This is a genomic window from Cyclobacterium roseum (assembly GCF_010119225.1).
GTDB lineage: Bacteria > Bacteroidota > Bacteroidia > Cytophagales > Cyclobacteriaceae > Cyclobacterium > Cyclobacterium roseum.
Genome location: NZ_WNKF01000001.1, coordinates 288,357 through 519,042, shown reverse-complemented (window position 1 = coordinate 519,042; position 230,686 = coordinate 288,357). Strand labels below are relative to the sequence as shown.

195 protein-coding genes and 1 tRNA gene are annotated in these 230,686 nt (G+C 44.2%); 98 read left to right on the top strand and 98 right to left on the bottom strand.

Annotation, left to right across the window (positions count from 1 at the left end):
• The first annotated feature begins 853 nt into the window (after positions 1-853).
• The 3 genes from GJQ68_RS02075 (at position 854) to GJQ68_RS02065 (ending at position 4,159) form a co-directional block, all read left to right on the top strand.
• On the top strand, positions 854-1,222 hold the full coding sequence (locus GJQ68_RS02075; RefSeq protein WP_162415627.1) for a DUF4260 domain-containing protein: 369 nt from the start codon (positions 854-856) through the stop codon (positions 1,220-1,222).
• A 311-nt stretch (positions 1,223-1,533) separates the two neighbouring features.
• Complete coding sequence (locus GJQ68_RS02070; protein ID WP_235941005.1) at positions 1,534-2,898, top strand: hypothetical protein; 1,365 nt, start codon at positions 1,534-1,536, stop codon at positions 2,896-2,898.
• A gap of 19 nt (positions 2,899-2,917) precedes the next feature.
• The gene (locus GJQ68_RS02065; protein ID WP_162415626.1) at positions 2,918-4,159 is read left to right on the top strand and encodes a dipeptidase; all 1,242 of its coding nucleotides are present in this window, start codon (positions 2,918-2,920) and stop codon (positions 4,157-4,159) included.
• 102 nt (positions 4,160-4,261) lie between these two features.
• Here GJQ68_RS02065 and GJQ68_RS02060 read toward each other — a convergent pair whose 3' ends face one another.
• Positions 4,262-4,942 carry an aspartate/glutamate racemase family protein gene (locus GJQ68_RS02060; RefSeq protein ID WP_162415625.1) on the bottom strand — a complete coding sequence of 227 codons (681 nt, stop codon included), beginning with the start codon at positions 4,940-4,942 and terminating at the stop codon, positions 4,262-4,264.
• Positions 4,943-5,674: 732 nt separating this feature from the next.
• Here GJQ68_RS02060 and GJQ68_RS02055 point away from each other — a divergent pair.
• Both GJQ68_RS02055 and GJQ68_RS02050 read left to right on the top strand, forming a co-directional pair.
• Complete coding sequence (locus GJQ68_RS02055) at positions 5,675-6,805, top strand: TlpA disulfide reductase family protein (protein ID WP_235941004.1); 1,131 nt, start codon at positions 5,675-5,677, stop codon at positions 6,803-6,805.
• Positions 6,806-7,269: 464 nt separating this feature from the next.
• On the top strand, positions 7,270-8,178 hold the full coding sequence (locus GJQ68_RS02050; protein ID WP_162415624.1) for an SAM-dependent methyltransferase: 909 nt from the start codon (positions 7,270-7,272) through the stop codon (positions 8,176-8,178).
• 42 nt (positions 8,179-8,220) lie between these two features.
• Here the strand turns inward: GJQ68_RS02050 and GJQ68_RS02045 are convergent, their stop codons facing one another.
• Positions 8,221-8,493: a type II toxin-antitoxin system RelE/ParE family toxin gene (locus GJQ68_RS02045; protein ID WP_162415623.1), complete on the bottom strand. Its 273-nt coding sequence runs from the start codon at positions 8,491-8,493 to the stop codon at positions 8,221-8,223.
• Positions 8,493-8,735 carry a ribbon-helix-helix domain-containing protein gene (locus tag GJQ68_RS02040; RefSeq protein ID WP_162415622.1) on the bottom strand — a complete coding sequence of 81 codons (243 nt, stop codon included), beginning with the start codon at positions 8,733-8,735 and terminating at the stop codon, positions 8,493-8,495. Before GJQ68_RS02040 ends, GJQ68_RS02045 begins: the two co-directional genes overlap by 1 nt.
• A gap of 280 nt (positions 8,736-9,015) precedes the next feature.
• Between GJQ68_RS02040 and GJQ68_RS02035 the strand changes: the two genes are divergently transcribed.
• Both GJQ68_RS02035 and GJQ68_RS02030 read left to right on the top strand, forming a co-directional pair.
• Positions 9,016-9,249, top strand: a complete 234-nt coding sequence (locus tag GJQ68_RS02035) for a hypothetical protein (RefSeq protein ID WP_162415621.1) — start codon at positions 9,016-9,018, stop codon at positions 9,247-9,249.
• The gene (locus tag GJQ68_RS02030) at positions 9,246-9,551 is read left to right on the top strand and encodes a type II toxin-antitoxin system RelE/ParE family toxin (RefSeq protein ID WP_162415620.1); all 306 of its coding nucleotides are present in this window, start codon (positions 9,246-9,248) and stop codon (positions 9,549-9,551) included. The genes GJQ68_RS02035 and GJQ68_RS02030 overlap by 4 nt, the downstream gene beginning before the upstream one ends.
• Before the next feature lie 293 nt (positions 9,552-9,844).
• Here the strand turns inward: GJQ68_RS02030 and GJQ68_RS02025 are convergent, their stop codons facing one another.
• The 9 genes from GJQ68_RS02025 to GJQ68_RS01985 form a co-directional block, all read right to left on the bottom strand.
• A complete protein-coding gene (locus tag GJQ68_RS02025) occupies positions 9,845-10,312 on the bottom strand; it encodes a hypothetical protein (protein ID WP_162415619.1) in 468 nt (155 codons plus the stop codon).
• A gap of 138 nt (positions 10,313-10,450) precedes the next feature.
• Positions 10,451-10,810, bottom strand: a complete 360-nt coding sequence (locus GJQ68_RS02020) for a helix-turn-helix domain-containing protein (protein ID WP_162415618.1) — start codon at positions 10,808-10,810, stop codon at positions 10,451-10,453.
• 3 nt (positions 10,811-10,813) lie between these two features.
• Positions 10,814-11,152 carry a type II toxin-antitoxin system HigB family toxin gene (locus GJQ68_RS02015; protein ID WP_235941003.1) on the bottom strand — a complete coding sequence of 113 codons (339 nt, stop codon included), beginning with the start codon at positions 11,150-11,152 and terminating at the stop codon, positions 10,814-10,816.
• 254 nt (positions 11,153-11,406) lie between these two features.
• Positions 11,407-11,883, bottom strand: a complete 477-nt coding sequence (locus GJQ68_RS02010) for a hypothetical protein (RefSeq protein WP_162415617.1) — start codon at positions 11,881-11,883, stop codon at positions 11,407-11,409.
• 132 nt (positions 11,884-12,015) lie between these two features.
• The gene (locus GJQ68_RS02005; protein WP_162415616.1) at positions 12,016-12,720 is read right to left on the bottom strand and encodes a carbon-nitrogen hydrolase family protein; all 705 of its coding nucleotides are present in this window, start codon (positions 12,718-12,720) and stop codon (positions 12,016-12,018) included.
• A gap of 246 nt (positions 12,721-12,966) precedes the next feature.
• Positions 12,967-13,548: a DUF1572 family protein gene (locus GJQ68_RS02000; RefSeq protein WP_235941002.1), complete on the bottom strand. Its 582-nt coding sequence runs from the start codon at positions 13,546-13,548 to the stop codon at positions 12,967-12,969.
• A gap of 251 nt (positions 13,549-13,799) precedes the next feature.
• Entirely contained in the window at positions 13,800-14,654 is an 855-nt protein-coding gene (locus GJQ68_RS01995; protein WP_162415615.1) for a helix-turn-helix domain-containing protein, read from the bottom strand.
• 111 nt (positions 14,655-14,765) lie between these two features.
• Positions 14,766-15,419 carry a hexitol phosphatase HxpB gene (hxpB, locus tag GJQ68_RS01990; protein ID WP_162415614.1) on the bottom strand — a complete coding sequence of 218 codons (654 nt, stop codon included), beginning with the start codon at positions 15,417-15,419 and terminating at the stop codon, positions 14,766-14,768.
• A gap of 127 nt (positions 15,420-15,546) precedes the next feature.
• The gene (locus tag GJQ68_RS01985; RefSeq protein ID WP_162415613.1) at positions 15,547-16,314 is read right to left on the bottom strand and encodes an MBL fold metallo-hydrolase; all 768 of its coding nucleotides are present in this window, start codon (positions 16,312-16,314) and stop codon (positions 15,547-15,549) included.
• A gap of 95 nt (positions 16,315-16,409) precedes the next feature.
• On the opposite strand from GJQ68_RS01985, the gene GJQ68_RS01980 reads away from it, so the two are divergent.
• From GJQ68_RS01980 to GJQ68_RS01955, 6 genes are all read left to right on the top strand, one after another.
• Entirely contained in the window at positions 16,410-16,718 is a 309-nt protein-coding gene (locus tag GJQ68_RS01980) for a winged helix-turn-helix transcriptional regulator (RefSeq protein ID WP_162415612.1), read from the top strand.
• A gap of 161 nt (positions 16,719-16,879) precedes the next feature.
• A complete protein-coding gene (locus GJQ68_RS01975) occupies positions 16,880-17,440 on the top strand; it encodes a GNAT family N-acetyltransferase (RefSeq protein WP_162415611.1) in 561 nt (186 codons plus the stop codon).
• Between the two features lie 697 nt (positions 17,441-18,137).
• Positions 18,138-18,347, top strand: a complete 210-nt coding sequence (locus tag GJQ68_RS01970; RefSeq protein WP_162415610.1) for a helix-turn-helix transcriptional regulator — start codon at positions 18,138-18,140, stop codon at positions 18,345-18,347.
• Positions 18,340-18,672 (top strand): HipA N-terminal domain-containing protein, encoded by a 333-nt coding sequence (locus GJQ68_RS01965; protein WP_162415609.1) that lies wholly within the window; start codon positions 18,340-18,342, stop codon positions 18,670-18,672. Before GJQ68_RS01970 ends, GJQ68_RS01965 begins: the two co-directional genes overlap by 8 nt.
• Positions 18,672-19,610: a HipA domain-containing protein gene (locus tag GJQ68_RS01960; RefSeq protein WP_162415608.1), complete on the top strand. Its 939-nt coding sequence runs from the start codon at positions 18,672-18,674 to the stop codon at positions 19,608-19,610. Before GJQ68_RS01965 ends, GJQ68_RS01960 begins: the two co-directional genes overlap by 1 nt.
• Before the next feature lie 476 nt (positions 19,611-20,086).
• Positions 20,087-20,686 (top strand): hypothetical protein, encoded by a 600-nt coding sequence (locus tag GJQ68_RS01955; RefSeq protein WP_162415607.1) that lies wholly within the window; start codon positions 20,087-20,089, stop codon positions 20,684-20,686.
• 644 nt (positions 20,687-21,330) lie between these two features.
• On the opposite strand, the gene GJQ68_RS01950 is transcribed toward GJQ68_RS01955, so the two are convergent.
• The 11 genes from GJQ68_RS01950 to GJQ68_RS01900 all read right to left on the bottom strand — a co-directional run bounded on the left by GJQ68_RS01950 (position 21,331) and on the right by GJQ68_RS01900 (position 31,808).
• Positions 21,331-22,737 (bottom strand): DUF6965 family protein, encoded by a 1,407-nt coding sequence (locus GJQ68_RS01950; protein ID WP_202927857.1) that lies wholly within the window; start codon positions 22,735-22,737, stop codon positions 21,331-21,333.
• Positions 22,738-22,847: 110 nt separating this feature from the next.
• Positions 22,848-24,260, bottom strand: a complete 1,413-nt coding sequence (locus GJQ68_RS01945; RefSeq protein ID WP_162415606.1) for a YfjI family protein — start codon at positions 24,258-24,260, stop codon at positions 22,848-22,850.
• 2 nt (positions 24,261-24,262) lie between these two features.
• Positions 24,263-24,568, bottom strand: coding sequence for a hypothetical protein (locus tag GJQ68_RS01940; protein ID WP_162415605.1), 306 nt, complete (start codon positions 24,566-24,568; stop codon positions 24,263-24,265).
• The gene (locus GJQ68_RS01935) at positions 24,561-24,896 is read right to left on the bottom strand and encodes a helix-turn-helix domain-containing protein (RefSeq protein WP_162415604.1); all 336 of its coding nucleotides are present in this window, start codon (positions 24,894-24,896) and stop codon (positions 24,561-24,563) included. Before GJQ68_RS01935 ends, GJQ68_RS01940 begins: the two co-directional genes overlap by 8 nt.
• Before the next feature lie 102 nt (positions 24,897-24,998).
• The gene (locus tag GJQ68_RS01930; protein ID WP_162415603.1) at positions 24,999-26,102 is read right to left on the bottom strand and encodes a hypothetical protein; all 1,104 of its coding nucleotides are present in this window, start codon (positions 26,100-26,102) and stop codon (positions 24,999-25,001) included.
• A gap of 22 nt (positions 26,103-26,124) precedes the next feature.
• Positions 26,125-27,267, bottom strand: coding sequence for a tyrosine-type recombinase/integrase (locus tag GJQ68_RS01925; RefSeq protein WP_162415602.1), 1,143 nt, complete (start codon positions 27,265-27,267; stop codon positions 26,125-26,127).
• A 38-nt stretch (positions 27,268-27,305) separates the two neighbouring features.
• Entirely contained in the window at positions 27,306-27,668 is a 363-nt protein-coding gene (locus tag GJQ68_RS01920; protein WP_162415601.1) for a helix-turn-helix transcriptional regulator, read from the bottom strand.
• A gap of 244 nt (positions 27,669-27,912) precedes the next feature.
• A complete protein-coding gene (mnmE, locus tag GJQ68_RS01915; RefSeq protein ID WP_162415600.1) occupies positions 27,913-29,295 on the bottom strand; it encodes a tRNA uridine-5-carboxymethylaminomethyl(34) synthesis GTPase MnmE in 1,383 nt (460 codons plus the stop codon).
• Entirely contained in the window at positions 29,296-29,748 is a 453-nt protein-coding gene (locus GJQ68_RS01910; protein WP_162415599.1) for a thioredoxin family protein, read from the bottom strand. It lies immediately after the preceding gene.
• Positions 29,749-29,855: 107 nt separating this feature from the next.
• Complete coding sequence (locus GJQ68_RS01905; RefSeq protein WP_162415598.1) at positions 29,856-30,527, bottom strand: metal-dependent transcriptional regulator; 672 nt, start codon at positions 30,525-30,527, stop codon at positions 29,856-29,858.
• Between the two features lie 249 nt (positions 30,528-30,776).
• A complete protein-coding gene (locus GJQ68_RS01900; RefSeq protein WP_162415597.1) occupies positions 30,777-31,808 on the bottom strand; it encodes a glycosyltransferase family protein in 1,032 nt (343 codons plus the stop codon).
• A gap of 125 nt (positions 31,809-31,933) precedes the next feature.
• Between GJQ68_RS01900 and GJQ68_RS01895 the strand changes: the two genes are divergently transcribed.
• Both GJQ68_RS01895 and GJQ68_RS01890 read left to right on the top strand, forming a co-directional pair.
• Positions 31,934-32,752 (top strand): 2,3,4,5-tetrahydropyridine-2,6-dicarboxylate N-succinyltransferase, encoded by an 819-nt coding sequence (locus GJQ68_RS01895; protein ID WP_162415596.1) that lies wholly within the window; start codon positions 31,934-31,936, stop codon positions 32,750-32,752.
• A 17-nt stretch (positions 32,753-32,769) separates the two neighbouring features.
• The gene (locus tag GJQ68_RS01890; protein WP_162415595.1) at positions 32,770-33,372 is read left to right on the top strand and encodes a tetratricopeptide repeat protein; all 603 of its coding nucleotides are present in this window, start codon (positions 32,770-32,772) and stop codon (positions 33,370-33,372) included.
• 56 nt (positions 33,373-33,428) lie between these two features.
• Here GJQ68_RS01890 and GJQ68_RS01885 read toward each other — a convergent pair whose 3' ends face one another.
• Together GJQ68_RS01885 and GJQ68_RS01880 are read right to left on the bottom strand one after the other, a co-directional pair.
• Positions 33,429-34,127, bottom strand: a complete 699-nt coding sequence (locus tag GJQ68_RS01885; RefSeq protein ID WP_235941001.1) for an outer membrane protein assembly factor BamD — start codon at positions 34,125-34,127, stop codon at positions 33,429-33,431.
• Positions 34,108-35,070 carry a DNA/RNA non-specific endonuclease gene (locus GJQ68_RS01880; RefSeq protein WP_162415594.1) on the bottom strand — a complete coding sequence of 321 codons (963 nt, stop codon included), beginning with the start codon at positions 35,068-35,070 and terminating at the stop codon, positions 34,108-34,110. Before GJQ68_RS01880 ends, GJQ68_RS01885 begins: the two co-directional genes overlap by 20 nt.
• A gap of 67 nt (positions 35,071-35,137) precedes the next feature.
• Between GJQ68_RS01880 and GJQ68_RS01875 the strand changes: the two genes are divergently transcribed.
• The 3 genes from GJQ68_RS01875 (at position 35,138) to GJQ68_RS01865 (ending at position 37,334) form a co-directional block, all read left to right on the top strand.
• Complete coding sequence (locus GJQ68_RS01875; protein ID WP_162415593.1) at positions 35,138-36,346, top strand: BaiN/RdsA family NAD(P)/FAD-dependent oxidoreductase; 1,209 nt, start codon at positions 35,138-35,140, stop codon at positions 36,344-36,346.
• Positions 36,347-36,349: 3 nt separating this feature from the next.
• The gene (locus GJQ68_RS01870; protein WP_162415592.1) at positions 36,350-36,697 is read left to right on the top strand and encodes a hypothetical protein; all 348 of its coding nucleotides are present in this window, start codon (positions 36,350-36,352) and stop codon (positions 36,695-36,697) included.
• A 235-nt stretch (positions 36,698-36,932) separates the two neighbouring features.
• Positions 36,933-37,334, top strand: coding sequence for a response regulator (locus tag GJQ68_RS01865; protein ID WP_162415591.1), 402 nt, complete (start codon positions 36,933-36,935; stop codon positions 37,332-37,334).
• 12 nt (positions 37,335-37,346) lie between these two features.
• Here the strand turns inward: GJQ68_RS01865 and lhgO are convergent, their stop codons facing one another.
• Entirely contained in the window at positions 37,347-38,549 is a 1,203-nt protein-coding gene (lhgO, locus tag GJQ68_RS01860; RefSeq protein WP_162415590.1) for an L-2-hydroxyglutarate oxidase, read from the bottom strand.
• A 96-nt stretch (positions 38,550-38,645) separates the two neighbouring features.
• Positions 38,646-39,344, bottom strand: a complete 699-nt coding sequence (locus GJQ68_RS01855; protein WP_162415589.1) for a hypothetical protein — start codon at positions 39,342-39,344, stop codon at positions 38,646-38,648.
• A 141-nt stretch (positions 39,345-39,485) separates the two neighbouring features.
• Between GJQ68_RS01855 and GJQ68_RS01850 the strand changes: the two genes are divergently transcribed.
• Both GJQ68_RS01850 and GJQ68_RS01845 read left to right on the top strand, forming a co-directional pair.
• Positions 39,486-40,679 (top strand): Gfo/Idh/MocA family protein, encoded by a 1,194-nt coding sequence (locus tag GJQ68_RS01850; RefSeq protein ID WP_162415588.1) that lies wholly within the window; start codon positions 39,486-39,488, stop codon positions 40,677-40,679.
• Positions 40,680-40,844: 165 nt separating this feature from the next.
• Entirely contained in the window at positions 40,845-43,034 is a 2,190-nt protein-coding gene (locus tag GJQ68_RS01845; RefSeq protein WP_162415780.1) for a DUF5916 domain-containing protein, read from the top strand.
• Between the two features lie 2 nt (positions 43,035-43,036).
• Here GJQ68_RS01845 and GJQ68_RS01840 read toward each other — a convergent pair whose 3' ends face one another.
• The gene (locus GJQ68_RS01840; RefSeq protein ID WP_162415587.1) at positions 43,037-43,981 is read right to left on the bottom strand and encodes a phytanoyl-CoA dioxygenase family protein; all 945 of its coding nucleotides are present in this window, start codon (positions 43,979-43,981) and stop codon (positions 43,037-43,039) included.
• Positions 43,982-44,274: 293 nt separating this feature from the next.
• Here GJQ68_RS01840 and GJQ68_RS01835 point away from each other — a divergent pair, with 293 nt between their 5' ends.
• Together GJQ68_RS01835 and GJQ68_RS01830 are read left to right on the top strand one after the other, a co-directional pair.
• Positions 44,275-46,758: a PIG-L family deacetylase gene (locus tag GJQ68_RS01835; protein ID WP_162415586.1), complete on the top strand. Its 2,484-nt coding sequence runs from the start codon at positions 44,275-44,277 to the stop codon at positions 46,756-46,758.
• A 99-nt stretch (positions 46,759-46,857) separates the two neighbouring features.
• Positions 46,858-48,591, top strand: coding sequence for a sodium:solute symporter (locus tag GJQ68_RS01830; protein WP_162415585.1), 1,734 nt, complete (start codon positions 46,858-46,860; stop codon positions 48,589-48,591).
• Positions 48,592-48,634: 43 nt separating this feature from the next.
• Here GJQ68_RS01830 and GJQ68_RS01825 read toward each other — a convergent pair whose 3' ends face one another.
• Entirely contained in the window at positions 48,635-49,483 is an 849-nt protein-coding gene (locus tag GJQ68_RS01825; RefSeq protein WP_162415584.1) for a DUF2911 domain-containing protein, read from the bottom strand.
• Between the two features lie 239 nt (positions 49,484-49,722).
• Between GJQ68_RS01825 and GJQ68_RS01820 the strand changes: the two genes are divergently transcribed.
• Entirely contained in the window at positions 49,723-50,649 is a 927-nt protein-coding gene (locus GJQ68_RS01820; RefSeq protein WP_162415583.1) for a 2-hydroxyacid dehydrogenase, read from the top strand.
• Between the two features lie 15 nt (positions 50,650-50,664).
• Positions 50,665-51,501: a universal stress protein gene (locus GJQ68_RS01815; protein ID WP_162415582.1), complete on the top strand. Its 837-nt coding sequence runs from the start codon at positions 50,665-50,667 to the stop codon at positions 51,499-51,501.
• Here GJQ68_RS01815 and GJQ68_RS01810 read toward each other — a convergent pair.
• The gene (locus tag GJQ68_RS01810) at positions 51,488-52,192 is read right to left on the bottom strand and encodes a tetratricopeptide repeat protein (RefSeq protein WP_202927856.1); all 705 of its coding nucleotides are present in this window, start codon (positions 52,190-52,192) and stop codon (positions 51,488-51,490) included. The two genes, GJQ68_RS01815 and GJQ68_RS01810, sit on opposite strands and share 14 nt — an antisense overlap.
• A gap of 117 nt (positions 52,193-52,309) precedes the next feature.
• On the opposite strand from GJQ68_RS01810, the gene holA reads away from it, so the two are divergent.
• The 9 genes from holA to trmB all read left to right on the top strand — a co-directional run bounded on the left by holA (position 52,310) and on the right by trmB (position 62,857).
• Positions 52,310-53,332: a DNA polymerase III subunit delta gene (gene holA, locus GJQ68_RS01805; protein ID WP_162415581.1), complete on the top strand. Its 1,023-nt coding sequence runs from the start codon at positions 52,310-52,312 to the stop codon at positions 53,330-53,332.
• An 8-nt stretch (positions 53,333-53,340) separates the two neighbouring features.
• On the top strand, positions 53,341-56,349 hold the full coding sequence (locus tag GJQ68_RS01800; protein WP_162415580.1) for a tetratricopeptide repeat protein: 3,009 nt from the start codon (positions 53,341-53,343) through the stop codon (positions 56,347-56,349).
• Positions 56,346-58,025, top strand: coding sequence for a porin family protein (locus tag GJQ68_RS01795; RefSeq protein ID WP_162415579.1), 1,680 nt, complete (start codon positions 56,346-56,348; stop codon positions 58,023-58,025). The genes GJQ68_RS01800 and GJQ68_RS01795 overlap by 4 nt, the downstream gene beginning before the upstream one ends.
• Before the next feature lie 109 nt (positions 58,026-58,134).
• The gene (locus GJQ68_RS01790) at positions 58,135-58,809 is read left to right on the top strand and encodes an SPOR domain-containing protein (protein WP_162415578.1); all 675 of its coding nucleotides are present in this window, start codon (positions 58,135-58,137) and stop codon (positions 58,807-58,809) included.
• A gap of 1 nt (position 58,810) precedes the next feature.
• Positions 58,811-59,512 (top strand): MotA/TolQ/ExbB proton channel family protein, encoded by a 702-nt coding sequence (locus GJQ68_RS01785; protein WP_162415577.1) that lies wholly within the window; start codon positions 58,811-58,813, stop codon positions 59,510-59,512.
• 1 nt (position 59,513) lies between these two features.
• Positions 59,514-59,906, top strand: a complete 393-nt coding sequence (locus GJQ68_RS01780; RefSeq protein ID WP_162415576.1) for an ExbD/TolR family protein — start codon at positions 59,514-59,516, stop codon at positions 59,904-59,906.
• Positions 59,907-59,915: 9 nt separating this feature from the next.
• Positions 59,916-60,872 (top strand): energy transducer TonB, encoded by a 957-nt coding sequence (locus GJQ68_RS01775; protein ID WP_162415575.1) that lies wholly within the window; start codon positions 59,916-59,918, stop codon positions 60,870-60,872.
• Positions 60,873-60,881: 9 nt separating this feature from the next.
• On the top strand, positions 60,882-62,186 hold the full coding sequence (locus GJQ68_RS01770) for a bifunctional folylpolyglutamate synthase/dihydrofolate synthase (protein WP_162415574.1): 1,305 nt from the start codon (positions 60,882-60,884) through the stop codon (positions 62,184-62,186).
• Positions 62,187-62,191: 5 nt separating this feature from the next.
• The gene (gene trmB / locus GJQ68_RS01765) at positions 62,192-62,857 is read left to right on the top strand and encodes a tRNA (guanosine(46)-N7)-methyltransferase TrmB (RefSeq protein ID WP_162415573.1); all 666 of its coding nucleotides are present in this window, start codon (positions 62,192-62,194) and stop codon (positions 62,855-62,857) included.
• Here the strand turns inward: trmB and GJQ68_RS01760 are convergent.
• Positions 62,854-63,486 carry a beta/alpha barrel domain-containing protein gene (locus GJQ68_RS01760; protein ID WP_162415572.1) on the bottom strand — a complete coding sequence of 211 codons (633 nt, stop codon included), beginning with the start codon at positions 63,484-63,486 and terminating at the stop codon, positions 62,854-62,856. The genes trmB and GJQ68_RS01760 overlap by 4 nt on opposite strands.
• Positions 63,487-63,537: 51 nt before the next feature.
• Between GJQ68_RS01760 and GJQ68_RS01755 the strand changes: the two genes are divergently transcribed.
• The 7 genes from GJQ68_RS01755 to GJQ68_RS01725 all read left to right on the top strand — a co-directional run bounded on the left by GJQ68_RS01755 (position 63,538) and on the right by GJQ68_RS01725 (position 72,226).
• Positions 63,538-64,227, top strand: coding sequence for a hypothetical protein (locus tag GJQ68_RS01755; protein ID WP_162415571.1), 690 nt, complete (start codon positions 63,538-63,540; stop codon positions 64,225-64,227).
• Complete coding sequence (locus tag GJQ68_RS01750; protein ID WP_162415570.1) at positions 64,214-65,845, top strand: S8 family serine peptidase; 1,632 nt, start codon at positions 64,214-64,216, stop codon at positions 65,843-65,845. Before GJQ68_RS01755 ends, GJQ68_RS01750 begins: the two co-directional genes overlap by 14 nt.
• Positions 65,846-65,925: 80 nt before the next feature.
• Entirely contained in the window at positions 65,926-66,579 is a 654-nt protein-coding gene (gene rpe, locus GJQ68_RS01745; RefSeq protein ID WP_162415569.1) for a ribulose-phosphate 3-epimerase, read from the top strand.
• A 120-nt stretch (positions 66,580-66,699) separates the two neighbouring features.
• Positions 66,700-67,215: a hypothetical protein gene (locus GJQ68_RS01740; RefSeq protein WP_162415568.1), complete on the top strand. Its 516-nt coding sequence runs from the start codon at positions 66,700-66,702 to the stop codon at positions 67,213-67,215.
• 82 nt (positions 67,216-67,297) lie between these two features.
• Positions 67,298-68,287 carry a hypothetical protein gene (locus tag GJQ68_RS01735; RefSeq protein WP_235940999.1) on the top strand — a complete coding sequence of 330 codons (990 nt, stop codon included), beginning with the start codon at positions 67,298-67,300 and terminating at the stop codon, positions 68,285-68,287.
• Positions 68,288-68,464: 177 nt separating this feature from the next.
• The gene (gene gyrA / locus GJQ68_RS01730) at positions 68,465-70,981 is read left to right on the top strand and encodes a DNA gyrase subunit A (RefSeq protein ID WP_162415567.1); all 2,517 of its coding nucleotides are present in this window, start codon (positions 68,465-68,467) and stop codon (positions 70,979-70,981) included.
• A gap of 33 nt (positions 70,982-71,014) precedes the next feature.
• Positions 71,015-72,226 (top strand): tetratricopeptide repeat protein, encoded by a 1,212-nt coding sequence (locus GJQ68_RS01725; protein WP_162415566.1) that lies wholly within the window; start codon positions 71,015-71,017, stop codon positions 72,224-72,226.
• Positions 72,227-72,515: 289 nt separating this feature from the next.
• Here the strand turns inward: GJQ68_RS01725 and GJQ68_RS01720 are convergent, their stop codons facing one another.
• Complete coding sequence (locus GJQ68_RS01720) at positions 72,516-73,976, bottom strand: SLC13 family permease (protein WP_162415565.1); 1,461 nt, start codon at positions 73,974-73,976, stop codon at positions 72,516-72,518.
• A 227-nt stretch (positions 73,977-74,203) separates the two neighbouring features.
• Between GJQ68_RS01720 and GJQ68_RS01715 the strand changes: the two genes are divergently transcribed.
• On the top strand, positions 74,204-77,425 hold the full coding sequence (locus GJQ68_RS01715) for a PVC-type heme-binding CxxCH protein (protein WP_162415564.1): 3,222 nt from the start codon (positions 74,204-74,206) through the stop codon (positions 77,423-77,425).
• 174 nt (positions 77,426-77,599) lie between these two features.
• On the opposite strand, the gene GJQ68_RS01710 is transcribed toward GJQ68_RS01715, so the two are convergent.
• The 5 genes from GJQ68_RS01710 to GJQ68_RS01690 form a co-directional block, all read right to left on the bottom strand.
• Entirely contained in the window at positions 77,600-78,259 is a 660-nt protein-coding gene (locus GJQ68_RS01710) for a LytR/AlgR family response regulator transcription factor (RefSeq protein ID WP_162415563.1), read from the bottom strand.
• Position 78,260: 1 nt separating this feature from the next.
• Complete coding sequence (locus GJQ68_RS01705; RefSeq protein WP_162415562.1) at positions 78,261-79,403, bottom strand: 6-bladed beta-propeller; 1,143 nt, start codon at positions 79,401-79,403, stop codon at positions 78,261-78,263.
• A gap of 97 nt (positions 79,404-79,500) precedes the next feature.
• Complete coding sequence (locus tag GJQ68_RS01700) at positions 79,501-80,916, bottom strand: sensor histidine kinase (protein WP_162415561.1); 1,416 nt, start codon at positions 80,914-80,916, stop codon at positions 79,501-79,503.
• A gap of 495 nt (positions 80,917-81,411) precedes the next feature.
• On the bottom strand, positions 81,412-82,737 hold the full coding sequence (locus GJQ68_RS01695) for a purple acid phosphatase family protein (protein WP_162415560.1): 1,326 nt from the start codon (positions 82,735-82,737) through the stop codon (positions 81,412-81,414).
• 312 nt (positions 82,738-83,049) lie between these two features.
• On the bottom strand, positions 83,050-83,322 hold the full coding sequence (locus tag GJQ68_RS01690) for a hypothetical protein (protein WP_162415559.1): 273 nt from the start codon (positions 83,320-83,322) through the stop codon (positions 83,050-83,052).
• A gap of 120 nt (positions 83,323-83,442) precedes the next feature.
• Here GJQ68_RS01690 and GJQ68_RS23630 point away from each other — a divergent pair, with 120 nt between their 5' ends.
• Genes GJQ68_RS23630 through GJQ68_RS01670 form a run of 4 tightly spaced genes read left to right on the top strand, consistent with a single transcriptional unit; the run spans position 83,443 to position 84,512 of the window.
• Entirely contained in the window at positions 83,443-83,727 is a 285-nt protein-coding gene (locus tag GJQ68_RS23630) for a type II toxin-antitoxin system RelE/ParE family toxin (protein ID WP_162415558.1), read from the top strand.
• A 17-nt stretch (positions 83,728-83,744) separates the two neighbouring features.
• Positions 83,745-84,053 (top strand): HigA family addiction module antitoxin, encoded by a 309-nt coding sequence (locus GJQ68_RS01680; protein WP_162415557.1) that lies wholly within the window; start codon positions 83,745-83,747, stop codon positions 84,051-84,053.
• 28 nt (positions 84,054-84,081) lie between these two features.
• Positions 84,082-84,330 (top strand): type II toxin-antitoxin system Phd/YefM family antitoxin, encoded by a 249-nt coding sequence (locus GJQ68_RS01675; protein ID WP_162415556.1) that lies wholly within the window; start codon positions 84,082-84,084, stop codon positions 84,328-84,330.
• Positions 84,330-84,512: a Txe/YoeB family addiction module toxin gene (locus GJQ68_RS01670; RefSeq protein ID WP_162415777.1), complete on the top strand. Its 183-nt coding sequence runs from the start codon at positions 84,330-84,332 to the stop codon at positions 84,510-84,512. The genes GJQ68_RS01675 and GJQ68_RS01670 overlap by 1 nt, the downstream gene beginning before the upstream one ends.
• Positions 84,513-84,758: 246 nt before the next feature.
• Here the strand turns inward: GJQ68_RS01670 and GJQ68_RS01665 are convergent, their stop codons facing one another.
• The 3 genes from GJQ68_RS01665 to GJQ68_RS01655 form a co-directional block, all read right to left on the bottom strand.
• Positions 84,759-85,226 (bottom strand): RES family NAD+ phosphorylase, encoded by a 468-nt coding sequence (locus GJQ68_RS01665; RefSeq protein ID WP_162415555.1) that lies wholly within the window; start codon positions 85,224-85,226, stop codon positions 84,759-84,761.
• Positions 85,227-85,228: 2 nt separating this feature from the next.
• On the bottom strand, positions 85,229-85,774 hold the full coding sequence (locus tag GJQ68_RS01660) for an antitoxin Xre/MbcA/ParS toxin-binding domain-containing protein (RefSeq protein ID WP_162415554.1): 546 nt from the start codon (positions 85,772-85,774) through the stop codon (positions 85,229-85,231).
• A 73-nt stretch (positions 85,775-85,847) separates the two neighbouring features.
• Entirely contained in the window at positions 85,848-87,083 is a 1,236-nt protein-coding gene (locus GJQ68_RS01655) for an alpha/beta hydrolase family protein (protein ID WP_162415553.1), read from the bottom strand.
• A gap of 281 nt (positions 87,084-87,364) precedes the next feature.
• Here GJQ68_RS01655 and GJQ68_RS01650 point away from each other — a divergent pair, with 281 nt between their 5' ends.
• Entirely contained in the window at positions 87,365-88,201 is an 837-nt protein-coding gene (locus GJQ68_RS01650; RefSeq protein WP_202927855.1) for a hypothetical protein, read from the top strand.
• 581 nt (positions 88,202-88,782) lie between these two features.
• On the opposite strand, the gene GJQ68_RS01645 is transcribed toward GJQ68_RS01650, so the two are convergent.
• Together GJQ68_RS01645 and GJQ68_RS01640 are read right to left on the bottom strand one after the other, a co-directional pair.
• Positions 88,783-89,655 (bottom strand): 3'(2'),5'-bisphosphate nucleotidase CysQ family protein, encoded by an 873-nt coding sequence (locus tag GJQ68_RS01645; RefSeq protein WP_162415552.1) that lies wholly within the window; start codon positions 89,653-89,655, stop codon positions 88,783-88,785.
• A complete protein-coding gene (locus GJQ68_RS01640; RefSeq protein WP_162415551.1) occupies positions 89,656-90,627 on the bottom strand; it encodes a phosphotransferase in 972 nt (323 codons plus the stop codon).
• 238 nt (positions 90,628-90,865) lie between these two features.
• Here GJQ68_RS01640 and ppsA point away from each other — a divergent pair, with 238 nt between their 5' ends.
• Together ppsA and GJQ68_RS01630 are read left to right on the top strand one after the other, a co-directional pair.
• Positions 90,866-93,247 (top strand): phosphoenolpyruvate synthase, encoded by a 2,382-nt coding sequence (gene ppsA / locus GJQ68_RS01635; RefSeq protein ID WP_162415550.1) that lies wholly within the window; start codon positions 90,866-90,868, stop codon positions 93,245-93,247.
• A 267-nt stretch (positions 93,248-93,514) separates the two neighbouring features.
• The gene (locus GJQ68_RS01630) at positions 93,515-94,066 is read left to right on the top strand and encodes a DUF2911 domain-containing protein (RefSeq protein WP_162415549.1); all 552 of its coding nucleotides are present in this window, start codon (positions 93,515-93,517) and stop codon (positions 94,064-94,066) included.
• Between the two features lie 359 nt (positions 94,067-94,425).
• Here GJQ68_RS01630 and GJQ68_RS01625 read toward each other — a convergent pair whose 3' ends face one another.
• The 13 genes from GJQ68_RS01625 to GJQ68_RS01565 form a co-directional block, all read right to left on the bottom strand.
• On the bottom strand, positions 94,426-94,806 hold the full coding sequence (locus GJQ68_RS01625; protein WP_235940997.1) for an endonuclease domain-containing protein: 381 nt from the start codon (positions 94,804-94,806) through the stop codon (positions 94,426-94,428).
• Between the two features lie 198 nt (positions 94,807-95,004).
• Entirely contained in the window at positions 95,005-96,483 is a 1,479-nt protein-coding gene (locus tag GJQ68_RS01620) for a SusD/RagB family nutrient-binding outer membrane lipoprotein (protein WP_162415548.1), read from the bottom strand.
• A gap of 38 nt (positions 96,484-96,521) precedes the next feature.
• Positions 96,522-99,878, bottom strand: coding sequence for a SusC/RagA family TonB-linked outer membrane protein (locus GJQ68_RS01615; protein WP_235940996.1), 3,357 nt, complete (start codon positions 99,876-99,878; stop codon positions 96,522-96,524).
• A 416-nt stretch (positions 99,879-100,294) separates the two neighbouring features.
• Positions 100,295-102,001: a glycoside hydrolase family 43 protein gene (locus GJQ68_RS01610; RefSeq protein ID WP_162415547.1), complete on the bottom strand. Its 1,707-nt coding sequence runs from the start codon at positions 101,999-102,001 to the stop codon at positions 100,295-100,297.
• 4 nt (positions 102,002-102,005) lie between these two features.
• Entirely contained in the window at positions 102,006-103,142 is a 1,137-nt protein-coding gene (locus GJQ68_RS01605) for an endo-1,4-beta-xylanase (protein ID WP_202927854.1), read from the bottom strand.
• 7 nt (positions 103,143-103,149) lie between these two features.
• Positions 103,150-104,343 (bottom strand): alpha/beta fold hydrolase, encoded by a 1,194-nt coding sequence (locus GJQ68_RS01600; protein WP_162415545.1) that lies wholly within the window; start codon positions 104,341-104,343, stop codon positions 103,150-103,152.
• 239 nt (positions 104,344-104,582) lie between these two features.
• Positions 104,583-105,011: a DsrE family protein gene (locus GJQ68_RS01595; protein ID WP_162415544.1), complete on the bottom strand. Its 429-nt coding sequence runs from the start codon at positions 105,009-105,011 to the stop codon at positions 104,583-104,585.
• 41 nt (positions 105,012-105,052) lie between these two features.
• Positions 105,053-108,175, bottom strand: a complete 3,123-nt coding sequence (locus tag GJQ68_RS01590) for an efflux RND transporter permease subunit (RefSeq protein ID WP_162415543.1) — start codon at positions 108,173-108,175, stop codon at positions 105,053-105,055.
• Between the two features lie 12 nt (positions 108,176-108,187).
• Entirely contained in the window at positions 108,188-109,351 is a 1,164-nt protein-coding gene (locus GJQ68_RS01585) for an efflux RND transporter periplasmic adaptor subunit (RefSeq protein WP_162415542.1), read from the bottom strand.
• The gene (locus tag GJQ68_RS01580; protein ID WP_162415541.1) at positions 109,348-110,790 is read right to left on the bottom strand and encodes a TolC family protein; all 1,443 of its coding nucleotides are present in this window, start codon (positions 110,788-110,790) and stop codon (positions 109,348-109,350) included. The genes GJQ68_RS01585 and GJQ68_RS01580 overlap by 4 nt, the downstream gene beginning before the upstream one ends.
• A 161-nt stretch (positions 110,791-110,951) precedes the next feature.
• Complete coding sequence (locus GJQ68_RS01575; protein WP_162415540.1) at positions 110,952-111,446, bottom strand: hypothetical protein; 495 nt, start codon at positions 111,444-111,446, stop codon at positions 110,952-110,954.
• Positions 111,447-111,811: 365 nt separating this feature from the next.
• Complete coding sequence (locus tag GJQ68_RS01570; RefSeq protein ID WP_162415539.1) at positions 111,812-113,671, bottom strand: hypothetical protein; 1,860 nt, start codon at positions 113,669-113,671, stop codon at positions 111,812-111,814.
• A 122-nt stretch (positions 113,672-113,793) separates the two neighbouring features.
• Positions 113,794-114,474 (bottom strand): LuxR C-terminal-related transcriptional regulator, encoded by a 681-nt coding sequence (locus tag GJQ68_RS01565; RefSeq protein ID WP_162415538.1) that lies wholly within the window; start codon positions 114,472-114,474, stop codon positions 113,794-113,796.
• 230 nt (positions 114,475-114,704) lie between these two features.
• Between GJQ68_RS01565 and GJQ68_RS01560 the strand changes: the two genes are divergently transcribed.
• From GJQ68_RS01560 to GJQ68_RS01540, 5 genes are all read left to right on the top strand, one after another.
• Positions 114,705-114,932 (top strand): MbtH family protein, encoded by a 228-nt coding sequence (locus GJQ68_RS01560; RefSeq protein WP_162415537.1) that lies wholly within the window; start codon positions 114,705-114,707, stop codon positions 114,930-114,932.
• A gap of 57 nt (positions 114,933-114,989) precedes the next feature.
• Positions 114,990-117,164 carry a polysaccharide lyase family 8 super-sandwich domain-containing protein gene (locus tag GJQ68_RS01555; RefSeq protein ID WP_162415536.1) on the top strand — a complete coding sequence of 725 codons (2,175 nt, stop codon included), beginning with the start codon at positions 114,990-114,992 and terminating at the stop codon, positions 117,162-117,164.
• A 160-nt stretch (positions 117,165-117,324) separates the two neighbouring features.
• The gene (locus GJQ68_RS01550) at positions 117,325-118,638 is read left to right on the top strand and encodes a sulfatase-like hydrolase/transferase (protein ID WP_235940995.1); all 1,314 of its coding nucleotides are present in this window, start codon (positions 117,325-117,327) and stop codon (positions 118,636-118,638) included.
• Positions 118,639-119,300: 662 nt separating this feature from the next.
• The gene (locus GJQ68_RS01545) at positions 119,301-120,239 is read left to right on the top strand and encodes a poly(ethylene terephthalate) hydrolase family protein (protein WP_202927853.1); all 939 of its coding nucleotides are present in this window, start codon (positions 119,301-119,303) and stop codon (positions 120,237-120,239) included.
• A gap of 175 nt (positions 120,240-120,414) precedes the next feature.
• Positions 120,415-121,137, top strand: coding sequence for a glycosyl hydrolase 53 family protein (locus GJQ68_RS01540; RefSeq protein ID WP_162415535.1), 723 nt, complete (start codon positions 120,415-120,417; stop codon positions 121,135-121,137).
• A gap of 693 nt (positions 121,138-121,830) precedes the next feature.
• Here the strand turns inward: GJQ68_RS01540 and GJQ68_RS01535 are convergent.
• Positions 121,831-123,357 carry an FG-GAP repeat domain-containing protein gene (locus GJQ68_RS01535; protein ID WP_162415534.1) on the bottom strand — a complete coding sequence of 509 codons (1,527 nt, stop codon included), beginning with the start codon at positions 123,355-123,357 and terminating at the stop codon, positions 121,831-121,833.
• A gap of 150 nt (positions 123,358-123,507) precedes the next feature.
• Between GJQ68_RS01535 and GJQ68_RS01530 the strand changes: the two genes are divergently transcribed.
• Together GJQ68_RS01530 and GJQ68_RS01525 are read left to right on the top strand one after the other, a co-directional pair.
• Positions 123,508-123,783, top strand: a complete 276-nt coding sequence (locus GJQ68_RS01530; RefSeq protein ID WP_162415533.1) for a hypothetical protein — start codon at positions 123,508-123,510, stop codon at positions 123,781-123,783.
• Positions 123,784-123,918: 135 nt separating this feature from the next.
• Positions 123,919-124,548, top strand: coding sequence for a YceI family protein (locus GJQ68_RS01525; protein WP_162415532.1), 630 nt, complete (start codon positions 123,919-123,921; stop codon positions 124,546-124,548).
• Between the two features lie 284 nt (positions 124,549-124,832).
• On the opposite strand, the gene GJQ68_RS01520 is transcribed toward GJQ68_RS01525, so the two are convergent.
• The gene (locus tag GJQ68_RS01520; RefSeq protein WP_162415531.1) at positions 124,833-126,173 is read right to left on the bottom strand and encodes an aldehyde dehydrogenase family protein; all 1,341 of its coding nucleotides are present in this window, start codon (positions 126,171-126,173) and stop codon (positions 124,833-124,835) included.
• A 240-nt stretch (positions 126,174-126,413) separates the two neighbouring features.
• Between GJQ68_RS01520 and GJQ68_RS01515 the strand changes: the two genes are divergently transcribed.
• Entirely contained in the window at positions 126,414-126,752 is a 339-nt protein-coding gene (locus GJQ68_RS01515; protein ID WP_235940994.1) for a LamG domain-containing protein, read from the top strand.
• A gap of 88 nt (positions 126,753-126,840) precedes the next feature.
• On the opposite strand, the gene GJQ68_RS01510 is transcribed toward GJQ68_RS01515, so the two are convergent.
• From GJQ68_RS01510 to GJQ68_RS01490, 5 genes are all read right to left on the bottom strand, one after another.
• Positions 126,841-127,272 (bottom strand): nuclear transport factor 2 family protein, encoded by a 432-nt coding sequence (locus GJQ68_RS01510; protein WP_162415530.1) that lies wholly within the window; start codon positions 127,270-127,272, stop codon positions 126,841-126,843.
• 142 nt (positions 127,273-127,414) lie between these two features.
• Entirely contained in the window at positions 127,415-127,627 is a 213-nt protein-coding gene (locus GJQ68_RS01505) for an SHOCT domain-containing protein (protein ID WP_162415529.1), read from the bottom strand.
• Positions 127,628-127,716: 89 nt separating this feature from the next.
• Positions 127,717-128,148 (bottom strand): hypothetical protein, encoded by a 432-nt coding sequence (locus GJQ68_RS01500; protein WP_162415528.1) that lies wholly within the window; start codon positions 128,146-128,148, stop codon positions 127,717-127,719.
• A gap of 277 nt (positions 128,149-128,425) precedes the next feature.
• Positions 128,426-130,648, bottom strand: a complete 2,223-nt coding sequence (locus GJQ68_RS01495) for a multicopper oxidase domain-containing protein (protein WP_162415771.1) — start codon at positions 130,646-130,648, stop codon at positions 128,426-128,428.
• A 51-nt stretch (positions 130,649-130,699) separates the two neighbouring features.
• Positions 130,700-132,421 (bottom strand): multicopper oxidase family protein, encoded by a 1,722-nt coding sequence (locus GJQ68_RS01490; protein WP_235940993.1) that lies wholly within the window; start codon positions 132,419-132,421, stop codon positions 130,700-130,702.
• A gap of 621 nt (positions 132,422-133,042) precedes the next feature.
• Between GJQ68_RS01490 and GJQ68_RS01485 the strand changes: the two genes are divergently transcribed.
• The 9 genes from GJQ68_RS01485 to GJQ68_RS01445 all read left to right on the top strand — a co-directional run bounded on the left by GJQ68_RS01485 (position 133,043) and on the right by GJQ68_RS01445 (position 144,952).
• Positions 133,043-137,155 carry a hybrid sensor histidine kinase/response regulator transcription factor gene (locus GJQ68_RS01485; protein WP_162415527.1) on the top strand — a complete coding sequence of 1,371 codons (4,113 nt, stop codon included), beginning with the start codon at positions 133,043-133,045 and terminating at the stop codon, positions 137,153-137,155.
• A gap of 272 nt (positions 137,156-137,427) precedes the next feature.
• Positions 137,428-138,102 (top strand): Tat (twin-arginine translocation) pathway signal sequence containing protein, encoded by a 675-nt coding sequence (locus GJQ68_RS01480; RefSeq protein ID WP_162415526.1) that lies wholly within the window; start codon positions 137,428-137,430, stop codon positions 138,100-138,102.
• A 35-nt stretch (positions 138,103-138,137) separates the two neighbouring features.
• Positions 138,138-138,554 carry a DsrE family protein gene (locus GJQ68_RS01475; protein WP_162415525.1) on the top strand — a complete coding sequence of 139 codons (417 nt, stop codon included), beginning with the start codon at positions 138,138-138,140 and terminating at the stop codon, positions 138,552-138,554.
• 23 nt (positions 138,555-138,577) lie between these two features.
• Positions 138,578-139,609, top strand: a complete 1,032-nt coding sequence (locus tag GJQ68_RS01470; protein ID WP_162415524.1) for a c-type cytochrome — start codon at positions 138,578-138,580, stop codon at positions 139,607-139,609.
• Between the two features lie 42 nt (positions 139,610-139,651).
• Entirely contained in the window at positions 139,652-140,443 is a 792-nt protein-coding gene (locus GJQ68_RS01465; RefSeq protein WP_162415523.1) for a sulfite exporter TauE/SafE family protein, read from the top strand.
• Between the two features lie 173 nt (positions 140,444-140,616).
• A complete protein-coding gene (locus tag GJQ68_RS01460) occupies positions 140,617-141,030 on the top strand; it encodes a helix-turn-helix domain-containing protein (protein WP_162415522.1) in 414 nt (137 codons plus the stop codon).
• 576 nt (positions 141,031-141,606) lie between these two features.
• Positions 141,607-142,053: a YybH family protein gene (locus GJQ68_RS01455; RefSeq protein WP_162415521.1), complete on the top strand. Its 447-nt coding sequence runs from the start codon at positions 141,607-141,609 to the stop codon at positions 142,051-142,053.
• Between the two features lie 803 nt (positions 142,054-142,856).
• Positions 142,857-144,161: an NCS2 family permease gene (locus GJQ68_RS01450; protein ID WP_162415520.1), complete on the top strand. Its 1,305-nt coding sequence runs from the start codon at positions 142,857-142,859 to the stop codon at positions 144,159-144,161.
• Positions 144,152-144,952, top strand: coding sequence for a 5'-methylthioadenosine/adenosylhomocysteine nucleosidase (locus GJQ68_RS01445; RefSeq protein ID WP_162415519.1), 801 nt, complete (start codon positions 144,152-144,154; stop codon positions 144,950-144,952). The genes GJQ68_RS01450 and GJQ68_RS01445 overlap by 10 nt, the downstream gene beginning before the upstream one ends.
• A gap of 227 nt (positions 144,953-145,179) precedes the next feature.
• Here GJQ68_RS01445 and GJQ68_RS01440 read toward each other — a convergent pair whose 3' ends face one another.
• The 3 genes from GJQ68_RS01440 to GJQ68_RS01430 are packed head-to-tail and all read right to left on the bottom strand — an operon-like array spanning position 145,180 to position 148,005.
• Positions 145,180-146,091 (bottom strand): pirin family protein, encoded by a 912-nt coding sequence (locus GJQ68_RS01440; RefSeq protein WP_162415518.1) that lies wholly within the window; start codon positions 146,089-146,091, stop codon positions 145,180-145,182.
• A gap of 33 nt (positions 146,092-146,124) precedes the next feature.
• A complete protein-coding gene (locus tag GJQ68_RS01435; RefSeq protein ID WP_162415517.1) occupies positions 146,125-146,823 on the bottom strand; it encodes a hypothetical protein in 699 nt (232 codons plus the stop codon).
• Between the two features lie 24 nt (positions 146,824-146,847).
• Positions 146,848-148,005: an amidohydrolase family protein gene (locus GJQ68_RS01430; RefSeq protein ID WP_235940992.1), complete on the bottom strand. Its 1,158-nt coding sequence runs from the start codon at positions 148,003-148,005 to the stop codon at positions 146,848-146,850.
• A 190-nt stretch (positions 148,006-148,195) separates the two neighbouring features.
• Here GJQ68_RS01430 and GJQ68_RS01425 point away from each other — a divergent pair, with 190 nt between their 5' ends.
• The 3 genes from GJQ68_RS01425 to GJQ68_RS01410 all read left to right on the top strand — a co-directional run bounded on the left by GJQ68_RS01425 (position 148,196) and on the right by GJQ68_RS01410 (position 152,566).
• Complete coding sequence (locus GJQ68_RS01425) at positions 148,196-150,895, top strand: DUF7133 domain-containing protein (RefSeq protein ID WP_162415515.1); 2,700 nt, start codon at positions 148,196-148,198, stop codon at positions 150,893-150,895.
• A complete protein-coding gene (locus GJQ68_RS01420) occupies positions 150,885-151,757 on the top strand; it encodes a polysaccharide deacetylase family protein (protein WP_162415514.1) in 873 nt (290 codons plus the stop codon). The genes GJQ68_RS01425 and GJQ68_RS01420 overlap by 11 nt, the downstream gene beginning before the upstream one ends.
• 410 nt (positions 151,758-152,167) lie before the next feature.
• On the top strand, positions 152,168-152,566 hold the full coding sequence (locus GJQ68_RS01410) for a hypothetical protein (RefSeq protein ID WP_235940991.1): 399 nt from the start codon (positions 152,168-152,170) through the stop codon (positions 152,564-152,566).
• Positions 152,567-152,606: 40 nt separating this feature from the next.
• On the opposite strand, the gene GJQ68_RS01405 is transcribed toward GJQ68_RS01410, so the two are convergent.
• Positions 152,607-153,149, bottom strand: a complete 543-nt coding sequence (locus GJQ68_RS01405; RefSeq protein ID WP_162415512.1) for a protein N-terminal glutamine amidohydrolase — start codon at positions 153,147-153,149, stop codon at positions 152,607-152,609.
• A gap of 161 nt (positions 153,150-153,310) precedes the next feature.
• Here GJQ68_RS01405 and GJQ68_RS01400 point away from each other — a divergent pair, with 161 nt between their 5' ends.
• Entirely contained in the window at positions 153,311-154,171 is an 861-nt protein-coding gene (locus GJQ68_RS01400) for an SDR family NAD(P)-dependent oxidoreductase (protein WP_235940990.1), read from the top strand.
• A 2-nt stretch (positions 154,172-154,173) separates the two neighbouring features.
• Here GJQ68_RS01400 and GJQ68_RS01395 read toward each other — a convergent pair whose 3' ends face one another.
• The gene (locus GJQ68_RS01395) at positions 154,174-154,968 is read right to left on the bottom strand and encodes an SDR family NAD(P)-dependent oxidoreductase (protein WP_162415511.1); all 795 of its coding nucleotides are present in this window, start codon (positions 154,966-154,968) and stop codon (positions 154,174-154,176) included.
• Between the two features lie 149 nt (positions 154,969-155,117).
• Here GJQ68_RS01395 and GJQ68_RS01390 point away from each other — a divergent pair, with 149 nt between their 5' ends.
• The 4 genes from GJQ68_RS01390 (at position 155,118) to GJQ68_RS01375 (ending at position 158,183) form a co-directional block, all read left to right on the top strand.
• On the top strand, positions 155,118-155,594 hold the full coding sequence (locus GJQ68_RS01390; RefSeq protein ID WP_162415510.1) for a YehS family protein: 477 nt from the start codon (positions 155,118-155,120) through the stop codon (positions 155,592-155,594).
• A 372-nt stretch (positions 155,595-155,966) separates the two neighbouring features.
• Positions 155,967-156,992, top strand: coding sequence for a sugar kinase (locus GJQ68_RS01385; protein ID WP_162415509.1), 1,026 nt, complete (start codon positions 155,967-155,969; stop codon positions 156,990-156,992).
• Positions 156,993-157,006: 14 nt separating this feature from the next.
• Positions 157,007-157,459, top strand: coding sequence for a YhcH/YjgK/YiaL family protein (locus GJQ68_RS01380; RefSeq protein WP_162415508.1), 453 nt, complete (start codon positions 157,007-157,009; stop codon positions 157,457-157,459).
• A 61-nt stretch (positions 157,460-157,520) separates the two neighbouring features.
• Positions 157,521-158,183, top strand: coding sequence for a bifunctional 4-hydroxy-2-oxoglutarate aldolase/2-dehydro-3-deoxy-phosphogluconate aldolase (locus GJQ68_RS01375; protein ID WP_162415507.1), 663 nt, complete (start codon positions 157,521-157,523; stop codon positions 158,181-158,183).
• A gap of 63 nt (positions 158,184-158,246) precedes the next feature.
• Here GJQ68_RS01375 and GJQ68_RS01370 read toward each other — a convergent pair whose 3' ends face one another.
• The gene (locus tag GJQ68_RS01370) at positions 158,247-158,693 is read right to left on the bottom strand and encodes a DUF4440 domain-containing protein (RefSeq protein ID WP_162415506.1); all 447 of its coding nucleotides are present in this window, start codon (positions 158,691-158,693) and stop codon (positions 158,247-158,249) included.
• Positions 158,694-158,889: 196 nt separating this feature from the next.
• Here GJQ68_RS01370 and GJQ68_RS01365 point away from each other — a divergent pair, with 196 nt between their 5' ends.
• Positions 158,890-159,606, top strand: a complete 717-nt coding sequence (locus GJQ68_RS01365; RefSeq protein ID WP_162415505.1) for a class I SAM-dependent methyltransferase — start codon at positions 158,890-158,892, stop codon at positions 159,604-159,606.
• Position 159,607: 1 nt separating this feature from the next.
• Here the strand turns inward: GJQ68_RS01365 and GJQ68_RS01360 are convergent, their stop codons facing one another.
• Complete coding sequence (locus GJQ68_RS01360; protein WP_235940989.1) at positions 159,608-160,177, bottom strand: acyl-CoA thioesterase; 570 nt, start codon at positions 160,175-160,177, stop codon at positions 159,608-159,610.
• Between the two features lie 333 nt (positions 160,178-160,510).
• Between GJQ68_RS01360 and GJQ68_RS01355 the strand changes: the two genes are divergently transcribed.
• Positions 160,511-162,055 (top strand): SulP family inorganic anion transporter, encoded by a 1,545-nt coding sequence (locus GJQ68_RS01355; RefSeq protein ID WP_162415504.1) that lies wholly within the window; start codon positions 160,511-160,513, stop codon positions 162,053-162,055.
• Between the two features lie 98 nt (positions 162,056-162,153).
• A complete protein-coding gene (locus tag GJQ68_RS01350) occupies positions 162,154-162,762 on the top strand; it encodes a Uma2 family endonuclease (protein ID WP_162415767.1) in 609 nt (202 codons plus the stop codon).
• Positions 162,763-162,811: 49 nt separating this feature from the next.
• Here the strand turns inward: GJQ68_RS01350 and GJQ68_RS01345 are convergent, their stop codons facing one another.
• Entirely contained in the window at positions 162,812-162,985 is a 174-nt protein-coding gene (locus GJQ68_RS01345) for a hypothetical protein (RefSeq protein ID WP_162415503.1), read from the bottom strand.
• A gap of 315 nt (positions 162,986-163,300) precedes the next feature.
• On the opposite strand from GJQ68_RS01345, the gene GJQ68_RS01340 reads away from it, so the two are divergent.
• Positions 163,301-164,482: a GDSL-type esterase/lipase family protein gene (locus GJQ68_RS01340; RefSeq protein WP_162415502.1), complete on the top strand. Its 1,182-nt coding sequence runs from the start codon at positions 163,301-163,303 to the stop codon at positions 164,480-164,482.
• Between the two features lie 39 nt (positions 164,483-164,521).
• Positions 164,522-168,052 (top strand): PVC-type heme-binding CxxCH protein, encoded by a 3,531-nt coding sequence (locus GJQ68_RS01335; protein ID WP_235940988.1) that lies wholly within the window; start codon positions 164,522-164,524, stop codon positions 168,050-168,052.
• Positions 168,053-168,083: 31 nt separating this feature from the next.
• On the opposite strand, the gene GJQ68_RS01330 is transcribed toward GJQ68_RS01335, so the two are convergent.
• A complete protein-coding gene (locus GJQ68_RS01330) occupies positions 168,084-169,367 on the bottom strand; it encodes an alpha/beta hydrolase family protein (protein WP_162415501.1) in 1,284 nt (427 codons plus the stop codon).
• 212 nt (positions 169,368-169,579) lie between these two features.
• Between GJQ68_RS01330 and GJQ68_RS01325 the strand changes: the two genes are divergently transcribed.
• The 3 genes from GJQ68_RS01325 (at position 169,580) to GJQ68_RS01315 (ending at position 173,862) form a co-directional block, all read left to right on the top strand.
• The gene (locus GJQ68_RS01325) at positions 169,580-171,826 is read left to right on the top strand and encodes a bifunctional SulP family inorganic anion transporter/carbonic anhydrase (protein WP_235940987.1); all 2,247 of its coding nucleotides are present in this window, start codon (positions 169,580-169,582) and stop codon (positions 171,824-171,826) included.
• 50 nt (positions 171,827-171,876) lie between these two features.
• Positions 171,877-172,707 (top strand): 3-keto-disaccharide hydrolase, encoded by an 831-nt coding sequence (locus GJQ68_RS01320; protein ID WP_162415500.1) that lies wholly within the window; start codon positions 171,877-171,879, stop codon positions 172,705-172,707.
• A 90-nt stretch (positions 172,708-172,797) separates the two neighbouring features.
• On the top strand, positions 172,798-173,862 hold the full coding sequence (locus tag GJQ68_RS01315) for an endonuclease/exonuclease/phosphatase family protein (RefSeq protein ID WP_162415499.1): 1,065 nt from the start codon (positions 172,798-172,800) through the stop codon (positions 173,860-173,862).
• Positions 173,863-173,906: 44 nt separating this feature from the next.
• Here GJQ68_RS01315 and GJQ68_RS01310 read toward each other — a convergent pair whose 3' ends face one another.
• Both GJQ68_RS01310 and GJQ68_RS01305 read right to left on the bottom strand, forming a co-directional pair.
• Positions 173,907-174,596, bottom strand: a complete 690-nt coding sequence (locus tag GJQ68_RS01310) for a LytR/AlgR family response regulator transcription factor (protein WP_162415498.1) — start codon at positions 174,594-174,596, stop codon at positions 173,907-173,909.
• A complete protein-coding gene (locus tag GJQ68_RS01305) occupies positions 174,593-175,627 on the bottom strand; it encodes a sensor histidine kinase (RefSeq protein ID WP_162415497.1) in 1,035 nt (344 codons plus the stop codon). Before GJQ68_RS01305 ends, GJQ68_RS01310 begins: the two co-directional genes overlap by 4 nt.
• Positions 175,628-175,813: 186 nt before the next feature.
• Here GJQ68_RS01305 and GJQ68_RS01300 point away from each other — a divergent pair, with 186 nt between their 5' ends.
• A complete protein-coding gene (locus tag GJQ68_RS01300; RefSeq protein WP_162415496.1) occupies positions 175,814-178,183 on the top strand; it encodes an outer membrane beta-barrel family protein in 2,370 nt (789 codons plus the stop codon).
• 475 nt (positions 178,184-178,658) lie between these two features.
• On the opposite strand, the gene GJQ68_RS01295 is transcribed toward GJQ68_RS01300, so the two are convergent.
• A complete protein-coding gene (locus tag GJQ68_RS01295) occupies positions 178,659-179,279 on the bottom strand; it encodes an ATP-binding protein (RefSeq protein WP_162415495.1) in 621 nt (206 codons plus the stop codon).
• A 596-nt stretch (positions 179,280-179,875) separates the two neighbouring features.
• On the opposite strand from GJQ68_RS01295, the gene GJQ68_RS01290 reads away from it, so the two are divergent.
• The 4 genes from GJQ68_RS01290 to GJQ68_RS01275 all read left to right on the top strand — a co-directional run bounded on the left by GJQ68_RS01290 (position 179,876) and on the right by GJQ68_RS01275 (position 184,424).
• Positions 179,876-180,448, top strand: a complete 573-nt coding sequence (locus tag GJQ68_RS01290) for a helix-turn-helix domain-containing protein (RefSeq protein ID WP_317174408.1) — start codon at positions 179,876-179,878, stop codon at positions 180,446-180,448.
• A gap of 75 nt (positions 180,449-180,523) precedes the next feature.
• Entirely contained in the window at positions 180,524-180,895 is a 372-nt protein-coding gene (locus GJQ68_RS01285; protein WP_162415494.1) for a cupin domain-containing protein, read from the top strand.
• A 172-nt stretch (positions 180,896-181,067) separates the two neighbouring features.
• On the top strand, positions 181,068-181,883 hold the full coding sequence (locus tag GJQ68_RS01280; protein WP_162415493.1) for a helix-turn-helix domain-containing protein: 816 nt from the start codon (positions 181,068-181,070) through the stop codon (positions 181,881-181,883).
• A gap of 12 nt (positions 181,884-181,895) precedes the next feature.
• Positions 181,896-184,424, top strand: coding sequence for an outer membrane beta-barrel family protein (locus tag GJQ68_RS01275; RefSeq protein WP_235940986.1), 2,529 nt, complete (start codon positions 181,896-181,898; stop codon positions 184,422-184,424).
• On the opposite strand, the gene GJQ68_RS01270 is transcribed toward GJQ68_RS01275, so the two are convergent.
• Positions 184,425-185,834: an aminotransferase-like domain-containing protein gene (locus tag GJQ68_RS01270; protein ID WP_162415492.1), complete on the bottom strand. Its 1,410-nt coding sequence runs from the start codon at positions 185,832-185,834 to the stop codon at positions 184,425-184,427. It abuts the gene before it with no gap.
• 134 nt (positions 185,835-185,968) lie between these two features.
• On the opposite strand from GJQ68_RS01270, the gene GJQ68_RS01265 reads away from it, so the two are divergent.
• Both GJQ68_RS01265 and GJQ68_RS01260 read left to right on the top strand, forming a co-directional pair.
• A complete protein-coding gene (locus tag GJQ68_RS01265) occupies positions 185,969-186,496 on the top strand; it encodes a YfiT family bacillithiol transferase (RefSeq protein ID WP_162415491.1) in 528 nt (175 codons plus the stop codon).
• A gap of 15 nt (positions 186,497-186,511) precedes the next feature.
• On the top strand, positions 186,512-187,555 hold the full coding sequence (locus GJQ68_RS01260; RefSeq protein WP_235940985.1) for a branched-chain amino acid aminotransferase: 1,044 nt from the start codon (positions 186,512-186,514) through the stop codon (positions 187,553-187,555).
• 85 nt (positions 187,556-187,640) lie between these two features.
• On the opposite strand, the gene arfB is transcribed toward GJQ68_RS01260, so the two are convergent.
• Together arfB and gndA are read right to left on the bottom strand one after the other, a co-directional pair.
• Positions 187,641-188,057, bottom strand: coding sequence for an alternative ribosome rescue aminoacyl-tRNA hydrolase ArfB (arfB, locus tag GJQ68_RS01255; protein ID WP_162415490.1), 417 nt, complete (start codon positions 188,055-188,057; stop codon positions 187,641-187,643).
• A 27-nt stretch (positions 188,058-188,084) separates the two neighbouring features.
• Positions 188,085-189,986: an NADP-dependent phosphogluconate dehydrogenase gene (gene gndA / locus GJQ68_RS01250; protein WP_162415489.1), complete on the bottom strand. Its 1,902-nt coding sequence runs from the start codon at positions 189,984-189,986 to the stop codon at positions 188,085-188,087.
• A 119-nt stretch (positions 189,987-190,105) separates the two neighbouring features.
• Between gndA and mnmA the strand changes: the two genes are divergently transcribed.
• The 4 genes from mnmA (at position 190,106) to GJQ68_RS01230 (ending at position 196,253) form a co-directional block, all read left to right on the top strand.
• Positions 190,106-191,320, top strand: coding sequence for a tRNA 2-thiouridine(34) synthase MnmA (gene mnmA / locus GJQ68_RS01245; RefSeq protein ID WP_162415488.1), 1,215 nt, complete (start codon positions 190,106-190,108; stop codon positions 191,318-191,320).
• A gap of 1 nt (position 191,321) precedes the next feature.
• The gene (locus GJQ68_RS01240) at positions 191,322-192,038 is read left to right on the top strand and encodes a pseudouridine synthase (RefSeq protein WP_162415487.1); all 717 of its coding nucleotides are present in this window, start codon (positions 191,322-191,324) and stop codon (positions 192,036-192,038) included.
• A 43-nt stretch (positions 192,039-192,081) separates the two neighbouring features.
• A complete protein-coding gene (locus GJQ68_RS01235; RefSeq protein ID WP_162415486.1) occupies positions 192,082-193,566 on the top strand; it encodes a M28 family peptidase in 1,485 nt (494 codons plus the stop codon).
• A gap of 575 nt (positions 193,567-194,141) precedes the next feature.
• Entirely contained in the window at positions 194,142-196,253 is a 2,112-nt protein-coding gene (locus GJQ68_RS01230; RefSeq protein WP_162415485.1) for an outer membrane protein assembly factor BamB family protein, read from the top strand.
• 227 nt (positions 196,254-196,480) lie between these two features.
• Here the strand turns inward: GJQ68_RS01230 and GJQ68_RS01225 are convergent, their stop codons facing one another.
• The 8 genes from GJQ68_RS01225 to GJQ68_RS01185 form a co-directional block, all read right to left on the bottom strand.
• Positions 196,481-198,268 carry a GmrSD restriction endonuclease domain-containing protein gene (locus GJQ68_RS01225; protein WP_162415484.1) on the bottom strand — a complete coding sequence of 596 codons (1,788 nt, stop codon included), beginning with the start codon at positions 198,266-198,268 and terminating at the stop codon, positions 196,481-196,483.
• A 238-nt stretch (positions 198,269-198,506) separates the two neighbouring features.
• On the bottom strand, positions 198,507-199,589 hold the full coding sequence (locus GJQ68_RS01220) for a reverse transcriptase family protein (protein WP_162415483.1): 1,083 nt from the start codon (positions 199,587-199,589) through the stop codon (positions 198,507-198,509).
• A 162-nt stretch (positions 199,590-199,751) separates the two neighbouring features.
• A complete protein-coding gene (locus GJQ68_RS01215) occupies positions 199,752-201,002 on the bottom strand; it encodes a phosphoribosyltransferase-like protein (protein WP_162415482.1) in 1,251 nt (416 codons plus the stop codon).
• A 986-nt stretch (positions 201,003-201,988) separates the two neighbouring features.
• Positions 201,989-202,168 carry a hypothetical protein gene (locus tag GJQ68_RS01205; protein ID WP_162415481.1) on the bottom strand — a complete coding sequence of 60 codons (180 nt, stop codon included), beginning with the start codon at positions 202,166-202,168 and terminating at the stop codon, positions 201,989-201,991.
• Between the two features lie 21 nt (positions 202,169-202,189).
• Positions 202,190-202,783, bottom strand: a complete 594-nt coding sequence (locus tag GJQ68_RS01200) for a hypothetical protein (RefSeq protein ID WP_202927852.1) — start codon at positions 202,781-202,783, stop codon at positions 202,190-202,192.
• A gap of 221 nt (positions 202,784-203,004) precedes the next feature.
• Positions 203,005-204,900 (bottom strand): exo-alpha-sialidase, encoded by a 1,896-nt coding sequence (locus GJQ68_RS01195; protein ID WP_162415480.1) that lies wholly within the window; start codon positions 204,898-204,900, stop codon positions 203,005-203,007.
• A gap of 746 nt (positions 204,901-205,646) precedes the next feature.
• On the bottom strand, positions 205,647-208,649 hold the full coding sequence (locus GJQ68_RS01190) for a PVC-type heme-binding CxxCH protein (RefSeq protein WP_162415479.1): 3,003 nt from the start codon (positions 208,647-208,649) through the stop codon (positions 205,647-205,649).
• A gap of 22 nt (positions 208,650-208,671) precedes the next feature.
• Complete coding sequence (locus tag GJQ68_RS01185) at positions 208,672-209,991, bottom strand: neutral/alkaline non-lysosomal ceramidase N-terminal domain-containing protein (protein ID WP_162415478.1); 1,320 nt, start codon at positions 209,989-209,991, stop codon at positions 208,672-208,674.
• Positions 209,992-210,078: 87 nt separating this feature from the next.
• Here GJQ68_RS01185 and GJQ68_RS01180 point away from each other — a divergent pair.
• A tRNA-Val gene (locus GJQ68_RS01180) sits at positions 210,079-210,153 on the top strand.
• On the opposite strand, the gene GJQ68_RS01175 is transcribed toward GJQ68_RS01180, so the two are convergent.
• From GJQ68_RS01175 to GJQ68_RS01160, 4 genes are read right to left on the bottom strand one after another with little or no spacing between them, the layout of a single operon-like run.
• The gene (locus GJQ68_RS01175) at positions 210,151-210,462 is read right to left on the bottom strand and encodes a chaperone modulator CbpM (protein WP_162415477.1); all 312 of its coding nucleotides are present in this window, start codon (positions 210,460-210,462) and stop codon (positions 210,151-210,153) included. The two genes, GJQ68_RS01180 and GJQ68_RS01175, sit on opposite strands and share 3 nt — an antisense overlap.
• Positions 210,459-211,361 (bottom strand): DnaJ C-terminal domain-containing protein, encoded by a 903-nt coding sequence (locus GJQ68_RS01170; RefSeq protein WP_162415476.1) that lies wholly within the window; start codon positions 211,359-211,361, stop codon positions 210,459-210,461. Before GJQ68_RS01170 ends, GJQ68_RS01175 begins: the two co-directional genes overlap by 4 nt.
• A gap of 56 nt (positions 211,362-211,417) precedes the next feature.
• On the bottom strand, positions 211,418-212,353 hold the full coding sequence (locus GJQ68_RS01165) for a M48 family metallopeptidase (RefSeq protein ID WP_162415475.1): 936 nt from the start codon (positions 212,351-212,353) through the stop codon (positions 211,418-211,420).
• 7 nt (positions 212,354-212,360) lie between these two features.
• Positions 212,361-212,924 carry a LemA family protein gene (locus GJQ68_RS01160; RefSeq protein WP_162415474.1) on the bottom strand — a complete coding sequence of 188 codons (564 nt, stop codon included), beginning with the start codon at positions 212,922-212,924 and terminating at the stop codon, positions 212,361-212,363.
• An 89-nt stretch (positions 212,925-213,013) separates the two neighbouring features.
• Between GJQ68_RS01160 and GJQ68_RS01155 the strand changes: the two genes are divergently transcribed.
• The gene (locus GJQ68_RS01155) at positions 213,014-213,409 is read left to right on the top strand and encodes a hypothetical protein (RefSeq protein ID WP_162415473.1); all 396 of its coding nucleotides are present in this window, start codon (positions 213,014-213,016) and stop codon (positions 213,407-213,409) included.
• A gap of 73 nt (positions 213,410-213,482) precedes the next feature.
• Here GJQ68_RS01155 and GJQ68_RS01150 read toward each other — a convergent pair whose 3' ends face one another.
• Positions 213,483-215,639 carry a xanthine dehydrogenase family protein molybdopterin-binding subunit gene (locus GJQ68_RS01150; RefSeq protein ID WP_162415472.1) on the bottom strand — a complete coding sequence of 719 codons (2,157 nt, stop codon included), beginning with the start codon at positions 215,637-215,639 and terminating at the stop codon, positions 213,483-213,485.
• 2 nt (positions 215,640-215,641) lie between these two features.
• Positions 215,642-216,103 (bottom strand): (2Fe-2S)-binding protein, encoded by a 462-nt coding sequence (locus tag GJQ68_RS01145; RefSeq protein WP_162415471.1) that lies wholly within the window; start codon positions 216,101-216,103, stop codon positions 215,642-215,644.
• A gap of 416 nt (positions 216,104-216,519) precedes the next feature.
• Here GJQ68_RS01145 and GJQ68_RS01140 point away from each other — a divergent pair, with 416 nt between their 5' ends.
• From GJQ68_RS01140 to GJQ68_RS01125, 4 genes are read left to right on the top strand one after another with little or no spacing between them, the layout of a single operon-like run.
• The gene (locus GJQ68_RS01140) at positions 216,520-217,323 is read left to right on the top strand and encodes a DUF5675 family protein (protein WP_162415470.1); all 804 of its coding nucleotides are present in this window, start codon (positions 216,520-216,522) and stop codon (positions 217,321-217,323) included.
• A gap of 29 nt (positions 217,324-217,352) precedes the next feature.
• Positions 217,353-219,083 carry an N-acetylmuramidase domain-containing protein gene (locus GJQ68_RS01135; protein WP_162415469.1) on the top strand — a complete coding sequence of 577 codons (1,731 nt, stop codon included), beginning with the start codon at positions 217,353-217,355 and terminating at the stop codon, positions 219,081-219,083.
• Complete coding sequence (locus GJQ68_RS01130; protein ID WP_162415468.1) at positions 219,071-219,694, top strand: DUF4230 domain-containing protein; 624 nt, start codon at positions 219,071-219,073, stop codon at positions 219,692-219,694. Before GJQ68_RS01135 ends, GJQ68_RS01130 begins: the two co-directional genes overlap by 13 nt.
• Complete coding sequence (locus GJQ68_RS01125; protein ID WP_162415467.1) at positions 219,691-221,805, top strand: DUF4230 domain-containing protein; 2,115 nt, start codon at positions 219,691-219,693, stop codon at positions 221,803-221,805. Before GJQ68_RS01130 ends, GJQ68_RS01125 begins: the two co-directional genes overlap by 4 nt.
• A 429-nt stretch (positions 221,806-222,234) precedes the next feature.
• On the opposite strand, the gene GJQ68_RS01120 is transcribed toward GJQ68_RS01125, so the two are convergent.
• The 7 genes from GJQ68_RS01120 to GJQ68_RS01090 are packed head-to-tail and all read right to left on the bottom strand — an operon-like array spanning position 222,235 to position 230,627.
• Positions 222,235-224,580, bottom strand: coding sequence for a GMC family oxidoreductase N-terminal domain-containing protein (locus tag GJQ68_RS01120; RefSeq protein WP_162415466.1), 2,346 nt, complete (start codon positions 224,578-224,580; stop codon positions 222,235-222,237).
• Complete coding sequence (locus GJQ68_RS01115; RefSeq protein WP_162415465.1) at positions 224,564-226,300, bottom strand: metallophosphoesterase; 1,737 nt, start codon at positions 226,298-226,300, stop codon at positions 224,564-224,566. The genes GJQ68_RS01120 and GJQ68_RS01115 overlap by 17 nt, the downstream gene beginning before the upstream one ends.
• Positions 226,290-227,735 (bottom strand): patatin-like phospholipase family protein, encoded by a 1,446-nt coding sequence (locus GJQ68_RS01110; RefSeq protein WP_162415464.1) that lies wholly within the window; start codon positions 227,733-227,735, stop codon positions 226,290-226,292. The genes GJQ68_RS01115 and GJQ68_RS01110 overlap by 11 nt, the downstream gene beginning before the upstream one ends.
• A gap of 47 nt (positions 227,736-227,782) precedes the next feature.
• Positions 227,783-228,202, bottom strand: coding sequence for a patatin (locus GJQ68_RS01105; protein ID WP_162415463.1), 420 nt, complete (start codon positions 228,200-228,202; stop codon positions 227,783-227,785).
• On the bottom strand, positions 228,195-228,698 hold the full coding sequence (locus GJQ68_RS01100) for a hypothetical protein (RefSeq protein WP_162415462.1): 504 nt from the start codon (positions 228,696-228,698) through the stop codon (positions 228,195-228,197). The genes GJQ68_RS01105 and GJQ68_RS01100 overlap by 8 nt, the downstream gene beginning before the upstream one ends.
• 12 nt (positions 228,699-228,710) lie before the next feature.
• Positions 228,711-229,604, bottom strand: a complete 894-nt coding sequence (locus GJQ68_RS01095) for an acetoacetate decarboxylase family protein (RefSeq protein WP_162415461.1) — start codon at positions 229,602-229,604, stop codon at positions 228,711-228,713.
• Between the two features lie 9 nt (positions 229,605-229,613).
• Complete coding sequence (locus GJQ68_RS01090) at positions 229,614-230,627, bottom strand: lipase family protein (RefSeq protein ID WP_162415460.1); 1,014 nt, start codon at positions 230,625-230,627, stop codon at positions 229,614-229,616.
• Positions 230,628-230,686: the final 59 nt, after the last annotated feature.

Below are 230,686 nucleotides of genomic sequence, written 5' to 3'. Positions count from 1 at the left end.
CATTCGGTTTCCGAAAAATCAGATCGTGTATACAGTGGTTTTAATTTCAAAATATGTAAGAGATGTACCTTATTTTGAAATTTGTGTAACGTCAAACGCTGCAATCTTACGTACCTGTCAGCATTGATAAAATGCTAGTTAAAATTGAAACCCTGCTAAAATAGATAGAATGAAATTAATATTAATGTGACCGGTTCCGAAACCCCAAAGGGTATTCCAGCCTGGGTTTGGGCTTTGATAGTGGCATTTATTGGCTTTGCACTTTTCTATTTTATCATGTATTCCACTCCTGAATTTTACACTTCTTTTTTCTGACGGAGATAGAAATTTTTATATCCTGGAAAAATAGACTAACGATTGGGCGATCTGAGAGCGTGGCAAGAAAAAGCATTGTTGGTTGAAGCGGCGATCGATATCAGACAGGATCCAGCTAGCAAAATGGGTTGGATCTGATTAATTGATTTGAAACCGGGGATCGTTGACTATTTCTATATCAGAAATTGGACCGCTCACAATGAGGCGCCGGAAAAACCGAATTTATGCTTGCAAGTGAAAGAAGACACCCGAGCCCGAATTCAACACTACTAGCCAGTCGTTTCAAATGCCCAAAACAAACTTTTTTGCTTTTTCGCTAATATCTGGTTTTTTTGCATCGTTTATTATTCCCTTATCCTGCGGGAAAGCTGGATCGCAGGTATGCCGATCCGGAGATAATGAACTGATTGCAAGCTCATTCAGCTTGGTATATGGAGTTAGTAATAATGCTTTTTCGATCCTTTTTGGAAGGAGAAGCGTTCAGCTTGGAATGGTATTATTTTAGCCGTTAGGTAGTTAAAAACCAAATTTTGATGTCATGACTAAAAGCATTGAAAATCTTCTGAAACTGGAAGAATTGGGCCAGTTTTTACTTTCAATCATCTTATTTAAGCATTTAGGCTATTCTTGGTGGGTTTATCCTGCCTTGTTACTGTTACCAGACCTATCAATGGTAGGTTATTTGGTCAACACCAGAACAGGTGCCTGGCTCTATAATTTATTTCACCATAAATTGGTTGCCATTCTCATTTTGGTTTTGGGATATTGGTTCACTATTTCAGGGCTAACCTTGGCAGGTGTCATTTTGTTTGGCCATTCTGCGATGGATAGAATTTTTGGGTACGGGCTGAAATTACCTGATAATTTTAAACACACCCATCTAGGTTGGATAGGAACCAAAGGTTGACTTACCCAAAAGGAAGTAGGATATAAACAAGGGTCTTCATCTTAATGCTCCAGATGCGCTGTATGTGTACCGATAATGCGTTTCAAAAAATTGGTTTATCGGTCCTACCTACCAGGCATCAAATCCTTTGCGGTCCAGCCTATGTTGGAATCCGTCAGGTGATCTCCTAAACAAACAATTTTTTCCCTAATCTCGAACCAATAATCCGTAAAAAGACCCATGCCTAGGAATCGATTGCTAAATATTTGTATAGTTTTGTATTAAGCGAAAGGATTACCCACTAATTTCTTACCAGTAATACATCAAACAATATGGCTAAAAAACCTACGAAAGATAAAGCCACGGACCACGGTTTCAATACAGTTGCCGAAAAGAAAGCGAGCAACACGTTCTTAACTCGACGTGAAATGCTTGGGATAAGCAGTTTAGCCGGTTTGGCCACTTTTACTGGAATCGGGTTTAATGCTGCTGCCCAGTCTCCACAACGACGGCCCCGCATCGCCGTTTTGGCCAGCTATTGGGGTGCTACCAGATCCCATGCAGACTGGATCGTAACCAAGTTGATTGACGGATATTGGTGGCAGGGTGCCCATACACCATCACGAGTTGAGGTAGCTTCTATCTTTCTGCATCAACATGACCAAAGCGAACTGGGCCAGAAGGTAGCAAAGGCCAAAGGCATTCCGCTCTTTCGTACCGTAGGGGATGCTGTCATGTTGGGAGGGAAGGAACTAGCTGTGGATGGTGTGGTCATTGTGGGAGAACATGGAGATTATCCAAAGGACCTGAAAGGACATTGGCTTTTGCCTCGTTGGCTGATCTATAGCCAGGTGATGCAGGTTTTCGAGCAGAGTAAGCGGTCCGTTCCGGTCTTTAATGACAAGCACCTCTCTTACAATTGGGATGAGGCCAAGTGGATGTTTGACAAATCCCGAGCGCTCGATTTCCCCTTAACCGGCGGGTCCTCCATACCCGTCTACTACCGTAAGCCTGAGATAGAACTCGATATCGATACACCCATAAAACATTCGATCGTTCTTGGTGGAGCAGCAGACGAAGGCGGTATTTTCCATTGTATTGACGTACTTCAAGCCTTTGTAGAACGCAGGAAGGGAGGAGAGACAGGCGTCAAGTCAGTACAGTCCATCAGAGGGCCTGAAACCTGGAAATGGGTGGAACGGAATTCCTGGGCACTCAATTTGCTTGATTCGGTGGAGAAAAAATTCGAACTAGCGCCTGGACATTTTCAGCAGAACGCCCAGGACTTGTGTTTGGTGGAGTATAATGATGGAACGAAAGCGGCTGTACTCTCTGGCCGGGGTGTTGGCTGGACCTACGCCGGCGAAATCGAAGGGCAAAAAGATCCGGCGATCATCTCTATGCTGGGTTGGGCAGGCCCTTTCGATCAATACCATGCCTCAAACGCCCAACCGCACTGGATCACCGAGATGATGGTTACCAAAAAGGAACCATTCCCTGCTGAGCGACTGCTGCTTTCAACCGGAATTGTAAACCATTACATGGAATCTAACTGGGAAAATGGTCGGTTCACGGCCATTGGACGTACCATCGAGACGCCTTACATGGACATGACCTACCAATCCACCCGGGGTCCACAATTTAATAAAGGTGAGCGGCCCCCCAGCCGGCCCTATATTAGGGGGTTTGACTCATAATTGATAATTTGATAATCTCATGAAACGCCGAGACCTGATAAAAAACTTAACACTTCTTCCGATTGCAGGAAGCATGTTTCCAATAGAAACCTTAAACGCTGCTTCTGCCACCGGAATGAGTCTTCCTGCAGATCCCCCCACCAAGCCAATAAATGATTTACATCACCAGGCCTTGGTGATGGACGGGCATACGCACGTCATGACCCGCGAGCTGCTGTTCGGTACCGATATTGGACAGCGCTATACCGATGGGACCGTCGATTTGCCAAGGGCTATAGAAGGTGGTGTAGACGCCATGTTTTTTTCTGTCTATACCCCAGAACACTATTATCCCGGAAGGTTCGAGACAAAAAACACCTTTCGCGTGGTGAACCTGGCGCTGGACCAAATCGAAAAGAACCATGCGGTGATCGAACTTGCTCTTACCGCTTCGGATATCGAACGCATCACCAAAAAAGGAAAGATTGCGGCATTTCTGGATTTAGAAGGTCCGTTTGACCTGGACGGAGATATCAACCTTCTACGTGCACTTTACCGATTAGGTCTTAGGTCCATGCAGCTAACCGCCCACAATACCACCAATGCGTTTATAGATACCTGTAATGATGTCAGACGATGGGGTGGTATTAATGAGCTCGGGGAAAACATCATCGCCGAAATGAATCGACTTGGAATGGTCATCAATATTGCGCATGCATCCAATGAGGCGATCCTGCAAACGGCCGAGGCGAGTAAGCATCCTATTATTTATAGTCATGGAGGTTTCTACAGCATCGTGCCTCATCCGCGCTGTATTACCGACGAAGCAGCGAAAGCGGTGGCATCAAAAGGGGGCGTAATAGGGATTCACTTTGGCAGCCTGTTTAACAACCCAAAATACTGGGAATGGCAGACAGATACAAAGGAAACGACGCCCGCTTCCGTTCAAGGTGCTGAATTGAAGACCATTGAAGAAGTGGATCAGGAACTGATGAAAGAGGTCCCACTGAATTTCACGGGAACGATTCCCGACCCCTATTGGATGCATGTAGATCAGTTGGCGAAGGTGATTGACTATGGGGTGAATTTGGTGGGAGAAGACCACGTTGCCATCGGTTCCGATTTAGACGGCGGTCCTGAGTTGCCTCGGGAAATTCAGGATATCAGCGATTTTCCCCAGATAACCATGGCCATGCAGCGGCTCGGTTATAGCGATAAGCGAATCAAAAAAATCCTTGGCTTAAACTGGCTTCGCGTGATCCGGGAGGTAACAGGGGGATGATACACTAGACTTTTCTTTGGCCTTCAATTTAAACTGTCAAGTTAACAGCGTACCCATCCTTTTCGTATTTCCCGATAAAGGTTACCAACCGTTTTACTGAAATCATTCCAAAATGAAATCGGCAGCCATCCTTGCATGAAGCGTTGTGGTAGCAAGCATTGGCAGATCAAAATCCGTTTCATTCATAAGAATTGGGAGCTCTGTGCATCCCAGAATAATACCCTCCGCTCCATTTTGCCGTAACAACTCCATTTGTTCCATAAAAAACGTTTTTGCCCCGTCGCTGAAAATACCCTGCGTCAATTCATTGGAGACATACCAATGATTTTGCGCGATGTAGCGTTCGTCAGGGATGACTGTCTGTATGCTAAATTTCGTTGCTAAACGAGAAGGAATGAAATCACCGGTCATGGTGGGCCTGTTACCCAGGAGGCCCAGGGTCTGTAGCCTTTTTTCCTGTGCCTCTTTCCCCACGGCATCTGCGATGTGCAATATTGGAATGCCTACTTGCGGTTGCACGAAATCGTACACCATATGCGGCGTATTGGCACAGATGACCAGGGCTTTTGCACCTGCCGCTTCCAGGGTTTGGGCAATTTCCAGGTATTTGGCATTGATTTTTTCTTTATCCTGGGCCCGCATCAGTTCTATATTCAAGCTGTAGATAAGCAACTCGGGATTTCCCTGCGTACCGATCCTTTCTCCCACCATCTCATTTATAAGGCGATAGTAAACAATGGTAGCATGCCATGAAGTGCCACCGATTAAACCTATTTTTTTCATTTGTAACCTGATCTGATTCCATCACAAAGTAAGAAAAAGACTTTCCTTTTCCTTCCATTTGAAATATTTCATCGATCAGCGACCCATGGGAGGGAGTGCGACAGGAACGCGCACTTCGTTTTTATAAAGAGAAATAGGCACAATTACCGTTTGTTGGTTTCCCCATTTTGAAGCCCACTTTCAAAAAATCCCGTTTCATTTCTACTTTTGATTGCTCAAAAATTCATCATAAAGACTTTTTGATTTTAAGCAGATATATAATCAGCTGTCCTTTAAGGATATTGACTATTAGGAATATAAAAGCGGGTAAATCCTGTCCCTGTTCTTTTAATCTTTCTCGTCATGACAAAATTATTCGAAAAATTTCTTCGGGGAAAACGGAATCAAATTCTATTTTCAACAGTTGAAGCATGAAAAGCTACAATCAATTTTTATTACTACCGACCTACTTCAAAGGGTCTTCTTCCTCAGCATGGGGCAAGCATTGAAAATCCAGAAACCCTTTCCGACGGTAATTTGGAGAATGACCAGGCAATAGAAAGATTTAACAAAACAGCCGAAAAATCAAAAATATGATTACCGAAGAAGTATGGTTGTAATTGAATAATAGGAGCAAAGTGTAGGTACCATTGAAAGCATTTGATTTGGATATTAAACCATGTTCCTTTCTAAGTTGTGGCGTAGAGACGATGAATATAAAAGATTAATCAGCGACCAATAACTATTAATACAATGAAATCAGAAATAATTTTAATAAAAGCTTTTATCCTGATCTTACTCATGTCATGCAATGCCGCAGAAAAGGAAAGCGCTAAGGCTGTAGCTCAAGATAAATTTATTTTGACCGGACGCATAGAAAATGCAGGAGAACTTGAAAGCGTACGGCTGCTAGAAGGAGAAACGGCTACCCACGCTATCGAATTAGAAAGTAATGGGGGGTTTAATTTCGAAGGAAGTACGCCTGATGAGGCTTTATATACCTTATTGGTGGGAGAGCGATCATTTATGCTGGTACTAAAAAATGGAGAAAAAGTCGAATTCAACGCTGACCTGTCCAACCCTGACCATTACACGGTAAAGGGTTCGGAAACATCGGCTAAACTACAAAAGCTCGATGCGATTCGTCAAAAATTTGATAAAGAACAGGTTAAATTACATGCTGATTTTGAAAAGCGAATAGATAGCGGCGAAACGATGCTATCGATACAGAATGATTTGATGGCCAAGAATGAAAGGTATGTCAGCGAGTTATCAGAGAAGGTGTTGCAGTTTTTTTTGGAGAACAAAGATAATCTGGCCGGTTTTTATGGAATGATGACTTTGTACTCCGTTGACCCGACAGCACATGAGGAAGCAATCATTGAACACATGGAAGAATTCCGGGAAAAGTTTCCAAACAATCAAGATGTGCAATCCTTCGCCTCACATATTGAAGAGATAAAACCATTAAGTATCGGACAGCAAGCGCCGGACTTTAGCTCCTTGACACCGGAAGGCAAAGAAGTCAAGCTTTCCGACTTCAGGGGCCAGTACGTTCTTTTGGATTTTTGGGCGGCCTGGTGTGCGCCATGCCGGGAAGAGAACCCTAATATCGTTTCCCAGTATCATAAATTTAAAGATAAAGGGTTTACCGTTGTAGGACTATCCCTGGATAGCGATCGGGATGCCTGGCTTAAGGCCATTAACGACGACAAACTGGTATGGACGCAGCTATCAGACCTCAAAATGTGGGATAGTGAAGCAGGCAGATTGTATAACATTACGGCTATTCCAGCATCCTTTATGATTGACCCGGAAGGAAAAATAATTGGAAAAAACCTGCGCGGACCAGCACTGCAACGGTTTTTAGAGCGCAATTTATAATATGGGTAAGCCTTTACAGAGGGTATAAGGCTATCCTAATAGCCAATTTAAATTATTAATTTATCAGGTTAACTATTTGTCGTACAAATGCACTTCAGAATTAAACAGTAATTTTTAAGGAAAAAATAGGTGGCTGGAAATATTCTATTTATAATTAATCGTTATCTTTATGTAAATGTGATAGGAACGGACTTAGCAGTAAAAAAGAACCTGTCCATTGAAAACCTTTCCAGCATCCGGATCTCCTCAATTGACCGATAAAATGGTCAGCCGTTCATACCACTACTTGGTTGAAGAAGATTATAGGACCATAAATAGTGTAGCGAGAAAAACCTTGTTGATTGACGTTGTTCCCCAGTGATAATTTTACCGTTTGGTTCAACAATAGACTCCAAATATGAATTATCAAATTAAACATCAATGGCTTAGATAAAAAATATTTACCCACCAAAACATCATTTAATATGGCCAGCAAGCAGGATATCGATTATACCTATTCCAAAATGGACAAAATATGGAGGTGGAGCGTGGGGGAAACGGCTGATTTTACCGGGGCCAAGTATGATGGTGATTTTTCACTTTCACTGGAAGCGGCCCAGCGAAATAAGCATACGTTTATTGCTGAATACCTGGAAATAAAAGCGGGTGATCGGGTACTGGATATCGGTTCGGGCTGGGGGCCGTTTTTAACCTATATCAAAGAATTGGGTGCAATAGGAACTGGCATTACACTTTCGGAAGGGCAATACAATGCTTGTAAGCGCAATGGCCTTGATGTACATATTTGTAATTACCGCGACCTAAGCCCGGCTACCTTTGGAAAGTTTGATGCCATTGCCTCGGTTGGGGCATTCGAACATTTTTGTTCAGTGGATGAGTATAGGGCGGGTAAACAGGATGAGGTTTATCAACACTTTTTTAAAATTGTCAGCAGTCTACTACCGGTGGGCAAGCGGTGTTTTATCCAAACAATGGTATTTGATAAAGGCATGATCGACATTGACAGTGCCGATATACACGCACCTAAGGATTCTAATGAATATTTGTTAGCGCTGATTATGAATGAATTCCCCGGTTCCTGGATCCCATATGGAAAAGAGCAAATCATAAAAAATGCAGCTCCGTATTTTAAGCTCGTTACGGAACATAGTGGGAGGCTGGACTACATTGAAACCATCAAAGTTTGGCGGCAAAAACTGAAATCTTTTGGATGGAAAAAGTACTGGGCCTACCTTCAACTTGTGCCTCAACTGTTCACTGACCCGTCGATGCGTAAACGCCTGAGCAACTTGAAAGTAGCCCCTATCAAAGTTGCTTTCGAACGAGAAATTTGGGACCATCACCGCCTGGTGTTTGAAAAAGTAAGTGATTAATTTGCCCCAATTCTAAAATGGGTGCTGAGGATTGATCATGGTTTAAGGAAATTTTTGTCTTCCTATGATTCTGACTATCCTGACCTGATCGTCTACTGTGAAAAATATCGTATGCGAGATGTGGACACAATAGCTATATCCTTCCCGAATATGGGAAGCCAAAGGAAACATCTTGGGGTTTTCAGCTATCCTCTCAAATGCTTTTTCAACTGAGCGGTGATACTTTTCTGCCTGTGTAGGTCCAAAAACTTCCAGACCATACAAGTAAATTGCGATAAGGTCTTCCTCAGCTTGGTGCGTAAGTACGTACTTCATTATCCTTTTTTAGCCCGCTTTTTGGCCTCTTCCAATATTTCGGCCATAGATTTACGGGATAGACCGCTTTCCTCACCTTTGATTAGCTCATTCCGTAGCCAAATTCGTTCTTCTTCTTGTTCTCTTTGCCTACGGATCAAGTCATTGATCAACTCACTCTTACTTGCATATTCGTTACCCTGGATCTTTTCCTTCATCCATCGGTCGTTCGGCTCGTTTACTGTTATTGTTTGTCTGGCCATACTTGTGTAGTTATGGTGTAATAATACACCGGAAAAACCATAAAAGCAAGGTTAATAGTTCCTGTTTTTAGTGACCAACTCAGATACAATTTTTTTTTTAAATTGCAATTTACAAAGCCTTTGTTTTTGACAATCAGGTTGAGAATAGGTTAACCTAGTGGCGGTACAATTCCGGTACAGAATTAAACAGTGGTTTTTTAAGGAATAAACAGTGGCTGGGATTATTCACATAATCATTTTTTATAATTTATCGTTATCTTTAAATGTAATTATGATAGAAATGAACTTAGCTGTTAAAAAAATAGAACTGATCAATTGGTTAACCAGGCAAGATGAAGCCATGGTCGAAAAAATTGATGACTTACGTAAATCTTCCATGGAATCGGCATATCATTCGAGAATGGGAGAAAAACTGGAATCCAAATTAAAACGCTCAGAGGCTGACATAGAAAGCGGGAGGACCCATAGCCAGGAAGATATGGAGACTTATTTCGAAAGCAAGTTTAATCAGTGAAGAAAGCACAAGTAATCTGGACCGATGAATCTTTAGGCGATTTAGAAGCCATCTATGATTTTCTTCTTGACAAATCTCCCCAAGCGGCGAAGAAGGTGGCCAGGTCTATTTTGGCAAGAACCCGTCAATTGGAAGCTTTTCCAGAATCTGGATCACCTCAAGATACAGATAAAACTGTAAGCCGTTCATTCCGCTACTTGGTTGAAGGTAATTATAAGATCATATATAGTGTAGAAGGAAAGGCCTTGTATGTCGAAGCGGTGGTAGATACCAGAAAGGATCCAGCCAGTACAAGGATTTAAGACATTCGCTAATTCTGGAACTACTTGCCCAAATACTGAGAAAGTGCTTTTTTTATTTTTTCATGCATTCGAAGTTTTATGGCTTCGGGAAGGGTAGGAGGCTGGATAGGGTGATGATGAACTGAGATCCTGTAGGAAAAAAATAATGCTTATTTTACTGTTTACCTGATTCTTGCCTACCGTCCATTTTATAAGCTTGAAAAAGCAACTACATCAAGTAAACGCATCCTTTCTGATCTTACCGATGTAAGCACCCTTTTTGGGTTTAAGCATCAGGCTGAGGGTAATTTTCCCTAAAATTGATACCGATTTGCCATAGCAGTAGCAATCTTGGATTTATTTTTGGAAAAATAAGAAATAAAATCTTCCGGTAGTGTCAGGTGTTCATACACTTCATCATAGAAATGTAGGGAGGCAGCGAATACCAGGGTTTTCATTTTGTGCAATCGAAAACATAGCGGGCCCTCTTCGAATTCCATCTGGCAAACCTCCATATCGGCTTCCCGGTTGAGGTATCGGATCCAACTATTGTTGTAACCCAATGCTTCAAAATCTTTGATGCGCTGGATCCTAAACCCCTCCATAAACTCGCCAAGACTTTCTTCTTCGGAAAATAAACTAAAGGAAAATTCCAGTTCTTCCATTTCAAAATCATAATTGGAAGAAATTGCCCCGTCAATCAAATAAATGGACAGGCCATTTTGGGTTTGGAATCCGGGTTTTTTGGAGGAAAGGTACTGGGCTAATTCTTCGACTGGCATTTTAGGTATTGTTAAAATCGAGGGTCAATCACTAATTTTCACGGTGAAAGGTTACTTTCCGATACGGAAAGAATAATTACTTATTTTACCCATTTTCATTATAATATTATCAAGCAACCCAAAACCAAGCGTGTAGATTTAAACCCCTAAAACAATGGATGCTTCAATATCCAATTTTCGGCTTATTTCACGGGCAACTTTAAGGGTAGGTTCACTTTTCCCATTGAGGTATTCGCTGATTCTGGAACTACTTACACCCAAATATTGAGAAAGCGCTCGTTGATTTAAACCTCGCTCATGCATTCGCAGTTTTATGGCCTCCGAAAGGGTAGGAGGCTGGATAGGGTGATGCAATTCCTCGTAATCCGCCACCAAATCGGAAAGCAAATTGAGCTCCACGTAGCCCTTAGCTTCTGTATTTTCTATGTTTTCAGCAACAGAAAGTAATTCCTCAATTCTGTTTTTTATGGCAGTATATTCTTTTTCTGACTTAATCATGGCTCAGGTATTTTGAATGTCCTTTATTTTGTCATATTCCGCATGGGTGCCAATAAATCGTATATATACTTTCTTAGCATTAAATGAAATAATAGCAATCAGACGATAGTCGTTCCCTTTAATGTTGAAAACAAAACGGTGATTACCAACATAATCGACCGAATTAAAATCTTTCTTGATATCGTTTATTGATCCCCAATCTTTCTTACTTGTCACCGAATACCAAAATCGCAACGGAATTTCAGCATCTGCATGTTTTTCTGAAAATTCTTTGATTCGCTTAAACGTAACGATTCGCATTTCGACGGAATAGCTGTACAGAAGTTTTGATATTTGTAACAAAGTTACAAAATATAAAATTTATCTTCAATGGAATCTTGAAAGTTTTAGATCTATTTAATCAGGTAAAGAAGGGTGACCGCTTTTTCTTCCAGGGTAGGGTAGAAGCCCTCTACACATGCCGATCTGTGAAATAGTACTTTCAAAGCTTCTGTCCATTTCATAAGCTTGAATAAGCAATTCAACTGGTAAACGCATCCTTTCTGATCCTTCCTAAGTTAATTGGGTTTAAGCATCAGGCTGCGGGTAATTTTTTCCTAAAATTGATACCGATTTGCCATAGCAGTAGCAATCTTGGATTTATTTTTGGAAAAATAAGAAACAAAATCTTCCGGTAAGGTCAGGAGTTCATACACTTCATCATAGAAATGTAAGGAGGCAGCGAATACCAGGGTTTTCATTTTGTGTAATCGAAAACATAGCGGGCCCTCGTAGAATTCCATCTGGCAAACCTCCATATCTGCTTCCCGGTTGAGGTATCGGATCCAACTATTATTGTAACCCAATGCTTCAAAATCATTTATATTTTTGACCCTAAACCCCTCCATAAAGTCATGCAGACTTTCCGCTTCGGAAAATAAACTAAAGGAAAATTCCAGTTCTTCCATTTCAAAATCATAATTGGAAGAAATTGCCCCGTCAATCAAATAAATGGACAGGCCATTTTGGGTTTGGAATCCGGGTTTTTTGGAGGAAAGGTACTGGGCTAACTCTTCAACGGAAATGTTTGACATGCTCAAAAATGGGAAAAATTAATTGTATTTCATTAATTTATTAAAGTAAGATCCTTCAGATGTCTGGATCTTTGCTCAGAAGCTTTGGTGTTTTTTCCATAGCTATTCAAAAAACCATACTTACTTTCCATATCAAGACATGTAATCATAGAGTAGGAAACCTTCTTTATCTGTACTCAGATTTTCAACCAAATTCCCTTTTGAATCCCAAACTGCGGATTGACCTGCACTCATGAAATTGTCACAATATCCAACGCTATTTACAACAAGAACTGGCATTGAGTTAAGAGAGGCTATTTTGCTATAGTATTTATATGCTTCGGATATTCCTTTATCATGTTTAGAAACACTAGCGAGATAAATAGCTGTTCCGAGCGTTAGGCAATTTGTTAAATGGCTTGGATTCAGAGATTCGTAGCAAATTGCAGGTGCAATACAAGTATCATTAACTGACAAGATGGTTTGGCTAGTTCCTGGAGTAAAATATTGAATTTCATCTTCATGAAGCCACTGCTTTGAATAGAATGTTCTAGGAATTTTCGGTTGAAATATAAGCATGGCAATTTGAATACCTTGAGTTTTTTTTAGGGGTAATCCAAAAGAAATTGAGCAATTCATTTTGTCACTATACTTCTGGAAAACATCAAATCTCTTGTCCGACTCTTGGAAGGCCAATTCCTTAGCAAGTGTTGGTTCAAAACCGGTAATTGAAAGTTCGGGGAAGATAATTAAATCGGGATTGTGCATAACAACTCTTTCTATCCAACTGATGTGGTTGGCGATGTTGTGAGATACGTTTCCTTTCTCCGCTTTGAGTTGGATAAGAGCTATTTTCATCTTGCAATTTTAGAACGAAGTAAACATCAATTAATTTGATTGATTACCTAAATCAAGGCTTATCTTTTTTTGCTATGACATTTTTAGATTCAATTATAAAACTATCATGAGATGGAATCGGATCGGTACTAGCTGGGTTGTTGCCGCAGCTACTGAAAAGTTTTATTACTAATAGTGTGAAAATTGATTTTAACATTGGTGCCTGTTTTAGTCTTTATTAAATATAGAATACAAGAAGTTGAAGTGTCATTTTTTGACATCATCATTGTCTGTGAAGTGCTTTCTTGACTTCTCTTGTGCAAACTTGTTTTTATTAAAGTCCTTGGATTTTCCTTTTGGAATGGAAGGGCTCACCCAATTAGAACCTGTTACTATTTTACCGAGAAATACAATTTGGCCAACGTGATAGATGTAATGACAGAGCTGTCTGTTGATTGCTTCCATGACTGTATGACCTTCATTTCTGATGTAAATGATCTGGTCTAGTTGATCAGCTTTAAGCGGTTCTATGGCTTTAAAAAGACAATCCCAACCTTCATTCCAAAGTTTATACACCTCTTTTCGATTGGTCAATGTTCCTTCAAACTCTTCGTCTCTTTTACGCCATTCTTTCTCTCCATCAGCGTTTAGAAAATCTGTCCATCTGGAAAGCATATTACCGTGAAGGTGCTTTACGATTATGGCAATTGAGTTGGTATCGTCTGCCGGTTCGTAGAATAGCGACTTTTCATCAATCTGGTTCATAGTGTACCAGCCAAGCCCTTGGTAATACTTGAATTGCTTGATGACACTTTCTAAATAATTTTCCATAAGTCTATCGTTGGGCATAACATACGGTGGGTGATTTCTCTATGACATTGGCGTTCAAATAAAAACCAACAACAGCTTGGCCTGTGAGTGATGCATTGCTCAATCTGAATGTTTGCGCTATTCCTGAAAAGGACAGGACTGTTAGTGAAATGAATAGAATTATCGTTTTGTTTCTCATATCGTTTGTTGCTTTAATGGTTTCCCACAATATTAGGTTGAGATAACCGAATCATGTTAGTGCCTAAGTTTCAAAAAGTGTAGCTAAATGATCAACTATTTTGATACTTTTTTGGCGTTGCTCCATACGCTTTTTTAAAGGCATGAATAAAACTGGATAAGGACTCAAAACCTACTTTCAAATAAATTTCAGATGCGTTAGCGTCTGAACTCTTGAGTAATTGCGCTGCCTTTTCTAATCTCTTTTTTGTAAACCATTTGCCTGGTGTTTCACCGTAAAACTGAATGAACTTACGTCTGAATGTGGAAGGACTCATGTTGCATAAAAAGGCCAATTGCGATGAGTTTAGGTTGTTGGTGATATTGCTCTCTACGACCTTTTTAAACGCTATATCACGATAGGCTTGGAGATGATCAAGGAGAAAGGAAACCGATTCCGTGCCGTACAAATCGACAATCTGCAGTAGCAGTTCTTCAGCCTTCAATTCACTTATGCTTTCAGGTAGATCCTTTTTACTGTCGAAGTAAGGTAGCAACGAGTAGGCAATTGAATTGAGCAAATCATCTTTCTGCAATACTGAAAAGCCGCGATCTGTGCTTGCTGATGATAAGGCAAGGTTATATTTCTTGAAGAATCGGAGCAGGTAGTCGTTGTCAAAGAATATCAACAGACTTTTGAAACCACCTTCGCCTGATAGCTTTTCGGTCATTAGGCAATTGCCTTTTTTGAGCAGGATAAAGCTGTCGTTTTGGAAGGTTACTTTTGAATCAGGTAGTATAACGCTTTTTTCCCCTTCAAGTAAGAAACTCAAAACGTGGGTTTCCATCAGTATCTGTGCCTTGTCCACTTTTTGGGCATTGGTATATGGCTTAATGAAACAAGAAACCGAATTCTTTACTGATTCGAAAAATATAGATGGTATACTGTACACTTGATCAGTTTTCATTACTTGTCTCATTTAATGCTATGCTCCTTGATATCTTTTCTGATATGCGATAAAAGCAATAGTATTCCGATTGGTTAGAACTTCACTATTATCTGCGATCCCTTAATATGTTTAAACCCTAAGAAGTTCTAAAATTTCGTGGAAGTCGTTACAGGTGAAATCTGCCCATTTGCTTGTATATCCATTTTTGCTAAATTCAGAAGAAAGAAAAATTGTAGCCATACCTGCTTTTTTAGCGGCTTTTAAACCTGTCACTGAATCTTCTATTGCAACGCACGTATTGGGAGGTGATTTTAGTGCTGTTGCAGCACTCAAATAAACAGCGGGATTTGGCTTACCTTCAATTTCATGTTCTGCTGAAATAATAGTACTGAAGAAGTTGGCCAAATTCAGTTTATTCAATACGGTTGGAATTAGCCTGTAAGGGGAGTTTGTGGCAAGTCCGAGTTTATAGCCTTTGACATGAAGTTTTTCGATCAATATTTTTACACCTCCAAATGGTTCACCATCCATATTAATAAAATCACCGACCCGATCAATCACTTGGCATTCTACCTTTTTAAGTGACACTCCGTCCCAGGGTTGTTGTTCAAACCAAAACCTGGTTACAGCGTCAGTAGTCATATTTCGGGTTTTCTCACAATCCTTATCATTCAACTTCACACCAATGGATGAGAACACTTCCTTTTCAGCCTTTGTCCAAAATGGCTCGGAATTGATTAAAACTCCGTCCATATCAAAAATGATGGTATCAATATCTTTCATCTATCGGTCTCTGTAACAAACTAGCAATGAAGTAGCAATACGTTTCAGCTTATGTTATTATTTGTTGATATAAGGATACACTATGATTTTCACATTTTTTATGGGTACAAATATCCTTAATGCTTTTTTAAAATAAAAGTTCAGCTTCTTCACCATCTTTTAGGATTTTACACTGATTCTCCAAGTTGTGTGATTGTAGAAAACTACTCAGAAATGCTCGATTTTCTGTACATGGACTAATGGCTTCCAAATGCGTGACCCATATCTTAGTACCAGGCGCAGACCTTGCAATCTGCTGAATATGTTCAGCGGTCATTGTAACCGGTTCACCAATAGCGAAAGTAGCTGCACCGCCTGCCACAATAATGTGTTGAGGTTGATGCTTGTCAATGGCTTCTTTTACATCATCGCACCAAACCGTGTCACCAGCAAAATATACTTTCTGGTTGTTATGGTTCAGGATCAAGCCATTCACTAAACCCATTTTTTGACCAATTTCACCGGTACCATGCTTTCCGGTCGTTAAATGTAGGTTAATATCATTAAAACTCTTTTCGGTTTGAAAAGGCTGAACGTCATTAAAACCGTAAGAGGCTATCGCTTGCGCAATAGGTTCAGGGCAAATAATTGGAGTTGACTTGGAAAGGAGATTTACTGCTGCTTCATCCCAATGATCTGGGTGAAGATGTGAAACGAAAACCGCATCTATGTTCTTGAGTTTTAAAGCTAATTCGGAATTGGAAAAGGGTAAATCTACTAAGGGATTTTCTCTGTTATCGTTAGTCCAAGGAAACTCGCCGAATGAACCTTTATTTCCAAGCATAGGGTCAATTAGAAGCTGGCTGCTATTTAGTTTAAGTTGTAAAGTGGCATTGCGCCAAAGTTGTAGTTTCATATCAAAATTCTTTTATTCGGGTAAACGTAATGGTGCTTTACTGGCTTAGCAAGAAGGTTACTTTTAGGTAACTTTGTTTTTCTCCAAAAAAGGACATGGACTATAAGGATTTTGAAAATTGCGGACTAAAAAAAGCGTTGAATATGGTTTCTGGAAAATGGAAACCAATGATTCTGCATTTCCTTTTTCATTATGGAGAATACAGGTTCAATGACCTGTGGCGATCTATGCCCAAAGTGTCAAAAAAAGTGCTTACCGAACACTTGAGACAGATGGAAGAGCAAGGTTTAATCAAGAGACGAGAGGTCAATGGATTTCCTTTGGAGGTTTACTATCACCTTTCAGAAAAAGGTCGGGAGTTAGGGCCAATACTTGCCGCTTTGGATGAGTTTGGTAATTCTTGACTTTTCGCTAGTAAAGCAAGTTCGATTTGGGAGCGAGGATTTCTCTTTATTTACTTTTTGCCTGGCTTAAAAGTTTGACCATTGGGAGGTATAAATTGGTCAAAATGGACAATAGCACCTGGTTAATATTGTGGACTAATGTTAGAATAGTTTGGTGAATCATGCTGAAAATACTTTCCTTTACTAGGATGGACAAAGCGGTGGCAAGGCCAATACAATTAAGACTGGTAACAGAGCAGGATGCTCCGTTACTCTATGATTTAATGACAGGTGCGAATTGGCTCTCTCACATTGGCGATAGGGGTATTAAAACAGTTACTGATGCTAAACAATACATCTTGGATAAAATGCATCCTGAATTGAGCGTAAAGGGATTTGTCAATCATGTAATTATCGATGCTGAAACCAAGGAAGAAGTCGGCACTTGCAGCCTTCACAACCGAGAAGGTGTGGAAGGTTTGGATGTTGGCTATGCAATTTTAGAATCGTTTGAAGGAAATGGCTACGCAACAGCATCCGCTCCAAAAGTGGTTGAATTAGCAATTCATACTCATGGTGCGGAAATAGTCCGTGCCATCACTACGGATTCAAACACAGGCTCGTGCAGGGTATTGGAAAAAATAGGATTTCAGCATGATGGCTATGTTCAGCTACAAAAGGGTAACGAGCAATTCAAATTGTATGTTTTAGCTAAGAAAGAGTGGAAGCAGAATAATTCTTGATTTTTGGAAAAATAAGAAATAAAATCTTCCGGTAATGTCAGTTGTTCATACACTTCATCATAGAAATGCAAGGAGGCAGCGAATACCAGGGTTTTCATTTTGTGTAATTGAAAACATAGCGGGCCCTCTTCCGATTCCATCTGGGTAACCTCCCTATCTGCTTCCCGGTTGAGGTACCGGATCCAGCTATTTTTGTAGCCCAATGCTTCAAAATCTTTGATACGTTGGACCCTAAACCCCTCAATAAACTCGCCAAGCCTTTCCTCTTCAGAAAATAAACTAAAGGAAAATTCCAGTTCTTCGATTTCAAAATCATAATTGGAAGAAATCGATCCGTCATTCAAATAAATGGACAGGCCATTTTGGGTTTAGAATCCGGGCTTTTTGGAGGAAAGGTAGTGGGCTAATTCTTCGACGGAAATGTATGGTATGGTCAAAAATGGCGAATTTAAATCGTATTTCATTACTTTATAAAAGTAAGACGCTTCGCATTATAAAGTATAAAATACTATTTATCAATAGGTTAAACTATTGACGGTACAAATACAGAACAAGTATTTGCGGTAATTTTTGAATACATTTGAATACAATTATACCTTTTCAGGTATAATTTCAGTTAATATAAGTTTTTTATACCCTAAAAGGTATAAATTAAAAATTATTGCTAAATTTGTACCCAATCAGGTATAAAAAACAGATGGATCTATCCGAGTTCGTGAAAAATAAAAGAAAAGCGGTTGCTTTGACGCAACCTGAATTGGCCAGTAAAGCCGGGGTGGGGTTGAGGTTTGTACGTGACCTTGAGCAGGGCAAGCCTACCTTAAGAATGGACAAGGTTAACCAGGTGTTGCGCTTGTTTGGCTATGAATTAGGTGCCGTTGAGATTAAACAGGATCACCATGTCTAAAAGGATTGCGCAGGTATTTATTCATGACCGTTTTGCCGGACTGCTTATTCAGGATGAAGATGGCTATCATTTCAGTTATGATGGTGATTATCTAGCTTCAGAAAACCCAGAGCCTGTAAGTTTGACTTTGTCCTTGTCTGGAAAGTATTTTCATTCCCTAACGATGTTTCCTTTTTTTGATGGCCTGATACCGGAAGGCTGGTTACTGGATATTGCGGAGAAAAGTTGGAAACTCGACTCACGGGACAGGATGGGGCTTTTGTTGGTTTGCTGTAAGGATACGATTGGAGCGGTCAGTATTGTGCCACAAATAGAAGAATTGTGATGGAGAAATGTTTGTACTGTTATAAGCCCCTGCAGGATGGCGAAACCGATTTTCATTCCTCCTGTAGTAGGAAGATATTTGGCTCTCCCGTTCCGCCGGAATTGCCCTATGCTGAAAATGAGATGGAAGAGCTTGCCAAAAACATCATCAAAAGCCAAGTCACATTGACTGGGGTTCAAGCGAAATTGTCCTTACATATTTCGAAAGGTGATTCGGATACGAAACGTTTTACCATTGTTGGTTTATGGGGTGGATATATTTTAAAACCCGCCTCATCCAATTATCCGCAACTTCCTGAAGTGGAAGATCTGACCATGCACCTGGCGGAGATCGCCAAGATTCCCACGGTGCCCCATTCCCTGATCCGGATGAAATCAGGGAATCTTGCCTATATCACCAAAAGGATCGACAGGATTAAGAAAAGTAAACTTCACATGGAAGACATGTGCCAGTTGACGGAGAGGTTGACAGAGGACAAGTACAGAGGATCCTATGAACAGGTAGCTAAAACGATTTTAAAATACTCCAAGTTGCCCGGCTTGGATCTTGTCAATTTTTATGAACAGGTGGTTTTCAGTTTTCTGACCGGGAACGCCGATATGCACCTTAAAAATTTTTCTTTAATCACAAGGCCCGGTTTTGGGCCGGTACTGAGTCCGGCATATGATATGCTCTGTACAGGCATCGTCAATCCAGCGGATGATGAAGAGCTTGCCCTTACCTTAAACGGCAAAAAGAAAAAAATTAGAAAGGGGGATTTCACACAAGCATTTAATGTTGCCGGTTTAGACAAAAGGCAGCAGGAAAACATCATCTCCAAAATGATGGCATGTAAAGAAGATTGGATGACCATGATTCAAAAGAGTTTTCTCAGTGATGAATTTAAAGAGAAATATGCTGAATTACTGGTGGATAGGATAAGCGTATTCGAAGGGTGAGGGCAATTTATGGATACGCTTTATTTTTGAATCCATAGATGAGTTGACAATGGCGTTTGCTTCTTGGTAGGTAAAGAGCTCGTTGGGGCCGATAATGTCGTAAACATCGGATAGGGAATGTAATTCTCTTGTTTTTTCTCCCTCACCCTCGATCCCTCTTCCAGCGGAGAGGGAGGAAGATGCATTTTTTTTACCTAAAAAAACAATTGATTTAGACGAATTTTAAAAAACAAAATAGAAGAACTTGTAAAAATGTGCGCTTACTTCCCGATACAAAAAGTAATTAACATTGATATTCAATTACTTATAATTTAGGGGTACAAATAGGGTACAATATTGCCTGAAAACCCTATAAAAACGCTAAAATTCTGAATCACCATTGCATGAAATTTAATATTTAGATTGCTTCTTTGATTCCTTTTCATTGGAAATGGATCAGTAATTTTTAACTTTATTCAAATTAAATATTAAAAGAGATGTTCGAAAAAATTGCTTTAGTAATTGTTTTTTGTTTTTTACTTATCCTACCGTCTTTCTCTCAAGTTGAAGAAATTGGAAATTTTAGGTTTGACAAAGCAGAAAGAACCGTTTCCTGGGTTAAGGTTTTTGAACCTGGGCAGGATATTGATTTCAATTCGTTGAAGACCTACTTTTCAGAAAATGGAATAATTAATATTATTTCAGAGGATTCCAATTCATTCAAAGGAGAATTTGAAAAAAGGCCAATTGATAATCAGAAATATGGGTATTCAAGAGGCAGAACTCCAATGGTTTTAATAGATGTGGAGCAAATTTTCAACGTATCCATTGAATTTAAAGAAGGTAGGTATAGGGCTATTTTGACTAATTTGGGTTATATCGATGATGGGGTAATGAGTGATTTAATCAACAGATCATTGGTCGGTCAAACCTCAACAACTTCAAAGGGAAATGTTGAATCTTATAATGGAGATTTTAGTTTTAAGGGAAATAATAAGGTAAGAAAAAACATAACTTCTATTTTAGAACTTTTAGACAAATTTTATCTTGATATGCTCACTTTTAAAACCGTAGAAAATCTAGACGAAGATTGGTAAAAAAGTATTTTACCAATTCAAGAAGGGTAAATTAAATTTTCAATTTTTCTATGGTCAATTTGTTCGCTATTGGTTATTTGCTCCATTATTCGCAAATACTTTTTGGTTGGTCTCCCGGCATACGTTTTTTTAAAATGCTTTTTGTACAGTTCGCTGTATAGGTTATCACTTTTGAAGTACGCCCCGTATGTTTTTTCCAGTTGCCTGTACTTTTTACTGTGGGTTTGGGATTCGTACATACAACCGTTGAACGCTTCACGGTGCAAAAAGTACCCGCCTATGGAATACAGTTTCCGGCAACGCTTGTTTGTCCAAGGGCAAAGGAAATACCATATTTCGCCCTTGTTTAGATTTGAAGGGGTTGAGATTAAATATATTTTGTATTTCCGGGGTTCGTCCTTGTACTTGTAATTCAGTTCAATATAGGGCCTACTGTCAAGGGTGTAAACCTTAATTGAAATACTACCTGTGGGGTTGCCGTTATTGCTCCAATTAAGCACTCCGTTAATTACTTGTCCCGGGGTAAGATAGCCCCAACTTTTTAGCTTTGAAATATTAATTTGCAAGGCTTCATTATAAAGTGTTGGGAATGTATAGAGTTTTGGCATTTTATCGGACGTTTGAAACCTAAATTATTAACGAATTTAGTGTTTTTTAAGCTGTTTTAATTTCTTTAATCGGTTCAAGTAGGGTAAAAAGGTTCGTTTGCTGTTGTTCGCTTTCACGGTGGCAAAGTGGCATTTAATGAATTTGGAACAATCTGTTATTGTACTGAATCGATTCAGTTTTACAGGTTTGGCAGGTATTTCAATGTTTGCAAAGTAGGTTTCAAGTTCTGAAATACTATTGTTCCAGGATTCGGACTGCTCTTTTATAGGTGGTTCGATTTGGCTGGATTTTACTATTTCAGAATCTGGTATTGGCGGAGATTGATCTAATATTTTCAACTTTGGGCCTATACTTATTCCATGTTCAGGCTTTGGTGACGGCTGTTCCTTGGTATTCCATTTTCTGTACGTCCGCCAATCCTGTTTTATTAAATAATCTGCCAGGTCGTTGCCCTCCTTTTTGTCTTTTTCAGGTGCCAGCTGTTCCAATAGTTCCGAAAAAATAAAACGTGTTCCCGGTAAACACCTTTCGTATTGTTTGGCTTTTGTTTCCCATTCATTGAAGGTATTACCATTTTCTGATAAGTCCGGGAATACGTACACAAAACGCCCTTTCAATACGGTCAGCTTGTCAAATGAAAAGCTGCTTTTGTTGTACACTGCCAACCAAACAAGGCTTTCAGGTGTTTGAGGTAAGCCAAAATACAAGGTGCCGTAAACGGCTGTTTTTGGTGCTTCTACCAGGGCAACCGGGTTGCTGTGGTATTTGCTTAAAAGGTGTTCGCCAAACAAACAGGAAACCCGTTTATCCTGCTTTTTGTAGGCTTCCAACCATTCAGGCAAAGGCTTATTATTCCGGGTGCGGTGCTTTTCAATGATTGAATGTAAAAAGTCCGTGCCTGTGGTGTGGTTCTGTTCGTCAAATTGTTTAACCTGCACGGATCTTACATTGCCCTTTATATCAATAAAAGGAAAAGTAGTTGCCCCGGCTCTGTAACCATTTGAAACCGTCCCCAATCGGTATAATTCAATTACCCTTGTGACTGCCTGGGTGTCAAAAGGGTAGGGGACGGATAAAAGTAAGTTCTGAATAAAAGTGTTTTGCTCATAGCGATTTGCCTTTAATGTTTGCCTGAATGTATCAAAGTCAAAAAATACGGATTCAGGTGAAGGCTGTGGTTTTCCCTTTTTTCGCTGTGGTTTCCGGTTGTTCGGCAAATTTGAACGTTTGCCCTGTTCCTGTACCCAAATTGCTTTTGCGTACCCGTCTAAATAGGGGTTGAGGTGGTACAAACACTTGCTTTCACGGTCGCAACGTCCGTACTGTTTGGGTAAATAGTCGCCTGTTTCTGTATCAATGTACAGTACAAACGTCTTTTTATTACAGTCGGGGCAATAGTGCTTTTTACTGCCTTTTTCTAAACTGTATCGGTGCTTATCCATTTTTTGAAATGATTGTTTGGCACGTGGCACAAGTGGCATTTATGGCATAAGTGGCATTTAATTTTGCGCCGTTCGTGCCATTTGTGTCAATTGTGCCAAATGCCATTTGATTAATACCGCTTTTCATATTCGCCCCTTGTATGGTTGTTAAACAATTCCCTGTTTGACAGAAACCGCTTAAAAGTCCGTTCAGCCACGTCAAACCTTCCAGCAACCTGTAAGCCTTCACTTGTTGTAAAGGTGTCGGGCAACGCTATGTAAAGGTTTTGTTTGTCGGTGGGTAACTTATCTAATGGACTTGCATTTGATACAATAGAATGTACCTTAATCGCTGTTTTTTTGAAGTACTCAACCAACTTTAAAGCCCCTTGTACCGCTTCTATTCCAACTGCTTGTTTATTGCCTTCATTACTGGCATACCGTACCATTTGAAGTATTAATGCCAATCGAACAGCATACATTTCTATTTTGGCATTTATTCCGGTTATGGCTTCGTTTTCGGGCCTATTACTTTGGTCTGTTAATTCCCTTTGCCATTCAAATAAAAGTTGCTTTGCTTCGGGTTTAAACCTCAATATTTCAGGCTGTGGGTTGTTGGTTTCGTCTTGAATTATTGAAAGGTCCAAAAGATTTGAAATAATGGCTTGCCAATTCTCAACTATTGACGGGCTTAATTCCGTTTCGCTCCAGTATTCTTTTTTCAGGTTATCGGGCACAACAAACAGCAACCTATCTAAAAACCCGTTTTCGGTTCTATTGTCTGCCAATTCATTAAGTACGCCCGGTTGTATTGTTCCTGCAACCGAAATAAAGGGCAACGGTATGTAAGTCGGTTCGCTTGTTTTTCGGTTTATCCTTATCGGTTTACCGCTCCATACACTTAACCAAAATTGTTCTTCACTTCCTTTGTTGTATCGGTTGAAATTCTTAAACCAACTTGCCAACTCATCTGCATAAACGCCAATACCTCTTTTATTGAATTTATGCACCTCTGTAAGTGCTTCGGGTGTAAAGTCGGTAACTAAATGCTGTTCCCAAATTGGCTTTAAAGGTTCGTTATATCCTTGCTGTTCCCTTTCTTTTTTGGTAAGGGCTGAAATAGTATCGTATTCCAGTTTTTCGGTTTGGTATTTCTGAAACTTTAAATTGTCCCGTTGCTCAATCGGTTTCAATGCAAAACTAATTGGGTGACTTTTATTCGTTCCAGGTCGCCCTACAATCGCAAGGTATAAAACAGCGTTCTGTTCGTAACCACTCATTATTTCAACTCTACGGGTGTTGCTTATCGAAACAGAAACAGCGTACAATATTGAAGCCCCTATAAAGTCAATAGGGAAATTCAGGCTTTCATTTGTGGCTGTAATTATTTCCTGTATCGGTTCGGGGAATACCTCAACCGGGAAAGGGTTTTGTTTCGCTTTCTGTTCAGCTTCGACGGTCTTTTGCAGCCCCTCAACGTGGTTCACCATGGTAGCCGGGTTGTTGAGGTCGTCAAATACGGGGTTCAGTTTCTTCGGATCCATATTTAGAAAAGGTTTAACTGGTTGTTATGTGGAGCGTTTTGAGGGTTAGTGCTTAAATACCAAGCTTTAAAGCCTGTTTGCTTGCACTTCTTTTTAGTAATTTCCCAAAGTCGCCCCGCTTTTTCTAAATCACGTTTGTACCGGCAAATATTCTTTTGAGGTATTCCCGTTGCATCCGAAACCATTGAAGCTGTGGCAATATGTTCCTGTAAATACTGAAATATGGTTTTTAGTTGGTTTTTAAAATACTTACTTTTACTTCGTCTTTTATGCAAATAATTCAAGGGGGTATTCAATGGCTTATTCATTTTTACCCCCTTTCTTTTTTAGGAAACTTTCTGCTTCCTGCTCAATTTCAGCGTTTGATTTTTTACGCCCCTCTTTAAGGTATCCCAATAATTCAGCACGGGAAAAGTACAGTCGTTTGCTTCTCTTCATTACGGGCAATTCGCCTTTACTTACCTTGCTGTAAATGGTAGGTACTTTAAGGTTTAGAAATTGTGAAGCTTCCTGAATGGATAAAAGCTGTTCGGGTTGATCGGCGGGGGCAACCGGTTGGGATTTGTGTTTAATGTCAAGTATTAAGTTTTCAATACTGCTTAACCTTGCTTCAATTTCTTCAAATGGATTATTCATTTTACTACATTTTTAGATTATTAATGCAGCAAATGAACAGAGCAAAAAATACCCCTATCAATACCCAAATAGGTTTAGGGGGTAATTAGTGGTATTGAATTTTTAGTTTTGTTTGTTTTTTAGTTCGCTACTCCAATAATGTGGTAGCCAATTGGGTGTGCAAATCCTTTCTTTGGGTGTTGGTTCAGCTTCTCTTTCCTTAGCTGAATTGGTTAAATGGGTTTTAATGGTGCTTTCATTAAAGTTTTTTACCTCCTTTTTGTCGCCCAATTTCCTAACGTAAGCAAAATTTGAACATATCCAAGTGTTAATTTCTTTTGGGGTACTTATTAAAAATCCGTTATACTTCAACCTTTTAAAGACCTCAACAAACTTGTTTTGGTTATGAGGAAATAAAAGTATTTCGCTTAACTGTTCGCCTTGTAAGGCTTTCAATAATTCGGCTTCTTTATTCGGGAAATACCCTTTTAGTTCAGTATGTATTTTGTCAATTGTGTCGCTGTTTTTGAATGTAATTAGTTTTCCATTCAGTTCAGGTTTTTGCTTAACAATCGGTTGAGGTGACAACGATTCAATATTGGGGTGTTGCTGAATTGTGGAGGGGTTCAAAAAACTGATTGGTAATGTAAATTTTTTGAGTCCTGACTGAAACAATTTAACCGCTTCGCTAATATCACTTACCTGTATAGTTTTTGTCTCAAAAGGTTCAAATTCATTATGTTCTGTTTCTTTAAAAAAATCGAATAAACTCTTTAATAATTCGTCCAAATCGTCAAAGAAAAAACCTAACCCAAAAAATGCTTCGCCTTTAGTCTTTTTCCTGTATTCCAAATATCTGTTTTTGTGGATTAAAATTTCTGGTAAATCGTCTTTGCTAAAATTCTTTTTAAGTTTGTTTATTTCGGTACTGTTCCAATTCCAAAGGGTTTCAGTTTTATTCGGGTCGCAAATATTTAATTCAATAGCTTTGGATAGTATGGGTTGCAAAATGTTATCCTTAATTACTTTGAATTTGCCTTTAATTTGTTCCTGTAACTCGTCATATTTTAATTTGTCTTTAAAATTCTTTTGAGGGCTTACCAGTTTTCTTTCGTAACCAAGTAAATATAGTTCGTCTAAGACCCTATCATACTTTCTAAAATTTTCAATATTAGCATGTAAGTAATCAATAAATTGAAACAGGGCTATTATTTTCGGTGTTATCATTTGTCTTTTATGCTTTTAGTAGTTAAAAATCCAATTTAATTTTATCCGCTGCTTTGCGTTTGGTATCGTCTACAATCTTAGCGTATATCTGGGTTGTTTTCAGGTCTTTATGTCCTAACATTTTGGAAATGGTGTAAATATCTGTACCATTGAACAGTTGAAGGGTGGCGAAGGTATGCCGGAAACAATGAAAGGTTATATCCTTTGAAATTCCAGCTGCTCCAATCCATTGAAACAGGTGTTTGTTATGGTAGGCCGAATACTTCAATCCTTCAAATACTTTGGCTCCGGATTCGCCCCGGGTACCGCAAAAACTGAAAGCCTGGTCGGAAATAGGGTAATACTCAATACCACTGGTTTTCTTTTGGCTGAAATTCAGAAAATACCCTTGGCCCTCAATGTATTCCAGTTCCCCCCAAACCATTTTTTGAATATCTGAAAAACGCAATCCGGTTAGGGCTGAAAAAAGGGCCGCACGTTTCAATAAATTATTGCTGCACGGTGTTTTTACCAATGTGTTTAGTTCCTCAATGGTCAGGTATTCCCGTCTGGTTTCCGCTGCTTTAATGGGCTGTATTTTGGCGTTGAGGTCTGTTTGTAGTATGTCGTCTTTAAAGGCTTGCTTTAAGGCTGCTTTTACCTTATTGAAGTAGGAAACCGCTGAATTTCTGGAAAGGGTTACTTTGTCGCTTCTATTGCTTTTGGTGGTCAGTAGGTATTCTTTAAAGTCTTCCAGGAATTTTTCGTTAAGGTCGGCAAACCTCCACTTTCCACCGGTGAATTTTTCCAGGTAATTCAGGGCTGAAATCCAATTGTCATGGTTGGAAGCTTTTCGCTTGTTCGCTAATTTCCGGAAATAGGCAACAAAGCATTGTTCGCCCAATTCTTTTACCCGTAGTTGCTCTTTTTCGTATTGGCTGTATATTTCGGGCTTATTCAAAAAGTTTTCCCGTTTTTGCCGTATGCTTTCAGCTATTTTCAGATTTTCTGTATTGTGCTGTTTGTCAATTGGCGTTTTGGCTTTTTCAAATAGGTACATACCTAAAAATTCCCTGCGGGTTGGTTGTCCGGTGTCGGGGTGGGGTATGGGTGGATAAAAGTCCAAATACAGACTTTGCCGTCCCTTGCTTATTTTCTTTTTGCGTAATGTTACTTTAGTTGCCATTGTCTTTTATGCTTGGGGTATTGAAAGGAAGGGATAAATTAATTTTGTTGATCCATTACTTTATTTAACTCTGATCGGTTTACCCTTGTCAGCCTTTCAGATAAATTCACGCTTTTTAGCTTTCCGGTATCTATAAGCCGGTAGGTTGTACGGATTGAGCAACCTAGTAATTTTGAAACCTCCTTAACGGTCAAAAATTCTTTTGCTTTCAAATCCTGTATTGGTTGGCTTATAATCCGTTCTGTTTCAGTATTGGATTTTTGTACCTTTTCAGCCCTTTTGCGGGCCTTATAGGCGCGTTTCGCACAATCATTGGAACAATACTTTGTAACTGTGGTACGGGCTGTAAACTCCCTGTTACAATGCTCACAAATCCGTTGAATGTAAATTTTTGAACTCATTTAAGTGTCATTAAATGTATTTAGATGTCTTTAAGACTAAATAGGTGTAATTAAGTGCCATCATTTCGCCAAAAAAGGGTTGAGATTTGTACCTCAACCTTTCAGGTACAATAAAGGTACAAATTTGTACCTAATAACGCAAAATAAGACAAATAAAACAGTTAGGTAAAAACATAAAAAAAGCCCTTAAAAAGGGCTAATTCAATGGTTTATGCTAGTTTCTATTTTGTTTTGTTTGTGGTGGTTACTTTCCGATACAAAACTTACTAAAAATATTCGCCAACAAATCATCCGTGGTAATCTCTCCCGTGATCTCACCCAGGTAGTGCAGGGAGCGGCGGATATCCATGGCCAGAAAGTCGTTGGTCACTTCCTGATCCAATCCACCCAACACATCCAACAGTGATTCCCGGGTCCGGGTCAGGGAATCGAAGTGCCGGATATTGGTGACTACCGTGTTGCCAGTTCGGAATTTATCCAGATTAACCAGTTCCAGGACTTTAACCTTTAGCTCGTCGAGGTTTTCTTTTTTGCCGGCGGCGATAAAAACAGTATCCGGGTGTTTTTCTTTTAATGCACTTATAAATTGACTATTAGCCTTATCCAGTTTATTAGCTACTTTAATAAAGGGCACGCCTATATTTTCCAGTTGGTTTACGTCCCGGTTGATTTCCACCATATTGGTATCCCCTAAATCAAATAAGTAGAGAATCAGGGAGGCGGATTTCATTTTTTCCCGCGTGCGGTTTACGCCCATCGCTTCGATGGTATCGGTGGTCTCGCGAAGTCCGGCGGTATCAATAAATCGAAACATCACCCCGCCAATATTGATTTCGTCCTCGATCAAATCCCGGGTGGTGCCGGCAATATCGGAGACAATGGCTCTTTCTTCATTCAGCAGGGCATTGAGTAGGGTGGACTTGCCTGCATTGGGTTTGCCGGCAATAACCGTGGGCACCCCGTTTTTAATCACATTGCCCAAGTCAAAGCTGCTGATTAGGTTTTCCACGACCCGCAACAGCTTTTCAACCAATACCCGCAAATCATCCCTGCTGGCAAATTCCACGTCTTCTTCCGTAAAATCTAACTCCAGTTCGATCATGGAGGCAAAATGAATTAACTTTTCACGCAATTCGCGAATTTCCTGGCTAAAACCTCCCCGCATTTGATGCAGGGCGGCTTGATGAGAAGCCTCCGAATCGGAATGGATCAGATCGGCGACGGCCTCCGCCTGGGCCAGATCGAACTGCCCGTTTAAAAAGGCCCGTTGGGTAAACTCTCCTGGTTCTGCCGGCCGGGCACCCTGACGGATCAGTAGGCGAAGGACCTGGTTGATAATGTAAGAGGAGCCATGGGTGGAAATTTCCACGACATTTTCTTTGGTAAAGGAGCGGGGCGAAATGAATACGGATACCAGTACTTCATCGATCACTTTATCCCCATCGCGAAGGGTACCGAAGTGGATGGTATGGCTGGCTTGTTCTTCCAGGTTTTTTCCAAAAAATACCCGGTTGCATATCTGTATGGCTTCGGTACCGGAGAGGCGGATGACGGCGATGGCACCTACGCCCTGGGGTGTCGCCAGTGCCACGATGGTATCATCGATTCGGCTGATTGGAGCGGCCATTTAATGCTTGAAGTTTTCCAATAGTGCCACCAGTGAATTGACAAAAGGCTTGGCTTCCCGGTACCCTGGCAATTGGGTAATGTTTTCCATGGCAGCATCCATAATGACGAAATTAGGATAGGACTGCACCCGCATGGCACGGGCCATTCCTTGTTCCGAGTATTCCTTGCCCCGAAAGTCAAATTTTTTCTTGCTGTCCTCGGCATTGAGTTTTACCGCATAAAAATTCTCATTTACGTAAGCGATCACGTCTTTATCTGTAAAGGTGTCTTTGTCCATTTTCTTGCACCAGCCGCACCAGTCGGTATACACGTCTATCAGGATCATTTTGGGATCTGCTTCTACCTTATCGATGACCTCCTCAAAACTATACCAGGTAATTTCCTTCTCCTGGGCTTGCAATTGACTGCTGATCAAAAGCCCCATTACCAGCATTCCCAAAACTTTTTTCATTGCTGTTTATTATTTTTCTAACTATTTTAAAATTTCTACTTCTAATATGAGACAAGAAGTGAATCTTTCGGGTAAACGATAAAACGATTCTTCAGGTTCCGTGGCTTTTAAGATGGGTGCAGGATTACCTGTAGGTTGGCCGCTACCTCCCGGGATAAGAAGCTCGTTTTATCCCCGTCTACCCGTAATTCCAGGGAGCCGTCAAATTCCACTTTATCCAGCACCTCAATCCTGGCTCCTATATAGATCCCTACCTTATCCAGGTATTTCAAAAAAGCCGCCGAACTATTGGTGACGGCCACCACTTTTCCAGCACTACCCGGCGGCACTTCCTGAAGGATCATTCTGGGAGTATGCGACCATTCTCCAAATTCATCCGGAATGGGATCCCCATGCGGGTCAAACTTCGGAAAGCCCAGGTATTCATCCAGGCGCCTGACGAGTGGGGGCGCTTTTACGTGTTCCAGTTCTTCGGCTATGGCCGCTACTTCATCCCAGTTAAACTTTAGCTTCTCCACCAGAAACACCTCCCAAAGCCGGTACCGACGCAAGATGAGCAAGGCTGTTTTGGCACCTTCTTCCGTGAGGCTGACACCATGGTATTTTTGATAGGAGAGGAGTCGTTTCTCTGCCAGCTTTTTTAACATGTCACTAACGGAGGCGGCTTTGGTTCCGGTCAATGCTGCGATTTCATTGGTACCCACTTTCTCGCCCCCATCCTTCAATAGCTGGTAAATGGATTTCAGGTAATTCTCTTCCGTGGTGCTGAGGACTTGCATAGGGTGAATTTTTGACAAATATAAGATTTCGATTGGTCTAAAAAAAAGTTTAATTTGAATCTAAATTGATTGTGGACAACTACCGATTCGGTGTTTTGTAATTTTTAGATCAGTCTAAAAAATATTTTAAGACGATCATAATAAGTTGTAAAAACCTGTAAATCAGTGATATAATGTAATAGGTACCGCGAGTATAACCCAAGAATAGGGGTATTATGGGATCTTGAAAAAGTACAATTCGGGTTTTTTTTACAGTTTTTCCAAAAGTGTTAACAGGCGGTTTTTTTCTACCTGCCAGTCGATTTCTTCACCGGGGGCTTGCTGGTAAAACGTCAGGGAAGTAAACCGTTGCCAGGTAGCGGGAAGGTCCTGCAGCTCGGTAAAGTTGATCTCCATACCCGCCGGATACCTGTTTAAGATGGAGCCCCACAGGGGATTTTTGCTTATCAGAATGGGCTTCTGCAAGGCAATCCCTTCATACAATTTGGTGGGGATTTTGTCCACAATACTGGGCAGCAGGCGATAGGGTAATAGCAAAACGTCCGCGGCACGGAGTGATTCTTCTATCTGGATTTTTGGTAGGGGCTGCGGCGAAATTTCCAAGTGGATATGGGGATCAGCTGCCGCCTTTTTTTGAAGGGATTTTGCAAGGCTTTTCATTGGGCAATGTCCCAGTATGTGCAGCTGCGCAAGAGGAACGGTTCTGCGCAGCTTGCGAAACCAGGCGATGGCTTCCCATACGCCATAAACTTCCGTAATGGTGCCGGTAAGTAAAAGCTGAGGTCCATGGGGATTTGACAATCGAAAGGCAGGTAGGAGCTTCTTAGGAAGTAGTGCTTTGTTTTCGAGAATATGGGCGTTTCGAAGCCCCGGCATTTCCTTTTGGTAGCACTGTTCGGCCAATAAATGGGCATCTATAAACGGCCTCGCCAAGGCCTCTATTAGCCGGACCAGGTAGGAGGCAGGGAAGCTGATCAATGGGGGCAGCGTGTTATTATGGCGAATATTTTTGCTATGGTTTTCCTGTACATCATAAATGAGTTTGTAACCCAAAAACCATTTGCCCAGCACCGCCGCCGGTAGCAGTTCGAACGTAGTAATCATTACCAGGCCGGGTCGGATGTTGAAAAGGTGAAAAAGAAAGGAAAAGGGTACCCGCAACCGACCCGGGTGGGTTCTGGATTTCGAAAAAATTTCAATAAATCGGATATTTTTAATCTTTGGCGTTTTTTTTGAAGAAAAACCTATGATGTTTAGGTCGTATTTATTTGTTTCACGCATTGAAAATCCCAGCTTATACAACATTCTGGAATCATCTACAGGTTTAAGGACGGCGGCTAAGATTACAGGGATTTTTTTGCTCATAGTATTAGAACCATTCAAACAAAGCTAATAGATTATAACTTATGGAAGAATTACAGCACATTATAGAAAAAGCCTGGGAAAACCGGGATTTATTAAACGAAAAAGATGTTCAAATCGCTATTAAGACGGTTATCGCAGATTTGGACAACGGTTCGTTGCGCGTAGCTGTTCCTGCAGCCGATGGATCCTGGACGGTAAACGACTGGGTAAAGAAAGCTGTAATTCTTTATTTTCCCATTCAGAAAATGCGTACCATCGAAGTGGGACCCTTTGAGTTTCACGATAAAATGGCTCTGAAGACCAATTATGCCAAGCAAGGCGTTCGGGTGGTGCCCCATGCAGTAGCCAGATATGGCGCGTTTCTTGCTAAAGGAGTGGTAATGATGCCTTCTTATGTGAATATTGGAGCATACGTTGACAGTGGCTCCATGGTGGATACCTGGGCTACGGTTGGGTCTTGCGCTCAAATTGGGAAAAATGTACACCTGAGCGGAGGAGTAGGAATAGGAGGGGTATTGGAACCCATTCAGGCCGCCCCGGTTATTATTGAAGACGGAGCTTTTATCGGATCCAGGGCCATCATCGTAGAAGGGGTACGCATTGGTCGTGAAGCGGTAGTTGGGGCAGGTGTGACCCTTACTGCCAGTTCTAAAATCATCGACGTGACCGGAGACGAGCCCAAAGAGTACAAAGGATATGTGCCTGACAGATCGGTGGTTATACCCGGTTCTATAAATAAAAAGTTTAAGGCAGGGGATTTTCAGGTGCCTTGCGCCTTGATCATAGGAAAGCGTAAAGCATCCACGGACCTGAAAACGTCTCTTAACGATGCCTTAAGGGAAAACAGTGTAGCTGTATAATGAATTTAACCTAATTTATGATTTCTATTAACAACCTATTAACTACCGTTGGTGTCGCCCTGGTATTGATTTCCTGTGGTGACAGTGCCTCTTTGGAAGGGGATAAGTACTACAGTGAAGGACAATACGAGGAAGCGATTATGGCATATGCCAATTACCTGGAAAAAAGGCCGGATAATGTAAAAGCCCTGTATAATAAAGGGCGTGCGCATGAGGAGTTGGACGATTTTAAAGCGGCAGAAAATAGCTTTAAACAGGCCCTTTCTCAGGAGCCTAAGAACATCCAGGTATTGCTGAGTTTATCTAATTTGTACCACAAAAATGACAATCCGGAACTGGCCCTGATGTATGCTGACAATGCAGTGGAAATTTCCGGGGCTCCCTCAACGGCTTACTTTCTGAAAGCCAGATCTATGCATCGCATAGGAAACGTGAAGGAGGCACTTCGGGAATACAATGCTGCGATTAAAATGAGTCCTAAAAATGGACAGTATTATTATTATCGGGGCATGTTGTATGTTGCCACAGAGGAAGTCGCTAAGGCTTGTGAGGATTTTAGGACTGCTTTAGATAATGGTTACGATGCAGCCGTTGAAGGCTTGAGTAACTATTGTCAGTAATTCCGTTTGGATTTTCCATAAAACAGCCGACATGTGGTGATGCATGCCGGCTGTTTTTATTGTTCCTGCTGGTGATTACAAATTGTCTCTGATTCCAGCTTCCCACTCCCCCCGCAGGTGCGGCATTCGCCTTGCTCTACCAGGCTGCCGTCACATTTCGTACAAGTAAGCCTGCCTTCCCCGGAGCAGCGTTCGCATTCGAAATATTCCACGATATTGAATACATTTTTTTTGGTGACCAGGCCGTCTCCTGCACAGCGGCTGCAGCCGATTACCCCATGCCCTCTACAAAGCGAACAAGCTTGCTCGGTATGGCCTTCGCCGTGGCAGGTGGGACACGTTTGGTACCGGTATCCTTTGGAATCACAGAATTCACAGGAGCGAATGGCTGCCATGGGAGCTGCTAATTTCTCCAGCAGGGCCCTGGCTTCCGCATAGTGCTCGCCTTCAAAACCATTCAGATCCAGGTATTTGCGGACAAAATTATCGCTATTATGATATTGGCCCAATTGATAGAGGGTTTCTGCAAAATAATAGGGCATTTCCGGGGGGATCGGTAGGTTACTGGCGATTATCTCCCGAAAATGGGCATTGGCATCCTGGTATTTTTCATTGGCCATGGAAGCAATGGCCCGGTCCATCAATCGGGCAGTGGAACCCAGGCTGGGCCGATGCTGAGCCTGTGCCGCGAAAACATTGAGGCTGAGAAAAAGCAATACCAAAAAGCCTTTACCATTATTCCAACCAATCTTCATAGGATACCTTTTTTTCTAATTCATTTTCAATACTATCCGGAAGGTGAAAAAAGAAATCAATCCCGGAAAATTGTTCTAAGCTATCTACAGAAATAGCATAATCCAATAAAGGTCGGGTTGATTTTTGATTTTTTAACAAAAAAGCAATCATTTTATACGAGGGGGGATGAATTTCAAATAGTACTTTAAAGAAATAATCGGGCACCAGGACTTCATTTTCGCCAATACGTTTTGGTGTCGCCGTCGTGAATAGGGGACCGGTAATCACCAGCACCTGTTCGTATTCCCTGGCCCAGGCGCGCACCTGATGTTCCAATTTTCTCCAGATACCTCTGTTAAACCCGGGTACCTGGGGGGAAATATTACTCATGAAAAAGCTTTTCTCCATGGCCTGTTCGGAGAAACTGAAATCGGCTGCCGGTGCCAGATGCCCCCTGTCGAAACCGGATAAGCGGTAATCATCCGGATGAGCAGAACCGGTAGTCACGAGCTCGTCCTCCCGAAACACATCTTTTCGGCGGTGAGGACCGGATAGCTCATCCCGGCTTAGCTGATAGGCTACCCAGGCGGCCTGTTCATAGGACTCCAGATAGCCAAGCAAATAAAATTCGTGATCCACGATCTGAACGGAAACCCCGTCCGGCATATTGGCTAATAGCAGTAAGGAAATTAGTTCCGGATCAAATCCCTCATTTTCCGCTAATTCTTCCGGTGGTTTTTTCGAACTATTTTTCTCCTGATCCGGATGAGAAGTTTCTTCATTTGTATTTTCTTTCGGAGCATCTTTTTTCCCGGAATAGAATTGGTCTTTATTTTGTTGCCATTCCTCAACGCTCAGTAGCGCCAGGAAAAAGAATATCAAGGGGATAATCAGAAGCAGCCAAACCGAATTTTTCCGTCTTGTTTTATGCCTTCTTTTTAATTTTTTTCGCTGTTTTGACATGGAATTCCTTAAAAATAGATAATTTTGTGGTTAATACGCTACATTCACTTTCTAATAGCCCTTACATATGACAATTGGTGTGGTCGGTGGTGGCGCTGCAGGTTTTTTTGCCGCCATACATGCCGCCTGTTCCGGACATAAAGTTATACTCTTTGAGAAAAACCGGAAAGTTCTTTCGAAAGTATTGGTATCGGGCGGGGGTAGGTGTAATGTAACTCAAGGTACTTTTAAAAACAATGAGCTACTTAAAGGGTATCCCAGAGGAAGCCGGTTTTTAAAAAAAGTTTTCGAGCATTTTACCGTGAAAGATACGTTTTCCTGGTTTGAGAGCCGGGGAGTGCCCCTGAAAACCGAATCCGATGGAAGGGTGTTTCCTCAAAGCGATGACTCCCGGTCTGTCGTTTCGGTATTGGTTAATGAGGCCACTCGACTGGGGGTGCGCATCGAATTAAACAAGGCAATCGTGAATATTGAAGTCCTCAGGGAGGGTTTTAAGGTGGAAGGAAAAGCCTTTTCCGAGAAGGTGGATCGCCTGATTATTTGTTCGGGAGGGTCGGCCAAGCGAGAGGGATATGCATTATTGGAGCGCTTGGGGCATTCGTTAGTGCCTCCGGTTCCTTCCTTATTTACCTTTAATGCTCCGGAAACCGGGTTGATTAAACTCAAAGGCATAAGCATGCCCAATGGACTCATTCGTTTTGAAGGAAGTAAACTGAGTTATTCCGGCCCCATTCTTATTACCCATTGGGGAATTAGTGGCCCGGCTGTATTGAAGTTGTCCGCTTTCGGTGCCAATTGGTTGCATGATAAGCACTACCAGGCAGTAGCCCTGATTCGATGGGATGAAGGTTTTACCCCAGAAGGATTGGCCACACAACTGGCAGCGTTTAAAAGGGAACATGCCCGAAAGGCGATTCGGAAAAACCCGTTATTTGGAGTCCCCACCAGACTTTGGGATTTCCTGGCGGCTTCGGCTAGCATCGAAGAAGAACTGAAATGGGAAGACATAAGTAAAAAAAAGATAAATAAATTGATAGAAAATCTATTCAAATTTCCATTAATAATCTCAGGAAAAACTACCTTTAAGGAAGAATTTGTTACGGCAGGAGGGATTTCCTTAGACGAAGTAGATCCCAATTCGCTTGAAAGCAAAAAGATACCGGGCCTTTACTTTGCGGGAGAAGTCATGAATGTGGATGGGATTACTGGAGGGTATAATTTTCAGGCGGCCTGGAGTACCGGATTTTTGGCAGGTAAATCTTCAACGCAAGCATAACGTATGAATAAACAGTATAAGAACATCGATTTCCAGAAAATTGATAATATGGTGGAAGGCGATATCGACTTTAGAAAACAGCTTTTGGAAGCTATTGAAGTAGCACTTATCGAATTAGAGAATAGTTATCTGATCGGTATTAAAGAAAAAAGCCTGCCGGTCATCAAGCAGGCCAGGCACAAGATTAAACCAACACTGGGATTGTTTGATTTGGAACGACTAGCGGTGGTCTTGGGTAATGGGAAACGATTTATGCAGGATCATGGCTTTGGAGACGGGATTGAAGGACATAAGAAAGAATTCCAGGAGGCTGTTCACGCAGTATTGGAAGAAGTAAAACGGTACCGGTAAGCGCAGGCTTTCTGTTGCAGATTTTTCTGAATCTATTTCGCTTTTAAAGCCATTGATAACTGATTTTTACCCCTTTATTTTTTATTGGATTTACGCAAATCAATTGTCTCCGGGAAAGTAGCTGAATTGATTTCCGTGAATTACCTTTGTTTTTAAAATGGCGAGTCAAATGGGGTTTCAGCCTTGAAATGGGTACATCTCAATCACCGAAAATATACATAGAGATACTTTAAGTATGAACATTAATTTATTGATGGTAGACGATAGTGAAGTCGATGCCCTCCTGGTGGAAAATGCCCTGTCAGATGAATTAGAGTGCCCGAATTTTAGTAACTATACCGATCCGGAAGCATTTTTGTCCTTTATGGAATCCCACCATGGTATCGAAAAATCCCTGGTCTTATTGGATATTAACATGCCCAAAATCAATGGATTTGAGGTGCTGGAAAAACTTCGATCCACCTCCGGCTGGGAGTTGGTGCCGGTGATTGTGTTTTCCACCAGTTCCAATGAAAGGGATGTGAAAAAAGCCATTCGGCTGGGAGCAAATGCTTACCTGATCAAACCGCTAACCATTGACGAATACCAGGATTTAATCCGTGCCACGATTCACTTTTGGAAATGGCATCATCAATAAAAATATCCCGAATTATTCGATTTTTGAAAGTGCCAGGGAACAAACCTTGTCACCGATTGACAGCGCACTGGTGGCGGCAGGCGAAGGCGCATTGATGACGTGGACCGCATTAGCCGTTTCCCGAATAGCAAAATCATCCAACAAGCCACCGTCCCGGTCACATGCCTGAGCCCGTACACCTGCGCCCCCGGCTACCAGGTCACTTTCCTGAATATCCGGAAGCAGGGCTTGTAAGGCTTTAGTAAAAGCCTTTTTAGAGAAAGACCGCTGGTATTCGCCCAGTCCCGTTTTCCAATATTTAGCGGCTACCTTTTGCAGGCCTGGCCAGGTCACTGCCTCATAAAACTCTTTTAAGTTAAAATCTGATTTTTTGTATCCTTCCTTTTTAAAGGCCATTACGGCATTGGGACCGGCTTCCACGCCACCTTTCATCATGCGTGTAAAATGGACCCCCAGAAAGGGAAAATTGGGGTCAGGAACAGGATAAATCAGGTTTTTTACCAGGTATTCCCGTTCCTTTTTGATCTTATAATATTCTCCTCGAAAAGGTATAATCCGGATGTCCGGAGATTGGCCCTCATGTAGTTCAGCAATTTTATCGGCATACAATCCCGCACAATTAACGAGCAACCCGGAGCGGATTTCTTCTTGTGAAGTAGTGATCAAGATAGAATCATTTAGTGTGTTAATATTCAATACTTTATGAGAAGTTAGAATCTCTCCTCCCTGATCTTGAAATGCCTTGGCATAGGCAAGGGCAACCGCGGTATAATCTACAATTCCCGTTTGGGGAACGTGCAGGGCTCCCAGCCCCCGACAATAGGGCTCATAGGCTTTCAACTCCTCGGGGCGGATGGACCTGATGCCGGAAAGCCCGTTTGCCAATCCTCTATCCATCAACATCTTCAACTGGGGCAACTGGCTCTTTTCCGTCGCCACGACTACCTTGCCGGTTATTTCATAGGGGACCGAATGCGTTTCGCAAAATTCCAGGAGCTGCCGGTATCCGTCGATGCAATTCCTGGCTTTCAAACTTCCAGGCTTGTAGTAAAGCCCGGAGTGAATTACCCCGCTATTATTTCCGGTTTGGTGCCGGGCAAGGGAATTTTCTTTTTCCAATATCACCACAGACAAATCCGGTCGCTGGGTTTTTATTTTTAATCCCGTGGCCAATCCCACAATTCCTCCGCCAATAATGGTTATATCGTATCGCATAGTTGTTGATTACTTCGAAAACAAAGATAATGGGAGCAAGGCAATTTTTCTCAAAGGCCTGCGGAAGTTCTCCAAATTCCAGCAGGGGAACGGTGCTTACCACTGGTCATCCTCCTTATCCCGGTCGGGTGGCTCATCGGGTCCTTTCAAATCCCTAAACCAATCTGATAGCTCCTCTCCAAATTCCAGTGTTGCCGCTTGTAAGGTTTCGTTGACCTGAAGAAGGGTTTGGTAAGTGGGATGCTGCACATGTACCGGGATCTTGTAAAGCCTGGGATCTTCTTTTTCAAAACCGGTACCGGCATTGAAAATATACGGCCACAAGGTTTTGGAACAGGAATACCCGATCACATCCACCGGATGATGGCGTAGGTAAGCGGTGATTTTATCATGAATCTCCTGGAAAAAAACCTCCGATTCTCCCAGACGAACCCTTGAACCGGCCCTGGATTTCCCTTTGGTTTTCAGGTATTTGATTTGGCTTTTTCCTTGCTTTTTTCGGACCATATAGGCCCGAAAAACCCGATGCGAGAGGTTGTTGCCATTTTCAAAATATCCCACGGCGGCGATTCCGGCGCGAACCATAAACAGCACCCAGTTCCTTTGCTTTGGTCGGATTTTTCCGGTTTCCTCCTCCCATTGATAATTTAGAGGAAGCCGCAACGCACCCACACGTGTTCCTGATTCATAAATCGTCATTTTATGCTGTACAGGTAGGTACTCCCATTCCATCGCCTTATCTGCGACCCATTCCAAAAATGCTGGGAGGGTATCGGCTTTGATCAGTCTGTGCATGTTGGAGTTGGAAAATTCATAGTTGGTTAAATGGATGTTTTAGTATCAATCGATGGAGAAAACAGGTAGATTCGTGGCACATCCATTTTCATTACCCGTCAATTTTACTACATTTATTTTCAAACCCAAAAAAATAGATCCATGAATATCGCCATGCTCGGTTCGGGCTTTATTGCCCGCTTTTATGCCAACACCCTTCACGCCCAACGACGAAAGGACCGAATCCTCTCCGTCTATTCCCGAAACATCGTTAACGCCAAAAAGTTTGCGGCTGATTTTGGACTGAGCAGTTACGGAAGTGAAATGGAAAAAATCATCCAGGATCCAGCAGTAGAGGCTGTGATTGTGGCGTTACCCAATCATTTACACGAAGAAGCCGTCCTGGCCTGTGCAGCCGCTAAAAAAGCGGTTTTGTGTACCAAGCCCCTGGGTCGCAATGCCCGCGAAGCCAAACGCATGTTGGAGGCGGTGGAAAAAGCAGGTGTATTTGCCGGCTACCTGGAGGACCTGTGTTATACCTCCAAGTTTTTGAAATCCCTGGCCAGCATAAAAGCGGGAAGTCTGGGCAAAATCCTTTGGACCAAATCCAGGGAAGCGCACCCGGGGCCGCACAGCGATTGGTTCTGGGATAAGGAAAAATCCGGTGGGGGAGCTATTATTGATTTGGGCTGCCATTGTGTAGAAATAAGCCGGAATTTTATAGGTAAAGGGGTTCGTCCTATGGAAGTGATGTGCTGGGCAGACACCCAGGTGCACCCCATTGATGCGGAGGACCACGCCATTGGTTTGGTGAAGTATGAAAACGGGGCCATTGGGCAATTTGAAGTTAGCTGGACCTTTCGTGGCGGAATGGATTTACGGGACGAGGTGATGGGCACAGAGGGCACGGTTTGGTTAAATGGCTTTTTACGCACCGGATTTGAGATGTTCACGACAGGAAAAGGAGCAAACTACATTGCCGAAAAGGCCGAATCCGATTCCGGATGGTTGTTTCCGGTTGGTGACGAGGCGCATGAACTTGGGTACCCGCAAATGTTTAGCGATATGTTCGATGCCATGGAGCAGGGAAGGGAACCGCTGGAAACCTTTTACGATGGGTATGTGGTGAATGCCATTCTGGATGCCGCCTTTCTCTCTGCCAAAAGCAAAAAATGGGAAACGGTGATGCTGGACGATTGGAGAGGAGAAGGCAGTGGATCTGAAGAAAAAAGTCGGGTTTCTTACGATGAAAAGTACTATCTGATCAAAAAAGAACTACTACCTAATGGCGAAGCGAAAGTAATCCTGAAAGACAAGGTAAGCGGCGAAATCAAACAAGCCACCGTAAAAAACTGACCACTTATACCTTCCATGGGCTATCAACGTAAAATTCGGTGTAATTTCAGAATTCAGCCCCAAAAAAGGCCTGTAATTATATTATTTAGGCTATAATTGCGCTTCAAAAAAAATATTAATCTAAGCATGGGTACGGTTCGTCTGCCGGATGGGCTGTTGAATAATATGGGAAAAGCGTTACGAATTGGTTGGTTGATTTTAGTGGGAGTATTGTTATGCCTTCCGGCATTGGCTCAAAAGATCAATGACGATTACAAGTTGCATATCAAGCGTGCCAGTTCGTCCATTTCGATCGACGGAATTGTGGACGAACAAGCCTGGGAGGATGCAGAGGTGGCCAAGGATTTCTATATGATTCTTCCCATGGATACCAGTTACTCTCAGGTAGAAACCGAAGTGATGATGACCTACGATTCGGAGCACCTGTACTTGCTGGTAATCAACCACCATGCCGTGCCGGGCCCTTACTATGTAGAATCCTTGCGACGGGATTTTTCTTTTGGAAAAAATGACAATTTCCTGTTGTTTATGGACACCTTTGATGATCAGACCAATGGCTTTTCATTCGGTGCCAATGCGGCCGGTGCCCAGTGGGATGGCATCATGTATGAAGGGGGAAAGGTAGATTTAAGCTGGGACAATAAGTGGATTTCCAAGGTTCAGAATTATGAGGACAAATGGGTCTTTGAAGCGGCTATTCCCTTTAAATCCATTCGATATAAAAAAGGGATCAAGGAATGGGGTATTAATTTCAGCCGGCTGGACCTGAAGACCACCGAAAAATCGGCCTGGGCACCGGTTCCCCGACAATTTCCCTCTGCATCATTGGCTTATACCGGAATTTTGGTTTGGGACGAGGCGCCCCCGGAAGCGGGCATGAACGTGTCCATCATTCCCTACGCTATGGGAGGCAGGGTGAAAGACCGCGAAGGCGGGTTGCCTACCGATTACCAAAACAGGGTAGGAGCAGACGCAAAAATCGCCATCAGTTCTTCCTTAAACCTGGACCTTACCGTAAATCCTGATTTCTCTCAGGTGGAAGTGGACCGACAAATTACCAATCTGGACAGATTTGAATTGTTTTTTCCGGAAAGAAGGCAATTCTTCCTTGAAAACGGGGATTTGTTTGCCAATTTTGGTTACGAAACCATACGTCCCTTCTTTTCCAGACGGATTGGACTGAATGCACCCATACAGTTTGGGGCCCGATTGAGTGGTAAAATCAACCGGGATTGGCGAATTGGTGCCATGAACATGCAAACGGGACAGGTGGAAGAAACACAGACCCCCTCTCAAAACTTTACCGTGATGGCAGCCCAGCGGCGCGTGGGGCAACGGTCTAATATCGGAGCGATTTTTGTCAATAGGGCTTCTATTGGAGAGATGCCCGGGATCAATGGGACCGATGCCGCAGGAACCACTTCGTATAATCGAAACCTGGGGCTGGAATACAACCTGGCTTCTTCCAATAACTTATGGACTGGAAAGGCCTTTTTCTTAAAATCATTCAGTCCCAATCAAACCGGAGAAAGCCTGGTGCATGCCGCCAACCTGAAATATTCCAGCGGAAACCTCAGCTGGGAATGGAAACACGAGTATGTTTCGCCCCGATACACCGCCGAAGTGGGGTATGTTCCCAGAAATGGTTATTACCGGATCAATCCGAATTCAGCCTATTTGTTTTTCCCCAAAAGCAAAAAAATCCTGCGCCACGGTCCCACGGTCAATTCATCATTATTTTACAATATGAATTGGGAACAGACCGACAACATTACCGAACTGGGCTATACGGTCCGGTTTAGAAGTCAGAGTAATTTGACGGCGAGGTATGCCTATAACCGGATTTGGTTGCAACAACCCTTTGACCCAACCAATTTTAGTGGAGATACCCTGGCGGCCTTTACCAATCATACCTGGAGTTCCGTAGGCATGGAATACGTTTCCAAACCTCAAAGTCTCTTTACGTATTCGCTATCCTCCCAATACGGGGGCTATTTTGCAGAGGGGGAGCGATTTAACTTTTCCGGGGAATTGGGATACCGCTTTCAGCCCTATGTAGGCCTGACCTTAACCGGAAACTATAACCAGTTGGATTTGCCGGAACCCTGGGGGGATACCCGATTTTGGCTGGTGGGGCCCCGAGTGGATGTAACCTTTACCAATACCTTGTTTTTTACGGCTTTTGCCCAGTACAACGAACAAATTGACAATATCAACCTAAATACCCGGTTTCAATGGCGGTTTAAGCCAGCTTCCGATTTGTACCTGGTGTTTACGGATAACTATTTACCAGCGCCGTTTTATGTTAAAAACAGAACGTTAGCCTTAAAATTCACCTATTGGTGGACCTGGTAGGCTTACCACAGGTCCAGACCCAATAGTTTTCTACCCAGCGGGCTGAGTTTGGCCTGCGGATACTTGGTTTGTTCCCAATTTCGGGGATCACCGGGAAACGCAAAACCATCCGGAGCAATGCGGTCCCGCCAGGAACTGATCCGCCAGTTTCTTAGTTCCTCATTTTCATTTTCCGCTGGCATCATGGAGATGTACTGAGCCATTCGAACGCTGTCTCTACTGCGATTAGGTCGAATACCATGGGGCAACTTGCTATTAAAAATCAGCAAATCTCCTTCTTCCAGTTTTACTTTCGTCAGGTGATAGCCGCTGACATCGGGTTTAAAAATGTCCCGATCTTTCGGTTGGTCTTTTTTCCAGGAATCGTAATTGCGGTACAGTTCCGGCACGCATTGAAAGCCACCTACATTGGGATCGGACTGATCATTCAGCGCTACCAAACCCTGTACATTGTCCTCGTCTGATTCCGGATCGTAATCCCAATGGATAAACCCCTTGAATTCAAAGTCTGGTCGGGCAGGAATATTGAGGTTGGCCCGGTCTATGGTTACCCACAATTCGTCTATTCCCCATATATCGGAGAAGGTTTCGTATACTTTGGGATATTGACGGATGTCCCAAAGGTACTGGTGATTATATATTTCCACCATGCCGCTATTGGTGAGCTCTTTCATTTTCATTTCCCCCTTGTTCGCAGCATACCAGGTTTTAGGATCCTCAGGGTTCATCTCCTCAAATTCCCACAAGAGCCCTTGCAAACGCCGGGTGTAGTCCCGTGGAACCGCCTTTTTGACAATCACATACCCATTTTCCTTCCAGAAATTCCAATCAACCTCCGTTAGTACCTTCAAGGGTTTGCCTTGGGATCGATTATTCAATTTCACCTTCCCGCTAGCTGTTGCAGAAGGATTTCCCGGAATATCTTTGTGTTTTTTCGTTATGGCCATGGTAAAATTTACTTATCTTACAGCCAGAATATACTAGTAAAAATTAACTTTACCAAGCGGTACTTCCGTCCGAATAAATTTCCTAATATTAGCAAACCTGTCAGGTTTTTGCTGATATTCAGCCAACAACAAAGGTTGAGTAGATGAAACCTGACAGGTTTTATCCTGTTTTTATCAGTTGAATATAGGATAATGTTGCGGTTTTAAGGAATTTCTTCAGGTTTTTAAACTGCTTATATCTCCACTAATGTAAATTAGTTTTAGGATCGCTTACACTATGCTTAGCTTGAAATATGAAACCTTCACCAACTCGCCTTTTATCTTTCGTATTCTTATTCTTCCTGGGCTTTTTTCCGGGATTTTGTTCGATCACAAACGCCCAGAGCAGTTCCGAAATTTACCATGAATTACTGAAACTTCGTGAAACCAAGCGGGTCTTGTACCTGGCTGCGCATCCGGATGATGAAAACACAAGGCTAATTGCCTATTTGGCTAATTCCGTTCACGCAGAAGTAGGATACCTGTCCCTGACCCGGGGAGATGGTGGTCAAAACCTGATCGGAAAAGAATTGGGTATTGAATTGGGAATGATCCGCACGCAGGAATTACTTAAAGCAAGGGAAACCGATGGGGGCTGGCAGTTTTTTTCCCGGGCCATTGATTTTGGATACAGTCGTAATCCCGATGAAACCTTGAGTAATTGGGATCGAAATAAGTTACTATCCGACCTGGTATGGGTTATTCGTAATTTTCAACCGGACTTGCTCATCACCCGTTTTAATACCAGTCCGGGAACTACCCACGGCCACCATACCACCTCAGCCATTCTTGCCGGAGAGGCTTTTGAACTCGCGGGAAATCCCGATGCGTTTCCCGGGCAGTTGAAATGGGTGAAACCCTGGTCTCCGAAACGGATATTCTGGAATGCTTACAATTGGGGAGGGCAATACGAACCTAAACCCGATATTCCCTACCACACCTTTCCAGTCGGTGAATTCAATTTCCTTTTGGGTACCAGTTATTCGCAGATTGCTGCTGATAGCCGTACCATGCATAAATCTCAAGGCTTCGGCTCCACGGCCAGCATAGGAGAAAGTAGCGATTTTCTCGAATTTGTAGCCGGTGCTCCGTTTGAGAACGACCCCTTTGAGGGGATTCCGGACCGTTGGCTAGGCCTGGAGGGAGGTACCGCATTCGTCAATAAAGTGGAAGCCCTCCTGGATGCGTTTGATTTTGCAAATCCAATAAACAACCTGCCTCATTTGCTGGAAATTAGGGCCCAGTTAAATCAAGTTCAGGAACGTTTACCCTGGGTCAAGGAAAAGCAAGATCAGGTCGATCGGATTATTCTGGATGTGCTGGGTTGGAAAGCGTTGTTTCTGGCAAACAAGGAGTTATCGTTTCCATCAGATCAGATTCAGGGGAAACTAATTGTCAATTTACCGGGGGATCGGGGAGTCCGGTTGGAAAAATTTGAGGTACTGGATACCGCCTATGAGTTAGCGGGCAGGGTAGCGGATAATCAGCCCTTTGAATGGGAGCAGGAACTCCAGATACCAGCAAGCCATCCTGTATCGCAGCCTTACTGGCTGAAAAGCCCTCCCAGGGAAAGCCTATATGTTGTTGAATCTCAGGAAATGATCGGAAAACCCTTTAATGATCCTGCCGTTTCGGGAAAGCTGCATTTTAGGATTGAAAATCAACGTTTCGAAGTAAACATCCCGCTACAATACCGGTACAACGATCAGGTAAACGGAGAGATCATTCAGCCCTTTACCGTAGTGCCAAAAATTTCCCTTTCCATTGACCAGGAAAACGTTTTTTTATTGGGAGAGCAGGAAGCGCAGCTAGGGGTTACCCTATCATTCGAGGGGGATTTGGAGGAAGGAACGCTAGGCATCAGCGGATTGGGTAGCGAGGATTATGTTGTGGAAGAGCGTTTGGAGGATGCAGCCAATAACAGATTATACTTTAGCCTGAGGTTGACCAATCCCAACGGGGAAGCGCGATCTTCCCATACGGTATTTTATAAGACGGGCGATGGAACGGTTTACCAACAGGGTAAAAAGCGAATTGTGCATCCCCATATTCCCAACCTGACCTATTTTCCCGAGGCTTCTTTTAACCTCATCAGGCTAAATATGGACATGCGAAACCAAACCATCGGCTACATACCGGGTGCCGGAGATGATATTCCGGAAGTGTTGAGAAACCTGGGCTATACCGTGGAAATTTTGGAAGATAGCAATATGGGGCCGGGTACTTTTAGGAACTATTCCACGTTGATTGTGGGAATTAGGGCCTTTAATGTAAACCAAAACCTGGCCAATCAGACGGCGGCATTGATGGACTATGTCAAGAATGGGGGCAATTTGATCGTTCAGTACAATACCAGCTCCCCTTTGCTGTCCAGAGATTTTGGACCCTATCCCCTGGAATTATCCAGAGACCGAATTACCGTAGAGGAATCACCGGTAAAAATACTGTTGGAGGAGCATCCGGTATTGAATTTTCCAAATGAGATCAGCGAAAGCGATTTTGAGGGATGGGTACAGGAGAGGGGCTTGTATTTTCCCGGGAATTGGGATGATCGCTACCAAACGCCCCTTGAAATGCAGGATCCGAACGAACCACCAACGAGGGGATCCCTTTTAGTGACCCGCTATGGATCCGGACATTACAGTTATTCGGGCATTTCCTGGTTTCGATTATTGCCGGCAGGGGTGCCGGGCGCCATTAAATTATTTGTAAATTTAATCGAACAAGGGAATGAGTAAGGAAAAGGACTTTCGGCACTGGACCGGTTTGTATTGGATGCAGGTGGTGGTACTTGCCATACTGATCGGGTTGTTTTATTGGTTAACCCTGGCTTTTTCATGAGTTACCTCGACTGGGCCATCATGTTTGGCACCTTGCTGGCCATTGCTTCCTATGGCATTTACAAAACCTACGGCCCAAAAGACATGGACAAGTACCTCCGGGGAGGGAATGATCTTAGCTGGTGGACCATTGGGCTTTCCATTATGGCTACCCAGGCTTCGGCGATTACATTTTTAAGTACCCCGGGACAGGCCTATGCAGATGGTATGCGGTTTATCCAATTTTATTTTGGATTGCCAGTGGCGATGATCATCATTTCAGTCGTTTTTTTACCCATTTATTACCGGCTAAAGGTATACACGGCTTATGAATTTCTGGAATCTCGTTTTGATCTTAAAACCCGAACCCTTACCGCCGGACTGTTCTTGATTCAACGTGGCCTGGCGGCGGGAATCACCATTTACGCTCCTTCCATTATCTTATCCACTCTTTTGGGATGGAATTTGACGATTACCAATATATTTATCGGCTTGATGGTGATCATTTATACCGTATCCGGGGGGACAAAAGCCGTATCCATTACCCAAAAGCAACAAATGACGGTCATGATGGGAGGGATGATTCTAGCAGGAATCATCGTAATCCAAATGATTCCCGTGAAATTTACCGAGGCCTTGCATTTGGCAGGAAAGATGGAAAAATTAAACATTGTCAATTTTGACTTTGACCTGTCGGATCGCTATAATTTTTGGTCAGGAGTGACCGGGGCGTTGTTTTTATTCCTTTCTTACTTCGGAACCGACCAATCTCAGGTCCAACGGTACCTGACGGGACGATCGCTGACACAGAGTAGGATGGGATTGATGATGAACGGATTTTTGAAAGTTCCCATGCAGTTCGTGATCCTGTTTATCGGGGTGATGGTTTTTGTATTTTACCAGTTTTTTCAGCCTCCCGTTATCTTTAATACCATTCAGTTGGATAAACTCAAGCAGAGCGAATACCTGGAGGAATTTGATGCCTTGGAAAAGGAATATACGGAGGTATTTGAAAGCAAGAGCGAACGCATTCAGGAAATGTTACAAGCCATTGAATCCGATAATGCAATCGAAACGGAGCAGTATCAATCAGAGATTTTTGAACATTCTCAACAGCAGGAGCAGGTACGGGAGCAAGTCAAAGCGTTAATTGTCAAACACGATCCACTGGCAGAGACAAACGATACCGACTATGTATTTATGCGATTTGTAATGGATTACCTGCCAAATGGGATTGTGGGACTGCTGTTCGCTGTGATTTTCAGTGCAGCCATGTCTTCTACCGCATCCGAGCTAAACGCCCTGTCGTCTACCACCACCATCGATATTTACAAGCGTTCCCTGCACACCTCCGGGAGCTCCCGGCATTACATGCTTTCCTCGAAATGGTTTACGGCACTTTGGGGCTTGTTTGCCGTGCTTTTCGCCACTTATGCCACCTTATTTGAAAACCTGATACAAGCGGTTAATTTGCTCGGATCCCTGTTTTATGGCACCATTCTGGGTATTTTTCTGGTGGGATTTTTTCTGAAATGGGTAGGGGGTAAGGCGGTGTTTACCGCAGCCATTATTGCAGAATTGATGATTTTAACCCTGCACTATTTCAACGGAACCAGCGTGTATGGTTTTTTAGTAGATGTGGGTTACCTATGGTACAACGCCATTGGCTGCTTATTGGTAATGCTGATGGCCATGCTGATTCAGGGATGGCGTGGACCGGAACCGAAATCGGCCAGCGAATCAACTGAATAGAAAACATTGGAGCTGCTTTTTTCGCAGCTCCAATGTGTCATTATTATTTAAGTGATTCAATCAATCGATCGTTTAATCCTACGTAATCCGGATTTTTGGCTTCTTCGGCCATGGCTTTTGATCTTTCTGCCGTGGCGATGGCTTCGTCATCCATACCTAATTTTGCCTGAATTTTCGCCTTTAGGTGCACCGTATAGTACTTGGCGTCCTGGTCCACGGATTTGGTGATCCATTCAAGTGCGGTATTCAGGTCCTTGTCATTGGTGAAGTAATAATTAGCTGCTTGAAAATAAAGGCCCGGGTTATCCGGTTGCTGGTCGATTAGCAATTCCCTGATTTGTTTCATGACAATCGGATCTACTTCAGATTCGATCCGGAATTCAATTTGGGTTTTATCCCATGACAGGTTAACGGTAGCACCGGTATCCGAAAGGTCCATAAACTGAATGGTCATGGTTTCCACTACTGGTTTTTGCTTCTTTGCCGGTACCTGTATACGCAGGGCATCGTCTTCTGCACTGTACCCCATTGCTCCCCATAATTCGGTCTTTTTGGAAAAGATGACGGTCCATTGCTTTTTACCTGGAATGGTATACAAAGCGTATTTTCCAGCGGGTAGCGCCTGCCCGTTTACACGAATATCCGTATCAAATTCAAGTGTGCTGGGATTATTGGCACCGGTTCGCCACACTTGACCAAAAGGCACCAGTTCTCCAAAAATTTTCCGTCCCTTTTTTCCCGGTCTGGAATAATCCAGGTGCAGCACGGTCAATCCCATTTGTTGAGCTACCTTGCTATTGGGACTTGCCGGCGGCATGTTGATCTGAGCAAAAGCTACTAGTTGAACCAATGACAAAATAGTTGCTAGAAAAAGCATTTTTTTTGTTTTCATAGATATTTATAATTAATTTGAAGATGTAATTATGACAAAACATAACCGGTTTATACGACTGGTTTTTTCTTTATAGCAGTGGTATCAGGTATGTGGGCAAAGATAGTTAAATTACCATCAATATTTGTGTGGATTTTCGTAGTTCTTACGGGGAGTCGGTCCGACCGGAGTCCATGGCTATTACGAATATCCGAAAATTATTTTAACTGGTTTTTAATATAAACGACAACATTCTTTCAATGGGACTAGCAATTATTGCACCAACTAAATCAAAGCAAGAAATCGCTGATTGGATTGCGGTTTTCAAAGAAATTGATCCTCATATTGAACTTCAGGTTTATCCGGATGTCAATCAGAAAGAATCCGTAGAAGTAGTGGTTCTCTGGCAGCATCCCAAGGGAATTTTAAAAGAATTTCCAAATTTAAAACTAATCTGCTCCATGGGTTCCGGCGTGGATCATATCATGACGGATTACGTTCCTGACAATGTTCCCATTACCCGGATAGTGGATCCCCGGTTGACCTTTTCCATGACCAATTATGTGGTGATGGGGATCTTAAATTACCATCGGCAGTTTCTTCGCTATGTTCGGGATAAGCAGTCAAAAACCTGGGATATGAGCAATCCCGAAATCCCCATTACCGTGGGGGTGATGGGAGTCGGCGAACTGGGAGGTGACGTTCTCGACAAAGTGGCCGGTTTAGGTATTCCGGTCATCGGCTATGGTAACCGCCCGAAATCCGGTTTCAGGCATCCCTATTTTCATGGAGGAAAACTCCAGGAATTTTTAGATGCAGTGAATGTGGTCGTTTGCCTGTTACCTTTAACTCCCAAAACCGAGGGATTTCTGAACAAGGACTTGTTCCGGAAATTTAAAAAAGGCACCTATCTGATTAATGTGGCCAGAGGAAAGCACCTAATAGAAGCAGATTTAATTCCGGCCATCGAATCCGGCCACCTTTCAGGAGCCTTATTGGATGTATTTCAAAAAGAGCCATTACCTGCTAATCACCCCTTCTGGGAGCAGGAGCAGGTGACCATTACCCCTCATATAGCCAGTATCACCAACCACAAAGCTGCAGCACCGCAGATTATGGAAAATTACCGGAACCTGCAGCAAAACCTCCCCCTGAATAATCAAATTAACCAAGAACAGGGCTATTAAACCTATTATTTCTTTATGAAAACCTATACCATTCTTTGCCCCACCGACTTTTCGGAATGTTCGTTAAATGCCATCGAATATGCTGCCAAACTGGGCGAAAAATTGCAAGCAAAGCTGATTCTGTTCCATGTGCCGGATAGAGAAGATTACGAAAACCTTTTTCCCGGAAATATTTTGGACGAAAGCCTGCATACCGCAAAGAAAAAATTGCAATCATTAAAAGCTACCGTGGAAGAAGAAAGCCTTGCGAAGGGGCTTTCCTCCTGTGAGGGTGTCATACAGGAAGGAAAAACAGTAGCCACCATATTGGAATTTTCTGAAAGTGAAGGGGCAGACCTGGTCATCATGGGTACTGAAGGAATTAATGAATTCAAGGAAAATTACATTGGCACTAAATCCAGCCAAGTGGTGCTGAAGGCAGCCTGCGATGTCTTCATCATCCCGCGAAAGGTCTTTTTCAAGGTGCCAAGAAAGTTGGTTTACGCAACTAATTACCTGGAAGAGGATAAGCTGGCCATTCAGCGGGTGGTGGAAATCGCAAGGATGTATGATGCGGAATTGGACGTGGTTCACGTCAGTACCAAAATAAGATCCATAGATAAAGCCTTGCATATTAGCATGGTAGAGGAGCTTCAGCCTTTTATCCACTATGAAAAAGTGAATTTTGTGTTGAAGTCCTATCGAGATGAGCCAGGACTTGGCCTCGAGAATTACCTGATCACGGCCAAAGGAAACATCCTTTTTACCCTGAGTAAAAAGAAAACCTGGTTCGAACAATTATTTACAAGTAATCTTTCCAAAAAAATGTCATACTTTATCAACAAGCCGCTATTTGTGATCAAGAACCTTTAATCTTTGTCAGAATAAAGGTTTTGAACTCGTTTCGGGTCTCTTTATTCGTAAATAGTTGTTTAAGGGTAGTGAAAAAGTGACTCAAACTACTGTACCTTTCCTCTTGCTCCAACTGGAAAGGCACATTTGCTGCTCTAGGTCCATCTACGGTTTCCGGTTTCGGTTCAGGAGATTTGGAAGGTGAATGACCGGTAAGTTCGTCGGCGACGGAAAAACTCTTCCGGGAAGCGCCCAAATGCCCTAATTTTTCCTCAATTATTCCTTTGTTGTTTTGAGCAACCGCATCTTCCGGATCCAGCGCAATGGCACGCTCGTAATCATCAATAGCCCCTTGAAAATCACCAATACGATCTTTAAAGTAGGCCCTGCTAGAATACCGATAAGGGTTTTGGGGATCCAGGTTTAAGGCCTGATCGAATGCCCGCATGGCTTCGTCGTTTCGTTTCAGAAGGTGAAGGACCACTGCCCGGTCACTGATAAAGGTTGTATTATATGGTTCCAATTCCATCAAGGCATCAAAATCGCTGATGGCTTGTTCCAAGGCTCCGAGTCGGGATTGTACCCTTGCCCGGTAGTGCAGGTATTCGGCCTTAGGCCCCTCCAAACTTACCAGCCGATCAAAAACCTGCAATGCCTCCTCAAATTTGCCTTCTTTATAATAAGTAATTCCAATTTCCAACGTTTCCACCATGCTTTTCTTTGATACACTATATATACAAAAGTAAGCAAGGTAATGTTTCCTTTCATCCTTGTTAATCCTATATTCTTTTTATATTTGATCTCTTATCGAGCCATTTTTAAATCAGGTATGCCCAGTAAGCCGGAAAGTATTCTCAAAGATCTGAAAGCAAATAAGTTTGCCCCCGTCTATTTTCTTCAGGGAGAAGAACCCTATTTTATAGATAAAATCACCGGGTTCATTGAAAAACATGCCCTGGCACCACAGGACCGCGGCTTTAATCAAACGATCCTATATGGAAAGGATACGACCATAGGTGAGATTCTTACCAATGCCAAGCGATTTCCCATGATGTCTGACCGGCAGGTGGTCATTGTAAAAGAAGCCCAAAATATTCAGGAGCTGGGCAGGGAGCAGGGAGATCAATTGCTGATCAACTACATTAATAATCCACTGCCCAGTACCATTCTCGTTTTTGCGTATAAATACAAGGTATTGGATGGCCGGAAAGCTTTGGCTAAAGAATTGGACAAAAAAGCGGTGTTGGTCAAATCGGATAAGATCCAGGAATACAAACTGGCACCCTACATTGATCAATATGTGAAGGAAAAGGGATTTACGATTGAAACCAAGGCCTGCCAGGTCCTGGCGGAATCCATTGGTAATAATATGGAAGTGCTGACCAATGAAATTGATAAGATGCTTATCAATTTTGATGAACCGGTAACCGTTAGCACCGCCCATATCCAGCAATACGTTGGGATCAGTAAGGACTTTAATAACTTTGAGCTCACCAAATCGCTTAGCTACAAAGACGTGAATAAAGCTAATACCATTATTTGGTATTTCGCACAGAATGCCAAATCCCATCCACTGATTCCACTGTTATCCCTGCTTTACATGCATTTTAGCCGCTTGCTCCAGGTAAAAGCCAACAAGGGAATGGGAGATAAAGATTTGGCCGGCGTACTGAAAGTAAATCCCTACTTCATAAAAGAATACACCGTTGCCGCAAAAAATTATCCTTTAGGCAAGATTATTGATATCATCGGATACCTGAGAGAAGCAGATTTACGTTCAAAGGGCATAGCGGCCAACAATATGGAAGAGTCAAAAATTCTGAAAGAACTCATTTTTAAAATTCTTCATTAATCCGGATAATGAATAGAATACGGTTAGTAATATTCGCAGTTTATTTAGTTGCAGGGGCACAAATGCAGGCATGGGCGCAGGCCAGCCTTAGTCAGATGCATCCCGAGTTGGAATACCAGGCGGCCCTGGATTTATTTCAGAACGATCAATTTGCTGCGTCCCGAGAAGCATTTGAACGAATGGAACTTCATAATCAACAGGGGGATCGAACCATGGAGATTTCCTATTACCTCGCTCTTTCCTCTTTGAAGGGCGATTTTCCGGAAGGTTCATCGGCTTTGGAAGGCTTTTTGCTGGATTATCCGGGAGAAATCCTGGCACATGAAGCGGCCTGGATTCTGGGCAATCATTATTTTACCGCCCGAAACTACCGAAAAGCCATTGAGAAGTTTGGTTTGTTGAGCAACGTCGCCCTCAGCGAAGAGCGCCATCCGGAGCTTTTTTTTAAAACAGGCTATGCTTTTTTTCAATTAAAAAATTACCAACAAGCCCAGCGGTATTTTGAGCGGGCCAAACGATACCGAAGCCCTTTCCTGGCATCTTCGTATTATTATGCAGGCTTCAGCGCGTTTCAGCAAGATGATTTTGAAACGGCAGTCAGCAATTTTAAAGAGGCCGAAAAATCCAGGGAATACAGCCTGAAGGTTCCCTACATGTTGTCGGCTATTTATTATCGGCAGGGGGAGTTGCAACGCCTAATTGATTATGCTTCCCCCTTGATCGGTAAGGCAGGCCTGGAAAACCGGGAGCAAATTCATTTACTTCTCGCCGAGGCCTATTACGACAACAAGGCCTATCCGGAGGCAGCGGGACACTATCAATCCTTCGTTACTGCGAATAGGGGAACGTTATCCAGAGACCAGCAATACAAAGCCGGTGTGGCCCATTACGAAAGCAATCAATATGAGAGGGCCAGTACTTTTTTTAAGCAAGTGGCCCTGAAAAAAGATGCCTTGGGGCAGATTTCCAGCTATTTTCTGGGGCATTCCTACATTCAGCAGGAGAATTTACCCTTCGCAGCCAACAGTTTCAGTGCCGCTTTTACGATGGAATTTAATCCGGAACTAAAAGAAGAAGCCTTATTTAACTATGCCAAAGTGAATCTTGAGATGGGTAAATTTCAAGAGGCCATCACCGCATTGGACCAGTATCTGGATGAGTACCCCAGCGGGACCCAAGCCGCGGCAGCAGAGAATTTACTCAGCGATGCGCTTATCAACACGAACAATTACCTCAGAGCTATTCGGCATATTGAAAGCATGCAGCAGAAATCGCCCCGGATAAGGGAAGCCTACCAGAAAGTAAGCTTTTTTCAGGCGATGGTGTATTATCGGGACAATAACCACCCTGAGGCCATCCAGATGCTGAACAAATCCCTTGCTTTTCCGGAGGATAAGTCCCTGCAAACAATGGCTCAATACTGGAAAGGAGAGGCTTACGCCGCCAACAACCAAGCAGATGCCGCCATTCAGGCCTACGAACGGGTTTTGGCCATGAATCCTCCGGCATCTGATCCAGCGGTAATCAAGACCCATTATGGCTTGGGATATGCGTATTTCAATCAGTCAAACTACCAAAAGGCCGAAAATCAGTTTAAAGCCTATACCGACAAGCTACGCAGCAGCAAGGAGAAGCAACAGTATCACGATGCCCTGATTAGGTTAGGAGATGCCTATTACGTGCAGAAAAAATTTGAAGAGGCGGCAGCCACTTTCCGCAGAGCCATTCAGGAAGACAGCCCTTACAGTGATTATGCGTATTTCAGAGGGGGAGTGGTGGCTAACTTTCAAAACCGAAACCTGGAAGCCGTCCGGCAACTGGACCAGGTGATAAACAAGTATCCAACTAGTCTTTATCTGGAGGATGCCTTGTTTCAAAAAGCTCAAATCCATATGGAAGATTTGAATTACCGGCTAGGCAGGGACGTTTTTTCCAAACTTATTTCATTAAAACCCAACAGTCCCTTTATACCTTATGCCTTGGAAGGAAGGGCGGTGGCCAATTATTCGCTTAAAGATTACGATCAGGCCATTGCCGATTACAAGACGATATTGAACCGTTTTCCCAACGCATCCAACGGCGAAACGGCGCTGGTAGGCTTGCAGGAGAGTCTTTCCCTTCAGGGAAGGTCTGAGGAGTTTTCTACGTACCTATCAGAATACCGGAAATCCAATCCCGCCAGCAGTAATTTACAGAACGTAGAGTTTGAGGCTGCCAAAAGCTTGTTATTTAACCAATCCTACCAGCAGGCAGTCCGGGCATTAGAGGATTTCCTTCGAAACTATCCCAATTCTACTCAGGTACCCGAAGCCAGGTATTACCTGGCCGATGCCCATTTCCGGATGGAAAATACCGACAAAGCCCTGGAATTGTACTACGAATTGGAAAACACCGGGGATACGCAATTGAAAATCAGGGTATATCAAAAGATTGCGGTCATAGAATTTGAACGGGAAAATTTTTCCAAATCCATCCCTTATTTCCAGTTTACCGCCGAAAATGCGAGAAGCACGGCAGAAGAATACGAGGCGTACTATGGATTGATGGTAGCCCATTTTGAGACCAATGACTTTCAGGAAGCGGTTAGCCATGCCGATAAAATTCTGGACTTGGGCAATATTACCGTGGATGCGGCTCCCAGTGCTTTGTTGGTCAAGGCAAAGGCACTGGAAAACAGTAATCAACCGGCCCAGGCAGAGCCGGTCTATCGGGAATTGATTGAAAATTATAAATCGGAGCAAGGTGCTGAAGCTCTTTTCCGGCTTGCTTCGCTCAGCCACGAAGCAGGTGCCTATGAGGCATCCAATGAGTTGATTTTCGAGTACTCCCAGCCTTTTGGCTCGTATGAGTTGTGGTACGGCAGGCAATTTATACTGCTGGCAAAAAATTACATCGCACTGGATGAAACGTTCCAGGCCAAAGCCACTCTGGAGTCAGTGATTGAAAATTCGGGCATGGAATCAGTCAGAACAGAAGCTGAAGAATTATTGGAAACCATCAACACGACCGCAGAATGAAGCAGTTCATACAGTTAATAGTCTCAGGAGTTGTATTGGCAGTTGTAGTGGTGGTGCCGGTTCAGAGTCAGGATATGGAGGAACCGGAACGCGGAGAAATCCGGGATACGGAGTTTATCATCCGGAAAGACAGGGTGTTAAGCCTTCCCAAACAGTCCCGGGTTTTTGAAAAAAGTCCCGCTTTACCGCCGGTAAGCACCTCTACCGATTATACCTACCAGGTAAACGATTATTTTTTTCCATTGGCTCCGGTAGCACTGGAAACACAGCCCTATCAAAAACCTTTCCCAAAGCCTGAAACGGACCAAACCATGGGGATGGCCCAATTGGGTTTCGGAAATTACTCCGCTCCATTATTCCAGTTGGATCTGTTTCCTCAACCCTATGAAGAAGCTGGTTATGGTTTGCACCTAAAGCATGAGGGATTTTACACCGGGCCGGTGGATGGACAGAATTCAGCAGAGGATCATACGGATGTCTTTTTAAATGGTAGTTTGTATAAAGATATCGTCGAAATTTTTGGTAAGCTGGGATACCAAAGAGATATGTACCATTTTTATGGCTACACTCCTCAACCTGAAAATATGGTGCTTGCCGATACCATACAGCAGGTTTTTAATACCATTCACACGCAGATAGGTCTGAGAAGAATTGAAAAGGCAGAACCATTCAATTACTCGGCGAGCCTTTCCCTGAGGCTTTTTAATGACCGATACGAGGCCCAGGAAAGTGAGGCCCTGGTAAAGGCCGCTGCGGGGTTTCGCGCTAATGACAACCTAAATGGGGGAATAGAAACCGAATTGGCATTTACTTCTCCCAGTGATGTGAATTACGAATCCATCAATAGAAATTATTTTAAGCTGCACCCTTATGTTCAGTACCGGCAGGAAGGATTGGACATTAAAATAGGGGCAAATGTGATTCATGAAAACGACATCGTTCCCAATAAATTAAAGGAGTTTTATGTATTGCCTGTAGCATCCGTTTCGTATCAATTGATGCCTGAATTTGGCATTTATGGAACTTACGAGGGAGATGTAAAGCGAAATACCTATTATAGCTTTATTCGGGAAAACCCTTTTTTAGGGCCATCTGAGCAGCTTAGGAATACCATCCAAAATTTTCAGGTGGATGCCGGTATTTCCGGTAATGCCAATGACCTTTTCAATTACCGACTAGGATTGAAATACGGAGATTTTACCAATATGCATTTCTATGGAAACAATGCGATGGATAGTACCCGGTTTCAGCTCATTTATGATAACAACACCAAAGTACTGGAATACCATGGAAATCTGAATTATAGTTTTGATGAAATCTACCAGATGGATGCTTCCTTGCATTTTTACCAATACACTCTGGATGAGATCGGGATCGCCTGGCACCGGCCAGAGTGGGAGGTACGTATAAATAATTCCTTTACTCCCAATGAACGATGGACCCTTTATGCCAACTTGCATGCACTGGGAGGAATCAATGCCATCAATCTAGCCTCCGATACCGAACGAGATCTGGATCCCTTGCTGGATTTGCATTTACACGCGAATTATGCCTTTTCCAGCCGGTTTTCGGCTTTTCTTAAGGGGAATAATTTATTAAACCAGCCCTACGAACGCTTTAACTATTATCCCGTGCGTACCATTCAGGTGATTGGAGGCGTAGGGTTTAAATTTTAGTCCGCATTGTCGTTCGGTACGGGTAGGTGAAATCCGGGAAATGTGGTGCCAATATTGTCGAATTGATGGTTTTACTTTAGCTTAGCAGATTGAAACAATCTTTTTTGATATGTCTGAAAATAAATCCAAGGATCAAAACAGCCAACCAAATAACGATGAGGACTTTGGACTGCCACCTGTTTCCGTCAGGCCACTGGAAAGTCCCATTGCCAAAACGGCTGCATCTCCGGTACCGGTGCCGGTAGGAAAGGGTAAAACGGAGACGGGAAGATCAAAAAGTGGTGAAAAAGAGAAAAAAGAACGGCGTTCCAACTGGGCGTTGTGGCTTATCCTTCTTTTGATTTTGCTAATTGGATTTGGGGCTTATTATTGGGGTAATCTCGGCTATTTTAACCCAAATCCGGAAGAAAGTGATGCGCCGGTTGCCCAATCAGAAGAACCGGCAGAGGCAACACCCGAACCTGCGCCTGTTCCTGACCCGGTAACCGAAGTTCCCGCCCCAGCAGTAGAAGCGGTTACGCCGGTACTGACAGAAATTGCCGAAAGAGCCGATTCTCCAAGGTATTTTTTGGTAGTTGGCAGTTTTATAGATGATGATCTTGCCAGAGATTATTCAGAACGACTCAATAAAGCCGGACTGGAAACGTTTTTAGTGCATCCCTATGGAAGCATCCATTTCTACCGTCTGGCAGTGGGACAGTATGAAAACCTTGATTTGGCACTGGAGGCCATGGATACCTCCCAAACGGAATACGAAGAAAACTTATGGGTACTGAAATATTAATATGATCCTTTTACAAACGTTGTCAACCTCAGACGGCCAGCAGGCCGTCGATTCACTTGCTCTCATGGAGGGGGCCGGGTCATCCGATATTGGCCTATTGGAGTTATTGATCAAAGGGGGGTACATGATGATCCCGCTTTACTTGCTCTTTATTTTAGCCATTTTTATTTTTATCGAGCGCGTCATCACCTTAAAAAAAGCCTCCAAAACGCCCAAGGGCATGATCGATCAGGTCAAGATGATGGTTCAGAGTGGAAATATTGAGCAGGCAAAGATGATTTGCCAGGGAGAGGAAACCCCGGTGGCAAACATGATCAGCAAAGGGCTGGAACGCATTGGTAGCCCTTTGAAAAACATTGAGGTGGCCATCGAAAACGTTGGCAAAATTGAGATTTATAAGTTGGAAAAAAACCTGGGGTTGTTGGCAACCGTTTCGGGTGCTGCGCCCATGATCGGGTTTTTGGGTACCGTTGCCGGAATGATCCGGGCATTTATTGGTGTGGCGCAGGAAGAAGGAATGGTTTCGCCCAAACTGCTTTCTACCGGAATCTATGAGGCCATGATTACCACCGCTACGGGTTTGGTGGTCGGGATCATCGCTTATCTGGGTTACAACTACCTGGTTACACAAGTCTCCAAACTGATCCATAATATGGAATATACCACGATCGAATTTATAGATTTACTTCAGGACAAGAAATAACATGGCCCTACAGTCAAAGAATAAAATCGAAGCCGCCTTTAGCATGTCATCGATGACCGACATCATTTTTCTGCTGTTGATCTTTTTCATGCTTACTTCTTCCTTCATTACCCCCTCGGGCTTACCCGTAAACCTTCCGAGCAGTGAGGCCTCCGACATCGTGATGCAGGAGGTGACCGTAAGTATCACCAAAGACCTTAAATATGCCGTGAATGACCGGCAGGTCAGCCGAAATGAAATTAAAGAAGCGTTAACAACGTTATTGAAAGAGAAGAAAGGGTACGTTGTCTTGCACATCGATCAGGAAGTACCGGTGGAGCATCTGGTAGAGGTAGGGGGGATCGCCGCCGCACTCGAAGCCAACGTCACCATCGCAACAAAACCATACAAGTAAGAATTCGAAATGGAAGTTTGGGAAGACCGGAAAGAAACCCTGGAGAATAAGAAGAAAGCCATCCTCATCACGTTTTTAGTAAACGTATTGGTTTTGGTAGGCTTTTATTTTATTGTGGTTTGGAAACAACCGGTTCCTCCTATGTCTCAATTTGGACTGGAATTGAACCTGGGTTTTTCGGATGCCGGAATGGATAGCGAGCAGGCAACCACGGAATCTACTTCCAATACGGAGGCGATCGAAGAAGCAGCAGCCCCGGGTGATCCAGCTTCCCAACCGACTGAAAATGTGGTACCGGTTAGCCCTCCCGAACCGCAACCCACACCTGCCCAGCCCAGCCAAAGTCAACCCAGACAGCAGCCGCAGTCACAGGTTCCCAGTCCCGTTCAGACCAACGAAGAACCGGAACCGACTCCGGATACGCCTACCGAAACAAACGAAAACCCTACCGAAGACCGGGTAGAGAATCAACCCGCCGAAAAAACGGCTCCGGAAAAAGTGGAAGAGAAAAAGCCTACCGTGGATCCGCGTGCTATCTTTGGTGGGGGAGGTAAAACAGGAACCTCCAACCAACCCGCTGCAGGAAACAATGAAGGAACCTCCAACCAGCAGGGCAATGAAGGCAACCCTCAAGGTACCGTAGATGGAAGGTCCATCTTGCAATCCGGCCGCGGGAACACAGGCGATGGCTCTGGCTACAACCTGGATTTGGCGGGTTGGGACTTTGCCTCCAGGCCAACCATTGAAGATAATTTATCCAACCGGAACGGTCGCATTGTATTCCGGATTACCGTCAACGACGACGGCCGGATCGTTCAGGCCATTCCTCTGGAATACAACGTTAGCAATGAGGTATTGAATTACTATCGAACCGTGGTCAATGGCCTTTCTTTTAAAAGACAAAGTGGAAACCCCACTGCCGAATATTCCACCGGGAGAATTACCTTTGTTATCCGCGTAGATTAATCCTTTTTCATGAGCTATCAGGAATCCCTTGACTTTTTATACCAGGCTTTACCCATGTTTCAGCGGGTCGGTGCCCCGGCGTTTAAGAAGGACCTAACAAACACCCTCCAACTTTGTGAACGCCTGGGGAATCCGCATCAGGCATTCAAAAGCATCCATATTGCCGGTACCAATGGAAAAGGCAGTTCGGCCCATGCCCTTGCCTCGGTGCTTCAGGAAGCTGGGTACAAAACGGGGTTGTACACCTCTCCCCATTTAAAGTCCTTTCGGGAGCGAATCAAAATCAATGGCCAGGAAATCCCGGAAACAGAAGTTTGTACCTTTGTGGACGAGCAACGAGAATTTTTGTTAACCCTAAAACCCAGTTTTTTTGAAATGACGGTGGCGATGGCCTTTTCCTACTTTGCCCGGGAAAAAGTCGATATTGCGGTCATCGAAACGGGAATGGGCGGCAAGTTTGACAGCACCAATGTGCTGCTGCCCGTGCTTTGTCTGATTACGAATATTGGCCTGGATCATGTTCAGTTCTTGGGGGATACGCTTGAGAAAATTGCGGGCGAAAAAGCGGGTATCATCAAGGAAAAGGTACCGGTAATCATCGGGCAGACCCAGGAGGAGACCACTGCTGTTTTTCAGCAGGCCGCCCGGGAAAAAAATGCTCCGTTAATTTTTGCTGAACAATACGTTGAAGTCCTGCCCAAAGGATGGAAGCAAGCGGCTGACATGGAAACCCTGGCGCGCTATGAAATCCGGGAAGCCGATGGTAGCACCTGGGAAGTCTCGATGGATTTATTGGGAGATTACCAGGCCAAAAACCTGCCAGGAATCTTGCTGGCCAGCACCAGGCTCAATGAAATGGGATATACCATTTCTTCCGGGCAACTTCTGCAAGGATTGGCAAAAATAAGGGAAAATACCGGATTGAAAGGGCGCTGGCATATACTTGAAAAAAAACCCTTAGTAGTCTGTGATACAGCTCATAATGCTGATGGATTTAAACTAATTATAGAGCAACTTCACCGCCTTCCACATCGCAACCTGTACCTGATCCTGGGAATGGTTCAGGATAAGGACCAGGGGCAGGTGTTGGCACTTTTGCCCAAAGAGGCGCGGTACATTTTCTGTCAGGCAGATCAGCCCCGGTCCCTTCCTGCCGAAGCGTTAAAAGAAAAGGCAGCCTTGTATGGCCTACAGGGAACCTGCATTGCCGACGTCAATACAGCCATCGCCTATGCCAAAAAAAATGCCGGGACCGATGACCTGATTTTCGTTGGAGGCAGTACATTTGTCGTGGCAGAAATAAAGGAACTTTAATCGGTATGGGTAGAAATAAACTGGAACGCTTTAGGCAAAATGAAGCCAATCCCAATGTGGTACAACCCGGGAAACAGCGTTTTGAGGAAATAAAGGGAAAATGGAAGGAACTGCAGTTTCAAAATGACCATCCATTGGTAGTAGAGCTTGCCTGTGGCAGAGGGGAATTTACCGTGGGCCTGGCCAGGCACTATCCGGAGAAAAACTTTGTAGGAGTAGATATCAAGGGTTCCCGGATATGGAAAGGAAGTTGTCAGGCTTCCGAAGAGGGCCTGGAAAACGTGGCTTTTCTGCGGACACAGATTGAAAACCTGGAAGCGTCTTTTGCTCCCGGCGAGATCGATGAATTATGGATTACTTTTCCTGACCCCCGACCTAAAGACAGGGATGAGAAAAAAAGGCTCACTTCCCCCCGGTTTCTTCACATATACCGGCAAATCATGGATCGCGCCGGTACGATCCATTTTAAAACCGATAACACCGGCCTCTATACCTACACGGAAGACCTTCTTTCCAGCAGGCAGGATATAAGCGTAGAACGAAAAACCAGGGATTTTTACCAATCCGAATGGAGAGACGAACATCACGGAATTCGGACGCGCTACGAGAAAATGTTTATGGAAAAAGGAGAAACCATCAAATACATCGAATTTTCCTTGATTCCTCTTTAATCTTCAACTTCCAGGGCCTCAAGAATATCGGCCAATTCATCAAAATCCTTAATTCCAGGTCGGATTTCATGACCTCCTTTCATGCTAATACCTTTTATACCAGTCGATTCAAGAAGGCGGTCAATATTCGCAGCATCAAATCCAAATCCCAGCAATACCTCACAGTTTGTTGCCAGTTGCGCAATCATTTTCACTTCCTTTTCTCCGATCGAATCTGCTCCGGTGTCCGCTTCCAGATTAAGAATAATCTCGTGTTCTCCCAGGCTTTTCGAAAATGTCAGAATTTCTTCCCAATCGGCTGCCTTTTTGATAGTGTAGGAATAAATCAATCCGTAACCACTGTTTTCCAGCATTTGCAGGTGGTGTTTTTCGCGTACCTGAATCCATTTGAAGCCCTCGTATTCCCGAAGTGTTTCAAGAAGTTGGTCCGGATGGGATAGGTTAAATTCAGCTACGTATTGCAGGCCCGAAAGCCAACCGGTGATTTCTTTGAATTCGATGGGGGAGACAAAGTATTCTGAGTTTTCCTCCAGGCAAAACCCCATTAGATTTACATACATTCCCGCACAATACCTCGCATCACTTAAATTGTTTACATTGCTTATCTTTACAAAAGTTTTTAGAGCCATTTCGATTTGGAGTATTATTTATGTAATTTTCAAAGATTTCAAAGATAGAGAATGAAAGTTTTGGAAAAAAGCAGTTGGATGCTGCTGTTAGGGATTTTTGCGGTGGGCTGTGAGGTGTTGCGGGAAGAACCTCCCATCATTACTTCCACTTATTATCCCTTGGCAACGGGAAATTTTTGGGAATACCAGGTGGACAATACCCGGTATTTTGGTGAAGAGGATTTCGAAACTACCGAATTTTTTTACCGGGATGAAATAGTGGACCAATACCTGAATGCCGATAATGACCTGGTATACCGGGTAAGGAGGCAGTACTCGGAAGACCGGAATCGTTGGGACGATGAAAAAAGCTATACGCTGACGTTTTCCAATAGCCGGATCATCCGTCATGATAATAACCTACAGGAAATTGTGCTAAGCTACCCGGTAGCAGCGGATACTGAATGGAATGGCAATGCCTATAATTCGCGTCCTAGCACTTATTTTTTTATCGAAAGAATGGGGGATTACCTGGTAGAAAACAACTATTTTCCTGAAACCGTCACCGTAAGGCAAAGCGAAGAGGATGACCAGATAACGCTGCGAGATATCCGCTACGAGGTATATGGTAAAGAGGTAGGGTTGATAGAAAGCTATTATGAGGTATTCAAGTACTGTTCCCGAAATGAATGCCTGGGAGAACAAATTATTCAGGAAGGACGTTTTACTCATTTAAAATTGATTTCTTATGGGAAAGACTAGGTCTGTTATTTTTATTTTTTTCCTGTTTAGCAGCTGGACTTCCCTGCTGGGACAAGACCGGTATGCGGTGCATTACCGCTTTAAGCCAACGACTACCTATAGTTTGGATCGTCCGGAAGAATTGCTGGGCGAGAAGGCCCTTTTGCGGAGGGAAAGGGAACACATCGCGTTGGATAGTACTGATTTACCGGTTTCCAGTCAGTATGCCTCCTTGATAGCCAATGAAGTCGAGGAAATATTCTACCATTCAAAATGGCTCAATGCATCCGTGGTTTTGGCGGACCCGGCGGCGATTGAAAAAATCAGGTCTTTTCCTTTCGTTGAGGAAGTGCTGTATGTGGGAAGGGGAGGCCAGCAGGTAAATGGCAACGAAGGAACAAAGAATTACCTGGATCCAAAACAAGCCCGAGGCAATAAAGCAACAGCGAGCTATACCTTTGACTTTCAAAATCACATTCTTGGAATTCCGGAAATGCATGAAGATGGCTACAAGGGGGAGGGGGTCACGATTGCTGTCTTTGATGCGGGGTTTTTAAATACCGATGAAATTATTGGATTGCAGCATCTTTTTAACGAAAACCGGATTTTGGCTACCCGGGACTTCGTACGGAATGGAGCATCCTCGGTCTATCGTACCGATACGCATGGCACAGGTGCCTTGTCCCTGCTGGCCTCCTACGACCCCAGCCAATTGGTAGGAGGAGCCTATGCGGCGAATTATATTTTATGCATTACAGAAGACGTGGATTCTGAGTTTCGTATAGAAGAATACAATTGGGTTCGGGCCGCGGAATTTGCCGATAGCCTGGGCGTACAAATTATCAATAGCTCGCTGGGCTACAATACTTTCGATGATCCGGAAATGAATTACGGCAAGGAAGACTTAGACGGCAACACGGCGGTCATTTCCAGGGGAGCAGGCATGGCTGCTGAGAAGGGCATTCTGGTGGTCAGCAGCTCCGGAAATGAAGGTAATATCCGGTGGCAGACCATCACCGTCCCCGCAGATGCCAAAGGAATTTTAGCGGTTGGCGCAATCAATAATCAGTTTACCAAGGCCGGATTCAGTTCCATCGGTCCCAGCAGTGATGGGCGTATCAAGCCAGAATTGGTGGCGTATGGTTCCGGGGTGACCCTCTGGCGCCAGGTTGAAGGAACCAGTCTTTCCAGTGGCACCTCCTTTTCAGCGCCACAGGTAGCGGCTTTGGCAGCAGGATTATGGCAGGCCAATCCTGGTTTTACACGATCCGAACTAATGGAAAAGCTCTTGCAAAGTGGTTCCCAGGCAGCACAACCGGATATGGAATTGGGATATGGTGTTCCAAACTATTTTAGAGCGATGTATAGCAGGGAAGAAGGGACCCTGGTGGATTTACCGTCCAGAATTTACCCAAATCCGCTGGATGATAAAGAATTGTTTGTTGAATTCGGCCAGGAAAATTCCTGTCAGCTCACGCTGTATGATTTGCAGGGAAAGCTGATCAGTTCGCTTCAGTTAGACCGGTACGTTATGCGCGATCCTTATCGGGTAGATATGGGTACCCTCGTCCCGGGTATGTATTGGCTTGAGTTAGAGGATGATTCTTCTGCAACCCGTATGAAGTTGTGGAAGAAATAAGGAAATGAGAATAATTTTTCCTTTTTTTGTATTGTATCAGATAACTATAATCTGATTTCCTTCAAATCAACCCCCATTTTATGAACCCATTGATTGCCCCGTCCGTTCTTGCTGCTGACTTTGCCAACCTTCAGAAGGAAGTGGAAATGATTAACGGCTCCGCTGCCGATTACATTCATGTAGATATCATGGACGGTGTTTTCGTGCCTAACATATCCATGGGTTTACCAGTGGTAGAAGCCATTAAGCGCTATGCGACCAAGCCCTTAGACGTGCATTTGATGATTGTAAATCCGGACCATTACCTGGCTGCTTTTCAAAGAGCCGGTGCCGCACAGATTACGGTGCATAGTGAAGCTTGTCCGCATCTCCACCGAACCATCCAATCCATCAAAGAACTGGGCTGTAAAGCAGGCGTGGCGGTGAACCCCCATACGCCCGTATCACTATTGGAAGATATTATTCGGGAGGTGGACCTTGTCATCCTTATGTCTGTAAATCCGGGCTTTGGCGGACAGAAATTTATTGATAATACCTACAAAAAAGTCCACCGGCTTACCAAATTAATCGTGGAAACCGGTTCTCATGCGAAGATCGAGATCGATGGGGGAGTCAGCATGGAAAATGCAAAAAAATTATTTGACGCCGGTGCCAATATCCTGGTGGCTGGAAATTTTGTCTTTTCCTCAAAAAATCCACAAGAAACCATTAAAAAGCTAAAAAATATCGTTTAAATTCAAATTATAGGGGGTTCCTATAAATTATGGCGCATTTTTTGCCTTATTATTTGCGAAATAAATGGATTCTAACTTAATTCGTGAGTATATAGCGTTTAATAAACTGAAATGGAAATTATGAAAAAATTATTTGTATTGGCTTTCTTGTTAGTTGGTGTAATCGGATTTACGGCTCATGCGCAGGATGAAGCTGTTGAAGAGATCACCGATGAGGAATTGGCAAAATTTGCTGCCATGGAAGATTCTGTAATGGCTTTTTATGATCAAAAAAATGAAGAGCTTGTTTCGATGATTAAAGACAACGAGGTGATAGATGGGGCCGCCCGATACAATGAAATCAAGGATGCTTGGGAAGACGAGGAAAAAATGGCTGAAATCGAGGTGACTGACGAAGAAAAAACAGCTTACGAGGCAATCCTCGAATTTATGAGTTCGCTCGGAAATGAGGTAAGGGATCTTAAAATCGGTTTGATCAAAAACGATGAGATTCTGGGAGTTGCTACCTATAATAAAGTAAATAAAGCCATCAAGGAAAATCCGGAAATCAAAGAAAAGGTAGACATGATGATGGCCGAATTGAAAGAAAAGCGAAGTGAAGACTCTGAAGAAGCGGAGCCGGACGCAGGAGAATAAGATCACTTCAAAATAAAATTAAAAAAAACCCTCCCGTTTGTGAGGGTTTTTTTGTTTTTTACGTTAGTTAGTAAAAACCGGTATGAGATCTCTCTGGAAAAATACCCTGCTTTTTGTGTGGCTGCTTATGATGGGCAGCAGCCTGTTTATTAGTCCTCTTGTTGCTCAGGAAGATATTTTTGGCATAGAACGAAAAATCAACGGTCGGAAAAGCAATAACGAACTAGGGAATGTTTTCAGAAACATGGTCAGTAACTTTTCCTTTGAATTGTCTACCGGAGCAGGATATCAGCAGCACGAATTTGATTTTTCAAGTGAAATGCCCGGTTCTTATCCGATCAGTAGTGGTATGGAGCAGACCATGGATTTGGCAGCAGGAGATACCCTGTCCTTAAGTACCGGAAATTTTGCGTATCCACTTAATATCGGGATGCGCATCAATGTATTTGACTTTATTAGTCTGGGAGTCGGCTATGGCAGAGAATGGGGGCGGATTTCGCCGTTGGAGGCGCAGGGATATTCCTTTGATTTCCAAGAGCAAGCCTATACCTACGACAAGCTGTATGGTACCCTGGGACTAATACTCTGGGACGCTGGCAAGCGTCGCTCCGTTCTCCGCTGGCAATATCGAAATTACTCGGAGAATAACATTTACATGCAGTCGGAACTAAAGCAGCGGGCAAGACAGATTTATCCCTGGCGATTTTTGGTGGAAGGGGAATTTGGTTCCATGATGCTTCGAAAATCCGTGGATCCAAACCTGAGTGCTCCGGATCCATATTATGGCCTGGGACTGCGGTTGGAATATGATTTTTCAGAATATACCCGGGCATTCATAAAACCGGCAGTGGAATTCCGCTCCTTTGCTTACACCAATCCGGAGATTCCGGAAACCCAATCCCTACTCCAACGCGTCTACAACCTTCAGGTAGGCGTGTCCATTAGCTTGCCAGGTACTAAAAGGTGCAAAGTGGGCGGCTGCCGGGTAGTCATGAAACATTTGCACAATGGGGTCGAATACCGGGGCAGTTCCATTTGGAACAGACAAAACCGAAAAGTCGGGCAATGGTAATTTAAGGGTGGAAAAAAAGCTTTTCTTAACCCAAACCCCAAACTTTTTGACTAAAATTGGGATATTAACTCCATGAAAATAAACTGGATACCCGTTTGGAGCTATATTAGAAAAATTATATTTTTCTAAACCTGTTCTTTTTGCTATCTTGCAGGTTATTAGCGAGGAAATTTAATTATGGCTCAAGGAGAGAACGAGAACATCATCCCGATCAATATTGAGGAAGAAATGCGTGGTGCCTACATCGATTATTCGATGTCGGTAATTGTTTCCAGGGCTTTACCGGATGTAAGGGACGGTTTAAAGCCAGTACACCGCCGAATTCTGTATGGGATGCAGGAATTAGGGGTAACCCACAACAAACCTTATAAAAAATCTGCCAGAATAGTGGGGGAAGTACTCGGTAAATACCACCCCCACGGTGATTCAGCCGTGTACGAAACACTGGTTCGAATGGCGCAGCATTGGTCGCTGCGCTACCCGTTGGTTGACCCGCAGGGAAACTTTGGCTCGGTAGATGGGGACAACCCCGCTGCCATGAGGTATACCGAAGCCAGGCTTCGGAGAATTGCGGAGGAATTACTAATCGATATAAATAAAGAAACGGTTGATTTTCAGCTGAACTTCGACGACACTCTGAAGGAGCCGGTCGTGTTGCCGGCTAAAATTCCTGCCCTTTTACTAAACGGAGCGTCCGGAATTGCCGTCGGCATGGCCACCAACATGGCTCCTCATAATCTAGGTGAAGTCATCGGTGGAATTACTGCTTATATTGATAATAATGACATTACCATTCCGGAATTGATGGAACACATCATAGCTCCTGATTTTCCTACCGGAGGGATCATTTATGGATATAACGGAGTGAAGGCGGCATTTGAAACCGGCAGGGGAAGGATCATCATGAGGGGAAAGGCCACCGTTGAGACCAAATCCAACGGCCGGGAAATGATCATCATCAATGAGATTCCCTACCAGGTAAATAAGGCCTCCATGGTCGAAAAAACCGCCCAGTTGATCAATGAAAAAAAGCTGGACGGCATTTCCGCTATCCGCGATGAGTCGGATCGGCAAGGCATGCGTATTGTCTACGAATTGAAGAAAGATGCCGTTCCGAATGTTATTCTAAACAATCTTTACAAACATACCCCGCTACAGACTTCCTTTAGCGTGAATAACGTGGCACTGGTAAAGGGTCGCCCTTACACCTTGAATCTGAAGGAGTTGATTGTTCATTATGTCAATCACCGTCATGAGGTCGTCATCAGAAGAACGGAATACGAACTAAAAGAGGCGGAAAAGCGGGCCCATATCCTGGAAGGATATCTGGTGGCATTGGATAATCTGGACGAAGTGATTAAGTTGATCCGGGATTCCAGGGATCCGGAAACGGCCCGAAATGGATTGATGGAGCGGTTTGAGCTTTCGGAAATTCAGGCGAGAGCCATTCTGGACATGCGTCTGCAGCGTTTGACCGGCATGGAGCGGGAAAAGATCCAGCAGGAGTACGATGAACTGATGAAATTGATCGAGGAATTGAAGGAGATTCTGGCCAACGAGGATCGACGGATGCAAATCATTAAGGATGAACTGCTGGAAATGAAAACCCGTTACTCGGACGAGCGCAGGACGACCATCGAGCACAATGCCGAAGACTTCAACTATGAAGACATGATCCCCAATGAGGAGGTGGTCATCACCGTCTCGCATCAGGGATATATCAAGCGAACCGTTCTCACCGAATACAAGTCCCAGAGCAGGGGAGGTGTTGGTTCCCGCGGTGTCAGTACGAAAGAAGACGACTATACCGAATATTTGTTTACAGCACTGACGCACAATTATTTATTGATTTTTACCGATCAGGGCAAGCTTTTCTGGTTAAAAACGTATGCCATTCCGGAGGGAAGTAAAACCTCCAAGGGAAGGCCGATACAAAACCTGATTAACATTCAAAGCGGAGACAAAATTCGGTCTATCATTCAGGTGACGGATTTGAATGATGCGGATTACATCAATAACAATAATATTGTGATGGTAACCCGCAAAGGGATCATCAAAAAGACCACCTTGGAACAGTATTCCAGACCCCGGACCAATGGAATCATAGCGCTCAATATCCGGGAGGATGACCAATTGCTAAACGTGGAATTAACCAATGGGGACGCGCACATTGTCATTGCATCCAGTTCGGGAAGAGCGGTTCATTTCCATGAATCCAATGTTCGACCCATGGGGCGGACGGCTACGGGCGTTAAAGCAATAAATTTGGGATCGGATGACAATCTGGTAATTGGCATGGTTTGTGTTCAGAGAGAAGAAGCCACGCTTTTGGTGGTCACCGAAAAAGGATTTGGAAAACGGTCTTTTCTCTCGGAATACCGCATCACCAAACGGGGTGGCAAAGGCGTTAAAGCCATGAATATCACCGAGAAGACTGGCGGACTGGTTGCCATAAAAGAAGTGGTCACTACCGATGATTTAATGATTATCACCCGATCAGGTATCACCATTCGAACACCCGCTACCGGAGTTCGTGTGATGGGTAGAGCGACACAGGGCGTAAGGCTAATTCGATTAAACGAGAATGATGAAATTTCCTCGGTCGAAAAAATTGAGAATATTCTGGTAGAGGAAGAATCCGATACGGGAGAAAATCCTTCTACTGACAATGAAGTAAATCCCAATAAAGAATAAAAGTTGAAACCAATAAAGAATAACATTCCTAACATGAAAAAGTTAATTTTATCATTGGCTTTGGTGGGCATCGCTGCTACAGTTGCCTTTGGCCAGAAAAAGGTGGTACGATCTGCCGAAAGAAACCTAAGAAGAGGCAATATTGAAGAAGCCTATTCAGACATTAAGAATGCTGTAAAGGATGAAGAAACCGGAAACGAATCGGAGACCTATTTCATCAAAGGCAAGATAGAAACACAGCTGTTCGAAGCAGACTCTTCCAACACCGAAGAAACAGTGAGTTTGGGAAGAGAAGCAGAGTCCAGTTTTATGACCACCTTCGAAATGGAGGATATGGATTCCACCAGTAAGGTGAGCAAAGACCTGTTTAAAGAGGTCGTTCCAGAGCTTCCTGCAAACTTACAGGGAGAGGGCGTGTACCGATTGAAAAATGCTTCATTAAACAAAGGAAGTGAAAGGTATGAAGCAGAGGACATGGATCAGGCATTTGAATTCTTTTCTTTGGCTGCTGACCTGGATCCCAAGGACACCACAACGGTTTTTAATGCGGGATATACCGCTAATATGATTGGCAATACCGAGGCGGCGAAAAAGTATTTTACGCACTTGTTGGACATCGATGAATACAATAAACTCAACGCTTATTATTTCCTGATCCAAATCGCCAGTGCGGAGGAAAAGGATCCGGAAGAAGCGTATAGATTGGCTACCGAAGCCCGGGAACTTTATCCGGAAGACAAAGGACTGGCAGAATTTGAGATTCAGTTGTTGTTGCAATTGGATAAAATGGATGAAGCCATGGTTTCCATAGAAAAAGCATTGGAAAACGATCCGGACAACCCTGCCATACGCTTAAGATACGGGTATTTGAAAGAAAGTTCCGGAGATATGGAAGGAGCATTGGAGGAGTATAAAAGAACGGTAGAAGCTGATCCTGATTTCTTTGAAGGAAACTATTACGCCGGAGCCATTTACCTGGACAAAGCAAGAAATATCATCACGGAGGTAAACAACTTTTCTGATGAAGAGTGGGAGGAAAAATCAGATACCATGTTGGCAGAAGCTGATGGTTTGTATGAAGAAGCGTTACCTTACTTTACCAAGGCGTTAGAATTGAAGCCCGATAACACGGAAATAATGCAGATTTTGTTTCAGATCCATACGCGTCTGCAAAATGAAGCAAAAGCAGAAGAATACGATCAGAAGCTCTCCGATATACTTGGAGACGATTGGATTTCGCAATAATGAAGTAAATACGATTGAAAAAGGGGGATTGCCGACAAACGTTCAGCAATCCCCTTTTTTGTTTCAAAAAATCTGTGTTCCCTTTTTAATTTGTAAAGTCACGCCATCTGAGAGCCCCTGATGTCTCCTAGTTACTATGCCCCTAAGTCTCTCGGTCCCTTAGTCTCCAAGTCCCTTAGTCTCTAAATCCCTAAGTCTCTCCGTCTCCAAGTCACAATGTCCTTAAGTCACCAAGTCTCTAAGTCCCTCAGTCACTTAGTCCCCAAGTCTCCGAACCGCTCTCCAAATCCTACTTCCATGCCTCTGGAAAAGCTAGCATGGAAAAGTCCCAAATCCAGGGAACGTAAAAAAGCGTAAGAAACAGAATGAATACAATGGAAAGCAAATTGAGAAAAAACCCAGTTTTCATCATGACCGGAATGGTCAGGTAGCCAGAGCCAAAAACCACCGCGTTGGGAGGGGTTGCCACCGGTAACATAAAGGCACAGGAAGCAGCCATGGTAGCTCCAACCATCAATCCAAAGGGATGTACCCCCATGGCCAAGGCTACGGCTGAAAGTATGGGGAGCAGCATGGAAGCAGTAGCCACATTCGAGGTGATTTCGGTTAAGAAATTAACAGCAGCGATGATCAGCAATAAAAACAGCCAAAAAGGCACGTTTTGAAGTAAAATAAATTGCTCCCCGATCCAGTTTGCCAGGCCCGTTTCCTGAAAGCCCTCGGCCAGGGCCAGACCACCTCCGAAGAGGATCAGAATGCCCCAGGGGATTTTTTCGGCTACCTTCCAATCCAGAAGGCGTTCCTTTTTTTCATTTCCCGCCGGTATCACGAACAAAAGCAAAACGCCTGTTAGCGCGATGATCGTGTCGTTTAGCACCGGTATGTATTTTTGTAGGAGAAAACTTCTGGTAATCCAGGAAAGGCTGACGCCCATAAAAATCCATAGAACCCGTTTTTCCTGTATGCTGATAGCCCCTAATTGGGCCAGTTGCCTTTTGATTTCTTCTTTTCCTCCAGCTATTTGGAGGGATTTAGGAAATTGAAAAGCCCAGTTTACCAGGTAATACCAGCAAATAAAAAGCAAGCCCACAGAAATGGGAAAACCGATCAGCATCCACTCACCAAAACTGATTTCAATACCGTAGGTATTTTTGACCACGCCCGTCAAAATGATATTGGTTGGTGTGCCGATAATGGTGGCCAGACCACCAATGGATGCACTGTAGGCAATTCCCAACATCAGTGACTGTCCAAGGGATTTTTTTATGGTGTCATTGCCATGACTGATCTGTACCACTACTGCCACGGCGATGGGCAGCATCATCAGGGAGGTGGCGGTATTGGAAATCCACATGGATAGAAAGGCCGTGGCCACCATAAATCCTAAAATGATTTTTTTTAAGTCTGTACCTAAGTACGAAATGATTCGAAGCGCTATCCGCTTATGCAGGTTCCACTTTTCGATGCTTACCGCAATCATAAACCCTCCCATGTAGAGCAATACCATGGGGTCCGAGTAAGGAATAGAGGTCGCTTTGATCCCCAATACGCCCGTTAGCGGAAAGACGACTAAAGGAAGCAGGGCAGTAGCGGCGATGGGAATGGCTTCGGTTATCCACCAAATGGCGATCCAAAAAGTAATGGCCAACAAGGCAACACCGGAATCCGATAATCCTTCGGGAGTGGCAAAGAAATAGATCCCTAAAAAGGCCAATGGCCCCAGGATTAAGCCAATTTTTTGAGTTTGCATAGTTTGGAATAAGTCCTAAGAATAACTATAAAACGGCAAAATCAAAAATATTCCTAACACAATTCTAATAAGAGGCTTGGTTTTCGGCGATTTACCTTTCCCATCCATGGACCATACAGGACAGTGCAGGATAGAATTTCCCAATTCATGTACTTTATTTAAGAATAATTGGGAAATAATGTTAATATTGAATTAACCTAAACCTGAATCAAATTAAACAAATACAAATGATCCAACAGCATTTAGATCGAATTAACCGCGTGAAGGCCTTGTTCTGGGTAGTGGTGGTCTCCTTTTTTGCTTTTCAGTGCGGTCCGGAGGGGCCAAAATTAGCATTAAATAAAGGAAATCATATCGTACTTGTAGGGAATAATCTGGCCTCTAGAATGATGAATTTTGGTCACTTTGAAACCGAAATGCACGTTCGTTATCCCGATTCCTTACTCTACATCCGAAACATGGCAGATGCGGGAGATACACCCGGATTCCGGCCACATGCTGGCAGGGTTTCTCCCTGGGCTTTTCCTGGAGCGGAGGAATTTCAGGATGAACTGGCTACCAATTCGGGCAGTGAAGGGCATTTCGAATCACCGGATGAGTGGATCAAACGGCACGAAGCAGATATCATTGTCGGGTTTTTTGGATACAACGAGTCCTTTGAAGGGCAAGAGGGCTTGGAAGATTACAAAAATGAGCTTGAGGCATTTATCAATCATACGAAAAACACACTCTATAATGGCGAGGCAGCACCGCAGCTTGCACTGGTTTCTCCAATAGCCTTTGAAAACCTGAGTGGAGATTTTGACTTGCCCAACGGAGAAAAGGAAAACGATCACCTGAAACTGTATACTCAGGCCATGCAGGAAATAGCTGCTGCCAATGAGGTATTGTTTGTGGATGCGTTTGAGCCTTCGCAATCCTGGTATGCCAATTCAGAGGAATACCTTACCATCGATGGCTTTCAGCTTACCGAGGAAGGATACAAGCAGTTTTCTCATTTTCTGACCGATGCCCTCTTTGGATCTGACGATGCCGTGGCAGAAGACCGGAGAGAAGCCATTCATGCCGCAGTCCTCGAAAAGAACTGGATGTGGCACAACGATTATAAAATTCCCAACGGCGTTCACGTATTTGGTAGAAGGTACAATCCATTCGGGCCGGATAATTATCCCTACGAATTGCAAAAGATCCGTCAGATGACCGCCAATAGGGATCAAGCCATCTGGAATGCCAGCCAGGGCGAAGCTTTTGACCTGGCGGCGGCGGATGAAAATACGATTGAGTTGCCTCCCGTAGAGACCAATTATAACCCGGAAAAAAACGGCGACCTTGACTATCTTTATGGCGAGGATGCCCTGGAGAAGTTTGAGGTTGCAGAGGGCTATAAAGTGGAATTGTTTGCCTCAGAATCCGAATTTCCCGACCTGGCAAACCCGGTTCAAATGACCTTTGATACCAAGGGAAGGCTTTGGGTAGCCGTAATGCCCAGCTACCCGCACTACAAACCGGGAGATCCCAAACCCAATGATAAAATACTCATCCTGGAAGATACCGATAATGACGGGAAAGCTGACAAGCAAACCGTATTTGCAGACAGCCTGCACCTGCCCATCGGTATGGAAATTGCGCCTGAAGGCGTGTATTTATCCCAGGGCACCAATTTTATCATACTCAAGGACAACGATGGGGACGATTATGCTGAAGAGCGCCAAATTCTGTTAAGTGGCTTTGACGACCACGATACCCACCATAATATTTCTGCTTTTGTGGCGGATCCGTCAGGAGCCATCTACATGGGAGAAGGCGTGTTTTTGCATACCAATGTGGAAACTCCCTATGGTCCGGTTCGGGCGACAAATGGTGGGTTTTACCGGTACAATCCCGCTCGAAAGCGCCTGGAAAGAACCGCACAGCTCCCCATTCCCAACCCCTGGGGAATTGCCTTTGACGATTGGGGGCAAAACTTCTTTGCAGAGACTTCAGGACCGGATGTACGCTGGATGATGCCCGGCTCTGTTAAGCCTCGATATGGTGAGGGCACGCATAAAGGCCCCAACCTGATTGAAGATGCCCACCGGGTGCGCCCGACTTCAGGGCTGGAATTTGTATCCAGCAGGCATTTTCCGGAAGAAGTACAGGGTGACCTGCTCATCAACAACACCATCGGCTTTCTGGGCATGAAAATGCACAAGATGATGGAAGATGGCACCGGGTATGATAGTGAGCACCGGGTAGACCTGATCCGTAGCGATGACCGGAATTTCCGGCCGGTAGACATGGAATTTGCCCCGGATGGCTCCTTGTATTTCGTGGACTGGCATAATATCCTGGTAGGCCACATGCAGCACAATGCCCGTGATCCGTTGAGAGACCATGTGCATGGCAGGATTTACCGAATTACCTATCCTTCCCGACCGTTGGTAAGCCCTCCGGAAATTGCCGGCGAAAGTATAGAAACCTTGTTGGACAACCTTACCTTGCCGGAATTCAGGGCCCGCTACCGCACCCGCGCGGAATTACGTGGCAGGGATGAAGCAGAAGTTTTGGTGAAAATGAAGGACTGGATGGCCAATTTGGATGCCAATGACTCCCGCTATGAACACCATTTGCTGGAAGCCCTTTGGGTAAGCTGGGGATTGAACCAGGTGGATCAGGATTTGATGAAAACACTGTTTGCTTCCGACGATCACCGGGTGCGCGCCGCCGTGGCCCGGATATTACGGTATACCGGTCATCAGGTGCCCGACCAGGTAGAGATGCTGAAAAAAGCGGCCGCCGATCCGCACGGAAGGGTTCGATTGGAAGCCATCGTGGCCGCCTCCTGGCTGGACAAAGAGGATGGGCTGGCCATTTTGGAGGTAGCAAACGAGCATCCCAAAGATGATTGGATGCAAAAACCCTTTGAGACTTCTTTAGCTCACCTGAACGACATGTCCGTAAGCAACATGGTGGTGAATCCGGATGGTAGCATCGTCTTTCAGGAAGCGGCTCAGGAAGAAAAACCATCCAATAGCCGTCTAAAAGGAGAAGACCTGACCCTTTTTCAAATGGGTAAAGCCATTTACAGCAGGGAAGGCTTTTGTATCACCTGCCATCAGCCCGACGGAAACGGCCTAAGTGCTTCCGGATTTCCACCGCTAGCGGGTACTCAGTGGGTAAATGGAAGCGAAGAGCGGCTGGTGAAGATTATTCTCAATGGCCTAATGGGCCCCATTGAGGTGCTGGATAAGGAATATCCGGGACAGGTGCCCATGACCCCATACGCCGGTATGCTCAATGATAAGGAAGTAGCTGCCGTGGCTACCTATGTACGGAATAGTTTTGGAAATGAATCTTCCCCCATCAAACCCGAAAAAGTGGCCGCAGTGCGGGAAGCTACCAAAGGCAAACAAGGATTTTATTCACCGGCGGAATTGCTGCAGGAGCATCCCATGGAAGCGGGAGAATAGTAACAGAAATAGTAAAAAAGCAGGCAGCTCCGGAATTGGAGCTACCTGTTTTTTCTATCCGTTTTATTTGAACTGCTCGAAAAAATCCCCCTTTCCCCCTTAAAAAGGGGGAATTAGTTACGTTTGGCTTTCAAACCAATTTTTGCCAGTGCGAACTAGTTGAACAAAAAAACACTACAAAAGTCCGCCGTAGGAAAGGCTGACGGGCACGGTATATTCACCGAGCTGCACCTGGTGCTTTCCGATTTTGTCCATGCGGTGTTTATTGGCAATAAAGGAGCGATGGGTGCGGACAAAATAGGAGGGTAGTAACTTTTCCAGCTCCTTGAAGGTCATGCGGCTAATGACCTTTTCCCCCTCCAGGTAGAAGGTCACGTAGTTACCGGTGGCTTCACAAAACAGCAGGTCTGCAAAGTGGACCTTGATTTGGCCCTCGGAGGTTTTAATGAACACATGTCCATTTGTTTCAGAAGGCTGCAGCTCTTTCCAGTCCCGTGCTTTTTGACAAGCCTGCAGGAAACGGCTCAGCGAAAAAGGCTTGAGCAGGTAGTCCAGGGCATTGAGCTCGAAGCCCTTGACAGCATACTCCGAATAGGCCGTGGTAAATACCACCATGGTTTCAGCTTGCAACATGCCCGCCAGGTCGATTCCGGAAATATCCGGCATGTTGATGTCCAAAAAAATCAGGTCAACGGGCTGGGTTTTGTGGTAGTCAAAGCCCGTGATGGCATCCGAGAAAACCGCCTCTAACTCCAGAAAGGGCACCTTAGCCGCATGGGATTTAATGACTTCCAATGCCATGTTTTCGTCGTCTATTGCTATAGCTTTTAGCATATCAGTTGGATTTCAATTTGTGCAGTAACAACACGGAACCTTCATTTTCAAAATGTTTGATTACTTCTTCCGGATAGTTTTCTGGCTGAGTATCTGACACAAATGAAATGGGTTCGATCAATGTGACCACTTCCCCGGTGGGAGTAATCGCTGTGGGAAGGATCAAAGAAGGAAAATGAACGTCAGAAAAGTCAATTTTATCAACATGTAATTTATCGGTCTTTAAATTAATAGCAAATGTCCAGAAATCATTTTTCGTACTAACAATCACGCCCAAAATCAAATTATTGGTTATCTTAACAGGTAATTGAAGGTAATGGTGATTTAGCCCTTTTGCTTTCAATTCATCAGCAAGTGTAATATCATTGACAACATGCTCAGGCAATTTACTGTCTCCAAAGTCTATTAAAATTTGATGTTCTAGTTTTCCTGCACTGGAAAAAAGGCGCACGGTATCATCAGGAGGCCGATTATAAACAATGCCAGAAGCTTGAGACAACAAACCTGCATGGTAATATACATTGGTATTCCCTCCGATAGCTGTATAGCCGAAATACAAACTGTCTAACTTAAAAGAAGTATCAAAACTCCCAACTTTGGGATAATTCGCAATGGCATCGTTTTGATTGTCATTGTTAATGGCGAATAGCCAGCCGGTCTCTGTTTCTATAAAACCTCCTGCATTTACAGGAATGGAAATATTTTCGACCCAGTTTCCTTCAGGAGAATAGACAATAATTTTGTTATCAAGCGCATCTAAAACCAATATTTCTCCGTTTTTCCTTACCTGGAAATCTTCAATGCCATTTAGTTGATACGGCCCCTCGCCAAAATCACCAATCTTACGGATAAAGGTTCCTTGCGCATCAAAGACCAATACTCCGGAGTTATTGATATGATCAAAAAGGTAAAACTGATCATTGATCGCTAATAACTTATCCACTCGTTTAAACAAAGCCTCTTCTTCTATGCTCAAAAGAACGTAACGTTGATTCTCAACGAATTCTTTGGCATCCAATGGTGCCGCTTCATCAAATGAATAAATCGTTATATGGGATAAGTCGGATTGATCTTTCGGTCCCTGACAAGAGATTCCCCCTATCAATAGGCAGATCAGGTAGCGTAATTGGCGTTGATGTATCATTTCATGTGTTTATAATGGTCTTTAAGTTGCCACATGGAATCTCGCATGCTTTATAATCATCCCTCCGTGGGTCGCTTGCGTCATGCTCGATTTTAGGTTAGTCTATTTGGACCGAAAAATGAACAAAATGCTCCGTATCGTTTGAAACAATCGTTAAGTCATGCCTGTCGGGATACAGTACCTGCAATCGCTTGCGCACATTGTCCAAACCGATACCGGATTCATCGGTAGGGTCTTTCAGGGCCTTGGGCGGATGAAGGGAATTGACCACGTCCAGGTGCACCGATCCGGCCAGGCAACGCAGGTTAATCCGGATCCAGGATTTATTTTTAGTGCTGATGCCGTGTTTGAAGGCGTTTTCTACGAAAGGGATTAGCAGCATGGGGGCGATGGTTCCTTCACAGTGTTCTTCATTCAATTTAATGCTAATTTCCAAATTATCCTCCTTTTTAAAGCGCAGCATTTGAAGGTCCAGGTAGTTGCGCAGGTACTCGATTTCCCGTCGTAGGGGGATTTTATCCAGTTGGTTTTCATGTAGCATAAAGCGCATCATGTCGCCCAGTTTTTGGATGCCATCCGAGGTCTTTTCGGCATTTTCCATCAAAGCCGCCCCATATAGGGTATTCAAGGCATTGAACAGAAAATGAGGATTGATCTGGGACTTGAGAAAACGGAGGTCGGCCGATCCGCGGTCTACCTGATGGCTGAGGGTTTCTATTTTGCCTTTCATGCCAAAGTACTTTTCGAAGGCCAGATCGGAAAGGGGCAGCACGACCAACTGGATGACCAATCCGGTGCCTAAGCCCAAAAGCACCGTGCCTGGATCCTGTTGCATAAGCCCTACAAACAATAAAAAACCGGGAAAACCCACGATCAGTAATATGTTAAACCAAAGGGCGGCGCGTTGCTTTCCATGTAAGCGCATTCTGTAGATCAAAAAGAAATTGTACAACACTACCAGAATGGAGGCTGGAAGAAAAAGTGCCAGGATCACAGAGATGTTCCGTGAAACCAGAAAGTCGAATTTAAATAGAAAAAGAACCACAAAGAAGAAAATACTGCTCAACCTTAGCAGGTTATACGTCAGAAAGTCATCCATCTTAGGGGGTAAAAAAACCTCCTTTAGCAGGAGTACCCAAACCAGGTAGCCACCATACAAGGCCATAGCCGTAAAATAAAATGGGGTAAAGGGAGAATTGGTAATTTCGGAGCCCACTGAGAATAAGGAAACAAGGATATAGGACAAGGTGAAAATCAGTAAGCCGTAGCCAATTAAAGGTCCTTTTCGGTTTGTTTCTCGATATCGGGGGATCAGCACCCGATGCATCAGGTAAAAGACCAAAAAGAGGATTAACGGAATAAAAACCCTGGCAAAATAACCAGTGGGATTGCCTGGGAAATAGTGAAAACTACTGCTTCCAGCACTTAGAATATTTACGAGCACAAGAATCAAAAAAACAAAGGTGACAATCCACCATTCGATTTCCTGAAATGCTAAGGGTTTGTTTTTCATATTGTATTCCATTTAAAAATGTAAATTTAACCCGAATACGCTGTACCTGGTTTGCGTTGGGATGATTTGTTTGGCCTCTGCACATGCGCTACAGGTCAAATAGATATTGTATAACAAACCGGCGAGAATCAGCGCAATATAGGTTCTTTTAGTAGCTTTGGTCATGGTGTTTGTCAAGGTAAAATGGTTCCGGATTTTGTCATTCCTTTCTGATCGGAATCCGGAAGCATTAATCATGACACAAGAATAAACCAAGTAAAAATTTCAATCAAATTTATGTGATGAAATGGGGGAAAGTAGGGATGGAATTTAAGGGGTTAACTATTTATGGTAGGTAATCGATCTAACTCCTGTAAAATTTGCTGATTTTCTTTAGTTTTTTTAAGCGTTAACTATGATTTTTTCAAGTTTAAACGTAGCTTAATTTTACAAAAATAGAGGGCCTGAAAAATAATAACTCCGGGTATTTAGATCTAATGCAGGCTATAAATTGATTTAGGGAATTATTTTTATGGTCTCGGGGTATTCGTCGATGATTTTTCCATTTTCATTGATCATCAAAAAATACTGTTGAGGCCCCTGAAGGGTAATAATTATGGCCGAGTTTTCCTCGGCAGATTTCCGTAGGTACCAGACTTCTTCCGGGGTTTTGGGCTTCTTTTTCGCTACTCCCCAGGAGCCATCACCCAGGTACACGATCCCATTGGGGTGGATGGCATTGTTTTTTACCGGGTAGCTTCGCTTATAGGTATGGTCGTCATTTTCCAGGGCCACCCGAACCCCGTATTCCTCAAACAGCGGAACCCAGTTATCGAGTACTTCTTCAGACCAGAATTGGATGCGTTTTCCTCCAGGTTCCACCCGGCCGGATGGATACGCCGGCTTGTGGTAAACGGGAAGTAGGTGGGGCCTATCCTGCCGCTCCTCCAACGTGCTTTTCAGCCATTCGGTTTGGCTGCCACTGATCAGGTTGCTGTGCGAACTGTCCAGGATGATCAGGCTCAGGTAGTCGCCGATATCCAGTACGCCGTAGCCGGGTTGGCCGGGGAAAGCGAATAGGGGATAGAAAAAGGGTCCTTTTGCCAGGCGTATGGCATCAGTGGGTTCCTCCATTTCGCCCGCTTTCACTTTTGCGATAAAGGCCGGCATGCCCATGTCCGCATCGATCACACTTTCCGATGCCGGGTAATGGTGGTTGATGACATCGTGGTTACCCAGGCCTACAATGATCGGAACGACACGCCCTTCTTCGGAGATAAGCGTTTCCCGGATTCCATCAAACCATTGGTACCAGAGGTCCACGTTCTCCTTGTCTCCATTGGCATAAGCCAGATCTCCGCCCCAGACGATAAAGTCCGGATCATACCGCATCACGGCACGGTTCATTTGGCGGAACAGCTCCCCATGCGAGGTATCCCCACCGGCAGCAAATCGGAGGGGGCGGTTGTTTTTGGCCGGCAGGGTGCGAAAGGAATAGATCCGCTGGAATTCCCCTACACGAAATTCATAGTTGGAATCGGGTTTCAGGTTGCTCAGTTCGATGCGGTGAATGCGACGATCCGAATGGGGGAAGGGAAAGGATTGGGACGGAGCGGCCAGCCATTCGGATGTACCTTCGGAGCGATAAGAAAGCGTTTCCAAGGCATTATCCTCCGGAAGCGTATGCCAGTCGATGCTAATGGTCGTAGTAGGGTCATGCTTCCAGGTAAGCAGGATGGCAGCAGGTTCGGTTTGGGCCAGGGCAGCTGAACACAGGCAAAGGATCAGCAGTTGACCGGTAAAAAAGCGTAACCAAAGGCTGAGGGTAAAGCGGGATGGCATGGATTTGTTGTTTTTGGTAAATATACCGGAAACGAGAAAAAGTGCCTATTCCCAATGAGTTAAATTGGCCTACCCCTGCTATTTTCGGATTTCTAGTGTATTCATCTCTTTGTTGTTATACATTTAGTACGGTAATCCATTTCGTGATTGCTTAATCAATGTACTTGTTAGTTAAAAAATACAGCAGGATAGGGGAGCTGGTGCTGCTGGTGGAGACTTTGGCAGAGCTGTTCGTTTACCGGTAAGCAGATAAGCGGTACAGGAGGAAAAGACGCTAGACGGATTTCCACCAACAGAGGAGGTGCTAGGGGCTTATACGCCAAACATCAGCTTGCTATACCATTTGAACCGGTAGAAGCCAGCCCATTTCCACATTTTCGGAAAGTCTTTTTTCTCAATGGCCTCCAGGGCAAGGAGTCTGTAATAATCCACCACAGGTCGGTATAAGAAGGGATAGATGAGCGCAAATAGTACAAAAGAAATCGATCCCGGTGTACCGGCTTCTACCCAAAACCAGATATAAATCAACGCAGGTCCGTCTGCAATCAGGTGATACGTCCAGACATTCTTACCGTACTTTTTCATTTTCTTTGATTGTTTCGTTGATTTAAACAACCCGGTACAGTCAGACAAGCGATAAAGGAATTTTAGTGTAAAAAGACTTTATTCAAATTGTAAAGTGTATATTTACACTATTCAAAATAAATGATCAAGACATTTAAACATAGGGGTTTAAAGCTGTTTTGGGAAACTGGCAATAGTAAGTATTTGCCTGTCGTTCAGCTTAATAAGATCCGTAGGGTACTGGATATTATAGATAATTTAAGTGATGTACCGCAGGACCTGTCGCCATTCAGAGGATTGAGACCGCACCCGTTAAAAGGAGATCTCCAAGGATATTGGAGTATGGATATCACCGGAAACTATCGGATACTGTTCAGATTTGAGGATGGTAAGGCTTATGATCTAACCTATGTTGATACACACTAAATTAAATTAAATGGCTTATGAAACGTGGAATAGAACACAATACACACCCTGGGGAGGTGTTAAAGGAAGAAGTAATTCGTGCTAATCGATTGACGATTGGCAAGGCGGCTGAGCTGCTTGGGGTTACGCGACCTACGTTATCAAACATTCTAAATGAAAAGGGATCTATCACACCAAATATGTCGCTTAGGCTTGCCAAAGTCTTTGGAGGAAACGCAGACTTTTGGTTAAGGATGCAGCTTTCACATGATCTGAGGAAAGCTGAAAAACAGTTTAATGAGAATCCCCCGAAAATAAAGCCATTCGAACTTCAATCGACTCATTGATTAAATTCCATCAATAAAATTTTGTCTGATGAAAACCATAACAATGACCGAATTTCGTAAGTCCATGAATAGGCATCTTGACTACGTATCCAAGGATTTAGGAACGATTATCGTTCCCAGAAAAAGTGGTCAGCATGCAGTGGTAATGATATCAGAGGAGGAGTACAACTCGATTAACGAAACCCTTCACCTGATGTCAACCAAGGCGAATAGGGAGCGTCTGGATGAATCAATCCAACAAAGAGAAGAAGGGGCAACAGTTCCTTTTAAGCCTTGATGAACACTGAGTTTACGTTCATCAGTTTTGAGGGGGAACGCAAACCCGAACCACTTAAAGGGAATTATAGAGGATATTGGTCCAGGCGTATCAATAAAGAACCCCGATTGGTTTATGCTGTATCCGGAACAAAAGGGAGGGACCAGAAATGTACGATTATTCAGTGCAGGTTTCATTATTAATTGATGGGGTGGAATTGTCAGTATTTAACATAATATAAATTATATAACAATTGGAGAGATTTGCGTTCAGACGCGATAGCGGATGATTAACATAAGATTAGTTATAATAAACCTATTGAATCATTATTGGTTTGACCTCGGACCCGGTAACGAATGATTTTCTTAAGATCAGTTCTTACGCTAAAGCAAATCACAAAGTATCATTTAGATAGTCCACCATTAGAAGTTGAATCCAAATTCCACCCGTTAGTTACCAAGTTTATAATCAAACTTTCTAAAATCCACCACCTTGAGCAAATACTGGATACCCGGGAACCTGGGATTAACCAATAGATTGTGTTCTTCCGGATAAAAAGATAAGTGCAACCGGGCGGATGGAACCCTTAAAAATGGAAAACTATTTTCTACCAGCCACAGTTTGCCAAAATCTTGTGTTGCTTTGTTATGTGGCAGCATGTCCCAGTTCTGTGGCAGACTTTGTTTATCAAGGGTACCAATCAGTTCACTGTCAAGGATTTCATAAATAACCACATACCAGGTTTCAAGAGCAGTAGAAGTACCTTTGATAGACAGGTATTCCAAAGCCGCCAGAGCTGCCGAACTACTGGCATAAATCATAGGATAAGCTTTGGGATTCCACCTTCCCCCTGACAAAGAACTACTAAAAGGTTCCCGGTGGTATTTTTCCGACATCATACGGTAATAGGTCAACATGCCTACATGACATTTCCGAAGTGAAGGGCATCTATGGCTTCATGCGCCAGGTCTATCCCCGTCATGGATACCAATAGGTCCCTGGGTTTGACTTGACCCAAAGCCATATTTGGTGTATTCAGCCAGGATTTTAAGCTGGATTCCCGACCAAAAATCTCCATCCCTTTTTTGATCACTTCGTCCATTTTAAAAAACTGGTAAGAACCAGGTATGCCGATTTTACTGTCAGCAGACCACCTGGAAACAGTGCTTTGGGAAACTGCGGCCGCCTTGGCCAAATCAACCATTTTAAGATCCAAAAAATCAATTATCGGGGAAATCTCAGCATAGGTCAATTTATCCTCAAGCTTTCTAGCCACCTCTGCCAAACTCCTGGCACCTTTAAAATCCTTTAGGAAATAACCATATCCGTTCTTGACCACATAACTGACTTGCTGGTCTCCCTTATTGACCACAAAAGTTTCAGAAATGTCATATGGCTTTTCATAATCACTAATATAGGATAGGTCTTCCGACTTAAAGGCTTTGTATTTCTTACTTTTTTTCATTTGACATACCAATATATATCATTTGAAGGATTAATACAAACTTTATACTATCTTTTACTTTGTGTATTGATTTTCAATTACTTAACACCTTCCCACTCCTTCTATTCTCCGACTCATCCACCCAGTAGATGTACCAAAGCCTGGCATCTGAAGGAATAGTGACTTTACCTTTGGCTTTATCCAGCGGTATCCGTTGCCAGTCCCTTTCCGGACTCCGTTTGTCACCTGCGGTGAATGCCAGGTAAACTTCTTTCGGCGCAGGAGCAATCGAATACCCGACCTCACTCCCCTTTTGTTTCAATTTAATTGAACTATTGAAATCGTTTTTATCTTCTAGTATGGTACTGATAAAGTTGTAAATTTCCCCGGGTTCTGCTCCGTGCAAATGGCTGTGTTTCAGTTCGGGTATCATGGCATACTGCGCATTATGGGCCAGGTTCGCTGTTTTTTGCCAGTTTTCAACGAAATAGGCAAAATCATTGGTGCCGTTGATAAACAGCATTGGTACCCTTGCATGGGCCACATAGCTGGAAGGATCCCAAAGTTCCACCCAGCGCTGGGTGGCATCTGCTCCCAAGGAATCAAACTGATTGTCCCAGGCACTACCCTGATGGAGAAATCCCGCTCCATACACAGGTACGGCCGCATTGAACCGGTGGTCTACTCCTGCTACCAGATTGGTAAGGTAACCGCCCCAGCTGATACCTGTTATCGCTGTCTTATCCGGGTTTATCTCCGGAAAGGACCGAATCAGGGAGTGCGCACGGATAATATTTGATACCGAATGGAATTGCCATTGGACGGTAAAGTTTTCGTCTAACCGGAAAAACTTGTGCTCGTCGTCCTGCTTTGGCCCTCCAGCGGCCAGCCGGGTGCTTTTTGAACCCCAGGGGTTGTCCTGCTGCTCCGTGGGTAATGGCTGATTACCACTCAGGTCCATGGCAATGGCGGCGTATCCTCTTTCGGCCCATTCCTCTGCCCAGATTCGAAAGGCCGTCCCTCCCCCACCGTGAACCAGCACGATTCCGGGAAACTCTCCGGTTTCCGGATTCTTTTCTCCCAAGGTTGCCGGGCTGGCGTAGTAGGCAAAAATTTCCGTCACCTTCCCTTCATAGACTTCACCGGTATAGATCAGCGATCGGACCGGATCGCTCTGATTGACCCACCGGAAGTCAGGAGCTGCGGATAAGACCGGTAAATCCCAGGGAATTCGCCCCTGCAGGTCGGGCGGTAGAGAAATACCGGTCTGGGCAATAACCATACCCTGCAAAAAAATCAGCGTTAGGCCAATTAAAATAGTTTTTTTCATATTGCTGCTGTTTTTGGGTAGACAATTGCTCCTGTTTGGCATTCCGGCTTTGTTTAATGTCAGCCTGGGATAATTTACAGATACGTTACAAGTACTCATAAAAGTAGTAGGTTTTTTGGGCTATTTTTCCAAATTCGACCAAAATTCCCTCGGACACCAAACAAAACTGGATATATTTATTCCGACAAATTATGTAGTATAGCGTTGGTTTTGGGGATAATAATGCTTTAAAATAAGATTACATGGCGATTTTTAGACAATTTACTGCAAACAGTATTTCAATGAAGCCCTACCCTTTCTGGAAGGAATTGGCAATGGAAGCCTATTTATTGGAAAACGAGGATATATTAAAGTTAGACGAGCAGAATTTTTCTGAGGTAGAAGTTCTTGATGCTGAAATCGCCTTAAAAAGTGGAAGAAAATCTGGAGATGGCCGAATAGATATTTTGGCTAAATACGGTGGAGAGTATTTGGGAATTGTGGAAATCAAACTGAATGAAATCAATGAGTTTAGTCTAATCCAGCTTGAAGATTACCTTACCGTTCGTTCTCAGATACTTTCTTTGGGAGAATATTGGCAGGAAGGTGCCGAACCAAAATGGGTTGGCCTACTTGTAGGTTCATCGATCAGCGCCGCCCTTCAAGACCGTTTATCACAAGGGTATCAATTCAATGGAATTCCAATTGCAGGAATGACGATCAAACGATTTCGCAGTGAGAAAAATGAAGTGTTTGTAATCTCTGACACGTATTTCAATTTTTCCTATTCTACCAAAGATTATTCAAAATTCATTTTCAAAGGAAAAGAATACAATAAGGGAAGGTTGGTTAATGAGGTAGTCCGCGCCCATGTAGAAAGAAATCCTGATATAACCTATTCCGAGTTGAAGCGAGACTTCCCGGATCATCTACAAGGAAGTTTTGGTGTAATTGACTTGACAAGCAATGCTGAAGATATATTTCAGCGATGGGGTCATAAAAGACACTACATTAAGGAAGAAGAAGTGATCCAACTTCAGGATCAAACCATTTCAACCTGCAACCAATGGAATCCGGAAAACATCAAATCCTTTATCCAACAAGCAGAAAAGTTGGGATGGCGGATAGAGTTGAAATAGGGGGATATTGGTAGTAAAGTTCAATTTGCCGGTAAGTTGCTGGACCTTTTTGCTGGTATTTCGGTTGATAAAATTCAATTAATAGTATTAGTTGAGGCAATGGCGTTTAAGAACTAAATTTGCTGGGCTTTTAATCCATTGGTTATTATTTCCATTCCTCCTAGAAGTAGTGTGTTGATAGCATTTGGTATTAGTCTTTAATTGGCCTTCAAATGATGGTAGCGGAAAAGAACTTTATTCTTGAATCCTAATCCATCAAAGGCAGGTCGCCGCCTCGTTCTCTGGCATTCCCCCGCGCTTCATGCGATAGTGATGCTGTTATTGGAAAGTTCTAAAACTTTTAACCCTGTTTCAAAGACTATGATGAAAATTTACGTTAAGTAACTTACTCCGGTGTAAAGTGCATTATTTCAAGAGCTTAAGATTAACGAAACTATTATTTATAAAAGAGTTAGACGGAATAAAGTAGGGTCTCCTGGCTCGATGATGCCTTAAATGCCAGAAAATCAGGTTGGTTATAGATTTTAGCTTTGCTCCACTAACTTATTTGACATTGCATAAACCTACCAACCCTTAAATGTCTATAACTTCAACTCCATAACCATCTCCGCAATAACTTCACTTGTCGCATACACCACCCCTTGCCGATTCATAAAGGTGGTTTCCGGCGTATTGAGGTGTAGTTTTTCACCCCTCATATTGGAAACTGGTAAGCCCAATTCTTCAAAAATCAGCCGGGTGGCGGCAAAATCCCAGATGCTGCCGCCTCCCGTTTGCGGTCGGGGGAATTTTACGTAGCAGGCATTTGCGTGGGACAAGACAGAGAGCGCATTCCGGACCGCGCCAAAACCAATAAGGTACACCACCTCCCGGTAATTTTCGGCTTTTGCCCATTGCTTCATCTGTTCGGTAAAGGCATTGAAATAGTCGGCCGACTGCATGCTGCTGTCCATATAGATATGGAAGACCTTATCATCGCTTGAATTTCCTAATTTAAATGGTTGTCCATTCAGGACCACCCCTTCTCCCTTTATAGCGCTGTAACATTCATCCTCATCCGGTATATAGACTACGCCGATCAGCGGATCTCCGGATTGGGAAATCAGGGCAATGGAAACGGCATATCCCGGCCGCTGCTCTGTAAAGGGCAGGGTACCATCCAGGGGGTCAATGCACCAGAAATAATCCTTGTGTAATCGGGTTTGATCGTCGGCTGCTTCTTCCGTCAGTAAGCCCAGATCGTATTGGGCAATACCGGGCCGTAAATGTTTTAGAATGAGTTCCTGTGCCTTAAAATCCACCTCGGTCACTACCTGGTAAGCCCTGGAATATCCCCCCTGCTTGTCCTGTAGGTCATGGGGTTGATCAACTTGCGATTGAATCAGATGCCCTGCTTCAATACTTGCGTTGATGGCGTTTTGGCAAAGTGTGGAAAGGGTACTTTTATTCAGCATTTAAACGTAATTTAATTCTTCCAATACGGACCGTGTCAGTCGTTCGCTATAGCCATGCATCTTCCAGTGACCGGCACTCCAGCCATCCAGAAAGCGGTAAATATCGGCCCAGGCGAAAGCGTATAGCTCCATCCATTCATTTTTAACCAATTGAAAATCATTATACTTATCAAGTGCCATTTCAAGTGAATTAAAATAGTGGTTCAGCAATTCATCCTCATGTATTTCGCAGTCTTCTTCGGAAAAACAACTGCTGATAAAATAGGCAACATCTTTTATACCACAGCCTTTTCCAACGTATTGAAAATCCACCGCTGCCACCTGGTCTTCCGGGCCGAAACAGAAATTGGCCAACTTGGCATCGCCATGTACAAGGGTTTGATAGGTAGCTTCATTGAGCCGTTGATCAATCGCCGAAGCGGCCTGCTGCAGGGGAATATGCTTCATTTTTGCCCACTCATCGGGGCGGGTTTCCAGGTGCCAATAGGTACCCATTTCCCAGAGGCCAATGGGCGGTACCTGCATAAATTTGGCATGAAAACGGGCCAGCCAGGTCAGGCAGTTTTTGGCAGCTGACAAGGAAACCGTATCGGGCGTCAAACGTCTGGGAAAACCCAAGGCATTCAGGTCTTCCATAATCAAGAGTCGCATGCTTCCTTTTGCTTCGGTATGTAATAATTGAGGCACTTTACACGCTGCTCCCGTTAGCCGGGCATAATGCTCGTACCAGTAGCTTTCCACGGCATAGGATTTGATTTTACGTTGATGGGACAAATCGGTATTCCAACCCCGGGGGTGTTTACCGGACTCAGGTAATTGTATGTGCTTGACGATAACCGACGGATACTTCCCTCCTTCTAATTTATAGCGTTTAATGGAGCCGTAACCACTCCATAAAGTCTGAACATGAGCGATCTCCCGGATGGTGGTGGCACCGGTACATTCAAGAATTTGGGAGGCTATGGGAGGCATGGTTTTTTTGGAATTGTATGGTTATTGAGATGGGGTTGGCCCAGGTAGAATCCTGCGCCCTTTATATGAGAGGCTATACAGGCTGCGGTCCCAAATTAATATTAATTTTTCAATTTCTCTTACATTTTTCCTATTGAGGCAGCTGCCAAACTAATATCATCAGTTTCAATGACTTTTATCATTAATAATTTGTATTTTACCCTTTAACTTACCTTTTCATTTACATTCAGCTCCTACTATGCCAATAAATTGTATTCCCTTTTCAGCCATCAAAAATAAAGACCTCCCCCTGGTAGGGGGAAAAAATGCTTCTCTCGGTGAAATGCTGGCCACTCTTGCTCCCCTGGGTATTAAAATTCCGGACGGATTTGCAGTTACAGCTGCAGCATTCCGAACCTTTATCAAAGAAAATCAACTTAAGGAAAAGTTGGAAGCCGAATTGTCAACATTGGATAATGAAACGCTGGACAACCTGTCAACCATTGGTGCCAATTGCCGCGAGATCCTGTCCTCAGGGAAAATACCAAAAGAAATAGAAAAGGATATCGCCGCTTCTTTTGAGACCCTTCGGTCTGGCAATGAAATTTCAGTAGCCGTAAGGAGCAGCGCCACTGCCGAAGATTTGCCTACGGCAAGTTTTGCCGGACAGCATGATAGTTTTCTGAATATTGCAGGTCTGGACAACCTACTGAAAGCCGTTCACCGCTGTTACATTTCGCTTTTCAATGACCGGGCAATCAAATACAGGATAGACAATGGTTTTGACCATATGGACGTGGCCCTATCTGTGGGGGTTCAGCACATGGTTCGCTCAGATAAAGGCAGTGCGGGAGTAATTTTTACCATTGACCCGGAGACGGGATTTCAAAACGTAATTTACATCACTGCTGCCTGGGGATTGGGAGAAAACGTGGTGCAGGGAGCCGTAAATCCGGATGAATTTTTTGTTTTTAAACCATCCCTGGACAGCCAGAAAAAAAGCATCATCTACCGGAAGTTGGGAGAAAAGGAGAACAAGATGGTATATGCGGTAGGATCCGAAAAACCCATCAGGAATGTAACCACCAGCCCCACAGAAAGATCCGTTTTTTGCCTTTCAGACCAGGACGTACAGACACTGGCGGAATGGTCCTTTAGTATAGAAAAACATTATCAAATGGCCATGGATATTGAATGGGCCAAAGATGGACTGAGCGGAGAACTATTTATCGTTCAGGCACGTCCGGAGACGGTGCATGGGAAGCGGGATGCCATTTCCATTAAAGAATATACCTTAAAAACGAAAGCAACACCCATCTGCAAGGGAAAAGCAGTAGGGAGATCCATCGCCAGTGGCAGGGCCTGTATCGTCCAATCTCTGGCTGATGCTGGGAAAGTGCAAAAAGGAGATATCATTGTCGCAGACATCACCAATCCGGATTGGAATGCCATGCTGCGTAAGGCGGTATGTATCATTACCAATAAAGGAGGAAGGACCAGCCATGCATCCATTGTAGCCAGGGAATTGGGTATCCATGCCGTGGTGGGAACTTCTGATGCCACTGAAAAACTACATGATGGTCAGGTCATCACGGCTTCCTGTATTGAAGGGGATGAAGGCATGGTTTATGAGGGAAAGCTGGAATGGGAAGAAAAGGAAATCAACATCAGTGAAGTGCCGGAAACCCGTACCAGGCCCATGTTCATACTGGCTGACCCCCAGAAAGCGTTTGAGTTGTCTTTTTATCCCAATCAGGGCGTTGGCCTGCTTCGCATGGAATTCATCATCACCAATTCCATAAGGATCCATCCCATGGCTTTGGTCAAATACCATGAACTCAGTGATAGCAATGACAAAAAAGCCATTGAAGCCATTACCCACCACTATGCCAACAAGAAAACTTATTTTGTGGAAAAGCTTTCAGAATCACTGGCGACGGTCGGGGCAGCTTTTTATCCCAAGGAAGTGATTGTAAGGATGAGTGACTTTAAAAGCAATGAATACGCCCAACTGATCGGTGGTAAGATTTTTGAACCAAAGGAAGAAAATCCAATGCTGGGATTCCGGGGTGCTTCACGCTATTATAATGAGCGGTACCGGGAAGGATTTGGCTTGGAGTGTGAAGCGATACGGCTGGTCCGGGACGAAATGGGACTGACCAATATCAAGATCATGATACCTTTTTGCCGGACTGTGGAAGAAGGCCGATTGGTTTTGGAAACCATGAAGGATTTTGGCCTGGAAAGGGGAAAAAATGGGCTGGAAGTTTATGTTATGGCCGAAATTCCCAGTAATGTGATTTTGGCCAAAGAATTTGCAGAAATATTTGATGGCTTTTCCATAGGTTCCAATGACCTGACACAACTTGTTCTTGGGATTGACAGGGACTCTGCCATCATCAGCGACCTGTTTGATGAAAATAACCAGGCGGTAAAACAAATGTTGTCCGATGTGATTCAGACCGCCAAAAAATCCGGAGTAAAAATTGGCCTCTGCGGTCAGGCCCCAAGTGACTATCCCGAATTCGCAGGATTTCTTGTGGCCCAGGGCATAGACAGTGTTTCTTTTACTCCCGATGCTTTACTCAAGGGGATAGAAAATATCAGTATTGCCGAGCAAAAAGAATCTATCAAAAAATAGTTTAATCATAACATTACCCTGAAGAAAAGGATAACCCGAGGAATTAACCGAATCTCTTCCACTACTCTGGTCAAATGCTTTCTCCCTGAGGAGAAGGCCGGTACCCGGTGGGATGGGTAAGCCCATCAGTTGAATTAGTCAGTCCCCAATTTTATGCCTGCACAAAAAACCAAAGACCACGATAAGACCAAATATGCATGATCATGCTGATCTTAGCCTGAATTTTCGATTATTTTTGTACCTTGAAAAGGTATTAATTGCAAAACCATGAAAAAGAATATCCTTATTGGCACCGGTGTCATCTTGCTGATTTTTATTATCTGGGTGGTCTATGGATTATTTATCGCCACGCCGGTAAGTCCTCCGGCCACCGCTTCCTATAGCGATGGCGGTCTGGAAATCAGCATCGATTACAGCCAGCCATCCAAGAAAGACCGGCTCATCTTTGGTGAAGAAAGTGCCGGTGCCCTGCAGCCCTATGGACAATATTGGCGGCTGGGAGCCAATGCCCCCACAGAAATTACTTTCAACCAGGATGTTACCTTTGGCGGCCAACCGGTAGAAGCGGGAACCTACCGCATGTATGCCCTGCCCGGAGCAGATGCCTTTGAAGTGATTCTAAACAGTGAAACCGGGGTGTTCTTTGGTGCAGCGGAACCGGATTACGAACGGGATGTAGTGAAAGTCCAGGCCCCTGTACAAAAAATCGATTCCGTCGTGGAGACCTTTACCATAGATATCCGCTCCTCCGATAATGGTGCCACCATAGCCTTTAGCTGGGATGATATTTTGTTTACCGTGCCGGTAGCCGGGCAATAATGAATTTTCACAATATCCTTTCTCCCCCTTCTGTTTTAGGAGTGGGGCAGGGGGGTGGTTGAAATCGTGACCGCTTTTAAAAAAAGATTTCAAATTAATGTTTAAATACTGGTATAAGTTTACAGTATTATAATCCTGCAAAGAGTTTAGAAGTATATCCCCCTCCCGAAAACAGGCGGTTGGGGACTGACTCGTCCTGAAATTGTTTTACAGCATTAATTTTTTCATCTTTTAAAATCCAATGCCTGTTGGCCGATTTTGCTTGAAAATAAGCGTAAGGTATACTGATCTGCGTTTTTACCACCCCCTGTCTCCCCCTCCTGGAAACAGGAGGGGGTTGGGTCAGAATCAGCTTGAAGTTAATTTTCCAAGTATGATTCAATTACCTTTAAAACGCTCATAAGTTCTTCCTCCAGCTTACTATTCGAAAAGCGCAGCACTTTGATTCCATACGATTCCAGAATGGCATCCCTTTCCCTATCAGACAACCGCCCTTCCTCGGTGTAATGAGGCGCACCGTCCAGCTCGATCGCCAGTCTCGCTTCCGGACAATAAAAGTCCAAGATAAAATCTCCGAAACTGTGCTGCCGCCTAAATTTTTTACCTTTCAGTTGCCGGCCTTTTAGCTGTTGCCAAAGGTCAGATTCGGCTGGAGTAGGACTGTTGCGCAAGGTTTTCCGGATTTCTTTAAGCGTTTTTTTATTGTTTAGCTGTCCCATTACTGTCGTAATTGTTTCCATATTATGGTATTGCGGATTTATTGCTCAACAACTTCAAGTTACTAAATAATAGCCTGTTATATCAAATTATATCTCAGGACGAGTTACTATTCTCCCCCTCCTGTTTTAGGAGGGGGGCCGGGGGGTGGTCATACCACTATTAAAATCAAAAAAGGGAAACCAATAATTGATTTCCCTTTTTTAATCTTTCAAACCCGACTATTCTACTAGCCAAATACGGGCATTAAAGTTATTACCACCATCTAACCGCTCAATTGCCGTTTGATACGCCGCTTCATTCAAGCTTTGTTCCTCGCCCGGATACAAAAACCTAAGCGGCAGCTCGTTATTATTATTATTTTCACAGGCAGCATTCATAAACGGAATACCATCAAAGCTCATTTCGGATTCAAAATACCACCTTCTAAGCTCGAAATAAGGCTCTAATCCATTAAAGTAAAGTGCCTGCCATTTTTGCTCCCAGATATCTTGCCTGTTTGTGTAAGCTAAAGAGGCTTGATTGTAGAAATCATCAAAATCCGCCCAACCGAATGCTTGGTAGTTAACCTGGTAATAGTCCATAGAAGCCTTGATACCATTCTGGTAATGAGGCTCTACTGCATCGTCTATCCAGCCCTTGTCCGCTGCTTCTGCCAATAGAAACGCTACTTCAGCATAGGTTATAATCATGCCATTAGGATCTTCTAACCCCAATTCAGTAGCTGAGGTTTGGTTGGGATCGTCAAAAAACTGCGCTCCTAACCGAGACCCCGAGGTAGCACAGGATTCCCCTACTCCGTTGTCAGCACCCGTAAAGGTAGGATTGCTGTAGTCGTCGTTATCAGGTCGCGCATAGCGGCTTAGTCGGGGGTCCTTATTCTCATCCATGACCCCGAGCAAGGTACTACTCAACGCCACGGCATCAAAATCACCCGTTTTCAGGGGAAGCGTCGGAAATTGGTTTGGAAAACCAGTTAAATAATCCAAAATGACATTTTCATTGTTTGAAGTAATTATATCCTCCTCAGCTACAATCTGTGCAAACTGAGTTCCTGCGTCCTGAATCTGATTATTGGCAGTCATGAGGAGTCGGAGACGTAGGGAATTGCAAAATCGTATCCAGTGATTGGCATCTCCCCCAAGCAAGATATCGCCTGAACCAATCATCCCGTTTCCGGAAGCTAAAAGCGTATTGGCCCTTGAAAGCTCATCAAGCAGGTCGGCATAAATATCCTCTTGCAGATCGTATTCCGGAGTAAATTCAGAATCAAAACCATTGATGGCACTGGTATAGGGTATATCACCATAAGAATTTGTTAGGTTTGAAAATATCCAGGACTTTAACACAATTATCGCTCCTTCCAACACCTCGTTCCCATCTTCGACGGCTTTTCGTTCGATCACCACGATATCCGTAAGGCTTTTGTAAAAACCTTCCCAAACGGTTGGGAACGCATTCCATCGATAATCATCAACTTCCGTACGAAGCGTCTTCGCGGTCAGCTGTGCGATGTTGTTCCCTAATAGAAAGGATTCGGTTACATGCGTATTCACGCTCTGCCGGATGGCTGATGGCAACAGTACGTTTGTTGACACCTCTGCAGGTTCGTTGGGATTTTCGTTCATTTCTTCAAACTTCTCACAGGAAACAGACAGTGTCAGTAGTGAGAAGGCAAGGATTATATATTTCAATTTCATGCTTTTTTCTTTTTATGTTCTAATTGCTGGCCAGCTTTTTAAAAGTCGAGATTTATGCTAAAACCATAGCTTCTGGTGGATGGCAGCTGCGTGCTCTCAAACCCATTCACGAACATTCCATTTCGAATGGAGAACGTTTCCGGATCAATGCTTGGAACATCGGTAAATAACAAGAGATTTCTGCCTATAAAGGAGACACTCGCTCTGGGAATTCCTATTTGATTTGTTAGTGATGTTGGAATTGCATAACTGATACTCAGTTCCCTCAATTTCACATAGGTGGCATCATAGGTGGCCGCTTCGATATTATCTCTGTTAAAACCATTACCATAGTATTGGTAGAAATAACCTGTGTACTGCGCTCCTCCCGAAGGTACAACCACATCATTTTCAGCGAGTTCTTCTGTTTGAAAGGACCCATCTTCATTGACGAAAGCTCCGTCTCCGTTACCGTCTGTCCAGTTCCAACCTGGCCCCACAACACCGCCAGCATTTTCCAGCGTGTAGACCGGATTGCCATCACTGTCGTAAGCTACTGAATGGACTCTTCGTCCTTCCATTGTGGACAGCGGCAGGTTAGGATCGTCATTATTGGTAATGGCCCCACTGGTACCATATAGTGCATGGGAGCGGGAGTATATTTTACCCCCTATTTGTCCATCGAAAAGAACGTTCAACGTAAGGTTTCTGTACGTAAAACTATTGTTAATACCAATTCTCCAATCGGGCTGGAAGGAGCCTGCAGATACTTTTTCATCAGTCATCATAGGAATACCATCCTGATGGATGATACGGCCATCGGGCCCCCGTTCAAAGCCAAGTCCGTATAGCTGCCCCAGCAATTTGCCTTCTTCGGCTACAAACTCAAGGTCAGAACCCCCTTCGTCGCCTGGGAATAGGTCGGCTATAATAGAGTACCGTCCACTATTTATGATATCGGGTAGCGATTCAATGACGGATCTATTTCTTCCGGCATTCAACATCACATCCCATTTAAGATCCTCATTATCAATCACTCTACCCGCCACAGTTAACTCTAATCCTCTATTGCTGATTTCTCCTCCATTGGTCCTATAAAATTCAAAACCACTGGTCTTGGCAACTGGCAAATCTATAATCTGATCAAAGCTTAACATTTCGTAATAGGTCAGGTCTACTCTAAGTCTACCTTCAAAGAATCGTGCATCTATCCCGGTTTCCCATGCCTGTGTGCGCTCTGGCTTAAGATCCGGATCAAAGAAAATAGAATTGGTTGTGTACGCCGTTTGTGAACCAAAAGCCGGTTGGGGAGCAAAGGTATTTCCAAAAGAGTAAGGAGGCGCACCATTCCCGACCTCAGCAAAAGATCCTTTTAACTGCAAAAATGCAAATTGCCGGGAGATGTCGAGTAAATCGGAAAGGACGGCACTTACAGCTACAGATGGATATCCAAAGCTGAAATTAGAGCCCTCAAGACCTTCCATCGGATTTACCAGCGTGCTATTCCAATCGTTACGGAAAGAGGCTTCTAGAAACAGGCTGTTTAAATAGGACAAGGTTGTTGTTCCAAACAAACTATTAATACCAGTTTCAGTCTTCTGAGATTCTACTAAAACACCTGATCGAGCATTTGCTAAGGTGTAAATGCTCTCCGTGTCACCAAATTCGGCTAGTTCAGGATTGTTGGCTACCAGAAAATTTGCATTTTGTTTCATAATATTGCCCCCAACACTTACATCCAGGTCAAAATTTGATAAATTGTCGCGATCCGTGTTGTAGGTGAATAATAACTCAGCGTTGGTCTCGCTAAAAGAAACTTCATCTTCCCGGTAACTTCCTCTTAAAACACCTTTAGTTGACGGTGCCCTACGATATTGTCTTTCTTCATCCAATACATCCGCTCCATATCGGAACCGTGCTGAAAAGTTTTTTGAAAAATCGTACTCTGCTCTCAGGTTGGTGATGAAGCGATTGCTTTTAAATGAATTGGTATTTTCCTTCGCAACTAACCAAGGGTTATTTACCCAAAGATCCTCCACATAGCGCTGTTGTACGCCTGGAACTTCCCAGTAATTTTTCAGATCATTGATCTCCACCTGCCGCGGATACCATAACCAACCGTACATGATGGAAGATGATTCATCATAGCCAGCATTGGGCACATTATCAGAATTTGATGCTACATACATGGAATTCACCCTTATTTTTAAGCGATCGTCCAGTAATCTCCTGCCAATGCTCGCTTGAAGTGTATTTCTATTCAAGTTGGTATTGGGCGCAATGCCTTTGTTTCCCAGGTTGGTATATGAAAACCGTGAATCGCCGTTTTCATCTGAGTTATTTAGCGCAATATTATTAATGGAGGTGATTCCTGTTCTAAAAAAGTTGCGAATATTATCGGGTGCCGGTGTAAAGGGAACGGGTTCACCATTTGAATTAAACTGCTTAATAAGCTGTCCGTTCATTCTTGGGCCCCAATTTTCACCGTATGCTTCATACGATTCATTGGGACCAATGTAGTTCGAACCATCGACGTAGCTATATTTACCGTCCGCACCAAACCCATATTCATTTTGAAAATCAGGTAATCTTAGGATGTTTTCAAACGTAGTGCTTGAGTTAATTTCAACACCCATTGGCGTATCGGACCCCTGCCCGGTTTTGGTCTCAATAAGAATTACTCCATTTGCTGCCCTACTTCCATAGAGCGCGGAAGCGGCAGGGCCCTTCAGAACATTAATGGAAGCGATGTCGTCGGAATTTACTATTTGTGACGCATTCCCAAAATCAATGGTTGTGGAGCCATTTAACCCATCGTCAAAGCTGTAAAGATCGTTTGTGATCGGCATCCCATTCACAACAAACAATGGCTGGTTATTTCCCAATAAAGAAGCTGCTCCCCGTATAGTAATGTTCGCAGAAGCAGTAGGACCGTTTCCGCTTCCCGTTATGTATACGCCAGATAGCTTACCGGAAAGTCCATTTATTGGATTGATCGCTTTTACAGTGGCTAAATCCTCACCATCTAATCGTTGAACGGAATATCCAAGTGCTTTTTCCTCTCTTTCTACTCCCAAAGCCGTTACCACAATTTCGGTTAGCCCGGTAACATCCTCCTTTAATACTACGTCAATTTGATCTTTGGTCCCTACATCTATTTCCTGCGAATCAAATCCAATTGAACTAAAAACAAGAACGGCATCAGATTCGTCTATCTCAATTTTATACTTTCCATCAAAATCTGTAACGGTCCCTTCTGATGTCCCTTTTAATAGTACCGTCACTCCTGGTATTCCAAACCCTGTTTTGTCAGTAACTACCCCTGAAACCGTTGTCTGGGCATGGGCAAAAAAAGGCAGTGAAAAAAGGACCATCGTACAAAAGACCTTCGTCAATTTGTTTAGGTTTTTACTCATAAAATTAGTAGTTGTTTTTTATAATTAATAGATTTTTTGATTGAGGGGGACAAAGGTAACATTTTAATCCAGGTGCCCTCAAGGTGGAAAACTTACCCACCTAAACTAATTAATTAGATAAATAGAGAGGAGAAATATTGATCAGGTTTCAGAGTGTATTCTAAAAGAAGTATTTCGAAATTTGAGGAAATTTTAATGAAAAAATGGTTGGAAGAACGATGAAAGATTTTTACTATTGCCACCTATACAAAATAACTGATATTTTATTATTTAACATGCTTTCCTTGCTATTTCACCCTCATTTCTCTCATTTTTTGTTTAGTTTACTTAATTCGATTTAAATTGTTTACATGAATAACCAATTTTGTGTGTCTTGTTTACAAATAGAAGCATTTTAAGACTTAAATTCCATTTGCCTAATCTTCTCCCGTATAGGTAAAATTGTAAAACGAAGCGGTATTGGAGGACGGACTGCCCGAGGAACTGGCATAAGGTCCCATGGTCACTCCGACGAAGCCACCGGCTACACGGGTACTGAGGTATTCTCCTTCTTTGAAATCATACAAGGGCAGCCAATCTCCGTTCTGCTTGATAGCAAACCGGTACGCTGGCATGTCAAAATCTACTTTCATGGTTACCTTATCCTGCGCCCCATCCAATTCCTGCGTTGCCAGGACCTCGTATTCCTTCGCTTCGTTGGCTTTCAGTACTTGCACCATTGGCTTGCCGGCTGTATTTTGGCTCATGCAGAGCAACAGGTGATGGGTCTCGTTTTGGAAAAGTAACAAGCCGGCTTTTTCGTTTGGATTCCGGGCATTAAAGGACATTTCCAGTGTGGCCTGCCCTTTATTATGTTGCTGCCTTCTGCCGATAAAACTGGGATTGGAGGTTCCAAACACCGTTTCCGGCCTTACTTGAAAGGTGAGCTTTTTGTCCTCGATCCCGTGCCATTTGCTCGTTGGCACACGGATGAAAAACCAGTAATCCGCCAGTTTTTCCTTATCAAAATCATCGGAAATGGTAAAATTTCCGGAGAGCGGAAAATGGTCTTCAAAGGTATGTTCCGGCAAATCCGGCCTGGGGTATTGGTATTGCACTTCTTCGTAATCAGGATTAATGATGGGCCAGTCGTCGTCGGTCCATTTCACCGGAGCTAAAAAAGTTTCCCTTCCAATGTTATAATGATCCTCGGTGTCATAAGGTCTGGTGGCGAGAAATACCGCCCACCAGTCGCCATTTTTAGTTTCTATCAGGTTAGCATGCCCGGTTGCCGAAATGGGATTCGGCCGGTTCGGGTCCAAATGCCGCTGGGTCAAAATGGGATTGTCCTCGTATGGAATAAAGGCTTCATTGAGGTCTCGGGTTCTGAAAATTACTTGGGAGTGGTTGACGCTGGTCCCTCCTTCTGCTGCGCAAAGGTAATAGTAGCCCCTGGTCTTAAAAATATGGGGACCTTCTATCCATACGGGTTTTTCATCTATGTTCACACCGCCGTTCACGAGTACCCGGTCTTCCCCCACTGTTTTCAGGGTTCCAAGGTCAAACCCGATGATCCGGATGGTTCGATGCCCACTGTAAAGCGGGCGGTTATTCGGGGCGTCACCATTGTATATAATATAGGAATTGCCGTCATCGTCAAAGAACAAAGAAGGATCTATGCCCCGAACAGCAGGCAACCAGATGGGCTTGCTCCAGGGGCCCTCAGGGTCGGTGGCTGTTACCACAAAATTACCCCCTTTGCCTACCAGGGTGGTCAGCATGTAAAACACCCCATCATGGTATTGGATGGTGGGGGCAAATATTCCCTCGGAAATACCCAAACCTTCTACATCCATCTGCTCGGGTCGGTCCAGGATATGTCCTAGCTGTCTCCAATGCACAAAATCTTTACTGTGGAATAAAGGTACTCCGGGGAAAAAGGAAAAAGTGGAATTGACCAAATAAAAATATTCCCCCACTGCGTAAATACCCGGGTCTGGAAAAAAACCGGGGAAAATAGGATTGCTAAAGGTTTCCTCACTTTGCTCCTGGCCCCAAACGGGGACGGCCGAAAAGTAAAAAGCGGCACTAAGGATTAAGGGCAGTACTATTAGTCGGTCAATTTGGAATGGATTTTTCTCCATGGATTTACTGATTTTTCATGAGTTCAACTAATGCATGCACGATAGGTTTCGCCTGATACTCCCTATCAAAAAGCAGTGGATAATCCGTTCTACCCCGGACCGGCCAATTGTTTTTCCAGGACTGCGCATCTGCCGCACCCCAGGTGGTTACACGGCTGATTTTATCGGCATGTTTCAGAAACATTTTGAAAAAATCCAGGTAGCGTTCGGTGAAAGCGGCATTCACCTCATCTGGCAACCCTTTTGTATAAGGGTTGAACTCTTCCTGATAGGCCCTGGTATCGGAAATTTCAGCTCCTCCCGCATTCCCGGGGGAAGGCAACACACTCAGATCCAGTTCGGTCACCATCACGGGTACCCCAAGAGCTGCAAAAGTGGTGATGCTTTTTTCAAACTCATCCAGGGAAGGGTGATGCATCCCCACATGCCCCTGCATGCCAATGCCATCTATTCTTAGTCCATTTTCCTGTAAAGCCTTTACCATTTTAACCACTCCTCCCCTTTTACCGGCATTGGCCATGGAATAATCATTGTAGTACAATGCCGCCTCCGGATCGGCCTCATGGGCATACTGAAAGGCCAGTTGAATAAATTCCTCGCCCAGAATCTCGTAAAACTTGCTTTCCCGGTAGGATCCATCGTCAAGAATGGCTTCATTGACCACATCCCAGCCATGAACCCGCCCTTTGTACCTGCCCACCACGGTTTTTATGTGGCTTTCCATCCGTTGTTTTAAAACGTCGGGGGAAACATCATTGCCTTGTCTATCGGTAAAAAACCAGCGAGGGGCCTGAGAATGCCAGATCAAGGTATGTCCGATGATGTGCATGTCATGCGCTTCTCCAAATGCCACAAAAGCATCTGCCAGATCAAAGGTAAACTCCCCCCCACGGGGCTGCAGGCGTTCGCTTTTCATCACATTTTCCGGGGTGATGGAATTAAACTGCGTTTTAATCAGCGCTACTTCCGCTTGATTTTCTCCGGTAATTTGACGGCGATTCATGGCCGTCCCAATATAAAACTTCCCATCAAACAGCTCCTTCAGTGACTGAGCAGCCCCATCCGTGGAGCTATTAGAGGTGGTTTGCGCATGGCCTCCCCAATTTAATAGTACTGCAATTGTAACTAAGATTATTTTCATCGTTTTTCTAGTAAAAGATACCATCAAAGAATTTCCTCATTTCGGCTGCATACGGCTGGCCATAGCGGGCAAAAGTAGCTCTGGTTTGCGCATCCGGCTTCCAGTCGAAAAAAGCATGACCTGCACCCTCTACCTGTATGTAGCTGACCTTTTGTCCCTTATCCTGAAGCACCTCTACATAAGATTGAACCATCTCATGCGATATAAGCGGATCCTTCGTACCACGAACTATGAAATGAGGTATTGCCCGCTTCCGGACAGAAGGTACCTGCCTGATGGGGGAAACCGCATCCCAATATCCGCGATCTGTCTGCTCCATAAATCCTTTAAAATCAACGGCATCGGACGGACCATAGCTTGGAGCCGCTGCCTTTATGGCCCTACTGATTTCCTCTTTTACCTGATCTACTGATTTTGAGGGGGGAACATAGCTGGGCATAAACGCATACAACCCCTCCTGCTCTCCAAAGCCACCATTTCCAATATGCGGACTGAGTAGTGCCGCCGCTTCTGATAAATGGCCACCGGCACTGTCTCCGGTTACCGCAATCCGCATGGGATCGGCACCGTATTCCAGGGCATGCTCCTGAATATGGGCAATGGCTCCAAATACATCTTCAATGAGCTGGTGCATGTGGTTGGGTGCAGGATCTCCATCCAGTTTATTGATCCAGCGGTAATCTATACTGAATACAACGTATTTTCCTTCTTTGACCAGCTCCCGAGCCAGTCCACGCATGATGTCTTCGTTATTGGAGGACCAGCCTCCGCCGTGGATGATGACGATTGCCGGAAGTTCCCTGGCTCCCTTAGGGGAATAAACATCGTATTTCAAGGGTTTTACGCCTGGTTGGGCATATACCATATCCTGAATTACCTGGATGTTTTTCACCAGGGAATCTTCAACAAAAACGGCACCCAGAGTCATGTCCTTTGTCACCGTTAGGGTAACTTCTGAGGAAAAAAACTCATGACTTGTCGTTCCCCACATGCCTCCTTTTACCGTGTAATAAATGGCATCCAGGCTATAACCAGAAGCAGGAGTAGCTTTGACGGTTAACCCTGTCCCCGCTTTTACCATTCCGTCAGCAGGAATTTCCGGCCATATACTGAAAGACCCGTTTTCCGCTGGACTGAGGGTTACCTGGTAGCTGACTGCTGAATCTTTACCGGAGGCCGCTTTCTGATTCGTTTTTGCCATCAATCGTGGAATTAGAGTCATCAAGAAAATTAGAAATACTACTGAAGATCGTCGCATAAATTTGTTGAAAGATAAAGCGCACGAATGGCGGGAATTGAATACCCTCCAGCACGTGATTGGCGCTGATGCAGGCACTACCAAGAGGCTATGAATTGAAATTGGCACCCGGGCCTCTGAACTTGGCAAACCTATCCGGGCCTTGATAAGCAATAAGCATTACCCAAGAAACCCTATCCGCACTAATTACCCGCCTTGATATACGCCCAGCCTTGCTCCTGTTTAATGATGATTTCTGCCAGAGCCGAAGGAACGGTAATTACGCCGGATATTAGGTCATCTTTACTTGCTCCGGCCCTTCGCATGGTATTTTCACAGGCAGCGAAGACAACCCCTCGGCTAAGCAGGTCTGTAATACCTGATTTTACCTGGCTTTGGGCTTCAAGAAGTAGCGGCAAGGCTTTTCCATGACAGATCACCTCAATTTCCGCATTGGGCAGGGCCCTCAGGATGTTATTGAGTTGGCCTATGGCTTGTTCTTGGTCAGCAGCCTCTCCTTTAGTAACCTGAAATACAACCCGGTGGACTTCCTGATCCACTACCTGCGCCCGAAGCAGAAAAGGACAGGCAAGCACTACTAATAGCAATATTGGACGAACAAATGATTTCATAAATCTATAAATTTGTCCGAATATACGGGTATTTTACCATTTTACGCAGATATCTCTTCCTGCTTTTCAGCTGGTTTTGCCGCTTGGACCAGGTCATCAAAGATCATATAAAGACAGGGTACGATTACCAAAATAATGCCCGTGGCGAAAATAATCCCAAAGCCTAAGGAAATGGCCATTGGAATCAATTGCATCGCCTGACTGGAGGTTTCCAGAATAATAGGTGTCAACCCGCCAAAGGTGGTCAGGGTTGTCAAAATAATGGGTCGGAACCTTCGTACGCCCGCCTCATGAATGGCTTCAAAAGCAGTGGTATGCTCGCCGCGGTGCTTGTTAGCATAGTCGATCATAATCAGGGAATCATTAACCACCACTCCTGAGAGCGCAATTACTCCCATCAGACTGACCAGGGAAAGATCATACCCTAACAGAATATGTCCTATTACGGCCCCTACGATTCCGAATGGAATGGCCATCATGATCACAATGGGCTGGGTATAACTTCCAAGAGCAACTGCCAATAGACAGAAAATAAGTAGCATGGCGATAATAAAACCGGACCACAAAGCCTCTGTGGATTCGCGCATTTCCGCCTGACTTCCTTCATAGGTCCAGGCTAAACCAGGGAAATCTGCTCGCAGCTGTGGCAAAACCCGCTCGTTCAAAGCATTCAGCACTCGGGTCTGAGCCGCTGGAGGTTCTACGTCCATGCCTACGTTTACTACTCTTTTGCCATCCCGGCGGTTGATATTGGTAAACGTTTCCCCTTCTTTGATACGTACCACATCCAGCAAAGGTACTGCGGTGCCATTGGGAGCCTGAATGATAAAGTCCTCCAGGTAATCCATGTCTTTTCGTTCCTCCAGGGGCAATTTTACCCGGATCTCAAACTCGTTGATTCCCCGTAGTTGCCGCATAGCCAGCGCACCAAAAAAGGCATCCCGGATCTGCTGGCCTACGATATTTGGCGTAAGCCCCAGGTTGCGACCTTCCGGCAACAGTTCAAATCCCAGTTGCAGCTTGCCTTTATTGTAATTATCGCTTACATCCCGGGTCTCGGAAAATTCATTTGCACGTTGCAAAAATTCTTCCGTGGCCCGCTCAAGGACATCAATATCCGGGTGACTTAAATCCACGCTGATATCCTGTCGTGCGCCTCCCGGACCGCGTTCTGCTTCAAAGTTAATTTGGTCTACTCCTTTAATATCACCAATATTATCCCGCCATAGCTCGATCAATTCTTTGGGACTCATGTCCCGCTCATCCGGTGGTTTCATGACAATTTCCACATCTATAAAATCCTTTCCCCGGACATTTGTCTTTACCCCTTCTGCCACCTCATACAGGTTATGGGTTTCAAACATGTTTCGGGTATTCGTAGTGATTTCCCTGGCAATTTTTGCGGCCTGGTCATTAGTGGTTCCAACCGGAAGGCGAACAGCAGCCTCGATTTCGTCAGCCGCTACTTCCGGCATCAATACCATCCCCATGTGATCGCTATAGCCAAACCCACCTACCAGAATTAAAAGAGAAATGGCTGCGGAAAAAGTGAGATAACGATTTCGCAGGCAAAGATCCAGGAAAGGCTTATAGGTTCGATTGACAAAACGGTTAAATCCTTCTGCAATGGCCCTTTGCCAGGTTTCCAGTTTAAGAATCCAGGGGTGCTTTTTTGCTTTTGGTGTCTTCGTAACATGAGACGGTAAAATGTATAGGGCCTCAAAAAGCGAAACAAAAAGCACCACGATCACCACCACCGGGAGGGGCCACCAGTATTTACCGGTTTCACCCGGGATAAATAACAGGGGAACAAACGCAATTACGGTGGTCAGAATACTGATAATCACCGGTTTGGACACATCTTTGGCACCCAGAATGGCTGCATCCATATAGGAATAGCCCTTTTGCCGGTATTCGTATATATTTTCTCCGACCACAATGGCATCATCCACTACGATTCCCAACACAATCAAAAAGCCAAACATGGAGATCATATTGATGCTGATCCCAACTGCTGGAAAAAAGATCATGGCACCCACAAACGAAATGGTCATGCCCATCATGACCCAAAAAGCCAATCGGTACTCCAAAAATAATCCCAAAATAACGAGTACGATTACGATGGCCATCAAGCCGTTTTCAGTGAGCAAGGAAAGTCGCTCGCGGAAATCTTCTGCCCGATTACTCTCAATCCGTACCTGCACCCCCGGAGGTAAACTAGGTTTAAACTCCTCTAAAATTGTTTTAACAGCAGCTTCTATTTCCAGCGGAGATTGATTACCAATTCGGAATACCTCCAGGTCCACCGTATTCTGTTGTTCAAATTGCCCGTGAAATCCGACTTCTTCAAAACCGTCCCGAATAGTGGCGATATCTCCCAGAGTGACCGTAGAGCCGGATTCGGAAGATATGATATCGATTTTCGCAAATTCGTCGGCAACGAGTTTGCGCTCTTCCATGCGCAGCAGAATTTCTCCGGATAGGGTTTCAATCGATCCGGCAGGGATATCCCGGCTGGAGTTTTCGATTAGATCCGCTACCTGTCCTAAGGTGAGATTGTACTTCAGCAAGGTGTTGCGGGGAATTTCCACATGCGTCACGAAATCAGGCACGTTGCCAATTTCTACCTGGGTGATTTGATCATCACTTAAAAAGCGAGTTCGAAGCCTTTCTGCCAGAATACGCAACGTCCAGACATCTACATCCCCATAAATCCCCACCTGCATTACATCCATCTGCTGATTTTGAAGCACAATCTGGGGCCTTTCAATGTCGTCAGGAAAGGTTTGTATCCGGCTTACCGCCTGATTGATATCCTGGAGGGCTTTCATGCGGTCCGTACCTGGAATCAGCCAAATTTCCACGGTACCCGAACCTTCATTCGCTGAAGAGATGATCTCTTTAATGCCTTGCACTTCCCGTACGATTTCTTCCACTGGAAGAACGATGCCCTGTTCCACTTCCTCGGGTGCCGCACCCGGGTAGACCACGGATATTTCCACAATGTCCAGTTGAAACTGTGGAAAAACCTCCTTTTGAATGGTATACATGGTATAAACACCACCTGCAAGCAAGATAACCATCAGCAGGTTCGTGATGATGGGTCTTCGGGCCATAAAGGCAATGGCTCCTTTTTCAGTATCGGGCTTTGTTCCTTCTTTCATGACGATGGTAGGTTAATCTTCATCCAGGCGAAGCGGCGAACCGTCCACCACGGTAGCCAGATCGGTGGCTACTACCTGTGCGTTGTCTTCCAATCCTTCATTGATATAAGCATAATCCTGATCTTCAAATAGAATAGTTACTTCCCGGATAGCCAACTCCCCTTCTTCCATGACCCAGACGGTATTTCCAGGTCGGATGTACTGGCGTTCCAGACGGGTAACATCTTCCAGTTTCCGAGCTTCAATTTGAACTTCGACAAACGTTCCAATAATTAGCGGTGGTTTATCCGGGTCGGGTTCCCGTCGCATCAGAGGATCTTGTACCTGTATGATAACCCTTGCGAGCCGGGTTTGGTTATCCAATGAACCCACCAGCCGCGAAACCTTACCTTCCCGGAATTGGCCGGGCTCCCAGGCAGCGGGGTGAACGATCTTAACCGGAGCTCCTGAACCATCTGTATTTTCTCCAATCTCCAGCCAATTTACCTTGGAAAGGGGTACGTTGGCCATTACCCAATATTCGTCAATACCTACCAGGCGGCCAATATCTGAGCCGGGTGCGATTTGGGAACCGAGGTTGACATTCCGCGATAAAATATGTGCATCGAAAGGTGCCCGAATGCTGGCCCGCTCCAAATCCAGCGAGGCTTGGTTAACGGCCGCTTCGGCAGCAGCCACATTGGCCTTTGCCGCTTCCAATTGCGGTTTGCGAAGGACAAGATTTCTGTTTTCAGTGGATAATTCATCCCCGATAAGTTCGTAATCTTTTTGGGCCACGTCCTGCCTGCCCAGCTCCACCTCATAATCGGATTGAGCAAGAGCCAAATCACTTTTCCTAAGCATGAGGGTGTTTTCGAAATCGGCAGGATTAATTTGAAGCAGCAGCTCTCCCTTATTCACATAAGCTCCCGGAAGAAATTCAGGGGCGATACGGGTGACCTCCCCTCCTACCTGATTGCTAAGCGAAATATCTGTAGCTGGCTGTACAATGCCGGTAGCCACCACGGTAGGCGAAAAATCTCCCCTTTCGGCTTGTACCACATCTACTAGCATGGCAGTGGTCTTGGAAGCTCCTTCCATCTCCGCTTCGGGGGCTGTCCAAAAAAAGATCAGGACTACGAGAATACTGCCTGCCAATAATCCCAGGCTAATCCATATGGTTTTCTTTTGCGTCATTCTGTCGGAATTGTGTTTTCATTAAAGCTAAATTCTCCTCCGGTTTCGTTGGGCGTTTCAAAGCCTCCTGCAAGCGCGCGAAATAGCGCAACCCTAAATAGCAACTGATCTAATTCAGCACTTACCAAATCTCTTTTCAATTGCTGCATTTGGTCCAGGCTTACCAATACATCGAGGTAGGCAATGGAACCATTTAGGTATTCGACACGTAATTGCTGGAAGGCCCGTTCGGCCAGGTCAAGCTGGCTTTCAAGATAGCCTATCCGCTCTTTTTGAAGGCTTTCCCGGATCAAGGCATCCTCCACTTCCTGAAGCGCCAACAACACGGTCTGTCCATAAGCTTGTATTTGTTGCTCCCGGAAAGCCTCTGCCTGTTCTTTCTCAGCATTTAGCCTTCCTCCGTAGAAAAGAGGCATCAGCAGACTACTGGTCAGTGACGCTGCCTGGGACTCTACCAGATTGGTGAGCGTATTCGATCGGAGCGCTCCGGTAAAGTTAAATGTCAGCCTGGGGTACGTATTGCTTATGGCAACTGCCACTTCCCTATCTGCGGCCTCCATTTGATTGAAGCTACTTTGAATATCCGGCCGACGGTTGATTAATTCCATCGGAAGGCCTGCATCAGGCAAGGGGCCTAATTCGGGAAGGGCATTTTCCGATGGAAGGGAGATACTTCCCGGTGCCGCTCCCAATAAGACGGTTAACCGGTTCTGGAGTGTTTTCACTTCTATCTGAATGGCGGTTGCCTGTTCTTGGGTATTTTGGATCAACTGCTCCTGGCGCAGTATGTCTACTCCCCTCACCTGTCCGCTGGCAAATCGGGCCCGGATCAATGCCAGCACCTGTTGATTGTATTCCGTTTGCTCCTGAATCAGATCCAACTGTTCCTGAAAGGCCTGCAAGGAAAACCAGGTCAGTGCTACTTCTCCTGCAATGCTAATGGCCAGGGTTTGGTAGTCTAGAAAGGAAGCTTTTAGCCGGTTTTGAGCGGCTAGCTTGCTCTGTTTAACCCTACCCCAAAGATCCACTTCATAACTACTTCTCAATGATAACTGGGTATTTTCACCACCTACAAAATCAGGAACTGGCCGACTGGCGCCACCCTGTAACTCTAAAAAAACCTGTGGAACCCTTTCAGATGCTATAATGGCCACATTACTGGCTTCCTGCGCTACCTGATACCAGGAACTTTTCAAGTCAAGGTTATAATAAAGCGCACTATCAATTAATGAATTCAGGGCGGGATCTTCAAAGGATTTCCACCAATCCGTTTCTAATGCTGATGCACCTGTGGAAAGGGAAAAGGTCTCCGGAACGGCCACCGGAACATCTCTGGTAGTAATTTTATTCCCACAGCTTGCAGCAAAAACCAGAAAAACCAGGGACCAAATAGTCCGAAGCTTACCTCGCCGCAAAATGAATGCAGCATCTAAATTCATTTGAGAAGGGATTTTATAGGGCAAAAGATCCTTAGTTTTTATTGAAGTTAGCAAAAATCACCGGGTAATCAATCCCATGAAGGGAACGTGAACCCCAGGCAGAAAGCAAAGTAGGGCAACAATTTGAAGAAAATCTGATTTTGGTCGAATGGTTTCCTCACTTAAGGAACGTTGTTGATTGGCTTTTTGAGATTTTCAAGCTGTTCCCGATAGTCAAATTGAAGGTCTTCGTGAAGCTTGCCAATAAGCTTCTCAACTTTACCCACCTGCATGGCATACAAGTTATCAATGACTGGATATCGGTATTCCAGATAGCCAAACTCCTCTAGTTGCTGACAGAAAAAAGTGATTAATTCAATCTTTACCTGCGGATCTTTGGTGAATTTAAGGTTTTTGTTTAAAATTCTGCGAATGCCTTGTGCAGCCTTTTTCGCTACATAATAGTTTTTGCTATTGGCGGAGTAGAATGCACTTTCCAATTCTTCTTTTACCGTATCCAGGAATAGGGATGCATCCTCAGTCTCGTATAATTTAAAGTATAGAAAGGCCTTGTTGTCCCTGCTGAACTTACTCAAATTCAGGATTAGCTCGATCAATTCGTTAGAGTCTCGATGCTGCAGTTCTTTTTTAAGGCTGACTAGGCTGGGTAATTGCATGATTTTTAGGTGCGTAATGGTTACAAAATATTACCGGAAAATTCCGAAGTATGGTGACAAAAGTAAACCGTTTTTAAAAAACCCCTACTCTTTGCTAAAAGAAAAGATGACCCTTAACTCAAAATGAAACCGTAAAAATCGCAGGTAGGCTCGATTTTATTTGAGGTCATTTCTCTACCATTTTCCGGCAGGTACCTGCGTTTCTTTCAAAGCGAGACCTATTTCAAGGTCGGCAAATTTCTCCATGAAATAATCATAAAAATGAAACTTGCCATTTTAACGTTATTGTAAGATGGATACCACCATAGGCATTCAATCTAAAGCCTATTCATGTTTAAATAAAGTATGAGAAGGCCGCTGGATTATTATTCACAATCCGTGCGACAAATATCCGGTACCTTTGTCAAACGAGAACTTCGTAAGATACGGTGATGCCCTAATTCATCGCTCACAGGGCTACTGTGGTTTACCGCGCTGGTAGCTTTGGAAGTATCTGAACGGAACCGCTGCCGGTAGCTTTGATTAAAGGCTTCCCGTTGATCTGCGTTTATAAAATTACTTGTTGCCTCTGCTACCGGGGCATCGTCCAAACCAGACACATGGTCAAAGACATTTTTAATTTGCGGCAATACTTCTACGACCACTACACTCAGGGATGCGTCGGTAGGTAAACCATACAACTGCAGTAATTGACTGATTTTTTTGTTTGTCCAAACCGTGGTTCCATATTTGGTGGCACTCTTGTTTTTATTGCCGGCGGTTTTAAGTTTCAGGAATTTACCGGCTTCCGATATACCCTCCTGGCCTTTCTGTATTTTTACTGCCGCCTGGTTAAGAAGTTGCAATTGCTGATTCGTGTACGGTTCCCCTGTATTTCGCTGGGATGGCGGCCTAATCTGTATTCTCCAATCCAAGGGCTGGTCATCCAATAAGATATTGCGGTAATCCTGATTATCCACCCGCGTTACCTGTGCATAGAGCAATGCCCATAACTCCGTTCGTGGCGGATCCGCCGTTACATTTTTACCCTTATGAACAGCTACCGCATAGGGAGCGGTTACCCAAACCTTTTCTTTATCCCGATTGGGTACACAGGCCAGGACAGGAGCAGGATGCTGAATCCCCTGCATTTTTAAACGACGGCCAAACCTGCCTTGAGCGGTGGTCCAAACCTTTTCTGCCGGATCGCCCTCATCGACCGGTTTCCGCTCGAAATGACCTACTCTAAATTCATAGGTAAAAAACCCAAACATTTCATCGCTGTGGGCATGAAGACCCGGTGGAAGCGGCAGGATGTAGTGTACGTCGCTATCTTTACTTTTGAGCATGGGCTGCATGGCGTTCAGGCCAGCTAAATCATTGGAAGAAGCCGGAGAAACGATCCTTATGGGTTCGGGATCTATTGGTAAGGAGGGTTCCTCCGGTGCCAAAAATAGGGACGGATGATTATTGCTGATCAACTGATCCGGCGCCTGAGCCAGGACCCGGGCAAAATAGCAATCCTGAGGGTCTTCCACCGGTTGGTCAAACTCGATCCACAAATAGCGTTTTCTGGATTCGCTATTGGCATATTTTTCGTCCCGAATGTAAGGAGACAGCGCATAGCCAGCCGAAACGATTTTGGGCACCTGAGCGGGCGGGCTGGTTATGGGTAGGGTTATTTCAATGGTTTCCAATGCATCATTGGTGGCTCCATGATCTGGTCTGAACCGGGCTTCCAGGCTGTAGCTCAGGTCAATGGTATCCGGAAACGCTTTCGTGTCCTCGCTTTTGGGCTCCACGGCGTCGAAAAACACTAGCTGGCTACTGTTTCGCTGCGGTCCGTCCAGGGACTCGAACGAAGCCGTGCGAATCATTTTGAGTTTTCCTGCGATTACGTTAATTTCCCCTTCCTCGGTATCGTGGGTAAATTTTTTGGATCGTCTTACCCAAAAAGCTTCTGTCTCGAGGGCTTGCCACATCCAGTCCCGATCCAGTTCATAGTTTAAACAACATATCCAATGATTGTACAAATCGCCTTTGGAAGCGAATGTAATGGAGGAACCATCCGGAGCGAGGCTATGCCGAATGCGGCTGCTGCAACCAAACACCACGCGTTTTCCTTCTAAATGAGATCGGGACAACAACTTGTTTAATTGTTGGGAAGCTTTTTTGTCTGCCTTGGTCTTCAGACTCAGGGGTTCCATCATTCCGGACAAGGCGGATTTTCGGATTGGCTTTTTCATGGAAAAGGGGTTTGCGGCTAAAAATAAAATGGCGTTTTCAACTGATTTATAATCAGTTTGTTACTAAAAATAAATGTAATGGGATATTCGGAAAGCCGCAATCCCCATTTTGGGGGATTTTTTTAAATAAAACCCGATTTGGAGGCTTCTTTAATGAGTTGGGCCGTGTTTTTTACGGCAAATTTTTCAATCAGATGCTTCCGATGAGAAATAGCCGTATGGATGCTGATGTAGAGTCTATCAGCTATCTGCCTGGAGGAAAATCCCTCCCCAATCAGGAACAGCACCTCCATCTCCCGATTGGATATCCCACAGTTTTTTTGCTGTACAGAAAAACGAAATCGGTAAAAGGTATTTTCGATACACTCTTTGTTGGTTACATCATATAAATAACTGATTATAAGTTCATTATATGACTTTATTAAAAGAGATACCTGGTGCTGTATCAGGTACCATTTCCGATAAGCATCCTGGATATGGTAAGAAAAAGAAGGAACTGAATTTCGTCCATTAAAAAAATCCGGGTTTTGAATGAGGGACTCGAATACGGGACGAATTCCAGCTAATTCATCAGGCCTGATTTTCTGAAACCAAAAATCCCAACCTCCCCGAATCATTTCTTTCCTGCTGTAACCAAGAATGGTTTTAAAGGAGTCATTATGGTACAAAAATTCCTTATTCCTTTTATCAAACACACTGATCATTAAGTTTTTATCTCCTTCACAACAGCTAGAAAGTGCATGAATTTCCTCCGGGGACAAAATGGCTGAAGCGTCCGATCCGATTTCATTTCCTGATATCATCCTTACAGGTTTTAAAAAAAAACTAATGTGTTTTATATCAATTATTTATACCTAAATATAAAAATATTTTCGGAAAAACAGGTATGCTCCAGACCTCTTACTTACAAATTTTTTGATCCTACTACCTATACCAACCATTATCTCCTTTTCTAACATTTTAACAAAACAATGACTTGCATTTTTTCAAATAATACGTACATTTAATAGCCAAACGTTAAATTATTTATACTATGTGGGACGACGAAAATACGCATTTCCAGGTGGTGGTCAACCATGAGGAACAATACAGCATCTGGCCGGCAAACCGGGAACTTCCACTGGGCTGGACTTCAGTAGGAAAGGAAGGGAATAAGCAGGAATGTCTGGATTACATCGAAGAAGTCTGGACCGATATGCGTCCGCTTTCCCTGCGTAAAAAAATGGAGGAAATGGCGAGAAATCAGCAAGAGGGCAACTAAATTTTCCTTTTACCGGTCGGTCAAATTAACAGCTTGTAAACCCAAAATACCCATCCTATGAGAACGATTGCGACAGGCAGCATACTGCCGGTCATTACTTTGATACTTTCATTTACCAATTTCAGCCGTGCCCAAGAACTCGATACCATCCGAAAACGAGTAGTGGCCGAGTTGATGACTACCTCCATTTCTATTGAGCGGGTAACGGATATCCTGGATCGAATGGATTCGGACGGTTCCTTTCCAGCGATAGACTATGCGGATCTGAGTAGAACGGCTGGATTTCCTCATCGGCACCATACGGCTGATCTGGTTTACCTGGCGAAAGCCTATACCATTCCTTCCTCCCCCTTTTACCAAGACCCGGAGTTAAAGGAAAAGATCTCCTTATCGTTGGAATATTGGGTGGATAACGATTTCGTAGGGGACAACTGGCACAACAACCAAATCACCACTCCCACCAATCTGGTCAACCTGATGCTTTTGATGGGGGATGAATTACCGGAGGATTTGGTGGATAAAGCCCAACCCATCATTGGCAGAGCCCATATGGAGGCCTCTGGCGCACGTCCCAGCGGAGACCGGATCGTAATAGCCGGTATTTTGGCTAAAAAACTGCTTTTCATAAGAAATAAAGAAGCCTTTGACGAGGTCATTTCCATCATTGCCAACGAAATCAAATTTTCTACGGGAGAGCGGGGCATACAGCACGACTATAGCTTTCACCACCGGGTGGATCGGGTAAATAATACCACCTCCTACGGCTATGGAAAATACGCCAATGCCTTTGGTGAATGGGCAGACTATGTAGCCGGAACTTCCTACGCCTTTGACACCGACCGGATCAACCAGCTGGTGGATTATTACCTGGACGGGGTCTACAAGCAACTGGTTTACGGTATATACGAAGACATTAGCGTAAAAAACAGGGCCATCTCCAATCCATCCACCTTCCAACCTAAAGGTACGGTGGAGATCGAACGGCTTTTGCGTAGTACCGATTACCGCAAAGAGGAGCTGGAGGAAATCATACAGCTACGTAAAGGCGAGCGATCCCCTACCCGCGCTTTTGCCAAGTTTTTCTGGCAGACCGAACATTTTGTGCTGCAGCGACCGGATTTTTACACTACCGTACGGATGTTCTCCACCCGCAACCGAAACATGGAAATGCCCTATAATGGTCCAGGCATCACCACCCACCACCGGGCGGATGGCACCAATTACCTGTTATTAAATGGCGATGAGTACCATGATATCTGGCCCGTTTACGACTGGCAGAAAATATCCGGTACCACCATTCTTCAAAAACCCGAATTACACGGTCCCGATGATATCCAGATGGATGGCTTGACGGATTTTGTGGGTGCTGCCGAAGACGGCTATTTTGGTGCGGTAGGCTTTGATTTTATCAGCCCGCACGATGGTACCAAAGCAAAAAAGGGATGGTTTTTCTTTGATCGGGTCTATGTCTGTTTAGGAGCCGGAATTGCTTCGGATAAGCCCCATTACGTAGCCACGACGGTGGATCAGGTCTTGCTCAGGGGCCTGATCCGGGTACAGCAAAAGGACAGCGATTCCCGGGTCTTACCTGAGGGGGAACACAAACTTGAAGATTTGGAATGGCTGTACCATAATGGAGTCGGCTATTGGTTTCCCAACGTACCTACCCTGACGGTTAAAAACCAGGAAGAGAGTGGAAGCTGGGCCGACATCACCGATCAGAAAAATGTTTCCACCAAAGAGGTCCGAAAAAAAGTTCTGACCGCTTATTTCGATCACGGCATCCGTCCTCAGGATGCCGGGTATGCTTATCTGGTCGCTCCAAGAATCGATCTGGAAGAGCTGGCTTCCCTTTCACAGTCCGGGTTAACCATTCTGGCTAATAATCAGCGGCTACAGGCGGTGCACCACCCTGGCCTGGAGCAAACGCAAGCCGTATTTTACGAAGCCGGTACCCTTTCCCTGACCGATGGAGCCGAACTGACCGTAGAGCAACCGGGAATTGTACTGATTAAAAACGATGGCAATTCCATTCAATCTCTGACCGTAGCAGATCCTGGTCGGAGCAACAGCGAATTCAAGATAAGCTTGCCAGGGAAATACAAAGTGGCATCCAAAAAAGGAAAGGCAACATGGAACAGAAGCACCAATACCAGCCTAATCACCCTGCAATTGCCCGATGGCGTTTATGCAGGCCAATCCCTTACGGTGGAATTGAGCCCTCGCCAATGAGGCTTGCTAGCAACCGAGCATCGAATTTTTCCCGATGAAAGCGGAAGCAAATTATTCCCGGATTGATGCATGTCAGCATTGGAAAATCTTCGAATTTAAGTTAGCTTAATACCTTAAAAATAACCGTTTAAAGAAAGTTCCATCACTAATTCCCCTCATTTTGAAACCAAATCCTCTTTTCTTCCTCCTCTGCATTTTTCTGGGTATACCGGGGACGATACCTTCCCTTAAAGCCCAACAGCCCCCCAATATTATCCTGATTTTTGCCGATGATCTGGGCTATGAGGTCTTGCCGGCCTATGGGAATAAAGAACATCAAACGCCCTCGCTGGACCGCATGGCTGCCAGAGGAATGGTATTTGAAAATGCCCATGCCATGCCCTTGTGTACCCCCTCCCGGGTAAAACTCATGACAGGGAAATACAATTTCCGCAATTACATCGGTTTCGGCTTGCTGGATCCTAACGGGAAAACGATGGCCCACTGGCTTCAGGAACAGGGCTATGCCACCTGCGTGGTCGGTAAGTGGCAATTGTATGGCAATGCCCGGCAGCGGGAATTGGCCGGGGGAAAGGTTGGCAGCCTGCCGGAGGAAGCCGGCTTCGATTCCTATCGGCTGTGGCAGGTGAGCGATCTGGGTTCCCGGTACAAAGACCCCTTATTGGAAACTAAAGGCAGTGGACTGGAAAAGTTTGACGGGCAGTACGGTCCGGACCTTTTTACCGACTATCTGGAGGATTTTGTAGAGCAGCAGGCAGGTGATCCCTTTTTCGCTTATTTCCCCATGGCGCTGACCCACGATCCCTTTGAGCCGTATCCGGGTTCCCCCGATTTTGCATCCTACGATCCCCAAAAGCGTGTCAACGATCCTCAGTATTTCCCTGGGATGGTAACCTATATGGACAAGTTGGTGGGACGGATTATCGACAAGGTGGCGGAACTGGGCATTGCCGAAAACACGCTGATCCTGTTTGTGGGTGATAACGGCACCGACCGGGATGTGGTCACCAGGTTTAAGGGACAGGAGTTGCGCGGAAACAAGGGCTATACCAACGATTTGGGGACGCATGTGCCGATGTTGGCCTATTGGCCCGGGACGGTCGCTGCGGGCAGCAGAAATGAAAACCTGATCGACCTGACGGATTTTTTACCCACTTTGCTGGAAGTATCCGGCAAGAAACCCAATGCCTTGCCTGGACCCCAGGATGGGATCAGTTTTTATCCCCAATTGACGGATTCCGGGTATACCGGACCGGTTCGGGAATGGGTATTTTGCCATTACGACCCCAATTGGGGCAATTTCAAGCCCCGGACCTTTGTTTACGACACCGAATGGAAGTACTATGCCGATGGGGAAATTTATGATCTGCGGAGCGATTTGCTGGAAACGCGACCGCTCGATTTTGCAGAGTTGAATGCCACGGGTAAAAAAGCGATTCGCAAATTCCGTAAGGTGCTGAAGCAGATGCGGTAGTAGACGGTTGCGAAATAGAAAACCATATAAGGCATTGAAGGCGATATAAGTGTGTTAAAAAAGCAACCATATAAGGCATTGAAGGCCATATAAGTGGTTTAATAAAGGAATCATATCAGGCATATAAGTGGGATCTAACACAGAAAAATAACCTTTATCTTGATTTACAATTGGATATTATACAAAAAATAGGCAGCAATCCATAATATCAAAAAAGTCTTATATGCCCTTATATGGTTTATAAAATTAAAGGCGTTTAAGATCGAAAATCACCCTTCCCTCGGTTTAAAAGTGCGTATTACACAGGAAATTATCAAAAAAATCTTATATGCCCTTATATACCTTATATGGTTCAAAAGAAGGAACTATATGAGGCACTTAAGGGCATATTAGAGGAACCTGACCCGGAAAAATGATCTTTTCCAAGGTTTAAAAATGGGTAACGCGTACAAAAAAAGCATCAGCCCCTATTATCAAAAAATATCTTATCTTCTCTCAAGTGTCAAATGAGGTTCAAAAAAGGATTGTCATTTCAGATCTGAAAAATAAATTCTTGGGGATCGTTTAGCCATACCAATTAATTTCGATTCCATTAAAGTATTTTGAAAGATTTAGTTAAATTGGGGACTAAACATTTCATCCTTATATAAAAACCGAAAAACATGTCTGTAATAAAACATTATGTGAATTATCCTTGGATGAATATTTTGCAAATGGGAAAAATCATGTTCCTTTTGGTTTTGGTGTTGCCTGGGTTTACCAATCTCTCCTTGGCACAGGAAAGCGCATTTAGGGTCGTAGAAGATGGTGGTACTGGACCTTACCCTGCCATCATGGAGCAAGACCCTTCATTACGCACTCACACCGTATTTAGACCTCAGGACCTGAGTGAATTTGGTGATAAGGAGAAATTGCCCATCATCGCCTGGGGAAATGGAGCTTGCGCCAACTCCCCCTGGGAACACGTGAATTTTTTAAGTGAAGTCGCTTCCCATGGTTTTTTGGTCATAGCGCTGGGACCAATGCCCAAGGAAGGCGAGAAAGGGACCGGCAAGTCAACTTCCGCTCAAATGATAGCTGCTATCGATTGGGCCATTGCCAGTAATGAAAATGAGGATAGTCCACTCTATAAGAAAGTGGATACTTCAAAAATTGCGGTGAGCGGTATGTCCTGCGGGGGGTTGCAAACCTTGGAAGTGGCACCGGATCCAAGGATCACCACCGTGGTGGTATGCAATAGTGGTATTCTCGCGAACCCAGGGGACGGGATGCCCGGCATGCCCAGCCTCGACAAAGCACAGCTAAAGCAATTGCACTCCCCTACTTTGTACTTGTTGGGTGGTGAAAAGGACATTGCCTACAACAACGGCATGGATGACTTCAACCGAATTGACCATGTTCCTGTATTTGTAGGCAATATGGATGTGGGTCATGGCGGTACCTACGCCCAGCCGCATGGAGGGGAGTTTGCCAGGGTAGCGACAGCCTGGTACAAATGGCAGTTAAAAAGAAATCTACAAGCAGGAAAGTTGTTTTCAGGAGATCCCAGCGGACTCGCACAATCCAAAGAATGGACGGTTCAAAAAAAGAACATGCCCTGATATGGTTTTTTCAATAGACTCGATTACAAACAATTTAGCTATGAACCCGAAAAAATTACCATTATTCCAAATCGCTCTTTTAATCGGTTTTACCCTAACTTCTCTTTCAGGCAGCCCCGAAAAGGGGAGATTAGGAAGGGATATTTCCAACTTGTCGCCCATAAACTCAACAGGAATGAATGTTGAAAATATGGCTACCATTGAGTTCCAGCGCGATAAAGGGCAGTTGAAAGACTCCGTCGACATAGAAAAACCCATCATCGGTGCAGATATTTCTTTTGTCCCACAAATGGAAGCCAGAGGAGCTACCTATACGGACAATGGTCGTGAGAAAGATGTGGTGCAAATTTTAAAAGACCACCGTTTTAATTGGATCAGGTTACGGCTATTTGTAGATCCCACTTCAGAAGACGGCTATTCAAAGGAGGGCTATTGTGGCTTGGAAAAGACCTTGGAAATGGCCAAAAGAGTAAAGCAAGCCGGGATGAAATTTCTACTGGATTTTCATTACAGCGATACCTGGGCAGATCCGGGCAAGCAGTTTATGCCTGCATCATGGGCTGATTTAAAAGGATCCGCACTGGAAGACAAAATTTATAGCTATACCAGGGAGACCGTTAGCCGATTTATCGAAGAAGGGGTGGCCCCTGAAATGGTGCAAATTGGTAATGAAATCCACAACGGGATATTATGGCCCGAAGGAAAAATTGAAGGAAGCGCATCAGGCTCCTTTTATGAACTGCTAAAGCGCGCCAGTGAAGCCGTGAGAGATGTTGACCCCGAGATCAGTATCATGGTTCATATCGCCAAGTCCCATGATCTGAAGAACTCCACAAAATTTTTTGACAACATCGTCAGTAAAGGTGTCCACTTCGATATTATCGGGCAGTCTTGTTAACCTGAGTTCGATTTTAATAGATGGCAAATTGGTTTTTTTGAACGGTTGTGTATTTGATTCCGGGCTTTTTGAAAAAAAAATGTTCAACCCACTTTGGGGTTGCTGGAAGGATAAATTGGCTCATAAACCCCGGGTTTCGCCCGGGGTTATTATTGTTGAAGCCCTGCAGGCTTCGGAGTTGAATAGGAGCTTGTTTCTTGGGAAGTGATTTGGGACTTCACTGCTTTTGATTAGGCTTAATTTGGATTAATCTTTCTAGATACCTTTCATGGTCGTTTTTAAATCCCATAAAGACTCCAGGCCTGAAGGGCCTGAACAACAATAACCGTGGGTTGCACCCACGGAAAGCTAACAAAAACGAACCTCCAACCCCGGACGGGGTTGAACCTTTTTACGGAACATAGATCGAACTTAGGTTATTACCCGGAATGGCATGGCACACTAAAGAATATGGAAACCAATCCTACGTTTGTTTAAAACTACAAAAAAACAAGCTTTTCGCATTGATAAAAGCAAGGGTAGTCTCTTTTAGACTTTTTCTTTGTGCTGATAAAAAACCTGCCCTGCCCGATCAATGTGTTCAACCAAAGAAGAGGACTTGAGCAAGTGATAAATGGAAATATCAAAAAGGTATGGGGTATTCAGTTCATCGATGTCCTGCTTGATAGAAGTTAGGTGGTTATAGCTTAATTTTTAATATTTCTTGTTTTCTATTATCAAAACGTTCGGGACTTCTTCAATTCCCCGAAGAAGAAGTTTTGAATATTCCATGACATTGTGGGCATAGGCACCCAATACGATGTCCTTGTCTCCATCTCCGTCTATATCTCCCACATCCATGGTCAACCATTTTCCCATGGCCGCTTCCGGAATGAATCTGGGCTTAAAAGTCATGTTCCCCATATTTTCAAAAAGCAGGAACTGCTGTTCGGGATGTTGAAGTTCATCATAAAAAGCGATCGTCGCAAAGTCCAAATCCCCATCTTGATCAAAATCAACGGCCATCGCTTTTGCGGCACCATACTGTGGATAAAACCAGGCCTCCTCAAATACTTCATTTCCCTTGTTTTCATAAATACGGAAGCCGTGATAAGGTTTGGGTACAGATGAATAATCCCAATTGTCCCCATTACTGACTAGCAGATCCAATTGCCCGTCGGCATTCAGGTCACGCAGTTCAAAATAGCTGGACCCCATCACTGGCGGAAACTGGAGCAATATTTTTTCACGCTCGAATTGCCCGTTGCCTTTATTATAAAAAACGGATATCCGTTCGTTACCCTGGCTAAATAGAACTACGATATCCGGTTTTCCATCCCGGTTAAGGTCACCAATTTCAACTTTCCTGGTACCTGCACCTCCAAGTTGAACCGGTTTTGATGCCAAATCCCCATCCTTATAGATGGATAGATTTCCGCCATTATGGCCATAACTACAAATCAGAAGATCCGGTTTCCCATCCATTTCCAGGTCTTCCCAAATACCATATACCGGCCTCTCTAGTTGGTCCACTACTTTATTCCAGGTGTTGGCAGCTAAATCCATTTCATAAACCGCACCTTGTGAAAGGTCACTCGGGGCTATGGATCCCACGGTAATGAATTGAAATACATTTGGGGCTTTTCTGATGTAATTCACAGCGGGACTTGTGATCGAAGGAAGCGTAAAGAGTTCATCGTTTTGATCCTTTACATAAAGCTGATTGGCAGTAGCATCTGAAATAAAAAGTTCCCTTCTTTCTTCATTGACAGCCACCAGGCTGGTTTTAGGAGTTTTAATGCCTTCTATAAAAAGCTTTTTTGCAGTAACCTGTTGTAGCAGTACCGGCGCTTCTTTGAGGTTTTGAGGCGGTAAGGTTTTAGGGGATTCGGCAACATAAAAATCGACTATCGCCTGAAAGTCATCGTTGCCAAGTTGCGGTGATGAAGGGTATACGCCGAGCTTTTTCTGAATGGTAATCTCTTCTTCTGTTTTATTTTCCCAAACCCCCAGGCTATCCTGAGCCGTCTGATCTCCCATCATGGCAGCCATTTGAGGCAAAACCTGGTTTTTCCATATCGATTTGGGTAAAAGGGAAGGCGAGGGATAAGCATGACAGCTAGCGCAGTAGCTTTCGGACAAAGCCCTTCCTTTTAGCAATTGGTCCTCTTGTGCCTGAACAAGAAAGCAGCACGGTAACCCCAGACAGGTAAGCGTAATGAATTTACAGATCAGTGACATTTCTCGGCCGGAATAGGATTTTTTTTAACAATAGCATTCAGATAAGTACGAAAGTTAGTTTTTTTCAAGTTCCAGACGTTGATTTTTATATGATTGTTTGAATTTAATAAGTGCAAGACGTATTTTCGGATGTAATTTAAACTTCAAACCATGACCGAATTACAAGAATTCATTGAGGCCTATTCGGATTTATTGAAATCAGAAGATGTCATTGTTCACTGCGATACGGATGGAAATATTTATTCCACTGTAGAAGCGGCTTATGCTGCCAAGAAAGCGGGTAAATCCATCGAACTCATTAACCTTAAGGAAACCGCCATGGAGGAATTAAAGGACATGGGAATTAACAGGTCGGAGGCATCTCAATTGATTCGACTATTGGAATTCCTGTATACCGGAAAAAAAGTGCGAAAATCAAAGCGGTAACCAATGCCACAGCCAGTTGTAGGATTCGGCTGGATGCTACCATTTCCCTACCCGCTTTTAGATGATCAGAAATATTTGTTTATTTGTTTTTTTATAGTAAAGAAATCCACCTTACATAAATCAAACGCATACTACATGAAAAGAATACCACCAATTGCAATGGCCATGCTCCTGTTTGCTATTTTCAGTTGCAACAACGCCAAAAAAGTAGAAGAAACCGAAACACAGGTAAGTGCCGAAAATTTCGACCTGCTCAGGGATTCAACAAAGGTAAGCTTTGTCGCTTATAAAACCACCGATAAAGTGCCTGTTGGCGGGGAGTTTACCAACATTAACATCTCTAATTTTGGCTCCGGCGATACGGCATTGGAAGCAATGGACGGGACAGAATTTAGTATTCCGGTCAGCAGTCTGTTTACCAATGATCCTACAGGAACCAGAGATCCGAAAATACTGGAATTTTTCTTCGGTGCCCTGGACGATACCGAGCTGATTTCGGGGGTATTTAACGTTGGGGCAGATAAGCAATGTGCTATTGATATAACCTTAAACGGACAGACTGAGACGATTCCTTTGACCTATTCTACTATCAACGATACCAAATTTGTTTTTGATGGGGTTATGGAACTGGCGAATTGGGATGCATTGGGAGCCGTGGCCTCCATTAATAAAGCCTGTGAAGCATTGCATACTGGCACCGATGGTATTAGCAAAACCTGGAGTGAAGTAGCTGTCCACGCAGAAGTGATGCTAGCTAAAAAGTAAGCTGCCTTAAACGCGTCGAAAAGCCTTTTCCTCCCACATCAAAAAAACAAATTTGGTGTGGTTTTTTTTAATTTCCCTCCCTATTACCCGTGGAGTATGGTGGACTGGGTATCGTATCCACTACACCCTCTTTCCACTAGATGCAATAAAGAACGAAAACCTTATGAGTCCATTTTCATTGGCCTTTCGCTAATGTTATCCAAAATCTAACCTTCCATTTAGGGAGCTCATTTGTCCGGAACTACAGGCGGTGAAATCAGGCTACCTTCCTTCTTTAATTATTGCTAGGGCATTTCCAACACCGGTCGTTGATTCGAAAAATCCAGAAAACCAAAATACCCATTACCTCTTCCTATTCCACTATTGCCAACTCCTCCAAAAGGAAGATAGGGTGACATATAATGCACCGATGAATGATTGATAACACTTCCTCCTGCGGTGGTGCTACTTATAACTTTATCGGCTGCAACTTTGTCTTTGCTATATACATAAAGCCCCAGCGGCTGTTCTCTTTTATTGACAAAGTCAATGGCATCCTCCAGCGTTTTGTATGTTAACACCGGAAGTAAAGGCCCAAATATTTCCTCTTTCATAATCGCAAGATCCGGATCGACATCATCAAGCAAAGTAGGAGAAATATAGTTTTCCCCATCATTTGTCTTCCCTCCGGTCACTAATGAAGCGCCATTTTCAAGCGCATCATCAAGCAGCCTTTTTACACGCTGATAATGATTGTTGTTTACCAATCGGGCATATTTTGAACTTTCAATACCCGGTCCGTCCACACCGTACATATGTTCAATGGTTCCTTTTAAATGAGTGATAAATTCGTCTTTGCGATCTTCCGATACCAAAACATAATCCGTAGTAATACAGGTTTGACCGCAGTTGAAAAATTTAGTCCACACAATTTTACCTGCCGCATCGGCAAAATCAGCTGAATCATCAATAATGGAAGGGCATTTTCCACCAAGTTCCATTGTTACCGAAGCCATATGGTTGGCAGCAGCTTTCATCACGATTTTACCAACCCTTGTGCCGCCTGTATAAAAAATATGGTTAAAAGGTAAGTCCAATAACTCAGAAGCCACATCTGCCCCTCCTTCCATTACAAAGACTTCATCTTTAGGAAATACCGATTCAATAATTTCTTTAATTAATTTGGATGAATGCGGTGTGAGTTCAGAAGGTTTTATGATGACGGTATTACCTGCTGCCAAACATGAAACCAGCGGTCTGAGAGTTAGTAGGAAAGGATAGTTCCAGGGAGTTAAAAACAAACAAACCCCTTTTGGCTCTAAAATAATTCTCGATACTGATGCTTCACCACCTAAACCTTCGGGCGTAGGAACAGCCTTTGGATTGATCCATGTTTCCAGATGGTCGGTGACAAAGTCAATTTCCACAATAACGGAATCGGTTTCAGACGCTTCTTCCTTTGGTTTCTTGTAATCCTTGTAAAGTGCCTCATATACATTGTCAATGTTGGCAATAACTGCTTCTTTAAATTTGAGCAACCTGGCAATCCTTTCCTGAGCAGTGGATTTCTTCAATTGCAGGGCTTTGCGTTGCTGACTTTGAAATACGTCAGCAAGGTCAACTTTTGAAAGTGTCTGTGTCTCCATCGTGTTAGTTGTTAAGGTTAATTGTTTAAGATTAATAAAGGTGTGTGAATCCAAGGGTTATAAATTCAACTGCTGGTAGATTCAATGTTCAATATTACCTACTATATAATCCGAGCATAAAATAGGTAAGTGTATTGGCATTGAACCTGAACAAATCTAAAGAATAGCGGGAAAATGAGTTAAGCCAAATGTTCCAAAAACTGGTGCATTTGTTCCATAAGCAAAAAAGTCGCAGTGGCTATGGCTATAACCGGTTTGCAAAATCAGCCGGAAACCATCGAAGCCATTCCGGACTTTGATGCTTCCACCCAATTTTACACCTATGGATTTGATTGGTATGAAGACCGCATTCGTTGGTGGATGCTAAACCCCAAAAGCGGCGAAAAAATTGTGCTGTGGGATTATCAGGGATCTACTAGAGGAATTCCTCAACACCGTACCTACTACCGGATGAATTTTTGGCATACCAATAATTGGTCCGTGGAAACCAATCCGCTTTCTATTGAAAAACCACTGCAACCTTACGAGCTGGAGGTGGATTGGATGTCCTATGAGCCGTTTAAAAGCGATGCAAAATAACCTCCGTTACGTCACTAGCGTATCTCTCTTGAACTTCTCTTCTCCTACTTGATGCTATTGAACCATCTGGGCTGAGCGAAGTCGAAGCCTATTTCCCCACCCTAACCCCGGCATAGGTCTGGCGCAGGATTTTGCCATTACGAATAATAAATGTATCCGTCGCATAGGTCAGGTTAAATTCCGGCGTATTGGCCTCCCATAAAATATAGCCCACATCTTTAACCGCCAGGCTTTGATTTAAAGTTAAATCAGCTCCCTGTGAGGGAAAGGCTTTAAAGGCATTAACAAAATTCCCCCTGATTTCCTCCAATCCACTGTAAGTTCCATTTGGAGTAATCAGAATGGATTCCTCTGTGTAATCCTCCATCACCCCTTCCAGGTCATTGTTTATAAATGTTTCCCAATGGTGGTCCAGCACCGCCTCGGTTTCGCTCTCATCAATTTCTCCATTCGAAGAACTGGATACACATCCGGTAGCCATCAGACCTATAAATAAAATGAGAATATATCGCTTTTTCATGGTGTGAAATTTTAAAATATAAGATAAGAATAAACCTGGATACCATTCAACCTGTCCTAAAAATCAAAAATGCGGATTGTTAGCCAATGAACCAAGAGTAATGAAAAAACAAAGGCTTATTTAGGGTTTCAAGAAACACCATTTAGTTGGCTTTTTCTAATTCTACTTTTTTCTTTTCAAACTCCTCTTCATCGATCTCGCCTTTGGCATAGCGGTTTTTGAGCGTTTCCATTGCAGAACTATTTGTGTTTCCTTCCGCGATTTGGCCGGTAGTTTTTTGGAAAAAACCACCCCTTCCCACAGCTACAATAATAAAAACGATAAGTATCAGTCCAATAATCCATCCGTACATCATAATCATTAAATTTAAGTGTAAAATTAGCCGAAGAACCTACTCAAATATATTAAGAGGTTCTTTGGCCTAAATATATTTAAAATAAACTATCAGTGATGACTTAGCCTTTCCTTGTCATTTTTCTTTTTATCCATCATCTCATGCCCCTTCATCATTGACTTCTTATTCATCATACCTTCTTCATGCATTTTTTGCATCATGTTTTTCATCATGTCGGGATTATCCATCATTTGCTGCATCATCAATTGTCTATTTTCCTTATCACCCATCATTTTTTGCATCATCATCTTTTTATGTTGGGTTTTTTGCATCATTTCCTTCATCAAAACATCCCTCGCCTGCTGATTTGAGGAAAGTCTTTGTGAAAATTTTTTCATCATTTCCTCGTTATTCATCATGATCGTAATCATTTCTTCCTGATTGCTTTCATTTTTCATCATTTTTTCGAAATCCTGAGCGTGTAAAGCATGGTTAAACGAAAAAAGTAATAAAAATATAATTGTTGATATTTTAGTTTTCATTATTTAATTATTTAGATTTATAATCGATTTAATACTTATTCTTTTTAAGTGATTGTAGCTGAAATACTACTATTTTTCATTTATAAAGGTTGAGTTCCCTGTTTTGACACATAGGGTAATCACATTTGATCATTTCAGTTAGAAGCCTTACCCCTTGTTCTTGTAGGCCATCCACTACTTTTTACTATTTGTTAATTTTATTAGTATAATTATTCAAAGTGTAAAATGATGTGATTTGTGTCACACAACTGTTTTTTTTTGATAAAAAAACAGTTTCTCAAAACCTTACTGACAGTCCCCCTCCTGCCCCAAATCGATTGTCATAACTGGCCATTAGGGAAAAATTTCTTGATAGGAAATATTCCAGACCAGCATTCCATACCAGTTCTTCATTATAGAGGCCATTTCCAACGAGATTCTCTTCCTCATTGATATCATTCACTAGCCCAAAGTCCGCCTGGTATTCAATCTCTCCAAATAAAACCGTTCTTGGTAGTATCATTATTTCGCGTTCCAAGCCAATCTGCGGCCGGAGAAGATGGTCAATGCGAACATCCAAATCAAACATATAGGGGGTAAAAAAGCGTATTCCGACTACTGCTGTAGTTACTGCTTTATCTATTTTGTTTTCTGTTTCGTTCTCTACATTTACTCCACCAAAAACCCGAAGGTAGTCGTACAGGTACCGTTCATAGGTTACTTCGGCTTCGGCTATTTGATTCCAGCCGTACTCTAAATTCAGGTTAAACTGATTTCGGGTGTTGGAAGTCACCAGGTTTAGACCGATCATGTGTGAAGCTGCATCCAACAATCCCCATGAGTAAAACTTATCAGTTTCATGGATAAGATTTGCTACCGGATGTTCCTCCATACGGGGATCGCGTGGAGTATCGTAACTGTAGACCCTTGCCATACCGCCAAGCATGTGGTAGAGTACATGACAATGGAAAAACCAGTCACTGTCTTCATTGGCATCAAATTCAATTTTTACACTTTGCATAGGAGGAACATTCACCGTGTGCTTTAGCGGACTTCGATCACCATTTTTATTAATCACCCTAAAAAAATGTCCATGCAAGTGCATGGGATGGTGCATCATGGTGAGATTATTGAGGGTAATTTGTACAACCTGTCCTTTCTCGATTGATATCTTATCAGCTTCGGATAGCGGAACCCCATTAAAGCTCCAGATGTAGCGCCACATATTACCGGTCAGGTTAAGTAATACCTCCTTCACTGGTTTTTCTTCCGGATAGTCAGTATTTTTTACGGCTTTTAAATAATCGTAATTGTATTCGGAAAACATTCCCATTTCGCCGTCCTCCATTTTTCCATCGGTTTGCATCCCATCCTGATGGGCATGCTTCATAGACGTATCGCTCATTTCTGATTCATCCATTTTATGATCCATATTCCCATCCATTCCCCAATTAGCTCTTAATTTGTATGGGTTTTCATCAGAAGGATTAAATTTCATGGCCGGAGCTCCCATGCGCATTTTCATCTTTGCCATTTCCTTCATCATGGCTATTTTGTCAGGCTGGGGCACATCGGGGGCTGAAAGCGTATCCCCCGTACCCAGGAATGCGGATGTTTGTCCGGAGCCATCCTGTACAGAAGCCCTGACTTCAATCTGACCCTCATCGGGTATGGTTACGATAAAATCATACGTTTCCGCTATGCCGAAGAACGTTTTATTATGCTCAACAGGAACGACCCGCGGACCGTCAGCAGCCACTAACAAGGGATCATTACCACCGAAGGTCAGCCAATACTGTGAAGAAGCTGATGCGTTAATAATGCGCAGCCGCACTTTTTGGCGCGGATGAAATTCAGGATAGGATGCGTTTTGCTCCCCGTTCATTAAAAAAGCTGGGTAATAAATATCGGCAATATCTGCACCTTCCATGCGCTGACGCCAAAAATTAAGTTGAGCTCCTATCCCACCCCGGGCAATAACCATACTGAGTGGCGTGGAGGTTCCTTTTTTGATACCATACCACTCATTACCTCGTTTAAGGTTGCGCAGCACGTTCATCGGTTTTTGGTTTGTCCAATCGGAAATGACTAAAACAAGGTCGCTATCGTATTCCAGCGACTCCTGTTTGGAATCTATTACAATAGAACCGTACACGCCACTTTGTTCCTGCAACAAGGTGTGCGAATGATACCAATAAGTACCCGATTGTATTAGTGGGTATTCATACTTAAACGTTTCACCAGGCTTTATTGGAGGAGTTGTAAGATAGGGAACACCATCATAGAAATTGGGTAGCAACAAACCATGCCAGTGCACCGAAGTTTCAACATCCATTTTGTTTTCCACAAAAATCACGGCATAATCCCCTTCTTTAAAGGTTAAAGTAGGCCCCGGAATATTTCCGTTTATGGTCATCCCATTCACTTTTTTTCCAGCTTTGTTGACAACTTTCTGGTCTATGGTGAGGCGGTAGACAATCGTATCAGTTTGGCCCAATAAGCAATGAGAAAGGGCAAACATAAAACTCAGAAATAGGATACTGTTTTTTATTTTCTTCACTAATATCAGATTTTAATTTATCAAAAAATTTCGCATCATTCCCATATCCTCATGTTCCAAATTGTGGCAGTGATAGAGAAAAAGCCCTTTAAAATTCTCAAACCTCATAATGATTTTGACTCGCATGCCTGGCATTAACAAAACGGTATCATGCCAACCTTCTTTTATAAAGCCGTCTTTAACAGCATCCCATAACTCAGGATCAACGTCATCAACAATATATTCCAAAACGTTAAATTGAAGCTGATGCAAGTGAATGGGATGAGCCATTTGCATCCGATTACCCATACCGCCCCGGCCCATTTCATCTCTATTCATCATTCCCCCATTACCCATCATGCCACGGCCTTCAGAATCGTCATTTGGGTGACCTTCACTACCCATCATCATTTCTCCATTCTCATTTATAAGCTCCCACACTTCGGTGGTGTTAAGCTTAACTTTTTCCTCCTCACTTACACCTGTTGTTTCCCAGGTGCGGCCGTTAATTGTCCATTCCATATGAGACATTGCAAAAGTGAATTGTCGTGGATTAGTTGCGTAAATTGCATCAGAAGCCTTTAAGTAATTATCCCCTGCCAGTTTATCCGGCAGTTTATAACGGTTACTGCCATTGCTGCTAATTTTTATCTTAAACACATCATATACGCTTCCCTGAGGTAATGAGCTTTCATCGCCGTTCATCATTTCCCCCCCCATCATTCCACCACTCATCGCCTCCACCAGGGGGAAAGATTGATTTTCCATGGTTAATTCCGCGCCCTGTGATATATCGGTTAAATCCAACCAAACATCTACCCTTTTAGCGGGCCCCAGCATCAAATAGGGCAAATTTTTCGGCTCATTTAATAAACTTCCATCGACACCAAAAACCGTTACCTTTCTTCCATCAGACCATCCCAATTTGAAAATCCTTGAGTTAGAGCCATTAAGTAGCCTCAATCTGTAACTACAGCCGGCTTTCAGGTCCAATGTCTGGTTAGCGTTTCCATTGACCAAAATCTGACTCCCCAAAAATCCCCTCATCCTATCCCTCCTGCTTTCGACATATACCAGCTGATTATCATTGTCAAAACTGCGATCCTGTATCACCACGGGAACGTCAAATTCTTGAGCTGGAAGATTTAGGCTTTGCTCTTCCTCATCTGTTACCAATAAAAGACCTGCCAGGCCATTATAAACCTGAGGACCTGTGCGGCCATGTGGGTGGGGATGATACCAATAGGTACCTGCTCGATTTAAAATTTCAAATTCATAAACATAAGTTTCCCCGGTCTCAATTACATCTTTTGGGTGCCCATCATACTCTTCAGGTACGTGCATACCATGCCAGTGAACAATTGTTTCCTCCGGCAAACTATTAGTAAATCTAATCCGTATTTTTTGTCCTTTTCTTACCTTTATAGTCGGACCCAAATAGCTTCCTTCTACCTCTTCGAGTACATTTTCATCACCTTTGATTAACCTTCCTTGAAAATGCCAGACATTGGTTTCGCTGCCTGGAAGTATAGCCATCCTGCTCTGCACTGCAGTTAGCTCCAGATCAATATCAGGCTCAAAGGATTTAGTTGCCTCAGTACTTCCTTTCGATCTGTTGCTATTGTCACAGGAAGACAATATGGGCCATCCCATCACCAGGGCTGCGCCAGAACCTGCTTTGGAAATAAATTTTCTTCTGTCAATTTTCGAAAGATCAACCATTTTTTTGTTTAACTTTTTGCGTAAAAATTTCAAGTACTGCGTTCCAATGCAGCTTTCTTTTTCCTGAACTCAAATCATTATCTTCTCGGGAATTCATTAAAGGCCTTTGCCCTAACCTCGGCTCATATACGGCCAATACGATTCGCATCAGGGGGTGGTATAGTTTAAAATCAGGCAAAAACCGAACCATTATTATTGAAGCCGAGGAACGGCCGGTCTAAACTGGAACATCAGGAATGCCCAGCGCTGGTCCTACACCGCAGCAGGTTAAGTATGCCAACAGAAACTGGAAACCTAAGAACGTGGAATTTCACAGATGGGACTTGTTTAAATCCCTGGGTTATCTCATCCTTCATCACCCTTCGATTCATTTTATCAGGCACACTAAAAGTTAAACAAATAAAATTTGTTTTTTCAGTAAATTTATTATACTTTCCTTTTATAGTCGCGAATTAAAATACAATTAAATTTTAATTGGTAGGGATCAAGCCTGAAAGTTTACCAATTCTTTCCGCCCCTCATTCAAAACTTTCCTGAGCAGATTAATAGCGCCAACGAATAATACCTACCCATTCCGGACCTCAACAAACCGGTGAATCGCAAGGGAGTAAAAGTTTGGCAGGAAGGGGTAAACAGATAATTAAAGGAAAAAATATGAAACGAATTTCGCTCATTTTCCTGATTCCCCTGCTACTTTTGGCTATTCTGTTTCTTGCCTTCCCATCCCCCATAACTGCGCAGACAGATGCATTTAGCTTTGAACGGTTTTCCACCGAAAATGGCTTGCCCAGTAATTCCATTCTGGACATTGCCCAGGACCACCAAGGATATATGTGGCTGGCAACGGAAGATGGGTTGGTGCGATACGATGGCTACGAGTTGCGAGGCTATAGCAACATTCCCGGTGATACTTCTTCATTATCCCAAAATCGGGTTGAAAAATTGTTTGTTGATTTTAAAGGGGATTTATGGGTTGGCTCTAAATCTGATCTTGACCGATACAATCCGGCCTGCGATTGCTTCATCCGATATTCTTCTAACCCTTCGGCCCCAGCCAATGAACAGGTTGGACAAATCAATTCCTTTACCGAAGATCCGGACCATAACCTTTGGATTGGCACCCAAAATGGAGGGTTATTTCGCTATGAACGGGAATGCGACCAGTTTACCCGTTTTTTGAACGATCCAACCGATTCGGTAAACCTGCTTGAAGATGAGGTACGGGTCCTGGAAGCTGATCGAAACCATCAGCTTTGGATCGGCACCGGTGAACCGTTTGATGCCCATCGCACCGGAGGAGGTCTGATCCGTATGGATATACAGACGGGTAGCACCAAACGCTATTTGCATAATCCGGAAAATCCAAACAGCCTTATTGATAATCGAATTAGCGCACTTTTTGAGGATCGCGATGGCAAACTATGGGTTGGTTCCTGCCAAAGTGGTCTTCACTATTTCGACCCGGATACAGAGGAGTTTATTCGGATGTTACCCGATCCTTCCAACCTGTACGCCCCCCAGGGGGAGATGGGCTTATGGTCCTCCTGTCCGCATGTGAAAATTATTCACCAAGATCCTAATGGAGAGTTTTGGGTGGGTACCTATAATGGAGGACTAAACCATTATGATCCAGTCAACCAAAAATTGACCTTCTATACCCATGACCCTGCCGACCCTGAAAGTCTTGGTTCCAACCAGGTCTGGTCATTTTTGCAAGACAGTCAAGATCGATTATGGATAGGTAATTTACCAGGAGGGCTGCATAAGTTGGATCCCTCTCTAAATAAATTCACTATCTATTCGCATGAACCTGAAAACCCAACAAGTCTTTCCTATGATCATGTCATGGGGGTATACGAAGCGCCGAGCCAACCCGGAGTTATCTGGTTGGGAACCAGAGGTGGTGGATTGAACAGGCAGGATTTAAAAACGAAGGAATTTCATCATTTTCGTCATGTTCCGAACGAAAAACAAAGCATTAGTAGTGATATCGTGTGGACTACCTATGAGGAAAGTGATGGAACATTTTGGGTAGGCACGGAAGCCGGAGTAGACATCTTTGATCGCCAAAAAGGACAATTTGTACCGTATAAGCTGATGGAAGACAATACTACCCGTACTCTCTCGGATCCTGTGATTCGTATGCACGTGGATGGGAAAGGCAGGATGTGGCTCGGAACCTGGAGTGGAGGAATCATCCGGTTATCGAAAGACAAGCAATCATTTAAGAGATATCATTTCTCAGATAACAGTCCCCAATCCTATTATAATAGCGTCTTCGATATCCACGAGGACATAAAAGGGACTTTGTGGGTGGGTATTTTTCAGGGAGGCCTGTTTCGGTACGATGCCGCAACGGACCGTTTTTTACCTCATCTGGAAAAATATGGGGTAACCTGCATGCTGGAAGAATCACCGGATACTTTTTGGATTGGAACAACAAGCAACGGCTTGCTCCATTATAATACCGTGACCCATGAACTCGAACAGTATACCACGGAAGACGGCTTGTCAAGCAATACTATCAATGGAATTCTGGAAGATGAAAAGGAAAATTACTGGCTTTCTACCGGCAATGGAATTGTGCGCTTTGATCCAAAAAACCTGGACTTTACAAATTATGATGCTTCAGACGGCCTTTCCATTACCAGTTTTAATCATACGGGTGCTTTTAAAAGTGCGGATGGTCAGCTTTTTTTTGGTGGCGATGGCGGCTTGGTATCCTTTTATCCGCATAAAATAGCAGGAAACCCATACCCTCCCGAGGTGGTCCTGAATGGTATACAAGTTTCCGGAAAACCGTTTGACTGGTCCTCAAATAAAGGAAATACGGGAAAAAAACTTACACTCTCCCACTTACAAAATGATTTAACTTTTGATTACGTCGGGCTTCATTACACCGACCCATCAAAAAATCGATATAAATACAGAATGCTCCCCTATGATTCGGAATGGATAGAAGCTGGTGAACAACGAACCGCCAGGTATACCAATCTGGATGCCGGGAAGTATACCTTTCAGGTAATCGCTAGTAGTAGTGACGGGCTGTGGAGCGAAAAAGGCGCTTCCCTACAATTCACTATCCTGCCCCCCTGGTGGACCCGGTGGTGGGCCTACACCCTTTTTATCATTATACTGTTGTTACTATTCCGATGGTTTTACAAATTTAAAGTCTCCCGAAAACTGGCAGTAGCGGAAAGCAGGCGGCTAACCGAAATAGATCATTTTAAAAGCAATCTTTACACCAATATTACCCATGAGTTCCGTACCCCACTGACGGTTATTCTCGGTCTCACGGATACCCTCCGATCGAAAGCAGGGAACCACCGGTGGGAAGATACCGATCAGCGACTGGAAATGATTCAAAGAAACGGCAAAAACCTCTTGCAATTGGTCAATAAAATGCTCGATTTGGCTAAGCTTGAAAGTGGACATCTGGAACTGGAAATGCTGCAAAAGGACGTGGTTCCTTTTATCAAATACATCTGTGAAAGTTTTGAATCCATGGCCCGGGAAAAACAAATTAAGCTGGATGTTGATGCGCAGGTGGGTCAATTGGTCATGGATTTTGACCCTGCTAAACTCGCAATGATCGTTTCAAACCTCCTGTCGAACGCTATAAAATTTACTCCTGATCATGGTCAGATAACTATTCACCTTACCCAGATCTTCGGGTCAGTCACAAGATGTTTTACATTAATAGTTAACGATAATGGTAAAGGACTTCAGCAAGAGGAAATCCCTTACGTTTTCGACCGTTTTTATCAGGCAGACCAATCTTCGACCCGGCATTCAGAGGGAACAGGTATTGGTCTTGCGCTGACTAAAGATCTGGTGGAATTGATGGGGGGAACAATAAAAGTTGAAAGTCACGCTGGAATGGGTAGTACATTTACTGTCCACCTACCCATTACCTTGGCTGCCCCTAAAGCCACCGAGCAAGACCTTAGCCAATTCTTTCAACCCTCCCTACCCTATGCCCTAAAAGATATCGATGAAAAGGCCCAAGACCTGGATTTACCGCTGGTCCTCATCATTGAGGACAACCTGGATGTGGCCAATTATTTGAAAATGGCGTTGAAGAATAAATACCATTGTCTTCATGCGTTGAATGGACAAACCGGACTGGAATTGGCTTATGCACATATTCCGGACATCATCATTTGTGATGTCATGATGCCCGGAATGGATGGTTTTGAAGTCTGCGCCACGCTCAAAGCCGATAAGCGCAGTGACCATATTCCGATTATTATGTTGACCGCCCTGGCAGAAAAGGAGGCCCGGCTGACCGGACTTTCCAAAGGGGCAGATGCCTACCTGGCGAAACCATTTGATAAAACAGAATTATTGATCCGTCTGGAAAAATTGCTGGAGACCCGGAAGCGGCTTCAACAAAAGTACAGTCGGCGCTTCCTAAGCAGTGAGCCCGGCTATGAGCCTATCAGTTCTTCCATCGAAAGTTTCTTGGTGAAAGTCGAAAGGGTCATCTTAGAACACCTGGGAGAAGAGGATTTTTCAGTAGATCACCTCGCTGATGCCATTTCTCTGAGTCGGTCGCAAGTACATCGGAAAATAAAAGCCATCACCGGATACTCCACCTCCATCTACATTCGCATGATCCGCCTTGAAAAGGCAAAAGAACTGCTCACTGTGGAGAACCTTACCATTGCAGAAGTAGCCTATCGGGTAGGCTTTAAATCGCCGGTTTATTTTTCTCAGATATTCAGGAAAACGTTTGGGGAAAGCCCTACTGAAAGCCGCAACTAACTCATTTTTTGTCCTTTGCAACAATATCGAAAGGAGTTGCAACAATACCGAAAGCAGCTGTGAGCTGTAATCCATAGCTTTGAAACGTACAATTCATGTGGGCAACGAGCCTAATGCACCTGATCCGCCAGGTCTTGCCTAGAAAAATCGGTACAGGCCTTTAATTAAAATTAGAAATTGATTCTTTTCACCTGGTAAGTTTAGATCCAACAGGCTTGATTCCACATTGCTTTATTGTACGAATCTATTTATAAACCATAACCAAATCAACCATGAAAACCCCAGTAAAAAATTCCCGAAGAAAATTTATAGGAGCTCTGGCCACCGGTGCCACTGCAGGTCTCTCTGCTTTTTCCAGTCCGCTAATGATTGGAGACAAAATGGATACAAAAGTCCTCCATGAAGCAGATGCCTGGTTCGATGGCGTCAAGGGGGATCAACGGGTAGTATATGATGCTCCTGAACCAAATGCCGGATTTCCCTTTATTTGGTCCTGGGTTTTTTACCAGACCAACAACCAGACCGGCCTATCCGATGATGAAATGACAGCCATGGTTGTCTTGCGACACAATGCCATTCCTTTTGCTTTAAATGACCAATTGTGGGAAAAATATCCCCTGGGAGAAATGTTTAACATTGTGGATAACAACACCGGTGCTCCATCCCAACGTAATCCTTTTTTTATACCTCAAGACGGTGATTATCCCATGCCGGGTATCGATGGAATGAAAAAACTGCATGACAGGGGGGCCATGTTTTGTGTCTGCGACATGGCCTTAACGGTGTATAGTGGTATGGCTGCACAACAATTGGAAATGGACCCTGAAGCCGTAAAAGCAGACTGGTCCAGAGGAGTATTGCCGGAGGTTCAGATTGTTCCGTCCGGGGTATGGGCACTCTCCCGTGCACATCAAAAAAACTGCGCATACATTTATGCCGGAGGTTAAAATTGATTTCCTGATTAATCCTAATGTTCAAAAAGATGAAAAAAATCATTCTGTTTTGCCCCTTGTTTATTCTAAGCCTTGGGCTCTGGGCACAATCCCCACCGGTAAAAGTGGTGTTTGATATTACCAGTAAAGATGAAGCCACGCATCAGGCCACGCTCAGGCATGTAGGCATGATGGCTGCCAACTATCCCGACTCGGAATTTGAAGTAGTGGTCTATGCCGGTGCTTATCCCATGGTACTTAAAGAATCCTCTGCTGTGGCCAAGGAAATCCAACAGTTTGAAGGCAACGAACGGGTGACTTTCGTGGTTTGTGAAGCCACGCTGAAAAGGCATCAAATCAACTCCTCTCAATTGTTGGCAGGCGTAAAAACGGTGCCGGATGGTATCCTGGAAATCGTCACCAAACAAGGAGAAGGTTGGGGATATATCAAAGAAGCGCATTATTAAATAAAAGGAAAAATCAATCCAATATGGAGGAAAAAAAGCTGGACAAATGGCTTCGACAATTGACCTTGTCGGTCAACCTTTTGGTCATAGGAATTTTGGGCTCAACCCTCCTCTTGCTAGGCCATGCCTTAGGTATTTTCCCTTTGGAAAGTCAGGAAATTCCTCGTATGGACAGATCAGAAAATTCGGCATCCAAGATTTCGTCCACAGGAGTTTGGCAAGCACCACAGTTGGCAAGTCTTCCTTCCAATCAGGAAGGAGACTTGATCCGATATGGTCATGAGTTGATTGCCCATACGGCGGTGTACCTGGGACCAAAAGGTAAGGTGAGGCAAATCAGCAATGGAATGAATTGCCAGAATTGTCATCTAAAAGGAGGTACGGTGGCCTATGGGAATAATTATGGTGCCGTGGCTTCAAAATATCCGGTATTCCGCAATCGCTCAGGAATCACCGAAGGGTATGAGAAAAGGGTAAATGATTGCATAGAGAGAAGCCTGAATGGAAAACCACTCGATCCTGATAGCCGGGAAATGAAAGCCATGGTGGCTTATATGAAATGGTTGGGCAAAGATGTAACAAACGGACAATCCAATAAGGGATTCGGCCTGTTGGATCTTCCCCTACTCGAGGAAGCGGCTGATCCAGTTAAAGGAAAAGCAGTCTATGAGGCCTATTGTACCAGGTGTCATGGGGAGGATGGAAAGGGAATTTTGGCGGAAAATGGCTTGGAATACACCTATCCTCCCCTATTTGGAGAAAATAGCTACAATACAGGAGCTGGTCTATACCGGCTATCGCGGTTTGCGGCATTTGTGAAAGCCAATATGCCCTACGGGGTAACCTTTGATAATCCCTTCCTGACCGATGAAGAAGCCTGGAATGTGGCCGCTTTTGTCAACTCCATGCCAAGACCTGAAAAGGACCTTAGCAGGGATTGGCCTGATCTTTCCAAAAAGCCATTTGATCATCCCTTCGGACCATATACAGACAGTTTTCCTGAAATTCAACATAAATACGGGCCGTTTGGCCCATTACTATCGGCTAATAAGTAACCTGTTATCGACTGTAATTTCAAATCCGGATCAAATTCAATCATGGAAATTCTGGGCTACTTTTTTTTATTTTTTGTCGGATTGACCCTGGGGATTTTGGGCTCCGGGGGATCCATACTGGCCGTCCCTATTTTGGTTTACCTATTTTCCATGGATGCGGTGTTGGCCTCGGCTTACTCCCTGTTTATTGTTGGGATAACCAGCCTGGTGGGAACAGCCCTGAATTACCAGGCGCAGCTGGTAAATATAAAAACGGGGTCCATTTTTGGCATTCCTTCCATTTTATCTATTTTTCTGATGCGGAAATGGATTGTTCCTGCTATTCCTGATAAGATACTTCAAATAGAGACCTTTAGCCTTTCAAAAAACACCTTTATTCTTGGCGTATTTGCCTTTCTAATGATACTGGCTTCACTAAAAATGATCTACGGACGAACTTTGAATAAGGGAAATGAAAGAAAATCATCCGTTTTTTCACTGGTATTTTTCGGCTTGTTGTCTGGATTAATCACCGGCCTGGTGGGTGTAGGCGGTGGATTCCTGATTATCCCCATACTGGGGTTTCTTACTAAAACACCGCTTAAAACAGCGATTGGTACGACACTATTTATAGTAGCCAGTAATTCCCTTATAGGATTTTTGGGGGATGTGCTCAATTATTCCATACACTGGAAATTCCTTTTAGGGATAACCGGTCTTGCTATCTCAGGAATTTTCGTGGGCAGTCGGATTGTAAAAGGAATTCCCACAATAAGTTTACAAAGGTCATTCGGTTGGTTTACCCTGATGGTCGGAACCTTAATAGTAATCCAAGAATTTATTATGGATAGTTGAAGAAATCGTAAGCATTTTATTTGTCGTCAAATCAATGCCCTATGCTGAAAATTGACCTGGTGGATAAGGTTGAGCCGGAAAACAAAATAATATACCTTTTAAGAAAAGCTGCCCTGCCTACAATAAACTAGATTTGTGATGTAACCCTTATCAATCACTTAACATTTGGGATCATGCAGAATCTATTCCTGGAAAGCAACCGCTCCATGAGCAGGGAAAACAAAAGCACTGGCACCAACCATAAGCGATTAAGTTTTTTGGGAAAAGCGGATAGGGCCATTCTTGAACACCTGGAGGAAGAGGACTTCAGCGTAAATCGGCTGGCAAGTGCGATTTGTCTGAGTCGTTCACAGGTGCATCGTAAAATAAAAGCCATCACCGGATTGTCCACTTCCATCTACATCCGAATGATACGCCTTCAAAAAGCAAAAGAATTGTTGACTGTTGAGGAGCTTACCATTTCAGAGATAGCCTATCGGGTAGGATTCAAGTCTCCCGTCTATTTTTCCCAAATTTTTAAGAAAACCTTTGGCAAAAGTCCCACGGAAAGTCGGAGTAAAATGATTTCTTCCTTGTTGGGACACTAATGTTAATTGAACATTCAAGTTTACCACAAGGCGACGTGTGTGGCGAAGGAATGCACCACCATGAACCCCACTTAACGGTAATCCTAACTGATGCAAAAGTTCAAATAACCCCCGAAAATGGGGAATCTCAGGTCGTTGAAGTAAAATCAGGAACATCCCTGTGGTTTGAATCCGAAACGCATTCCGTGATAAACAAAGGGGATAAGCTTACAAAAATGGTATTGGTTTATTTGAAGGAATGATAAAAATATTTATTGTTTTCAGCAAAGACCTCAATGGTAATGACCGTTGGGGTTTCCCTAACCCCGCTCTTTTCGCAAGACGTACACGGAAAAAACCGTCGAGGTCGCAAAGACCTCAACGGTTATGACCGCTGGGGTTTCCCTAACCCCGGCGGTCTTTTACGAGAACAATATTTGTATTTTCAACATCACTTTACCTTATATCGGGAAAGAAAAAGCCTAGTCTGGGAAAGTATTCGTGTCCATTCATACTGTTTAAATTTTTTTATACTATACTATTTGCTAAAATGAATATATTATTCTAAAAAAAGTAGGTACCTCAAATAATGAACTCATGAAAACCGTATTCTCTATTATTTTGATTTTGTTGGCATCCATCGTGTATGCCCAATCACCAGAAGAAACAGCTATCAAAAGCACACTTTCCGCCGAAACCACCGCTTATATGAACAGGGACTACGATGCCTGGGCCGCCCATTGGGATGGCAGCAGGGAGGTATCGTTCCTGGTCACCAATATGGAAATGAGAGCCAACAGCTGGGAGGAAATTAGCAAGGCCATGAAAGCCGATATGGAGGCCAACTCCACTCCGATCCCGGCGACCCTGGAAACCACCGATTTTGACATATCGGTTTCAGGAAACCAGGCTTTTGTGGTCTATGTGCAAACCATGAAATTTGACGGACAGGAAAATAAAACATATGAAATACGGAATCTTCGAAAGATCAATGGGCAATGGAAACTGGCTGCTATGATTTCAAGTAGTATTGGTGGGGAATAAAAACATTTCCGTAAATAGTTACCCTAGTCCTGTCCTGGAACCCTATAAACCAATAATGAAGGAAGGAGCGCCTTGCAAACGAACTCCTTTCCTTTTATATTTCATTTCCCCATTTAACCTGCGTGTTATCTGGAAGTTTTTGCCCAAATAAACGTAAATGAGCCATCATCAGACAAAGTAAAAGTGTTGCCTTTTTCATAGTTTAAAGATTTAGTAAATAGATTTAATAAAGAATTGAATTATAATAAATGATTAAAAACATACGAATAACCCCTGGCGGATATTGGTTTTCTGCCATTTTCTGAAAAGGGAATGGATCCTTTTGACGGATTGGTAATTAGTTTCATAGCTGTCCTGCTAAAAGTTTAAAAAACATTTTAAAAAATAGTTTGAAAAAATGAAGCCCAGCTAACGAAACCAATTACTCCACCTTCAACCGGATAAATGCCAGTTCATCCTCCCTATTCTCAAAAATCCAAATTTCCCCATCAATAACGAAATGCTTTTTTGCGGGTTATCTCCAATTCAGGCACCAAGGCCTGCAACCCTAGCAGCCAAACCTATTAATCCAAGCATAGGAGGATTATTTGTTTAGCCAATTCAACGAATTATTCTGCCATCCCCTGGTTTACTATTGCGATTTGTTACGATCGCAAAAATGATCTAACAGGAAAAAGGAGTCATATAAGCGACGCTCTCCGAGCAAAACCCATTTTCAATCATAGAATCTTTGCTTTCTATAAGGTATTTCAATTTGATTTTTAGGGGGCGATGGGTATCTTGTCGGTGTTTTATTCCGATCCATGACCACCAACACCCCAAACCTGCGTACCGAAGTCTTAGCCGGCCTGAGTACCTTTCTGGCCGCATTTTACATTATCATTGTCAATCCTGCCATCCTTTCGGATGCGGGCATGCCCTTTGGAGCTGTGGTGACGGCCACGGTGCTGGTTGCTGGCTTTGGCAGTCTGATGATGGGGCTCTATGCCAAAAACCCCATTGTGGTCGCCCCGGGAATGGGTATTAATGCCTTTTTTACCTACTCGGCGGTAATCCAATACGGCCTGACTTATCAGGAAGCCCTGGGTACGGTATTCTGGTCGGGCGTTATCTTCCTGCTCTTGTCGTTTTTCAAAACCCGGGAAAAGATCATTCAATCCATACCCGAAGCATTGAGGCACGCTGTTTCTGCCGGAATAGGCTTGTTTATCTGCTTTATTGGGTTTCAGAACGCCCATTTTATTGTTTCCAGTCCTGCCACCTTAGTCGCAATGACTAGTTTCAGGGATCCGGTGACCTTGACCTTTCTGGCCGGATTGCTGCTGACAGGAGGATTGATCGCCAGAAAGGTAACCGGTGCGATTGTTATTGGAATTCTTTTCACCACTTTCCTGGCCTGGCCTGTGGGCCGTTGGTGGGGGGATGCCTCACTGATCAATTTTGGCTCCCCTACCCTGGTCAACTATACCGGGCTGTTTTCCATGCCGGATTTCAGTCTACTTGGAGAAGCTGCCATTCTCGGTTCCCTGCAATATGCCTATATCCCTGTCATCTTCGTTTTTACCTTCACCATACTTTTTGATGGCATCTCTACCTTTGTGGGGCTTGCCGAGGCTTCCGGTCTGAAAGATCCCGACGGGACACCTCAAAACATGCGCAAATCCCTGCTTACCGATGCCTGCGCCACCCTTTTTGCAGGATTGGTTGGAAGCAGCTCGGGAACAGCCTTTATCGAATCGGCGGTAGGAATCGAGGCTGGGGGGCGAACCGGAACCACCGCCGTTACAGCCGGATTGTTGTTTCTCCCCTTTATGTTTTTCTCACCGCTTCTTTCCATCATACCGCCCGTGGCAAGTTCCATTGCCCTGGTGCTGGTGGGTTCCTTTATGATGATTCCCCTGGTGCAGATCCGCTGGCGCAAGGCCGATGAAGCCATTCCCTGCTTTCTTACACTCGTATTAATCCCGTTTACCTATAGCCTGTCTACGGGCATTTCTTTCGGGTTTATTAGTTGGACCGTATTGAAACTTCTAAGTGGAAAGCGGAAAGAGATCAATCCAATTTTAGCTATCATCACTGTCTTTTCCCTCTTCTTTCTATGGATTTAAAAAAGCTACTGACCGCAATTCTATTCCTGCTTCTTTTCTTGCCGGCTTATTCCCAGCGAATGGCCATTATGGGCGCGATGGATCAAGAGATTTCTATCCTGGTGGAAGCATTGGATAAGCCGAAGGTAACCGCTATTGGGGGTATCGATTTTTATACGGGCCAACTAAAGGAAAAAAAGGTAGTGATCTTAAAAGCTGGGATCGGCAAAGTAAATGCCGCCTATAGCACGGCTGTTCTCACGCAAAATTTTAACCTGGAAGGGTTGATTTTTACCGGTGTGGCCGGAGGCCTGCATCCGGAGGCTTTGCCCGGAGACATTGTCATCGGAACAGCAATGGTTCAAGTAGACTTTGGCCTGTTGGATTCGGAGGGATTTACTCCGTGGAATTTTAAAGACCTGTCCGGTGAGCCATACAGTGAACTGTTATTAAATGCTGACTCCTCACTGATACAGCTCAGCCTGCAGGCTTCGAAATTGGCTGAATACCAACTGATCTCTAATCGAAAACCTCGGATCTTTCAGGGAATCATCAGCACCTCCGACCTATTTGTTAGCGATCCGGTAAAGGCAGATTGGCTGTACTCGGAATTCAATAGCCTGGCCACTGAAATGGAAGGGGCTGCGGTGGCCCACGTCTGCCGATTACTTGGGCTTCCTTTTGTGGTAATAAGAAGCTGCAGTGATAATGCAAATACCGATGCACACATCAACTTCAACGAGTTTGTGGGACCAGCCGCAGCGAACTCGGCCAACCTGGTGCTACGCATGGTCGAATTGATGCCGCATTAGCAGGATCCATCAAGGGTTTTTTAGCTGCCAAAAAGGAACTGTTTTATCCCAATGGGTCATTCTTCAAGGAGCAAACAGAGCGACCTTATTGGTTGGTTTTAGGAAGGAGGGGATACCCTTTTGGCCCATTTCCCGCTTTCCACAACAGCATTTTCCGGTGAATTAATCAAATAAGCCAAGCCTTTTGAACGATATATTTAAGTTATCCGTCCGCATTCGCTCTGGTCTTATGAAAGTGCCTCCGGAGGTGGATCCTTCCGCCGGAATTTGTCTTCCGGTAGCGGAATAAACGTATCTTGATCATCCGGAGGCAAAACGATTCTCCCCTGCGTCCAGTCTTCCTTGGCCTGCTCAATTCGATCTTTCCGGCTACTCACAAAATTCCACCAGATAAAGCGTTCACCTACTGGTTCCCCGCCCAGTAACATGATCGTAGAATCTTCCACTGCCTTTACGCTCGCCTGTTCGTTTTTTCCGAAAAACAGCAACTGCCCCATTTCATAGACCTGACTGCCCAATTCCACGCTACCCTTAGCGATATACAGACCACGTTCTTCGTATCCCTCCGGCACGTTCAACCTGTGTCCCTTTTGAAGTTCCACATGTAAATAGAACAAGGGAGAGTGAGTAGGCACATTGCTCTTCAAACCGTAGGCCTCCCCTGCTATCTGCCGCATCCAAAGCCCTTTTTCCTCGAATACAGGCAAGCGATCTTTTTGGTAATTGAAGAAAGTAGGGTCAGATTCCTCGTCTTTTTCGGGCAAGGCCACCCAGGTTTGAATCATTTCAAGTTGCCCTCCGGCCAAAACCGCCGGATCTTCAAAGCGCTCACTATGAGCGATCCCTTTTCCGGCTGTCATCCAGTTGACTTCCCCGGGTTCGATGACCTGCTTTACGCCCAGGCTGTCCCGGTGAGTGACGTTTCCTTTAAACAAATAGCTGACGGTGGATAAGCCAATGTGCGGATGGGGCAGCACGTCCATGTCCGGGCCCTTTTCGGTACTGAGCCGGACCGGGCCGGCATGGTCCATGAAAATAAAAGGGCCCACCATGCGGCGCATGCGAAAGGGTAGTATCCGGTTGACCATCAGTCCCGGACCGATGGCAGCTTTTCGAGCATTAATGACGATTTCGGGCATAATTGGCTAAAACCACTCGGGGATTTGTCTTAATTAATAATATTTTCCTATCCATTTTATTTTTGAAGGATCCGACAGGTTGGTTATTTTTACCTTGGAAGGAAACGAAGCCATTTGTCCATTTTCTGTTTGATAAACCTCCTCAATCTGGTATTCCACCCAATTAAAACCGGGTTTTAACTCCAATTGATACGCATAGGTAACATCAACATTCGTATCTGCATCTACAAATTTGGAAGTAGTACACATGGCCGAAACAGTCAGTTCATCCTCCAGGTAAAGTACTTCCCAAAACGTTCCTTTAACCGCCGGATGATAGGCTTCATCTTCCAGCCAGGGAATGAGGTTTTCGTCAGATACCAAAAAGACGGTTCCGGCCCATTGCCCTTTCTGAATAAGCCGGACATAGTCTACCCGTGCAGCCGGTACATCCTGATTTTCCCCAAAATCATCTCTATCGCCACACCTGAAGTGAAAATTAAAAAACAACTCACTCATAAACATGGATTTAACATCCTGTGGCACATTATGGGCATCTTTATCCCCCAATTCAATGGACAAAACACCTTTTTTATCCACCTGCCCGGCTGTAATCGAATGATCCAAGCCAAATGGCATGAGTACCATGTCCATGGTTTTTTTGGGGTGAGATGGAATTTCTCCCTGAATTCCCTGTGCCCATGCAACCGTTCCTGCCACTGTTGCCAGAAATGTGAGTAGCATTGCTTTCATTATTGAGACGCTTTTATAATTAATTTATGGTATTATGTAAGCAGAAATAACTGAATGATTATTGTTAAAACCTTTAGGGGAAATCAACAATTCTTCCGCCGCAAACCAATGAATCGCATTTTTATAAAATACCTTGTCTACCACCTCTTTGGGCAAGTGTAGGCCCCGAAACGGTTCGTTGATCAGGTCGCTTTCCATCTCGTTATCGCTCACAAAAAATTCCCAATCCCGCTTCCAGGCGGCGTCCATGGCCGCATGCAAGGCTTCCTCCGTACGGCTACCGTTATCTGACAGGTCGGTGGCGTACAATAAGCGGTCCTGATATCGGATAAAGAATTCCCGCACTTTTTCCCTGTCTTCAGCCGTTTGGTAGAAGACCTGCCCCATCCGCGCCGCTAAATCCACCGCCATGTTGGGAAAGCGGTCGAGCGTCTTTGCCAGCTCGTCTACATCGTATTCCAAACTACCCATATGGGCACCGACAAATTTCAGGTCAGGATGTTTTGCCAACATGTTGTCCCTGCGTTCGATCAGCTCCTCATGGCTGGGCATTTCGGGCTGCAGGTACATGTGGTATTCGGGATGATTTCCATAATAGTTACGGTCGTTTTTGGTAGTCATTTCCTCTAATGGAAGCCAGCAATTTTTGGGCTCTGCCAGGTGCCCCATCAGCGTCTTACCCTGTTGGCGAATGTGATCAAAGATGGGATCAAAACGGGCATCGTCAATCTGAATCAGGTTTCCGGCCGTATCCCGCGAAACCATGCCTATATTTTTCCATACCTTCACTCCCAATGCTCCCTGTTCAAAGCAACTGTCTAACCAGTGGATCACCTTTTCCTCCCAATCCGGACTGTCCCAATCGGATACCGCAAAAGCGGTCACATTGGCTACTGTTTCCGGATGGGCATTTTCCTGTTGCCGGCCGTAGGAAAATTTCCGGTACACATCATTCCAGCCCTCCGTATATTCCAAGGCTACATTGATCAGTCGAAACCCATCCGATGTAGCTTTTTCTACGAAGAGCTCGCGATCGGTTTCCATATGTACATGCACATCCATTTTCGGAACGGAAGGATAATCATCCACCGAATAATGATCGGAATCGGTCCCGCAGGCCATTCCTAGAAGCATAAAAAATACAAGGACCACATATCCGGTCAGGGGCAAGTCTATTTTCATAAGTAAATTGGTTTCCATTTCAAATTAGTACATTATAAACAAGGATGATAGGGAAACCAGAAAAATTTATTTTTGCGGTAAGCAGTTTATTATAAAAATGCGCTACTTTGGTACTTGCTTTTCGTTCCCAGCTGGTTTACCAGGGATCGAATCGCTTGAAAATAGCATTGAACAAAACCATTACTCATACATGATTGGCAAATACCTGAATTATTTTTCCCTGCTTTTTCTATTTGCTGCCTGCCAGCAGCAGGAATTGCAAAAACCAGTTTTTGACATCTCACCTGAAGGGCTCCTAGACCCAAAAAGAACGGAAGCTCCCTATCCACAGATAGAAATCCCTGAGGGGATAGATATGGAGTCCCCCCGCTGGAAGGGCATTGACTTGACTCCCGCGGCACCGGTCATCCCCTTGTCAGCGCTGGAAGAACAAAAAACCTTTCGCCTACAACCCGGTTTCCACATGGAACCGATTTTGGCGGAACCCCATATACAGGAACCGGCAGCCATTCAATTTGATGGCAATGGGAGAATGTATGTGTTGGAGCTCCGAACCTACATGCAGGACATAGATGCTACGGGAGAATTGATGCCGGCAGGCCGTATTTCCCGCTGGGAGGATACCGATGATGATGGCATCTACGAAACGGGGGTTGTCTTTTTGGATAGCCTCGTATTTCCACGCTTTGTGGTTCCATTTGGACCCAATACCATTTTGTCCATGGAATCCAATGAGGATCACGTCTACAAATACACGGATACCAATAATGACGGCAAGGCCGATACCAAGGAACTTTTTGCCACCGGCCTGGGTCGTTCCGGCAATGTGGAACACCAGACCAGCTTTCTGACCTGGACCATGGACAATTGGATGTACAGCACCTACAATTCGCGACGCATCCGCTGGACACCGGACGGAGTCATTCAGGAACCCACTGGCAATCCCTATGGACAATGGGGCGTCACCCAGGATAATTACGGACAAGTCTGGTTTCAGGACGGTGCCGGAGGGGTGCCCCAAAACTTTAACTTTCCCATTGTGTATGGCAATTTCAGGGTGGAAGGGCAGTTTCAGGAGGGCTTCCGCGAGCCGTTTAGCCTGGTCGCATTGGCGGATTTTGAACCAGGCATGCGGGAGACAAAGCCCGACGGCTCATTAAACAACGTCACCGGAGCCGCAGGAAATGATGTGTTCCGTGGTGACCGGCTTCCTGAAGCGTTGGTCAACCAATATTTTTATGGAGAACCCGTTGCCCGTATCGTACGGCAGGTCCGGTCCGACAAGTCAGAAGGATTGACCTACATTCAAAACCCTTACCGGGATCAGGAAACAGAGTTTATTCAATCTACAGACCCCTTATTCCGGCCGGTAGACATGGCAACAGCACCCGACGGCACCATGTATATCGTAGACATGTACCGGGGCATCATTCAGGAAGGTAATTGGACCCAGGAAGGAAGCTACCTGCGCACAAAAATTCAGCAATACCAGATGGACGACATTATAGGCAATGGCCGTATCTGGAGGCTGACCCATGAAGACCACCCCCGAAGTACCGAAAAACCACGCATGTTTGAAGAATCTGCCAGTGAACTGGTGCAGCACCTGAGCCATCCCAATGGCTGGTGGCGGGACAAGGCCCAGCAACTGCTGATCCTGCGACAGGATCGCTCGGTGGTGCCGGAACTGGAAGATATGGCCCGGAACCATGCGCATGAACTGGCCCGCATACACGCCTTTTGGACTTTGGAAGGATTGGGATCTTTAAAAGCCGAATTGGTCCGGGAATGGATGCAGGATGCCAATCCGAATTTACAGATACAGGCATTGCGGGCAGGTGAAAGCCTGTATAAATTTGGCGATAAAAGTTTGGAGGCCGACTATAAGGAAATGATGGATCATCCGGATCCTCAGGTTACCGTCCAAGCATTGCTAAGTGCCTATGTCCTCGATTTCGAAGATGTGGAAGAAATAATGCAAGAAGCATTGGCCAACACACAGGTGAAGGGAGTGCAAACCGTAGCACAGCAAGCCCTGGATAAAATAGCTGCTGCCCGGGAAAGAGCCGCCACACAATATACTGCTGAAGAAAGAGTTCTTTTTGACGAAGGAAAATCCATTTTTGACAGTTATTGCGCCACCTGCCATGGGGTAAAAGGGTTGGGAACGCCTACCGGGGGAGCTGGTGGTGAACTCATTGCTCCCGGTTTTTCGGGATCCCCACGAATTCAGGGTCACCCCGAATATGCCGTCAAAACCTTATTACATGGGCTAACCGGTGCTATTGAAGGAAAAGAATACGAGGGAGTTATGATTGCCATGGGCGAAAACACGGACGAGTGGATTGCCTCGGTAGTCTCCTACGTCCGCAATGATTTTGGCAATCAGGGAAGTTTTATCAGTCCGGAATACGTAGCACAAATCAGGGAAGCCACCCGGGATCGGGATAGCAATTATTCCTATGATGCTTTGGTAGCGGAAGTTCCCAAACAATTGTTTCCGCAGGACAACTGGCAGGTAAGTGCCAGCAGTACCGCCTTGCAGGGCGTGGGTTCTACCCGGGATCCGGGATATGCTTTTGGCTTCAAGGGCTGGAAAACAGAAGAAGCACAAAAACCGGGCATGTGGTTTCAGGTAGTGCTTCCCCAAGCCCAAATGCTGGCGGAAATCCAGTTTGATTCCGGGGGGGAGCAATTTCCGGGTAGCTATGCCGTGGAAGTATCGGCCGAAGGAAAGGAATGGAGAGAAGTGGCTACCGGTACCGGAGAAAAAGGAATTAATGGTATCCGCTGGGAGGATAATACGCCGGTATCCCAGGTTCGACTAGTACTCAAGGAGGCAGGGGATCAGCCCTGGGCCATGAAGAACCTCCGATTATATGCGCGATAAAAAGGCAGCAGGCAGAAAGTGGTTGCGATGCAGTCACCCATTCCGGAAGCAACTGCCTGGGGCAGAAAAATGGGCCTACCCGATTTTTCTGATCTGTTTGATTTGGTTTACCCCGGGATTCACCGAGGCCCAAATTCTAAAACAGCCCATTCCGGATAAAACGGTAGTATTGACATTTGACGATGCACCCGCCAGCCATTATTCCCATGTGGCACCGCTGCTGAAGGAAAAGGGCTTTGGCGCTACCTTTTTTGTCTGCGAATTTCCGCCCAATCACGCGGACAGCAGCAAGTACATGAACTGGCGGCAGATGCAGGCCCTGGACCGGATGGGATTTGAAGTTGCCAATCATACGCATACCCATGCCGGGGTAGGGAAACTTCCCAAGGAAGAAATCCGCCAACAAATAGAATACATTGAAGAAAAAATGGATTCCCTGGATATGGTGCAGCCTATCAGCTTTGCTTATCCCGGGTACAGTATGAGTGAAACGGTGTTGACGGTACTGAGGGAGAAGAACTACCAGATTGCCCGTGCAGGGGGCAGCCGAGTTTACGACCCCTTAGCCGATCATCCCTACCTCCTACCCAGCTGGGCTACAGATGATACGAATGAAGCAACGATTTTCGATGCGTTGAAGAAAGCCAAAGATGGGAAGGTAGTCATTTTAACCATTCATGGGGTCCCAGACCTGGAACATCCCTGGGTAAACACCTCACCGGAACGATTTGCCCGGTACCTGGACTTTCTGAGTAAGGAAGGATACCAGGTGCTTTCTTTAAAGGACCTGGGGGCGTACATTGATTTTGAAGTAGCTTTTCGGTTGCTGGAAGCAGATCTCCATAAACCTCTAAGAAATTAAGCGGGATTAAACGTGGCGTTTAGTTCTTCCATACCAATGAGGTTTTGAGGACTCGATTGACTGAAATCAGTAATCTCTTTCATGGTTAGGCCAGGAGAATGTTCCATCTCAATTTTTGGCCAAGCTGGAGGTGAAAAAATCCAATTACCACTAGCATCCCTCCTATGACTCCTTTTCGACGAAAAGGTATTATTGCTAAAACCTGGGACAAATTTATTCCAGGGCAAGTTCCTGCCCTGGCATTACTTATATTAAGTAGGACTTTCTGGTCAGTGGATGCTATTTGTGGCAAAAAAGGCTGCTCACAAACTGGATTTCTGACCATTGGGTTGGCCATAACTGAATGCACGCATAACCGAAATAATAAAAAAACAGTACCTTTATACTATCCTGAAATCTCCATAAAGAATATGAAAGCACTTTTAATTACCCTTACCCTCCTTTCTCTCGCAGTATTATCCTTTGGACAAAGCCCCGAAGGTGAAACCCAATCGGATAGCCTGATGATTACCATCTTTATGAAACACCATCAGGATAAAAATATCGAAGAGCTTAAGGAAATCAGGGATAAAAATGGTTTTTTGGAAGATTTTCCGCCCCCCTCCGCCAAAGTGGTCAATTGGTATGTCATGATGGGTATCGGGCAGGTAGTAACGCTTAGAATCCCTGCCAGTGAATTGCGAAACCTGAATATGGCCGTTGAAAAAAGTGTCTGGGGGGCATTTTCTACGGAATTTTACCCAACGTATGACCTGTATCCCCACATTCAACAGGCAAAAGAAGAATTAAAGGCCAGCCAAAAAGAATAAACCGAATACCTTTCGGATTTCAGTCCTGATGAAATACCTGCTACAGATAGCTGGTTTTCAATTCATCCTGCAGTAAAATTTCATGTTGGCTCGATTCGCTAAAATCCAAAATCTCCTTCATTTCCAGCTTATTGCCTAGGGCGTGTTCAATGTTTGGCCATGGTGGCGGGGTGAATATCCAGTTTCCTGCGGCATCTTGCATGTGGCCCCTGTCAGAAAAAAAGCAATCGGCAAAATGGCTTGCGGTAAAGCATTTAAAAAGCGGCGCTGTGGCCTCATGCAAATTCCCCGATTGAAATGTTTGGTTGAAATAGGTGCCCAGATCTGACGGGAAATCAAGGGTAGAATCAAAATCGTATACCCACCACCGGCCGTTCTCCCTTGCTATAAGTACCACATGGTAATCCCACCAAACCGGATTTCTTTCTGGAAGGGGGTGATGAGCCCACAAAGGGCAATTCTTACTTACATTGGAAATGACCAGTACTTTTTTATCCAGGGTTTGCAAATCCGGATGCTTGCACAATTGCCATATATTTTCCTCGCAATAATTTTTGGTGTACTTATAATTGGTTTTCTCCATTGGAAGGGCAAAGCTAAAACAAAATGAGGGGAGAACGCCTGAATGTGCCAGGGATTTTTGGGGAATCAATTTTATAACCCATCATTTGGTTTTATAATACGCCTTTTCCTTGATCCCCTGTTTTAAAATTTTCATTTTTACCTAAAAACCATCGAATTTGGATGATGAAGAATAAAATCTGCCTGGTTACAGGTGCCAATACCGGAATTGGACTCGCGACAGCAATAGCCCTTTGCATGAAAGGTGCACGGGTGATCGTTGCCAGTCGCAGCAAGGAAAAGGCAATGGGTACGATGGAGGCCATTCGGGAAGAATTGCCCCATGCAGAGCTGGATTATGCCCTGGCTGATTTGAGTTCGCAAAAGCAAATCCGCGAGATGGCTGCCGTCCTCAAAAACACCTATTCCAACCTGGATGTACTGATCAATAATGCCGGGGCCTGGTTTTCTGAATTCGGCCTTACCGAAGATGGTATTGAACGACAATGGGCTATTAACCACCTGGCCCCTTTTCTGTTGACGCAACAACTTTTGCCCCTGCTGTCTCAGGCTGAGGATCCCCGTATTATTACGGTAAGTTCGGATTCCCACTTTCACGGAAAAATTCACTTCGATGATGTAAACCTCAGCCAAAACTACCATGGCTTACGCGCCTATGCCCAATCAAAGCTGGCAAATGTCTTGTTTACCCGGGAATTTGAACGGAGAAAAACGGTACCAAAACTGAGCTCCTATGCGGTTCAGCCAGGACTGGTAAAAACCGATATCGGACTTAAGCATACGCTGAGCCTGCATGGGCTTGCCTGGAAAATACGAAGGCTTGGGGGCAAGTCTCCCGAAAAAGGGGCAGAAACCTCTGTTTATCTGGCCAGTTCAGAAGAAGTAAGGGGAATTTCAGGTGGGTATTGGGACAAATGCAAGCAAAAAAAACCATCTAATAATGCGGCTTCAAGCAGCGATGCAGCCCGCTTATGGGAGTTAAGCAAGGAAATGTGCGGGATTGACACCTATTTTGAAGGCTAGCATCAATGCGTACTGTATACACGGAACAGCCGTTCCAGCAGGTTCATTTTTAGGGAGGTAGGCACCAGTTTCATCATTCGAACAAGCACCTGATTCAGCTTTCCGGGAATGATGACCGCTTTTCCTCTTAAAAGCCCTTCCATTCCTGATTTGGCCACTTGTTCGGGACTGGCCATTACCCATTTTGCCCGGTTACCATGCGCATCCGCACGCATTAGCGCATCCGGATTGGTCAATACCGGACCAGGGCAAACCACGGTCACCGAGACGGGACCTTTTTTTAGTTCTTCCCTTATTGCCAGGGAAAAGGCATAAACAAAGTTTTTGGTCCCGGTGTAAACCGCTTTGTAGGGCAAGGGTAAGGTTGCCTCCATGCTGCTCATGTTCAAAATATACGACTGGGATTCCTTTTGCAATAAGGGCAAAAAATAATGACACATGAGTACCATGGCCTTATTATTAAGATCCATGATTTGTAGGTATTTTTCCAGCGCAATGTTTTCAAACCTTCCTCCTGCCCCCATGCCGGCATTGTTAATCAGCATTTGAATAGACAACTCCTTATCCAGACAAAACTGATAGAGGCTTTCTACACCGCCATTTTGGGTTAAATCCATAGGGAAAATCAATACGGTCACAGAAAAAGAGCTTTCAAGTTCCCATTTGACTTCCTCTAGTTGGGCATCCGGGAGGGCTACCAATAGAAGATTCATCCCTTTTGCTGCACATTCAAAGGAAAAAGCCTTTCCAATCCCCATACTGGCACCGGTAATGATGGTAAACGCATGCTGCTTCATCTCGTGAAAGTATATAATTTGTTTGGCTTTTAACCGGAATAGGGTTTTGAACCCAGCGAAATTAAATTTTCATCGGGCATTCAGGCAAACGTAGCAATTGACAGCTCCTGTTGCGATTCATTTACCCAAATTTCTTACCTTTATGGCCCATGCAAAATAACGATATTTTACGAAGCCTTCGGTATACCTTTGATTTTGGAGACGATCAGATGATGCGGATATTTGGGATGGGAGGCCTGGAAGCAACCCGTGCGGAGGTCAGCGATTGGCTTAAAAAAGACGATGATGAAGCCTTTAACCCGCTAAGCGATTTCAAATTAGCTGCTTTTTTGAATGGCTTGATTATTTACAAAAGGGGAAAGAAGGAAGGTCCTCAACCCCTGCCTGAAAATCGGCTTACCAATAACCTGATCCTCCGAAAACTGAAAATTGCCCTGGAACTGAAAGATGGGGATCTATTGCAGGTACTGGAGCTCGCCGGAAGAACGATCAGCAAGCACGAATTGAGTGCCTTTTTCAGAAAACCGGAACAAAAGCAATACAGGCTTTGCAAGGACCAGATTATGCGGAATTTTCTTCAGGGATTGCAACAGCAGTACCGGAGTCCTGCCAATGAAAGCGATTAGGTCAATCCTTCCAAAGGATTTTTTTAGAGACTGTAGTATACTGCTTTTAATTCAGTATCGATTTTTTTTTAATCCAGCACCTTTTACCCTTTTGGTGCGTCTCGCTAAGCTTTTAACCCATGGCCATTTGCCAGGTACGGACATTGAAAAGCCAACATGGTGATTTCCCTAATCGCACTTTATTATCCGTAAATTCCTATACCACTGATAGCGAATCAAATACTTTCTGAACCAGGGATCTTATTTGGTTTTTCGAAAATAAAGCAGTAGTCTTGTCTTGAAAAGGGCATTTGTAACATCTTTGCTTTCGAAAAGCCCTTCCAATATATTCAACGCATTTGTTCAATTCATCATTAAACTCATACAATCATCATGTCCAAAAAAGTCGTCACTCTCGGAGAAGTAATGCTTCGCCTATCCACACCTGACTTCAAGCGATTTGTCCAGTCAGATACGTTTGATATTACCTATGGCGGAGGAGAAGCCAATGTAGCGGGAGCACTTTGCAATTACGGTTTGGAGGGAACGTTTGTCACTAAGGTTCCAGACAATCCCATTGGCCAATCTGCCATTAATCATTTGAGAAGGTACGGGGTAGATACCCAGTTTATTGCCAAAGGCGGAAAAAGGCTTGGTATTTATTTTTTGGAAACCGGTGCCTCCATGCGTGCCTCTCAGGTAGTTTATGACCGTGCAGATGCATCTATTGCCGAAGCAGAGATAGCGGATTTTGACTTTGATAAAATTTTCGATGGAGCGGTTTGGTTTCATACCACGGGTATTACCCCGGCCCTAAGCGACAAAGCGGCAGCCTTAACAGAAGCAGCCCTGAAAGCAGCCAAAGCCAAAGGGGTAACGACCAGCATTGACCTGAACTACCGCAAGAAATTGTGGAGCAAGGAAAAAGCCAAGGAAGTAATGACAAAGCTCTGCCAGTACGTAGATGTGTGCATCGGTAACGAGGAAGATGCCGAAACCACCCTAGGTTTTAAAAGCAATGAAACGGATGTTACCAAAGGCGAGCTGAACCTGGATGGATACAAGGACGTGTTCAAGCAAATGAAGGAGAAATTCGGCTTCAAATACATCGCCTCTACTCTTAGGGAAAGTTACAGTGCTTCGGACAACGGCTGGAGTGCCCTGGTGTATGATGGCAATGAATTTTACCACTCCAAAAAGTACGATGTACGCATCGTGGATCGTGTAGGAGGTGGAGATTCTTTCGCCAGCGGGTTTATCTATGCATTGGTAGAAAAAATGGCCATGAAAGATGCCTGCGAATTTGCGGTAGCCGCATCTGCTTTGAAGCATACCATTCCAGGTGATATGAATCACGCCACCCTGGCTGAAGTCAAGGTTTTGATGGGTGGAGATGCCAGCGGAAGGGTTCAACGATAACAAGCGGTAAAATCATGATACTTGACACCCTTGCCAATAGTAAAAAGTACCAGGCTATACATCCCCTGTTTGAAAAAGCATTTGCTTTCATTTCGGATCAGGACTTGTCTGCTATGGCCGATGGTAAGTATGAAATTGATGGAGACAAGCTGGTAGCAGCTGTTTTCACCAAACCCGGCAAAACAAGGGAGGAGGCCAATGAAAAATTTGAATGCCATGACAAGCACATTGACATTCAGGTTTGTATCAGCAGCAAAGAATCCATTGGCTGGAAACCCAGAGAAAAGTGCCGGCAGGTAAAAGGAGACTACAACCCTGAAAAGGACGTTTCTTTTTACGTAGATGCACCAGAAATGTATTTTGGCATGGAGCCGGATGAGTTTGTCATCCTTTTTCCGGAAGATGTACACTCCCCACTCATTGGCGAAGGCGAGATAAAAAAAATGGTGATTAAAGTTAAAATCTGATTGGTGTACCTGGGCAATAGCCAGTTTTACAGGTATTCCGGAATAATTTACCCAAACCATTATGAACAAAAAAGAATCAATTCTAAAAAAAATACCGGAGCAAGCGCTCCTTCCCCTGTATTTCGATAAAGACGAAACGGTAAGCCTGGAGGTGTTAAAAGCCCTTTACAAAGCGGGAATTCGTATGGTAGAATACACCAATCGCGGGGAGGCTGCGTTGGCCAATTTCAAGAAAATGGTGGCGCTGCGGGACAGTGAAATGAAGGACCTACTTTTGGGGATTGGTACCATAAAGAACAAGGAAATGGCCTCAACCTACATAGCGGCCGGAGCCGATTTTATCATTTGCCCGGGGCTGGTAGAGGAAGTTGCTGAAGTAGCCGACCAAAACGAAATGTTGTGGATCCCCGGCTGCATGACCCCTTCCGAGATCATCAAGGCAGAAAACATGGGGGCCAAAATGATCAAACTATTTCCCGGTGACATGCTGGGTCCCGGATTTATGGGAGCCATCAAATCATTGTTTCCCAATTTGATGTTTATGCCTACGGGAGGGGTTTCCCTGGATAAGGACAACATCAAAGCCTGGTTTGATGCAGGCGTTTGCGCTGTGGGTATGGGAAGTAAATTGGTAAGCAAGACCTTGCTGCAGGAAAAAAACTATTCCAAAATTCAGGAAACCGCCGTAAAGGCTCTCGCAGTCGTAAAAGAAGTAAAAGGCTGATTCAAATCAATAACCAGCAGTTAAACCAGCATTCCTCTTATCCAAAGAAGGGATGCTGGTTTTTTAGTTTCCAGAGGGCAACATGTTACGAATAGCAGCAATTTTCCAATGGTTTCCTTTCTTTACGGCGACAAACGTGCTCCACATTTTCCGTTCAGAGCCATCCTCATTTTTTATAATGTATCGGGCATCCGCCAGTCCCACGTTTTCATCCATATACCGAACCCGTTCTACTTTCAGTATGCGGTCCCCGGGATTTGTCCGGGAACTACCGGCCATTCCCTGGATAGCGGCCACTTTTCCATACCGCCACTCCCCGGAAGAAACCAATTGATCCATATCTTCGGTAATAATATCTTTTAGCAGCACCGTGTCTATCCGATCCCTGGCATCCGCATACTGTGCCACCAGTTGGATAATGGCTTTTCCATCTTCAATCGTCTGCGCCTCCAGTGAAACGGATAGCAACAGCACCATGAGAAGACTTCCTATCATCTGTTTCCCGTACATAGTCCATCTTGTTTTTCTTAAATATAATAAATTTTGCCTGACTTGCTATTCAATAACCTACCGGATTTAATCTTTCCGTTTTTTTAAAAAGCACCAGGGATATTGACTGCCGGTTATAAAACTTAAATTAAAGTCAAAACCAGTCTTTCTTCCGGTTCAAACGGAAACAAAATTTTATTCATTGCGTTTTTAGATTATGATTCGAACAAGCGTTTTTCTTTCCTTCCTGTGGTTTCAACTATTGGCTACCGGACTTCCTGCATTGGGGCAGGATTCCCCGTATACCTATGAAACTCCCAGCAGGGATGGCTCTGGAAAATGGTACATGGGTCGGGAAATATCCCAAATCATGGGCTTCCATGGTATGGCCTGGCTGGAAAGACCGGGAAGAGCCGAAGAAGAAAATACAGATTTGGCCATTGAAAATTTGCCGCTGACATCCAATAGCGTAGTGGCAGATATTGGTGCCGGATCGGGCTTTTATACCTTCCGAATCGCAGAAAAAGTACCCGACGGGAAAGTATATGCGGTGGAAATCCAGAAAGAAGCCATTGACTACCTTCAAAATAAGGCCGACAAACTTAACATGAATCAGGTTATTCCCGTCTATGGAACAGAGAAGTCTCCGAACTTACCGAATAACAGCCTGGATTTGATCCTGATGGTGGATGTATACCACGAACTGGCATTCCCGCAGGAAATGCTTCAAAACATGCGAAAAGCACTTAAATCAGATGGCAAGCTCGTGTTGATCGAATACCGGGGAGAGGACCCAGAAGTCGCTATCAAGCCCTTGCATAAAATGACCGTAGACCAGGTAAGAAAAGAACTATCCGCTAATGGTTTTGAACTGGTAACGAATGGTCAGTTTTTAAATATTCAGCATTTCCTGGTTTTTGGCAAAGAGCGGTAAGTCATTTTTTCAATTCAGGGGCCACCTCACACCGCTGACCTTCTAACAGGGAGGAAATGGCTTCCTGATCCCATGTTTGTTTGATTTTATGCAACATGGCATCGTACTCTTTTTTATAGCTCTTCCGTTTGATGGCTTCAACAAATCTACGCACATCGGTTCGGGTTTCAAGCAGCAAGGGAGGTACCGGAGTAGGCTTATCGTCCTCCCCTTTTGCGACCATGGTAAAATAGCAGGTATTGGTATGTTTTACCACGCCGGTTTTTACATTTTCGGAAATGACCTTGATCCCGATGATCATGGAACTGTTTCCAACATGATTAACGGAGGCCTTGAGCGAAACCAACTCCCCCACTTCTACCGGCTGGAGAAAGTCAACCGTATCTACTGAAACCGTGACACAATAGGCACCGGAATGCTTACTGGCGGCAGCATAGGCTACTTTGTCCATCAGCGAAAGCAAAATGCCTCCATGTATTTTTCCTCCGAAATTTGCATACGAGGGGATCATTAACTCGGTCATGGTGACCCGGGAAAAATTAGCTGGCTTTGCAGGCGGGAGAACAGTCATTTAAATGGATAGGTATACATCAACATAAATCGTAAACGAATTCAAAGATAGGCAAGATTTTTACAAATTTATACGAAGGAAATGTAGAGCCCGATGCCTAAAGCATAAGAACCAGGTTTTGCCTATCAAAATCATTACTGCTCAGATTACCTGAAGTGCCCCGGACCTGATTGTGACGATTCTTCCGACCGGTAATAACAAAAAGGAATGGTTACTTCAATCGGTCAATTTAAACATTTAAAATGCAGTTTTTTTTGGTTTCAAATCTATTTGTTATTTTTAATTTGTCGTTTATACCAAATTGAATAATTTGAATAACCCAAAAAAGCTGAAATGTTTAAGGACTTAAACCGTGACTTACCGGCCAGTATCGTTGTATTTTTTGTAGCCCTACCCCTATGTCTGGGCATAGCACTGGCCTCCGGAGCCCCACTTTTTTCAGGAATTATTGCAGGAATTATCGGAGGGATAGTAGTTGGAATAGCCAGTGGTTCTCCCTTGGGAGTTAGTGGCCCTGCCGCAGGACTGGCAGTCATCGTTTTTAATGCTGTCGAAGAATTGGGGGGTAATTGGGAATTTTTCCTGGTTTCTGTAGTCATCGGAGGGGTCATACAACTTATATTGGGATTTGCCAAAGCAGGTTTTATTGCCTATTTCTTTCCCTCATCCGTCATTAAAGGGATGTTGACCGGGATTGGTTTGTTGATCATTTTGAAACAAATTCCTCATGCGTTGGGATGGGATAAAGATGTATTGGGAGATTTTGCATTTTCTCAGATCGATGGCGAAAATACTTTTACTGAAATCGTAAAAGCCTTTCAAAACATCACGCCAGGCGCATTGTTAATCACGGCGATATCCATTGCCATTTTGATTCTTTGGGAAATGGTATTAACTAAAAAACATAAACTATTTCAGCTTTTACAGGGACCCGTTGTGGTGGTATTGGTTGGCATATTGATGCACTATCTTTACCAAAGCGGTATTTTAAATTTTTCTTTGAATAGCACTCAGGTGGTGAATATCCCTGTCCCTGAAAGTACGGTCGATTTTTTTGGTCAATTTACCTTTCCTGATTTTTCCGCACTGGCCATGCCGGAAATATGGAGAATAGGCGTGGTAATAGCTGTTGTAGCCAGTTTGGAAACGCTTTTATGCGTAGAAGCAACAGACAAATTGGACCCACATAAAAGGGTTACTCCAACCAACAGAGAGCTAAAAGCACAGGGTCTGGGCAATACCCTTTCCGGTCTGGTTGGGGGATTACCCATTACGCAGGTCATTGTCAGAAGTTCTGCCAATATTGCATTCGGGGGGAAAACAAAAATGTCGGCCATCATACATGGTTTCTTCTTGCTAATCAGTGCCATTACGATTGCCAATGTCTTGAACATGATTCCTTTGGCGAGCTTGGCTGCCATATTGTTTTTAGTTGGGTATAAATTGGCAAAGCCTTCTTTATTTAAGCAAATGTATTCATTGGGAAGAGAGCAGTTTGTTCCTTTTTTTGTAACGGTAGTGGCCATATTGCTAACGGACTTATTGCAAGGAATTGCAGCAGGCCTGATAGTTGGGGGGATCTTTTCGCTGTATCATAGCTACCGAAATTCTCACCATATGAAAGAAGAGATTTCAGATGAAAAGGGGGTTAAGGTGTATCATTTGATTCTTGCCGAAGAGGTTTCCTTTTTTAATAAAGCAAGTGTCATCAAGGAATTAGACAGAATCCCTCCCGGATCAAAGGTAGTTATTGACTGCACAAAATCGGTTGCTATTTCTTATGACGTAGTAGAGGCGATTAAAAACTTTGAGGTAAATGCAAAAATGAAAGATATTACCGTAGAAAAAATCAATTTTAAGGATCCTGTAACCAATTAATTTTAAGTATATATCATTATTTTTCTGATTTTGGTTTCAATAAATAAACCGAAAACGTAATATTCAAAAGTATTCCAAATACAGGTACAATTTCCTAAATTAAAGGAAGAGCTGTCATTCCGAAAGCAGAAGAACCCGATTTTGCCTATCAAAGCCATTCCTATGCAGATTACCTGAATTGGGATCTGGAGGAAAGAGTGGAGTTGATCAAAGGCCGGATTTTTAAGATGTCCCCCGGACCCAACAGGCTGCATCAAAAGGTATCCGGACACCTTTTTAATGCTTTTTTCAATTACCTTAAAAACAAGCCCTGTGAGATCTATGCTGCGCCATTTGATGTGCGATTGCCCGGGCATTCCAAAAAAAATGAAGCGATATATACGGTAGTCCAACCTGATATTTATGTCATTTGCGATCCGGTTAAGCTGGACAATGCCGGATGTGTTGGCGCCCCGGATTTGATCGTAGAGATACTTTCTCCTGGAAACAATCGAAAAGAACTGGCGAACAAATACGAAGTTTACGAGGAATCTGGTGTCAAAGAATATTGGATCATTCATCCCATTGAACAAACGATTTTGATTTATTCCCTGATCGAGGGAAAATATCATCCCTCGCGACTTTTTGCTTCAGGAGATCTGGTGGAATCCAATGTGATCAAAGGATTCCAATTGAACCTTGAATCATTTTTCAAGGCAATGGAATAATGCATGGGTTCCTGGTTCTTTTCCTCAATTTATAAATGTAATAACATTGTTAGTCCTTTTCCTCCTCATGTATTTCGGCCTGGTCTGCATAATGCAGGTACCGGTTATCGCCAAGTCCTAATTTGAACAAGCCGGGTTTATCCCAGGGAACCGGTTGACCCATTTGCCTGCCTTCATTGATGGGGTACAGATAAACAAAGGGTTTAAACCTGTCAGGTTTCATCTACCCAACATTTACTAATGATTAGATACCAACCAAAACCTGACAGGTTTACGGATTTTAGGTAATATATTTAATCCATCTATTGCAAATCGTATTGATTTCTAAGTAGGTTTGCTTTTTCGACCGGTGAGCAAGAAGACCGCTTTTGGCAGTGCTATAAGGAAAGCACTACCAATCCCATTTATCCTACTAACCCTGTCCCTGGAATAATGAACCAGTAATGGAATAATTGATATTTTCTAATTGAAAATGAAGCTTCCTTTTTATATTGTAGTCCAAATTTAATGGTTTCAAGCCAAGACCTTATTTAAACCCATGTACCGAATTATCACTTTTCTATTCCTGCTAACAGCATTCAGCACTCCCGTATCTTCTCAACCAACCTTCGACCCTAATGATGGCGACCGGATTATTTATTTGGGCAATGCGCTGATGGAGAACGAGCAACACTATGGATTTTTGGAGTACCTCATTACCAGCCATCATCCGGAAAAACACCTCTCCTTTCGAAACCTGGGCTGGTCCGGGGATACCGTTTTTGGCGATGCCAGAAGTTATTACACCAATCCTCCGGGTCCCTTTGATCTGTTGATCAGCCAACTAAAAGCCGCCCGGGCAGATTGGGCCTTTCTGGCCTATGGAGGCATTGAAGCGCAAAGTGGCTCAGTTGGACTTGGCAAGTTTGAACAGGGTTTAAATCGCTTGCTGGACTCACTGGATGCCATCGGTACCAAAGCTCTGTTGATTTCTACCATTCCCCAATACATGGCTGAAGATTCGGAGTTATCGAATCGGTACGCTGCCAACCTGAAAACCTACAACCAAAGCATGGCTGATATTGCAGCGAGCAGAAACCTGATCTATCTGGATGCCTTTGAAGCCTTTGAAAAACAAAAGCAAGCTAATATTTGGGAGCCCAATGGGGTTCACCTGAGCTCGGAGGGCTATCTGTTATTCGCCCAAACACTGGGAGAAAAAATAGGACTGCCGCACGTAGAACCTACTGAAATCCTGATAGACATCAGGGAAAATTCCCTCAGTTCCCCGAACCCTGGAAAACTTTTGAGCGCTGACTCCGGTTCAGGCAAACTGAAATTTATTCAAACTAATAATGGCCTACCCCAACTGGTCTCTCAGGATTCCTTTAAAGGTCCGAAAATCCGTATCCAAGGCTTGAAAAAAGGCTATTATCAGCTTTTTATGGATGGGCAACTGCTGGCGGTAGCTGATCACCGTACCTGGAACGAGGGATTTTTAATAGATCTTTCCCTGGCTGGAAAACAATTGCTCGATCAGATACGCGAAAAAGACAAAATTTATTTTCAACAATACCGGCCACAAAACAGAACCTATATCCTGGGTTTTCGCTCCTACGAGCAAGGCAGGCATAAAGCAGGACTGGAATCCCTTGATGCCCTGGTTTTTTGGTTGGATGGAAAAATCAACCGCGCCAAATATCCGAAGGAGCTGCATTTCACCTTGGAGCCCTTGCCCTGAAATAGCGGCTTTTTAGAAAAAAATTGACAATCAATCCCGATGAAAAATAGTTACCCGATGCTTCCCCCTTACGATTTCCTCCTATGTTCCGGTATTAAGCCGAAGCGGATCATTAACATATTGATTATTACCTTCTTGCTGCTATGCGGTGAAAAAGACCTTCTGGCCCAAAATGCCTTGCGGGATATCCCCTCCCCGGATCCCAAAGTACAAATGGACATGTTCCAGGTAGCCGATGGTTTCGAAGTGAATCTCTTTGCTTCCGATCCCATGGTGGTAAAGCCCATTCAAATGAACTGGGACGAAAAAGGAAGGCTTTGGGTAGTTAGCAGTACGGTTTACCCACACTTAAGACCCGGGGAAACAGCCAATGATAAAATAATTGTTTTGGAGGACCGAAATGGAGATGGAAAAGCCGATACATCTACGGTTTTTGCAGATGGGCTGATTACGCCTACGGGAATTCTTCCCGGTGACGGTGGGGTCTATGTGGCCAATTCCACGGAGATATTGCATTTAAAAGATACGGACGGTGATGGAAGGGCCGATGAATCCCAAACCATCCTGACCGGATTTGGTACCGGAGATACCCATCACCTCATCCACACCTTCCGCTGGGGACCGGATGGACTGATGTATTTCAATCAGTCGATTTACATCTACAGCCATGTGGAAACTCCCTGGGGAATCCGCCGGCTCGAAGGGGGTGGGGTTTGGCAGTATAATACCAAGACCCGTCGACTGGAGGTATTTGCCCGGGGCCTGATCAATCCCTGGGGATTGCAGTTTGATAAATGGGGAAAGGCTTTTCTTACCGACGGAGCAGGTACGGAGGGCATTAATCACGCTTTTCAGGGAGCCACTTTCGTTACCGCTCCCGGAGCTGACCGAGTTTTAAGAGGTTTGAACCCCGGTCAACCCAAGCACAGTGGCTTGGATATTGTTTCCGGCAGTCATTTGCCAGCGGATTGGCAGGGAAGCCTTATAACCAATGATTTCCGTGCCAATCGCATCAACCGGTTTACACTGGAAGAGCGGGGCAGCGGGTTTATTTCCAAGCCGGAAGAAGACATATTGTGGACCGACCATATTGGTTTCCGTCCGGTGGACATTTTGCAGGGTCCGGACGGGGCCATTTATGTAGCCGATTGGTACAATCCCATCATCCAACACGGAGAGGTAGACTTTCACGACCCAAGAAGAGATCAGCAGCATGGCAGGATTTGGAGGATTACCAAAACGAACAGCCCCCTGGTAGCAAAACCCCAGCTGGATCAAATGAAGATTCCGGCACTTTTAGAAGCCCTTAAAGCTAAAGAGAGTGGTACGCGCCTACAGGCAAAACTATTGCTTAAATCAAAACCCGTATCAGCTGTCCTTCCTGAACTGGAAAAATGGCTGGAAAACCTGTCACCTGCAGATCCTGATTACGAACACCATTTATTGGAAGGCCTTTGGGTGCACCAGGTCCTGGGTAAGCCCGCCCTTCCCCTACTCAAAAAAGTACTACAGGCCAAGGATCCCGGAGCCCGGGCAGCGGCAATTAGAGTGTTAACCCACTGGCGGGATCAGGTACCGGATCACCTGCAATACCTAAAGAGCGCCATTACAGATAGCCATCCGGAAGTCAGGTTGGAAGCCGTGGTTGCTTTGCAGCAGGTAAATGAAGCCGATGCTGCTGCCATTGCGCTCCATGCCCTGGATCAGGAGATGGATACCAATCTGGAATTTGCCCTTTGGAATACCGTGAAAGCGTTGAGCGAGAATTGGCTGCCTATGGTTTTGCAGAAACCGGACTACTTTGGAGATATATCGAAAACGGTTTTTGCGCTGCAGACAGTCAGTGATCCCAAGGCCATTTCCTTGCTCGGTCAATTATATGAGCAAAATAAAATTCCACAATCATTCCGGGAACAGGTGTTGCAAGCCCTGGCCAGGTATGGCTCTGAACGGGAATTGGCCATTATTTTTGACAAGGTTCTCTTAGCAGATACGGAAAAGTCCGGGCAACTACAGGCATTGGATGCCTTGTTTCAGGCCTCGCAGCGACGAGGTCTTTCGCCGCCAAATGCAGGACAGGGCCTTGAACCCTTACTTGAATCAAAAGACCAAGAGCTGATCAGCAAAGCCTTACTCCTGGCCGGCCATTGGAAAAGAGTGGAATTACGAGGGCGTGTGATTCAGTTGATAAACCAGGGAAGTCAACCTGTGCGGAAAGCGGCACTGCACGCATTGGCGCAAATGGGAGACGAGTCCAGCGAGCAAGCACTACATGACTTCGCTACCAACACCAATAAGCCAAAAATACAAGTGTTGGCCCTTATCGAGCTTGCCGCCGCAAAACCGGAGGAAGCTCTTCCCTTAGCGATAGCTCTTTGGAATCAAGAGATTTCGGAAGCCGCAGCAGGAGAATTATTCGGTGCCTTTATGAACACCGAGCCGGGAACAGTGGCACTTGCGGAAAAGCTAAAAGAATCGAAAATTCCAGACCCCATGGCCCTGCAGGGAAGGAAGGCCATGCAACGCTACATTCCCTGGCAACGAAGAGGCAGTCCGGCTGCCAGGGAACTCCTTTCAGCACTGGAAGCATCCGGTGGGGTTTTACCCCCAGAGCGCATGCCGCAAAAACTGGATGCCAACCAGGTATACGCCCTGGCCCAGGAGGTTAAGACTAAAGCGGACCCGGTCATCGGGGAAAGCATTTACCGCAGAAAATCGCTAATGTGCCAAAATTGCCATGCCCTTGGAGGAGCTGGCGGCCGCCTGGGTCCTGATTTGAGTTCGCTGGGTACCAGCTCCCCTATCGATAATATCATTCAATCCCTGTTGGATCCTTCCGAATCGGTCAAGGAGGGGTACGAACTACAACGCGTGAATAAGACGGATGGAACGGTGATAATGGGCTATCTGGTAAGTGATGGCTCTGAGGAATTAATCATGCGTGACATGTCGGGATCGGAAATTTCCCTTCCCAAAAGCCAGGTTGCTAATCGGGAAAATGTCCCTGGTTCGCTGATGCCTCCCGGCCTGACGGCAGGTCTGGAAAAGGATGAATTTATCCATTTGGTGGGGTACCTGGCCAAACTGGGAAGTTCGGGAGATTTTCGGGTGACCAATGAAAAAATGGTTCGAAACTGGCTGGCGGTAACAGATTCCGGGGAAATAAACAAGCTTCCCTCCAAAGATAAGGTAGGAAAATCGAGCCTCCCTCCTATTAAAAAGGGCAGCCTGCCTCTTTACAGCATGGTGGCCGGAGGCTTGCCCCTTAACGAAATTCCGTCTTTTACAAAGTCTGACGGTAGAAAAATGGGGCTGCTGCAGTTTGAGGTAGAAGTACTCCGCGAAGGGAAGCTTTCCCTGCAGGTTAATTCAGCGAAGGGCCTAATGGCTTGGGTGGGTGATGAGTCGCTCGTTTTTGAAAATAGGCAAGCTTCCTGCCAGCTTCCACAAGGGAAACACCTGGTTCATGTGGCCATTGACCTGGAGGAAAGGGAGCAGGATGTCCTTCAGGTAAAAATAATTGAAACGGGTAATAATGATTCCCAAAATAAATTACTGGTCGGAAATTAACGACGTAACCTCAGCTATTTCTGGATTTAAATCAGGGCTCGGCATGCCTTAATTCCAGTCCAATGGACGTTCTGGGTACAAAACCCTCCCAGGTTTCCTCCAGGGAATTCTCTGGCAAATCGAGAAATGATTCGTAATCCAGCCCTTTTAGGTGAAGGCCTAAAAAGGCGGTTACAAAGTGCTGATTGATATTATTGATTCGGCGCTCCTTCCAAACCGGCTCGCTGTAATGCATGTAATCGGGCTGATCCAGGTCCGGAGAAACGGGCGGATTGGGCGCTACATTATGGCGGGCATTCAGGTACGTCAGCAGGTACCGGTCTGCATTGATGGCTCCGTCATAAATGGCTTTTACTCCTTCTTCATAACCCGAAATATCGTCCTCGCTTCCAGCAATCAGGAAAGTAGGTATCCGGAGGTTTTCCAGTCCTTCTGCATCCCATACTCCCCGCTCCATGCCCCAGGGTGCAAACGCCACAATCGCTTTTACCCGGGGATCTACGGTCCCGGCGTAGGCAGTGTCAGCAAGGCTGCGTTGGGCTAACTTTTTACTTCCTCCGGTCATTTGAGAAAAAGCCTGTACGAAACCGGGAGAATAGCCTGCTCCCCCTGCGTTCAACACCCCATATCCTCCCATGGAATACCCTACCAATGCCGTAGATTCGGCATCTACCATTCCGGATAAAAAATGTTCTGAACCAAGTTCAGTCAACCGGGCCATTTCCTCCAACACAAAGTAATCATCCAGCGCCCGGTGATAGAGCGTGCTGGCAAATTTTCCCGCATCCGCATGCGTAGACTCGGTATGGTCAATGGCCACCACCACGTAGCCTTTGGAGGCCAGGTTTTCAGTCAGATAAGTCATCAGAAACCTGGATCCCGGGTAGCCGTGTGAAACGATGATGAGCGGAAATGGCCCCTCACTTTGGTTGGGAGTTGCATTTCGAATGGCCCGGCCAGAAAAGGAAAAAGGTTCAAGCGGACGATCCGGATCGTTGGGACTTCCTAGAAAGTCCCGGTAGCTTACGCCTGGTGCATCCGGGTTTTCCTTAGCCGGATACCAGACTTCCACTGTCAGCGGCCGGTCGTATTCGGGACGTTCATTTTCGGTAAAATTCAGGATGTCCGGCTGATCTTTGTGAATTAATTCCAGCGTCTGAACTCCTACCTGATAAGCACCTCGGAAGGCCAGTTCGGGGGCATCCGGCAGCGGGTCGCCAAATACAAAGGGATCATCCTGAGAAAGCACCGGCCTACTAAGGAAAAACAATGAAAGGACCAGGTAAATCGTAGTGATTGTTAACGTTCTGTTCATAATAAGATAGCCGGTTGGGTAAAAGCCTGGCCAAAGATAGGAAAATTACTGATTTCCATTCTTTAATTCTAGTAATCTGTCAGGGTTAGCCATTAGGAAAAAGAGAAGTTACCAGGCAAAGCCAGCCAATCATTCGGTCCGGGTTGACGAATTTATAAAAAATAAAGATTATGTTTGCTTAAGGAAACTCGAACCCTTCAAATTTTTCCATTTTGAGTAAAAACCAACCCTTCAAACAATTGATCGAAAAGCGGCACATTGAGGATATTGGCCGCTCTGTATTTAGCAGCCCGGGAAAAGATATCCCGGCCGGAATCGTTGTATTTCTGGTGGCACTTCCGTTATGCCTGGGCATTGCATTGGCCAGCGGTGCGCCCTTGATTTCAGGTTTAATATCCGGTATCATAGGCGGGGTGGTAATTGGAGCGATCAGCAAGTCTGAGGTCAGCGTCAGCGGCCCGGCGGCAAGTTTATCCGCGGTGGTGCTGGTTGCCATCAATAAGCTGGATAGTTTTGAAATATTCCTTCTTGCCTTATTTATCGGAGGCCTGTTACAATTGGTATTTGGCCTACTCAAGGCTGGACTAATTGCAGATTACATGCCTACCAGCATCATAAAGGGCTTGCTTGCTGCTATTGGACTTATCTTGGTTTTTGCTCAAATCCCCTACGCATTTGGCGTGAAAGAAGATTCCGAAGGCATGGATTTCACTACGCTAATGACAACCGGTTTTCCAGATTTTAACCAGGTGGTTCAGTCCTTTTCACCCGGAGCGGTGTTTCTAACGATATTTTCCCTTGCCTTACTGATATTCTGGGACAAAACCTTTTTGAAGAAAATCAAACTCTTCCCTCCCTTCCTGATGGTGGTAATCTTGGGCGTGGTGATAAATACGATTTTTAAATTTCTACTTCCTGCTTTTTACCTGGACGGAATCCAATTGGTCAATATACCTGAAGTAGATGGATGGTCTTCGGTGATCACCTTTCCAGACTTCGGGGCCATTGTTAGTTTTCAGGTTTGGACCTATGCCTTTACCATCGCCTTGATTGCCTCTATCGCCTCGCTTCTCGCCATAGAGGCGGCGGATAATCTCGATCCCCATAAAAGACGCAGCCCTCCTAACCGGGAACTGGTTGCCCAGGGAATCGGTAACTCCCTGGCGGGGCTTTTGGGAGGCATTCCCATCACTTCCGTAATTGTGCGTAGTTCGGTCAATATTGAAGCAGGAGCAGAAACCAAATTATCAACCATCCTGCATGGTTTGTTATTGACCGCAAGTGTTCTTTTTCTAAGCTCCGTAATCAATCAAATTCCCCTGGCATCCCTGGCGGCAATTTTGTTGGTCGTCGGTTACAAACTGGCCTCGATCAGCACGTTTAAAAGCATGTTTAATAAAGGTCTTTCCCAATTTATCCCTTTTGTGGTCACGGTTTTGGGTATTTTGCTTACCGATGTATTACTTGGTGTACTCATCGGTACCGCGTCAAGCGTATTCTTTCTGTTGAGGGGAAATTACTATAATCCGTTTTTTATTGAAGAAACCAGCAAATCAAACAAAAAGAGATCCATACGCCTGGAACTGTCTAATGAAGTTTCATTTTTGAATAAACCGGCTATCAAGCGAACACTCTGGAACCTTCCCCATAAATCCAAAGTAATCATCGATGCCACCTTCTCTTCCTATATCGATCGGGACGTGTTGGGTATTCTAAACGACTTTCAAAATACCTTCGCAAAGGAAAACGAAATTGACGTAAATGTTATCGGACTTCAGGAAAGTTACAAGCCCAAAAGTGATATTAAAGTGGAAACCAATGTGCTGCTTCCCAAGAAGGAATTGATTACACCGCAGGATGTATTAGACTACCTTCAGGATGGAAATAAACGCTACATAGATGGGAATCTGGTCTCCCGCCGCTTCCGAAATAAGGAATTACTGGACTTTATCAAGGACGCACCCTTAGCCGTAGTTATTAATTGTATTGACATGCGTGAACCGCTAAACATGCTATTGAATACCGGCATCGGTGACTTAATACCCCTAAAAGCCGCTGCCAACCTGCTGGACAAGAACCTCATCCAAACATCAGAGATGGCCTGTTCCTTTCAAGGCGCCAAACTAATTCTGCTATTGGGAAATAATAAAAACAGATTGATCAAACATGCCCTGATCCAGCAAGTCAAAAATCCTGAAAACCCGATTAGTTTCCTTTTAGAATCCGCCTTCCATTCAGGCGTATATGCGGTGGACGAACTAAAAGAAAATAATCTAAACGAACTGACTGACAAAATCACGCTTTTCAACCTAACCCTATCCAGATCCAAGATTTTGAAAGAAAGCTCCTGGCTGAATGAAGCGATACAATCCGGTAAAGTAGGCATCGCTACTGCTTTTCTGGACCGTAAGACCGGAGCGATCCAATTTTCCATTCTGGAGGAAAACCTAGTGCCCTAGCATTTTACAATTATTAACAAAGAGCCCGATTTGAACGTAAATCAAAATTCATGAGATTAACACACCTAACCCTATCCCAGCCTTTATCCAGGTTATTGATACTGCTCTTGGTCGCAGGCTTTTCAGTAGCGATTTATGCTTTTACACCTACCCAGCGTACCAAGTCCCGGACCGACGAATGGCAAAGCCTGTTCAATGGCAAAGACCTGCAGGGATGGGTTCCCAAATTTCACCACCATGAAACCGGAGAGAATTACGCCAACACTTTTCGAGTAGTGGACGGAGAAATTCAGGTAAATTACGACGACTACACCCGTTTCGAAGAACGCTATGGCCATCTGTTTTATGAAAAACCATTTTCATCTTTCCATCTCAAATTTGATTATCGATTTACCGATCAATGGATGGAGGATGCCCCGGAGTATACCTACCGAAACAGCGGTGTCATGTTCCATTCCCAATCCCCCGAGAGCATTCTCAAGGAGCAAGATTGGCCGATTTCGGTCGAATACCAGATGCTCGCCGATGCAGAAGACGGAAATCCAAGACCCACAGGCAATATGTGCTCCCCGGGCACTGAGGTTTTTTACCAGGGAGAAATGGATCCCCGTCACTGCATTAACTCCAGCTCTCCCACCTTTTCATGGGACGAATGGGTGCATGCCGAATTGATCGTTTATGAGGATTCATTGGTTATCCACAAGGTGAACGGTAAGCAGGTGCTGGAATACACATTGCCCCAAATAGGTGGCGGTGTGGCCAATCGGTTTGATCCCGAGCTAAAAGTGGACGGCAAGCCGCTGACCGAAGGGTATATCGGATTACAGGCTGAAGGACAGGGAGTTGTATTTAAAAATATTATGATCAAAGAATTGGATTAACGTTTCTTGAATCAGGGATTGGCCCCTGAGAAATCTGGTAAGGAAATTGCGGTTATTTTTGTATAAACCCGTTTCGAAACCAGCAATTTTATGAAGTACGTTGTTATCACCTTTGGTTCTTTAATCATTCTGGTATCTGCCTTGCCTTTAATTGAAACAGGCACCTGGTGGATCCGAATTTTTGATTTTCCAAGGGTTCAGATTGCGGTGCTCTGCTTGCTGGCCATGGCCTTGGCTTTTTATTTCCTCCGCAAAGAAAACCGCTGGTTCCAGACTGTATTTATGGTTTTATTGGTAGCCTCTTTATTCTACCATGTCAGCAAAATCATCAGCTTTACCCCATTGGTAGCCCCAACGGCTAAAAAAGCTACGGATGAAGGGCAAAAGTTTTCCCTCCTGGTCAGCAATGTGTTAATGGAAAACCAGGATTTTGAAAAACTCAAAAATTTAATCGCCTCCAGGGATCCTGATTTAATACTACTTACGGAGCCAAACCTTCTCTGGACCAGAGCCCTAATTGAGCTGGACGAGCGATATCCACATACGATAAAAGAACCGCTGAACAATACCTATGGCATGATTCTCCTTTCCAAGTTTCCGCTAAAAAACGGTAAGGTCAATTATTTAGTTGAAAATAACATTCCTTCCATATTCGCTCAGGTTCAGTTACCCAATGGGGGACAATTTGATTTTTTTGGGGTGCATCCGGAACCTCCCAAACCGGGTTCGGACACCTATGAAAGGGATACCGAGCTGCTGATCGTTGGCAAAAAAATAAAAGAAGATCCCGGACCGGTTCTGGTTGCCGGTGATTTAAACGACGTGGGATGGTCCAAAACATCCACCTTATTCCGGGAGTATAGTCAGCTGGTAGACCCCCGGGAGGGCCGGGGTTTTTTCAATACCTACAGTGTTTACCTGCCGCTTTTACGATATCCCCTGGACCATGTGTTTTATTCCAACGACTTCGGATTGGTTCGAATTGAGAAACTGGAGCCGATAGGTTCGGATCATTTTCCCATGTGGGTCGAACTAAGCTTTGAACCGGATTCGACGGAGGCGGAAGAGGTAGATAATACAGATGCAGAAGAAAATGCTGAAGTAGAGGAAAAGGTGGAAAAAGGAAATGAAGAAAGCCAGGAATCTTCAAATTGACCCTTTCTTTTTGAAGCCAAAGGATGTAAGGAACTTTTTAGAACCTATCTTAAGAATCGGTTAATGAACGCCTCTTTATAGGCCCTGCCCAGGGGAATTACTTTTCCACTATTCATAAAAACCTGGTTCCCACTAATTTTATTAATTTCCTTACTGTTGATTACAAAGGATTTATGCACTCGGATAAAAACTCCTTCATCCAGCATTTCCACCCATTTTTTTAAGGGTTCGGCCGAAAGGTATTTTTTTTCTGAGAGGATAATTTCACAATAGTCCCCATCGGCCATAATGTACTGAATATCCTCAAAGACGATCCGTATATGTTCGTACCCAACCTTGATAAAGCACTCCTTCTTTGCATCATAGATCCGGGTTTCTTGTGAAAATTCCTGCTTGGAAACCTTTCCTATGGCTTTCACAAAACGCTGGAAAGAAAAGGGTTTCAATAAGTAATCCACCACATCCAATTCATAGCCTTCCAGCGCATATTCCGGATAAGCCGTGGTAAGAATGACTTTTGGTTTGAATGACAGGCTTTTAAGAAATTCGATACCCGAAATCTTGGGTAAATGGATATCCAAAAACACTAAATCTACCGGCTCCTGCTGCAAAAAAGCCATGGCTTTTACCGGATCGCTGAACGTTCCTGCCAGGGTACAGGTACCCAACTCATCCAGGTATTTCTTTAAAATTCGCTGGGCAGGTGGTTGATCTTCAATGATGATGCAATTCATATCTTTCGAAGCTGAAGGGACAGGAATACATGGTAATCCGTATCGGTTTGGCGAATCGTCAGATCATGGCTGTCCGGGTAGAGCAAAGCTAGTCGTTTGCGAACATTTACCAAGCCAATCCCCTTTTCACTAGAAATCGTCTCATTTTCAGAAAGATAATTATTTTGACAGTTAAATGTTAACAGGCCTTCCTCATTTACCTCCAGGTGAATACTGATCCGGATTTTTTCCGACTGACTGGCCTGACTGTGTTTGAAAGCATTTTCAATAAATACATTTAATATCAAAGGGGCTATCCGGAAACCTGAGGGAACGCTTCCTACCTGAAAAGACACTTTTCCTCTGTCCTCAATTTGCAACTCGTACAATTGCGTAAAGTTTCGCAGATGATCAATTTCCTTCATCAAAGGAACAGACGCCTCCCTACACTCATATAGCATGTAGCGCAACACTGAACTCAGTTCCAGAATGATTTCCGGGGTTTTCGCTGATCCTTCTACTGCGTAAGCATACAGGTTATTCAGGTTGTTAAACAAAAAATGCGGATTGATCTGAGATTTCAGAAAGGCCAATTCGCTCTCACGCACCATGGCCTTTAATTCATCCAATTGCCGTTGTTTTAGCAAGGCATCCCAGGCAAATTTAAACCCGGATAGAATGGCCAGGATGGGCAATACCTGTCCCAAACTAAAAATGACTCCGGGAAAATTGGTGCCCCTGGAATCTGGGAAAAACCAGCGCTCCAGTACCATTTCTTCTATCAGAATGACCAGGGCCACAACCAAAAATGTCAATAATGCGAAAAGGGTATACCTTTTAGGATAAAAAAAGCGGGGCAGAAAAACATAGCTTATCAACAAATTCGCCCAGGTGTAATTAACAAAAAACATAAAATGATAGGTCTCAAAAGTATACAACACGTCCGGATGATGCCTGTCAATGGTATAAAAACTAAAGACCAATGCATGCAGGATGAGTTGGAAAAACAACTCCCCTTTTCCAGGATGCTGCTGTAATAAGGTATTGCCCATTTGTCAAATTTACATAGATGAAGGGAATTGCCCCATTGGTTCCGGTAAACAACCGCTTTAGCCGGATAAATGACCAAAACATACTACTCTGCCGTTCATCTGATGATACCCGTCGTTTGTCGATTTTATTTCTTTTCAGCTATTTTTATACGCAGCTTTGTAGTGTTACGTAAACACAACTAACCGATGAAAATACAAGTGCCTTTTATTTTAAGTATGTGGCTGGGTCTGGGCTTACTCCAGGCACAAGATATAGAAATTACCGGCAAGGTGGTCCATGCCAATAGCCAAATGCCCATCGAGTTTGCAACCATAAAACTCCTGGATGGAGAAAACGGGCAAATGATTGCCGGTACCACCACCGAAGCGGATGGCGGGATTTTATTGACCACCCAAAAGGAAAGTTTCATTGTAGAGATCAGTTTCATAGGCTTTATCACCCAAACCATTTCGGACTACGACATGGTAGGTGGAAAAGTGGATCTGGGAACCATCCCTTTGGCAGAAGACAGCGAACTAATGGATGAGGTGGTCATTCGTGGAGAGCGGTCTACCACCGAATTCCGATTGGATAAGCGGGTATTTAACGTAGGCCAGGACCTGAGTAGCACCGGGGCCAGTGCATTGGAGGTACTGAATAACGTACCTTCTGTCACGGTCAATATCGAAGGGCAAATTCAACTCCGGGGAATTGGTGGCGTGCAGATCCTGATCAATGGCAAACCTTCTGTACTTGCCAGCGATGGCGGCAATGCCCTCGGAACCATCACAGCAGACATGATAGACCGCGTGGAAGTGATCACCAACCCTTCCGCCAAATACGATGCAGAAGGCACCTCCGGAATCATCAATATTGTTATAAAAAAAGAAGAGAAAAAAGGAGTTAACGGATCCCTGACGCTCAATACCGGCGTACCCAATAATCACAGCTTGGGTTTTAGCCTGAACAAACGCACCGAAAAATTCAACCTTTTCAGCCAATTGGGCGTGGGGCACCGGACGTTTCCGGAAACATTTGAAACCATCAATAGCAATTTAGCCGAACAATCCTACATCCGGAATAAAGGCGACGGGGAAAAGAACGAAACGTTTTTTAATCTAATCCTGGGAACCGATTACCATATCAACGATCGCAACGTCCTTTCGCTCACCGGTAATTTTGCCTATGAATGGGAAACGGAGTATTCTACCGGCAATTTTACCTCTGAAAACAGGTCTTCCGGGCCTGAAGCGGGCTGGACCCGGGATGAATCCACCGAAGCCACCAATCCCAAATGGCAGTACGAGTTGCAATACAAAAGCGACTTTTCCGATAGCGATGATCATTACCTGCTGATCAGTGCGTTGGGAAGCTCCTTTGCCAAGGATCAAATGTCAACCTTCAATAACATCCCCTCTTTCGGAGAAATGGCCCTGCAGGACCGACAGCTGACGGATACGGATTTTGGTCAGGCAGAATATACCTTCAAAGCAGATTACACGAAGCCCATCACAGAGGAAATCACCTTTGAGACGGGAGGGCAGTACCTAATCACCGATGTTAATAATGATTTTTCCATCGCTACTTTTGAGAATGGCGCATGGGAGCAAATCCCTGAACGAACCAATACGTTTTTTTATACACAAAAAGTGCTGGGAGTGTACAGCACCGGTGCCTATGAGGGAGACAAATTTGGACTTAAACTGGGATTGCGGGTAGAAAATACGGATTTGAATACCTTGTTGAAGCAAAACGAATTGGAAAATCAGCAAAACTTCACCAACCTCTTCCCTACCCTGCATAGTTCTTACAAACTGGCCGACAACTTTTCCCTACAGGGAGGGTACTCCCGTAGGATATCCCGACCCAGGCTTTTTGACTTGAATCCGTTTTATAATATCCGGAACAATTTCAGTATCCGCACCGGAAATCCGGACCTGCTACCGGAACTGACCGATAGCTATGAAATTACCGGAATACTCGATTTTGAGTTACTTTCTTTAAGTAGCTCCGTGTATCATCGCTATATCACGCAGACGGTAGAGAATGTGACCACATTTGAGGATAATGTCGGCATTACCATGCCCATGAATATTGGTACCAATAAAGCGACTGGGGTAGAGTTGAACGGAAAATTCACCCCCAACGAATGGGTGTCACTTAGCGGGGATTTTAATTATAACTACTTCAATCGGGAGGGAACCTTTGAGGCCAGCCCTTTTGATTTTACCGCTGACCAATGGTCCGCCCGACTGACATCTAAGTTTGACCTTCCGGCAGATTTCACCCTGGAACTCATTGGTAATTACCAATCCGCCTACCAGACTTTTCAGCGCAAAATTAGCGGTTATGCATTGGCTGATATCGGAATACGGAAGAAAATCATGAAAGGAAAGACCATTCTAAACCTGAGTATAAGAGATGCCTTTGCTTCTCGGATATTTGAAACCGAAACCGTACAGAACAATTTTTCGCAGTACGATTACCGACTCCGGGGCCGCTTTATCACGTTTGGCATCAGTTATGGCTTTGGCAAGGGCGAAGCCATGGAGTTTAGCGGGCAGAAAAGATTTTAGATCACCTGCCAAATCGCTTGAATATCAGTGCTAATCCGGGCTCATTTGGGCTCGGATTTTTTATTGCATTTTACATTCCTCATTCTAATTGCGGTCCATGTGATTCAAACTACCGGTATAAAATTCGATGAGTCATTTATAAAGCAAAAAGAAATGTATAATTTGACAAAAAATAGCACCAATGAACCTTCAAATCTTGAAACCCAGAAGGGCCCTTAACAAAGCCTTTCTTAAAGTCAAACCCAACCGGATTGAAATAGAACGTTTCAAGTACCAGTTAATCTACCTATTAGATCGATCGAATGTAACTCCCGGATGCCGACACGGTCGAACTGGAAAAACAAATCGACCAACTGGTCTACGAACTCTATGAGCTGACCGCCGAAGAAATACAGTTAATCGAAAGTCAGCTTTTGGTAATTTAAAATAACTTTCAGTTAAAATGTTTCACCTTTCTAGTTCAAGGCTGTCAGTTTTAGCTGGCAGGGGGTACTTCGGAACTGGTGGAACCTGCCTTTTGTGGCAGGTACACATTAAAGACGGAACCCTTACCCCATTCACTCTCAGCTTCCATTTCACCACCTGCTTCCTCTACCATTTTTTTAACCAAATAGAGTCCGATTCCGAGACTTTCGCCCGGATAGGATTCGTCGTGAAGCGTTCCGAACTTCGTGAAAAGTTGATCCATCTTTTGGGGTTTTATGCCGGTGCCATTGTCCATGACAGATAGTACGACATACCCCCCCTTTCTATAGGTACTAACATGGATGGTAGCGATCCGATCCGGGGATTTGTATTTTATGGAATTGGAAATGAGGTTAAATAAAATACTCCTTAAATTTTTTTTCGGGAAATTTAGATGGCTTACCTGTAGGGAATGAGACAAAACAGCCCCGGAATTAATAAATTGGCCGTTGATACTTTCAAGCACTTCATTTAGTACTTTTTTGATGATTACCTGGCCCTTTACATCCTTTTCAACTTCTTTTCTATTTAGTTTTAGAATTTCATTCATTGACGCTTTAAAATTATTTATCGACTTTAATACCGGTTTGGAGAGGGTCACCATTTCTTCCGGGTCCTGGGTATCCATCATCAAGTTGATTAAAGAAATAATATTATTTAACGGCCAATTTAAATCATGAGATATATGGTAAATGACTGATTTATATTCTCTATTTGTATATTGTAAATCACGTATTTCAGCCATTAAACGCTGATTTTCCAAGGAAACCTTTTCAAAGTCAGCTTTGTTTATTTCAACCTCATCAGACTTATTAGGAGCCATCCCGTTCGTCCGATTTCCAACGGATTTATAAAATTCACTTTTCATTTCAATCTGATTTTTAGCTGTCGTTATTTAAAATATAGCTACAAGGTATAACAATCAAATAGAAATAAATTACATAACTTTTGGTGATATTTGTAAAAATTAATTATCAACTCAACTGTGGTCTTAACAGGATGTTTTTATTAGTAAGATAAGCATTCCATCACCCCTCGAAAATAGAAAACCTGTGATTTATGTAATTTTATTCTATTATATTGTAAATTATTCAGAAAAGGTTCATTCAATCTTTGTTTGTATGGACAAGGTTACCAAAAGAGGGAATCAACGGGAATCACCTTCCTGACGAGCAATTCAGCGTGATGGAATTAGTGAATTCGAATAAATATTAGTAACTTAAAACTGTGACAAATCTTCCCAAAATTCATATAAAATTCATGGTCAGTCTTCGCTGTAAGATGATGGTCAGGCAGGAGTTAGAAAAACTTAACATCCCTTACACCACCATCCAACTCGGAGAAGTAGAACTATATAAACGGCTTACGCAGGAGCAGCATGACAAATTGCAAAAAAATCTACGGAAATCAGGCCTGGAATTGCTCGATGACAAACGAAGTATCCTGATCAATAAGATTAAAAGTGTGATTGTAGAGTTGGTCCATTATACGGATGAAGTCCCGAAAATCAACTATTCCGACTATATCAGCGAGAAACTGGGCTATGATTACATTTACCTGTCCAATATTTACTCCGAAATTACGGGTATCACCATCCAGCAATACATCATCATTCACAAAATAGAACGGGTAAAAGAGCTCCTGCTATACGATGAACTCAATCTTTCCCAAATTGCCCACCTGTTAAATTACAGCAGCTCCGCACATCTTTCCAACCAATTTAAAAAAATCACAGGACTTACCCCTTCCTATTTTAAAACCCTGAAGAAGCGAAGGGATACAAACCTTGAAAATTTGTAAACTAATTTTTACAATGTATAATACTTTTTAGTAAAAATAATTCAATCTTTATAAGAAATTATAAACCATTGGATAATGATACGTTCTAATAAAGGTGATACTGGTAAAGATGGCAAAGATTTAGAAAAGTCAACATCACACGTAATATCAAAGATCATCGAATACTTACCCCGGTCTGTGATAAGTAAAACCGTATTAAAAAAGATTACCGGGAATATAACGGTTTCCTGTCTGGATGCCGGGCAGGAGATGGAAGAAAAATCGCTTCCATTTGATATTTATGTTCAGATAATAGACGGGGCTGCCGAAATTCTGATAGATAAGCAGGTCTATCAAATGGTCTTGGGCGAAGGGATTATTATACCAGCCCATTCCACCCATCATTTCAATGCCAATGAGCAGTTCAAAATGATCTCGACGGTCATCAAATCAGGTTATGAAGACTGAGGGTTAAAATTAACTGGCATATACCCGAATCAGCTCCTACTGCCCGGTCGCAGCAGGTGGGGTTATTTTTTCTCGTTAAAATATAGTGCCAAACTTTCAGATAATATGCTTAGTTTTAAAGTTCAATGCTTAGGATCCGCATTGGACTTTATAGATTATCAGACACCATTTAATGGAAGGTGAAGCAAAAATTATCGGCAGCAAAAACAAAATCGAAAAAGGCCTGGTTCTGAAGGTTTCTAAAATGAAACCGGTAATCAAACCTACCAAACCCCATCGACACGAAGGATACCACGAGCTCATCTACCTTTCTAAAGGAGCCGGTTACCATACGGTGGGAGACCTGGCGTATGAAGTGCAGCCTCCTATGGGATTTTACCTGAATCTGGGCCAGGTACACTGTTGGGATTTTTCAAAAATCCCGGAGGGGTACGTGGTCTTATTTAAGGAAGAAGCCCTGAGCAGCTACCCCAGGGCATTGGCCCATCTTTATAACTTGCAGGAAACCTTTACGCTTCCGGGGGTAGACCCTTCCTTACTTCAATTAGCCGAAGTATTTTACCTCGACTTTAAAAACAATGCCTCCCTGGACCTTTTATCCGCTCATTTAAATACGCTTATCTACAAAACGATTCAGCTTCCCCTTCAGCAGGCAGCCATTCATCCGAATGTATTGGATGAATTTGCCCGGTTTAAAAAACTGGTGCAGGAAAACTACCTGCACATGAAAACAGCAGAGGCCTACGCCAAGGCCATGCATATCAGTATTCGCAAGCTAAATCAGCTTTGTCAAACGGCTACCGGTGGAAATGCCATCGAGGTGATCCGCGAACGGATGCTTATCGAATCCAAAAATCTGCTCAGCCATACCGGATACCCCGTGGCGGAAATTGCCTATCAATTGAACTTTTCAGATGCTTCTAATTTCATCAAATTTTTTAAATCTCAAACCACTCTGACGCCCACCGAATACCGTGCAAAACTGTAAAATCTACCATTATTGTCAATAATCTACCGTAAGAATGCAGGTATTCTGAACGTACTTTGGGACATGAATTCTTTATTGACAAACGTTCTACTCACCTGCTTTTTACAACTGCTCCTTTGTTTTCCCATTTTTGCGCAAATTTCCATACAGGGAACGCTCATGGATGCCAATGAAGACAGTCCCATTGAATACGGAAGTGTCGGTCTGTACGAGCGGTCAGATTCCAGCCTGGTGGCAGGAACCGTCACAGCGCCGGATGGGAGATTTGAACTAAACGATGCCAAACCCGGCAATTATTATCTTCTCATCCAATTTATGGGATATAACCCCTATGTGATGGAGGAACTGGCACTTAGCCGCGGACAGTCGCTGGATCTGGGTACCATCACCTTATCCCCAAACGAGCAATTGCTGGAGATGGTCGAGGTCTCAGGAACTCGCTTTACCACCATGCACCAATTAGACCGGCAGGTATTCGAGTCATCGGAATTCAGGTCGGGGCAGGGCGGCACGGCCATCGATCTGATTCGAAATCTTCCATCGGTAAGCATTGATGCAGCGGGGGAATTGTCCGTCAGGGGATCCACCGGATTTGTGATCATGCTCAACGGTAAACCCCTGCAATCGGACCCTTCGTCCATCCTAAGCCAATTGCCGGCCAATGCCATAAAAAATATTGAAGTGGTGACGGCTCCCTCCGCCAAATACGACCCGGAAGGAAAGGCAGGCATTATCAATATCACCACGGAAAAAGGTGCCACCGACGGGACGTTTATCCAACTTAATACCCGCATTGGAGCCCCCAGCATACAGGATTACGATAATAAGGAAAAACCGCAACGGTATGGAGCTGATTTTACGCTTAACCACCGGAAAGGGGATTGGGACCTATCCCTGGGAGCCAGTTATTTGAGAAATGATGTCAATGGGCAGCGTATAGGAGATGTGTATACCATTAGCGGAGACACGACCACACGCTTTCCTTCAGAGGGTGAGCGGGGTTTCGATGAGGAAGCCTATTCAGGTCGCTTTACAGTAGCCTACACGCCGGATGCCAACAATGAATTCAGTCTGGGTTTTTACGGAGGGATCCGGAGCAAAGACCGGACAGCCGATATTGTGTATTTCGACAACCATGCCAGCGTAAACGGGGAGCGATTGTACACCATGCAGTACTACAACGAAAACCTGCGAATCCGGCGTAGTGATTTCGCGCTGGGAAGCTTCGATTATTCCCATACCTTTGAAAACGAGTCCCGTATTTCCAGTTCTTTTCTATACGAATATACCATGCTGGGAGGTCCCACCACCAACCGCAACCTGGGTTTTCCGAATACCGATCTGGTCTATCAGGACGAATACAATACCAACGACAATCCTTTGCACGGAATTCGCTGGCAGGTAGACTACGAATCCAAACCGACTCCCTGGGGAATCATAGAAACAGGCTATCAGTTTCGAAACCTGGATCATCAGGGAGATTTTGTTTACGAGCGAAGGAATAATGAAACGGGCGATTTTGAATTGGTACCCGAATTTTCCTCCAATGTGGAATTAACCCGGGTCATTCATTCCGGATACGGACAACTAACCGGACAAAAAAACAAATGGGACTATTCCATCGGTTTACGGATGGAATACATGGACCGCAAACTGCTCCTACAGGACAAATCCAATACCGTAGACAGTCTTTACACCTACGATTTTTTTCTACCCTATCCTTCTGCCAGCATACAATATCAGTTGGGAGATGATACCCGGCTGAAGGGGGCTTACAGCCGAAGGGTGGAGCGAACCACCACCTTCAAAATGAATCCTTTTCCTGAACGGGAGCATTCCGAAACCCTGGAACAGGGAGATCCCACCTTGCTACCTGAATTTATTGACCTGGTGGAAACCGGATTGGTACAGGATTTTGGGGAAAACAGTGTCTACGCCACGGCCTACTACCGGCATGTAAAAAACCTGGTCAACCGGGTAAATACCATTTATAACGATACCATCTTGAACCGAATCTATTCCAACGTAGGAAACGGAAGGTCCATGGGAATGGAAGTGGGCCTGGAACTAAACCCTGGCAGCAAATGGAAAGTGTTTGCAGGGGGAAACCTGTACCGCTACCGGATCAGCGGAAGTTTTGATGAGCGGCCGATCAATAACGCCGCCTGGGTCTATTCCATCAATGCCAATACCAGTTTTGACTTCTCCCCAACCTTCAGTGCCCAATGGTCCATAAACTACCTCTCGGACCGTATTACTGCCCAGGGAGAGGATTCCCGGTTTTTATCCCCCAACCTGGTACTTACAAAGACGTTTATGAACGACCGGCTTAATGCCAGCCTGCAATGGCTCAACATGGACATGGGCCTGCTGCCTACCAATGAGCAACGCATCAGCACCTGGAGGGAGAACGAATTTTACACCACCACGAATTACGTGCTGGAGGTGGATATGGTGCTATTGAACCTTAGTTACACCCTTAATCCTTCCCGTGATAAATCCCGTTTTATCAAAAGTGAATTTGGTGAAAAGGAATTTTAATTACCGAACGTCGCCTTTCAGTAACTGCCCCAATACCATTAGTTGTTGCTCCAGCTTTTCGGACCAGGGCAAGCCATAATTGAGGCGCAGGCAATGGTGAAATTGGTTTTGAAGGGTAAACATCCTTCCCGGCGCAAAGCTAATTCCCTGAGATAATACCGGGTCAAATAGTTTTCCGGTATCTACCTTTTTTGCCAGCTCCACCCACAATACAAATCCCCCCTGAGGCCGGCTTACCCTGGTTTCGGCCGGAAAATGATCCGCAATGGTTCGGATAAAATGAAGGGAATTGGCATGCAGGGTCTTTCGTAGCAATCGCAAATGCCGCTCGTACCGATCGTTTTCTAAAAACAGGCCAATGGCTTCCTGTGTCAGCGCGGTGCCGGATACGGAATGGAAGAGTTTTAGCTTTAAGATGTCCTTCATGTATTTTCCAGGTGCCATCCAGCCCACCCGATAGCCCGGGGCCAGGGTTTTGGACACGGATCCGCACCACAAAACCATCCCTTCCTGATCAAAGGCTTTGCAGGGCTTGGGCCGGTTTGCTCCAAAATACACGTCTCCGTACAGGTCATCCTCTATCAATGGAATCCCATGCTGCGCCAGGATCTGTACAATCTCCTTCTTGTTTTCTTCCGGCATGCAACTCCCGAGCGGGTTATTAAAATTACTGACCAACAAACAAATATCTATTTTACCGATCACCGCTTTTATGTCTTCGGGACTTACCCCAAACACGGGATGGGTAGGGAGTTCTATGACCCGCAGGCCCATGTTTTTTGCCAGTTGCAGGATGCCGAAATACACTGGGCTTTCGACAGCGATCCGCGTTCCGGGCCGGGTTAATGCCATAAATGCTAAGGAAATCGCATGCATGGCTCCGGAAGTGGTGACCAGGTCCTTGGTACCCAAATTACCCGACCAGGTAAAGGACCATTTGGCTACGTTTTTCCGGAGGCGCAGGTTGCCCTGAATATCATCGTAACCGGTTCCCCCGGAGGACAGCGTTTGCGTTGCTTTCCGCAGGCATTTGTTAAGGCGGGCCACTGGAAAAAAACTTTCGTCGGGTACACTCAGGGATAGCTGGGTGATTTCCTTGTTGACAAAATTACGGAACACCTTTCCAATCAACCCATCGTCTGCAGCATCGGCGGGATGATTTTGAGGCATGCTGGCATCGGGCACGGGTAAGCGTTGATCTGCTTTTTCGCAGACAAAAAATCCTGCCTGTGGCCTGGACACGATGCAGGACCTGCTTTCCAATACCAGGTAAGCCTGAATTACGGTATTTTTACTTACCCCGTATTCCTTGCTCACCGTGCGAATGGAAGGCATCTTATCCCCCACTTTTAGGCTGCCCTTGTGAATAAGGCCCTCGAAATTAGTCGCCAACTCCTGATACAATGTCATTTACACCTGCTTTAACTGTACCCCTCAAAATTAAATAAATTGTATCTGTAACCAATCATTATTCCTTCGTTTATTTGCCTTCGCAATTGGATTTTCCGTAATAGGGTCATTCGTTTCCGCCTGAAATAGCATCTATGAATTTGGAAGTACTAAAATACCCACTTGGGAGGTTTCAACTCCCGGAACAGCTTACCACTGAAAAGGTGCAGCAGGCCATGCTGGGTATTCAATATTTTCCAGAGGATTTACAAGAAGCTGTAAACAATTTAGGCGATGAAATGCTTGAAAGAAAATACCGACCTGCTGGATGGACCATCCGGCAAGTGGTGCATCACCTGGCGGATAGCCACATGAACGCCTACATGCGTTTTAAGTTGGCTTTGACGGAAGAAAATCCGGTCATTAAGCCCTACAAAGAAAACCTTTGGGCAGATCTTCCCGATAGTAAACTTGGAATGCGTGGATCCGTTAACATACTGACAGGCATCCATGAACGATGGACTTACCTCATGGTGAATATGACGGAAGCGCAATGGAACAAAAGGTTTTTTCATCCGGAGCAGGACAAGTTCATACCACTAAAAGCCAGTGTGTGTTTGTACGATTGGCACGGCAGGCATCATTTGGCCCATATTTATCAGGCAAAACGAATAGAAAATTAACTAGTAAGACATATTATGAACGAAACTGAAACCCGAAAACCCGACTTTGATTTTGAAAACTTCACTTTTGGGGTTCAATCTACCGACCGCATGCTCCTGGCCGCTTACCAGCAGGGGGAATGGTCGGAACACCGCATAGCGCCGGTACAGTCCATCTCCCTATCCCCTTTGGCCATGTGTTTTCACTACGGGCAGACGGTATTTGAAGGACTCAAGGCCTTTCGGATGACGAATGGGAACATAAATATTTTCCGTATGGAGAGCCATTGGAAACGAATGAACCGTTCCCTGGAAAGAATGGCCATGCCTCCCCTTCCTCGTCATCTATTTATGGATGGAATTTTAGAGCTGCTAAAAATGGAATCGGATTGGGTCATCGATGATCCGGACTATTCCCTTTACATCCGTCCTTTTGTCATCGCTACGGAAAAGAAATTGGGCGTGGATGCTTCTCAGGAATACCTGTTTATGGTCGTGCTTTCGCCAATGCGAGCCTATTATAATAAGCCACTCAAGGTAAAGGTAGAAACCAACTACATTCGTTCTGCCAGAGGAGGCGCCGGTGCGGCAAAAAACGGGGGCAATTACGGTGCCACCCTACTACCCCAAATCAATGCCAAGAAAGAAGGTTTTGACCAGATTATCTGGCTGGATGCGAAGGAAAAAAAGTATATTGAGGAATCCGGGACTATGAACATTCTTTTTATACTTGATGGCAAGACACTGGTGACGCCCGCCCTTAGTGATAGCATCTTGGATGGGATTACCCGGGATTCGCTATTGAAATTGGCCAGTGAAGAAGGATTTACCGTGGAAGAAAGAGCGGTGGCAATTGAGGAAATTACGGAGAGAATTGAAAAAGGCGAGCGGGTCGAAGCTTTTGGAGCCGGTACAGCGGCTGTCATTTCACCTATTGAAACCATAAGCTACCAGGGGAAATCGTATGCGACTTACCTGGAGGCAGATGCTGGAATGTACCGGCTAAAGGATAAACTGGCAGCGGTCCGAAAAGGAAAAAAGCCGGATACTTACGGCTGGAATCAACTGTTGGATGCTTGAGATCGAAAGCTGTGAATAAATTGGAAAAGTGAAAGCAGAACGTTTTTAACCGGAGGTCAAATAAATTGACCACCGGTTAAATCAGCTACCAATCCTTGCTCCGGTACTGTTTCTTTTGGGATTGGATCTTTTTGGCTTTTAGTCTCTTTTCTTTGGCTGCTTTCCCTGGTTTGGTCGCAATCCTGGGTTTCTTTTTATGAAATGCTTTTTTTAACAAGCCATAGAATTTTTTGATGGCTTTTTTCTTGTTTTGGATTTGGGAGCGGGAGTCTTGGGAGGTAACAACCAAATTGCCCTCTTTATCCAGCTTTTTCGTCAATTTGCGAAGCAGAATGGCCTTTTCATGATCCTGCAGCAAATTGGATTGGGGTATATTGAACAGCAGTATTATTTTGGTATTCACCTTGTTTACATGCTGCCCTCCAGGTCCACTGCTTTTACTGGCCTGAAAGGAAATCTCCGGGTTAAAATATTCTTGTTCTATTTTCTGTAAAATGGACATAACTGATTTACCTGGAATTGGAAGGGTTTATTTCGCTTTCCATTCTGTGTGAAAATGCTCCTCCGAATCCGCATCAATGCGCTGGTAGGTGTGTGCTCCAAAATAATCCCGCTGCGCCTGAATCAGGTTGGCGGAAGAATTTGCCGTAATGGCCCCCAGAAAATAATTAATGGCGCTGGACAATAACGGCACGGAAAAACCGTGCTGAAGCGCTTGTCCCACCACATAGGAAAGGTCATTTTGGTAACCCTTTAAGGCTGTCACGGCTTCATAATTAAGCAAAATGCGATTGTTTTCCAGGAACAGTTCCACCAGCTCTTCCATCAGCCTGGAGCGAATGATGCAGCCATTGGTCCAGACCCGGGCTATTTCAGAGAAATTCAGGTTCCAGTTGTTTTTTTCGGAAACCTCCAACATGAGGGAGAAGCCTGCATCGTGGTTGATGATTCTGGTGGCCTGATAGGCAGCCTGCAGTTTATCCAAAAACGCTTCTTTTCCTTCAATGCCTGAAATTTTTTCCGGCGTATACAACCCGGCGGCAATCATCCGAAAGGGTTTCCTGGCAGAAAGGTTCCTGGCCATTACGGCTTCGGTCAACACGCCATAAGGAACCCCGTACTCCAGCGCCGTGGTCACAGACCATCCACCGGTTCCTTTCTGGGCGGCCTGATCCAGAATTTTATCCAAAAGGGGTTCGCCAGCTTCCTTTTTTCGCAAAATATCAATGGTAATTTCCAACAGGTAGTTGGACAGATCGCTATCCATCCAGGATTCAAAATTGGCAGCTATTTCCTCCATGGGCATTTCCAGGTAATGCCGCATCAGGTAATAAACCTCTGCAATTGCCTGCATCTCCCCGTATTCAATGCTATTATGTACCATTTTCACAAAATGGCCGGATCCTTCCGGGCCCACATAGGTGATGCAGGCTTTGCCTTTAAAATCTTTAGCGGCTATTTTTTCTAAAAAAGGAACCACCTGCAAAAAGCCCTGTTGATCTCCTCCGGGCATTAAAGAAGGCCCAAACCGGGCGCCTTCCTCTCCACCGGAAACGCCCATTCCCAAAAACAACAGGTCTTTATCCTTTAAAAACCGGCTTCTGGAAACGGTATCTTTATAGTAAGAATTGCCACCATCCACTAGCAAATCACCCGGATCCAGAAAGGGTAATAATTCATCGATTTGCTGATCTATCACCTCTCCGGCCGGGATCATCATCAACACTTTTTTGGGTGATTGAAGGCTTTCCATAAAAGGTTTTAATTGATCAAACGCACGCACCTGACTCAGGTCCGGATTGGCTTCCAATACTTTTTCCGCTATTTTTTCCTCTTTGCCCGGCAGGTGCCGGTTATAAATCGACAGACTGGTTTGATGATCAGCAAGATTGAGGGCCAGGTTTTTTCCCATGACTCCCATTCCAATGATTCCTATTTCGGATTTACTTTCCATTGTGCTCAATTTTTTCGTTATTTCTTCCACCACTTTTTCCGGTGTCATTTCTACAGATATTTTCCAGCCATAATCGGGGATTTCCAGGGTATCCATCTGCGAATCCAGGAGGGCAGGATTCATAAAATGCCCGATCCTACTGGCCAACCTGGATTTGATCAGGCTTTTGCTGCCCTGCAGTAAGACCCAATGAATTTGCGGTACTACCTTCAATATCTTGCGGTATTTTTCATTTAATGCCGAACAAGCCAGAACAGCGCCTCCCTGCTTTTCCCATGAGATCATATTCCTGGCAATATTATCCAACCAGGGAATACGATCCTCATCGGTCAGGGGAATTCCAGCATTCATTTTCTCCTTGTTGGCTTTCGGATGAAAATGATCGCCATCGTAAAAGGGAACATCAAGTTGATCAGCAAGTAAGGCTCCGATGGTGGTTTTCCCACATCCGGTGACACCGTAGAGAACTATAATCATATACGAAATTAGCAAAATTCGCCCGGATCGAATCAATTTAATGACTAATTTTGCCTTCTGAACCATAGGTTCCGGTTTTGTTGTTATAGTTGAAATTTTAACCCCGGAAAAGGTAAAAGATGCATCAAATTAAAAAAAGAGTGGTCGTAGGACTTTCCGGAGGCGTGGATAGTTCAGTCGCAGCCAGCTTGTTAGTAGATCAGGGATACGAAGTCATTGGTTTGTTTATGAAAAACTGGCACGATGAATCCGTGACCTTATCCAACGAATGCCCCTGGGAGGAAGACAGTACGGATGCCATGCTGGTAGCTCAAAAGCTGGGCATTCCTTTTCAGGCGATTGACCTGAGCGAGGATTATAAGGAACGGATAGTCGATTACATGTTTGCAGAATACCAGGCCGGTAGAACGCCCAATCCGGATATCCTCTGCAACCGGGAAATAAAATTTGATATTTTTCTAAAAACAGCTTTGAAACTGAAGGCGGACTTTGTGGCCACTGGTCATTATTGTCAAAAAGCGGAGGAAAAATTTAATGGCGAAAAGGTTTACCGCTTGTTGGCAGGGGCAGACCCTAATAAGGATCAAAGCTACTTCCTATGCCAACTAAATCAGGAGCAACTATCCAAGGCCCTTTTCCCGATTGGTCACCTTCAAAAATCCGAGGTCCGGAAAATTGCTGCCTCGCTGGACCTGGTAACGGCAGAAAAGAAAGATAGCCAGGGTTTGTGTTTTATCGGTAAAGTAAGGCTGCCCGACTTTTTGCAACAACAACTAAAACCAAAAAAGGGAAAAGTGATCGTTGTGCCGGAGTCCTCCCCATTGTACCAAGCCAAACAGGTTCCAGCCGGGATGGATCCGGACGATTACGATCAGCAGCTCCTGGAGGAAATTTGCCAACCCATCAGTTACCAGGAAAGCGACGGAGAAATGGTAGGTGAACATAATGGGGCTCACTATTTTACAATAGGGCAGCGAAAAGGCCTGAATATCGGAGGAACCGGAAAACCTTTATTTGTCATAAGTACCGACACAAGTAATAATATTATCTACACCGGTATGGGAGAAGAACACCCCGGTTTACTGCGGAATGGTTTGTTTGTACCCACCGACGATATCCACTGGATCCGTCCCGACAAGGCATTAGAGGTGGGTGAATCGGCCGAATACCTCGCCAGGATTCGCTACCGGCAACCCTTATCCAAAGCCATGCTTAGGATGAAAGAAGATGGCTTGTATGTCCTTTTTGAAAATGCCCAGCGCGGAATTGCTTCCGGGCAATTTGTAGCCTGGTACGAAGAAAATGAGGCCATTGGTTCCGGAGTCATTGCCTGATATGAGGCAAATCCCCCTACTTTATGAGGATAACGATTACCTGGCGATAAACAAGCCTGTAGGCGTATTGGTGCACAAAACGCCGCTGGAAAGAAGCCCGGATGCCTTGTTTGCTGTTGAACTACTTCACAAGCAGCTAGGATATAAAGTGTATCCCTTGCATCGAATAGACCGGCCTACCTCCGGTGTATTGCTGTTTGCTAAAAACGCTCCGGCCGCCTCCCGCTTACAACCCGAATTTGCAGGTACCTCTATTAAAAAAGAATACCTGGCGATCGTTCGGGGTTACATGCCGCAGGCTCATGCGCTGATTGACCAGCCCCTGGCAAAAGATTTGGAATTTGAGCTTCAGGATGCCCAAACGGAATATTGGACCCTGGCCCAAACGGAAATTCCCTTTCCATCCTCAAACAGGTATACCAGCAGCCGGTATTCCCTGGTGAAAATCTATCCGCATACCGGAAGAATGCACCAAATCAGAAGGCATTTTGCGCATCTACGCCATTATATCATTGGAGACAAAACGCACGGGGATAATAAGCAAAACAAGTTTTTCGACCGTCATTTCCAGATGCGCTATATGTTGCTTCATGCTTGGAAACTGACCTTTAACCATCCTGAATCCAACGAGAAGATTACTATTCAGGCTCCTGTACCGACTCATTTTCAGGAAATGAGCCAAAATTTGGGATGGGAGCCGAGGGAATTTTTTCCCTGATTGCCCAAAAATAATTACCTATATTTAAATTAAAAAGTACGAAATGAACATCAAACTAGTATCCATTGGCTTCGCCTATTTATTGATGTTTTCTTTTTTCCAGGCAACCGCCCAAAAAGAAAACATAGATACGATCCTGCAGGAAGCCGAAGCACTCTCCCACTTTAAATTTCTGGCTGCCGACGAATTGATGGGCAGGGATCCCGCCCGACCTGAAATAGATATCGCAGCCCTTTATATTGCCAACCAATTTGAGAAATACGGTGCCCGGCCTATGGAGGGATTAAACGGGTATTATCAGCAGGTTCCTTTCATGTATTCCAGCCCTCCGGATATTGGAGAAATCCATTGGAATCAGGACACCTTACACCATGGTAATGAGCTCCTGGTGCTGGGGGGCCAGGACATTTCCGGTGAATTTGAACTGGTGGTGGCCGGATACGGGCTGGAAGAGGATTATGAAGACAAGGACGTGGCCGGAAAATGGGTAGTAGTCCGGGTGGGTGCTCCTGACAGACTATCTCCATCCGAACTTTTTGCAGCGGGCAGGGAAAAAACAGCACTTGCCCAGGAAAAAGGGGCACTGGGATTGATCGAAATGTACAATGTTCCCACTACTCCCTGGAGTCTTTTGGTGAATTACCTGAATAAACCTCAGATGGGTCTGGATACCAACCCGGATGCGGACAAGGCATTTCCCTATTTGTGGATGAAGGACTTGACCGGCGAAATAATCAATGCCATGAATTCAGGGGCCAATACCATGAAAATTCAGGTCGCCGGTAAAATCAACAAAAAGATTACCGGAAAAAATGTGGTAGCCGTTATCCCGGGAACGGATGAAGACCTAAAGGAGGAGTATATCATGTTATCTGCCCACTATGACCATTTGGGGATCGGAACAGCCAATGCAGCAGGAGATTCCATCTACAATGGTGCCAGAGACAATGCCGTCGGTACCGCCGCACTGATTCAGGCTGCTCATTATTTTGGAGAAAACCCTCCCAAACGGTCGGTCCTTTTGTGTGCATGGACGGCAGAAGAAAAAGGGTTGCTGGGATCGGGGTATTTTGCCGATAACCCGCCATTGGACTTGTCAAATATTATTTTTAACCTCAATATTGACAATGCAGGCTACAATGATACCAGCCTGGTAACGGTAATCGGACTGGGCAGAACCTCTGCCGATCATCACATCCAGGACGCGGCCGAGGCTTTTGGATTGGAAGCCATCGCTGACCCGGCACCTGAACAAGGGCTTTACGATCGCTCAGACAATGTCAATTTTGCAAAAAAAGGGATCCCCTCTCCTACTTTCAGCCTGGGTTTTACCGCTTTCGACCAGGACGTAGCGGCCCATTACCATCAGGTGACCGATGAAGTAGGTAATTTTGACCTGGACTATGCCCTCAAGTATTGGAAATCCTTTATTCTTTCAGCGGAAAACATTGCCAATGATCCCAATCAACCGCTTTGGAATGCGGGGGATAAATACGAACCGGTTTCCAAAACGTTATATGGGGATTGAGTATTGATTTGACAAAAAAAATGGCGTCTTTCTCCGGCTGATTTTTGATTGCAGATCAGGTGAATTTGTTCAGGGTGTAAAACATGGACTCCCTGCGGCAAAGGTTCAACCCCATCCGGGGTTGGAGGTACTTCTATGTTTGCTTTTCCGTGGGCTGCACCCACGGTTATTGTTGTTCAGGCCCTTCAGGCCTGCCTTTACTGAGAGAATCATCAACAATCTAAATTGGTATCTATAGAAATTCTTTACCTTTAGTCCAATTACATTATACTGAGATCCCCTATCACTTTCCAAGAAACAAGGTTTTATTTGACTTCGAAGCCTGTAGGGCTTCAACAATAATAACCCCGGGCAAAACCCGGGGTTTAAGAGCCAATCGATCCTACTGTCAACCCCAGAGAGGGTTGAACACCATCCTGCGTACAAATAGTAAAAAAACAATGAGTTGTAAAAACTCTACGTCATCCCGATTTCTACATTTTTTAAAAAGTTAATTCCCGGAATACCGGTTTTATTATTAAATTCGGTCGAACTCAGGTTAATAATATATGCACCAAATACTAATCCGGTAACCCATGGAGAACGATCACTATTTTTCAATATACCACCTCATCCTCGTTTGTTTCCTGGCTTATTACGGGACTGCCTGTACGCAAACCAAACCAGAAGGTGCCGGGGCTGACTGGGCAACGTACCTGGGTCACCCTAGCAGCAATCAGTACTCCAGGCTGGATCAAATAAATAAAGGTAATGTGGCTGAATTGGAATTGTCCTGGACGTATAAAACCGGTGAGGCTGCCAATTACCAAACGAATAACATTATAGTCGACGGTTGGCTATACACGGCTACCCCACACAGTCGGGTGGTGGCACTGGATGGGGCGACAGGGAAGGAACACTGGATATTTGATCCTTCCGGGATTCATGAATCCCTTGCGGATGGGGATCAACGGGGGCTAATGTATTGGGATGACGGTGATGCTGGGCGCCTACTCACCATGAAAGGAAACCGGCTTTTTGCATTGAATGCCAAAACGGGCGAACTCATTGCCTCTTTTGGCGAAAACGGATCGATTCACCTGGGTGAGGGAATGGACCTCCCTGGCAAGCCGAATGTAACGCTCAATACCCCCGGGCAGATTTACAAGGACCTATTTATCATTGGAGCCAATGTAGGGGAAGATGTCCCCGGTGCGGTGCGTGCCTTTGACATGCGTACCGGAAAGCGAAAGTGGATTTTTCACAGCTTGCCCCGCCCCGGTGAATTTGGATCCGATACCTGGCCGGAAAACTATTTGGATAAGACCGGAGGAGCCTCTGACTGGTCGGGTCTGGCCATTGATATACCCCGCGGCATTGTCTATGTATCAACGGAAACGGCCGGTCCGGATTTTTATGGAGGCAGCCGGTATGGAGAAAATTTATTTGCCAACTCGCTCATTGCCCTCGATGCGAATACCGGAAAGCGACTCTGGCACCAACAACTGGTACATCACGATCTTTGGGATCTGGACATTCCTCAGCCACCGACTTTACTGACGGTATACCACGAGGGAAGAGAGGTTGACATTGTGGCTGTCGGCACAAAAATGGGCCTTTTGTTTGTGTTTGACAGGCTTACCGGAGAACCACTTTGGCCGATTGAAGAACGTCCACAAGCAGCCACTAAAATCGATGAAATCCAAACCTGGCCCACACAACCTTTTCCAACCAAGCCGCCGCCATTGATGCGGCAGGAATATACGGAGGAGGACTTTTCGACCATTTCTCCTCGAGCGCAGCAAATGAGCCAAGAAGTATTCCGTCAATCGGGAAATTACGGGGCCTACCCTCCCCCCAATACCGAGCAAACCATCATGTTTCCCGGATACGATGGCGGCATGGAATGGGGTGGCGCTGCAGCAGATCCTGAGGGAATCCTGTATGTGAATGTTAATGAGATTCCCTGGTTTTACCAGCTGGTTCCCACCAAAAAGGCCGATGGTAGCCCCTTGCCTAACGGCGAAAAGCAATACCTGATCCATTGCGCCTCCTGTCATGGAACGGATCGTAAAGGCAATCCTGCCGGCGGCTTCCCTTCCCTTGAGAAGGTTTCCAGCCGATTAGGCAGGGAAATGGTAATGCAGGTAATGAAAAAGGGAGGAGGACGAATGCCCGCCTTTGATCAGGTCCCCCAATCCCGCCTGGACGCCATCGTATCGTTCCTGTTTAATGAAGAAAAGGCGATAGGCTCCAAAGACAATCAGGATGATGATGTACCTCCATACGTCTTCCGCGGTTTCCAACGCTGGAACGATGAGGAAGGGTACCCCGCCATTAAGCCGCCCTGGGGCACTCTAAATGCGGTAGATCTCAATACAGGCACGATCAAATGGAAAGTGCCGCTGGGAGAATACGAAGTGCTGACCCAACGGGGCGTTCCGATTACCGGCACAGAGAATTATGGGGGTCCGGTCGTAACAGCCGGAGGGCTACTATTTATAGCTGCCACTGCTGATGCCAAAATCCGGGCCTTTGACAAAGACAACGGACAAGTACTCTGGGAATACCAGCTACCTGCTGAGGGACATGCTACGCCCAGTGTATATGCGGTGAATGGCAAGCAATACCTGGCCATCTCAGTAGGAGGCTCAAAACTAAAACCCCACCCGGAGGGGGCTGTGTTTGTGTTTAGCCTCCCCGATTGATGTAATCTTGATTTTATGTCATTCAGGCGGGCACAACCTAACATCCGGTGAAATGGAGCGGAGCGTTAAGAAATGATTTGCCGCGGCGAGTCAATTTAGCGAAGGGCCGGGATGCAGGGTGGATACAACCTGTTCCGATTCATCGGAAAGACCCGAACGCCGGATGGTGAGAGAGCCTCAACCTGAGCTATTTAGCTCAGGCCGGGCTATTCGATAATCAGTATTTTCTATTTAAATCGGTCAAATAAATCACCAAAATTCTCTGGAGGAATTTCATCATTGTTACTCCCATGGCGGACAAAATATTTACTATTATACACTGAGGGTTTACTTCCTGATTCAATTTTCAGAATTATCACAGTTTTATTAAAGTAATTTACAACAGAAATATTTCTAGAAATATTATCTTTATCTCTCTCACTAATAGGTTCTCTTTTGATAAGTTGAGATATTCTCGTAAAATATTTATCTACATTTTCATAATAGGTCTTTGCTTCATCTTGAACTCCGGTTATAAAAAAGTTGGAATATTTGAGAAAGTCGCTTCCATATTTTTCTTTGTGTTTATCAGCAGTGCCTATACTATCAGCAACCCCTATTAAGCAATATCCTGTAGCACTTGGTAGAGTATTTGCCATAGCTGTTAACGTTTTGATTATTTTCGAAAATGCGTCATTGTTGAAGTTTTTCTCTGAAGACAAAGGGTATAATCCCACCTTAAAGTCATATAAGACTTGTTCAGTTGATGACTGCATTAATATATTCTCAAATCTAGTAATCCATTGGTTTCGGGCGGGGTCATTTGCTGCCGATTTGGTGAAACAAGGTCTTATAACTCCGCTAAAGGCATTTATTTGGGTTTGCTTTTCTTTTGCTGACCAATTTCCTCCCCCCCCTGCTAATTTAATCGTTTTATCGCCAGCTTTATCAAGATGTAAAATTAAGCCTTTCTTATTTTCAATTTCTAGATTTTCATCAATTATAAGTTTGTAAAATGAGAGAAAAACAATTTGAAAATATCTAGCAATTTTGGCTTGTTGACTTACAAAAAGCAAAGAATTAAAAGTTTTTCCAGATTCATTTACCACCTCAATTAAAGTATCAAAAACATATTGCACGTTATCCTGAATAGTTTCCTCATTAACTTTTTGAATTTGCAATTCTAATTGACTTGCCAAGGTTGTCTCTGAGTCCTCTGAATTATATCCATAAAGTTGATTTAATATTTCAGAACTAGACCGGACCCCTTTATCTATACAACTCCAAGCTACAATATCTGCAATTACCTCTTCGTCTTTTGATTGCCTTAAGTCTTCCTTTGATATTATATTATTTTGAACCCAAAATATTTCTTCAACAGAAATACCATAATCTAAATTCCTATTTGTGATGCTTATGTTTTTCATTGAATTGAGATCTAATATATCTCGTGCACTAGAATCACCACGAATATTGCTTGCAAGTTTTCTAACAATGGAAGCGAACTTGCTCAACGCTCCCGCCTGTCTGAGCTCTTGTTTCGAAAGATGCTTTCCTCCAGAATTTAGCCTTCTAAATACTTCATCGATATGGCTTGTACCAGATTCTTGAAAAACTGAAAGAGGTATTTGGTACCTTACAATTTCGGTACAAAGCATTCTATCCATCAAGGGCATTTTTTGATCAATTTTACGTTCATCTTTTAAATACTTTGTATCGGCCATGGTATCTAAATCGAAATATGCCCCACCAATATCAAATTCTTGATCAATAAATGACATTATCGCATTCATGCGCTGCATTCCATCTATTATTTCGAGTTTTTTTCCTTTGTCCCCAGAAACTTCCGCTAGCAAAACCAATGGGACCGGGTACCCTTTGATTATTGAATCAATGAATGATCTTTTTTCTTCAATTGACCATACAAGTTTTCTTTGATATCGTCTATTAACCAAAAACGTTTTTGAGAGGTACGAGCCATAAAGACTTTGTATACTTTCTCCTTTGATTGATAAATCTTTTGTATCTGAACTCATTATATACTTACTTATTTTTTAAAGGTAGTACTATTGTTTTAAGATCATTACCGATAACGGTCGAGTGTAAGTGCCGTAAGGGATTACGGGTGATTTCCTGTTATGTTAAACGAAGAGTTAAAGCGGACTTCTGACCTTCGCAAACCTCTGAAACCCTTATGGCATTTACACTTTGTTGGCGGTTAGTGCTATTTGTCATCCGGTCAATGTCGTTTTTTGTTGTCTCTTTACCGTTTTCTTAAATTGGCCATTGTATCTCATTAAATTGTTTAAAATATTTTTTTCCTAATTCTTTTTCTACACCATTGACGAAAGCAATATTTCCTAAAAGCCAGTCTTTAAAGTTTCTATTTGTAATTTTTGAAGTTGTTAAATGATTTTGAACCCCGTTTTTAATGCAATGATGTAAATGATGTTCAATTTCAAGTTTTTTCTTTTTCGGAACTGTTACCGTGTCGTTGTGAACAGATAGTCCTGTTACGAAAAAAGGATTGCCACGCTTGAGTATTTTAGTCTTAGAATAGTTAGGATACAGATTTTCTTCTCTAATTATTCTGTAAACAACCTTTTTGATTTTAGATAAAGTTTCAATCGTTCCTGAAAAAGTTAAGTCGTCAGCATATCTTGTGTAATTCAAATTATGTTTGTCTGCTAGATTTTGCAATCTATTGTCAAGGCTAATTGTAATAAGATTTGATATTTTAGGACTTGATGGCGCACCTTGTGGAACAACACCCAATCCATCTTGTTTTATTTTCTGTTTTAAATGTTGTTCCTTTTGTTTGAATGAACTTAAAAAGGTGTTGTCAGGAACTATTGTGCAGATTTTAGCTAAAGAAACACTTAGATTTGGGTGATACCCCAACGATTTGAACAAACCATAAACCCTTTTTTCATTTATTGAATCGTAAAATCGCAACAAGTCTATTTTTAAAATTCCTTCTTGTTTCAGATGTTTTTCTGCATTTAGTTTAATTGATGTATCTGGGTCAAAACCTTTGCAAGCATTATGAGAATTCTTTTTATTGAGAATGTTTTCGAGAATCCATCTTTGTAAATATTTTAATTCGTCTTGTGGTGTTTGAATAACTCTAAAACCTCCTCGTTTTTTTTTGAGTTTAAATCTTTTGTAGTTTTCTTGTCGGTTTGAAATACAACAGTTTTTTATGTGTTCAAGATTAACTCCTGCCATTAAACATAAATGATTTAATGAATAAATGACCGGAAGACCGTTTTTTTCTAAAACATGTTGATAAGCCTTAATTTCATTTTGATATTCGGCTGAGTGATTCTCTAGTGTTTTATTCAATGGGGAAGTCATAAGGGCAACTCTAATTTAAGAAGATGCGAAGCATCTTCAGCACGACCCGAACGCAGTGAGGCGTTGTGCTGAAAATGTTGAAAAGATGCTTCAGTCCTACTCGGATTACTACCCAAGCATTCTCGTCCTTTAAATACAAATTGACTCGAAACGGCTTGCCCTTTATGACTTTCCATTGAATATTTTTGGTAAATAGTTAACTTCCCTAATTCTATAATAATCTTGTTTATCTTTTTCTGAATATCTTTTTCTTGATTCAATACATTTTTTTGCGTCATTATACAAATCAAGCCCAAATAGCGTCAACGTACCGTCAATATTCATAATCCCTTTGGTTACACATTCAGAAATGATTGCCTCATAATCTTTGTGTAAAATCCCTAAAATCTGACAAATACTAACAGATGTATATTTTTTCCTAGACAATTTTATGATTGAATAAATTGAAAAATCAATTTTATTAACAGATGTAAAATGACGTTTACCTCTTTCTACTGAAAACGAGAAAAAGGTTTCTTTCAATTGGTCACTGCCAAACTCTCTTAAAATTGAAAGTTCGTGTGAAATAGATTTTCTCAAATTCTTTGAATTACTAATTCTGTCTACGGAAAATCTTGGTATCAGTGGAATCCAACCTTCTTTGTTTGCCCAAATAATTGGGAGCGTGTTGTTGGGTGTTCCGTATGAGAATGAAACTAAAGATTGAGAATTGCCATATCCCAATACATTGTCTTTTTCCGATTTACTTTTTTTAGGTGCAACAAGTTTAGAACCGTGTTTATAGCAAAATTCTCTATGTTCTTTGTAATTTCTATAACCAAAATAACTGGCTTCGCTTGAAAATGCTTTTTTGAAAATATTTGATTTTGGAATATGAACTGTCGCATATTTTTTTACTTCATTCACCCCAAAGTCCATTCCTGCTATACCAATGAAATGAATTTCACTGAAATTCTCTTTATGAACTGAAATTTTTTCATTAAAAAATGAAACAAAGGAAGAACCTGTCCCAATGAAATCGTCAATAATGACTAAGGAATAGGGTTTGCTGATGTCTTCAATATTATCTAAACTGCTTTTAAGATGAATTATTTTGTTTTTAGAAACACTTGTCTTTTGAAAAAAATATGAAATCATACTTCCGCTTTTACCAAACTTTCCAAGTGGTATGACTATAATTTGATTGGTAGCTGGAATTTTATTTATCAAGTCAGAGAAAGAGTCGTTTAATATATTTTCAATGTCGTCTGTGGTGTAAACCGTAAGATTTTGAAGAATGTCAATTGCAAAATTATGCTCTGACTTTGGAAAATTATGCAGCCATTTTAGAATGTCAAGTTGACTTACAATTTTTTTAAGTCTTGTCGTCAAAATGTCAAGTGTAATGTTGTCAATTTCTATATCAAGAGTCATTACTTTATAATTTTGTTACTGTCTTTTAGCATTACCGCCAACTCGTATATCTATCTATCAAAGTTTCACAAATCCAAAAAGCGGGTGTTGGATCTGTATACCCTGTTTGCACAAAATAGAAATTACCAACTGCACCAACCTCTCCCCTCTTCATTCCGCTTTCAAATTAATCATTTCGGATTAGGATGCAAGCAACATGTTTACATTTTTTCGAATGCCGCCCCTGCTGATTACTTTCATCTTTAAGGAAATAATTGGTTCCGTTCATAGGGGTAGTTCTTTTATTCAGTCTTCTATTGCCATACAACTGGCTTTAAAATAGCCAAAACAGGTACTTCCAAAGTCCCCAAAGGGCACTCCGAACCCCATCTAAGGACTTCAGAAATGGACGCCTGGACTAAAAACTGACAGCCTTGAATATAAAAAATGCAAGGTTTCGGTTCGAAACCCGGCATTTGAAGCTCGAAACCGAAGATTTTTATTAAAAAGGGATAAAACTTTGTTTCCAAAACCAAATGGCTGACATTTTTACCGGAATTTTTTGATTTTATTATTAAAATGGGGACTTCTGAACCCGAAACATGTCCCTCAGAACCTCGCCTGTTAGTTTTTTATATGCAACGTTTCGATTTTGAGGTGAATCGTGGAAGTTTTTTGGCAGCTTATTGCTCCTTTTTTATGCAAGGTTTCACCTAAAAGGTGCACCGCTGAATAAAAAAACTGAGCGGTTGAAGGTTGGAAGCGAACCGTTGAATTTCTGGATTGAAGCAGTGGGTTTCTGAACCTCGGCATTGATGTTCATAACCGCAGTTAGGGGCTTATGAAGTCGGTCAAGCAATAAAAAAGGTCCGCGTAATTTTCAAAAGGCTCCTAAACGCAGACGGTGCAGACTGGAAACACCGCTGTATCCCTTTCAAGTTCGTCTCTTCGTAATGTGCCATTCATTTCATACACAACATTTTTAATCTCTTTCCAGCTTTTGGTATTCATCGTTTATTCCTAATGGTTCGGCCTTTTTCTTTTCTTCGTTTGGATGCTGCTTTTTGAGACTTTTCCTTCTCCTTCAATTTCTCAATAAATTCACTGATCTCCTTTCTTTCTTTGTCTGAAAGTGGAGGGCTTTCAATTATAAAGTCAACGTTTTCTGGTTCTGCTATGTGTCCCATTTTATTTTGTTTTAAAGTATTTCATGTGTCTATAATTTGTTCTTTAATGGCCACATGGAATCTTGCATGTTTAATAATCATCCCACTGTGTGACGTTTTCGTCATGCTCGATTTCATTACAAGTCTTTTGGCAGCTTCGGTTGCAATAATCATGCGTTGATTTTTAAAGTGAAATGCTCCTAAAGTATCTTCGTAGTGCTTTATCAATTTAGATTTTGCAGTAAATGCCACAAAGCCTTCAAATCCCTTTTGGAAAGACAATTTACAGGCATAGGCTACAAGGTTTCCAGGCACACCTTCATAAAGTTTATCCTTCCCCAAATTGAACGGAGCACTTTCCAACAAGTTAATGAATACGTGGTCTTGCTCAATGGAAATACTCATCAGTCCTTGGATAATGTCCGGATTATTTACTATGGTAAGTTTATTAACTTCTCGGGACAAGTCATTAAACTCGGATTTCCAGTTGAATTCCCAATCCTTCCTTTTTGTCACATGTCGAAGGTCAGATCTTTTGAGTGTCGCAACATCAGTCTGGAAGCTGTCTCCTGATATTGTGTTTAATACCGAGTCAGTCAACCGATCAACAATAAAACCTTGTTCAATTTTATCCATTATTTAAAGATACGAATTAGCAATGTGTTTCTTTTAGCTGACGCACAACATTCCGGCTAAAGTACACCCTCCACTTTATTCGCCTTGCAATCCTAAGCCAATTTAACTATGTTTTTATATTTTAATAGAATTTCTTGCCAATTACCTGTAAAATTTCCGGACCAAAATGCCGCCCCCTCTATTCCATAGAATTCAGGATGTATTGGCTTGTATTGAGTCCCTTACTCCCGGAATCGCTGGCTGGCCAGGGCTTCGGTTACCATTAGTGCCCGATCGAAAAATCGCAGGTAGTGCACTTCTCCATTTAGGGCAGGGCCTATTCGCAAGGTAGGGGAACCTGCGGCAGACTTCAAATAGGGACTGAATCTGCCCCAGCCAAATTGCCTTTCTTCTCCCCCATCATTGAAGCGCTTGTCTACGACAAATGCGATGATCTTTGGCCCTCCATCCACAATGATACTTACCTGATGGCGCGTACCGGGCTTCAATAATCCGGGATCAGCGTTCCAAACCGCACCTGTCTGGCCATCATTCATTTGAAATTCCAGCGTTTCTTTTTCCGAAATCCTTATCCACCAGCCTTTGCCCGAAGCATCTCTGGTATCTGCCAGCACCTGGCCTATACTGAGTTCATTCAGCACAAATCCCATTTCAATGGTAAAACCATTCGTAGTGTTTTTGCCCCTGTAATCGGCTGTGTTGGTATCTCTGATCCGAAAAGAAGGCATAGCTGGTGCAGGAAGCTCCGCTGGTAGGACTGAACCTTCACCCCGCCAATCTATTTTTAGGTACTCATTTACCGGGGAGACGGCGTCGAATTGATTCCAAAGGGAGTTGAGAAAGCTGCTGTCAATCTGATGGAGGCGGGCAATGTCCTTCTGGGTTTCGGTCATATAATAGTTGCCATCGGCCTCTATCAGGTCAGGGTAACTTATTCTAATCAAGGGGTCATCATCGTAAAGCAGGATTTCGGGTTGACTCCATTGTATGATTTTCCCATCATCCCCATCTACTTCCTTCCCTCCTGCTATCCACACGGGATTTCTGTCATTGTAGCCAATAGCTCCCGGATTGGGATGTTCTCTGATAAATCTGCCCCCATGATTGTGAAACCAATACAGAAACTTTCCGTTTTGGCATTTCCAGGCAACATTGGCTGCCCGGGGATGCTTCATCAAGCGGCCGTCTGCATACCTCATGTACTGCGGAGGATCCCAGGTTTTGCCCTGATCCCGGCTGTAACTGTATACCGGATGCCCGTCCAATGATCGATACACCACAAAGAAGGAACCGTCGCTTAATACCGAATAGCTATGTTCGGCAGCTATTGGACCACCATTTTCTGGCGTTCTCAGACCAATATCCCCCTCGGGTAGGGTTTGCCAAACAGCCCTATTGGGATCTGATTCCCTAAATAAATTATCACTCTTTAACAATACCCCTTCATTGGAGGTGAAAAACCCGTTCCCAAAGCCGCCAACTTTGGTCAGCGGAACAAAGGCAGTCCCGTTATGTGAAAAGGCTTTTCCAACGTTCCAGAAAAAGCGGATATCCCCCTGATAGGGATTGTTTCGGTCGATTTCGAATTCACGTACCGGAATGGTATACCTGCCTTCCGACCAGGATTTGCCGTGATCGTCAGAATATTTGAAAACAAAATAGCCCTGACTGTCCACCCTTCTCACGATGCCCTCTTTGTAAGGAGGATCATCCCCTTTCAGCTCCCGGAGATTGTCGGTATTGTGGTTGTAGAATACAAATACCCGACCTGAAGGCGCTTTCAAAAGCACGGCATAAGAAGCCTCAGGGCCATCTGCTGGCTCTATTTCTACCCTATCTTCCCAGGTAAGGCCCTGGTCAACACTTCGCTGGCTGATGATATGCTGTCCACTGGCACCTTCATGCCCGGCTCCGGTAGTCATCACGCATAGCCAGGCTCCGTCATCCGTTTTTACGATGTAGGGCTGGTCACTATAGCTTTTGTCAGGAATGACCGAGCCATTTTCAATATTTCTCCAATCGGTTGCCTGGGCTAACGCAGAACCTGCATTACCTGCAAATGTCCCAAATAACAGGGCAACCAAAAGGCTATGGATGGGGCTTAATTTTATGTTCATAGGGTCAAAAAACAAACTCAATACGACGCATCAATAGATAACCTACTAGTTAAGGTAAAAAATGGGTAAAGCCGAAATTTATGCGCTAAAAAATGAATAAAAACATACGGATTGAGGAAAAATCCCCCTTGCCCCCTTTAAAAAAGGGGGAATTGGATACGTTCGGTTTACCAGTAACGGTATTCACGAATAGTTTTTTCAGCCCGTTTAAATGGCACCTATTTAGCTTCAATCATGCATTTCAGCAAATCCCCCATTTAAGGGGGTGCAGGGGGATTTTTTCGTGCACATCTATGCGCTTACGATTTTGATCAGATTTTCGTCCGTAAATCCCCCTTGCCCCCTTTAAAAAGGGGGATTTTGTTTACAGTCGGACTTGTAGGTACGTAAATTCCAGCCAGCTCCCGTATATTATGAACAGTGCTGACCTTTTCTAATTCAGCCGTAAGCCTGTTCCAATTCTGCCGTAGGCCGAACGAAGACAAATCCCTCCGCCGCAGGAGGGACTTCGTTTACTGATATCCCATATGTGCTTATCCCGAAACCGCTTTAATTTGACCTAAATTCAATTAATTTGACCTTGATTTAAAAAGCTAAACCTTGATTTAATAAACTAAAATTACGTTTAAAAAAAAATATCAACTCACTGACATTCTATTACTTATACTATTTTTATTCGAAATTGGTTTAGGGCTATTTTTACGCGCTTGAGCTATTTTGGTCTAGCTGAAAAACAGGGTAGTTCGCTACAATCCTCGCTTAATAAATGCCAGCAAATCAGCCATCTCTTCCACGCTGATTTGATTTTCCAATCCCTGGGCCATCCCTGACACCGGCAGGGCTTGCATGCTGGAAATCTCTGACCGGGAAATGGTCCGGGTTAATCCGCCGGCCTGCACTAGCTCAATGGCAGTGGTTGTCTCATGGGAAATGATTCCCTGGACGGATTGGCCATCGGAAAGCTCCATTTGCCAAAGATCATAGCCATCAGCTATGGAAAGGTTGGGATCAAGGATGTCCTTAAGGATACTTTCATAGCGTCGGTTTCGAAGGGATGCCAGGTCGGGACCATACAACTCTCCCCGCTCCTCCGTCATTTGATGACAAATGGAACAATTATCTTCGTAAACCTGCAGGCCTTTTTCAGGAATGCCTTCCAGCTCAAGGGAGGCCTGGAACGAACGAATGACATCCTCTCTTTCGCTTTCCGAAGGCACCAGCAAAGCCCTGGCCTTATCCCGGATGGCGGGGTCTTTTTGGTTCATCAAAAAGACCGTATTGCCCCAGGGAATGTGGCTGGGCAAGACGGTTCCCTGCTCCAGCCCCTCCAGTAGCGCATGAATGCGAGTGTCACTATTTAAAAGAGAACCAACCGCAGTATTTCGTACCCCTGGGCTAAGTCCCTTCCACCGCTCCATCAGAAAGTCAGCATATCCCCCATCGGCCGTGTTGCTTAAATAGGAAAGTACTTCCTGCTGTAACCTGACTGGCTCTTTTGGTTGAATCAATTGCTTTAATTCTTGGGATACATTTTCAGGCTGAAAAAGTGCCATGATCCGCAACCCAACCAGTCTATCCTCTTCCTTCTCGGAAGGATTTAGCGTAATTTCGAATGCCTGATGGATTATTTCGTTTTGTGCTGGAATTTCGGGTATCGGTCCCAGGGACACCAAATCAATAAAAGCATTTTTTAGTGGCGGCGAGGAAATCACCGGTAGCTGCAGGATTATTGCTTGCTGCAGGTCTTCCCAGCCCTTTCCCGAAGGAGGGGAATGTTGCAAACCGGAGGCCATGCCCTTTATGAGAGAGGGCTCCCAACCTGCTGTAGAATAACTTGCCTGCACTAATGGAGTTATTTTGGTCTGTACTGCTTCAAATCCATCCCTTGCGGCCTGCATGCGAGCGGCTTTCTCAATCATCTCATTGTATCCGGGCTGTTCGGCACGGTACCCGCTGATCAGTTCTTCTAGTATATCCTCCTGATTCCATAACGGTGCGGCCAGCACCGCCAGCTGCACCCATTCATCGTCCATATCCTTTTTCATGACGTCCATACGGGTAGCAAATGCCCATGGTTCTGAAAGCGTGCTTAATGTGTTTACCAACTGAAACCTAACCTTGGGATCCGGATCATCGACCATAGCCGTTAGGTCCTGATTCCAGCCTGCCAGTTTTTCTGGAAAAAACTCCGCCAATTTGAGCGCATTTTTCCGAACCCCTGCCTCCGGATCTTGCAATGCTTCTTTCACCTGTTCTGCCTGCAATTTTCCCAAACCATGCAAGGTCCATAGGGCATGAAGGCGGCCCAGTGGCTGGCTGGCATTTCCAGCAAGTTCCACCAATTCCCCGGGAAGGGGATTCGGATTGCGCTCCACCAAAATCCGTTGGGCATTGGATCGCCACCAATGGTTGGGATCCGATAATTTTTCAATTAAGTCTTGATCCGTAAACTGCTCCAAATCAATGGACTGTGACCAATCGGCATTTCCCGACCCCTTTGGACTGATTCGGTAGATTCTGCCTTTATCCGTTCCCTCATAAAGCGCTCCGGATTGCGTCACTTCGTCCGCCATCCATTCCGGATGTTCGATGATTTTTCGGTGGTAGTCCAGCAAGTACAAGGCGCCATCCGGCCCCAGATACATATTGACCGGCCTGAACCAGGCATCCCGGGATCGAAGAAATTCATTTCGCTGATATAATTTGCTCCCCGTAAAGGTGGCACCTATTTCATGTAAAATATCTGCGTGAACCAGATTACTAACGGGTTCTGCCGTAAAGACCACCTGATCAAATGGTTCGGGGAATGCTCCTCCCAAATAAGGGGTGATCCCACAAGCGGAGGTCATGACCCCGATATCCGTCAAGAGCTGATGTTCGGGATTATCTGTGATGGGATACACCTCTGCAGCATTACCGTGATCGGATACGGATTGGGTGACATTGCTAATCGGGAAAAAAGGGTTTTTACCCAAATACCTGGCAGGAAGCACTTCGTGAATCAAATGGTTATTATTATTGATCAGAAATCGTTCTCCCCATTTATCCGTGGCATGGCCGAATTGCGTCCTGCTCGCCAAGCGTTCCAACCCGGACCCATCCGGCTTGAATCGAATGCTTCTGCCACCTGCATTGACGGGCAATTGGGGTCCTTCCGGGAGAAATGGAAAGTGGATTTCACTACCTTTGTCACCCAGTTTTTCCGTAAACATCACCGTCGTGACCGCCGGTTCATGGCCCAGGTAAATCCAGTTATCCAATCCGTAGCGGGGGCTATTTACATTATGTTGCGGATTGGAGCGGGCAAAACCGGTTAAAATCACCTCCCGCTTGTCTGCTATTCCATCCTCATTGGTATCCTCCAGGTAAAGCACATTTGGCGGGTCTGTCACCAACACACCCTTTTTCCAAGCCATAATACCCGTAGGCAAGATGAGATTATCGGCAAATACCGTGTGCTGATCCATGACTCCATCCCCGTCGGTATCTACCAAAAGTTTTACCTTTCCACTGCCACTTACGTCCAGTGGGTAACCGTGCATTTCTACCACAAACATCCTTCCCTTTCCATCGATGCACATGTCAACAGGATCCGCCACCAGTGGTTCGGCAGCAATTAACTCCATTTGGAACCGCTCGTCCAATTCAAAACCTGCCGGAAGATTTGCAGGGGAATTTTCATGTTGGCAGGCGCAGACTACCGTTAGTAGGTACAGGAATGCTGGTAGATGAAAGAGTACGTTTTTCATAATAGTTATTGGCAATTCATTTTTATTCAGACAACCATCCCATTAAAAAAGAAGAAACAGCGGAGACCAGGTCATCACCGGCTCTCGGTGTAAATGCATTTACCCGTTCTACTTCGTATCCCCCATGGGCATAGGCCGCTGCGGTGGGCAAATACCCCAGCCAACCATTGCTATATCCATAATAAAAGGTATAGGGAAAAGGAGAATCCTGACGAACTTCGTTGGACAATTCACAAAAGAGTTCCAATGGAGCACTCCATAAAGCGAGGGATTGATTGATTCTCAGAAAGCGGATGGGCAATAAAACTTGAGGTTTTCCCTGCGCGTCATTCCGGGTATACGCACTGAGGTCATCTGGCCAGCCGAGCTCATCCTTTCGCGGAGTGGTTACCGTCAAAGCAGCGGTTTGGAGATCGATATCTCCCGTTAGCGATTGAATTTTTCGATAGGCATCCAGGATTTTGTCTCCCAGCAAAACCTTAAACTGGCTGAGATGACCGGCTGCTGGATTGGGATATACACTATAAATGGGTGCCAGGTTACCCGCTGCTCCATTAATAAAAAGCATGGGCACGCCAAGTTCCTCCTCTACATAACTAGCCACAATTCCCGGGGCATCCCCACTAATGGTCGTATGTTCCTGCCCCAAAACGGTCCCATGAATGGGATAATTGGCCACTAATGCCAAGGGATCCCCATTGGCTTTGTCGATGCGGATCAATCCAATTTTGCGATCTACTGGTCCATCCGGATTCAATCCCAATGACGCTTTTCCGTTTTCGTCGATGGCCCTGCGGTTAATGTTGGCTTGTGAAAATCCCCAGCCCCAGCCCATTTGTGCCGGTTCCAGGTTTTTTAACCCTTCTTCTATGGCCGCCAGCATTTTATCCGTCACCATCCGGGTATATTCCCGATCCCATTCGTGGGTATACCGATCTCCCATAAAGGCTTCGGGTAATCCCGGAGGACCTACTTCGGGCGCAGAATGGGTGTGCGTTACCGTCCACCAGATATTCAGCATCGGAATACCAAAACGATTTTGGATTTCCTGTGCCACCCGGTCGTATTCGGCAGGCGAAACCAGGCATATATCGGACGAAATCAAACAAAATGTTTCCCTGCCGTCGTTCAGAAGGATGATTCTATGAAAAATGGAATCGTTGATTCCGGTAGATTTTCGGGGGCCATATCCCAGTAGCCACTGGCTGTTTTCAGGGGTAATATCGGTCTTTGTGACCGAAGCAGATAACTGTTGCCCATTGGTCGTTCCCACCGCACCAAGCGTTGAAGCCATCAGGAAGAGAAGCAGGAATTTTCGGTACAGGCTGGGTATGCGTGACATAGGCCGTGGATAAAAGGGAGAAGAATATATTTGAAAGGTATGTGTTGAATTATTAAATGAATTCCTGTATCATTGCAATCAGAACCCAGGTCGTTAGCTCAGTTGGTTCAGAGCGCTGCCTTGACAGGGCAGAGGTCACCAGTTCGAGCCTGGTACGACCTACAACAGATGAGTACTTTCGTGTCGTTGTAGTTTTCTTTTCAGGTCTTTGACTTGTTCTTCCAGGTCCTCGATCTTTTTCTGTAAGTGACTAATTGCATGAAGGCCTTCCAAATTTATTTCCATTTCGTAATGCAATCGTGACAGGCGCTCCAGCCGGGCAATCTCGTCCAGCAACACATAGGTAGTTGCCTCTCTCTCCACCAACTCACAAAGTCCCTGCTCGGATAAGGCTTGTACAAAGGAAATCTCAATTCCACAAGAGGTACAAAATTGATTCAGGGATATAAGGGATTCATCGGGTTTATTCATGATTTATTCAGGTTTGCCAATTCCGTAAACAATTTCTTTTCCTCCTCCGAAAGGTTTTTGGGTATCTTTACCTGATAGGTTAGATATAAATCACCCAAAACACGTTCGTTTTTATATAAGGGAAAACCTTTCCCCTTTAGCTTGACTTTGGTTCCATTTTGAGTGCCTGCGGGTACCTTCAATTTTACCTTACCGGATAAGGTTTCTGTAACGATCTCTCCTCCCAAAACAGCTGTATACAAGTCCAGATGTTCCGTTTTGTACAAATTCTTTCCTTCCCGGGTACACACGGGGTCTGGCAGAATTTTGAACGTTAAATAAAGGTCCCCCTTTGGACCTCCGTTGACTCCTTCGCCTCCATGCCCTTTAATTCGGATGGTTTGTCCATCCTCTACCCCTGCGTGGATGGTTAGTCTGATTTTCTTGTCGTTTAAGGCAAGTGTTCGTTTATGGGTATGCAACACTTCTCTTAGAGGTAATTCCAGGGTAGCACGGACATCCTGTCCTTTAAATCTGATGTTCGATTCTCCCCTTGCTCCGCCCCCTCCAAATAAGGACTCAAAAAAATCAGAAAAACCACCTTGTCCAAATGCCTGTTCAAAATCCTCAGCCTGATAGCGCCTGCCCTGATTTCCTGCGGAACCTCCTTGAGACCGACCTTGAAAGGAATCAGCATGCTTCCAGTCTTTGCCGTACTGATCGTATTTTTTCCTTTTCTCGGGATCGCTCAGAACTTCATTGGCTTCATTCACCGCCTGAAATTTCTTTTGCGCATCCAGGTCATTGGGGTTTAGATCCGGGTGGTATTTTCTGGCTAGCTTTCGATAAGCCTTTTTAATGTCTTCCTGGCTCGCCTCTTTGCTTATCTCCAGAACCTTGTAATAATCAATAAAATCCATCGTTATCAGTCTTTCTTGAGGAGAATAAATTTTTTGATTTCGGTCATTCTATACGATTAAAATTCTTCCAGAATTTTAATTCGCTTTTCGATGGGCGGATGCGTGGCAAATAAGCCCGTAATAGCAGACACCATTCCGGAAGACTTATCCGGCTTGTTTTCAATAAACAATTCCGCCACATCATCGCTTTTTACCGTTTGCACCCGAAAATTCCCCGATATTTTACTAAGAGCGGCTGCTAAGGCCCAGGGTTTTTTGGTCATCTCTGCTGCACCGCTATCCGCCATGTATTCTCTTTTTCGGGATATGGCAAACCGGAACAGCATGGATAGCAGGAAAGCTACCAAGGCAATTACAAGCGCAATAATCATGGCCCGGTTATCGTTTTTGCCTCTCCTTCGGCCTCCTCCAAATAACATGCTTCGAAATAAGATTTGGGCGATAAAGGAGAAAATACCGACAAAAATGATGGAGATGATCAACAGCCTCACATCCTTATTCCTAATATGCATGAGCTCGTGAGCAATCACTCCTTCCAGTTCTTCGTCGTTGAGTTCGTCGATAATTCCTCTTGTAAGGGTTACGGTATACGTTTTTTCATTTATTCCACTGGCGAAGGCATTTAGTGCCGGATCCTCAATAATCTGAATTTTAGGCATTCTCATGCCTTTACTGATGCACAGATTCTCTAACAGATTGTAGACACGCATGTTTTCCTTCCTTTCCAAAGGCTTGGATCCTGCGGCCCCGCTAATCATTTTGGTGTGAAAAAAATAAGCAATCACAAACCAAATAACCACTGCAATGAGTACTCCCGGTATCGTACTTAGAAAGTTATCATTGATGGCTTCCGTAGAACCATCGGGTGGCAAGGTGAAATAAAGGAAGGCATAAACCGCCGCCAAAATAAGTAATGGGAATCCCAGCAACAACAAAATAGAACGGAAATTATTTCTACGGATTTGTGTTTGAATCCCTATATATTTTGCCATCTATTTCCTAAAATTTAATTTCGGGTGCCTGGTCCAGTCGCTCCCTTTCGGAAGTGCCCACATCAAACATTTGCTCGGTATGAAATCCAAACATCCCGGCAATCATATTGGAAGGAAAGCTCTGAACGGCCACGTTGAACTCTTTGGTTGCCGAGTTGAAATACCTTCTGGCGGCTGCGAGTTTGTTTTCCACATCGGAAATTTCATTTTGTAACTGCAGGAAATTCGTGTTTGCTTTAAGGTCCGGATAGGCTTCCACCTGAATCTGCAATCCTTGCAAGGCGGAACCCAGCTCCTGTTCGGCAGCAATCTTTCCATCTATGGTAGAGGCGTTCATGGCACGAGACCTGGCCTCCGTAACCCGGGTAAGTACTCCCGCTTCGTGCTCCATATAGCCTTTCACACTGCTTACTAACTGTGGAATCAGGTCGTGGCGTTGTTTTAACTGCACGTCGATATCAGCAAAGGCATTTTCACGGTTATTTTTATAGGCGACAAGCTTGTTATACAGTGATACAACAAAAATACCGACCACTACGACGATAATAAGTACAATCCAAATAGTGCTCATAGTTTAAGGGTTTTTTCCATTTAAGCCTGAATATACAAAAAATGGGATTTATTCTTATCTTTAGCCGCTATAACTTCAACTTCAAGGCTATGAAAAAATTTATTGGTCCGGTAGCTATAATACTGGTCATCCTCCTGGCAGGTTTGTTTTGGTGGCGATACTATTTTGTATTTGCCGAGGGGGTAAAAGCCGGGAATCTCAACTATTTTGAAAAAAAAGGATTCCTTTTCAAAACCTGGGAAGGTCGCCTGGTACAAGATGGCTTTCAAAGTCCTAATCCAGGAGCCCTTCAAAGCAACGAATTCCGCTTTAGTGCGGAAGGAGATTCCGTAGCCTTGATCTTGGAACGATCTGGAGGTAAATTTGTGGAGCTGAGGTATAAGGAATACTTAAACCCCATTCCCTGGCGAGGGGCCAGCGAATACGTGGTAACCGATGTGCTAGAGATTGGCGAATCGAATCGGTCCGGGTTACCCGTTCAATGATATCTTTGAAACATTAAAAAAGGCAGCCATTTCTGGCTGCCTTTTTTAAAATAATGATCCGGTTAATTACTCATCAGGCCGGATCTCCTAAATTTACGTTTTTCATTTCCTCCTGTTCCATAAAAGGCTGGTTTCTCACCCGTTTGCCGGAGGCCCTGAAAATGGCATTGGCTATTGCCCCTCCTGTTGGCGGCAGGGCAGGCTCTCCCAAGCCGGTGGGATCAATGCCATTATCAATAAAATGAGTTTCAATTTCGGGAATCTCATTCATTTTTATCAATCGGTAGGTATCAAAGTTTTTTTGATCGGCGATTCCATCTGTAAAGGTCATGTTGGTAAACATGGCATGACCCATACCATCTACCATTCCCCCTCGCACCTGCTGGTCGGCCCCGGTAGGGTTAACCACGATACCGCAGTCTGTGACCGCATAGATTTTGTCCAATTTGGGTTTGCCGTCGACCATTCTGGCCTCGGCCACCTGTGCTACATAGGATCTGTGGGAGAAATACACACTGAATCCCTGCGAGACACCAGGTTTCTTTCCCCATCCCGATTTTTCCGCTGCCGTTTCTACGACCGTCCGCATGCGATCGATATCGTAGTGGATCACACCGACGGGATTCTTTTTGGCCCGGTCCAATAATTCCAATCTCAGTGCTACCGGATCCTTTCCAGCTGCCTCGGCGACTTCATCCAAAAAGGACTGCTCTGCAAAGGCCAGGAAGTTGGTAATAGGTGCCCTCCAGGCATTGGTGGTGATGGGAGACTTGTATTCCAGGGACTCTATCAAAAGATTATCGACCGAGCCCGACGGGAAGTTATTTTCCCGGGTACAGTTACCGGCATTAATCCCGACTCCTCTTAACTTATACCCGATCAGCTCATTATTGCTATCCAAAGCCGCCTCAAAACGGTATTTCACCGCAGGCCTATAGGCCCCTCCTGTGAGGTCATCTTCTCTGGACCAGGTTAATTTCACCGGGGCTTTTAGCATTTTTGATAATTCAACGGCCTCTTCCACAAAATCTGCCCGCAACCGTCGTCCAAATCCGCCTCCCAGACGGGTCATTTCTACCGTTACTTTATCGGGTGAAAATCCACAAATCTCAGCAGCTGCATTCCTGGCCCTGTCTGGAGTCTGGGTGGGACCGATCAATTCTACGCCATCCGCCTTCACATGAGCGAAGAAATTCATCGGTTCCATGGGGCTGTGGGAAAGGAAGGGACATTGGTATTCACTTTTGATCACCTTGGCAGCAGAACGGAAAGCGGTATTCACGTTACCATCCTCCCGTTTGACATCGCCCTTGCCCGTATCGAGCATTTCGTCAAAAATCCGGTTATGAAACTCAGAGGATTCCAACTGCCCGTCAATGGGTTCGTACTGAATTTTCAACTGCTTTTTTGCTTTCATCAGAGGCCAGGTGGATTCACCTATTATCGCTACGTTGTCCTTGAAGGTAACCACGTCTTTCACTCCTTTCACCGCTTTAGCTGCGGCTGAATCTACGGATTTCAGTTTCATACCAAAGGGTGGACGCTGAATCATGGCATGCACCATGCCTTCCCGGTAAAAATCCAATCCATACAGGGGCTGCCCGGTAAACATGGCTCGATTATCCACGTTTTTAATTGGGGTTCCGATGATTTTGAAATCTTTTGTATTCTTAAGGGTGACTTCCTCCGGAACGGGAACAAGTGCTGCTTCATTGGCCAAATCACCATAACTCAATTTTTCAGAACCATGGATAACCTGCCCTTTTTCGGTGCGCAAATCAGAAACCGAAACGCCAAGCCTTTTAGCCGCTGCCTGCAAGAGCATTTGCCTGGCAGTAGCCCCTGCTTTTCTCAATCGTTCCCAGGAATGAGGCATGGCTCCTGACCCTCCGGTCACCTGCCGGTCGTATTTTTCAGTATCCAAAAAAGCCTGTTTCACTCTTACTTTAGACCAATCCACATCCAACTCCTCGGCCACAATCATTGGAAACGAGGTCTTGATATTTTGACCCAATTCGGGATTTGGGGAGAAAATGACCACGTGGTCGGTTGGCGAAATAGAAAGGTAACTGTTAAAGCCTAAGGCACTATTCATGATTTCTTCCTCACTGACCACCTTCATCTTGGGGGAATCGCAACTGGACCAGTTAAAACCGATCAGAAGTCCTCCTCCGGCGGTGGCGGCAATTTTCAAGAAATCTCTTCTGTTTGTTTTTAATCCTTTATTCATGATTAGTTGGTTTTAGCTGATGCCAATTTTACTGCTTCCTTAATTCGATGGTAGGTACCACACCTACAGATGTTAGCGTTCATACCGTTAATGATTTCCTCATCACTCGGGTTGGGATTTTTCTTTAACAAAGCCGCTGCCGTCATAATCTGTCCTGCCTGACAATAGCCGCATTGAGCCACGTCTACTTCTTCCCAGGCTTGCTGTACGGGATGGTCTCCCTTTTCGGACAGGCCTTCTATGGTCGTTATTTTATCCTCTTTTACAGCCGAAATGGGTAAAACACAGGATCTTACTGCTTCGCCATTGACGTGCACCGTACAGGCACCACATTGAGCGACTCCACAGGAGTATTTCGTGCCTACCAGGCCCAGGTTGTCACGGAGTACCCACAATAAAGGAGTGTCTTCATCCACATCTACTTCGTAGTTCGTGCCGTTGATTTGAAGTTTGTAGTTAGCCATTTTGTTATTTGTATTGTTATTGTATGAATTTACTACATTTTGTTTGGTATTTCAAAGGGATCTACCCCTGATAAACAAAATAATGAAAAACGACAGTGATTTGTACTACCGTTGAAATAATTCCAAGGGAAGCAAAGGTTACAATCAAAGTGTTATAAATTAAAAATACAACTTGTCCCTATTTTTTAACTGATTTTGAATCATTTATGATCTCCAAAGCTGTAATTCATATTTTTTCTAAATAAGCTGATCGATGATAAACGTACTTTTTCCAACATTTCGGTAGGTAGGCGCGTTTCATTTGAATTCCAGCGTAATAAAGATAAAAATTTCTTTGATCTTCTTGTTTTAATAATTAAATTTTGGTTTGAAATAAAAAGGCATTAGATCTGACTTATCTTATAATCTAAATCAGTATGAACAGGATTTTTGGACTACTTCTGGTAGCTTTGGCCGTCCTGGTGATCATCGTATTCTTTGCCAATCCTGAACTGATCGAAACCGTTTGGTTTTGGCTGGTTGGCTTTATTGGATACATCATTTACTTTTCTAGAAAAGGACTAAAATCACTTAAAAACCTTTTTAAAAACGATCGGCCCACTCCCTTCGCTCTCACACCTGAAACAAATAAATCCCCTTCGGGAAAAAATAAGGAAAGGGAAGAGCTGCTTAAAAACCTCCCCGAAACCGATCCGGAAACCTGGGAATTTCTGGCCAGTTCTGAATTAACTCTTTTAAGGTACCTGGATGACGGCAATACGAGTCTGGGCCTATTGTACCTGGGAAAGCAGTTTTTCTGTTATACCCTGGAAGATACCCACCGGGATGAAAAATTACCCGGTGGTACGCGAATACCAGAAGGAAAGTATCCCTTATCTTTCAATCCAAGCTTAACTGAGCTAACCAAAAGGTACCGGAAGCGATTTCCCTGGTTTGAGTACCACATAGAAATCAAAAATATTCCCAATTACGAGTTGGTCTACATTCATATCGGAAACAGCCATCAGGATACCAGGGGATGCATACTCCTTGCCGACGGAGTGAATACCGGTTCAAGTGAAAAAATGGTCACCCATTCCCAGCGGGCATTTGAGCGCTTTTACAAGAGAATCTATCCTAAAATTACCTCTCAGAAAGGCCTTGCAATCAAAATCCTCAATGAAGATTGGATGGAACGAGCAGGACTCAGGCAGAAAACCCTGGAGGCTGTCAACAACTAAAAAAAACACCACCTATAGTCCCTTTACACATGGAAACTGCTGATAACAAACCGGAAGCTACAGAAGAGAAGAAAAAGGATTCTTCTGAAAAAAAGTATGTACTGCTACATATTGGCTCCATTTTCTTAATAATGCTTGCTGTATTGCTATTTATAGTCCCGGGAATGGAGTCCGCTAATTACGGCATTGCATCCGGACTGGTAGTAGTCGTTGCGCTCGTTTTTATGTATGCGCTATTGGCAAGGTATTTTAGTCCAAAAACTAAAGACCGTAATCCCAATTTCAACCCCTATCATACCTTTTTTTTCAAGGGCACTGTTATTTTATCCACTCTTTTGGTAACCTTCGGAATCCTGGGAGCTTTTTTCGTCTATATAGAATATAATAATCTGTTTCAAGCAGTGGGATTGGCAACCTCTGTCATATGGATTGCCTTGTTTCTTATTTATTTCATGTGGTCGGTTTACCACTACAACATTAATTACGGGCTAACGGATCAAGATTGGCAGCGGATCTACGATGCAAAAGACAGGCATAGTCAGGGCTTGCCGGTGAAAGCTTCCGAGATGAGCACTCCTGAATATAATCCCTACCGAAGCCAAACCTTTGGACTGCCTCCCGGAACGGTCAGGGGAATGATTGCTTTTACGCTGTTGATGGGAGGAATGGCCTTGTTGATAGTAAGTTTCGGCACCCAATACTCCGGAGTGGATTCGGCTTTGCTTAGCCAGCAGTTTGAGTTTTTTGAAACCGCATTTTTAATGATGATTGCCTTCTATTTTGGAGATAAATCGTTGAAGTACCTTCAAAACCGCTGGAGCCAGAGGGGAGCGGCCGAAAATCAAAACCAAGCTAATTCTGAGCAGGGTGCAGCACCCTCCCAACCTGGAAAATGGCCCGCATTCCAACCCCAAAGCAACCTGGATATCGATGAAAACACCTTTAAAATGGATGATTCGGCCTTCGCCGCCAGAAATCCCGAATCCGAAGAGGCAAGCCAGCTAAAAGATCAGCGGGTTTCCCTGTCGACCGGTTTTGATGTGCCGCCGGAGGATTTTCAGTTTCCGGAAGAGTTTGTTCAAATAAAAGATAATACCAACAGCAAAGTCCTAAGCGATATGGACATTCGGATGGCATTGGATGAATTGGAACAGCGGGAGCAGGTAAAACTCAGCCTTCCAGTGATCAAAGCGGTAATTGCGGTAGAATCTGCCGGCAGAGGGCATTTAGACGATGGCCGTGCCAAAATCCTCTTCGAGGGACACAAATTCTGGCATTGGCTGGAAAAATCGGGGAAGGATCCCAAAGCATTGCAGGCCGGAAAGGAACACCTGATTTATGAAAAGTGGACAAGAGAACATTATCAGGCAGGTGCCAAAGAATACGAGCGCTTGGAACAGGCCAAAAGCATCGATCTTAAAGCGGCCGTTTACGCCACTTCCTGGGGTCTTTTTCAAATTCTGGGTGAAAATATGGAGCACTTTATCAAGGGAAGGAAATACAAAAGCGTCGAGGAATTTGAGGCACGTCAACACGAGTCGGAATATTTTCATTTCCTGGATTTTCTGGAATTTATCAAAACCAAAAAAGTTCGGGGCAAAACTTTGTTAACTTATATCTCCGAAGAAAATCAGGGTAATTACGATTGGGAGTCATTTGCTTATGGATATAATGGCAGCGGGTATAAGGTCAATCAATACCATCTGAAAATGAAAAACCATTACGAAAAATTCAAAAAGGAACAGACATGGATGGCATAAAAAAAGTATTGCTCCATGGATGGACTGGGGTGATTTTCTGTTGGATTTTCTGCTCCTGCCAGCAAGATGAAAGAGGCTTGGTAATTGGTAAAATACAGCAAGCCAGCGACCTGGTGGTTTCGGAATTTGTCATCGATAAAGTAGTATTCGGAAAAAAAACCAAAAACATACTATTTATCCCCGTGAATGAGGCCTCTTTTATGGCCTATTCCCGGGCAAGCATTAAAACAGGAATCGATTTGAACCGAATAAAGGAGGGAGACATCCGCATCGACGGAAGCAAAATAAACGTAAACCTGCCTCCCATTGAAGTAATCAACTTTTCTTATCCTCCGGATAGTTTTATTGCCGACACGCTGATTTCAAACCCAGATCGCTTTTTAAATAGCATAAATTTAGAAGATCAGGAAACATTTTTCAGGATGGCGGAAATGGATATTCGGGATCACCTGCCCTATATGGGATTGGTGGAATCCAGTCAAAATCATGCCCGAAAACTCATGCATACGGTTTTAAAAAGCTTTGACTTTGAGGAGATCTACATTCAATTTGAAAATGATTCGTTGGTGATTCGTCAGGTAAACAGTCCTGATAATTTATTAGAGCCATGATACGTCAGCTATTGCATAGCGCCCGTTTTGTTGTGGAGATTCTACTGGTAATTCTCGTAGTTGGATTGGTCTACTGGTGGAATCCGATGAATATCTTTGGAGGAAAACCAGGGATTGAATCGACCGCAAACATCATATCGGAGGTACGTGAAATGGGGGAATTGATTACTGCCGAATATTACGGGGAAGTGGTGGCTTCCATTGATGAAGCCCAAATGGATTTGCTTCAAGAACCGGAAATCCGGGCGCAGGCGGAGCTTACCTTTGATGAACTACGGCTTGAACTAGAAAATCTTCGAAATTTTCATACCCTTTCAGCGGATAACCGGATCGAATTAGGAGGTGAATCCGGCGACCTGAAACGTCGAGAGCGTAAAAGAATCTTTGTTGATCAGGTTGGCCGGAAGAACATTCTAGAAAAGCTGTATTTTCTGGGAGAATGGGATCAAACCAGTCAATTGCTACTTTATGAGGAAGTGCTGGCCTTCCTTTTTCTGCAATTCCAAGGCGAAACAAATTCCTCGGTAGAACAATTAAATGATCGGGAAACCCGGCAAATCCTATTGGCCCTGTATGAAAATCCCGGAAATAACTGGTGGAATACAGATGCGTTTCTGACGGCCTATTTTGGAAACAGACTGGCCGCTCTTTCTCGCAGGGAGGCCAGAAAAAAATTAGCTATGATTGGGCGGGGAACGGTAAAAGCCGGTTTTGATTTTCAAGGAATGAGTGAAAACATGTACCACTACGATGAGGAACTGAGCGAGCTTCATTTCTTTGGGTTTGCCCCAAAAATACTCAATGCAGACATCAACCCCTGGTTCATCCCTGAAAAAGGCATTCCTGGTTTTGATATTTTGACCTACAATGGAAAGGTGGATTTCAACGATAGTAAAAAAGTAAAAAGCTATGCGGTCCAAAAGCTGACCATCAATGCCCGGAATGCTGGAATCATAAAACAGGCCGAAATTCATGGCGGAGAAACGCTGAGCAGGCTGTTTACCTTACTTACCGGAAGAGAGATCAAACGAGTGGTCTTCCACCATGACGAGATCATTCAGTTGACGGAGGATATCACCAGTGATTACTACATCAGCTATGAAGAGGCTTCTCATTTCGAAAATACCATTGAAAAGGAGCTACTTGTCATAGATTCACTTAGAAATGCGAGTGAAGACCGGTACAATAACCGGAATCTGGCAACCAATAAATGGAACACCTTATTACTGATGGTTCGCAACATGCAGGAATTCGAATTTGAATCCGAGGAATTACCTTACCACTATTATTCCACCTTCTGGTACCGTATCTGCAGGGATTCCATCATTGATCAGTCAGAATGGAGGGCTCTGAAAAAACAAGCACTGAATTCCTTTCAAAATGATTCGGAAACTTCCTCGATCTGGGCCCTTCAGGACTCCTTACTGCTCCCCTCTCAATTCAGTGCCGGGGCCTTGTCTCTTTATCAAACGGGTTTACCCATCGGAGAATTTCGTCCAGATACGCTTTCCGTCGAAGCATGGAAGAACAAGGAAAAAGAAAGTGCCAAAATCAGAAATATTTCTTACCAGGAGGATGAGGTTATTTATGAAGAATTTTGGCCTCAAACCGGTCAGCGGGATAGTTTACTACAACTGATTTTCCCCATTAAGTACAAGCCTGAAACCTGGGAATCCTGGATTACCACTAAATCCAGCATCACTACGCTTGCGGATAAGGATACGATCAGCGCCTTACCATCAAATAGGGATTCTTTTTGGGTCGTGGATCAAAGTCAACCCGACACCTTGTTTCAATTTAATATGTCGTTTGATAAAATAAGCTATCCGGAAATCGTACTACCTGATTCACTAAATTCCTTGCAAAATGTAGCTATTGATGATTGGATTATTTTTAGGAGTTCACAAGATTTACAGCATGACCTGGAGAGCCCCAATCCAATACACCGGCTTTCTGAAGAGCAGGTTGATCTTTTGAAAACCTTTCTCGAACAACTCTACACACAGCACCACTCCTACCACAATCGAGATTTCCTGACGCGAACCAAAAGCTGGTTTGCTGAAAAATGGGAACGTAAATCCGGCATTACGGATGAAATTCCATCGCCATGAATTGGAGGAAACGTTCGAGTTAAGAACGCACTTAAAAGCCCGCTGTATCGTCAGTATTTTTACCACCCCCTGTCTCCTCTTCCTGAAAACAGGAGGGGGCTGGGGGGAGGTGATTTGATGTGACTCTTTAATTTTTTTAACATGTTGAAATTCAAATATTTAAAAATAAATATTGTCATCCCAATTTCTGCGTTTTTTAAAATGCTAGGTCTACCGATGACGTTTTTACCACCCCCTGTCTCCCCCTCCTGAAAACAGGAGGGGGTTGGGGGGAGGTGATTTGACTCTTTATTTTTTTAACATGTTGATTTTTAAATAGTTAAAAATAAATACCGTCATCCCGATTTTTGCGTTTGAAAAAAGTTAATTCTCGAAATGACGGTTTTATAATAAAAATAGGTCAAACTCACGTTGAAGGAAGGAGCTTGCTCATATTATCTTCGAATACGTTTCAAAGACATTTCCTGCGAAGAATTTCCCAAAACTGGCAATGGCCTTGATTCCTTCCTCCTTTGATCTGGGATGAATGGCCTTAACGGTTCTTAGTTGGCGTAACAAGTCAGCCACCTTAATTACCAGCTTGCCCTTGCCCAGTATTTTTCCATCAGGACCAGTGCCCTCGTAGAGTGCTATGAAAAGCGTGGTGGTATCTTTCCAGGCATCCACTACGTAATCGTTTTCAATGTCTTTAAACCCTTCAAAATAATAGTCGCCGCCATCCGGACTTAACAAGTTTGCCATGTACCGCATCTTTTTTTGCCTGCTTTTGGCTTTTTCCTGAACAAAGAGGTTAAACTCCCCTTGATAGGCAGTCAATGCGTCTTCAAACAGTGATGGAACGCTCATAGAACCCAACATGGCACCGGGGTGGTCCTCCCTGGCTACAAATTCATCCATATCCTCCGTTTGAATCGTAAGCGTAAATTCGAAAGGGGTATTTTCGGCCTTTCCTTTTTCATAGCCTGCGTCAAAATCAGCTGTTTCACCCCAACCGATGAAGCCCTTCATGGTTTCCGTAAACTGAACCCCCGTACCTGCGGGCTGTTCTCCGGGAGATACCCTATGTTTTTCCTCAAATTCATCTGATAGCTCGTATCCTTTTTCCTTAGCGACGAGCTCACAAGCCCGTTCTGCCAGCGCACTGATGGTTAACAACGGATTCGTGCCTACCGGCCTGGGTATGATCGCTCCATCCATGACGTACAATCCTTCATGCAGCGCATTTCCCGTTTCTCCTTCAAATACCTGCCCCTTATGATTCACGACTCCAAGATCCGCAGTATCTGCCATGCCACAACCACCCAGGGGATGTACGGTTACCAGATCATAGTTCATTAATCGGTTCCAGGTAGGGTTGGGTATCTTGGTCCCTCCAAGGGCCTCGGTGGCTTGATACATTTCACTGTTTACCTTTTTGAAAATCTCCTGCTTTCCTACCCCTTCCCAATTGATGGTCAGTTTGCCTTCCTCATTCATTTTTAGGGTACCATTGCCATCGTCATGAGTCATTACCAGGTAGACCTGACTTCGCGCCAACGCCCCATGAAAGGGGCCCAAAAACAGGCTTCGTATTTCACGCCATTTTTCTTTAAAATAATCAATAAAGCCCCTATCCGAATCTTTTCCCACCAGCCGTGAAAAAGTAAAGAGGGCTTTGGGCATGAGGCCACGGATAGGGCCCGGAATGGTGCCTTCTTCGAGGGTCATCCCGTCTTCCAGCTTCTCACGCTCCCGCAGGTCAATGACACTAGTAATACAGGGACCCACATTGGCGATCTGCTCCGTTCCTTTTTTCCCGAGCCCGATACCATTGATCCGAACATCGTTATTATAGCCAAAACCTAAAACATCTCCATTTCCCGTAAACCGATGCCCCAATTTTTTGGACACATTCAACCCTATTTTGGCAGACCGCAACAGAATTTCGGTGGACCCCAGGGAACCCGCGCCAAGAATTACATTTTTTGCCTTAACAAATAACAAAGGTGCATCAAACAAGTCCCTGCCTATACCGATCGGATGGAAATATACCTGCCAGTGATCCTGACCTTTTTTAATATGGCGGACATTAATTTCCGTGAAAATTTCTGCCCCGTGGGAGCAGGCATCGGGGAGGTAATTCATCGCAGTGGTATTCTTAGCTCCAATGTTACAGCCTGTTACACAATCCCCGCAATTTGTACATTTGGGTTGATATACACCCACATGATTGGTCTGATCTTCGAAATTTACATTGATATCGAGCAGCCGAAAAGGAGCCGACATGTGGGCTGCCGATTTTCTCATCGCCTCAGTCTTTTTCAGCAGTGGATATCCGTTTTTCTTTTCCGGGTAGGGATTTGGTCTCAACATTTTCCGGGCTCGGGAAACTCCGCGCTTGAATGAATCCAAGTCCTCCCGAATGGCTTGGGGCCAGGCATTATCATCCATTACTCTCGATTCAGGTTCAATGGATACATTGGCATTTACCAGGGAAGTACCGCCCAGTCCACAGCCTTTAAAGACATTGATACCACTGCCCATGGTAAATTCGTACAAGCCGTTTTTTTCCAGGTTGCCCGATTTTCCACCGATAAAGTTCATTTCTCCGGAAGCCTTAAACAGCGTATCGGGAAACTCTCCTGGCAAAAATTCCTTGCCTTTCTCAAAGAGGCAGACCGACTGACCACACCTTGCCATTCGGGATGCGGCGATACTTCCACCATATCCTGAACCGATGACCAGGTAGTCATAGGAGGATTTGAGGGCGGTTAATGGTTTAGCTAATCTTTTCATTTTTTATAACTATTGGATCTTCAATCAATTCATAGGATACAGGTCCCCCTTCGAATCTTGGATTTTCTTCAGTACCCGTGTTTTTCCAATTGCGTACCACCTTTTTCAGACCGATAGGATAAATGGTTACGCCTTCCCTGGAGATCGAGAGACGTAAGAAATTTTTATACCCCTCCCAGCGATAGGAAGAGGATGCTTCGGTAATATGATTTTTTAAAACTAAAACACTAAAGGTAAGGTACACACCAAATAGTATTCCGCTGATAATGCCCCCTACCAGTATCATTTCTGCCATGAACAGTAAAACCTGGTCGGGATTATTTACCCCCATACCCAAAGTACCAAGATTGGTAAAAGAAAATAGCCAAAGTAGAAAATAAAAATTCATCAAGTGCAACCCTCCGTGAATGGCACCGGCGATGTAATTCAGGTTTTTCCTTCCCGACTTGGTATCTGTAAAAAGGAGTATCCCAATAAACAGCAGTAGGTTTAGAAATAATGCTGCGGGGTGATGACTGATCCCGGAAATAATGACCCCAAAAAACGCCGAAAAATCCCCGTCTAATAAGTCCAGGCTGGCCATTTTCTCCATAATGGAATCCGGGCTTTCCTCATTTGACTGAAGTATCCAAGTAGTAAACGTATGAAAGATACCAAAGAAAAATAGCATGGTAAGGCTAAAATAGGGAAAAATCAAGTTGAGAAAACTCAGTTTAACCGAATCCCCTTTTGAAGGAAAGACTTTTTTCAAGGCCGCAGGTTGCCCTTTCAGGCTTTCGATTTCCGCTTTTAGGGTATGGGTTGGATGCATAAAAGCTCCTCCTCCCCCGGCTGTAATTAATTGACAAGGCCTTTCTTTCTCTTTTACCGTTTCATACCGGGCATAGTGGTGAAGGTCCCCGGTCAGGATGGCTATTACCTTCAGGGACCTATTTTTTTCTTCGTATTCCGCTTCCCCTTTTCCAAAAAGCACCCTGTCAATGAAAAACTGCAAGCGATCAAATGACCCGTTATTTTCATCAAAAGACTTGTATACCCAGGAAGGCTCCGCAGTGCACAAGATGACTTTACTTTGGCTGGTGAAATGTTGCCTGGCAATTTCCCTAAAGTAACAGATCTGCGGGTAATCTATATCCGCATTCAGTTGCACATCTATCCCTACCAGCCAATTATCATGAGGCAATTTTAGCGCAAAGTAACTCCTGTTTTGTTGCGTTTGCCAGTTACCGAGGGAACGCTTTTGCGTAAATAACCGAAGAAAATTGGTCAATCCATCGTACCAGTCATGATTTCCGGGAACAGCAAAGACATCTGGCCGGTTGGAATCATTTTCATCTTTGGGAAAAGCGGCGTTGTAGGGTCCTCGCAGACGGTTGTTGTATTCGATAGGCTCCGGTGTTGGATAGACCTCATCCCCTCCCATTACCAGCACTTCTCCCCTTTTCAAGGACTTGCCCCTCAAGGTCAATGATTCTCTGGCCAATAAATCGGCCAGCGTAAAGGTAGGATTGAACCCATCTCCCAAATCTGAAATAAAGTCCAGCCACATTTCCTCCCTATCCGAATAGTCATAAAACTGGATTTCCTGATCCAGGGCTGCCTGGAGTTCCCGCCTATCAGCAAAATTTCCGAACACGGAAGAAAGCACCGTTTTGACACCTGTGAAGGCTAATTGCTTGGGGTCATACCAATTGACCATCGGTTTTCTTTCAAACTTCATTGTACAACATTTTTTTTAACATTTTAAATTTAAACCCTATTCCTCCGCCAGCTCCGTCGCTCTTTTTTGCCAATGCCCTCCAAAACCCCTTTATTCTGGATGCAAAGGACTGAAAGAGGGTACCTTCCATAGCGATTTCCAGATCCACATCCCCTTTGAGATACAAGACCAGCTCCAGCTCCTTAAAGTCCATCCCCAGCATCCAATGCCAGGGACTATTGGCACGAAACCGGGCCACTACCAGGCATACCCTGTTTTCGATCATCATACTCGTTTCTATTTCATAAATAAAAAGTCCGGATGCGTTCGTTTTTCGTCGAAACCGCGTCTCAAACCCACTGTACTCGCGATCTAAATGCGCAATAAAAAGACTGGTAAAAACATCCATTCGCCCATTTTCAGGTAGATCAGCATACCGTAAAAATACATACATCGTTACCCGATCGACCTTTTCTTTCCAGGCCAATTCGCCAGAAAACTGAAGCCGAAACCCAAGGTAGTTTCCAATAGCAGGTGTGCTGGTCAAACCCTCATTCAATTGGGCACCGGCTTCAGGGATATCCGACAGGTATTTTTTAGCATCCTGATATCCCATGTTTATCAGGTCCCTGGAAGTAATTTTATGAAAAAATAAATCCGGATCAAGGGGAAGGGGAAGCGGCGGGTGTATAAGGTGAACTTCAATAGGCCGCTGCTGTCCGAATTCAGACTCCCCTCTTTGTATTCCTTTATTAATCCATTTTATTTGTTCAAATTCTTCCCATAAGGCTCCATTGGCGCTCATTTCAATGGAATGCACATATTGGTTCAATGCCCCTGAAAGATAGTCGGAGTGGTTCCCTATTCCCCAAATTACCCAAATTTCTTCTGCACCCCGTCTGACTGCTTCCATTAGGTGGGCATCTTTGATCCAAACGGCATCAATAAACCACTCGTCGGATACTTTTAATGCAGGCATCACAATGGGTAATGAAATTCCTGCCAGCAGGTGATTTTCATGAAGGTCCTTCGTCGGAATGGCTTGTACCACTTTTTTCGAATAGTTACACAAGGAGAAGGTGATAGGAAGTCCCTTTTCCCTTATCGTATCCATTCGAATTTGAAAATGGGGTAGCACCTTGGTTCGAATGGCATCCGTATCTCCCATTCCTTTTAGTTTCCAGGGAGTTAAATAATCCCAGAATCTAACCGGAGAAACAAAATGGGCTAGATTCAAACGAATCCAATTATTTCTCAAATCATCCACCTGCTGCCCGGATGCCAGCATCGCTGCATTGAAGATGCCACCGGAGGTACCGTCCACATGATTAAATTCCAGCCCTTCCTCTTCCAAAGCCTTCAAGACTCCCACCTGATAAGCCACCCTAATGCCGCCACCTCCTAAAATCAGTGACTTTATGGCTTTTGTTTCGTTATGGGATTCTTGGATCAGCATGGGGTTAGGTTGTCAGCGAAAGCAGCTCGTTTAAATAAATCTAGCCATTATAATTCATCTTTATCTGAACGGAGTATTTTCAGGTAGAGTAAAAAAACAATCCCTGAAAACAAATCAAAAAGGGCTACTCCTAGGGCCAGGGCAGAAAATAATCCCTTAAAAACACCAATCGCCACGGCGATAAACGCGCCAAATTTTTGAATGGCAGACCAGAGAATGATCTGCCTGTTACTTACGGAACTGTAGACAGCATGTAAGACCATTCCACCAAATAGGGCCATAAACATCCCAACGATGGCGAAGAAATGGGCGGCTTCCGGACTGCTACCGGTTTTTCCCACAAAACCCAGAATAAACGTCGGTTTTACTAACTGAATCAATCCGGAAAAAAGGGTGATAAAGCCTATTAATACCACCAAAAGCTCGATGTATCGGGTGGAAATGCCGAAAATTTTATCTTTATTCATGGGTTTTCTGTTGATGGGTTGGTTTTGCTTTAGCGATAAAGAAATACATGGTAATACCCCACATAAGCGTCAGGATTATCCAGCGAATGTCATTTAGCCACATCCATTCCCGGAGCAGTACCTGGAGGGTCGCTTCGTCGCTTACCCCAGCCTTAAATTGATTGTTGATGTCCTCTATATAAGCTTGTTGAACGATGACAGGAGCCAAAAGTCCGGGTATCCAGGCAAGGGGAACCCAGCGGAGTCCCGTCTTCCATTCCGAGATCAGCATGATCACCAATGCAGCGGCCATAAGGGGAATGGTGATGAAAAAAAAATTCGTTGCCAAATCCGTTTGTGGAATAATGGCATCGTAGTAATTGTCGAGCGTTAGGGTATTGGGGTAATTCGGAAACCAAAAGAAATGCAAGGACCAAAACATCCCCAAATAGATGGATGCACAAAAGAAAATATAGGCATTATTCAGGTCAAGGAGGGTTTTTTTGATGGGGTTCATGATTGTGCTTGACTAATGGGTTTGGATTCGAAATTTCTCGTAATCGGTAGTCGAAGGCGGCGGCAGCCATTCCTCGCTAAAACCGAGTGGGTAGACTGTTTCCAATCCTTCCGGCATGCTTTCAGGCGGATCTTCATACGTCATAAACCAGCATTGGAAATGGTCATCCAGGATACCATTCGTTTCAGGCATAAAAGTGGTAAAAAAGGGGTCTGGGTTTAAGTCAATATGCTGTAGAGATGCTACCCGGGGATGGTCACCGATAAAGAGCTTCCCCTTTGCTTTTCCGAATAAGTTGATTCCCGCCTTGGATTCAAAATAAATGTAGGAGGCCATCAGCATGTTCCGAAACCGGCAATAATTCGTGGCTCCCACTTTTAATTTGATGGAAGGCGAACGGGGTTTTTCGATTTCAATTCTAAAGGCAAATTGCCCATCCTTTTCATACTGGCTACTCACCTGTTCCGGACTTTCTATAAAATCCAGGTTGGCCTGATGTTTGGGCATACCCCATATTCCTTTGCCCCCCTTCACTGAAATCTCACTACTTACCGGCAAATCCAGAATGTATTGACCTGTTCCATAATGTCCCAGTAAAATGGAATTTAAAAATCGTGGAGCCGGCTTGGATCCATGGGTGCATGCGATGGCTATACTATATTCAATGTACTTTCCGATGCTGGTATCCAGGTAATTAATGACGGTGATTAACAGTGCTGCTCTTCCATTCGGCAGCTTTAATGCATGTATTTCATTGCCGGGCAACAACTCATTGGCTTTCTCCCAATCACAGGAAAAACCAGCCATTAATGCTGGCGACCGGGATGAGCTTACGGGCATTTGGTAGGGTATTCCGTCTACATGGGCGTATCTTCCGGTGTATCGTTTGATTCTCTTGGGGGGCATAGCTGGGAATTATCCAAGTTCTAATTCATTGATCATTTTTGGAAACACATCAATGTGTGCATTTTTTCCGAAAAATACATCCAAATGACTGTAGCCTTCCAATAGGTACAACTTGTGGAAGTCTGGCTTTGTACTTTCCAGAAACCGAAATGTTTTTTCCTGGCTTTCTGATAAAAAACATTTGTTCTTTTTTCCCCCAAACAAAACCATTCTGGCCGCTGTTTTGGGAGGTTCTGATACGTAATCACGATCTTCGTTATTAACGGGCGTCAATGCTCCGTGCCGCACACATTTTTGCATGTGCCTGAAAAAGGAAAGGGGAACATGCGCAAATTCGTACTGTATCCAATCCTTGGTTTTCTCGTCCAGATTCTCCAATTCCCAGAGCGCTGGGAAACCGGAACCGTAAGTAAAGCTAACCATTTTACCCACCGTGGAGTCCTTTTCCCAGTGGGTGGCTTTTACAAAAGCCAAAATAACTTTAGATTTAAAATCGGGAGCTGCAAGGCCCCACTGAGGATCGAAATAGTCGAAAAACCGACTTACTATGGGAACCAATAAGTTCAACTTGAATTTAGAAAAGGCCGGAACGATCGGATGTAGCGAAACCGCATTGCTAATAATCAATTTTACTTCCGGAATCAACCCCATAACGGCCGACATCATAAAACTGGTGCTGCCCTGACAGTGAATAATCGCTTTTATCTCTTTCGAACCGGTAATTTCAGCCACCTTTTTCACGGCTGCCGGATGGTCATTTCGGGCAACCTGATCCAGGTTCCACTCGTTAGGTTCCAGGTGAATACTCCCCCTCCAATTTTCTAACCAAACGTCATATCCTTCTTCTGCCAGTTGAAATATGATATTATTCTTGGAAGGGGGGTTAAAAATATTGCTACTTACACCGGCACCATGCACTAATATGACCGGTCCTTTAGTAGCTTTATTTGATTTAAGACGCTTCAAATCACATTTAAAGCCATCTAATGCCTCAAATTCTATGGTCTCAAAATAAGCTGTCATATGAATTGTTTTTCACAGGATTAATTTAACAAAATAAAATCAATTCTTCATGTAAATTT

Bases quoted from the DNA above. Each gene is read 5' to 3' on its own strand.
- GJQ68_RS02075 (WP_162415627.1), top strand. From the start codon at position 854: ATGACTAAAAGCATTGAAAATCTTCTGAAACTGGAAGAATTGGGCCAG.
- GJQ68_RS02070 (WP_235941005.1), top strand. From the start codon at position 1,534: ATGGCTAAAAAACCTACGAAAGATAAAGCCACGGACCACGGTTTCAAT.
- GJQ68_RS02065 (WP_162415626.1), top strand. From the start codon at position 2,918: ATGAAACGCCGAGACCTGATAAAAAACTTAACACTTCTTCCGATTGCA.
- GJQ68_RS02060 (WP_162415625.1), bottom strand. From the start codon at position 4,942: ATGAAAAAAATAGGTTTAATCGGTGGCACTTCATGGCATGCTACCATT.
- GJQ68_RS02055 (WP_235941004.1), top strand. From the start codon at position 5,675: ATGAAATCAGAAATAATTTTAATAAAAGCTTTTATCCTGATCTTACTC.
- GJQ68_RS02050 (WP_162415624.1), top strand. From the start codon at position 7,270: ATGGCCAGCAAGCAGGATATCGATTATACCTATTCCAAAATGGACAAA.
- GJQ68_RS02045 (WP_162415623.1), bottom strand. From the start codon at position 8,493: ATGAAGTACGTACTTACGCACCAAGCTGAGGAAGACCTTATCGCAATT.
- GJQ68_RS02040 (WP_162415622.1), bottom strand. From the start codon at position 8,735: ATGGCCAGACAAACAATAACAGTAAACGAGCCGAACGACCGATGGATG.
- GJQ68_RS02035 (WP_162415621.1), top strand. From the start codon at position 9,016: ATGAACTTAGCTGTTAAAAAAATAGAACTGATCAATTGGTTAACCAGG.
- GJQ68_RS02025 (WP_162415619.1), bottom strand. From the start codon at position 10,312: ATGCCAGTCGAAGAATTAGCCCAGTACCTTTCCTCCAAAAAACCCGGA.
- GJQ68_RS02020 (WP_162415618.1), bottom strand. From the start codon at position 10,810: ATGATTAAGTCAGAAAAAGAATATACTGCCATAAAAAACAGAATTGAG.
- GJQ68_RS02010 (WP_162415617.1), bottom strand. From the start codon at position 11,883: ATGTCAAACATTTCCGTTGAAGAGTTAGCCCAGTACCTTTCCTCCAAA.
- GJQ68_RS02005 (WP_162415616.1), bottom strand. From the start codon at position 12,720: ATGAAAATAGCTCTTATCCAACTCAAAGCGGAGAAAGGAAACGTATCT.
- GJQ68_RS02000 (WP_235941002.1), bottom strand. From the start codon at position 13,548: ATGCCCAACGATAGACTTATGGAAAATTATTTAGAAAGTGTCATCAAG.
- GJQ68_RS01995 (WP_162415615.1), bottom strand. From the start codon at position 14,654: ATGAAAACTGATCAAGTGTACAGTATACCATCTATATTTTTCGAATCA.
- hxpB (WP_162415614.1), bottom strand. From the start codon at position 15,419: ATGAAAGATATTGATACCATCATTTTTGATATGGACGGAGTTTTAATC.
- GJQ68_RS01985 (WP_162415613.1), bottom strand. From the start codon at position 16,314: ATGAAACTACAACTTTGGCGCAATGCCACTTTACAACTTAAACTAAAT.
- GJQ68_RS01980 (WP_162415612.1), top strand. From the start codon at position 16,410: ATGGACTATAAGGATTTTGAAAATTGCGGACTAAAAAAAGCGTTGAAT.
- GJQ68_RS01975 (WP_162415611.1), top strand. From the start codon at position 16,880: ATGCTGAAAATACTTTCCTTTACTAGGATGGACAAAGCGGTGGCAAGG.
- GJQ68_RS01970 (WP_162415610.1), top strand. From the start codon at position 18,138: ATGGATCTATCCGAGTTCGTGAAAAATAAAAGAAAAGCGGTTGCTTTG.
- GJQ68_RS01965 (WP_162415609.1), top strand. From the start codon at position 18,340: ATGTCTAAAAGGATTGCGCAGGTATTTATTCATGACCGTTTTGCCGGA.
- GJQ68_RS01960 (WP_162415608.1), top strand. From the start codon at position 18,672: ATGGAGAAATGTTTGTACTGTTATAAGCCCCTGCAGGATGGCGAAACC.
- GJQ68_RS01955 (WP_162415607.1), top strand. From the start codon at position 20,087: ATGTTCGAAAAAATTGCTTTAGTAATTGTTTTTTGTTTTTTACTTATC.
- GJQ68_RS01950 (WP_202927857.1), bottom strand. From the start codon at position 22,737: ATGGATAAGCACCGATACAGTTTAGAAAAAGGCAGTAAAAAGCACTAT.
- GJQ68_RS01945 (WP_162415606.1), bottom strand. From the start codon at position 24,260: ATGGATCCGAAGAAACTGAACCCCGTATTTGACGACCTCAACAACCCG.
- GJQ68_RS01940 (WP_162415605.1), bottom strand. From the start codon at position 24,568: ATGAATAAGCCATTGAATACCCCCTTGAATTATTTGCATAAAAGACGA.
- GJQ68_RS01935 (WP_162415604.1), bottom strand. From the start codon at position 24,896: ATGAATAATCCATTTGAAGAAATTGAAGCAAGGTTAAGCAGTATTGAA.
- GJQ68_RS01930 (WP_162415603.1), bottom strand. From the start codon at position 26,102: ATGATAACACCGAAAATAATAGCCCTGTTTCAATTTATTGATTACTTA.
- GJQ68_RS01925 (WP_162415602.1), bottom strand. From the start codon at position 27,267: ATGGCAACTAAAGTAACATTACGCAAAAAGAAAATAAGCAAGGGACGG.
- GJQ68_RS01920 (WP_162415601.1), bottom strand. From the start codon at position 27,668: ATGAGTTCAAAAATTTACATTCAACGGATTTGTGAGCATTGTAACAGG.
- mnmE (WP_162415600.1), bottom strand. From the start codon at position 29,295: ATGGCCGCTCCAATCAGCCGAATCGATGATACCATCGTGGCACTGGCG.
- GJQ68_RS01910 (WP_162415599.1), bottom strand. From the start codon at position 29,748: ATGAAAAAAGTTTTGGGAATGCTGGTAATGGGGCTTTTGATCAGCAGT.
- GJQ68_RS01905 (WP_162415598.1), bottom strand. From the start codon at position 30,527: ATGCAAGTCCTCAGCACCACGGAAGAGAATTACCTGAAATCCATTTAC.
- GJQ68_RS01900 (WP_162415597.1), bottom strand. From the start codon at position 31,808: ATGCGTGAAACAAATAAATACGACCTAAACATCATAGGTTTTTCTTCA.
- GJQ68_RS01895 (WP_162415596.1), top strand. From the start codon at position 31,934: ATGGAAGAATTACAGCACATTATAGAAAAAGCCTGGGAAAACCGGGAT.
- GJQ68_RS01890 (WP_162415595.1), top strand. From the start codon at position 32,770: ATGATTTCTATTAACAACCTATTAACTACCGTTGGTGTCGCCCTGGTA.
- GJQ68_RS01885 (WP_235941001.1), bottom strand. From the start codon at position 34,127: ATGAAGATTGGTTGGAATAATGGTAAAGGCTTTTTGGTATTGCTTTTT.
- GJQ68_RS01880 (WP_162415594.1), bottom strand. From the start codon at position 35,070: ATGTCAAAACAGCGAAAAAAATTAAAAAGAAGGCATAAAACAAGACGG.
- GJQ68_RS01875 (WP_162415593.1), top strand. From the start codon at position 35,138: ATGACAATTGGTGTGGTCGGTGGTGGCGCTGCAGGTTTTTTTGCCGCC.
- GJQ68_RS01870 (WP_162415592.1), top strand. From the start codon at position 36,350: ATGAATAAACAGTATAAGAACATCGATTTCCAGAAAATTGATAATATG.
- GJQ68_RS01865 (WP_162415591.1), top strand. From the start codon at position 36,933: ATGAACATTAATTTATTGATGGTAGACGATAGTGAAGTCGATGCCCTC.
- lhgO (WP_162415590.1), bottom strand. From the start codon at position 38,549: ATGCGATACGATATAACCATTATTGGCGGAGGAATTGTGGGATTGGCC.
- GJQ68_RS01855 (WP_162415589.1), bottom strand. From the start codon at position 39,344: ATGCACAGACTGATCAAAGCCGATACCCTCCCAGCATTTTTGGAATGG.
- GJQ68_RS01850 (WP_162415588.1), top strand. From the start codon at position 39,486: ATGAATATCGCCATGCTCGGTTCGGGCTTTATTGCCCGCTTTTATGCC.
- GJQ68_RS01845 (WP_162415780.1), top strand. From the start codon at position 40,845: ATGGGAAAAGCGTTACGAATTGGTTGGTTGATTTTAGTGGGAGTATTG.
- GJQ68_RS01840 (WP_162415587.1), bottom strand. From the start codon at position 43,981: ATGGCCATAACGAAAAAACACAAAGATATTCCGGGAAATCCTTCTGCA.
- GJQ68_RS01835 (WP_162415586.1), top strand. From the start codon at position 44,275: ATGAAACCTTCACCAACTCGCCTTTTATCTTTCGTATTCTTATTCTTC.
- GJQ68_RS01830 (WP_162415585.1), top strand. From the start codon at position 46,858: ATGAGTTACCTCGACTGGGCCATCATGTTTGGCACCTTGCTGGCCATT.
- GJQ68_RS01825 (WP_162415584.1), bottom strand. From the start codon at position 49,483: ATGAAAACAAAAAAAATGCTTTTTCTAGCAACTATTTTGTCATTGGTT.
- GJQ68_RS01820 (WP_162415583.1), top strand. From the start codon at position 49,723: ATGGGACTAGCAATTATTGCACCAACTAAATCAAAGCAAGAAATCGCT.
- GJQ68_RS01815 (WP_162415582.1), top strand. From the start codon at position 50,665: ATGAAAACCTATACCATTCTTTGCCCCACCGACTTTTCGGAATGTTCG.
- GJQ68_RS01810 (WP_202927856.1), bottom strand. From the start codon at position 52,192: ATGGTGGAAACGTTGGAAATTGGAATTACTTATTATAAAGAAGGCAAA.
- holA (WP_162415581.1), top strand. From the start codon at position 52,310: ATGCCCAGTAAGCCGGAAAGTATTCTCAAAGATCTGAAAGCAAATAAG.
- GJQ68_RS01800 (WP_162415580.1), top strand. From the start codon at position 53,341: ATGAATAGAATACGGTTAGTAATATTCGCAGTTTATTTAGTTGCAGGG.
- GJQ68_RS01795 (WP_162415579.1), top strand. From the start codon at position 56,346: ATGAAGCAGTTCATACAGTTAATAGTCTCAGGAGTTGTATTGGCAGTT.
- GJQ68_RS01790 (WP_162415578.1), top strand. From the start codon at position 58,135: ATGTCTGAAAATAAATCCAAGGATCAAAACAGCCAACCAAATAACGAT.
- GJQ68_RS01785 (WP_162415577.1), top strand. From the start codon at position 58,811: ATGATCCTTTTACAAACGTTGTCAACCTCAGACGGCCAGCAGGCCGTC.
- GJQ68_RS01780 (WP_162415576.1), top strand. From the start codon at position 59,514: ATGGCCCTACAGTCAAAGAATAAAATCGAAGCCGCCTTTAGCATGTCA.
- GJQ68_RS01775 (WP_162415575.1), top strand. From the start codon at position 59,916: ATGGAAGTTTGGGAAGACCGGAAAGAAACCCTGGAGAATAAGAAGAAA.
- GJQ68_RS01770 (WP_162415574.1), top strand. From the start codon at position 60,882: ATGAGCTATCAGGAATCCCTTGACTTTTTATACCAGGCTTTACCCATG.
- trmB (WP_162415573.1), top strand. From the start codon at position 62,192: ATGGGTAGAAATAAACTGGAACGCTTTAGGCAAAATGAAGCCAATCCC.
- GJQ68_RS01760 (WP_162415572.1), bottom strand. From the start codon at position 63,486: ATGGCTCTAAAAACTTTTGTAAAGATAAGCAATGTAAACAATTTAAGT.
- GJQ68_RS01755 (WP_162415571.1), top strand. From the start codon at position 63,538: ATGAAAGTTTTGGAAAAAAGCAGTTGGATGCTGCTGTTAGGGATTTTT.
- GJQ68_RS01750 (WP_162415570.1), top strand. From the start codon at position 64,214: ATGGGAAAGACTAGGTCTGTTATTTTTATTTTTTTCCTGTTTAGCAGC.
- rpe (WP_162415569.1), top strand. From the start codon at position 65,926: ATGAACCCATTGATTGCCCCGTCCGTTCTTGCTGCTGACTTTGCCAAC.
- GJQ68_RS01740 (WP_162415568.1), top strand. From the start codon at position 66,700: ATGAAAAAATTATTTGTATTGGCTTTCTTGTTAGTTGGTGTAATCGGA.
- GJQ68_RS01735 (WP_235940999.1), top strand. From the start codon at position 67,298: ATGAGATCTCTCTGGAAAAATACCCTGCTTTTTGTGTGGCTGCTTATG.
- gyrA (WP_162415567.1), top strand. From the start codon at position 68,465: ATGGCTCAAGGAGAGAACGAGAACATCATCCCGATCAATATTGAGGAA.
- GJQ68_RS01725 (WP_162415566.1), top strand. From the start codon at position 71,015: ATGAAAAAGTTAATTTTATCATTGGCTTTGGTGGGCATCGCTGCTACA.
- GJQ68_RS01720 (WP_162415565.1), bottom strand. From the start codon at position 73,976: ATGCAAACTCAAAAAATTGGCTTAATCCTGGGGCCATTGGCCTTTTTA.
- GJQ68_RS01715 (WP_162415564.1), top strand. From the start codon at position 74,204: ATGATCCAACAGCATTTAGATCGAATTAACCGCGTGAAGGCCTTGTTC.
- GJQ68_RS01710 (WP_162415563.1), bottom strand. From the start codon at position 78,259: ATGCTAAAAGCTATAGCAATAGACGACGAAAACATGGCATTGGAAGTC.
- GJQ68_RS01705 (WP_162415562.1), bottom strand. From the start codon at position 79,403: ATGATACATCAACGCCAATTACGCTACCTGATCTGCCTATTGATAGGG.
- GJQ68_RS01700 (WP_162415561.1), bottom strand. From the start codon at position 80,916: ATGAAAAACAAACCCTTAGCATTTCAGGAAATCGAATGGTGGATTGTC.
- GJQ68_RS01695 (WP_162415560.1), bottom strand. From the start codon at position 82,737: ATGCCATCCCGCTTTACCCTCAGCCTTTGGTTACGCTTTTTTACCGGT.
- GJQ68_RS01690 (WP_162415559.1), bottom strand. From the start codon at position 83,322: ATGAAAAAGTACGGTAAGAATGTCTGGACGTATCACCTGATTGCAGAC.
- GJQ68_RS23630 (WP_162415558.1), top strand. From the start codon at position 83,443: ATGATCAAGACATTTAAACATAGGGGTTTAAAGCTGTTTTGGGAAACT.
- GJQ68_RS01680 (WP_162415557.1), top strand. From the start codon at position 83,745: ATGAAACGTGGAATAGAACACAATACACACCCTGGGGAGGTGTTAAAG.
- GJQ68_RS01675 (WP_162415556.1), top strand. From the start codon at position 84,082: ATGAAAACCATAACAATGACCGAATTTCGTAAGTCCATGAATAGGCAT.
- GJQ68_RS01670 (WP_162415777.1), top strand. From the start codon at position 84,330: ATGAACACTGAGTTTACGTTCATCAGTTTTGAGGGGGAACGCAAACCC.
- GJQ68_RS01665 (WP_162415555.1), bottom strand. From the start codon at position 85,226: ATGTTGACCTATTACCGTATGATGTCGGAAAAATACCACCGGGAACCT.
- GJQ68_RS01660 (WP_162415554.1), bottom strand. From the start codon at position 85,774: ATGAAAAAAAGTAAGAAATACAAAGCCTTTAAGTCGGAAGACCTATCC.
- GJQ68_RS01655 (WP_162415553.1), bottom strand. From the start codon at position 87,083: ATGAAAAAAACTATTTTAATTGGCCTAACGCTGATTTTTTTGCAGGGT.
- GJQ68_RS01650 (WP_202927855.1), top strand. From the start codon at position 87,365: ATGAAGCCCTACCCTTTCTGGAAGGAATTGGCAATGGAAGCCTATTTA.
- GJQ68_RS01645 (WP_162415552.1), bottom strand. From the start codon at position 89,655: ATGCTGAATAAAAGTACCCTTTCCACACTTTGCCAAAACGCCATCAAC.
- GJQ68_RS01640 (WP_162415551.1), bottom strand. From the start codon at position 90,627: ATGCCTCCCATAGCCTCCCAAATTCTTGAATGTACCGGTGCCACCACC.
- ppsA (WP_162415550.1), top strand. From the start codon at position 90,866: ATGCCAATAAATTGTATTCCCTTTTCAGCCATCAAAAATAAAGACCTC.
- GJQ68_RS01630 (WP_162415549.1), top strand. From the start codon at position 93,515: ATGAAAAAGAATATCCTTATTGGCACCGGTGTCATCTTGCTGATTTTT.
- GJQ68_RS01625 (WP_235940997.1), bottom strand. From the start codon at position 94,806: ATGGAAACAATTACGACAGTAATGGGACAGCTAAACAATAAAAAAACG.
- GJQ68_RS01620 (WP_162415548.1), bottom strand. From the start codon at position 96,483: ATGAAATTGAAATATATAATCCTTGCCTTCTCACTACTGACACTGTCT.
- GJQ68_RS01615 (WP_235940996.1), bottom strand. From the start codon at position 99,878: ATGAGTAAAAACCTAAACAAATTGACGAAGGTCTTTTGTACGATGGTC.
- GJQ68_RS01610 (WP_162415547.1), bottom strand. From the start codon at position 102,001: ATGGAGAAAAATCCATTCCAAATTGACCGACTAATAGTACTGCCCTTA.
- GJQ68_RS01605 (WP_202927854.1), bottom strand. From the start codon at position 103,142: ATGAAAATAATCTTAGTTACAATTGCAGTACTATTAAATTGGGGAGGC.
- GJQ68_RS01600 (WP_162415545.1), bottom strand. From the start codon at position 104,343: ATGGCAAAAACGAATCAGAAAGCGGCCTCCGGTAAAGATTCAGCAGTC.
- GJQ68_RS01595 (WP_162415544.1), bottom strand. From the start codon at position 105,011: ATGAAATCATTTGTTCGTCCAATATTGCTATTAGTAGTGCTTGCCTGT.
- GJQ68_RS01590 (WP_162415543.1), bottom strand. From the start codon at position 108,175: ATGAAAGAAGGAACAAAGCCCGATACTGAAAAAGGAGCCATTGCCTTT.
- GJQ68_RS01585 (WP_162415542.1), bottom strand. From the start codon at position 109,351: ATGACGCAAAAGAAAACCATATGGATTAGCCTGGGATTATTGGCAGGC.
- GJQ68_RS01580 (WP_162415541.1), bottom strand. From the start codon at position 110,790: ATGAATTTAGATGCTGCATTCATTTTGCGGCGAGGTAAGCTTCGGACT.
- GJQ68_RS01575 (WP_162415540.1), bottom strand. From the start codon at position 111,446: ATGCAATTACCCAGCCTAGTCAGCCTTAAAAAAGAACTGCAGCATCGA.
- GJQ68_RS01570 (WP_162415539.1), bottom strand. From the start codon at position 113,671: ATGAAAAAGCCAATCCGAAAATCCGCCTTGTCCGGAATGATGGAACCC.
- GJQ68_RS01565 (WP_162415538.1), bottom strand. From the start codon at position 114,474: ATGATATCAGGAAATGAAATCGGATCGGACGCTTCAGCCATTTTGTCC.
- GJQ68_RS01560 (WP_162415537.1), top strand. From the start codon at position 114,705: ATGTGGGACGACGAAAATACGCATTTCCAGGTGGTGGTCAACCATGAG.
- GJQ68_RS01555 (WP_162415536.1), top strand. From the start codon at position 114,990: ATGAGAACGATTGCGACAGGCAGCATACTGCCGGTCATTACTTTGATA.
- GJQ68_RS01545 (WP_202927853.1), top strand. From the start codon at position 119,301: ATGTCTGTAATAAAACATTATGTGAATTATCCTTGGATGAATATTTTG.
- GJQ68_RS01540 (WP_162415535.1), top strand. From the start codon at position 120,415: ATGAATGTTGAAAATATGGCTACCATTGAGTTCCAGCGCGATAAAGGG.
- GJQ68_RS01535 (WP_162415534.1), bottom strand. From the start codon at position 123,357: ATGTCACTGATCTGTAAATTCATTACGCTTACCTGTCTGGGGTTACCG.
- GJQ68_RS01530 (WP_162415533.1), top strand. From the start codon at position 123,508: ATGACCGAATTACAAGAATTCATTGAGGCCTATTCGGATTTATTGAAA.
- GJQ68_RS01525 (WP_162415532.1), top strand. From the start codon at position 123,919: ATGAAAAGAATACCACCAATTGCAATGGCCATGCTCCTGTTTGCTATT.
- GJQ68_RS01520 (WP_162415531.1), bottom strand. From the start codon at position 126,173: ATGGAGACACAGACACTTTCAAAAGTTGACCTTGCTGACGTATTTCAA.
- GJQ68_RS01515 (WP_235940994.1), top strand. From the start codon at position 126,414: ATGGCTATAACCGGTTTGCAAAATCAGCCGGAAACCATCGAAGCCATT.
- GJQ68_RS01510 (WP_162415530.1), bottom strand. From the start codon at position 127,272: ATGAAAAAGCGATATATTCTCATTTTATTTATAGGTCTGATGGCTACC.
- GJQ68_RS01505 (WP_162415529.1), bottom strand. From the start codon at position 127,627: ATGATGTACGGATGGATTATTGGACTGATACTTATCGTTTTTATTATT.
- GJQ68_RS01500 (WP_162415528.1), bottom strand. From the start codon at position 128,148: ATGAAAACTAAAATATCAACAATTATATTTTTATTACTTTTTTCGTTT.
- GJQ68_RS01495 (WP_162415771.1), bottom strand. From the start codon at position 130,648: ATGTTTGCCCTTTCTCATTGCTTATTGGGCCAAACTGATACGATTGTC.
- GJQ68_RS01485 (WP_162415527.1), top strand. From the start codon at position 133,043: ATGAAACGAATTTCGCTCATTTTCCTGATTCCCCTGCTACTTTTGGCT.
- GJQ68_RS01480 (WP_162415526.1), top strand. From the start codon at position 137,428: ATGAAAACCCCAGTAAAAAATTCCCGAAGAAAATTTATAGGAGCTCTG.
- GJQ68_RS01475 (WP_162415525.1), top strand. From the start codon at position 138,138: ATGAAAAAAATCATTCTGTTTTGCCCCTTGTTTATTCTAAGCCTTGGG.
- GJQ68_RS01470 (WP_162415524.1), top strand. From the start codon at position 138,578: ATGGAGGAAAAAAAGCTGGACAAATGGCTTCGACAATTGACCTTGTCG.
- GJQ68_RS01465 (WP_162415523.1), top strand. From the start codon at position 139,652: ATGGAAATTCTGGGCTACTTTTTTTTATTTTTTGTCGGATTGACCCTG.
- GJQ68_RS01460 (WP_162415522.1), top strand. From the start codon at position 140,617: ATGCAGAATCTATTCCTGGAAAGCAACCGCTCCATGAGCAGGGAAAAC.
- GJQ68_RS01455 (WP_162415521.1), top strand. From the start codon at position 141,607: ATGAAAACCGTATTCTCTATTATTTTGATTTTGTTGGCATCCATCGTG.
- GJQ68_RS01450 (WP_162415520.1), top strand. From the start codon at position 142,857: ATGACCACCAACACCCCAAACCTGCGTACCGAAGTCTTAGCCGGCCTG.
- GJQ68_RS01445 (WP_162415519.1), top strand. From the start codon at position 144,152: ATGGATTTAAAAAAGCTACTGACCGCAATTCTATTCCTGCTTCTTTTC.
- GJQ68_RS01440 (WP_162415518.1), bottom strand. From the start codon at position 146,091: ATGCCCGAAATCGTCATTAATGCTCGAAAAGCTGCCATCGGTCCGGGA.
- GJQ68_RS01435 (WP_162415517.1), bottom strand. From the start codon at position 146,823: ATGAAAGCAATGCTACTCACATTTCTGGCAACAGTGGCAGGAACGGTT.
- GJQ68_RS01430 (WP_235940992.1), bottom strand. From the start codon at position 148,005: ATGAAAATAGACTTGCCCCTGACCGGATATGTGGTCCTTGTATTTTTT.
- GJQ68_RS01425 (WP_162415515.1), top strand. From the start codon at position 148,196: ATGATTGGCAAATACCTGAATTATTTTTCCCTGCTTTTTCTATTTGCT.
- GJQ68_RS01420 (WP_162415514.1), top strand. From the start codon at position 150,885: ATGCGCGATAAAAAGGCAGCAGGCAGAAAGTGGTTGCGATGCAGTCAC.
- GJQ68_RS01410 (WP_235940991.1), top strand. From the start codon at position 152,168: ATGAAAGCACTTTTAATTACCCTTACCCTCCTTTCTCTCGCAGTATTA.
- GJQ68_RS01405 (WP_162415512.1), bottom strand. From the start codon at position 153,149: ATGGAGAAAACCAATTATAAGTACACCAAAAATTATTGCGAGGAAAAT.
- GJQ68_RS01400 (WP_235940990.1), top strand. From the start codon at position 153,311: ATGATGAAGAATAAAATCTGCCTGGTTACAGGTGCCAATACCGGAATT.
- GJQ68_RS01395 (WP_162415511.1), bottom strand. From the start codon at position 154,968: ATGAAGCAGCATGCGTTTACCATCATTACCGGTGCCAGTATGGGGATT.
- GJQ68_RS01390 (WP_162415510.1), top strand. From the start codon at position 155,118: ATGCAAAATAACGATATTTTACGAAGCCTTCGGTATACCTTTGATTTT.
- GJQ68_RS01385 (WP_162415509.1), top strand. From the start codon at position 155,967: ATGTCCAAAAAAGTCGTCACTCTCGGAGAAGTAATGCTTCGCCTATCC.
- GJQ68_RS01380 (WP_162415508.1), top strand. From the start codon at position 157,007: ATGATACTTGACACCCTTGCCAATAGTAAAAAGTACCAGGCTATACAT.
- GJQ68_RS01375 (WP_162415507.1), top strand. From the start codon at position 157,521: ATGAACAAAAAAGAATCAATTCTAAAAAAAATACCGGAGCAAGCGCTC.
- GJQ68_RS01370 (WP_162415506.1), bottom strand. From the start codon at position 158,693: ATGTACGGGAAACAGATGATAGGAAGTCTTCTCATGGTGCTGTTGCTA.
- GJQ68_RS01365 (WP_162415505.1), top strand. From the start codon at position 158,890: ATGATTCGAACAAGCGTTTTTCTTTCCTTCCTGTGGTTTCAACTATTG.
- GJQ68_RS01360 (WP_235940989.1), bottom strand. From the start codon at position 160,177: ATGACTGTTCTCCCGCCTGCAAAGCCAGCTAATTTTTCCCGGGTCACC.
- GJQ68_RS01355 (WP_162415504.1), top strand. From the start codon at position 160,511: ATGTTTAAGGACTTAAACCGTGACTTACCGGCCAGTATCGTTGTATTT.
- GJQ68_RS01345 (WP_162415503.1), bottom strand. From the start codon at position 162,985: ATGAAACCTGACAGGTTTAAACCCTTTGTTTATCTGTACCCCATCAAT.
- GJQ68_RS01340 (WP_162415502.1), top strand. From the start codon at position 163,301: ATGTACCGAATTATCACTTTTCTATTCCTGCTAACAGCATTCAGCACT.
- GJQ68_RS01335 (WP_235940988.1), top strand. From the start codon at position 164,522: ATGAAAAATAGTTACCCGATGCTTCCCCCTTACGATTTCCTCCTATGT.
- GJQ68_RS01330 (WP_162415501.1), bottom strand. From the start codon at position 169,367: ATGAACAGAACGTTAACAATCACTACGATTTACCTGGTCCTTTCATTG.
- GJQ68_RS01320 (WP_162415500.1), top strand. From the start codon at position 171,877: ATGAGATTAACACACCTAACCCTATCCCAGCCTTTATCCAGGTTATTG.
- GJQ68_RS01315 (WP_162415499.1), top strand. From the start codon at position 172,798: ATGAAGTACGTTGTTATCACCTTTGGTTCTTTAATCATTCTGGTATCT.
- GJQ68_RS01310 (WP_162415498.1), bottom strand. From the start codon at position 174,596: ATGAATTGCATCATCATTGAAGATCAACCACCTGCCCAGCGAATTTTA.
- GJQ68_RS01305 (WP_162415497.1), bottom strand. From the start codon at position 175,627: ATGGGCAATACCTTATTACAGCAGCATCCTGGAAAAGGGGAGTTGTTT.
- GJQ68_RS01300 (WP_162415496.1), top strand. From the start codon at position 175,814: ATGAAAATACAAGTGCCTTTTATTTTAAGTATGTGGCTGGGTCTGGGC.
- GJQ68_RS01295 (WP_162415495.1), bottom strand. From the start codon at position 179,279: ATGATGGATACCCAGGACCCGGAAGAAATGGTGACCCTCTCCAAACCG.
- GJQ68_RS01285 (WP_162415494.1), top strand. From the start codon at position 180,524: ATGATACGTTCTAATAAAGGTGATACTGGTAAAGATGGCAAAGATTTA.
- GJQ68_RS01280 (WP_162415493.1), top strand. From the start codon at position 181,068: ATGGAAGGTGAAGCAAAAATTATCGGCAGCAAAAACAAAATCGAAAAA.
- GJQ68_RS01270 (WP_162415492.1), bottom strand. From the start codon at position 185,834: ATGACATTGTATCAGGAGTTGGCGACTAATTTCGAGGGCCTTATTCAC.
- GJQ68_RS01265 (WP_162415491.1), top strand. From the start codon at position 185,969: ATGAATTTGGAAGTACTAAAATACCCACTTGGGAGGTTTCAACTCCCG.
- GJQ68_RS01260 (WP_235940985.1), top strand. From the start codon at position 186,512: ATGAACGAAACTGAAACCCGAAAACCCGACTTTGATTTTGAAAACTTC.
- arfB (WP_162415490.1), bottom strand. From the start codon at position 188,057: ATGTCCATTTTACAGAAAATAGAACAAGAATATTTTAACCCGGAGATT.
- gndA (WP_162415489.1), bottom strand. From the start codon at position 189,986: ATGATTATAGTTCTCTACGGTGTCACCGGATGTGGGAAAACCACCATC.
- mnmA (WP_162415488.1), top strand. From the start codon at position 190,106: ATGCATCAAATTAAAAAAAGAGTGGTCGTAGGACTTTCCGGAGGCGTG.
- GJQ68_RS01240 (WP_162415487.1), top strand. From the start codon at position 191,322: ATGAGGCAAATCCCCCTACTTTATGAGGATAACGATTACCTGGCGATA.
- GJQ68_RS01235 (WP_162415486.1), top strand. From the start codon at position 192,082: ATGAACATCAAACTAGTATCCATTGGCTTCGCCTATTTATTGATGTTT.
- GJQ68_RS01230 (WP_162415485.1), top strand. From the start codon at position 194,142: ATGGAGAACGATCACTATTTTTCAATATACCACCTCATCCTCGTTTGT.
- GJQ68_RS01225 (WP_162415484.1), bottom strand. From the start codon at position 198,268: ATGAGTTCAGATACAAAAGATTTATCAATCAAAGGAGAAAGTATACAA.
- GJQ68_RS01220 (WP_162415483.1), bottom strand. From the start codon at position 199,589: ATGACTTCCCCATTGAATAAAACACTAGAGAATCACTCAGCCGAATAT.
- GJQ68_RS01215 (WP_162415482.1), bottom strand. From the start codon at position 201,002: ATGACTCTTGATATAGAAATTGACAACATTACACTTGACATTTTGACG.
- GJQ68_RS01205 (WP_162415481.1), bottom strand. From the start codon at position 202,168: ATGGGACACATAGCAGAACCAGAAAACGTTGACTTTATAATTGAAAGC.
- GJQ68_RS01200 (WP_202927852.1), bottom strand. From the start codon at position 202,783: ATGGATAAAATTGAACAAGGTTTTATTGTTGATCGGTTGACTGACTCG.
- GJQ68_RS01195 (WP_162415480.1), bottom strand. From the start codon at position 204,900: ATGAACATAAAATTAAGCCCCATCCATAGCCTTTTGGTTGCCCTGTTA.
- GJQ68_RS01190 (WP_162415479.1), bottom strand. From the start codon at position 208,649: ATGAAAAACGTACTCTTTCATCTACCAGCATTCCTGTACCTACTAACG.
- GJQ68_RS01185 (WP_162415478.1), bottom strand. From the start codon at position 209,991: ATGTCACGCATACCCAGCCTGTACCGAAAATTCCTGCTTCTCTTCCTG.
- GJQ68_RS01175 (WP_162415477.1), bottom strand. From the start codon at position 210,462: ATGAATAAACCCGATGAATCCCTTATATCCCTGAATCAATTTTGTACC.
- GJQ68_RS01170 (WP_162415476.1), bottom strand. From the start codon at position 211,361: ATGGATTTTATTGATTATTACAAGGTTCTGGAGATAAGCAAAGAGGCG.
- GJQ68_RS01165 (WP_162415475.1), bottom strand. From the start codon at position 212,353: ATGGCAAAATATATAGGGATTCAAACACAAATCCGTAGAAATAATTTC.
- GJQ68_RS01160 (WP_162415474.1), bottom strand. From the start codon at position 212,924: ATGAGCACTATTTGGATTGTACTTATTATCGTCGTAGTGGTCGGTATT.
- GJQ68_RS01155 (WP_162415473.1), top strand. From the start codon at position 213,014: ATGAAAAAATTTATTGGTCCGGTAGCTATAATACTGGTCATCCTCCTG.
- GJQ68_RS01150 (WP_162415472.1), bottom strand. From the start codon at position 215,639: ATGAATAAAGGATTAAAAACAAACAGAAGAGATTTCTTGAAAATTGCC.
- GJQ68_RS01145 (WP_162415471.1), bottom strand. From the start codon at position 216,103: ATGGCTAACTACAAACTTCAAATCAACGGCACGAACTACGAAGTAGAT.
- GJQ68_RS01140 (WP_162415470.1), top strand. From the start codon at position 216,520: ATGAACAGGATTTTTGGACTACTTCTGGTAGCTTTGGCCGTCCTGGTG.
- GJQ68_RS01135 (WP_162415469.1), top strand. From the start codon at position 217,353: ATGGAAACTGCTGATAACAAACCGGAAGCTACAGAAGAGAAGAAAAAG.
- GJQ68_RS01130 (WP_162415468.1), top strand. From the start codon at position 219,071: ATGGATGGCATAAAAAAAGTATTGCTCCATGGATGGACTGGGGTGATT.
- GJQ68_RS01125 (WP_162415467.1), top strand. From the start codon at position 219,691: ATGATACGTCAGCTATTGCATAGCGCCCGTTTTGTTGTGGAGATTCTA.
- GJQ68_RS01120 (WP_162415466.1), bottom strand. From the start codon at position 224,580: ATGAAAAGATTAGCTAAACCATTAACCGCCCTCAAATCCTCCTATGAC.
- GJQ68_RS01115 (WP_162415465.1), bottom strand. From the start codon at position 226,300: ATGAAGTTTGAAAGAAAACCGATGGTCAATTGGTATGACCCCAAGCAA.
- GJQ68_RS01110 (WP_162415464.1), bottom strand. From the start codon at position 227,735: ATGCTGATCCAAGAATCCCATAACGAAACAAAAGCCATAAAGTCACTG.
- GJQ68_RS01105 (WP_162415463.1), bottom strand. From the start codon at position 228,202: ATGAATAAAGATAAAATTTTCGGCATTTCCACCCGATACATCGAGCTT.
- GJQ68_RS01100 (WP_162415462.1), bottom strand. From the start codon at position 228,698: ATGAACCCCATCAAAAAAACCCTCCTTGACCTGAATAATGCCTATATT.
- GJQ68_RS01095 (WP_162415461.1), bottom strand. From the start codon at position 229,604: ATGCCCCCCAAGAGAATCAAACGATACACCGGAAGATACGCCCATGTA.
- GJQ68_RS01090 (WP_162415460.1), bottom strand. From the start codon at position 230,627: ATGACAGCTTATTTTGAGACCATAGAATTTGAGGCATTAGATGGCTTT.